Annotated in this window: 212 protein-coding genes, 1 tRNA gene, 2 other RNA genes and 3 pseudogenes (2 of these 218 only partly in view); 137 read left to right on the top strand and 81 right to left on the bottom strand. The window is 63.6% G+C overall.

The annotated features are described in order from the left end of the window. The 6 genes from ACYHH6_RS27475 to ACYHH6_RS27450 all read left to right on the top strand — a co-directional run. Window positions 1-1,119, top strand: partial view of an autotransporter assembly complex protein TamA gene (locus tag ACYHH6_RS27475; RefSeq protein WP_352583781.1) — the 3' portion only. The gene continues 810 nt to the left of window position 1, outside the view; the window shows 1,119 of its 1,929 coding nt (coding positions 811-1,929); the start codon falls outside the window, past its left edge; it ends in the stop codon at window positions 1,117-1,119. Between the two features lie 2 nt (window positions 1,120-1,121). Further along, the gene (locus tag ACYHH6_RS27470) at window positions 1,122-7,169 is read left to right on the top strand and encodes a translocation/assembly module TamB domain-containing protein (RefSeq protein WP_352583783.1); all 6,048 of its coding nucleotides are present in this window, start codon (window positions 1,122-1,124) and stop codon (window positions 7,167-7,169) included. 255 nt (window positions 7,170-7,424) lie between these two features. After that, on the top strand, window positions 7,425-9,077 hold the full coding sequence (locus tag ACYHH6_RS27465; RefSeq protein ID WP_352583785.1) for an ABC transporter substrate-binding protein: 1,653 nt from the start codon (window positions 7,425-7,427) through the stop codon (window positions 9,075-9,077). 227 nt (window positions 9,078-9,304) lie between these two features. After that, entirely contained in the window at window positions 9,305-10,339 is a 1,035-nt protein-coding gene (locus ACYHH6_RS27460; RefSeq protein WP_352583787.1) for an ABC transporter permease, read from the top strand. Window positions 10,340-10,351: 12 nt separating this feature from the next. After that, entirely contained in the window at window positions 10,352-11,509 is a 1,158-nt protein-coding gene (locus ACYHH6_RS27455; RefSeq protein WP_352583789.1) for an ABC transporter permease, read from the top strand. Window positions 11,510-11,554: 45 nt separating this feature from the next. Then, entirely contained in the window at window positions 11,555-13,873 is a 2,319-nt protein-coding gene (locus ACYHH6_RS27450; protein ID WP_192258521.1) for a dipeptide ABC transporter ATP-binding protein, read from the top strand. Window positions 13,874-13,885: 12 nt separating this feature from the next. Here ACYHH6_RS27450 and ACYHH6_RS27445 read toward each other — a convergent pair whose 3' ends face one another. Beyond that, window positions 13,886-14,476, bottom strand: a complete 591-nt coding sequence (locus ACYHH6_RS27445; protein WP_352583791.1) for a transglycosylase SLT domain-containing protein — start codon at window positions 14,474-14,476, stop codon at window positions 13,886-13,888. 217 nt (window positions 14,477-14,693) lie between these two features. On the opposite strand from ACYHH6_RS27445, the gene ACYHH6_RS27440 reads away from it, so the two are divergent. Both ACYHH6_RS27440 and ACYHH6_RS27435 read left to right on the top strand, forming a co-directional pair. Beyond that, the gene (locus tag ACYHH6_RS27440) at window positions 14,694-16,232 is read left to right on the top strand and encodes a trimethylamine methyltransferase family protein (RefSeq protein ID WP_352583793.1); all 1,539 of its coding nucleotides are present in this window, start codon (window positions 14,694-14,696) and stop codon (window positions 16,230-16,232) included. 235 nt (window positions 16,233-16,467) lie between these two features. Further along, window positions 16,468-18,894, top strand: a complete 2,427-nt coding sequence (locus tag ACYHH6_RS27435; RefSeq protein WP_352583795.1) for a GcvT family protein — start codon at window positions 16,468-16,470, stop codon at window positions 18,892-18,894. Between the two features lie 22 nt (window positions 18,895-18,916). Here the strand turns inward: ACYHH6_RS27435 and ACYHH6_RS27430 are convergent, their stop codons facing one another. Further along, window positions 18,917-19,309: a DoxX family protein gene (locus tag ACYHH6_RS27430; protein ID WP_352583797.1), complete on the bottom strand. Its 393-nt coding sequence runs from the start codon at window positions 19,307-19,309 to the stop codon at window positions 18,917-18,919. Between the two features lie 132 nt (window positions 19,310-19,441). Here ACYHH6_RS27430 and ACYHH6_RS27425 point away from each other — a divergent pair, with 132 nt between their 5' ends. Then, complete coding sequence (locus ACYHH6_RS27425; protein WP_352583799.1) at window positions 19,442-19,930, top strand: hypothetical protein; 489 nt, start codon at window positions 19,442-19,444, stop codon at window positions 19,928-19,930. Window positions 19,931-19,994: 64 nt separating this feature from the next. On the opposite strand, the gene ACYHH6_RS27420 is transcribed toward ACYHH6_RS27425, so the two are convergent. Further along, window positions 19,995-20,771, bottom strand: coding sequence for a VOC family protein (locus tag ACYHH6_RS27420; RefSeq protein WP_352583801.1), 777 nt, complete (start codon window positions 20,769-20,771; stop codon window positions 19,995-19,997). A 194-nt stretch (window positions 20,772-20,965) separates the two neighbouring features. On the opposite strand from ACYHH6_RS27420, the gene ACYHH6_RS27415 reads away from it, so the two are divergent. The 7 genes from ACYHH6_RS27415 (at window position 20,966) to ACYHH6_RS27385 (ending at window position 27,212) form a co-directional block, all read left to right on the top strand. After that, entirely contained in the window at window positions 20,966-21,682 is a 717-nt protein-coding gene (locus ACYHH6_RS27415; RefSeq protein WP_352583803.1) for a gamma-glutamylcyclotransferase, read from the top strand. A 129-nt stretch (window positions 21,683-21,811) separates the two neighbouring features. Then, the gene (locus ACYHH6_RS27410; RefSeq protein WP_352583805.1) at window positions 21,812-23,167 is read left to right on the top strand and encodes an NAD(P)-dependent oxidoreductase; all 1,356 of its coding nucleotides are present in this window, start codon (window positions 21,812-21,814) and stop codon (window positions 23,165-23,167) included. Window positions 23,168-23,172: 5 nt separating this feature from the next. After that, window positions 23,173-24,015: a class I SAM-dependent methyltransferase gene (locus ACYHH6_RS27405; protein WP_352583807.1), complete on the top strand. Its 843-nt coding sequence runs from the start codon at window positions 23,173-23,175 to the stop codon at window positions 24,013-24,015. Between the two features lie 12 nt (window positions 24,016-24,027). Further along, the gene (gene preA, locus ACYHH6_RS27400) at window positions 24,028-25,341 is read left to right on the top strand and encodes an NAD-dependent dihydropyrimidine dehydrogenase subunit PreA (protein WP_352583809.1); all 1,314 of its coding nucleotides are present in this window, start codon (window positions 24,028-24,030) and stop codon (window positions 25,339-25,341) included. A gap of 415 nt (window positions 25,342-25,756) precedes the next feature. Then, window positions 25,757-26,275 (top strand): RrF2 family transcriptional regulator, encoded by a 519-nt coding sequence (locus tag ACYHH6_RS27395; RefSeq protein WP_142868274.1) that lies wholly within the window; start codon window positions 25,757-25,759, stop codon window positions 26,273-26,275. Window positions 26,276-26,306: 31 nt separating this feature from the next. Next, window positions 26,307-26,765 carry a carboxymuconolactone decarboxylase family protein gene (locus tag ACYHH6_RS27390; RefSeq protein WP_352583811.1) on the top strand — a complete coding sequence of 153 codons (459 nt, stop codon included), beginning with the start codon at window positions 26,307-26,309 and terminating at the stop codon, window positions 26,763-26,765. A 69-nt stretch (window positions 26,766-26,834) separates the two neighbouring features. Continuing rightward, window positions 26,835-27,212 carry a DoxX family protein gene (locus ACYHH6_RS27385; protein ID WP_352583813.1) on the top strand — a complete coding sequence of 126 codons (378 nt, stop codon included), beginning with the start codon at window positions 26,835-26,837 and terminating at the stop codon, window positions 27,210-27,212. Between the two features lie 2 nt (window positions 27,213-27,214). On the opposite strand, the gene ACYHH6_RS27380 is transcribed toward ACYHH6_RS27385, so the two are convergent. Together ACYHH6_RS27380 and ACYHH6_RS27375 are read right to left on the bottom strand one after the other, a co-directional pair. Next, entirely contained in the window at window positions 27,215-27,937 is a 723-nt protein-coding gene (locus ACYHH6_RS27380; RefSeq protein WP_352583815.1) for an SDR family oxidoreductase, read from the bottom strand. After that, a complete protein-coding gene (locus tag ACYHH6_RS27375; protein ID WP_352583817.1) occupies window positions 27,934-28,773 on the bottom strand; it encodes an SDR family oxidoreductase in 840 nt (279 codons plus the stop codon). Before ACYHH6_RS27375 ends, ACYHH6_RS27380 begins: the two co-directional genes overlap by 4 nt. Before the next feature lie 103 nt (window positions 28,774-28,876). Here ACYHH6_RS27375 and ACYHH6_RS27370 point away from each other — a divergent pair, with 103 nt between their 5' ends. Continuing rightward, window positions 28,877-29,749 carry a helix-turn-helix transcriptional regulator gene (locus tag ACYHH6_RS27370; protein ID WP_352583819.1) on the top strand — a complete coding sequence of 291 codons (873 nt, stop codon included), beginning with the start codon at window positions 28,877-28,879 and terminating at the stop codon, window positions 29,747-29,749. 124 nt (window positions 29,750-29,873) lie between these two features. On the opposite strand, the gene ACYHH6_RS27365 is transcribed toward ACYHH6_RS27370, so the two are convergent. Next, window positions 29,874-30,503, bottom strand: coding sequence for a TetR family transcriptional regulator C-terminal domain-containing protein (locus tag ACYHH6_RS27365; RefSeq protein ID WP_142868293.1), 630 nt, complete (start codon window positions 30,501-30,503; stop codon window positions 29,874-29,876). A 254-nt stretch (window positions 30,504-30,757) separates the two neighbouring features. Between ACYHH6_RS27365 and aptA the strand changes: the two genes are divergently transcribed. The 5 genes from aptA (at window position 30,758) to ACYHH6_RS27340 (ending at window position 35,694) form a co-directional block, all read left to right on the top strand. Then, window positions 30,758-32,086, top strand: a complete 1,329-nt coding sequence (gene aptA / locus ACYHH6_RS27360; RefSeq protein WP_352583821.1) for an omega-aminotransferase AptA — start codon at window positions 30,758-30,760, stop codon at window positions 32,084-32,086. A gap of 69 nt (window positions 32,087-32,155) precedes the next feature. After that, complete coding sequence (locus tag ACYHH6_RS27355; RefSeq protein WP_352583822.1) at window positions 32,156-33,406, top strand: Zn-dependent hydrolase; 1,251 nt, start codon at window positions 32,156-32,158, stop codon at window positions 33,404-33,406. A gap of 62 nt (window positions 33,407-33,468) precedes the next feature. Then, the gene (gene hydA, locus ACYHH6_RS27350; protein WP_192258503.1) at window positions 33,469-34,920 is read left to right on the top strand and encodes a dihydropyrimidinase; all 1,452 of its coding nucleotides are present in this window, start codon (window positions 33,469-33,471) and stop codon (window positions 34,918-34,920) included. Window positions 34,921-34,922: 2 nt separating this feature from the next. Next, window positions 34,923-35,294 carry a hypothetical protein gene (locus ACYHH6_RS27345; RefSeq protein ID WP_352583824.1) on the top strand — a complete coding sequence of 124 codons (372 nt, stop codon included), beginning with the start codon at window positions 34,923-34,925 and terminating at the stop codon, window positions 35,292-35,294. A gap of 16 nt (window positions 35,295-35,310) precedes the next feature. Beyond that, window positions 35,311-35,694 carry a hypothetical protein gene (locus ACYHH6_RS27340; protein WP_352583825.1) on the top strand — a complete coding sequence of 128 codons (384 nt, stop codon included), beginning with the start codon at window positions 35,311-35,313 and terminating at the stop codon, window positions 35,692-35,694. A gap of 17 nt (window positions 35,695-35,711) precedes the next feature. Here ACYHH6_RS27340 and ACYHH6_RS27335 read toward each other — a convergent pair whose 3' ends face one another. Further along, window positions 35,712-36,116, bottom strand: coding sequence for a cupin domain-containing protein (locus ACYHH6_RS27335; protein ID WP_435053224.1), 405 nt, complete (start codon window positions 36,114-36,116; stop codon window positions 35,712-35,714). 116 nt (window positions 36,117-36,232) lie between these two features. Here ACYHH6_RS27335 and ACYHH6_RS27330 point away from each other — a divergent pair, with 116 nt between their 5' ends. From ACYHH6_RS27330 to ACYHH6_RS27315, 4 genes are read left to right on the top strand one after another with little or no spacing between them, the layout of a single operon-like run. Then, window positions 36,233-37,024, top strand: coding sequence for an ABC transporter ATP-binding protein (locus tag ACYHH6_RS27330; RefSeq protein ID WP_352583828.1), 792 nt, complete (start codon window positions 36,233-36,235; stop codon window positions 37,022-37,024). A 13-nt stretch (window positions 37,025-37,037) separates the two neighbouring features. Then, a complete protein-coding gene (locus ACYHH6_RS27325) occupies window positions 37,038-37,916 on the top strand; it encodes an ABC transporter permease (protein ID WP_352583830.1) in 879 nt (292 codons plus the stop codon). Further along, window positions 37,913-39,067, top strand: a complete 1,155-nt coding sequence (locus ACYHH6_RS27320; RefSeq protein ID WP_352583832.1) for an ABC transporter permease — start codon at window positions 37,913-37,915, stop codon at window positions 39,065-39,067. The genes ACYHH6_RS27325 and ACYHH6_RS27320 overlap by 4 nt, the downstream gene beginning before the upstream one ends. Window positions 39,068-39,106: 39 nt before the next feature. Continuing rightward, complete coding sequence (locus ACYHH6_RS27315) at window positions 39,107-40,078, top strand: ABC transporter substrate-binding protein (protein ID WP_192258496.1); 972 nt, start codon at window positions 39,107-39,109, stop codon at window positions 40,076-40,078. 42 nt (window positions 40,079-40,120) lie between these two features. Here ACYHH6_RS27315 and ACYHH6_RS27310 read toward each other — a convergent pair whose 3' ends face one another. Next, the gene (locus tag ACYHH6_RS27310; RefSeq protein ID WP_112560478.1) at window positions 40,121-40,579 is read right to left on the bottom strand and encodes an Lrp/AsnC family transcriptional regulator; all 459 of its coding nucleotides are present in this window, start codon (window positions 40,577-40,579) and stop codon (window positions 40,121-40,123) included. Window positions 40,580-40,701: 122 nt separating this feature from the next. On the opposite strand from ACYHH6_RS27310, the gene ACYHH6_RS27305 reads away from it, so the two are divergent. Continuing rightward, a complete protein-coding gene (locus ACYHH6_RS27305; protein ID WP_352583834.1) occupies window positions 40,702-41,985 on the top strand; it encodes a cystathionine gamma-synthase family protein in 1,284 nt (427 codons plus the stop codon). 143 nt (window positions 41,986-42,128) lie between these two features. Continuing rightward, a complete protein-coding gene (locus tag ACYHH6_RS27300) occupies window positions 42,129-42,572 on the top strand; it encodes a CHRD domain-containing protein (protein ID WP_352583836.1) in 444 nt (147 codons plus the stop codon). Between the two features lie 45 nt (window positions 42,573-42,617). Here ACYHH6_RS27300 and ACYHH6_RS27295 read toward each other — a convergent pair whose 3' ends face one another. The 3 genes from ACYHH6_RS27295 to ACYHH6_RS27285 all read right to left on the bottom strand — a co-directional run bounded on the left by ACYHH6_RS27295 (window position 42,618) and on the right by ACYHH6_RS27285 (window position 46,453). Continuing rightward, complete coding sequence (locus ACYHH6_RS27295) at window positions 42,618-44,267, bottom strand: thiamine pyrophosphate-binding protein (protein WP_352583837.1); 1,650 nt, start codon at window positions 44,265-44,267, stop codon at window positions 42,618-42,620. Then, the gene (locus tag ACYHH6_RS27290) at window positions 44,264-45,439 is read right to left on the bottom strand and encodes a CaiB/BaiF CoA transferase family protein (RefSeq protein WP_352583839.1); all 1,176 of its coding nucleotides are present in this window, start codon (window positions 45,437-45,439) and stop codon (window positions 44,264-44,266) included. The genes ACYHH6_RS27295 and ACYHH6_RS27290 overlap by 4 nt, the downstream gene beginning before the upstream one ends. Window positions 45,440-45,520: 81 nt before the next feature. Further along, window positions 45,521-46,453, bottom strand: coding sequence for an alpha/beta fold hydrolase (locus ACYHH6_RS27285; protein ID WP_352583841.1), 933 nt, complete (start codon window positions 46,451-46,453; stop codon window positions 45,521-45,523). A 170-nt stretch (window positions 46,454-46,623) separates the two neighbouring features. On the opposite strand from ACYHH6_RS27285, the gene ACYHH6_RS27280 reads away from it, so the two are divergent. The 5 genes from ACYHH6_RS27280 to ACYHH6_RS27260 all read left to right on the top strand — a co-directional run bounded on the left by ACYHH6_RS27280 (window position 46,624) and on the right by ACYHH6_RS27260 (window position 51,837). Continuing rightward, a complete protein-coding gene (locus ACYHH6_RS27280) occupies window positions 46,624-47,625 on the top strand; it encodes a ribonuclease T2 family protein (RefSeq protein WP_352583842.1) in 1,002 nt (333 codons plus the stop codon). A 70-nt stretch (window positions 47,626-47,695) separates the two neighbouring features. Next, window positions 47,696-48,019, top strand: coding sequence for a hypothetical protein (locus ACYHH6_RS27275; protein WP_352583844.1), 324 nt, complete (start codon window positions 47,696-47,698; stop codon window positions 48,017-48,019). Between the two features lie 98 nt (window positions 48,020-48,117). Continuing rightward, on the top strand, window positions 48,118-49,767 hold the full coding sequence (ettA, locus tag ACYHH6_RS27270) for an energy-dependent translational throttle protein EttA (protein ID WP_112560345.1): 1,650 nt from the start codon (window positions 48,118-48,120) through the stop codon (window positions 49,765-49,767). Window positions 49,768-49,814: 47 nt separating this feature from the next. Further along, complete coding sequence (gene tam, locus ACYHH6_RS27265; RefSeq protein WP_352583845.1) at window positions 49,815-50,585, top strand: trans-aconitate 2-methyltransferase; 771 nt, start codon at window positions 49,815-49,817, stop codon at window positions 50,583-50,585. A 130-nt stretch (window positions 50,586-50,715) separates the two neighbouring features. Then, complete coding sequence (locus tag ACYHH6_RS27260) at window positions 50,716-51,837, top strand: beta-ketoacyl-ACP synthase III (RefSeq protein ID WP_352583846.1); 1,122 nt, start codon at window positions 50,716-50,718, stop codon at window positions 51,835-51,837. Here ACYHH6_RS27260 and ACYHH6_RS27255 read toward each other — a convergent pair whose 3' ends face one another. The 3 genes from ACYHH6_RS27255 to ACYHH6_RS27245 all read right to left on the bottom strand — a co-directional run bounded on the left by ACYHH6_RS27255 (window position 51,838) and on the right by ACYHH6_RS27245 (window position 53,361). Then, window positions 51,838-52,404 (bottom strand): methyltransferase family protein, encoded by a 567-nt coding sequence (locus tag ACYHH6_RS27255; protein ID WP_352583848.1) that lies wholly within the window; start codon window positions 52,402-52,404, stop codon window positions 51,838-51,840. 109 nt (window positions 52,405-52,513) lie between these two features. Beyond that, complete coding sequence (locus ACYHH6_RS27250; RefSeq protein ID WP_352583850.1) at window positions 52,514-52,906, bottom strand: VOC family protein; 393 nt, start codon at window positions 52,904-52,906, stop codon at window positions 52,514-52,516. Window positions 52,907-52,938: 32 nt separating this feature from the next. Next, entirely contained in the window at window positions 52,939-53,361 is a 423-nt protein-coding gene (locus ACYHH6_RS27245) for a hypothetical protein (protein WP_352583852.1), read from the bottom strand. 112 nt (window positions 53,362-53,473) lie between these two features. Here ACYHH6_RS27245 and ACYHH6_RS27240 point away from each other — a divergent pair, with 112 nt between their 5' ends. Together ACYHH6_RS27240 and ACYHH6_RS27235 are read left to right on the top strand one after the other, a co-directional pair. Continuing rightward, complete coding sequence (locus tag ACYHH6_RS27240) at window positions 53,474-54,145, top strand: TetR/AcrR family transcriptional regulator (RefSeq protein ID WP_352583854.1); 672 nt, start codon at window positions 53,474-53,476, stop codon at window positions 54,143-54,145. Further along, on the top strand, window positions 54,099-54,737 hold the full coding sequence (locus ACYHH6_RS27235; protein ID WP_352583856.1) for an MOSC domain-containing protein: 639 nt from the start codon (window positions 54,099-54,101) through the stop codon (window positions 54,735-54,737). Before ACYHH6_RS27240 ends, ACYHH6_RS27235 begins: the two co-directional genes overlap by 47 nt. 63 nt (window positions 54,738-54,800) lie before the next feature. On the opposite strand, the gene ACYHH6_RS27230 is transcribed toward ACYHH6_RS27235, so the two are convergent. The 4 genes and pseudogenes from ACYHH6_RS27230 to ACYHH6_RS27215 form a co-directional block, all read right to left on the bottom strand. Further along, window positions 54,801-55,643: an SDR family oxidoreductase gene (locus ACYHH6_RS27230; RefSeq protein WP_352583858.1), complete on the bottom strand. Its 843-nt coding sequence runs from the start codon at window positions 55,641-55,643 to the stop codon at window positions 54,801-54,803. Window positions 55,644-55,792: 149 nt separating this feature from the next. Then, a complete protein-coding gene (locus ACYHH6_RS27225) occupies window positions 55,793-56,752 on the bottom strand; it encodes a D-amino acid aminotransferase (protein ID WP_352583859.1) in 960 nt (319 codons plus the stop codon). A 10-nt stretch (window positions 56,753-56,762) separates the two neighbouring features. Next, window positions 56,763-58,143, bottom strand: a pseudogene (locus tag ACYHH6_RS27220) (HAL/PAL/TAL family ammonia-lyase). Continuing rightward, on the bottom strand, window positions 58,121-58,270 hold the full coding sequence (locus ACYHH6_RS27215) for a hypothetical protein (protein WP_488500491.1): 150 nt from the start codon (window positions 58,268-58,270) through the stop codon (window positions 58,121-58,123). Before ACYHH6_RS27215 ends, ACYHH6_RS27220 begins: the two are co-directional and overlap by 23 nt. A gap of 112 nt (window positions 58,271-58,382) precedes the next feature. Between ACYHH6_RS27215 and ACYHH6_RS27210 the strand changes: the two genes are divergently transcribed. Then, entirely contained in the window at window positions 58,383-58,889 is a 507-nt protein-coding gene (locus ACYHH6_RS27210; protein ID WP_352583861.1) for a hypothetical protein, read from the top strand. Between the two features lie 6 nt (window positions 58,890-58,895). Here ACYHH6_RS27210 and ACYHH6_RS27205 read toward each other — a convergent pair whose 3' ends face one another. Then, a complete protein-coding gene (locus tag ACYHH6_RS27205; protein WP_352583863.1) occupies window positions 58,896-59,210 on the bottom strand; it encodes a DUF2293 domain-containing protein in 315 nt (104 codons plus the stop codon). Next, a complete protein-coding gene (gene tsaA, locus ACYHH6_RS27200; RefSeq protein ID WP_352583865.1) occupies window positions 59,207-59,713 on the bottom strand; it encodes a tRNA (N6-threonylcarbamoyladenosine(37)-N6)-methyltransferase TrmO in 507 nt (168 codons plus the stop codon). The genes ACYHH6_RS27205 and tsaA overlap by 4 nt, the downstream gene beginning before the upstream one ends. Window positions 59,714-59,880: 167 nt before the next feature. Here tsaA and ACYHH6_RS27195 point away from each other — a divergent pair, with 167 nt between their 5' ends. Both ACYHH6_RS27195 and metF read left to right on the top strand, forming a co-directional pair. After that, on the top strand, window positions 59,881-60,903 hold the full coding sequence (locus ACYHH6_RS27195) for an ArsR/SmtB family transcription factor (protein WP_352583867.1): 1,023 nt from the start codon (window positions 59,881-59,883) through the stop codon (window positions 60,901-60,903). Further along, window positions 60,903-61,820, top strand: a complete 918-nt coding sequence (gene metF / locus ACYHH6_RS27190; protein WP_192258471.1) for a methylenetetrahydrofolate reductase [NAD(P)H] — start codon at window positions 60,903-60,905, stop codon at window positions 61,818-61,820. The genes ACYHH6_RS27195 and metF overlap by 1 nt, the downstream gene beginning before the upstream one ends. A gap of 405 nt (window positions 61,821-62,225) precedes the next feature. Here the strand turns inward: metF and ACYHH6_RS27185 are convergent, their stop codons facing one another. Continuing rightward, the gene (locus ACYHH6_RS27185) at window positions 62,226-63,143 is read right to left on the bottom strand and encodes a DMT family transporter (protein WP_112560362.1); all 918 of its coding nucleotides are present in this window, start codon (window positions 63,141-63,143) and stop codon (window positions 62,226-62,228) included. Between the two features lie 214 nt (window positions 63,144-63,357). Here ACYHH6_RS27185 and ACYHH6_RS27180 point away from each other — a divergent pair, with 214 nt between their 5' ends. Then, a complete protein-coding gene (locus ACYHH6_RS27180; protein WP_352583869.1) occupies window positions 63,358-64,578 on the top strand; it encodes an alanine racemase in 1,221 nt (406 codons plus the stop codon). On the opposite strand, the gene ACYHH6_RS27175 is transcribed toward ACYHH6_RS27180, so the two are convergent. Continuing rightward, on the bottom strand, window positions 64,575-65,306 hold the full coding sequence (locus ACYHH6_RS27175; RefSeq protein WP_352583870.1) for an SDR family oxidoreductase: 732 nt from the start codon (window positions 65,304-65,306) through the stop codon (window positions 64,575-64,577). The two genes, ACYHH6_RS27180 and ACYHH6_RS27175, sit on opposite strands and share 4 nt — an antisense overlap. Before the next feature lie 120 nt (window positions 65,307-65,426). Between ACYHH6_RS27175 and ACYHH6_RS27170 the strand changes: the two genes are divergently transcribed. After that, entirely contained in the window at window positions 65,427-66,326 is a 900-nt protein-coding gene (locus ACYHH6_RS27170) for a LysR family transcriptional regulator (protein WP_352583871.1), read from the top strand. Window positions 66,327-66,379: 53 nt separating this feature from the next. Here the strand turns inward: ACYHH6_RS27170 and ACYHH6_RS27165 are convergent, their stop codons facing one another. Next, window positions 66,380-67,609, bottom strand: a complete 1,230-nt coding sequence (locus ACYHH6_RS27165) for a lytic murein transglycosylase (RefSeq protein ID WP_488500490.1) — start codon at window positions 67,607-67,609, stop codon at window positions 66,380-66,382. Between the two features lie 92 nt (window positions 67,610-67,701). Further along, window positions 67,702-68,499, bottom strand: coding sequence for a glycoside hydrolase family 25 protein (locus tag ACYHH6_RS27160; RefSeq protein ID WP_352583873.1), 798 nt, complete (start codon window positions 68,497-68,499; stop codon window positions 67,702-67,704). A gap of 238 nt (window positions 68,500-68,737) precedes the next feature. On the opposite strand from ACYHH6_RS27160, the gene ACYHH6_RS27155 reads away from it, so the two are divergent. After that, entirely contained in the window at window positions 68,738-70,117 is a 1,380-nt protein-coding gene (locus tag ACYHH6_RS27155; RefSeq protein WP_352583874.1) for a serine hydrolase domain-containing protein, read from the top strand. 56 nt (window positions 70,118-70,173) lie between these two features. On the opposite strand, the gene ACYHH6_RS27150 is transcribed toward ACYHH6_RS27155, so the two are convergent. From ACYHH6_RS27150 to ACYHH6_RS27140, 3 genes are all read right to left on the bottom strand, one after another. Continuing rightward, complete coding sequence (locus tag ACYHH6_RS27150) at window positions 70,174-70,896, bottom strand: class I SAM-dependent methyltransferase (RefSeq protein WP_352583875.1); 723 nt, start codon at window positions 70,894-70,896, stop codon at window positions 70,174-70,176. Beyond that, window positions 70,893-72,140, bottom strand: a complete 1,248-nt coding sequence (locus ACYHH6_RS27145; RefSeq protein WP_352583877.1) for a BtaA family protein — start codon at window positions 72,138-72,140, stop codon at window positions 70,893-70,895. The genes ACYHH6_RS27150 and ACYHH6_RS27145 overlap by 4 nt, the downstream gene beginning before the upstream one ends. A gap of 99 nt (window positions 72,141-72,239) precedes the next feature. Continuing rightward, complete coding sequence (locus ACYHH6_RS27140; RefSeq protein ID WP_352583879.1) at window positions 72,240-75,992, bottom strand: hydantoinase B/oxoprolinase family protein; 3,753 nt, start codon at window positions 75,990-75,992, stop codon at window positions 72,240-72,242. Between the two features lie 287 nt (window positions 75,993-76,279). On the opposite strand from ACYHH6_RS27140, the gene ACYHH6_RS27135 reads away from it, so the two are divergent. The 7 genes from ACYHH6_RS27135 to ACYHH6_RS27105 all read left to right on the top strand — a co-directional run bounded on the left by ACYHH6_RS27135 (window position 76,280) and on the right by ACYHH6_RS27105 (window position 80,272). Then, complete coding sequence (locus ACYHH6_RS27135) at window positions 76,280-76,483, top strand: hypothetical protein (RefSeq protein WP_181055739.1); 204 nt, start codon at window positions 76,280-76,282, stop codon at window positions 76,481-76,483. Window positions 76,484-76,693: 210 nt separating this feature from the next. Next, window positions 76,694-77,413: a TerB family tellurite resistance protein gene (locus ACYHH6_RS27130; protein ID WP_352583881.1), complete on the top strand. Its 720-nt coding sequence runs from the start codon at window positions 76,694-76,696 to the stop codon at window positions 77,411-77,413. After that, window positions 77,410-78,177 carry an N-acetylmuramoyl-L-alanine amidase gene (locus ACYHH6_RS27125; RefSeq protein WP_352583883.1) on the top strand — a complete coding sequence of 256 codons (768 nt, stop codon included), beginning with the start codon at window positions 77,410-77,412 and terminating at the stop codon, window positions 78,175-78,177. The genes ACYHH6_RS27130 and ACYHH6_RS27125 overlap by 4 nt, the downstream gene beginning before the upstream one ends. Window positions 78,178-78,362: 185 nt before the next feature. Further along, entirely contained in the window at window positions 78,363-79,067 is a 705-nt protein-coding gene (locus tag ACYHH6_RS27120; protein WP_352583884.1) for a lytic transglycosylase domain-containing protein, read from the top strand. A 50-nt stretch (window positions 79,068-79,117) separates the two neighbouring features. Continuing rightward, window positions 79,118-79,515: RNase P RNA component class A (gene rnpB / locus ACYHH6_RS27115), an RNA gene on the top strand. 182 nt (window positions 79,516-79,697) lie between these two features. After that, window positions 79,698-79,973: a type II toxin-antitoxin system ParD family antitoxin gene (locus ACYHH6_RS27110; RefSeq protein ID WP_112560374.1), complete on the top strand. Its 276-nt coding sequence runs from the start codon at window positions 79,698-79,700 to the stop codon at window positions 79,971-79,973. Further along, the gene (locus ACYHH6_RS27105; protein ID WP_352583886.1) at window positions 79,970-80,272 is read left to right on the top strand and encodes a type II toxin-antitoxin system RelE/ParE family toxin; all 303 of its coding nucleotides are present in this window, start codon (window positions 79,970-79,972) and stop codon (window positions 80,270-80,272) included. The genes ACYHH6_RS27110 and ACYHH6_RS27105 overlap by 4 nt, the downstream gene beginning before the upstream one ends. Before the next feature lie 9 nt (window positions 80,273-80,281). Here ACYHH6_RS27105 and ACYHH6_RS27100 read toward each other — a convergent pair whose 3' ends face one another. Together ACYHH6_RS27100 and ACYHH6_RS27095 are read right to left on the bottom strand one after the other, a co-directional pair. Further along, a complete protein-coding gene (locus ACYHH6_RS27100; RefSeq protein ID WP_352583888.1) occupies window positions 80,282-81,397 on the bottom strand; it encodes a cystathionine gamma-lyase in 1,116 nt (371 codons plus the stop codon). 112 nt (window positions 81,398-81,509) lie between these two features. Beyond that, a complete protein-coding gene (locus tag ACYHH6_RS27095) occupies window positions 81,510-81,803 on the bottom strand; it encodes a hypothetical protein (RefSeq protein WP_352583890.1) in 294 nt (97 codons plus the stop codon). Here ACYHH6_RS27095 and mraZ point away from each other — a divergent pair. The 21 genes from mraZ to ACYHH6_RS26990 all read left to right on the top strand — a co-directional run bounded on the left by mraZ (window position 81,802) and on the right by ACYHH6_RS26990 (window position 107,964). Beyond that, window positions 81,802-82,260: a division/cell wall cluster transcriptional repressor MraZ gene (mraZ, locus tag ACYHH6_RS27090; protein WP_352583892.1), complete on the top strand. Its 459-nt coding sequence runs from the start codon at window positions 81,802-81,804 to the stop codon at window positions 82,258-82,260. The two genes, ACYHH6_RS27095 and mraZ, sit on opposite strands and share 2 nt — an antisense overlap. Beyond that, entirely contained in the window at window positions 82,257-83,273 is a 1,017-nt protein-coding gene (rsmH, locus tag ACYHH6_RS27085) for a 16S rRNA (cytosine(1402)-N(4))-methyltransferase RsmH (protein WP_352583893.1), read from the top strand. The genes mraZ and rsmH overlap by 4 nt, the downstream gene beginning before the upstream one ends. 4 nt (window positions 83,274-83,277) lie before the next feature. After that, complete coding sequence (ftsL, locus tag ACYHH6_RS27080) at window positions 83,278-83,670, top strand: cell division protein FtsL (RefSeq protein ID WP_192258451.1); 393 nt, start codon at window positions 83,278-83,280, stop codon at window positions 83,668-83,670. A gap of 14 nt (window positions 83,671-83,684) precedes the next feature. Continuing rightward, window positions 83,685-85,409: a peptidoglycan D,D-transpeptidase FtsI family protein gene (locus ACYHH6_RS27075; protein ID WP_112560379.1), complete on the top strand. Its 1,725-nt coding sequence runs from the start codon at window positions 83,685-83,687 to the stop codon at window positions 85,407-85,409. 54 nt (window positions 85,410-85,463) lie between these two features. Continuing rightward, a complete protein-coding gene (locus ACYHH6_RS27070) occupies window positions 85,464-86,918 on the top strand; it encodes a UDP-N-acetylmuramoyl-L-alanyl-D-glutamate--2,6-diaminopimelate ligase (protein ID WP_352583894.1) in 1,455 nt (484 codons plus the stop codon). Next, entirely contained in the window at window positions 86,915-88,348 is a 1,434-nt protein-coding gene (locus ACYHH6_RS27065) for a UDP-N-acetylmuramoylalanyl-D-glutamyl-2,6-diaminopimelate--D-alanyl-D-alanine ligase (RefSeq protein WP_352583896.1), read from the top strand. Before ACYHH6_RS27070 ends, ACYHH6_RS27065 begins: the two co-directional genes overlap by 4 nt. 18 nt (window positions 88,349-88,366) lie before the next feature. Then, window positions 88,367-89,449: a phospho-N-acetylmuramoyl-pentapeptide-transferase gene (gene mraY / locus ACYHH6_RS27060; protein WP_112560382.1), complete on the top strand. Its 1,083-nt coding sequence runs from the start codon at window positions 88,367-88,369 to the stop codon at window positions 89,447-89,449. An 8-nt stretch (window positions 89,450-89,457) separates the two neighbouring features. Continuing rightward, the gene (gene murD / locus ACYHH6_RS27055) at window positions 89,458-90,858 is read left to right on the top strand and encodes a UDP-N-acetylmuramoyl-L-alanine--D-glutamate ligase (protein WP_352583897.1); all 1,401 of its coding nucleotides are present in this window, start codon (window positions 89,458-89,460) and stop codon (window positions 90,856-90,858) included. Next, window positions 90,858-92,009, top strand: coding sequence for a putative lipid II flippase FtsW (gene ftsW / locus ACYHH6_RS27050; RefSeq protein ID WP_112560384.1), 1,152 nt, complete (start codon window positions 90,858-90,860; stop codon window positions 92,007-92,009). Before murD ends, ftsW begins: the two co-directional genes overlap by 1 nt. A gap of 1 nt (window position 92,010) precedes the next feature. Next, the gene (murG, locus tag ACYHH6_RS27045) at window positions 92,011-93,135 is read left to right on the top strand and encodes an undecaprenyldiphospho-muramoylpentapeptide beta-N-acetylglucosaminyltransferase (RefSeq protein WP_352583900.1); all 1,125 of its coding nucleotides are present in this window, start codon (window positions 92,011-92,013) and stop codon (window positions 93,133-93,135) included. Next, window positions 93,135-94,541, top strand: coding sequence for a UDP-N-acetylmuramate--L-alanine ligase (gene murC, locus ACYHH6_RS27040; protein ID WP_352583902.1), 1,407 nt, complete (start codon window positions 93,135-93,137; stop codon window positions 94,539-94,541). The genes murG and murC overlap by 1 nt, the downstream gene beginning before the upstream one ends. Beyond that, on the top strand, window positions 94,538-95,503 hold the full coding sequence (gene murB / locus ACYHH6_RS27035; RefSeq protein ID WP_352583903.1) for a UDP-N-acetylmuramate dehydrogenase: 966 nt from the start codon (window positions 94,538-94,540) through the stop codon (window positions 95,501-95,503). The genes murC and murB overlap by 4 nt, the downstream gene beginning before the upstream one ends. A gap of 311 nt (window positions 95,504-95,814) precedes the next feature. Continuing rightward, complete coding sequence (locus ACYHH6_RS27030) at window positions 95,815-96,741, top strand: D-alanine--D-alanine ligase (protein ID WP_352583905.1); 927 nt, start codon at window positions 95,815-95,817, stop codon at window positions 96,739-96,741. Beyond that, entirely contained in the window at window positions 96,729-97,670 is a 942-nt protein-coding gene (locus tag ACYHH6_RS27025) for a cell division protein FtsQ/DivIB (RefSeq protein WP_352583906.1), read from the top strand. Before ACYHH6_RS27030 ends, ACYHH6_RS27025 begins: the two co-directional genes overlap by 13 nt. After that, complete coding sequence (gene ftsA, locus ACYHH6_RS27020) at window positions 97,667-98,974, top strand: cell division protein FtsA (RefSeq protein WP_112560390.1); 1,308 nt, start codon at window positions 97,667-97,669, stop codon at window positions 98,972-98,974. The genes ACYHH6_RS27025 and ftsA overlap by 4 nt, the downstream gene beginning before the upstream one ends. A gap of 66 nt (window positions 98,975-99,040) precedes the next feature. Next, window positions 99,041-100,693 (top strand): cell division protein FtsZ, encoded by a 1,653-nt coding sequence (ftsZ, locus tag ACYHH6_RS27015; RefSeq protein ID WP_352583908.1) that lies wholly within the window; start codon window positions 99,041-99,043, stop codon window positions 100,691-100,693. A 275-nt stretch (window positions 100,694-100,968) separates the two neighbouring features. Next, entirely contained in the window at window positions 100,969-101,916 is a 948-nt protein-coding gene (lpxC, locus tag ACYHH6_RS27010) for a UDP-3-O-acyl-N-acetylglucosamine deacetylase (protein WP_352583909.1), read from the top strand. Window positions 101,917-102,179: 263 nt separating this feature from the next. After that, window positions 102,180-103,049 (top strand): outer membrane protein assembly factor BamD, encoded by an 870-nt coding sequence (locus ACYHH6_RS27005; protein WP_352583911.1) that lies wholly within the window; start codon window positions 102,180-102,182, stop codon window positions 103,047-103,049. A gap of 197 nt (window positions 103,050-103,246) precedes the next feature. Continuing rightward, entirely contained in the window at window positions 103,247-104,920 is a 1,674-nt protein-coding gene (gene recN, locus ACYHH6_RS27000) for a DNA repair protein RecN (protein WP_352583913.1), read from the top strand. 147 nt (window positions 104,921-105,067) lie between these two features. Next, window positions 105,068-107,272: an NAD-dependent DNA ligase LigA gene (ligA, locus tag ACYHH6_RS26995; protein ID WP_352583914.1), complete on the top strand. Its 2,205-nt coding sequence runs from the start codon at window positions 105,068-105,070 to the stop codon at window positions 107,270-107,272. Next, window positions 107,245-107,964, top strand: coding sequence for a DUF2461 domain-containing protein (locus ACYHH6_RS26990; RefSeq protein ID WP_435053228.1), 720 nt, complete (start codon window positions 107,245-107,247; stop codon window positions 107,962-107,964). The genes ligA and ACYHH6_RS26990 overlap by 28 nt, the downstream gene beginning before the upstream one ends. 9 nt (window positions 107,965-107,973) lie before the next feature. Here the strand turns inward: ACYHH6_RS26990 and ACYHH6_RS26985 are convergent, their stop codons facing one another. Then, window positions 107,974-108,732: an SDR family NAD(P)-dependent oxidoreductase gene (locus tag ACYHH6_RS26985; protein WP_352583916.1), complete on the bottom strand. Its 759-nt coding sequence runs from the start codon at window positions 108,730-108,732 to the stop codon at window positions 107,974-107,976. 117 nt (window positions 108,733-108,849) lie between these two features. Between ACYHH6_RS26985 and ACYHH6_RS26980 the strand changes: the two genes are divergently transcribed. Both ACYHH6_RS26980 and ACYHH6_RS26975 read left to right on the top strand, forming a co-directional pair. Then, on the top strand, window positions 108,850-109,578 hold the full coding sequence (locus ACYHH6_RS26980; RefSeq protein WP_352583917.1) for an AzlC family ABC transporter permease: 729 nt from the start codon (window positions 108,850-108,852) through the stop codon (window positions 109,576-109,578). Then, complete coding sequence (locus ACYHH6_RS26975; RefSeq protein WP_352583919.1) at window positions 109,575-109,871, top strand: AzlD family protein; 297 nt, start codon at window positions 109,575-109,577, stop codon at window positions 109,869-109,871. The genes ACYHH6_RS26980 and ACYHH6_RS26975 overlap by 4 nt, the downstream gene beginning before the upstream one ends. A 97-nt stretch (window positions 109,872-109,968) precedes the next feature. On the opposite strand, the gene ACYHH6_RS26970 is transcribed toward ACYHH6_RS26975, so the two are convergent. The 3 genes from ACYHH6_RS26970 to ACYHH6_RS26960 all read right to left on the bottom strand — a co-directional run bounded on the left by ACYHH6_RS26970 (window position 109,969) and on the right by ACYHH6_RS26960 (window position 113,365). Next, entirely contained in the window at window positions 109,969-111,813 is a 1,845-nt protein-coding gene (locus tag ACYHH6_RS26970) for an aminopeptidase P family protein (RefSeq protein ID WP_352583921.1), read from the bottom strand. Between the two features lie 95 nt (window positions 111,814-111,908). After that, entirely contained in the window at window positions 111,909-112,781 is an 873-nt protein-coding gene (locus ACYHH6_RS26965) for a 50S ribosomal protein L11 methyltransferase (RefSeq protein ID WP_352583922.1), read from the bottom strand. Next, complete coding sequence (locus ACYHH6_RS26960) at window positions 112,781-113,365, bottom strand: SCO family protein (protein ID WP_352583924.1); 585 nt, start codon at window positions 113,363-113,365, stop codon at window positions 112,781-112,783. Before ACYHH6_RS26960 ends, ACYHH6_RS26965 begins: the two co-directional genes overlap by 1 nt. 213 nt (window positions 113,366-113,578) lie before the next feature. On the opposite strand from ACYHH6_RS26960, the gene ACYHH6_RS26955 reads away from it, so the two are divergent. The 4 genes from ACYHH6_RS26955 (at window position 113,579) to ACYHH6_RS26940 (ending at window position 116,224) form a co-directional block, all read left to right on the top strand. Next, the gene (locus ACYHH6_RS26955; protein ID WP_352583925.1) at window positions 113,579-114,085 is read left to right on the top strand and encodes a cytochrome b; all 507 of its coding nucleotides are present in this window, start codon (window positions 113,579-113,581) and stop codon (window positions 114,083-114,085) included. A gap of 61 nt (window positions 114,086-114,146) precedes the next feature. Then, window positions 114,147-114,650, top strand: a complete 504-nt coding sequence (locus ACYHH6_RS26950) for a CreA family protein (protein WP_352583927.1) — start codon at window positions 114,147-114,149, stop codon at window positions 114,648-114,650. 103 nt (window positions 114,651-114,753) lie between these two features. Next, window positions 114,754-115,395, top strand: coding sequence for a DapH/DapD/GlmU-related protein (locus ACYHH6_RS26945; RefSeq protein ID WP_352583929.1), 642 nt, complete (start codon window positions 114,754-114,756; stop codon window positions 115,393-115,395). 403 nt (window positions 115,396-115,798) lie between these two features. Further along, window positions 115,799-116,224, top strand: coding sequence for a low affinity iron permease family protein (locus tag ACYHH6_RS26940; RefSeq protein ID WP_352583931.1), 426 nt, complete (start codon window positions 115,799-115,801; stop codon window positions 116,222-116,224). Window positions 116,225-116,233: 9 nt separating this feature from the next. Here ACYHH6_RS26940 and ACYHH6_RS26935 read toward each other — a convergent pair whose 3' ends face one another. Then, window positions 116,234-117,100 (bottom strand): SDR family NAD(P)-dependent oxidoreductase, encoded by an 867-nt coding sequence (locus ACYHH6_RS26935; protein ID WP_352583933.1) that lies wholly within the window; start codon window positions 117,098-117,100, stop codon window positions 116,234-116,236. 130 nt (window positions 117,101-117,230) lie between these two features. Between ACYHH6_RS26935 and ACYHH6_RS26930 the strand changes: the two genes are divergently transcribed. Then, window positions 117,231-117,512, top strand: a complete 282-nt coding sequence (locus ACYHH6_RS26930) for a hypothetical protein (RefSeq protein WP_095773965.1) — start codon at window positions 117,231-117,233, stop codon at window positions 117,510-117,512. A gap of 6 nt (window positions 117,513-117,518) precedes the next feature. Here the strand turns inward: ACYHH6_RS26930 and ACYHH6_RS26925 are convergent, their stop codons facing one another. Further along, a complete protein-coding gene (locus tag ACYHH6_RS26925; protein ID WP_352583936.1) occupies window positions 117,519-118,094 on the bottom strand; it encodes a TMEM175 family protein in 576 nt (191 codons plus the stop codon). Window positions 118,095-118,249: 155 nt separating this feature from the next. Between ACYHH6_RS26925 and ACYHH6_RS26920 the strand changes: the two genes are divergently transcribed. Both ACYHH6_RS26920 and ACYHH6_RS26915 read left to right on the top strand, forming a co-directional pair. Further along, window positions 118,250-119,458 carry an MFS transporter gene (locus ACYHH6_RS26920; protein WP_352583937.1) on the top strand — a complete coding sequence of 403 codons (1,209 nt, stop codon included), beginning with the start codon at window positions 118,250-118,252 and terminating at the stop codon, window positions 119,456-119,458. A gap of 271 nt (window positions 119,459-119,729) precedes the next feature. Next, the gene (locus ACYHH6_RS26915) at window positions 119,730-120,524 is read left to right on the top strand and encodes a L,D-transpeptidase (RefSeq protein ID WP_488500489.1); all 795 of its coding nucleotides are present in this window, start codon (window positions 119,730-119,732) and stop codon (window positions 120,522-120,524) included. Between the two features lie 75 nt (window positions 120,525-120,599). Here the strand turns inward: ACYHH6_RS26915 and ACYHH6_RS26910 are convergent, their stop codons facing one another. Beyond that, on the bottom strand, window positions 120,600-122,081 hold the full coding sequence (locus tag ACYHH6_RS26910) for an esterase-like activity of phytase family protein (protein ID WP_352583941.1): 1,482 nt from the start codon (window positions 122,079-122,081) through the stop codon (window positions 120,600-120,602). A 171-nt stretch (window positions 122,082-122,252) separates the two neighbouring features. Between ACYHH6_RS26910 and ACYHH6_RS26905 the strand changes: the two genes are divergently transcribed. Together ACYHH6_RS26905 and ACYHH6_RS26900 are read left to right on the top strand one after the other, a co-directional pair. Next, window positions 122,253-123,008, top strand: coding sequence for a bestrophin-like domain (locus ACYHH6_RS26905; protein ID WP_352583943.1), 756 nt, complete (start codon window positions 122,253-122,255; stop codon window positions 123,006-123,008). A 72-nt stretch (window positions 123,009-123,080) separates the two neighbouring features. Next, window positions 123,081-123,395, top strand: coding sequence for a ferritin family protein (locus ACYHH6_RS26900; RefSeq protein ID WP_192258424.1), 315 nt, complete (start codon window positions 123,081-123,083; stop codon window positions 123,393-123,395). Window positions 123,396-123,423: 28 nt separating this feature from the next. On the opposite strand, the gene ACYHH6_RS26895 is transcribed toward ACYHH6_RS26900, so the two are convergent. Then, on the bottom strand, window positions 123,424-124,449 hold the full coding sequence (locus ACYHH6_RS26895) for a LacI family DNA-binding transcriptional regulator (RefSeq protein ID WP_352583945.1): 1,026 nt from the start codon (window positions 124,447-124,449) through the stop codon (window positions 123,424-123,426). A gap of 195 nt (window positions 124,450-124,644) precedes the next feature. Between ACYHH6_RS26895 and ACYHH6_RS26890 the strand changes: the two genes are divergently transcribed. From ACYHH6_RS26890 to ACYHH6_RS26870, 5 genes are all read left to right on the top strand, one after another. Then, window positions 124,645-125,679, top strand: coding sequence for a Gfo/Idh/MocA family protein (locus tag ACYHH6_RS26890; protein ID WP_352583947.1), 1,035 nt, complete (start codon window positions 124,645-124,647; stop codon window positions 125,677-125,679). Then, window positions 125,676-126,584 carry a sugar phosphate isomerase/epimerase family protein gene (locus ACYHH6_RS26885; RefSeq protein ID WP_352583949.1) on the top strand — a complete coding sequence of 303 codons (909 nt, stop codon included), beginning with the start codon at window positions 125,676-125,678 and terminating at the stop codon, window positions 126,582-126,584. The genes ACYHH6_RS26890 and ACYHH6_RS26885 overlap by 4 nt, the downstream gene beginning before the upstream one ends. 102 nt (window positions 126,585-126,686) lie before the next feature. Continuing rightward, on the top strand, window positions 126,687-127,700 hold the full coding sequence (locus ACYHH6_RS26880; protein WP_142865366.1) for a substrate-binding domain-containing protein: 1,014 nt from the start codon (window positions 126,687-126,689) through the stop codon (window positions 127,698-127,700). Window positions 127,701-127,786: 86 nt separating this feature from the next. Then, complete coding sequence (locus tag ACYHH6_RS26875) at window positions 127,787-128,584, top strand: ATP-binding cassette domain-containing protein (protein ID WP_352583951.1); 798 nt, start codon at window positions 127,787-127,789, stop codon at window positions 128,582-128,584. After that, entirely contained in the window at window positions 128,581-129,621 is a 1,041-nt protein-coding gene (locus ACYHH6_RS26870; RefSeq protein WP_352583953.1) for an ABC transporter permease, read from the top strand. Before ACYHH6_RS26875 ends, ACYHH6_RS26870 begins: the two co-directional genes overlap by 4 nt. 22 nt (window positions 129,622-129,643) lie before the next feature. On the opposite strand, the gene ACYHH6_RS26865 is transcribed toward ACYHH6_RS26870, so the two are convergent. After that, entirely contained in the window at window positions 129,644-132,319 is a 2,676-nt protein-coding gene (locus tag ACYHH6_RS26865) for an ATP-dependent helicase (RefSeq protein WP_352583955.1), read from the bottom strand. 240 nt (window positions 132,320-132,559) lie between these two features. On the opposite strand from ACYHH6_RS26865, the gene ACYHH6_RS26860 reads away from it, so the two are divergent. Together ACYHH6_RS26860 and ACYHH6_RS26855 are read left to right on the top strand one after the other, a co-directional pair. Then, window positions 132,560-132,682, top strand: a complete 123-nt coding sequence (locus tag ACYHH6_RS26860; RefSeq protein WP_352583956.1) for a hypothetical protein — start codon at window positions 132,560-132,562, stop codon at window positions 132,680-132,682. Window positions 132,683-132,835: 153 nt separating this feature from the next. Further along, window positions 132,836-135,148 (top strand): glucose/quinate/shikimate family membrane-bound PQQ-dependent dehydrogenase, encoded by a 2,313-nt coding sequence (locus ACYHH6_RS26855; RefSeq protein ID WP_352583958.1) that lies wholly within the window; start codon window positions 132,836-132,838, stop codon window positions 135,146-135,148. Between the two features lie 284 nt (window positions 135,149-135,432). On the opposite strand, the gene ACYHH6_RS26850 is transcribed toward ACYHH6_RS26855, so the two are convergent. After that, a complete protein-coding gene (locus ACYHH6_RS26850; RefSeq protein WP_352583960.1) occupies window positions 135,433-135,864 on the bottom strand; it encodes a hypothetical protein in 432 nt (143 codons plus the stop codon). A 22-nt stretch (window positions 135,865-135,886) separates the two neighbouring features. Then, a complete protein-coding gene (locus ACYHH6_RS26845; protein WP_162712035.1) occupies window positions 135,887-136,027 on the bottom strand; it encodes a hypothetical protein in 141 nt (46 codons plus the stop codon). Window positions 136,028-136,312: 285 nt separating this feature from the next. Between ACYHH6_RS26845 and ACYHH6_RS26840 the strand changes: the two genes are divergently transcribed. After that, entirely contained in the window at window positions 136,313-137,224 is a 912-nt protein-coding gene (locus ACYHH6_RS26840) for a dienelactone hydrolase family protein (protein WP_352583962.1), read from the top strand. A 47-nt stretch (window positions 137,225-137,271) separates the two neighbouring features. Here ACYHH6_RS26840 and ACYHH6_RS26835 read toward each other — a convergent pair whose 3' ends face one another. Continuing rightward, the gene (locus ACYHH6_RS26835) at window positions 137,272-137,469 is read right to left on the bottom strand and encodes a hypothetical protein (protein WP_056582983.1); all 198 of its coding nucleotides are present in this window, start codon (window positions 137,467-137,469) and stop codon (window positions 137,272-137,274) included. 146 nt (window positions 137,470-137,615) lie between these two features. Further along, a complete protein-coding gene (locus tag ACYHH6_RS26830) occupies window positions 137,616-138,101 on the bottom strand; it encodes a thioesterase family protein (protein ID WP_112560425.1) in 486 nt (161 codons plus the stop codon). Window positions 138,102-138,221: 120 nt separating this feature from the next. Between ACYHH6_RS26830 and ACYHH6_RS26825 the strand changes: the two genes are divergently transcribed. The 3 genes from ACYHH6_RS26825 to ACYHH6_RS26815 all read left to right on the top strand — a co-directional run bounded on the left by ACYHH6_RS26825 (window position 138,222) and on the right by ACYHH6_RS26815 (window position 144,251). Then, window positions 138,222-139,631, top strand: coding sequence for an FAD-binding oxidoreductase (locus ACYHH6_RS26825; protein ID WP_352583965.1), 1,410 nt, complete (start codon window positions 138,222-138,224; stop codon window positions 139,629-139,631). 26 nt (window positions 139,632-139,657) lie between these two features. Further along, window positions 139,658-140,152, top strand: coding sequence for an STM3941 family protein (locus tag ACYHH6_RS26820; RefSeq protein WP_352583967.1), 495 nt, complete (start codon window positions 139,658-139,660; stop codon window positions 140,150-140,152). A 157-nt stretch (window positions 140,153-140,309) separates the two neighbouring features. Next, window positions 140,310-144,251 carry an AsmA family protein gene (locus ACYHH6_RS26815; RefSeq protein ID WP_352583968.1) on the top strand — a complete coding sequence of 1,314 codons (3,942 nt, stop codon included), beginning with the start codon at window positions 140,310-140,312 and terminating at the stop codon, window positions 144,249-144,251. Window positions 144,252-144,257: 6 nt separating this feature from the next. Here the strand turns inward: ACYHH6_RS26815 and ACYHH6_RS26810 are convergent, their stop codons facing one another. The 4 genes from ACYHH6_RS26810 to ACYHH6_RS26795 all read right to left on the bottom strand — a co-directional run bounded on the left by ACYHH6_RS26810 (window position 144,258) and on the right by ACYHH6_RS26795 (window position 146,068). Next, window positions 144,258-144,479, bottom strand: coding sequence for a ribbon-helix-helix domain-containing protein (locus ACYHH6_RS26810; RefSeq protein ID WP_112560429.1), 222 nt, complete (start codon window positions 144,477-144,479; stop codon window positions 144,258-144,260). A 13-nt stretch (window positions 144,480-144,492) separates the two neighbouring features. Beyond that, window positions 144,493-144,687: a DUF4169 family protein gene (locus ACYHH6_RS26805; protein WP_352583970.1), complete on the bottom strand. Its 195-nt coding sequence runs from the start codon at window positions 144,685-144,687 to the stop codon at window positions 144,493-144,495. A gap of 18 nt (window positions 144,688-144,705) precedes the next feature. Further along, entirely contained in the window at window positions 144,706-145,251 is a 546-nt protein-coding gene (locus ACYHH6_RS26800) for an SspB family protein (RefSeq protein ID WP_352583972.1), read from the bottom strand. 133 nt (window positions 145,252-145,384) lie between these two features. After that, the gene (locus ACYHH6_RS26795) at window positions 145,385-146,068 is read right to left on the bottom strand and encodes a TetR/AcrR family transcriptional regulator (RefSeq protein WP_352583974.1); all 684 of its coding nucleotides are present in this window, start codon (window positions 146,066-146,068) and stop codon (window positions 145,385-145,387) included. 187 nt (window positions 146,069-146,255) lie between these two features. On the opposite strand from ACYHH6_RS26795, the gene ACYHH6_RS26790 reads away from it, so the two are divergent. Then, window positions 146,256-147,461 (top strand): multidrug effflux MFS transporter, encoded by a 1,206-nt coding sequence (locus ACYHH6_RS26790; RefSeq protein ID WP_352583975.1) that lies wholly within the window; start codon window positions 146,256-146,258, stop codon window positions 147,459-147,461. Window positions 147,462-147,685: 224 nt separating this feature from the next. On the opposite strand, the gene ssrA is transcribed toward ACYHH6_RS26790, so the two are convergent. After that, window positions 147,686-148,045, bottom strand: a transfer-messenger RNA (tmRNA) gene (gene ssrA, locus ACYHH6_RS26785). A gap of 166 nt (window positions 148,046-148,211) precedes the next feature. Between ssrA and ACYHH6_RS26780 the strand changes: the two genes are divergently transcribed. Together ACYHH6_RS26780 and ACYHH6_RS26775 are read left to right on the top strand one after the other, a co-directional pair. Continuing rightward, window positions 148,212-148,523, top strand: coding sequence for a DUF2853 family protein (locus ACYHH6_RS26780; protein ID WP_352559159.1), 312 nt, complete (start codon window positions 148,212-148,214; stop codon window positions 148,521-148,523). A gap of 338 nt (window positions 148,524-148,861) precedes the next feature. After that, a complete protein-coding gene (locus ACYHH6_RS26775) occupies window positions 148,862-149,656 on the top strand; it encodes a thymidylate synthase (RefSeq protein ID WP_352583977.1) in 795 nt (264 codons plus the stop codon). A gap of 12 nt (window positions 149,657-149,668) precedes the next feature. On the opposite strand, the gene ACYHH6_RS26770 is transcribed toward ACYHH6_RS26775, so the two are convergent. Next, the gene (locus ACYHH6_RS26770; RefSeq protein WP_352584338.1) at window positions 149,669-149,830 is read right to left on the bottom strand and encodes a TOBE domain-containing protein; all 162 of its coding nucleotides are present in this window, start codon (window positions 149,828-149,830) and stop codon (window positions 149,669-149,671) included. Between the two features lie 202 nt (window positions 149,831-150,032). On the opposite strand from ACYHH6_RS26770, the gene modA reads away from it, so the two are divergent. The 4 genes from modA (at window position 150,033) to ACYHH6_RS26750 (ending at window position 153,070) form a co-directional block, all read left to right on the top strand. Further along, window positions 150,033-150,830, top strand: coding sequence for a molybdate ABC transporter substrate-binding protein (gene modA, locus ACYHH6_RS26765; RefSeq protein ID WP_352583979.1), 798 nt, complete (start codon window positions 150,033-150,035; stop codon window positions 150,828-150,830). Between the two features lie 15 nt (window positions 150,831-150,845). Continuing rightward, window positions 150,846-151,550, top strand: a complete 705-nt coding sequence (gene modB / locus ACYHH6_RS26760; protein WP_352583981.1) for a molybdate ABC transporter permease subunit — start codon at window positions 150,846-150,848, stop codon at window positions 151,548-151,550. Next, window positions 151,547-152,659 carry a molybdenum ABC transporter ATP-binding protein gene (gene modC / locus ACYHH6_RS26755; protein ID WP_352583983.1) on the top strand — a complete coding sequence of 371 codons (1,113 nt, stop codon included), beginning with the start codon at window positions 151,547-151,549 and terminating at the stop codon, window positions 152,657-152,659. Before modB ends, modC begins: the two co-directional genes overlap by 4 nt. Before the next feature lie 69 nt (window positions 152,660-152,728). Then, window positions 152,729-153,070 carry a winged helix-turn-helix domain-containing protein gene (locus tag ACYHH6_RS26750; RefSeq protein WP_352583984.1) on the top strand — a complete coding sequence of 114 codons (342 nt, stop codon included), beginning with the start codon at window positions 152,729-152,731 and terminating at the stop codon, window positions 153,068-153,070. Window positions 153,071-153,232: 162 nt separating this feature from the next. Here the strand turns inward: ACYHH6_RS26750 and cobF are convergent, their stop codons facing one another. Then, window positions 153,233-154,003, bottom strand: coding sequence for a precorrin-6A synthase (deacetylating) (gene cobF, locus ACYHH6_RS26745; RefSeq protein ID WP_352583986.1), 771 nt, complete (start codon window positions 154,001-154,003; stop codon window positions 153,233-153,235). Window positions 154,004-154,154: 151 nt separating this feature from the next. Here cobF and ACYHH6_RS26740 point away from each other — a divergent pair, with 151 nt between their 5' ends. From ACYHH6_RS26740 to ACYHH6_RS26710, 7 genes are all read left to right on the top strand, one after another. Beyond that, window positions 154,155-155,174, top strand: coding sequence for a DUF4424 domain-containing protein (locus ACYHH6_RS26740; protein WP_352583988.1), 1,020 nt, complete (start codon window positions 154,155-154,157; stop codon window positions 155,172-155,174). Next, window positions 155,174-155,704, top strand: a complete 531-nt coding sequence (locus ACYHH6_RS26735) for a dihydrofolate reductase (RefSeq protein WP_352583990.1) — start codon at window positions 155,174-155,176, stop codon at window positions 155,702-155,704. The genes ACYHH6_RS26740 and ACYHH6_RS26735 overlap by 1 nt, the downstream gene beginning before the upstream one ends. Further along, a complete protein-coding gene (locus ACYHH6_RS26730) occupies window positions 155,701-156,312 on the top strand; it encodes a dimethylsulfonioproprionate lyase family protein (protein WP_352583992.1) in 612 nt (203 codons plus the stop codon). The genes ACYHH6_RS26735 and ACYHH6_RS26730 overlap by 4 nt, the downstream gene beginning before the upstream one ends. 157 nt (window positions 156,313-156,469) lie before the next feature. Continuing rightward, on the top strand, window positions 156,470-157,588 hold the full coding sequence (gene hflK, locus ACYHH6_RS26725; protein ID WP_352583994.1) for an FtsH protease activity modulator HflK: 1,119 nt from the start codon (window positions 156,470-156,472) through the stop codon (window positions 157,586-157,588). After that, a complete protein-coding gene (gene hflC, locus ACYHH6_RS26720) occupies window positions 157,588-158,532 on the top strand; it encodes a protease modulator HflC (RefSeq protein WP_112560445.1) in 945 nt (314 codons plus the stop codon). Before hflK ends, hflC begins: the two co-directional genes overlap by 1 nt. A gap of 4 nt (window positions 158,533-158,536) precedes the next feature. Next, window positions 158,537-158,722 (top strand): DUF2065 domain-containing protein, encoded by a 186-nt coding sequence (locus tag ACYHH6_RS26715; RefSeq protein ID WP_112560446.1) that lies wholly within the window; start codon window positions 158,537-158,539, stop codon window positions 158,720-158,722. A gap of 143 nt (window positions 158,723-158,865) precedes the next feature. Further along, window positions 158,866-160,383 (top strand): DegQ family serine endoprotease, encoded by a 1,518-nt coding sequence (locus ACYHH6_RS26710; RefSeq protein WP_488500488.1) that lies wholly within the window; start codon window positions 158,866-158,868, stop codon window positions 160,381-160,383. Between the two features lie 46 nt (window positions 160,384-160,429). Here the strand turns inward: ACYHH6_RS26710 and ACYHH6_RS26705 are convergent, their stop codons facing one another. Next, entirely contained in the window at window positions 160,430-161,002 is a 573-nt protein-coding gene (locus tag ACYHH6_RS26705) for a GNAT family N-acetyltransferase (protein ID WP_352583998.1), read from the bottom strand. Further along, window positions 160,999-161,886: a phosphoserine phosphatase SerB gene (gene serB / locus ACYHH6_RS26700; RefSeq protein WP_352583999.1), complete on the bottom strand. Its 888-nt coding sequence runs from the start codon at window positions 161,884-161,886 to the stop codon at window positions 160,999-161,001. The genes ACYHH6_RS26705 and serB overlap by 4 nt, the downstream gene beginning before the upstream one ends. Between serB and miaA the strand changes: the two genes are divergently transcribed. Both miaA and ACYHH6_RS26690 read left to right on the top strand, forming a co-directional pair. Next, window positions 161,876-162,844, top strand: coding sequence for a tRNA (adenosine(37)-N6)-dimethylallyltransferase MiaA (gene miaA / locus ACYHH6_RS26695; RefSeq protein ID WP_352584001.1), 969 nt, complete (start codon window positions 161,876-161,878; stop codon window positions 162,842-162,844). The genes serB and miaA overlap by 11 nt on opposite strands. A gap of 131 nt (window positions 162,845-162,975) precedes the next feature. After that, a complete protein-coding gene (locus ACYHH6_RS26690; protein ID WP_352559184.1) occupies window positions 162,976-163,767 on the top strand; it encodes a GGDEF domain-containing protein in 792 nt (263 codons plus the stop codon). A 217-nt stretch (window positions 163,768-163,984) separates the two neighbouring features. Here the strand turns inward: ACYHH6_RS26690 and ACYHH6_RS26685 are convergent, their stop codons facing one another. Next, window positions 163,985-165,811: an ATP-binding protein gene (locus ACYHH6_RS26685; protein WP_352584003.1), complete on the bottom strand. Its 1,827-nt coding sequence runs from the start codon at window positions 165,809-165,811 to the stop codon at window positions 163,985-163,987. A gap of 152 nt (window positions 165,812-165,963) precedes the next feature. On the opposite strand from ACYHH6_RS26685, the gene ACYHH6_RS26680 reads away from it, so the two are divergent. From ACYHH6_RS26680 to ACYHH6_RS26670, 3 genes are read left to right on the top strand one after another with little or no spacing between them, the layout of a single operon-like run. Then, window positions 165,964-166,530, top strand: a complete 567-nt coding sequence (locus ACYHH6_RS26680) for a helix-turn-helix domain-containing protein (RefSeq protein WP_352584005.1) — start codon at window positions 165,964-165,966, stop codon at window positions 166,528-166,530. A 4-nt stretch (window positions 166,531-166,534) separates the two neighbouring features. Then, window positions 166,535-166,843: a hypothetical protein gene (locus ACYHH6_RS26675; protein WP_352584007.1), complete on the top strand. Its 309-nt coding sequence runs from the start codon at window positions 166,535-166,537 to the stop codon at window positions 166,841-166,843. A 15-nt stretch (window positions 166,844-166,858) separates the two neighbouring features. Next, entirely contained in the window at window positions 166,859-167,386 is a 528-nt protein-coding gene (locus ACYHH6_RS26670; protein ID WP_352584008.1) for a GNAT family N-acetyltransferase, read from the top strand. 10 nt (window positions 167,387-167,396) lie between these two features. Here the strand turns inward: ACYHH6_RS26670 and ACYHH6_RS26665 are convergent, their stop codons facing one another. Further along, on the bottom strand, window positions 167,397-169,199 hold the full coding sequence (locus ACYHH6_RS26665; protein WP_352584010.1) for an NAD(P)-binding domain-containing protein: 1,803 nt from the start codon (window positions 169,197-169,199) through the stop codon (window positions 167,397-167,399). A gap of 179 nt (window positions 169,200-169,378) precedes the next feature. After that, complete coding sequence (locus ACYHH6_RS26660; protein WP_352584011.1) at window positions 169,379-170,269, bottom strand: LysR family transcriptional regulator; 891 nt, start codon at window positions 170,267-170,269, stop codon at window positions 169,379-169,381. A gap of 120 nt (window positions 170,270-170,389) precedes the next feature. Between ACYHH6_RS26660 and tmpA the strand changes: the two genes are divergently transcribed. The 5 genes from tmpA (at window position 170,390) to ilvN (ending at window position 176,754) form a co-directional block, all read left to right on the top strand. Continuing rightward, entirely contained in the window at window positions 170,390-171,541 is a 1,152-nt protein-coding gene (gene tmpA / locus ACYHH6_RS26655; protein WP_352584013.1) for a 2-trimethylaminoethylphosphonate dioxygenase, read from the top strand. Beyond that, window positions 171,538-172,122 (top strand): (R)-1-hydroxy-2-trimethylaminoethylphosphonate oxygenase, encoded by a 585-nt coding sequence (tmpB, locus tag ACYHH6_RS26650; RefSeq protein WP_352584014.1) that lies wholly within the window; start codon window positions 171,538-171,540, stop codon window positions 172,120-172,122. The genes tmpA and tmpB overlap by 4 nt, the downstream gene beginning before the upstream one ends. 727 nt (window positions 172,123-172,849) lie before the next feature. Beyond that, entirely contained in the window at window positions 172,850-174,007 is a 1,158-nt protein-coding gene (locus ACYHH6_RS26645; protein WP_352584016.1) for a PcfJ domain-containing protein, read from the top strand. Between the two features lie 253 nt (window positions 174,008-174,260). Continuing rightward, window positions 174,261-176,042, top strand: a complete 1,782-nt coding sequence (locus tag ACYHH6_RS26640) for an acetolactate synthase 3 large subunit (RefSeq protein ID WP_352584018.1) — start codon at window positions 174,261-174,263, stop codon at window positions 176,040-176,042. A gap of 139 nt (window positions 176,043-176,181) precedes the next feature. Beyond that, on the top strand, window positions 176,182-176,754 hold the full coding sequence (gene ilvN, locus ACYHH6_RS26635) for an acetolactate synthase small subunit (RefSeq protein WP_023668352.1): 573 nt from the start codon (window positions 176,182-176,184) through the stop codon (window positions 176,752-176,754). Window positions 176,755-177,104: 350 nt separating this feature from the next. Here ilvN and ACYHH6_RS26630 read toward each other — a convergent pair whose 3' ends face one another. Then, window positions 177,105-177,491, bottom strand: coding sequence for a metalloregulator ArsR/SmtB family transcription factor (locus ACYHH6_RS26630; protein WP_352584020.1), 387 nt, complete (start codon window positions 177,489-177,491; stop codon window positions 177,105-177,107). A gap of 177 nt (window positions 177,492-177,668) precedes the next feature. Between ACYHH6_RS26630 and ACYHH6_RS26625 the strand changes: the two genes are divergently transcribed. From ACYHH6_RS26625 to ACYHH6_RS26590, 8 genes are all read left to right on the top strand, one after another. Continuing rightward, on the top strand, window positions 177,669-178,625 hold the full coding sequence (locus tag ACYHH6_RS26625; protein WP_352584021.1) for an acyl-CoA desaturase: 957 nt from the start codon (window positions 177,669-177,671) through the stop codon (window positions 178,623-178,625). 131 nt (window positions 178,626-178,756) lie between these two features. Next, on the top strand, window positions 178,757-179,353 hold the full coding sequence (locus ACYHH6_RS26620) for a LysE family translocator (RefSeq protein ID WP_352584023.1): 597 nt from the start codon (window positions 178,757-178,759) through the stop codon (window positions 179,351-179,353). Window positions 179,354-179,602: 249 nt separating this feature from the next. Beyond that, window positions 179,603-180,892: an efflux RND transporter periplasmic adaptor subunit gene (locus ACYHH6_RS26615; RefSeq protein WP_352584025.1), complete on the top strand. Its 1,290-nt coding sequence runs from the start codon at window positions 179,603-179,605 to the stop codon at window positions 180,890-180,892. Next, on the top strand, window positions 180,889-184,053 hold the full coding sequence (locus tag ACYHH6_RS26610) for an efflux RND transporter permease subunit (protein ID WP_352584027.1): 3,165 nt from the start codon (window positions 180,889-180,891) through the stop codon (window positions 184,051-184,053). The genes ACYHH6_RS26615 and ACYHH6_RS26610 overlap by 4 nt, the downstream gene beginning before the upstream one ends. A 64-nt stretch (window positions 184,054-184,117) precedes the next feature. Continuing rightward, on the top strand, window positions 184,118-184,723 hold the full coding sequence (gene nthA / locus ACYHH6_RS26605) for a nitrile hydratase subunit alpha (protein ID WP_352584028.1): 606 nt from the start codon (window positions 184,118-184,120) through the stop codon (window positions 184,721-184,723). Beyond that, the gene (gene nthB, locus ACYHH6_RS26600; protein ID WP_352584029.1) at window positions 184,720-185,379 is read left to right on the top strand and encodes a nitrile hydratase subunit beta; all 660 of its coding nucleotides are present in this window, start codon (window positions 184,720-184,722) and stop codon (window positions 185,377-185,379) included. The genes nthA and nthB overlap by 4 nt, the downstream gene beginning before the upstream one ends. After that, complete coding sequence (locus tag ACYHH6_RS26595) at window positions 185,348-185,716, top strand: nitrile hydratase accessory protein (RefSeq protein WP_435053232.1); 369 nt, start codon at window positions 185,348-185,350, stop codon at window positions 185,714-185,716. The genes nthB and ACYHH6_RS26595 overlap by 32 nt, the downstream gene beginning before the upstream one ends. Before the next feature lie 364 nt (window positions 185,717-186,080). Then, window positions 186,081-187,208, top strand: a complete 1,128-nt coding sequence (locus ACYHH6_RS26590) for an ATP-dependent DNA helicase (protein ID WP_112565033.1) — start codon at window positions 186,081-186,083, stop codon at window positions 187,206-187,208. Between the two features lie 6 nt (window positions 187,209-187,214). On the opposite strand, the gene ACYHH6_RS26585 is transcribed toward ACYHH6_RS26590, so the two are convergent. Beyond that, a complete protein-coding gene (locus tag ACYHH6_RS26585) occupies window positions 187,215-187,634 on the bottom strand; it encodes a SpoIIAA family protein (RefSeq protein ID WP_352584032.1) in 420 nt (139 codons plus the stop codon). Window positions 187,635-187,746: 112 nt separating this feature from the next. Here ACYHH6_RS26585 and ACYHH6_RS26580 point away from each other — a divergent pair, with 112 nt between their 5' ends. After that, window positions 187,747-188,487 (top strand): pyridoxine 5'-phosphate synthase, encoded by a 741-nt coding sequence (locus tag ACYHH6_RS26580; RefSeq protein ID WP_352584033.1) that lies wholly within the window; start codon window positions 187,747-187,749, stop codon window positions 188,485-188,487. Window positions 188,488-188,590: 103 nt separating this feature from the next. Further along, window positions 188,591-190,510 carry a potassium transporter Kup gene (locus ACYHH6_RS26575; RefSeq protein WP_352584035.1) on the top strand — a complete coding sequence of 640 codons (1,920 nt, stop codon included), beginning with the start codon at window positions 188,591-188,593 and terminating at the stop codon, window positions 190,508-190,510. 56 nt (window positions 190,511-190,566) lie between these two features. Here ACYHH6_RS26575 and ACYHH6_RS26570 read toward each other — a convergent pair whose 3' ends face one another. Further along, a complete protein-coding gene (locus ACYHH6_RS26570) occupies window positions 190,567-191,457 on the bottom strand; it encodes an SDR family oxidoreductase (RefSeq protein ID WP_352584036.1) in 891 nt (296 codons plus the stop codon). Window positions 191,458-191,594: 137 nt separating this feature from the next. Between ACYHH6_RS26570 and ACYHH6_RS26565 the strand changes: the two genes are divergently transcribed. After that, a complete protein-coding gene (locus ACYHH6_RS26565) occupies window positions 191,595-192,002 on the top strand; it encodes a winged helix-turn-helix transcriptional regulator (protein ID WP_352584038.1) in 408 nt (135 codons plus the stop codon). A gap of 75 nt (window positions 192,003-192,077) precedes the next feature. Then, window positions 192,078-193,307, top strand: a pseudogene (locus ACYHH6_RS26560) (FAD-dependent oxidoreductase); the annotation flags it as partial. Here ACYHH6_RS26560 and ACYHH6_RS26555 read toward each other — a convergent pair. Continuing rightward, the gene (locus tag ACYHH6_RS26555; protein WP_352584040.1) at window positions 193,261-194,001 is read right to left on the bottom strand and encodes a glutathione S-transferase family protein; all 741 of its coding nucleotides are present in this window, start codon (window positions 193,999-194,001) and stop codon (window positions 193,261-193,263) included. The pseudogene ACYHH6_RS26560 and the gene ACYHH6_RS26555 sit on opposite strands and share 47 nt — an antisense overlap. Before the next feature lies 1 nt (window position 194,002). Next, complete coding sequence (locus tag ACYHH6_RS26550) at window positions 194,003-194,308, bottom strand: Rieske (2Fe-2S) protein (protein ID WP_352584042.1); 306 nt, start codon at window positions 194,306-194,308, stop codon at window positions 194,003-194,005. 96 nt (window positions 194,309-194,404) lie between these two features. Between ACYHH6_RS26550 and ACYHH6_RS26545 the strand changes: the two genes are divergently transcribed. After that, window positions 194,405-194,863, top strand: coding sequence for a MarR family winged helix-turn-helix transcriptional regulator (locus tag ACYHH6_RS26545; RefSeq protein ID WP_352584044.1), 459 nt, complete (start codon window positions 194,405-194,407; stop codon window positions 194,861-194,863). Between the two features lie 46 nt (window positions 194,864-194,909). Here ACYHH6_RS26545 and ACYHH6_RS26540 read toward each other — a convergent pair whose 3' ends face one another. Next, complete coding sequence (locus ACYHH6_RS26540; RefSeq protein WP_352584340.1) at window positions 194,910-195,341, bottom strand: anthrone oxygenase family protein; 432 nt, start codon at window positions 195,339-195,341, stop codon at window positions 194,910-194,912. A 155-nt stretch (window positions 195,342-195,496) separates the two neighbouring features. Here ACYHH6_RS26540 and ACYHH6_RS26535 point away from each other — a divergent pair, with 155 nt between their 5' ends. Continuing rightward, entirely contained in the window at window positions 195,497-196,153 is a 657-nt protein-coding gene (locus ACYHH6_RS26535) for a TetR/AcrR family transcriptional regulator (RefSeq protein WP_352584342.1), read from the top strand. A gap of 19 nt (window positions 196,154-196,172) precedes the next feature. Then, complete coding sequence (gene ilvC / locus ACYHH6_RS26530) at window positions 196,173-197,192, top strand: ketol-acid reductoisomerase (protein WP_013531065.1); 1,020 nt, start codon at window positions 196,173-196,175, stop codon at window positions 197,190-197,192. Between the two features lie 83 nt (window positions 197,193-197,275). Here ilvC and ACYHH6_RS26525 read toward each other — a convergent pair whose 3' ends face one another. Beyond that, the gene (locus tag ACYHH6_RS26525; RefSeq protein ID WP_352584045.1) at window positions 197,276-197,560 is read right to left on the bottom strand and encodes a PilZ domain-containing protein; all 285 of its coding nucleotides are present in this window, start codon (window positions 197,558-197,560) and stop codon (window positions 197,276-197,278) included. 170 nt (window positions 197,561-197,730) lie between these two features. Continuing rightward, complete coding sequence (locus tag ACYHH6_RS26520) at window positions 197,731-198,303, bottom strand: BA14K family protein (RefSeq protein ID WP_352584047.1); 573 nt, start codon at window positions 198,301-198,303, stop codon at window positions 197,731-197,733. A gap of 166 nt (window positions 198,304-198,469) precedes the next feature. Here ACYHH6_RS26520 and ACYHH6_RS26515 point away from each other — a divergent pair, with 166 nt between their 5' ends. Further along, window positions 198,470-199,582 carry an endonuclease/exonuclease/phosphatase family protein gene (locus tag ACYHH6_RS26515; RefSeq protein ID WP_352584049.1) on the top strand — a complete coding sequence of 371 codons (1,113 nt, stop codon included), beginning with the start codon at window positions 198,470-198,472 and terminating at the stop codon, window positions 199,580-199,582. Between the two features lie 14 nt (window positions 199,583-199,596). After that, on the top strand, window positions 199,597-200,322 hold the full coding sequence (locus tag ACYHH6_RS26510; RefSeq protein WP_352559242.1) for an NUDIX hydrolase: 726 nt from the start codon (window positions 199,597-199,599) through the stop codon (window positions 200,320-200,322). 4 nt (window positions 200,323-200,326) lie between these two features. Here the strand turns inward: ACYHH6_RS26510 and ACYHH6_RS26505 are convergent, their stop codons facing one another. Continuing rightward, window positions 200,327-201,430, bottom strand: a complete 1,104-nt coding sequence (locus tag ACYHH6_RS26505; RefSeq protein WP_352584051.1) for a 1-aminocyclopropane-1-carboxylate deaminase — start codon at window positions 201,428-201,430, stop codon at window positions 200,327-200,329. A 148-nt stretch (window positions 201,431-201,578) separates the two neighbouring features. On the opposite strand from ACYHH6_RS26505, the gene ACYHH6_RS26500 reads away from it, so the two are divergent. Next, window positions 201,579-202,055 (top strand): Lrp/AsnC family transcriptional regulator, encoded by a 477-nt coding sequence (locus ACYHH6_RS26500; RefSeq protein ID WP_126088576.1) that lies wholly within the window; start codon window positions 201,579-201,581, stop codon window positions 202,053-202,055. Window positions 202,056-202,074: 19 nt separating this feature from the next. On the opposite strand, the gene ACYHH6_RS26495 is transcribed toward ACYHH6_RS26500, so the two are convergent. The 5 genes from ACYHH6_RS26495 to ACYHH6_RS26475 all read right to left on the bottom strand — a co-directional run bounded on the left by ACYHH6_RS26495 (window position 202,075) and on the right by ACYHH6_RS26475 (window position 206,265). Continuing rightward, a complete protein-coding gene (locus ACYHH6_RS26495) occupies window positions 202,075-202,317 on the bottom strand; it encodes a hypothetical protein (RefSeq protein WP_352584053.1) in 243 nt (80 codons plus the stop codon). A 186-nt stretch (window positions 202,318-202,503) separates the two neighbouring features. After that, window positions 202,504-202,977, bottom strand: a complete 474-nt coding sequence (locus ACYHH6_RS26490) for a hypothetical protein (RefSeq protein WP_352584055.1) — start codon at window positions 202,975-202,977, stop codon at window positions 202,504-202,506. A gap of 72 nt (window positions 202,978-203,049) precedes the next feature. Continuing rightward, a complete protein-coding gene (locus ACYHH6_RS26485; RefSeq protein ID WP_112565069.1) occupies window positions 203,050-204,267 on the bottom strand; it encodes an ABC transporter permease in 1,218 nt (405 codons plus the stop codon). A gap of 2 nt (window positions 204,268-204,269) precedes the next feature. Beyond that, window positions 204,270-204,971 (bottom strand): ABC transporter ATP-binding protein, encoded by a 702-nt coding sequence (locus ACYHH6_RS26480; protein WP_192257979.1) that lies wholly within the window; start codon window positions 204,969-204,971, stop codon window positions 204,270-204,272. A gap of 4 nt (window positions 204,972-204,975) precedes the next feature. Then, on the bottom strand, window positions 204,976-206,265 hold the full coding sequence (locus tag ACYHH6_RS26475) for an efflux RND transporter periplasmic adaptor subunit (RefSeq protein WP_352584057.1): 1,290 nt from the start codon (window positions 206,263-206,265) through the stop codon (window positions 204,976-204,978). A gap of 112 nt (window positions 206,266-206,377) precedes the next feature. Between ACYHH6_RS26475 and ACYHH6_RS26470 the strand changes: the two genes are divergently transcribed. From ACYHH6_RS26470 to ACYHH6_RS26460, 3 genes are all read left to right on the top strand, one after another. Continuing rightward, window positions 206,378-207,286 carry a PhzF family phenazine biosynthesis protein gene (locus ACYHH6_RS26470; RefSeq protein WP_352584059.1) on the top strand — a complete coding sequence of 303 codons (909 nt, stop codon included), beginning with the start codon at window positions 206,378-206,380 and terminating at the stop codon, window positions 207,284-207,286. A 106-nt stretch (window positions 207,287-207,392) separates the two neighbouring features. Beyond that, window positions 207,393-207,468 (top strand) — tRNA-Lys (locus tag ACYHH6_RS26465). Window positions 207,469-207,688: 220 nt separating this feature from the next. Then, window positions 207,689-208,369 (top strand): outer membrane protein, encoded by a 681-nt coding sequence (locus ACYHH6_RS26460; RefSeq protein ID WP_352559253.1) that lies wholly within the window; start codon window positions 207,689-207,691, stop codon window positions 208,367-208,369. A 142-nt stretch (window positions 208,370-208,511) separates the two neighbouring features. On the opposite strand, the gene ACYHH6_RS26455 is transcribed toward ACYHH6_RS26460, so the two are convergent. The 8 genes from ACYHH6_RS26455 to cbiE form a co-directional block, all read right to left on the bottom strand. Continuing rightward, window positions 208,512-208,784: a hypothetical protein gene (locus ACYHH6_RS26455; RefSeq protein WP_352584061.1), complete on the bottom strand. Its 273-nt coding sequence runs from the start codon at window positions 208,782-208,784 to the stop codon at window positions 208,512-208,514. A gap of 244 nt (window positions 208,785-209,028) precedes the next feature. Further along, window positions 209,029-210,039 (bottom strand): nicotinate-nucleotide--dimethylbenzimidazole phosphoribosyltransferase, encoded by a 1,011-nt coding sequence (gene cobT / locus ACYHH6_RS26450; protein WP_352584062.1) that lies wholly within the window; start codon window positions 210,037-210,039, stop codon window positions 209,029-209,031. A 24-nt stretch (window positions 210,040-210,063) separates the two neighbouring features. Continuing rightward, window positions 210,064-210,831: an adenosylcobinamide-GDP ribazoletransferase gene (cobS, locus tag ACYHH6_RS26445; RefSeq protein WP_352584064.1), complete on the bottom strand. Its 768-nt coding sequence runs from the start codon at window positions 210,829-210,831 to the stop codon at window positions 210,064-210,066. Further along, the gene (locus ACYHH6_RS26440) at window positions 210,828-212,141 is read right to left on the bottom strand and encodes a cobyrinic acid a,c-diamide synthase CobB (protein WP_352584066.1); all 1,314 of its coding nucleotides are present in this window, start codon (window positions 212,139-212,141) and stop codon (window positions 210,828-210,830) included. Before ACYHH6_RS26440 ends, cobS begins: the two co-directional genes overlap by 4 nt. Further along, complete coding sequence (gene cobA, locus ACYHH6_RS26435; protein WP_352584068.1) at window positions 212,138-212,950, bottom strand: uroporphyrinogen-III C-methyltransferase; 813 nt, start codon at window positions 212,948-212,950, stop codon at window positions 212,138-212,140. Before cobA ends, ACYHH6_RS26440 begins: the two co-directional genes overlap by 4 nt. Further along, on the bottom strand, window positions 212,947-213,711 hold the full coding sequence (gene cobM / locus ACYHH6_RS26430; RefSeq protein ID WP_352559258.1) for a precorrin-4 C(11)-methyltransferase: 765 nt from the start codon (window positions 213,709-213,711) through the stop codon (window positions 212,947-212,949). The genes cobA and cobM overlap by 4 nt, the downstream gene beginning before the upstream one ends. After that, window positions 213,708-214,208, bottom strand: a complete 501-nt coding sequence (locus ACYHH6_RS26425) for a cobalamin biosynthesis protein (protein WP_488500487.1) — start codon at window positions 214,206-214,208, stop codon at window positions 213,708-213,710. The genes cobM and ACYHH6_RS26425 overlap by 4 nt, the downstream gene beginning before the upstream one ends. Beyond that, a complete protein-coding gene (gene cbiE, locus ACYHH6_RS26420; RefSeq protein ID WP_352584072.1) occupies window positions 214,205-215,440 on the bottom strand; it encodes a precorrin-6y C5,15-methyltransferase (decarboxylating) subunit CbiE in 1,236 nt (411 codons plus the stop codon). The genes ACYHH6_RS26425 and cbiE overlap by 4 nt, the downstream gene beginning before the upstream one ends. Before the next feature lies 1 nt (window position 215,441). Between cbiE and ACYHH6_RS26415 the strand changes: the two genes are divergently transcribed. Then, a complete protein-coding gene (locus ACYHH6_RS26415; protein ID WP_352584074.1) occupies window positions 215,442-216,209 on the top strand; it encodes a cobalt-precorrin-6A reductase in 768 nt (255 codons plus the stop codon). On the opposite strand, the gene ACYHH6_RS26410 is transcribed toward ACYHH6_RS26415, so the two are convergent. The 5 genes and pseudogenes from ACYHH6_RS26410 to ACYHH6_RS26390 form a co-directional block, all read right to left on the bottom strand. Further along, window positions 216,173-216,937: a precorrin-3B C(17)-methyltransferase gene (locus tag ACYHH6_RS26410; protein WP_352584076.1), complete on the bottom strand. Its 765-nt coding sequence runs from the start codon at window positions 216,935-216,937 to the stop codon at window positions 216,173-216,175. The two genes, ACYHH6_RS26415 and ACYHH6_RS26410, sit on opposite strands and share 37 nt — an antisense overlap. After that, window positions 216,934-217,698 (bottom strand): precorrin-2 C(20)-methyltransferase, encoded by a 765-nt coding sequence (locus tag ACYHH6_RS26405; RefSeq protein ID WP_352584078.1) that lies wholly within the window; start codon window positions 217,696-217,698, stop codon window positions 216,934-216,936. Before ACYHH6_RS26405 ends, ACYHH6_RS26410 begins: the two co-directional genes overlap by 4 nt. After that, window positions 217,695-218,327, bottom strand: a complete 633-nt coding sequence (locus ACYHH6_RS26400) for a precorrin-8X methylmutase (RefSeq protein ID WP_352584344.1) — start codon at window positions 218,325-218,327, stop codon at window positions 217,695-217,697. The genes ACYHH6_RS26405 and ACYHH6_RS26400 overlap by 4 nt, the downstream gene beginning before the upstream one ends. A gap of 9 nt (window positions 218,328-218,336) precedes the next feature. Further along, window positions 218,337-219,797, bottom strand: a pseudogene (cobG, locus tag ACYHH6_RS26395) (precorrin-3B synthase); the annotation flags it as partial. Next, on the bottom strand, window positions 219,794-223,169 hold the 3' portion of the coding sequence (locus ACYHH6_RS26390) for a cobaltochelatase subunit CobN (protein ID WP_352584080.1). It continues 347 nt past the right edge of the window; only the last 3,376 of its 3,723 coding nucleotides appear in the window; its start codon lies off the right edge, out of view — the gene reads right to left on this strand; the stop codon is at window positions 219,794-219,796. The pseudogene cobG and the gene ACYHH6_RS26390, both read right to left, overlap by 4 nt.

The following is a 223,169-nucleotide window of genomic DNA, read 5'->3' as shown; positions in this document are numbered from 1 at the left end:
CGGCAATATTCTCCTGACGAGATCGACGATGCCCGCGACAGGCTGCTCGGGCTGGAAGTGTTCAACAGCGTCACGCTGAAGGAAGCAGACCAGCTAGACGCCGACGGCAACATCCCGATCGGCGTCCAAGTCAGTGAGCGCAAGCCGCGCTATTTTGGCGTTGGCGGCACGTTCTCCAACACCGAGGGGCTCGGCCTCGAAGGCTATTGGGGCCATCGCAACCTGTTCGGCCGGGCCGAAAAGCTGCGCATCGACGGCAAGATCAGCGGTATCGGCAGCAATGATCTCAGCGAACTCAATTACAATGCCGGCATCATGTTCGAAAAGCCGGGCGTGATCGGACCGGCTTCAAAATTCATCGCCAGCGTCAAGACCGTGCTCGAACATCCCGACGCCTACGACCATTTCTCGGTCAAGGGCAGCACCGGCCTGTCCTATCAGATCGACAAGAAGCAGACGGTTTCGGCTGAAATCGCGCTCGACTATTCCAGGATCACCGACGCTTTCGGCAAGCACAAATACCTGATCGCCAGCATCCCGCTGCAATATGTCTATGATAACAGGGACAACCGCCTCAACCCGACCAGCGGCTTCAGGGTGCTGGCCTATGCCGAGCCGAGCTACGACATTATGAGCGGCGCCGCCTTCCTCAAGCTGAAGGGCGAGGGGTCGGCCTATCAGTCGCTCGACACGGCTTCGAAGTTCGTGCTTGCCGAACGTGTCGTCCTGGGTTCGATCGTCGGCACCAGCCTCGAACATGTTCCGGCCGACCGGCGCTTCTATTCCGGCGGCGGCGGTTCGGTGCGCGGCTATGCCTATCAGGGCATCGGTCCCAAGGACATCGACAATCAGCCGATCGGCGGGCTTTCCTTCTTCGAGACATCGGTCGAGATGCGCATCGCGCTCACCGACACGATCGGCATCGTGCCCTTCGTCGACGCCGGCACCGTCTCGACCAAATCGACGCCGGACTTTTCCGACATGAAGGTCGGCGCCGGCGTCGGCCTGCGCTACATTACGCCGTTCGGGCCGCTGCGCATCGACGCCGCCCTGCCGCTCAACCGCGACCGTGGCGATCCGCGTTTCGGCATCTATGCCGGCATCGGACAGGCTTTCTGACGATGAAGATTTTGAGACGCATCCTTCGCCTCTTTTTCTACACGCTGCTGATCGTGCTGGCGGCGGCCGTCGGCGCGCTTGTCGTGCTGACCAAGACCGAGCGTGGCCGCGAAAACCTCGCCGGCATCATCTCGAACATTGCTTCATCAGGGGACAGCAAGGTCACCGTCAGCGGCATTGACGGCATCTGGTCGGGCGCGCTGACGGTGGACCACGTCGTGCTGGAAGACCGCGAGGGCGCATGGCTGGTGGCGCGCAAAGTGGCCGTCGACTGGTCGCCGCTGGCGCTGCTGTCGAAGAATTTCAGCGCCGACCGTATCGCTGCCGAGCGCATCGAACTGGCGCGGCTGCCGGTTGCGAGCACGGAGCCTGCCAAGAGCGGGTCGACCGGCCTGCCGGTTTCGCTCGATATCAGAGCGATCGATCTGCCGGAGATCGCGCTTGGCCAGCAACTTGCCGGCAGCGGTATTGCCGAACTCGCGGCCAAGGGATCGGCCAAGGTCGATGCATCGCCACTTGCGGTTGAGACTGTGCTCAATGTCACCCGCCATGACGGTAAGCAGGGCAATGTCGACGCCAACATCCATTTCGCGCCCGCCGACAACAAGCTCGACCTCGATCTCAAGGCATCCGAACCGGCCGGCGGCATCATTGCCAATCTGCTCAAGCTGCCGGGCGCGCCGCCAGTCAACATCGTTGTCTCCGGCACCGGGCCGCTGGCCAACTGGAGCGGCGTCGGCACTTTCATGGTCGACGGCCAGATCGTCACCCAGCTTACTGGCCGTCATCAGCTGACCGACAAGGGCAACCGGATCGAGGCCAAGGGCGACGGTTCGTTCGAAGGGTTTCTGCCGGAACAGTTCAAGTCGCTGTTTGCCGGCAAGACCAGTTTCGACCTCGCCGGCACCGCGACCGCGGCCGGCGGCGTCGACATCGAGCGCGCCACGATCGAGAGCGGCGCTGTCCACGGCACCGCCTCAGGCATGGTCGACCCGAAGGGCGCCAGCGACCTTTCGGTCGAACTCGCTTCCAAGGGCGAGCCTGTCACGGTCAATGTCGGCACCCCGGCGCAACCGATCATGGTGGCCATAAACAATGTCACGGCGCGCGCGTTCGGCGACGGCAAGGCCCCGATGATCGACGCCGGCGCTTCACTCGTCTCGGTGGTGGCGGGCGGCTCTCAGGTGAACAATCTGGATGCGCGGATCCATTCCGACGGCTTCGACATTGAGAACCGCAGCGGCCCGGTCAGCGTGTCGCTGGCGGCAGCCGGCCTGAAGACCGACGTGGCGACGCTGGCGCCGCTGATCACCGGCAAGCTGACGGCCTCTCTGGCCGGCACAATCAGCAAGGATGAAATCTCGCTCGATGAAGGCACGCTGCGCAGCGATGCGCTCAATGCCGGGCTGACGGCCAAGGTGACGCTGGCCGACCTCGCCATGACGCTGAAGATGAATGCCGATGCGGTGTCGACGGCATTGCCGCCGCAGATCAGTTCGCTGCTTGGCGAACGGGTCAAGTTCGCGGCGACCGCCACCCGCGATCCGCAGGGGTCCTTCGCCGCCAATTCGATCGAGCTGACCTCCGGTTCGCTCAGCGCCAGCGGTACCGCCAGCGCGCAAGGCAGCGACATCCAGGCCGACATCAAGGGCAAGCTCGGCGATGTCTCGGTGCTGTCGCCGCTGGTTGGCGTGCCGGTCGCCGGCGGCGTCGATTTCGCGCTGACGGCTAGCGGCGCGCGCAATGCACCGGATTTCAGCGTTTCGGCCGACAGCGCCAGCCTGACGGCGTCGGGCCGGACGGTCAAAGACATCAAGCTGACCGCCTCGGGCAAGGCGGACATCGCAAGCCCGGCGGCGCAAGTCTCCCTGACCGGCTCGGTCGATGAGCAGCCGCTCGCCGTCAAGGCGGCGCTGGTGACCAGCGAAGGCAAGCGCTCCATCAACGGGCTCAGCGTGGCCCTGCGCGACAACAAGGTGTCTGGCGATCTCGCGCTGGACGATCATTTCCTGCCGCTGGGCACGCTGACGATATCCGCTCCCGACATCGCGCCGCTGGCTTCGCTGGCCGGGCAGACGGTGGCCGGCGACATCGGCGGCACCGTCGTTTTCGCCAAGGACGGCGAGGCGCCCACCGTCACCATCAATGCGGCCAGCGTGTCGGTTGCGCGCGGCGATGTGGCGGCCAAGGCGATCACCGTCAGTGCGCTGATTGTCAACTATCTCGACAGCCCGGCGATCTCCGGCACGATCAAGGCCGACAGCGTGACCTCGGGAACGACCGTCGTCAGCGGCATCGGCGTTGACTTGAAGCGCGACGGCGACTGGACCAATTTTACCGGCGGCGCGACCATATCAGGCATCCCGGCGACGGCTGCCGGGCGGGCGAAGATCGCCGGCGGCACGACCAGCGTCGAGATCGCATCCGGCGAAGCGACGGTGCACGGCATCAAGGCGGCGATTACCGAGCCGTCGAGCCTGACGATCGCCGATGGCATCACCAACATTCAAAGGCTGGTGGTCGATCTCGGCGGCGGCTCGGTGACGCTGTCGGGCACGGCAGGCCAGACGCTCGATCTGGCGGCAACTTTCTCCGCCTTGCCGGCAGCCCTCGCCAATGATTTTTCGCCTGGCCTCGACGCCGCGGGCACGCTGGACGGCACGGCGCAAATCACCGGGGCGTCGGCCAATCCGGACATCCGTTTTAATGCAAGGCTGGCTGGTGCCGAGACCAACCAGACCCGCCAGGCCGGGCTCGGGCCGCTCGATCTCGATGCGGCCGGCAGTTATTCCACGGCAGGTGGCGTGGTGTTGGACCAGGCGACGCTGTCAGGCGAAAAAATCTCGGGCAAGGCGGCCGGGACCATCAACCCGAACGGCGCCAGCGATTTTGCGCTCGACCTGACTTCGTCTGGTCCGAGCCTGCCGCTGACGCTCGGCAGCGCGGAAAGCCCGATCAAGCTCGAATTGCAGGCGCTGTCGGTGAAGGCGGCGGGGCAGGCTGCCCAAGCCAAGCTCGACATCTCGGCGGTGTTGCCGTCGGTGGCGACGAATTTCACCAAGGTTGAAGGCATCGTGCTGGCACTGCATTCCGATGCGTTCGATGTAAAAAGCCGAACCGGTCCGATCTCGGGCACGGTGACGGCGGAAAAGATCGGTCTGGACAATCCGACCATCGCACCGCTGATTGCCGGCAAGATCACCGCCAAGGTCGCCGGCAGCCTGGCGGCGGATGCCATCACCATTGACAGCGGTTCGGTGCAGGGCGCAGCGCTGGAAAGCGCCTTCAACGGCCGCGTCTCGCTGGCCGACGGCGCCATCGACCTCAACCTCAAGGCTGACGCCCTGTCTGCGGCATTGCCGGCAGCGGCGCGCGGCGTGCTGGCCGAGCGGACGCAGCTCAGCGCTACACTCAAGCGCGATACGCAAGGCAATGTCAGCGCCAGTCCGGTCAAGCTGGTATCGGGCGCGCTGACCGCTGACGGCCAGGCCAGCCTCGCCGACAACAAGCTCAGCGCCGACATCAAGGGCGCTCTATCAGACATCTCGCTGCTGTCGAAGGATGCCAAGGGCGCGGTTGGCTTTGCGCTCAACGCGCAAGGGCCTGTCATGGCGCCGGACCTGTCGCTGACGGTCAACAGCGACCGGCTGCTGGTTGCGGAACGTGAAATCACCGGGCTGAAGCTGACCGCCACCGGCAAGGCCGATGCCGCCAATCCGGCGGCCAATGTGCAACTGACTGGCAATGTCGCCGGACAGGCGCTGCAAGGCAGCGCGGTGCTGGCGACGGCGGACGGCAAGAGCGCCATCAACGGCCTGCTGTTGTCGCTCGGCAAGAACAGGATTTCCGGCGACCTAGCGCTCGACGAGGCTTTCGTGCCGGTCGGCACCATCGCGCTCGACCTGCCCGACATCGGGCCGCTGGCAGCGCTGGCGCTGGAAAAGGCCGAAGGCGACGTGCGGGGCACCATAGCCTTCACCAAGAGCAACGATGGCCCTAACGTCGCCGTCAAGGCGTCGACGGCGTCGATCACGCGCGGCGACTTGCAAGCAAAGACGGTGTCGATCGATGCGCTGGTCGCCAACTATCTCGCCGCGCCGGTCATCTCAGGCAAAATCCGCGCCGACAGCGTCATCTCCGGCGGCACCGCTATCAGCGGCATCGATGTCGACCTGAAGCGCGACGGCGACTGGACCGGCTTTTCCGGCGGCGCTACCGTCAAGGGTATCCCGGCGAAAGCCGCGGGCCGGGTGAAGGTCGCTGGCGGCATCACAACCATCGAACTCGCTTCGGGGCAAGCCACGGTGCAGGGCATCAAGGCCGCCATCGCGCAGGCCTCGACCGTCAGCATCGCCAATGGCACGACGACATTGGACAGGCTGGTGCTCAATCTCGGCGGCGGTACGGCGACGGTGACGGGCAAGGTCGGGCAGGCGCTGGACATCAATGCCGCGCTGGCCAAGGTGCCGGCATCGCTGGCCAACAGTTTTTCGCCGGGCCTCGATGCCGCCGGGTCGATCTCCGGGACCGTGAAGGTGACGGGCGCGCCGGCCAATCCGGCCGTTGCCTTCGACATCGACGCCGGCGGGGTGCAGACGTCGCAGACCCGCAGTGCCGGCCTTGGCGGCATGAACATCTCTTCGTCGGGAACGTTCGCCGGCAAGAAGCTCACCTTCAACGCCGACATCAGCGACGGCGCCGGGCTTGGCCTCAAGGGTGGCGGCAGCGTCACCACAGCGGGAACGCCGGCGCTGGTGCTCGACTTCAACGGCAAGGTGCCGTTTTCCTTCCTTGCCGCCAAGCTTGCCGCGCAAGGCCTGTCGCTGAGCGGCACGGCCAACGTCAATGTCCAGGTGCGCGGGCCGGCGACGTCGCCCGTAATCGGCGGCACGGTCAGCACGTCCGGCGTCCGCCTGGTCGACGCGCGCTCGGGCCTTGCCGTCAACGACATCGCCGCCGACGTTTCGATCGGCAATGGTGTGGCCCGGATCAATCGCCTGACCGGCACCCTGTCGACGCGCGGCAGCCTGTCGGCCAGCGGCACGGTCGGCATCAATCCGGCGCAAGGTTTTCCGGCCGACCTGTCGATCAAGCTGGTCGACGGCCGCTACACCGACGGGCGGGTGGTGACCGCCAATCTCGGCGGCGACCTCACCATCAAGGGGCCGCTCACCTCGGCGCCGGTGATTTCGGGCACCGTCAACCTCGCCAAGACCGTCATCACCGTTCCGGAGAAACTGCCGGGCTCGCTGACGGCACTCGGTGTCAAGCACAAGAACGCGCCCGCCAGCGTGCGGGCGCAGGACAAGGCCTTGCGCCCGGCCACTGCCAGCGGCGGTGGCGGCAGCGGGCTCGTCCTCGACGTCACCGTCAACGCACCGAACCAGATCTTCATCCAGGGCAGGGGCGTCGACGCCGAGCTCGGCGGTTCGCTGAGGCTGACCGGGCCGGCGGCGTCGCCGCAAGCGGTCGGCACCTTCACTCTGCAGCGCGGGCGGCTGTCGATCCTCGGCAAGCGGCTGACCTTCACCGAAGGCACGGTCGGCTTTTCCGGCTCGCTGGTGCCCTACCTCAATTTGACCGCGACATCGACCACGACCAGCGCCACCGTCACCATCGTGGTGTCGGGCGAGGCGACCAACCCGAAATTCACCTTCTCCTCGGTGCCGGCACTGCCCGAGGATGAGGTGCTGGCGCAATTGATCTTCGGCCGCTCGATGTCGAACCTGTCGCCGCTGCAGATCGCCCAGCTCGCCGAGGCCGCCGGACAACTGGCCGGCGTCGGCGGTTCGACCTCGCTGCTCGAAAATCTGCGCAGTGCAATCGGGGTCGACGATCTGGACGTAACCACCGACGATCAGGGCGGTACCGCGGTGTCGGCGGGCAAATACCTCAACGACCGTACCTATGTGACGATCCAGAAGGGCGACAAGCCCGGATCGGGCAAGGCGACGATCGACCTCAATGTCGGGCGCGGCGTCAAGCTGCGCGGCGAGGCCAACGATGGCGGCGAGGCCAAGGGCGGCATCTTCTACGAGAAGGAATATTGATCCTTCGGCCGGACGTTGGCCCCACCGTTGGCATTGGCGAAGCTCGAGTAACTGTTTCACTTTAATCGACGAAACGAGATTCCTGAGGAATCCGTTGGGCAGTAGCAAATTTGCGCCAAGACTGTCGTTATCACGCGAACCGCTCCCTTATCAAAGTTGCACATTCGCTAACATGTTCCCACTCCATGCCGCTTTGACATCGCGGCCTGGATGCGGAATGTTAAAAGGCGGAAAGCCAACAATGGGAGTTAAGTCATGACAATTTATAAGAGTAATGGCGATCGCGTTCCCGATCACATCCTGGCCATGGCCGAAGAAGCCAAGGCAGGTAGGGTCGATCGCCGCGAGTTCCTCGCTCTGGCCAGCGTCTTCGGCGCGTCCACGGCGATGGCCTATGGCATGCTCGGACTGGTAGACCCGACGCCGGCCAAGGCAGAAGAAGTGCAAGGCAAGAAAGGCGGCATCCTCAAGGTCGCCCAGTGGATCAAGGATCCCAAGGATCCGCGCAAGGCCGACTGGTCGGAAATCGCCAATGCCGAACGCCAGGCGCTCGAGCCGCTGGTTAAGTACACCACCGAATACACGTTCCGCCCCTATCTGCTGGAGAGCTGGGATGTGAACGACGACGCCACCGAATACACGCTGCATGTGCGCAAGGGCGTGACCTGGTCGAATGGCGATGCATTCACCGCCGACGACGTGATCTTCAATCTCAAGCGCTGGGGCGACAAGAAAGCCGAAGGCAACTCCATGCCAGGCCGTCTCGGCTCGCTGGTTAAGGACGACAAGCTGGACGAAAGCGCCGTGACCAAGGTCGACGATATGACCGTCAAGCTGAAGCTTGGCAAAGCCGATATCGCGCTCATCCCGAACCTGTGCGACTATCCGGGCCTCATCGTTCACAAGAGTTTCGACGAGAAGGGCGGCGACTTCAAGGCCTGCCCCATCGGCACCGGTCCGTTCGAACTCGTCTCCTACGATGTCGGCCAGAAGGTGGTCTACAAACGCCGCGAAGACAACAAGTGGTGGGATGGCGAGGTCTTCCTCGACGGCGTCGAGTTAATCGACTACGGCACCGATCCGGCGGCAATGGTAAGCGCCTTCGAAGCTGGAGAAGTGCACACCAACTACGAAACCTCGGCCGACTATGTCTCGATCCTCGACGGCATGGATCTGGTGAAGTCCGAGGTGGTTACCGCGGCGACCATCGTCTGCCGCACCAATGTGACCAACAAACCTTACGAAAACCAGAAGGTACGCCAGGCACTGCAGCTCGGCGTCGACAACGCTGTCGTCCTGCAGCTTGGTTACGGCAATGCCGGCACTGTCGCCGAAAACCACCATGTCTGCGCGATTCATCCGGAGTACTTCGAACTGCCAAAGATCAAGCGGGACCCGGCCAAGGCCAAGGCCCTGATGGCGGAAGCAGGACAGGCCGATTTCGAGCACGAGCTGATCACCGCCGACGAGGACTGGAACAAGAACACGGGCGACGCCATCGCCGCGCAGCTGCGCGACGCCGGCATCAAGGTGAAGCGCACGGTGCTGCCGGGCTCGACCTTCTGGAACGACTGGACCAAGTATCCGCTGTCGATGACCACCTGGAACATGCGGCCGCTCGGTGTCCAGGTGCTAGCGATCGGCTACCGCACCGGCGAGGCCTGGAACGAGACAGCCTGGTCGAATCCCGATTGGGATGCCAAGCTCAACGCCGCGCTTTCGGTCGCCGACGCCGCCAAGCGCAAGGAGATGATGAAAGACATCCAGCAGATCCTGCAGGATTCCGGCATCATCATCCAGCCCTTCTGGCGCAAGCTCTACAGTCACTCGGTCAAGGCGGTGCAGAACTACAAGATGCACCCGACCTACGAGCGCGACTACGGCAAGGTCTGGCTCGAGCAGGCATGATCGGACCGATCGGGGAGGGGGCGGTTCCGCCCCTTCCCCATCACTCCTCGCATGGGTCCAGGACCGGAAGCCAGCGCAGCAGAAAGTTGCGGACTCTTCGGGAAGGATCATGCAATAAAACAGGGTTGATCGCATCCGAGGGCCGGTTTGAGGGCCAACTCTGCCGGTAACGGTAGAGTTGGCATCCAAGCTGGCTCCAACCCCAACCAGACCGGCAGGGGACCGCCATGCTTTCTTTCGTTATCAGGCGCCTGGGCACCATGGCATTGACGATGCTGTGCCTGACCATCATCGTCTTCTTCCTGATCAACCTCGATCCGAATTTGAAGAAGCTGGCGATCAGCCAGACCGAAATGCACACGTCGGCCGAGCAGCTCGAAAGCTGGCTGGCTGAACATGGCTACCGCCAGAATTTCTTCGCGCGCTACGGCCAGTGGCTCGGCGTGATGCCCAAGCAGCCGGTGACCGATCCCGTGACGGGCAAGCCGGCGCAGCGCTTCTCCTTCTGCAACGATCCGCTGGTGCCGACATATTCCGGCGTCCTGCAGGGCGATTTCGGCTGCTCGACCAAGTTCAAGACGGCAGTGGCGTCAAAGCTCTTTCCCGCGCTTAGCGCCACCGGCATCCTGATGCTCTGCGTCCTGCTCGTGATGGTGCCGATCTCGCTGCTGATCGGCATCCTTGCCGGCATGCGCGAAGGGTCGCGGACGGACCGGACGCTGTCCGTCGCCTCGATCGCCTCGACGGCGACGCCCGAATATGTGTCGGGCGTCATCTTCACCGTCATCTTCGCCTCCTGGCTCGGCTGGCTGAACGGTTCGGCCGCGTCGGCCAGCCAAGGCATCACCTTCTACAATTTCACCCTGCCGGTGATGACGCTGGCGATCTACGGCATCGGCTACATCGCCCGCATGACGCGCGCCTCGATGGTCGAGGTGATGACGCAGCAATATATCCGCACCGCCCGCCTCAAAGGCCTCTCCTTCGGCAGCGTCGTCGTCAAGCACGCGCTGCGCAATGCGCTGATCGCGCCCTTCACCGTCATCATGCTGCAATTCCCCTGGCTGCTCACCGGCGTCGTCATCGTCGAGGTGATGTTCCGCTACCAGGGCTTTGGCTACACGCTGGTCGAGGCTGCCGGCAACAACGACATCGACCTTTTGCTCGGCTGCTCGCTGGTCTCGGTGTTCATCGTGCTGATCACGCAGCTTATCTCGGATGTCGGCTACGCGTTCCTCAATCCGCGTATCAGAGTTCAATAGGGGGCCGGGCAGATGCAGGTCGAATATATCGGCGCCTTCAACATCGTGCTTGGCGTGATTGCGCGCTTCTGGCCGGTCTGGCTGGGGCTTGCCCTGGTGATGGGGGCGAGCTTCTCCTACAAGAAAAGGCTCGGCCTGTACGGCCAGCTGTTCGACAGCGGCGTCGGCATTGTCGGCGTCGGCATCTGCCTGTTCTGGCTGTTCACCGCGATCTTCGCGGCGACCGTCGCGCCCTTCGATCCGCTTTCCCAGGTGCCGATCATGAAGGATGCGCTGCCGGGCGGGATCGAGCCGGTATCCAAGCTCATCTACTATTTCGGCGGCGACAAGCTCGCCCGCGATGTCTTCTCGCGCATGGTCTACGGTAGCCAGATCGTGCTGATCATCGCACCGGCGGCGACGGGGTTCGCACTGATGGTCGGCATCACGCTCGGCCTGCCTGCCGGCTATTACGGCGGCAGGATCGACACCGTGCTGTCGTTCCTGGCCAATCTGGTGCTGGCTTTCCCGGTGATCCTGCTGTTCTACCTGCTGGTGACGCCGGGCATCATGGACACGCCCATCCCCTACGCCATGGCCGGGCTGTTCTTCATGTTCCCGATCATCTTCTTTTCCGTGCTGTTCTGGACCCGCTACAAGAACCGCCCGGACCGGCTCTATATATTGCTCGGGCTGACGCTGGTCATCGGCGGCTGGGTCTATGCCGGCCTGGTCTTCGATGCCGATCCGTTCAAGGTCATCCACATCGATCCCAACCAGCTCAACATCTTCGTGGCGGTGGTGTTCGCCTCCAGCCCCGGCGTGTTCCGCATCGTGCGCGGCCTGGTGATGGACATCAAGACGCGCGACTATGTGGCGGCGGCGCAGACGCGCGGTGAATCGCCCTGGTACATCATGCTGTGGGAAATCCTGCCCAATGCGCGCGGACCCCTGATCGTCGATGCCTGCCTGCGCATCGGCTACACCACGATCCTGCTCGGCACGCTGGGGTACTTCGGCCTTGGCCTGGCGCCGGAGAGCCCGGACTGGGGCACTGCGATCAAGGACGCCAGCCGCCTGCTGCGCTCCTTCATCCACCCGGCGTTGCCGCCGACGATCGCGCTGATGTCGTTCGTGCTGGGCTTGAACCTGCTCGCCGACTCGCTGCGCGAACAATCGATGAAAGACTGATCTGCGGGTTCGGCCCGACGCATGAAAACAGGATTGGAGCGACCCATGAATGAGGCAGTTCGAAATCCCGGAGAACCGATCATCGAGATCGAGAATTTGTCGATCTCCTTCTTCACCCGCAAGGGCGAGATCCCTGCCGTCATGGATTTTTCCTGCACGGTGATGCCCGGCGAAGCGATGGGCATCGTCGGCGAATCCGGCTGCGGCAAGTCGACCGTGTCGCTCGGCATCATGCGCGACCTCTCCAACATCGGAAAGATCGTCGGCGGCAAGATCAAGTTCCAGGGCAAGGATATGGGCGAGCTCTCCGACGAGGAGCTGCGCGCCATTCGCGGCAACAAGATCGCCATGATCTACCAGGAGCCGATGGCCAGCCTCAATCCGGCGATGAAGGTCGGCCAGCAATTGATGGAAGTGCCGCTGATCCACGACAAGGTGTCGAAGGAAGAGGCCTACACCCGCGCGCTGGACATGGTGCGGGCGGTGAAGCTGCCCGATCCCGAGCGCATGATGCGCTCCTATCCGCACCAGCTCTCCGGCGGCCAGCAGCAGCGCATCGTCATCGCCATGGCGCTGCTGTCGAAGCCGGCGCTGCTGCTGCTCGACGAGCCGACGACGGCGCTCGATGTGACGGTGGAGGCCGGCATTGTCGACCTGGTCAAGGGACTGGGCGAAAAGTTCGGCACGTCGATGATCTTCGTGTCGCACAATCTCGGCCTGATCCTGGAAACCTGCGACCGCATCACTGTGATGTATTCGGGCGAAGCGGTGGAGACCGGCAAGATCAAGGACGTGTTCGACCGGATGCGTCATCCCTATACGCAAGGGCTGTTCCGCTCGATCCCGCTGCCGGGCGCCGACAAGAATTCGCGGCCGCTGATCTCCATTCCCGGGCAATTGCCGCTGCCGCATGAGCGCCCGAAGGGCTGCAATTTCGGTCCGCGCTGCCACCATTTCGTCGAGGGCGTCTGCAACGCCGCCGAAATCCCTATGATCGAAGTCGCCGGCCATGAAGGGCATTTCTCGCGCTGCGTGCGCTTCAACGAGATCGACTGGGAAGCACTGCCGCCCGGCGCCAAGAAGGTCAACGAGAAGGTCGTGCCCGGTGCCCCGGTGCTCAAGATCGAGGACCTCAGGAAATACTACAAGGTCGGCGGCAGCGAAGTGTTCGGCTCCAGCGAAGGCCGCGTCGTCAAGGCCAATGAGACGATCTCGTTCGTGGCGCGCGAATCCGAGACTGTCGCCATTGTCGGCGAGTCCGGCTGCGGAAAGTCGACGCTGGCCAAGGTGCTGCTCGGCCTGGAGACGGCAAGTTCCGGCACGGTGACGCTCGGCAACAAGGAGATTCAGTCGACCAGCATCGAGAAGCGCAGCGTCGATACGGTGTCGTCGATCCAGATGGTGTTCCAGAACCCGTTCGACACCCTTAATCCCAGCCACTCCGTCGGCTCGCAGATCATCCGCACGCTGGAAAAATTCAATGTCGGCAACAATGTCGCCGAACGGCGCAAGCGCATGCTGGAACTGCTCGACCTGGTGAAACTGCCCCGCGCCTTCGAGACCCGCAAGCCGCGTCAGCTCTCAGGCGGCCAGAAGCAGCGCATCGGCGTGGCGCGCGCCTTTGCCGGCGACGCCAAGGTGGTGGTGGCCGACGAGCCGGTCTCGGCCCTCGACGTCTCGGTGCAGGCGGCGGTGACCGAATTGCTGATGGACATCCAGCGCAAGAACAAGACGACGATGCTGTTCATCAGCCACGATCTGTCCGTCGTGCGCTACATCGCCGACCGCGTGGTCGTCATGTATCTCGGCTATATCGTCGAGCAAGGCACGACCGACCAGATCTTCGCGCCGCCCTACCACCCCTATACCGAGGCGCTGCTGTCGGCGATCCCGATCGCCGATACCAGTGTGGTCAAGAAGCACATCGTGCTGGAAGGCGACATCCCGTCGGCGATGAACCCGCCATCGGGCTGCCCGTTCCAGACGCGCTGCGGCTACAAGAAACTGGTGCCGGACAATCTGTGCGAGACCAAGGTGCCGCCGGTCAAGCATCTCGGCGACGGCCATATGAGCCTCTGCTGGCTGTCGGACGATGTGCTGGCGACGATGGAGCCGGTGATCAAGTTCGACAAGGAGCACGCGGCGCATGAAGGCGTGCCGGAGGATGCGCCCAGTACCGGGCCGGTTTCCACTGGAAAAGCACCTAACCGGCCGCGAGGCAAAACGGGCAGCGCGGAGGCCGACCAGATCGGGGATGCCGTGGAGCAGGGCCAGGCTGGGATGCGAGCCCGTCGCCACAAAGTAGTCGACGAGGCTTCCGAAACCGGTGTTAAAAAGCCGAAAGATACGACAAGGCGGCACTAAACCGGAAAGGTGCTAGTTGCCGCATTGCTGGAGCTGAACGGCATAGTCGCGGGCCATCTTTTCGGTCGCCCGCGCATAGCCCTGTACGCCGGCATCGCCGCGATTGCCGCGGCCATAGGCGGTCCAGCCGAGATAGTACGCGAGATAGAGATTGTAGGTGTCGTTGCGGGCGACGCCGAAGGTGTCGGCGGTTTTGGAATGGTACCAGCCGACGAAATCGACGGCATCGGCGAATTTGGTCCGCCGCGCCCCCCAGCTGCCGGTTTCGCTCTGGTATTGCGACCAGGTGCCGTCGAGCGCCTGCGAGAAACCGGTGGCCGAGGAGACGTGCTTCCACGGAATGAAGCCGAGCAGCTTAGTGCGCGGCGGCCTGGCATTGCTCTTGAAGCCGGACTCCTTGCGCACCGTCGCCATCAGCACGGGGACGGGGATGCTGTATTTCTGCGAAGCGCGTTCGGCCGCCGCCTGCCAGTTGTCGAACCAGCCGTCATTCTGGTCGAAGACGGCACAGACATTGTTGATATGGTTTGGCGGCGTCGCGCAGGCTGACAACGCCAGCAGCACACCAACCGCTACAATTTTACTAAAACTCGACCTACGCATAGGAAGACGAATAGGCCGAAATCATAAAGGGAATCTTGCGGCGTTTCTTAACGGGTTGCCGGCCCGGCTCCGCCGGTGACAGCTGGTATCATTATTCCGACGCTTTACGTCGCTTTTGTTTCCACGATAATTCAAAAATGCCGCCTTGGCTAAAATCACGCCTGCGAAGGGCGGATTTCTGACAGCCGTATCCAGATGCTGGCGTTCTGATGCCGGCATGAATGAACCAAGACGCAAGCGCGGCGCCGAGCGCACCAGCAACAGGGGGCCGTCGGCCATCCCGCAACTGCCGCTCAGGCGGGTGACCAATCCCTATCCGCCGATGGCAATGCTGTCGGCCGACCAGATCGAGGCGATCCATCAGGCCTCGATGCACATTCTGGAAAATTTCGGCATCGAGGTGATGTCTCAGCGGGCGCTGTCGCTGTTCGAGAAGGCGGGCGCCACGGTCGATCATGCGACGGCGAATGTCCGCATCGACAGGGGCCTTGTCGCCGAGGCGCTGAAGACCACGCAATCCAGCTACCGGCTGACGCCGCGCAATCCGGCAAACGCCATTCATCTCGGCGGCAACACGATCAATTTCACCCTCGTCGCCGGACCGCCCAATGTGCACGACATGGAGCGCGGCCGGCGCGCCGGCAATTTGCGCGACTATGCCGATCTCACCCGGCTGGCGCAGCATTTCAACTGTATCCACATGCTCGGCAACCAGGTCTGTGCGCCAGTGGAGCTGCCGGCCAATACCAGGCATATGGACACCTATTTCACCAATCTGACGCTGACCGACAAATCCTTCCATGTCTCGGCGATCGGCCGCGGCCGGGCGCTGGACGGCATCGAGATGATGGCGATTGCGCGCGGGCTGACGCTGGACGAGATGCGCGACGATCCAGGCATCGCCACCATCATCTCGGTCAACTCGCCGCGCCGCTTCGACGAGATGATGGCCGAAGGGCTGATGACCATGGCTGAGTTCGGCCAATCGGTGGCGGTAACGCCGTTCACGCTGATGGGCGCGATGAGCCCGGTGACGCTCGCCGGCGCGCTGGCGCAGCAGAATGCCGAGGCGCTGTTCGGCGTGGTACTGACGCAGCTGGTGCGCCCCGGCGCGCCGGTGATGTACGGCGCCTTCACCTCCAATGTCGACATGAAGTCGGGCGCGCCGGCCTTCGGCACGCCGGAGAACACCAAGGCCAACGTCGCGTCGGGGCAACTGGCGCGGCGCTACCATCTGCCCTACCGCACGACGCCGGGCTCGGCCTCCAACGCCGCCGACGCGCAGGGCGCCTATGAGACGCTAATGGCGCTGTGGGGTGCGGTGCTCGGCCACGGCAACCTCGTCTATCATGCCGCCGGCTGGCAGGAAGGCGGGCTGACGGCATCGTTCGAGAAGCTCATCATCGATGTCGAGATGATCCAGCACATGATGGAGTTTCTGCGGCCGATCGTGGTCGACGAGGCGGAGCTGGCGGTCGAGGCGCTGGGCGCGGTGCCGACCGGCGGCCACTTTTTTGGCGAGCCGCACACGCTGGAACGTTATGCGACGGCGTTCTACCAGCCCATGCTGTCCAACTGGCAGAATTACGAGGCGTGGCAGGAGGCCGGCGGCCTCGACGCGACGGCGCGCGCGACGCGGCTGTGGAAGAAGGCGCTGGAAGACTATGTCGAGCCGACGATGGATCCTGCCGTGCGCGAGGCGCTGGAGGCGTATGTGGCCAGACGCAAGGAAGCGATCGGGTCGGGTGAGCCGTGATAGGGTTGCGCGCGCACATCCCCCTCTGTCCTGCCGGACATCTCCCCCTCAAGGGGGGAGATTGGCTGTCACATCTTCCTTCGCCAATCACCAACGCTGACAAGCGGGCGGCAACGCAGCCGCTGCTGATCTCCCCCCTTGAGGGGGAGATGGCCGGCAGGCCAGAGGGGGGTGCCTGGCGCTGCCTTTCTGATTCACATTATCTCCCCAACTCGCTGATATCAGAGAAAAATCCATGAAATCGCATGCAAAGGTGGTGGTCATTGGCGGTGGTGTCGTCGGATGCTCGGTGCTGTTCCATCTGGCCCGTCATGGCTGGACCGATGTCGTGCTGCTGGAGCGCGACGAGCTGACGTCGGGCTCGACCTGGCATGCGGCCGGCGGCATGCACACCATCAATGGCGATCCCAACGTCGCCAAGCTGCAAAAATACACGATCTCGCTCTACAAGGAGATCGAGGAGCTGTCTGGCCAGGCGACCGGCGTGCACCTGACCGGCGGCGTGCTTCTGGCGGCGACCGAGGCGCGGCTCGACTGGCTGCGCGGCGTCGTCGCCAAGGGGCGCTATCTCGGCATCGACCTTGAAGAAATCTCGGCCAATGAGGCGGCGGAACTGATGCCGCTGCTTGATCCCAAGCAATTTGTTGGCGCCGTCCGCAACAAGGAGGACGGCCATCTCGATCCGTCCGGCGTGACCCACGCCTATGCCAAGGCGGCGCGCAAGCTCGGCGCCGAGGTCGAGCGCTTCACCAAGGTTGAGGACATCGTCCGGCGGCCCGACGGGATGTGGCGGGTCATCACCAACAAGGGCGAGGTGGTGGCCGAGCATGTCGTCAATGCCGGCGGCCTGTGGGCACGCGAGGTCGGCCGCATGGTCGGGCTGGAACTGCCGGTGCTGGCCATGGAGCACATGTACCTGATCACCGAGGACATGCCGGAGGTCGCCGCGTGGAACGCCAAGACCGGAACGGAGATTATCCATGCTGTCGATTTCGACGGCGAGCTTTATCTGCGCCAGGAGCGCGGCGGCATGCTGATGGGTACTTATGAGAAGGCCAACAAAGTGTGGTCCGAGTTCTCCACACCGTGGAACTTCGGTCATGAATTGCTGGAGCCCGACATCGACCGCATCGCGCCGTCACTCGAAGTCGGCTTCCGCCATTTCCCGGCCTTCGAGAGGACCGGCATCAAGCAGATCATCAACGGGCCTTTCACCTTCGCGCCGGACGGCAACCCGTTGGTCGGGCCGGTGCGCGGGCTGCCGGGTTTCTGGGTCGCCTGCGGCGTCATGGCCGGCTTCAGCCAGGGCGGCGGCGTCGGTCTGGCGCTGTCCAACTGGATGATCGAGGGCGATCCCGGCGCCGATATCTGGGCCATGGACGTTGCGCGCTATGGCGACTGGGCAACGATGGCCTACACCAACGCCAAGGTGCGCGAGAATTATTCGCGCCGCTTCTCGATCCGTTTCCCCAATGAGGAACTGCCCGCCGGACGAGGGCTGAAGACCACGCCGATCTACGATTTGTTGTCGGCCAAGGGCGCGCAATGGGGCGTGTCCTATGGGCTGGAGGTGCCGCTCTGGTTTGCGCCCGAGGGCATCAAGGACGAGTTCTCGTGGCGGCGCTCGAGCGATTTCACACATGTCGCAAAGGAGGTCGCCACGGTGCGCGATGGCGTCGGCCTGGCGGAGATTTCGAACTTCGCCAAATACAAGGTGACGGGCGAGGGGGCGGCCGCCTGGCTCGACCGGATTTTTGCCTGCAAGCTGCCCAGACCTGGCCGTATGACGCTGGCGCCGATGCTGAAGGACGACGGCAGACTGATCGGCGATTTTACGCTCGCCAACATCGGCGACGGCGAGTGGTTCATCGCCGGTTCCGGTATCGCCGAGCAATACCATATGCGCTGGTTCGAGGCGCATTTGCCCGGGGATGGTTCGGTGGGCATCGAGGCGCTGGGGCAAAAGATGACCGGCCTCGCAATCGCCGGGCCGAAGGCAAGGGAAGTGCTGGCGAAAGTCAGTCGTGCCGATGTGTCCAATGCGGCGTTTCCATTCATGGCGGTGGCAAAAATGGATATCGGCATGGCGCCGTGCCTGGTCGGCCGTGTCAGCTACACCGGCGATCTCGGCTACGAGATCTGGGTGGCGCCGGAATACCAGCGCGCCGCCTTCCAGGCGCTGATGGCGGCGGGAGAAGAGTTCGACATCGGCCTGTTCGGCTCGCGCGCGCTCAATGCACTGCGGCTGGAAAAGAATTACGGCTCATGGGCGCGTGAGTACCGGCCGATCTATGGGCCGCTGGAGGCCGGGCTCGACCGCTTCGTTGCCTATGGCAAGGAGGCTGATTTCATCGGCAAGGCGGCGGCTCTGGCCGAGCGCAAGCAAGGCGGCAAGCTCAGGCTGCGCACCTTCATTCTCGATGCCGACGACGCCGATGTCATCGGTGACGAGCCGATCTGGTTCGGCGGCGCGGTGCGCGGCTGGGTGACGTCAGGCGGCTATGCGCATCATCCGAAAAAATCCGTCGCCCTCGGCTATGTGCCGAAGGAGATCGCCGACGAGAGCGACGGCTTCGAGATCGAACTTTTGGGCAAGCGTCACGCGGCGCGCATGCAGGCGGCGCCGCTGTTCGATGCCAATTTCGAACGGATGCGGGGATGAGGGCTCACCCCCGCAGGGGACATCAGGCGTTGCGGCGACTGTCGAGCGCGAAAGCGCCGGCGCCTGCAAACACCAGATAGAGGAAGATGAAGCAGAAGGAGATGGCGGCGTCGCCGTTGTTGTTGATCGGGAAGAAGTCGCGCGGGTAGTGCGCCATGAAATAGGCAATGGCCATTTCGCCGGCCAGCAGGAAGGCGACGGGGCGAGTGAGGAGACCGAGCGCCAGCAGGATGCCGCCGGCGAATTCGAGAATGCCTGCCGTCGTCGTCAGCCCATTGAGAGCGTGAGGCTCGGCGCTGACCGGGAAATTGAACAGTTTCTGCGAGCCATGCTCGATGAACTGCAGGGCCGTCATGATGCGCAGGACGCCGAGGGCCTGCGGCTGAAACCTGGCGAGACCGTCAAAAAGCTTCATCTAAAACTCCATTTTGCCAACCCTTCGGCCCGGCCATTAGATGATCACTTTGCGTTGGACCATTCACTTCCCGGCGCTTGCCATCAACAATCGGTGATTGGAAATTGCTTAACCAAATGGGTTCCCCTGGTCATGAAAAAAGTCGTCCTCAGCCTGTTCGCAATCCTTGCAGGCACCAGCTTCGCCATGGCCGCAGACGGCGGCTGTGATGCCTTCAAATGGCCGGTGGCGCGCGAGCAGGCGCTGTTTGCGGCTGCGCCTGCTACGCAGTCCGGCGCTGCCCTCGCGGCTGGCGAGGCCGCGGACCTGGCGCTCGAGCCGGTCGATGCGGTCAGCTATACCGTGCCGCCGGAACGTGCGCCGGCAGCCGGAACGTTTGGCGCGACGGCGAGCGTGACCGTCCTACCGGAAGGCGAGCTCCAGATCAGCCTGTCAGGCGAGGCGTGGATAGATGTGATTCAAGACGGCCATGCCACGAAGTCGGCAGCGTTCAGCGGTGTGAAGACCTGTCCCGGCATTCGCAAGAGCGTGCGCTTCAAGCTGACGCCGGGCGCAGCCACTATCCAGCTCAGTGGCGCCAAGGACGAGAGCATCAAGGTCGCGGTGCTGGCGCCGGAATGATGCGCTTCCTCATCGCACCGGCGTGCGATGAGAGCAGTTTCGTGTTGATGCGCCTCTGGCCGGATCAGCGTCCCGGAGCGATCAGCGCGAAATAGGCGCCCTGCGGGTCGGTGAACTGGGCGATCCATTGGCCGGTCGGCACCGGCATCGGACCCATGACGATTTTGCCGCCATTGTCGGTGACGCGCTTGGCGGCGGCGTCGATGGCATCGACATTGAAGTAGAACAGCCATACCGGCACCGGCAGCTGCTGCGGCTTGTTCATGATGCCGCCGCCGGATTCCGGGCCGGCCCCGAAGGTCTGGTAGATGCCCATCTCGCCAATATCCATACTACCGGCATCGGTCCAGCCGAACTGGCTTGAATAGAAGTCGAAGGCCGCCTCGCGGTCGGCTGCATAGAGCTCGTGCCAGCCGACATGGCCGGGTGTGGCGGCTGGAAGGATAGGCTGGTCGGGTCCATTGGGCTGCAGGAACATGAAGATGGCGCCCTGCGGGTCGGCGACGACGGAAAAGCGGCCGACGCCGGGAATGTCGTCGGGTTCGCGGCGGACAGTTCCGCCGGCGGCCCTCAGCGCCTTGGTCGAGGCATCCGTATCCCTGGTGTGGATATAGCCGAGCCAGGCCGGCTTCATGCCCATCTTGGCGGCGTCCTCGGGCATGGTCATCAGCCCACCGACGCCACGCTCGGCGGAGTTCACCACGATGTAGCGCGGCATGCCGGGCGTCTTGTCGAAGGGCTCGGCCCGCCAGCCGACGACGGTGGTGTAGAACGCTTGCGCCGCATCGAGGTCGGTGGTCATCAGTTCGTACCAGAAGAAGGGCATTGGGGTTTTCGGCATTTCGGTCTCCTCACCTTCATGCATCGATCGTTGTCCGATCCATCAAAGGACGATTTCAGCGGCGCAAATCCGACAGCGCGCATGAGAAAATTCAACGCCTGCGTTGACACATCGTTCCGCATTTCGTCGCGCCCGGCGGCTTGCACGTGCGGCGGTTTTCGACTTTCCTTTAGGGAATGAGGGGTAGTCGTTTCATGCGCCGGATGTCGCTCACGCCTGAGCTTGTGTCACTGTGTCATCGGCAGGAGGTCGATCCCGGCCCCGACGGCAGTTGGACGCAGCTGACCGACGAGGACTTCCGCACGCTTGCCTTACAGCTCTCCGATGAAGCCGATGCGGGGCCGTTATGGGTGTTCGCCTATGGCTCGTTGATCTGGAAGCCGGCTTTCGAATCTGTCGAACGCCAGCGCGCCACCGCGTTCGGCTGGCATCGATCGTTTTGTCTCGACATGGTGCGCTGGCGCGGTACCGCAGCACAACCGGGGCTGATGATGGCGCTCGAACGCGGCGGCCGTTGCGATGGTGTCATCTACCGGCTGCCCGACGGCGACAAGCCACAGCAGATCGAAAGACTTTTGCGGCGCGAGATCGACGACCATGAGAGTGTCAGCTCGGTCCGTTGGGTTCCGGTGCGTACGGCGCAAGGGGTGGTGCGGGCGCTCGGCTTCTGGGTCGGGGTGACGGGCAGAGGCACATCGCTCGGGCAGCCGCTGGACCGGGTGGCGCGGGTGTTGGCGCGGGCTTGCGGCCATGTCGGCTCGGGTGCCGAATATCTCTACAACACCGTCAGCCACCTCGAGGAATTCGGCATCCGCGACCGCAATCTGTGGCGGCTGCAGCAACTGGTCGCCGATGAGATAAGGTCGATCCATGGTGGCGCTCCAGGCTCTAGCTTTTCGTCTGCGCCATAGGGCCATAACATGAGTAAAAAAATCATGTTATTATCGAGGCTTTTCAGTGCCTTGCGCCGAAAATTGACCAATTGATAAAAAAATAAAACGTGCTAGCCTTCCCCAAAACGAAAACATGGGGAACTGACGATGCCAGAAGGCCAGTTCAAGGACGGTATTGCCGGTGGCCGGCTGCCGGCCGACCAGTATGCCGAGAATTTTTCCGACCTGCATCCGCCACTCGATCACCACGAGGCCCTGGTCGAATCCGACCGCTGCTATTTCTGCTACGACGCGCCGTGCATGAATGCATGCCCGACCTCGATCGACATTCCGCTGTTTATCCGCCAGATTTCGACCGGCAATCCGATCGGCTCGGCCAAGACGATCTTCGACCAGAACATTTTGGGCGGCATGTGCGCCCGCGTCTGCCCGACCGAGACGCTGTGCGAAGAGGTCTGCGTGCGCGAGGTGGCGGAAGGCAAGCCGGTGCAGATCGGCCGTTTGCAGCGCTATGCCACCGATGTCGCGATGGCCGAGCACAAGCAGTTTTATCCGCGTGCGGAATCGACCGGCAAGTCGGTTGCCGTGGTCGGCGCCGGGCCTGCGGGTCTTGCCGCCGCGCACAGGCTCGCCCGCCATGGCCATGACGTCACCATTCTGGAAGCCCGCCCCAAGGCCGGCGGCCTCAATGAATATGGCATCGCCGCCTACAAGAGCATCGACAATTTCGCCCAGGCCGAGGTCGACTATGTCACGGGGATCGGCGGCATCGACATCCAGAACGGCAAGGCGCTCGGCCGCGACTACCAGCTGTCGGACCTGATCCGGAATTACGATGCCGTTTTCCTCGGCATGGGGCTTGGCGGCGTCAATGCGCTGCGCGCCGAGGGCGAGGATGCCGACGGCGTCACCAATGCGGTCGAGTTCATCGCCGAACTGCGCCAGGCCAGCGATCTCGCAAGCCTGCCGGTCGGCCGGCGCGTCGTCGTCATCGGCGGCGGCATGACGGCGATCGACGCGGCGGTGCAGTCGAAGCTGCTCGGAGCCGAGGAGGTGACGATCTGCTACCGGCGCGGCCAGGAGCATATGAACGCCTCCGAGTTCGAGCAGGATCTGGCCGCCGCCAACGGCGTCACCATTCGCCACTGGCTGCAGCCGAAGCGGGTAATTGTCGAGAACGGCAAGGTGTCGGGCATCGAACTCGAATACACCGCCATGAACGGCGACAAGCTCGCTGGCACCGGTGAGCGGCTGACGCTCACCGCCGACCAGGTGTTCAAGGCGATCGGCCAGAGCTTTGTGCCGGCGGCACTCAACGGCAGCGGTGCTGCGATCGAACTCGAAGCCGGCCGCATCAAGGTCGATGCGGAAGGCCGCACTTCGCTTGCTAATGTCTGGGCCGGCGGCGACTGTATCTTTGGCGGCGACGACCTGACCGTCTCGGCCGTGGCCCAAGGGCGCGATGCGGCTGAGAGCATCAACAGGAGTCTGACACAGGGATAGAGATCATGGCCTCGGTGGAATCGGGCATCGCCCGTCACTACGACGTATCGGGTCTTGAGCAGCACATCCTTGCCGTGCTCGCCGATACCGGCGTGGACATTGCCCATCTGCGCGCCAGCGATCTCGAAGCGGTCGACGAGTTCCACATTGGCGGCGTCGCCGCCACTAGGGAACTCATCGGTCAGATGGGGTTGAAGCCGGGGGCCAAGCTGCTCGACATTGGTTCCGGCGTGGGTGGCCCAGCCCGCTTTGCCGCCAACAATGTCGGCGCCGATGTCACCGGCATCGATCTGACGCAAAGCAATGTCGATATCGCGACCAGCCTGTCGAAGCGGGTGGGAATGGCCGACAAAGTCCGGTTCGTGCAGGGCAGCGCGCTGGGCATGCCGTTCGGCGACAAAAGCTTTGATACGGCCATGATCCTGCATGTCGGCATGAATCTTCCCGACAAGAAAAAGCTGATGAGCGAGGCGGCGCGCGTGCTCAAGCCGGGCGGCGTCTTTGCCGTCTACGATGTGATGCGGCTCAAGGCAGGTGCGCTGACTTATCCGCTGCCATGGGCATCCGACGAGAGCATGTCCTTCGTCGCCACGCCCGACGACTATCGCTCGGCTGCCGCGGCTGCAGGGTTCTCTGTAACCGCCGAGCGCCCACGCGGCGCCTTCGCCATCGAATTCTTCGCCACGATACGGGCGCGCATGGCTGCGGCGCAGGCGGAAGGCAAAAAACCGCCGCCCGGCGTTAATCTTATCATGGGCGAGAACGCGCGCACCAAGATCGCCAATCTCACCGCCGCGCTTGAAGGCGGCATTCTTGCACCCGTCGAACTGCTCCTTCGTCTCGGTTGAAAGGGACCTGTCATGGCTGACATCCGCAACAATTTCGTCGGCATCAAATCGCCCAATCCGTTCTGGCTGGCTTCGGCGCCGCCGACCGACAAGGCGTATAACGTCATCCGTGCGTTCAAGGCGGGATGGGGCGGCGTGGTCTGGAAGACGCTCGGCGAAGAAGGCCCGCCGGTGGTCAACGTCAACGGCCCGCGCTACGGCGCGATCTGGGGCGCCGACCGCCGCCTGCTCGGCCTCAACAACATCGAGCTGATCACCGACCGCGATCTGCAGGTCAATCTGCGCGAGATCAAGCAGGTCAAGAAGGACTGGCCCGACCGCGCCATCGTCGTCTCGCTGATGGTGCCCTGCGTCGAGGAAAGCTGGAAGGCGATCCTGCCGGTGGTCGAGGAGACCGAAGCCGACGGCATCGAGCTCAATTTCGGTTGCCCGCACGGCATGTCGGAACGCGGCATGGGTGCGGCGGTCGGCCAGGTGCCGGAATATATTGAAATGGTGGTCCGCTGGTGCAAGGCCAACACCCGCATGCCCGTCATCACCAAGCTGACGCCCAACATCACCGATGTGCGCAAGCCCGCGCGCGCCGCACTCTCCGGCGGCACCGACGCGGTGTCGCTGATCAACACCATCAATTCGATCACCGGCGTCAATCTCGATAGTTTCGCGCCAGAGCCGACCATCGACGGCAAGGGCTCGCATGGCGGCTATTGCGGCCCGGCGGTGAAGCCGATCGCCATGAACATGGTCGCCGAGATCGCGCGCGATCCCGAAACCCACGGCCTGCCGATCTCCGGCATTGGCGGCATCACCACCTGGCGCGACGCCGCCGAATTCATGGCGCTCGGCGCTGGCAATGTGCAGGTCTGTACGGCGGCGATGACCTACGGCTTCAAGATCGTGCAGGAAATGATCGCGGGGCTGGAAAACTGGATGGACGAAAAGGGCCATGCCTCGCTCGACGACATTATCGGCCGCGCCACGCCCAACGTCACCGACTGGCAGTATCTCAACCTCAATTATGTCGCCAAGGCACATATCGACCAGGACGCCTGCATCAAATGCGGCCGCTGTCACATCGCCTGCGAGGACACCTCGCACCAGGCGATCACCAACATGGTCGACGGCGTCAGGCACTTCGAGGTGATCGAGGCCGAATGCGTCGGCTGCAATCTGTGCGTCAATGTCTGCCCGGTGGAAAACTGCATCACCATGGAGCCGCTGGCCGCAGGCGTGATGGACCAGCGCACCGGCAAGCCGGTCTCGCCGGTCTACGCCAACTGGACGACGCATCCGAACAACCCGATGGCCAAGGTGGCCGCGGAGTAGGGTTCGCTAGCGATCTAGCTCAATCGCCCTGCGCGTCCGCATCAGGCGACTTTGCATGTGTGCGACGCTTCGATTTCAGAGGTCAGCGCCGCCCCTCATCCGCCCTTCGGGCACCTTCTCCCCGTGAACGGGGAGAAGGCAATTGCACGGCCGCTGTCGCCTTTTCCTGCAACGTCAGTAATTGGCGAAATCATCGATGACGGCATCTTTCGCCCCGTTTACGGGGAGAAATGCCCGGCAGGGCAATGAGGGGCAGCGCCAACTTCGAGTCTATGCGCGGAGAATTCCTTTAGCTCTCCACACCACCGTTGGCACAACGAATAACATCGTCACGAACACGTGAAATTCTCCATTTTCCTATTGCAGATAAAATTTATCCACGATAAAATGTATCCATGAATTTGAGATCATCACTATGAAGCTGGGCGAGGGCGTAGAAGCGGCCATCCATTGCGCAGCAACACTGGCCAGCGTGGAAGGCAACAGCACCATGCCGGGCGCTGCCTTGGCAGAATCCTTCGGCCTGTCGCCGAGCTATCTCTTGAAGCATCTCAACATGCTGACGGCGGAGCGCATCCTGGAATCGGTACCCGGGCCGGCGGGCGGTTACCGGCTGGCGCGGCCGGCCGAGCGCATCACGCTGCTCGATATCGTGCTTGCCATCGAAGGGCGGGAGCCGGCGTTTCGCTGCGGCGAGATCCGCCGCAACGGGCCGGTCAAGCTCGACGCGTCCGCCTATGTAAAACTGTGCGGCATCAACGCCGCGATGCTGAAGGCCGAGCGCGCCTATCGTGCGGCTCTCGCGGAAACCCGGTTGTCCGACATCGTGGCTGACTACCAGGCCGAAGGCGATCCGAGATCGATCGCCGCCAGCTGCGCCTTTGTGGCGCGCCATCAGCGGCCGCAGAAATCCGCTTCGACCAAGCAAGTTTAATCCTCGCCAGAGAGACGTGAAAGGAAAGACGATGAAACAGAGATTGCAATTCTTCGCCAAGGCGCCAGAAATCATGAAGGCGGTGTCGGCGCTCAACAAGGCGGTCGACGAATGCGGGCTGGAAGTGGGCGTGCTGCATTTGATCAAGCTCAGGGCTTCGCAGATCAATGGCTGTTCCTACTGCGTCGAGATGCACAGCCGCGAGGCGCGGCGCGACGGCGAGACCGAGACGCGGCTCTATCTGGTTTCGGCCTGGAAAGAATCGCCGTTGTTTTCCGAGCGGGAACGTGCGGCGCTTGCCTGGACCGAGGCGACGACCCTGATCGCCAGCAATGGCGTGTCGGATGAGCGCTATGCCCGCACGCTCGCGCATTTCTCGGAAGAAGAACTGGTAAAGCTGTCGGTCGCGATCGGCATGATCAACACCTGGAACCGGCTCTGCATCCCGTTCCACGCCATTCACCCGATGCCGGCTGCCAAAGCAGCCTGACCGTCCGGTTTAGCCATGGAGCGCCGTCGAGAGGGCGGCGCTCCAACTGTTTTTAAGGGGAGAGTTTTTGTGCCTGTCGATTTGCCTTTGACCTTGTTGTTTCTCGGCCGCCTGTTGCTCGGCGGCGCCTTCGTCGTCGCCGGCCTGCGCAATGTTCAGAACGAGACCTTCCTGACCGGGCTAATGGCCGCGCGCGGCGTGCCGCAGGCCAAGCTGGCGCTGTGGGCCGGCATCGTCCTGCAGACCATTGCCGGCGCGCTGGTGATGGCAGGTGTGTGGACCGCGATCGCAAGTGCTGTGCTGGTGCTGTTCCTCATCGTCGCCACGCCGATGTTCCACAATTTCTGGGACCATCAGGGCCCGGACCGGGCATCGCGCATCAACGGCTTTGTCGGCAATGTCGCGCTGGCCGGCGGTTTTCTGACGCTGATCGCGCAGTCGCTGTAAGTTTACGCCGCAAAGCGCAAACCACCATCGCAGGTCAGCACCTGACCGGTCATGAAGCCGTTGGACACGAGGAAGGCGATCGCGCCGGCGACATCCTCGGCGTGGCCGATCCTGCCGACAGGGGTCTTTCCGGCATAGTCGGCAAAGACCGCCTGCCGCTGGTCGTCAGGCAAAAAGTCCCACCACGGCGTGTCGATGACACCGGGCGCGACGACGTTCACACGCAGCGGCTTCAACTCGACCGCCAGGATCGGCACCACCGTCAGCAGCATGCCGTTGACGGCGGCGATGCCGGCAACGCCGGGCGCGGTCAGTTGCGCCGACACCGCCGATATGAAGGTGACCGATCCTGATTTGTCGAGCGTCGGCAAAGCCGCCTGCAGGCAAGACAGCTGCGGCCGGACTTTCTCGTTGACGCCACCGGCGACGTCGGCAAGGTCCAGGCTCGCGAACGGGCCAAGCCCCTTGCCGCCACTGGCAGCCAGCACAAGGTGATCGAAAGGTCCGAGGTCGCTAAAGAATTGGCGTACTTCGTCCGGCTTCGAAGCATCGAAGGCAGCTTTTTCGGCGGCGCCGCCGAGGCTCTTCCAGGCGCTGGTGAGTTTTTCCGTATTGCGGCCGGTTATGGTGACCTTCATGCCCGGGCCGAGCAGTTTGCGCGCGGTCGCCAGGCCGATGCCGGACGAGCCGCCGATGATGACTGTGTGTTGGATGTTGCTGGTCATGAATGCTGTTCCTTCGATTTTGCGGAGGCTTGGCCGACGAGGTCGAGGCTTAGAGCTCGCAATTGTTCTCGCGCCTTCGCGTCATAGGCTTGCGCATCGGCGCGCGATTCCTTTTGGCCGTCGAAATAGAGGCCGCTGCGGCCTTCAAGGGCGGGCGATGTCGCGAGGTTGAGGATGGCGTCGGCGCCGGTCTCGACCGAACTCCACGGTGTCACACCGGCCTGGCGCACCATGGTGGTGTTCATGTAGCTCGCCGGATGCAGGGCGTTGACGGTGACGCCGCTACCTTTCAGCTCCTCGGTCAGGTCGATGGTGAACAGGATCTGCGCCAGCTTGCTCTGGCAGTAAGCGCGCACGCCATCATAGGAGCGCGTCAGCATGACATCGCCGAAATCGATCGCTTGCTGGCCGGCCGAGGCGACATTGACGATGCGCGCCGGGGCGCTGGCCTTGAGCAGGGGCAGCAGTTCCGATGTCAGCAGGAAACCGGCGAGATAATTGACTGCAAAGCGCAGTTCGAAGCCATCGGCGCTGAGCTGCCGCTTGGCGCCGGCGGTACCGATGCCGGCATTGTTGATGAGGATGTCGAGCCGGTTGGTTCTCGCAAGCACGCCCTCAGCGAGGCGGCGAACTTCGGCCAGCGAAGCGAGGTCGGCGGCGAGGAACTCGGCCTTGCCGCCGGCGGCTTCGATTTCGGCGACGGCGGCCTTGCCGCGCGCGGCATCGCGGCCATGCACCAGCACGCGGGCGCCGCCGGCGCCAAGCCGTTGCGCGACGACGCGGCCGACGCCGTCGGTCGAGCCGGTGATGAGGATTGTCTTGTCTTTCAGGTCCATTTCGGAGAGCCTCCATATTCGCTCTGGGTGACAAGATGGGGCGATCGGCGCGCCGCAAACAGTTCAAACTTTATCCTGGTATCGATACTGCTATACTGAGCCCATGGATGCTTCCGCACCATCACCCGAAGACAGCCGCCGGCGCGAGCTCGGTGCCTTCCTGCGTTCGCGCCGCGAACGGCTTTCGCCGTCAGCCACCGGCATTGCGGCCGGCGCGAGGCGGCGTACGCCCGGTCTGCGCCGCGAAGAGGTGGCGATGATCGCCGGTGTCGGCACGACCTGGTACACCTGGCTGGAGCAGGGCAGGGACGTGCGGCCTTCCGTCGAGGTGCTGACGGCGCTTTGCGAGGCCTTGCGCCTCGACGCCGCCGAGAAGCGGCATTTGTTCACGCTGGCCGGCCGCCAGCAGCCCGAGCGGCGGCGCATCACCCCGGTCAAGGTCGAAGGTCCACTGCTGCACATGCTGCAGAGCCTGGTCCTGCAGCCGGCCTATATTGTCGGGCCGCGCTGGGATGTGCTGGCCTGGAATGCCGGGGCCGTTGCCATTTTCGGCGACTACGGTCTGTTGGAGGGCGATGCCCGCAACATCCTCCATGGCGTGTTCACCGATCCGCACCGGCGCCACCTGCTGGTCGATTGGGAACAACTGGCGCGCGCCACCCTTGCCGCGTTTCGCGCCGAGAGCGCAAAATACACCGGCGATCCGGACTTCGAGCGGCTGATTGCGCTGATGATGCGCTCCAGCCCGGAATTCCGCGAATGGTGGCCGCAGCGCGATGTGGTGCATCGTCTGTCCGGCAAGAAGTACCTGCGCCACCCGATCGCCGGCGCGATGGCGTTTGAGCATATGAGCCTGTCGATCGACGACGGCTCGGACATGAAGCTGATTGTCTACACGCCACTCGCCGAGCAGAATTCGGTTGTGAAGCTGGAAGAGCTGCTCGAGGCGATTCCGGTGGAGCGCCGTAGCGCGTAGCGTTGGTGGCTGCAGCCTCTCAGCTTCGCCCTAGAATGACGAAATCAATGTGCGCCTCGGCCAATCTCCACCGTCTGCAGCAGCCCCGACGACCGGCAAGTTGGCCCCCAAGCGCGATCTTGCCTCAGCCTTTCGGCTTCAGCCCATCAATGAACAACTGCTCGAGAAATCGCGCCGCATCCTCGAAGCGGCCGTCGCCACCGCGGTCGGCGCCGAGTACGGCGCGGACCTGGACGTCGAAATCGGCGTAGTGCTGCGTCGTCGCCCAGATCGAAAAGATCAGGTGCCAGGGATCGGTACGGGCGATCTTGCCGGCGCGCATCCAGCCCTTGATGACATTGGCCTTCTCGTCGACCAGCGTTTTCAGTTCGCCTTCCAAAAGCGGCATGATGCGCGGCGCGCCCTGCAAAATCTCGTTGGCGAACAGCCGGCTTTCCCTGGGAAAATCGCGCGCCATTTCAAGCTTGCGCCTGATGTAGCTCCGGAGTTCGGTCAGGGGATCGCCGATGTCGTCGAGTTCGCGCAGCGGCGCCAGCCAGGTAGCGAGCAGCCGCTCCATCAGCGTTTCGTGGATGTCTTCCTTGCGGCGGAAATAATAGAGCAGGTTCGGCTTTGACATCCCCGCGGCTTCGGCGATCTGGTCGATGGTCGAGCCGCGAAAGCCATTGGTGGAGAAGACTTCGAGGGCCGCTTCCAGGATCAGTTCGCGCTTTTCCTGCTGGATGCGGGTGCGGCGAGGGGCGGAGCCTTCCATGGCGTCGGTCATACGGCCAAGCCTTGGTCGCGCGGGTCATCTGGACCAATTCTCTGGACCAGTTTTTCCCTGAGCCGTGGAGCGCACTTCGAAGGCCGCATTTCCGCTAGTAATCCCTTGACCGCCGACAGGGCGGTGCTAACGTTTGTCCAATCGGTCAAAATTTGCGTAGCATGAAAACGTCGCAAAGACCAAGTGTTGGAAAGACCAAGCGTTAGCCGCACCGAAACAGGTTACAAGGGGAAGTCTTGGTCATGTCCAACCGGCTGAAAGTCACGCCGAACGATCTCAGCGCATTCTGGATGCCGTTCACGGCAAACCGGCAGTTCAAACAGGCGCCACGCATGTTCGTGTCCGCCAAGGACATGCACTACACCACCAGCGACGGCCGCAAGGTGCTCGACGGCACCGCCGGTCTGTGGTGCGTCAATGCCGGCCATTGCCGGCCGAAGATCACAGAGGCGATTCAGCATCAGGCCGCCGAACTCGACTATGCGCCGGCCTTCCAGATGGGCCACCCCATCGTGTTCGAACTGGCCAACCGCTTGGTCGATCTCGCGCCCAAGGGCATGGATCATGTCTTCTTCACCAATTCCGGTTCGGAATCGGTCGACACGGCGCTGAAGATGGCGATCGCCTATCACCGCGTGAAGGGCGAGGGCGCGCGCACCCGGCTGATCGGCCGCGAGCGCGGCTATCACGGCGTCAACTTCGGCGGCATCTCGGTCGGCGGCATCGTCAGCAACCGCAAGATGTTCGGCACGCTGCTCGGCGGCGTCGACCATATGCCGCATACGCATCTGCCGGAGAAGAACGCCTTCTCCAAGGGCGTGCCGGAATATGGCGCGGAGCTTGCCAACGAGCTGGAGCGCATCGTCACCCTGCATGACGCCTCGACCATCGCCGCCGTCATCGTCGAGCCGGTCGCCGGCTCCACCGGCGTCATCCTGCCGCCGAAGGGCTATTTGCAGAAGCTTCGCGAAATCTGCACCAAGCACGGCATCCTGTTGATCTTCGACGAGGTCATCACCGGTTTCGGCCGCCTCGGCGCACCCTTCGCCGCCGACTATTTCGGCGTCACGCCCGACATCATGACCACCGCCAAGGGCGTTTCCAACGGCGTCATCCCGATGGGGGCGGTGTTCGTGAAGAAGGAAATCCACGACGCCTTCATGACCGGTCCCGAGCACATGATCGAGTTCTTCCACGGCTACACCTATTCGGGCAATCCGATTGCGTGCGCCGCAGCACTCGGCACGCTCGATACCTACAAGGAAGAGGGTCTGCTCACCCGTGGCGAGGAGCTGGCGCCGTACTGGGAAGACGCGCTGCATTCGCTGAAGGGCGAGCCGCATGTCATCGACATCAGGAATATCGGCCTGATCGGCGCGATCGAACTGGCGCCGATTGCCGGCCAGCCGACCAAGCGGGCCTTCTCGGCCTTCGTCAAGGCGTTCGAGCGCGGCGCGCTGATCCGCACCACCGGCGACATCATCGCGCTGTCGCCGCCGCTGATCATCACCAAGGGCCAGATCAACGAATTGATCGACCATGTGCGTGAAGTGCTGCGGGCGATAGACTAATCTATTGAGCCAATCCGGCGGTGGCGGGAACCGCCGCCGGGTTGGTTATATGAAATGAGAGGATTTTGAATGGCCGCCCCAGGCGAGAATCTGCGAATCAATTCAGACCGGTTGTGGGATTCCATCATGGAGATGGCGAAGATTGGCCCCGGCATTGCCGGCGGCAACAATCGCCAGACCGTGACCGACGAGGATGGCGAGGGCCGGCATCTGTTCAAGCGCTGGTGCGAGGCGGCCGGGCTCGAAATGGGCCTCGACGAGATGGGCACCATGTTTGCCCGCCGGGAAGGCGCCGATCCCAGCCTGCCGCCGGTCTATGTCGGCAGCCATCTCGACACGCAGCCGACCGGCGGCAAGTATGACGGCGTGCTTGGCGTGCTCGGCGGGCTGGAGATCATCCGTTCGCTCAACGATCTCGGCATCACCACCAGGCATCCGATCGTCGTCACCAACTGGACCAACGAGGAAGGCTCGCGCTTTGCCCCGGCGATGATGGCGTCTGGCGTGTTCGCCGGCGTGCTGGAGCAGGCGGACGTGTATCAGCACACCGATAAACAGGGAAAAAGATTCGGCGAGGAGCTGGAGCGAATCGGCTGGAAAGGCACGGAGAAGGTCGGCGATCGCAAAATCCACGCCTTCTTCGAATTGCATATCGAGCAGGGGCCGATCCTCGAGGATGAAGGCATCGATATCGGCGTCGTCACCCATGGCCAGGGCCTGAAATGGCTGCAGGTGACGCTGACCGGCAAGGAGGCGCATACCGGTTCGACGCCTATGCCCAAGCGCCGCAATGCCGGGCTCGGCATGGCCCGAGTGATCGAGCTGGTGCACGAGATCGCCATGGACTACCAGCCGGATGCCGTCGGTGCGGTCGGCCACATGGAAGTGTTTCCGAATTCGCGCAACATCATTGCCGGGCGCACCGTCTTCACCATCGACATCCGCTCGCCCGAGAAGGAAGTTCTGGACGCGATGGACGGCCGCATCCGCGAAGGCATCGAAACGATCTGCGAGGCGCTCGACATCCAGTACAAAGTCGAACAGGTCGGCGCGTTCGATCCGGTGACCTTCGACGCCGGCTGCGTCAAGGCGATCCGCGATGCCGCCGATCGCCTCGGCTATACCCACCGCAACATCGTCTCCGGCGCCGGCCACGATGCCTGCTGGATCAACCGCGTTGCGCCGACCGCCATGGTGATGTGTCCCTGCGTTGACGGGTTGTCACACAACGAGGCCGAGGAAATCACCAAGGAATGGGCCGGCGCCGGCGCCGATGTGCTGTTCCACGCGGTGGTGGAGACGGCGGGGATCGTGGCGTGAACTAAAATCTGGGTTCAAACGACGCTCACTAAGAAGCGCGACAAGAACAAGGGAACACGAAAATGACCAAAGTCATCCGAAACGGCACCATCGTCACTGCCGACCGCACCTGGAAGGCCGATGTGCTGATGCAGCACGGCAAGATCGTCGCCATCGGCTCGGACCTGCATGGCGATCATGAGTACGACGCCACCGGCTGCTACGTCATGCCGGGCGGCATCGACCCGCATACCCATCTCGAAATGCCGTTCATGGGCACTTATTCGGCCGATGATTTCGAGTCCGGTACGCGCGCAGCGCTTTCCGGAGGCACGACGATGGTCGTCGATTTCTGCCTGCCGTCGCCGAAGCAGTCGCTGCTCGAAGCCTTGCAGATGTGGGACAACAAGACGTCGAAGGCGTCCTGCGATTATTCCTTCCACATGGCGATCACCTGGTGGGGCAAGCAGGTGTTCGACGAGATGGCGACCGTCGTCGACAAAGGCATCACCTCGTTCAAGCATTTCATGGCCTACAAGGGCGCGTTGATGGTCGACGACGACGAGATGTATGCGTCGTTCCAGCGCTGCGCCGACCTCGGCGCGCTGCCGCTGGTTCATGCCGAGAACGGCGACGTGGTCGCCGCACTATCGCAGAAGCTTCTCGCCGCCGGCAACAACGGCCCGGAGGGGCATGCCTATTCGCGCCCGCCGGAAGTGGAAGGCGAGGCGACCAACCGCGCCATCATGATCGCCGACATGGCCGGCGTGCCGCTCTATGTCGTGCATGTCTCCTGCGAGCAGGCGCATGAGGCCATCCGCCGGGCGCGGCAGAAAGGAATGCGCGTCTTCGGCGAGCCGCTGATCCAGCATCTGACACTCGACGAGAGCGAATATTTCAACAAGGACTGGGACCATGCGGCGCGCCGCGTGATGAGCCCGCCCTTCCGCAACAAATTGCACCAGGATTCGCTGTGGGCCGGCCTGCAGGCCGGTTCGCTGCAAGTGGTGGCGACCGACCATTGCGCCTTCACCACCAAGCAGAAGCGCAACGGCGTCGGCGATTTCACCAAGATCCCGAATGGCACTGGCGGGCTCGAGGATCGCTTGCCGATGCTGTGGACCACAGGCGTCAACACCGGACGGCTGACGATGAACGAGTTCGTCGCAGTAACCTCGACCAACATCGCCAAGATCCTCAACATGTATCCGAAGAAGGGCGCCATCGTCGAAGGGGCGGATGCCGACATCGTCGTGTGGGACCCGAAGCGCAAGAAGAAGATCACCTCGAAAAAGCAGCAATCGGTGATCGACTACAACGTCTTCGAAGGGTTCGAGGTGACCGGCCTGCCGCGCTTCGTCTTCTCGCGCGGTGAACTGTCGATCGAGGAAGCCGAGGTCAAGGCCAAGCCCGGCCATGGCGAGTTCGTCGCCCGCGAGCCGAACGCGGCGGTGAACCGGGCGCTGTCGACCTGGAAGGACATTACCGCGCCACGCAAGGTGGAACGCACCGGCATTCCGGCGACGGGGGTCTGAGGTTGCCGAATTCCGCAGCGTTCATCTCACTGGTCGCGGCGACCGTCATCGCCGGTCCGGCAGAAGCGGCCAGCGTGCTGGTTGGCTCCTGGGGCAACGATGCCGGCTGCGTTGTCGCAAAGGCTGGTTACCAGGACGGCGACGACTATATCGTGCTGACTGCCGAAGGCATCGAGACCTATGGCAGTGGCTGCCGGTTTGCGCAGCAATTGACCTCGGCGCCCGGTTCGCAATCGCTAACTGCGACCTGTTCGGCCGAAGGTGAGGCGGGGACGACGGCTGAAACCGTTGTGGTCACCAACAAAGGCGACGATGGGTTCTTCGTGACCATTCCCGGCCTTGAAGAAATGGGACCGCTGCTACCGTGTTCGTGACGTTGGATTTGGGGGAATGAGTGTGCGTGGTTTTGGTCTCTCTGTGGCGGTGCTTGCCGTTCTGGCTGCCGGTCAGGCTGTCGCGGCCGGCATCGACCTGTCGAAACCCTACGGCGACAAATATGGCTGCATCAACCGCAACGGCCAGGAAGTCGCCGCCGATCAGATGCTGCTCTTGACCGACGAGACATTGGTCACCGCCGCCAGCGCCTGCACCTTCACAGACAAGCAAGCACAGGCCGATGGATCGCTGGTGGTGACGGCAACATGCGAGGCGGAAGGCGAAGAGGGGTCGAAGCCGACCAAGTTCACAATCAAGCGCAGCGCCAAGAACGCCAAGAAACTGACGATCGCCGACGAAGATGGCAACGTCATGGGCGAGGTTGCGCGGTGCAAATGACGGCGATCCCGTCAGCGTCAGGCCACCAGCGCATCCAGTTCCGGCAGCAGGATGACGCTTTCCTGTTCGTTGGGATCGGTGCGGGCGATGACCGCCGACGAGGGGGCGTTGCTGAGATTGGCCGGCAGATGCGGCACACCGGCAGGGATGTAGAAGAGGTCGCCGGCCTTGACGACGATGTGGTTCTCAAGCCGGTCGCCATACCAGGTGTGAACCTCGCCGGAGAGCACGTAGATCGCCGTTTCATGGCTTTCATGCAGGTGCGCCTTGGCGCGGGCGCCGGGCGGCATGGTGAGCACGTGCATGCAGATGCCGGAGGAACCGACCGACTCCGCCGCGATGCCGGCAAAATAGGTCAATCCCTGCTTGCCTTCATAAGTGCTTTCAGGACGGATAAGGTGACAGGTGGGTTTGGGCGACATCGGCAAGGCTCCGGGCGTCGATTGATGGGGATTGGACGAGTGGAAAACAACATCAACGCAAATGCAACGGCATTTCATCCTGCGCGGCAGCGGCTGCGAAAGGCGGCGTGCAGCCAATGACGGGAACCTCGCCAGCCGTCGTTTCGGCAAGCAAACTTGACCTTACCTTTCAGACCAATGACGGTCCGGTACAGGCGCTCTCCAATGTCGACCTCACCATCGGCAAGGGCGAGTTCGTCTCCTTCATCGGCCCATCGGGCTGCGGCAAGACCACCTTGCTGCGCGTCATCGCGGATCTGGAGAAGCCGACCTCGGGGACGATTTCGATCAACGGCATGACGGCCGAACAGGCGCGCGAGAAACGCGCCTATGGCTATGTTTTCCAGGCCGCCGCGCTGTTTCCGTGGCGCACCATCGAGCGCAATGTCGGGCTGCCGCTGGAGATCATGGGCCTGTCAAAGGCAGAACAGAGGGAGCGGATCAACCGCACGCTCGACCTCGTCAACCTCTCAGGTTTCGAGAAGAAATATCCCTGGCAGCTTTCTGGCGGCATGCAGCAGCGCGCCTCGATCGCCCGCGCGCTCGCCTTCGACGCCGACCTGCTTTTGATGGACGAGCCGTTCGGCGCGCTGGACGAGATCGTGCGCGACCATCTCAATAAGCAATTGCTGGAATTGTGGGGACGCACCAACAAGACCATCTGCTTCGTCACCCACTCCATTCCTGAGGCCGTGTATCTTTCGACGCGCATCGTCGTCATGTCGCCACGCCCGGGCCGCGTCACCGATGTCATCGAATCGACGCTGCCCAGAGAGCGGCCGCTCCACATCCGCGAGACGCCGGAATTCCTGGCGATCGCCGCGCGCGTCCGCGATGGTCTGCACGCGGGGCACAGCTATGAAGATTGAGGCGGTGGGCTAGATGGACAGCTTCCGCGACAAGCTCGTTCCGGTGACATCGATCCTCGCTGGCGTGGTCGTGCTCTGGTATGTCTTCGCCGTGATCCTCAACGCGCCGTTCCAGCGTGATCTCGACCGCCGTGCCAATGAAACCCCCGGCACCGTCGAATTCATCGGCAAGACGTTGTCGCAGCCGAAGCCGACACTGCCGGCGCCGCATCAGGTGGCGGTGAATTTCTTCGAGAACACCTTTCTGCGGCCGATCACCTCGACCCGCAGCCTCGTCTACAATGCCTGGGTGACCCTGTCGTCGACGCTGCTCGGCTTTGCCTTCGGCACGGCGCTCGGCATCATCATCGCCGTCGGCATTGTGCATGTGGCAACGCTCGACCGCAGCCTGATGCCGTGGATCATCGCCTCGCAGACCATCCCCATCCTGGCGGTGGCGCCGATGATCATCGTCGTGCTGGCGGCGATTGGCGTGACTGGTCTCATCCCGAAGGCGATGATCTCGACCTATCTGTCGTTCTTCCCGGTGACCGTCGGCATGGTTAAAGGCCTGCGCTCGCCCGAACTCATGCATCTCGACCTGATGCACACCTACAATGCCAGCGCCTCACAGACCTTCTGGAAATTGCGCGTGCCGGCATCGGTGCCGTTCCTGTTCACCTCGATGAAGGTGGCGGTGGCGGCGAGCCTGGTCGGCGCCATTGTCGGCGAACTGCCGACGGGTGCCGTTGCCGGCATCGGCGCGAAACTGCTCGCCGGCGCTTATTACAGCCAGTCGATCGACATCTGGTCAGCGCTGGTCGCAGGCTCGGTGGTGGCGGCACTTCTGGTCATGGTGGTCGGCATAGCCGGGCGCCTCGTCGACCGCGCCATGGGCGGGAGGCCGGCATGAACTGGCTGAAGCCATCCTGGCAAGCGGCGCTGGCCATTCTCCTGTGCCTTGTCGCTCTGGCGCTCGGCGCGATGTCTAAGCCGGAAGCGGCTGCACTTGCAGATCCGGCCGCCAGCTTCGACTATCCCTATTTCGGACTAAAGACCCCGATGATCGGCTTGGCGGTGCTGGCGGGGCTGATCTCGATGCTCAGGATTCCGCCGCTGGCGGAGGCCGTGGTGCTGTTTATCGGCGCCCACCTCGTCGCCTGGATGCTGATCTCCGGCATTACCGGTTTCGAAGGCGCAGCATTGGCGCCGTATTTCCTGCTGCTCGCCGCTGCCTGGCTGCTTGCCTGGCGCTGCGTGGCGGTGCTGTCGGGGCTTCGGCCGATCGAAAAAGGGGTGCGGATGGCGTTGCGCTTGATCATCCCGGCGATCTTCGGCGCCTGGATCCTGATCATCTGGGAAGCGGTGACGCGCGGCGCCGGCATTCCCTTTATCCTTTTGCCGCCGCCGAGCGCTATCGGCGCGCGCATCGCGAGTTCCCTGCCGGTGCTTGGCGCCGACGTGCGGCAGACCATCTTCAAGGCGGTGATCTTCGGTTATGTCGTCGGCAGCAGCGCCGGCTTCCTAGTGGCCATCGCGGCCGACCGCGTGCCGTTCCTGCGCCGTGGCCTGCTGCCGATCGGCAACATGGTCTCGGCGCTGCCGATCATCGGCGTAGCACCGATCATGGTGATGTGGTTCGGCTTCGACTGGCCGTCCAAGGCAGCTGTCGTCATCATCATGACCTTCTTCCCGATGCTGGTGAATACGGTCGCCGGGCTTGCGGCCTCCGGCCATATGGAGCGCGACCTGATGCGGACCTATGCCTCGGGCTACTGGCCGACGCTGTTGAAGCTCCGGCTGCCGGCCGCGGCGCCCTTCATTTTCAACGCGCTGAAGATCAACTCGACGCTGGCGCTGATCGGCGCCATCGTCGCCGAATTCTTCGGCACTCCGGTCGTCGGCATGGGCTTCCGCATCTCGACCGAGGTCGGGCGGATGAACATCGACATGGTCTGGGCCGAAATCGCAGTTGCAGCCCTTGCGGGTTCGGTCTTTTATGGCGTGGTCGCTCTTATCGAGAGAGCCGTCACGTTTTGGCATCCCTCTGTCCGTGGTGGATAGGGCGGTGGGTTTTGGGTGTTAACTTCAGAGGGTAAAAACATGAAAAGACTGATTATTCCGTTGCTGGCCGGCGCGATGTCGCTGGCCGCGTTCCAGGCCATGGCCGCCGACAAGGTGACCTTGCAGTTGAAATGGGTCACGCAGGCCCAGTTCGCCGGCTACTATGTCGCCAAGGCCAAGGGTTTCTATGAGGCCGAAGGTCTCGACGTCGACATCAAGCCGGGCGGTCCCGATATCGCGCCCGAGCAGGTGATCGCCGGCGGCGGCGCCGACGTCATCGTCGACTGGATGGGTGGTGCACTGGCCGCGCGCGAAAAGGGCGTGCCGCTGGTCAACATCGCCCAGCCGTTCAAGAAGGCCGGCATGGAACTGGTCTGCCCGAAGGACGGCCCGATCAAGACCGAAGCCGATTTCAAGGGCCACACGCTGGGCGTCTGGTTCTTCGGCAACGAGTATCCGTTCTACGCCTGGATGAACAAGCTCGGCCTCAAGACCGAAGGCGGCCCGGACGGTGTCACCGTTCTCAAGCAGAGCTTTGACGTGCAGCCGCTGATCCAGAAGCAGGCGGATTGCATCTCGGTCATGACCTATAACGAGTACTGGCAGCTGATCGATGCCGGCTACAAGCCGGAACAGCTGACCGTGTTCAACTACTCGGCGATGGGCAACGACCTGCTCGAAGACGGGCTCTATGCCTCGGAAGACAAGCTCAAGGATCCGGCCTTCGAGGACAAGATGGTGCGTTTCGTGCGCGCCTCGATGAAGGGCTGGAAATATGCCATCGACAACAATGACGAAGCCGCAGGCATCGTCATGGACAATGGCGGCCAGGACGAGAACCACCAGAAGCGGATGATGAGCGAAATCGCCAAGCTGATCGACAATGCCGACGGCAAGCTCGATCCGGCGACCTACGAGCGCACCGCCAAGGCGCTGCTCGACCAGAAGATCATCACCAAGGCGCCGACCGGCGCCTACACCACGGCCATCACCGACAAGGCGATCAAATAAGCCTGTCCGGCATAACTGATCCGTAGAAACGGCGCCTCTGGTTCAGAGGCGCCGTTCCTTTATGGTGTTCATAACAAAGCTGGTCTCGATCGAGGCGACGCATTTCAGCCGCGCGATCTTTTCCTTGATGAAGCGCTCGTACTGGTCGAGGCTGCCGGTCACCACCTTCAGCACATAGTCGCGCGAACCGGTGACGAGGTGGCATTCCAGCACCTCTTCCCAGCCCCGGATCGCCTCCTCGAACATGACGATCTCGTCCTCGTTCTGGCGGCTCAACCTGACGGTGGCGATGGCGACCATGCTCCAGCCGAAGGCTGAGGGATCAACCAGCGTGGTGTAGCCCCTGATGATGCCGGCTTCCTCCAGCCGGCGTACCCGCCGCAGGCAAGGTGACGGCGACAGGCCGATGCGCTCGGCCAGCTCATTGTTGGTGATGCGGGCGTCGGCCTGCAGTTCGCGCAGGATTTTTAGGTCGAAATCATCGGCTATCTTCTGCTGCAATTTTGCTCGCTCCTGGCAGTTTGTTGCGGGGATGCAGGCATGCGGAGCCGAAAATAGCAAGGACTGGTGGATCGGGATCGCATAAATTGCCGCGCGAGACTCCTCCAAATCCAGGAAAAGCCATGACCGCGCCACGCCCGTCGAAAACCCATATCGGCAACCACAAGCTCCATCCGGAGACGCTGATGCTGAGCTACGGCTACGATCCGCAGCTGTCGGAGGGCGCGGTCAAGCCACCGGTGTTTTTGACCTCGACCTTCGTGTTCAAGTCGGCGGAAGAGGGGCGCGACTTCTTCGACTATACCTCCGGCCGCAAGGAACCGCCGAGCGGCACGGCTTCGGGCCTGGTCTATTCGCGCTTCAACCATCCCAACTCAGAGATCGTCGAGGACCGGCTGGCGATCTATGAGGGAACGGATGCCTGCATCCTGTTTTCGTCGGGCATGTCGGCGATAGCGACCACGCTGCTCGCCTATGCCCGCCCGGGCGATGTCATCCTGCATTCGCAACCGCTTTACGGCGGCACCGAGACGCTTTTGACGCGCACGCTGTCCGGCTTCGGCATCGGCGCTGTCGGTTTCGCCGATGGCGTCGACGAGACGGCGGTGCGGGCGGCTGCAGACGCGGCAGTTGCGAAGGGCCGTTTGTCGGTCATCCTGATTGAGACGCCGTCAAATCCGACCAACAGCCTGGTCGACATCGCGCTGACCCGGAAGATCGCCGACGAAATTGGCTCCAAGCAAGGAACAACACCGATCATCGTCTGCGACAACACGCTGCTCGGCCCGGTGTTCCAGCGGCCCATCGAACACGGCGCCGATGTCTCGGTCTATTCACTGACCAAATATGTCGGCGGCCATTCCGACCTGATCGCCGGTGCGGCCATGGGCAGCAGGGCGGTGACCAAGCCGATCAAGGCGCTGCGCGGCGCCATCGGCACGCAGCTCGACCCGCATTCCTGCTGGATGCTCGGCCGCTCGCTGGAGACGCTATCGATACGCATGGAGCGCGCCAATGACAATGCGCGCCTGGTCGCCGAATTCCTGCGCGACCACGCCAAGGTCGAGAAGGTGCATTACCTGCCGTTCCTGGGCGAGGATACGGCTGCCGGCCGCGCCTACAAGGCGCAGTGCAGCGGCGCCGGCTCGACCTTCTCGTTCGATATCAAAGGCGGAGAGAAGGCGGCCTTCGCTCTCCTCAACGGGCTGCAGATCTTCAAGCTGGCGGTGAGCCTCGGTGGCACGGAATCGCTTGCCAGCCACCCGGCGGCGATGACCCATTCCGGCATTCCCTTCGACGTGCGCCAGCGCATCGGCGTGCTGGAGACCACGGTCAGGCTGTCGATCGGTGTCGAGCACCCGGACGATTTGATCGCCGACCTGACGCAGGCGCTGGCGAGCGTCTGATCAGTGCTTTTCGTGGAGATCCGGAAGGGGCGGGCGACCGCCCCCTTCTCTCCGCGATGTCAAATCGCCGTTACCCGGGAAACATCGGCTCTTTAAGCCGTTGTGACGGTGCATCCATTTCGGGTGCTACAACGGAGGTTTCCATGCACGTCCAGTCCCTGGCGCCGATTCTGTCGGCGCTCGCCGTTTCGACGGCTTTCCTGTTCACGTCGCCGGCCATGGCCGAGGTGGTGAAGTACAAGGCGACACTCGACGGCAGCCAGCAGAATCCGGCAGTCACCACTAAGGGCAAAGGCACAGCCACTTTCACATTCGACACTACCAAGAAGAAGCTCAGCTGGAACGTCAAATATTCCGGCCTCAGCGGCCCGGCGACGGCGGCGCACATTCATGGTCCGGCGGCGATGGGTGCGAACGCAGCTCCAGTGATCCCGTTCAAAGGCAAGCTCAAGAGCCCGATCAAGGGTTCGGCGGAACTCACCGATGCGCAGGCCGCCGACCTGGCTGCCGGCAACTATTACGTCAATGTCCACACTGCCGCGAACAAGGATGGCGAGATCCGCGGGCAGATCGAGGCCGTGAAATAACCCAATCAAACCGACAAAAAGGGGGCGGCCGACCGCCCCTTTTCGTCAGGCCTTGTCGCGGATCTGCGTCATCGTCCGGGTCGGCGTGATCGCCTCGGGATCGAGCCTGATTTCGACGATTGCCGGCTTGCCGCTGGCGCGGGCGCGCTCGAAGGCGGGGGCGAAATCGGCTGTCTTCTCGACCGTCTCGCCATGGCCGCCATAGGCGCGGGCAAGAGCTGCAAAGTCCGGGTTCTTCAGGTCGGTGGCGACGACGCGGCCGGGATAGTCGCGCTCCTGATGCATGCGGATGGTGCCGTAAATGCCGTTATTGACGACGATGACGATGATCGGCAGGTCGTATTGCACAGCGGTAGCGAATTCCTGTCCGTTCATCAGGAAGCAGCCGTCACCGGCAAAGGCGATCACGGTGCGGTCTGGATGGAGAGCCTTGGCGGCAACTGCGGCCGGCGTGCCGTAGCCCATCGAGCCGGAGGTGGGAGCGCCCTGCGTGGCGAAGCGGCGGAAGCGGTGGAAGCGATGCACCCAGGTGGCGTAGTTGCCGGCGCCGTTGGTCAGAATGGCGTCGTCGGGCAGTACCTTTTCCAGATAATTCATGATCGGGCCCATCTGGACCGGGCCGGGGCCGCTTTCCGGCGGCATCGACCAGTCGAGATAGGCGGCGTGCAGCTTGGCCGTCTCGTCGGCCCAAGCTGGCGTGCCAGTCGGCTTGCGTTTGGCAAATGCCTCGACGAAGGCCGAGGGCGAGGCATTGATTGGCAGCGTCGGCCGGTAGACGCGGCCGAGCTCGCCGGCATCGGCGTGGACATGGACCAGCGTCTGGTCGGGGTAGGGGCTTTTCAGCAGCGTATAATCGGAGGACGGCATCTCGCCCATGCGGCCGCCGATCAGCAGCACCAGATCGGCCTGCTTGATCGTCGTGGCCAGCTTCGGATTGATGCCAATGCCGACATCGCCGGCATAGTTCGGGTGGAGATGATCGAACAGCATCTGGCGGCGGAAGGAACAGCCGACCGGCAGCGACCAGGCCTCGGCAATGGTGCGCATGCGTGCCACCGCTTCCTCGTTCCAGCGCGTGCCGCCGAGGATGACGAAAGGACGCTTGGCCTTGCCAAGCAGCTTCTCCAGTGCGTCGAGCTCGGCTTCGCCCGGCCGCGTTTCGACCGGCGTGTGCGGCAAGGCCGCGGGCGCCTCGACCAGGCTGGTCAGCATGTCCTCCGGCAGCGAGATGACGACAGGACCGGGGCGGCCTGAGGTTGCCACCGCGAAGGCGCGGGTGACGAATTCCGGGATGCGCGCGGCATCGTCGATCTCGACCACCCATTTGGCGATGTCGCCGAAGAACCTCTTGTAATCAACCTCCTGAAAAGCCTCGCGCTCCTTGGCGTGGCTGGCGACCTGGCCGATGAACAGGATCACGGGGATCGAATCCTGCATGGCGATGTGAATGCCGGCCGAGGCGTTGGTGGCGCCGGGGCCGCGGGTGACGAAGCAGATGCCAGGCTTGCCGGTCAGCCGCCCCTGACAGTCGGCCATCATGGCAGCGCCGCCTTCCTGGCGGCAGACAATGGTGCGGATCGGTGAGTCATGCAACGCGTCGAGCACCGCAAGATAGGATTCGCCCGGCACGCAAAAGATGCGATCGGTGCCGTTGGCCTCGAGTGCGTCGACAATCAATTGTCCGCCGGTCTTCATCGTCCAGATTTCTCCAGTTCGGCAAGGATTTCGTCAGTGTGTTCGCCAAGGCGCGGCGAGGGGCGCTCATAGACCAGCGGCGTGCCGGACATCACCATCGGCGCGCGCACCGAAGGCAGACGGTTGCCATGGCCGTCGTCGAGGTCGAGCCGCATGCCGCGCGCGATGGTCTGCGGATCGGCAAACATCTGGCCGATATTGTTGATCGGGCTCGCTGGCACGCTTGCCGCCTCGAGCTTCGCCAGCAGCGGGTCGCGATCCCAGTCCTTCAGGGTCTCGATCATGTGCTCACGCAATTTCACCCGGTTGGCGACGCGAGCCGGGTTGGTGGCGAAATCGGGATCCGCTGCGAGATGGTCGAGCCCGACGGCGGCGCAGAATTTGCCGAACTGGCCGTCATTGCCGACCGCGAGGATGATGTGGCCATCCCTGACCGGCACAACCTCATAGGGCGCGATGTTCATATGCGCATTGCCCATCTGCACCGGCGATTTGCCGGAGACGAGATAGTTGAGGTTCTGGTTGCCGAGTGCGGAGATCTGGGTGTCGAACAGCGCCATGTCGATGTGCTGGCCCTCGCCGGTCTTTTCGGCATGGCGAAGCGCTGCCTGGATGGCGATCACCGAATAGAGGCCGGTGAAGATATCGGAAATGGCGACGCCGGCCTTCTGCGGCTCGCGCCCGGCCTCGCCGGTGATCGACATCATGCCGGCCATGGCCTGGATGATGAAATCGTAGCCGGCGCGGGGTGCGTAAGGGCCATCCTGGCCGAAGCCGGTGATCGAACAGTAGACGAGGCGGGGATTGATTGCCTTCAGGCTCTCGTAATCCAGCCCGTATTTTTTCAGTCCGCCGAGTTTGAAGTTCTCGATCAGCACATCCGAGGTGGCCACCAGCCGGCGCACTGTCTCGGCGCCTTCGGCCGTCGAGAAATCGACGGCGATGGATCGCTTGCCGCGATTGCAGGAATGGTAGTAGGCGGCCGACAGGTTCTCGCCGTCATGGCTCATGACGAAGGGCGGACCCCATTTGCGGGTGTCGTCGCCGCCATCGGGGCTTTCGACCTTGATGACATCGGCGCCGAGATCGGCCAGCAACTGGCCGGCCCATGGGCCGGCCAGGATGCGGGCGAGTTCGACGACGCGGACGCCTTTCAGTGGAGGTTCAGCCATAAATCACCAGAGCGGGTCGGAACCGCAGCCTCTATCAATCCGGGATGCCGCTGTCACGGGCCTTGCGCTGGGCCAGCGATGTCAGCGTTTCAACACACCATCGGCCCAGGCGGCAAAATCGTCCATGACGATGTCGCGGTTCACTTCGTTCAGGCTTTCGTGGCGGGTGTCGGCGTAAACCTTTGAAAGCAGATTCGAAAAGCCCATCGCGCGCATGCGTTTGGCGAGATGATCGATGGCCTTGCCGTAGTCGGAAGCCGGGTCTTTCTCGCCGCCGACGATGCTGACTGGGAGGTCGCGCCTTATGCCGGCGAACCCTGCGTCCTTGCCGCCATTCTGTGCCATCTGGACGACATCGCGCCACATCGAGATCGAGGCATCCCAGCCGCAGAGCGGATCGGCGACGTACTTGGCCACTTCCGCTTCGTCGCGCGACAGCCAGTCGAACAGCGTCTTCTGGTTGGGCACCGCCTTGCCCCAGGCCTGGAAGGTCAGCCGGGGCAAGATACGCGAGGGGACATCGGAGCCGAGCCTGAAGCGCTCATAGGCCAGGATGGCGAGCGCAAGCTGTCCAAGCAGGCCTTGCGAGAAATTGCCGTTCCAGATCGCGGCGGCGTGAACGCGTGGCGAGTGCGCCAACAGGTAGTTCAATGCCACCGACGCGCCCATCGAATGGCCGAACAGGATGACCGGCACGTCGGGCTGCTCCTTGGCGATCAGATCGTGGACGGCGTCGACATCGGCGACCACCTTGGCGGCGCCGTCGGTGCCGGCAAACCTGCCGAGCGGCGCATCGGGCGCCTTGGTCGCGCCGTGACCGCGGTGGTCGTGGACGTAGACATGAAAGCCGCGCGGCGCGAGGTAATCGGCAAAGCGGGCATAGCGCGCGGCGTGCTCGGCCAGGCCGTGGTTGATCTGGACGACGGCGCGCGGAGTGCCGCTCGCGTGCTTCACATAAAGGTTGAGCGTGGCCCCGGTCGGTGAGGCCAGCGTCGTCTGCATGTCAAATGCCATGTCTCGCTCCCTCCGCGACTGTTGGGCGACGGCGCGACCGACGTCAAGGGGAGGTCGGGAAGCGTCAGCCGCACCTGGTGGAGATTGTTTTTTGCGGCGGACGAAAGAAATCGTAATTCTGACATGTCGTACGTTTCTAGCTTGCGGCATGAAACGCTAGGAGTTCTGGAATGCGGATATCGGCGATATGGGCCGCGGTGTTGGTGGCGCTGGCCAGCGCAGGCATGGCGCGAGCCGACGTCAAGATGAGCGGCTCTTTCGTCGCAGACGCTGCCTGTCCGGCAACGCAGGCGATCAAGAGCGGCAAGAATCCGGGCAATATCTCGACTGCGGCCGGACAGAGCTACGACCTTCTGGCTGGCAACAAGGATGCGCCGACGCATTACCTCATCCGCGTGCCCGGCGCCGATCCGGAACGCCGCTGGGTCAAGATCAGCTGCGGCCATGTTTCCGGTGGTAGCGCGGGGCCGGCCGCGCCGGCCGATCAGGGCAAGCCTGCGGCTTCGGGCAAGCCCGAATATGTCTTTGCGCTGAGCTGGCAGCCGGCCTTTTGCGAAACCAAGTCGAGCAAGCCCGAATGCCAGGCGCAGACGGCGGGCGGTTTCGACGCGTCGCATTTCACGCTGCACGGGCTGTGGCCGCAGCCGAACGGGAATTTTTATTGCCAGGTGGCGGCGAGCGACAAGGCCAATGACAATCCGGCCCACTGGGCCGATCTGCCGCCGGTCGATCTCGATGCCAACACGCGCGCCGAGCTTGACCAGGTGATGCCGGGAACGGCGTCCAAGCTCGAACGGCACGAGTGGATCAAGCATGGCACATGCTACGGCAAGAGCCAGCAGGAGTATTTTGCCGAGGCGTTGAACCTGATGCGGGCGCTGAATGCCTCGCCGGTGCGTGATCTTTTCACCAAGAATGTCGGCAAGCAGCTCACCTCGGACCAGATCCGCAGCGCCTTCGATAGCGCCTTCGGCAATGGGGCCGGCGCGCGGGTGCGCGTCTCCTGCCTGGTCGATCCGTCGAGCGGCAGGCGGCTGATCGGCGAGCTGACGCTCGGCCTGACCGGCCCGATCGGCCCGGACAGTTCGCTGGGCAGTCTGATGCTCGCCTCCGCACCGACGACCAAGGCCGGCTGCCCGAAGGGTTCGGTCGATGCGGCCGGGTTCCAGTAGGATATCCGTCTGTCGCTTGGCAGTGACGCGGTGATATGGTCTGGATGCATTTCATGCGACGGGGGTGGCGATGAGTGGCATGACTTCAGGCGCGCTGGCGCGGCTGGCTTTCTGGGCCCGGGGAATGATCGCAATCCAGGACGCTCGCATGGAATGGCCGGGCTTTTCCTATACCGACGCCGAATGGGCTCGGATGCGTGACCATGACGCTGAAGTAGACCACAGCTTCGGCAAGGAGCAGGAAACTGTTCAGCACTGCCGTCGGTCCGATCTCTCTTTCTCGAAATCGCGGAAAGCCAGCGATCGATCCTGTTTTGACGCTGAAGGGTTAACCGGAGTTCAGCGCGCTCTGCGGCCGGCGGGAAACTTAACGTGCGGTGTACACCTGGCTTGAAATGGCAAAAGCGATTGCCGTTCGGCCCGGCATCGCCTACATAGCGCCCAACCTCCATTCAATCCGACATTTTCGGTCAACTGTCAGGGAAAGCGCGCGTGGCACGCCAGTTCATCTATCACATGGCCGGCCTCAACAAGGCCTATGGCACCAAGAAGGTGCTCGAAAACATTCATCTGTCCTTCTACCCGGACGCCAAGATCGGCATTCTCGGCCCCAACGGCGCCGGCAAGTCGACGATCCTCAAGATCATGGCCGGCATCGACAAGGAGTGGAACGGCGAAGCGTGGCTCGCCGAAGGCGCCACCGTCGGCTACCTGGCGCAGGAGCCGGCGCTCGACCCGAACAAGACGGTGTTCGAGAACATCATGGAAGGCGTCGCAGCCAAGACCGCCATCATCGAACGTTACAACGAACTGATGATGAACTACTCCGACGAGACGGCGGACGAGTCCGCCAAGCTCCAGGACGAGATGGACCGGCTGAACCTGTGGGATCTCGAACAGCAGGTCGAGATGGCGATGGAAGCGCTTGGCTGCCCGCCCAAGGAGGCCGACGTCACCAAGCTTTCGGGTGGCGAGCGCCGCCGCGTCGCGCTCTGCCAACTCCTGCTGCGCCAGCCCGACCTTCTGCTGCTCGACGAACCGACCAACCATCTCGACGCCGAAACCACGGCCTGGCTGGAAAAGCATCTGCGCGCCTATCCGGGCGCGGTGATGATCATCACCCACGATCGCTACTTCCTCGACAATGTCACCGGATGGATCCTCGAGCTCGATCGCGGCCGCGGCATTCCCTATGAGGGCAACTACACCAAATACCTCGAAGCCAAGGCCAAGCGCCTCAAGCAGGAAGGCCGCGAGGACGACGCCCGCCAGCGCGCCATCGGCCGCGAGCGCGAGTGGATCCAGTCGAGCCCCAAGGCTCGCCAGACCAAGTCCAAGGCGCGTATCCAGGCGTTCCAGGACCTGCTGGACGCTGCCGACAAGCGGCGTCCGACAGATACGCAGATCGTCATTCCGCATGGCGAGCGCCTCGGCAATGTGGTGATCGAAGTCGACGGCCTGTCGAAGGGTTTTGGCGACACGCTTTTGATCGAGGGCCTGGAATTCAAGCTGCCGCCGGGCGGCATTGTCGGTGTCATCGGCCCGAACGGCGCCGGCAAGACGACTTTGTTTCGCATGATCACCGGCCAGGAAAAGCCGGACGCCGGCACGGTCCGCGTCGGCGAGACGGTCAAGCTCGGCTATGTCGACCAGAGCCGCGACGCGCTCGATCCGTCAAAGACCGTCTGGGAAGAAATCTCGGGCGGCGCCGAAGTGGTCAAGCTCGGCAAGTTCGAGGCCAACACGCGTGCCTATTGCGCGTCGTTCAACTTCCGTGGCGGCGACCAGCAACAGAAGGTCGGCAACCTGTCCGGCGGCCAACGCAACCGCGTGCACCTGGCAAAAATGCTGAAGACCGGCGGCAATGTGCTGCTGCTCGACGAACCGACCAACGATCTTGACACGGAAACGTTGGCCGCGCTCGAGGACGCGCTGGAAAACTTCGGCGGCTGCGCCGTCATCATCTCGCACGATCGCATGTTCCTCGACCGTCTGGCGACGCACATCCTCGCCTTCGAGGGCGACAGCCATGTCGAATGGTTCGAGGGCAATTTCGAGGACTACGAGCAGGACAAGATCCGCCGGCTCGGGCCCGAAGCCGTCAACCCGCACCGCATGACCTACAAGAGGCTGACGCGGTAAGGGAACAACCGGGGCGGCGAATTCTCAAGACGATATGAGGAGCTCAAATGGCTGATTGGTCCGCCGCCCAATATCTGAAATTCGAGGATGAGCGCACGCGGCCGGCGCGCGATCTTGTCGCGCAAGTGCCGGTCGATTTCCCGCGCCGGGTGGTCGACATTGGCTGCGGGCCGGGCAATTCGACCGAGCTGCTGGTCGAGCGCTGGCCGGATGCGCAGATCAGCGGTTTCGACACCTCTCCTGACATGATCGAAAAGGCGAGGGCGCGCCTGCCCAGCGTCAATTTCGACCTCGCGGACGCCTCGACATGGCAGCCGGCCGAGCCGGTCAACGTCATCTTTGCCAATGCGGTGTTCCAGTGGCTGCCCACCCATCCGGCTGTCTTCCAGCGGCTGATGGGCTTTCTCGCGCCCGGCGGCGCGCTCGCCGTCCAGATGCCCGACAATCTGCTTGAGCCCTCGCATCAGCTGATGCGCGAGACCGCGGCCGAAATGCCGTTCACTGCCAAGATGGCGGGTGCGGCGCGCGGGCCGTTGCCGCCGGTGTCGTTCTACTATGATCTGTTGTCGCCGCTCTCCGACCGGGTGGATATCTGGCATACGGCCTACAATCATCCGCTGGCTGACGCCGAAGCGATCGTCGAATGGGTGAAGTCGACCGGGTTGAAGCCCTTTCTCGATCCGCTGGACGCCGACGAGCGCAAAGTGTTTCTGGAGAGCTACACGGCGAAGATCGCCAAGGCCTACCCGAAGACGGCGAACGGCAAGGTGTTGCTGCGCTTCCCGCGCATCTTCATTGTCGCCAAGCGGGCGGGCTAGCGCTCTGGCGAATGCCGGCCAATGTCCTCGGCTTAAGCCGGCGTAAACCGGCCGGGTGAGAAAACTGTTGCGTCGCGCCTATTCGTCGCCCACATGAGGACGACAACGCCTGCGCATGGACGGATTGGAAATGCATCGCGTCATCATCAGCGGCATCGGCGTTGAAATCCCTGAAGCCAAGATCACCAATGAAGAACTGGTCGCCAGCTTCAATGCCTGGGTCGATACCGAGAATGCGCGCCGCGAGGTCTCCGGCGAGACCCTGCTGCAGAAATCGGACAGCGCCTTCATCGTCCATGCCTCGGGCGTCCAGACCCGCCATGTCATCGAGCGGGAAGGCATTCTCGACCCGACCCGCATGGCGCCGCGCATCCCGGCACGGCCCGACGATGCGCTGTCGCTGCAGGCCGAGTTCGGCGTGGCCGCGGCAAAAAAGGCGCTCGACCATGCCGGCCTGAACCCGTCCGATATCGATCTGGTGATCTGTTCGGCCTCGCACCAGCAGCGGCCCTATCCGGCGATCGCCATCGAAATGCAGGAGGCGCTGGGCACCAAGGGCGCCGGCTTCGACATGGGCCTCGGCTGTTCGTCCGCCGCGGCCGCCTTGCACATCGCGGTCAATCTGGTGCGGACGGGCGCGCACAAACGCGTGCTGGTGGTTACACCGGAGATCATCACCGGCCATCTCAATTTCCGCGACCGGCAGACGCATTTCATCTTCGGCGACGCGTCCGTGGCGATGGTGGTCGAGGGTTTGGCCAAGGGCGAGAAACGGCCGGGACGCTTCGAGGTGCTGGACACACGCACCTGGACGCAGATGTCGAACAACATCCGCACCAATCTGGGCTACCACACCCGCACCGCGCAGGACGATCCCTACATGATCAGCCTCGAGGGCAATCTGATCAAACAGGTCGGCAACAAGGTGTTCAAGGAAGTCACCGTCGCCGGCCACAAATTCATCGTCGAGTTCCTGGCCGAACACGGGCTGACGCCGCAAGCAGTCCGGCGCTTCTGGCTGCACCAGGCCAATGCGCGGATGAATGCCATGATCCTGAAGCTGGCCTTCGGCCACGAGGTCGACCATGACCGCGCGCCGATGGTGCTGGAGCGGCTCGGCAACACCGCCGGCGCCGGCGCCATCATCGCGCTGTCGGAAAACCATGCCGACATGAAGCCCGGTGATTTTGGCGTGCTGTGCGCCTTCGGTGCCGGCTATTCGATCGGTGGCGCGCTGCTCAGGATGCTGTAGTCAGGCCGGCGTGAACGGCACCAGCATCGGCACGCGGCGGGCGTAGTCATCATAGGCGCTGCCCAGTTCGCCGCGCAGAAAACGCTCCTCTAGCCTTGCCTTCATGACGATGCCGATGGTGAGGAAAACCGCACCGGCGATGCCCCAGACCGTGCCTTTGGCCGCCATGGTGGCAAGGATGGCCAGCAGCAGCCCGGTGTAGATCGGGTGGCGGACCAGCCCGTAGGGGCCGGTGTCGACGACACGATGTTCGGCCTTGGCCGTCACCGAGGCCGACCAGAGACGGCCGAGATGCAGCCGCGCCCACCAGGCGAATATCAGGCCAATGGCAATGAGCGCTGCGCAGATCCACGCCTCTGCAAGGGTCGGAAACCAGAACCGCAGCCGCCCGGCATAGCCATGCGCGGGAATGAACAGCAGCACCGCGCCGATCAACCAGAGGGAGCGATAGCGAAACTCCGCCTGGATGCCGGCGCGCTTTTGCGCCGGGTCGGACCAGAAGGCGGCCAGAAACCAGGACACCACCCAGATCAGCCAGAGCGATGCTATTGCCGTACCGGGACGCATGGAAGATCTCCAAGAGACTGTCCTCACCATGAAGCCGGCGCAGCACGGCGGCAATGCGGCGCAATACGCAACCGGTGCTGCTTTCAGGTAAGAAGATCGTGATCCGCGCTCATGGGCCGGAGAACATCCACTGTACGCCAAAGGCATCCACCAGCATGCCGAAGCTGGTTCCCCAAACTTGCCGCGCCAGCGGTACAGTGATCCGTCCGCCCGAGGTCATGCGGTCGAAAAGCTCGGGCATTTTGGCCTGGTCGTCGAACTCCAGCATCAAGGCGGAGCCTTTCATCGGCTCCGCATCGTCATTGTCTGACGCGTGAAACAACACGCCCGGGCCTTCGAACCGGGCATGCAGGATTTTTCCCCGCATTGTTTCGGTTCGCACCGGCATGCCGTTGTCGCCCCAGCGCAGCAGGATGGTTGCCCGGCCGAGGCCGCACGCTTCGTAGAAAGCCAGCGCCGGTTCGCAATTGGTGGTGAAGAACAGCGAAGGGGAGAGGCGCATCGGGTTGTTCCTGCTCGGCGCCGTTTGCCGTATCACTGCGCCGCCGCAGTGGCGGCAGCGATGAGGGCCTCTGCAGTATATTGCCTGTCGCCGATACCCCAGCCGCCGTCGGGCGCGTTGACGATGTTGATCCAAGTGTTTTCGGGCCTGTGACCAGGCACGCAGAGTTCGGCGACAATGCTGGCGGCAGCGGCGATGAAGGCACTGCGGGCTTCGAGCGAGCCGAGGCCGATGTTGGGCAGTTTCAGCTCGACCATGACAACCGGCCGATTGGCGCCGCCGGCATAGATGTGGTGCGGCGGCAGGATGTGAACCGTGCCGCCGACAATCGCGGTGAAGAACGCATTGCCGGTGGCGCCGGAGGCATCGATCAGGGCGGCGCTGAGACGCGGCAGGATCTCGCGCTCTCCGGCCGGGGTCAGTACGCCTTGCGGTGCGGTTACGGTGATGGGCATTTTTCTATCCTCTCCTGGAGATCGCATGGCCTGCAGTTGCTGCTTGCCATGTTTCGTATCGATTGTTACGATACGTGGAGAAGGTGTGTCAACAGGTTTCGTAACGATCGCTATGGATGACTTGGAAAAGCCGCGTGGTGGCCGGCCGCGTGCCTTCGACCCCAACCGGGCACTGGATGCGGCGATGCATCTGTTCTGGGAGCATGGCTACGAGGCGACGTCGCTCACCATGCTGCGCGAGGCGATGGGGCTGACGCCGCCGCAGATCTACAATGCCTTCACCGACAAGGAGACTTTGTTCCGCAAGGCGCTTGAGCGCTACCACCAGACAGAGATCGGCTTTGCGCTGGAGGCGCTGAGCGCACCGGTGTCGACGGGGGAGGCCATCCGGCGGTTGCTGCTCGGGGCAGCGGAGGCCTATTCCAGGCCCGGCAAGCCCGGTGGCTGCCTGTTCGTCAGCGGTGCGCTGGCGACTTCGCCGCAGGCGCAAGCCATTGCCGATGAACTCAAGACAAATCGCAAGGCGAGCGAAGCGGCGATCGCTGGACGGCTGGCGGAGGGCAAGACAAAAGGTGACTTGCCGGAAGGGATTTCCGTTGAGGGCTTCGCCAAATACCTTGCCGGGACCATGAACGGCATGTCGATCCAGGCGCGGGACGGCGCTTCGGTCGAAGAGCTGCGGGCTTTGGCCGAAACCGCTCTTGCGGCCTTGCCGCTCGGGAGGCAAAACCAAGGGCATGATCCAGAGACAGGACACCACGCTGGACCTTTTCCCCGAAGCTGAGAAGCCGGTCGAAATCATCCCGGCCAGGAAGCTGGCCGCCAAGGTGGCGGCACTCTACGTCGCGCCATCAGATCATTTTCAGACGCGCCCGGTGGAAGCATTGCAGCTCGGCTTCGACGGCATATCAGGCGACTTTCATGCCGGCGCCACGCGTCGCTCCGGCGGGCGCGAGCCATGGTATCCACGCGGCACCGAAATGCGCAACGAAAGGCAAATATCGATTGTCGCGGCGGATGAGCTCGCCCTCATCGCTGAACGAATGGGCCTGAAGGAAATCAAGCCGGAATGGATCGGCGCCAATCTGCTGATCGAGGGCGTGCCGCATCTGTCGATGCTGCCCTCAGGCACGCTGCTGTTCTTCAAGAGCGGCGTGACCATCAAGGTCGATGCGCAGAATGGGCCTTGCCGCCTTGCCGGGCGTTCGGTCGCCGAAAATGCTGATATGGCCGATCACGAGACGGGCGCGCTGGCCTTCCCGAAGGCGGCGAAGCGGTTGCGCGGCCTGGTTGCCTGGGTCGAGAAACCGGGCAGCATCACGGTCGGCGAAGAGATCTCGGTGCGCGTGCCGGAGCAGTGGATTTATCGACCGTAGCTCTACGATACGAGAGCCGGCTGCGCCGCCGGGAGACGGCGCAACCGGATTTAACAGAAATGTTCAGGCCGCCTTGCGGTTCTTCTTCGCGCCCTGCGCCTCGATGGAAACGTGGTCCCACTTCTCCCAAAGCGCGATGCGGTTGGCGTATTCCTGTTTGATCATCGGCAGGCCGCCGTCGCCGAAGAACACGCGCAGCGGCGGCTCGGCCGCGTCGACGATTTCGAGCATTGCCGGTCCGGTGGCCTCGGGATCGCCGGCCACGGCGCGGCTGCGACGCTCGGCCATGGCGGCGCGGGCGGGTGCATAAGCCTCGATCGCTTTCGAGGTCTTGGCCGAGGCACCGGACCAGTCGGTCGAGAAGCCGCCCGGCTCGACCAGCGTAACATGGATGCCGAACTCGGCGACTTCCAGGCTGAGCGACTGGCTGAAGGCTTCGAGCGCCCATTTGGAGGCGTGGTAGAGGCCAAGCGAGGCAAAGGCGTTGACGCCGCCAATCGACGAGATCTGGATGATGTGGCCGGAACGCTGCGCCCGCATGATCGGCAGCGCCGCCTGGGTGACCCAGAGCGCGCCGAAGACGTTGGTCTCGATCTGGTCGCGGGCTTCCTGCTCGCTGACTTCCTCGATGGCGCCAAAATGGCCATAGCCGGCATTGTTGATGACGACGTCGAGACGACCGAAGCGCTTGTGTGCCTCGGCAATCGCGGCATCGACGGCCTTCTTGTCGGTGACGTCGAGCTTTATCGCGGCGATGTTGTCGCCATATTTTGTAACCAGATCGGCGAGCGTGCCGGCATCGCGTGCGGTTGCGGCGACACGGTCGCCACGGGCGAGCGCGGCCTCGGCCCAGACGCGGCCAAAACCTTTCGACGATCCGGTGATAAACCAAACCTTTGATGTCATGATGTGGAATCCTTGCCCATCCGGGCGTGATTTCTGGGAAAGCGGAGGCTTCTCCGCTTTCGGGCATATACGGCGCATTCGCCGAGTTTCCAGAGGCGAGGGGGAATCTTTTTGGTCACGACGTCGTGTTGAGCAGGAACGCCGCCCGGTCAGGGATAGCGCACCGGGCTCGACCAGGCCGGGTCGTCATGCTTTTGCCAGTAGAGCGCCATCAGCCGGCTGGTAAACGGCCCGACCTTGCCGTCGGCGATTGGCATGCCGTCGATCATCGTCACCGGCATGATGCCGCCGGCGGTGGAGGTGATGAAGACTTCGTCAGCAGCCTTCAGCGCGGCGACGCTGACATCGACGGCCGTGGCGGCAAGGCCAGCTTCGGCGCAGAGATCGAAGACAGTGCGCCTGGTAATGCCGGGCAGCACGCCAATGGCCGGCGTCGACAGGCTGCCATCCTTGACGCAGAACACGTTGAAGCCGGGGCCTTCGGCGACATTGCCGTTGAAGTCGAGGACCAGCGCCGTCTCGCCGCCACGGTCATAGGCATCGTAGAGGCCGCGCACCAGGTCGAGCCAGTGGTAGTTCTTGATCGCCGGGTCGATCGAGGCCGGCGGAATGCGCACCTTGTCGCTGATGGCGACATGCAGTCCAGGCCGCAACTGCTCGGCATTGGCGACCGAACCGAACGGCACGGCAAATGCCATGAAGCGGTTGATCGCCTGGCGCGGATCGCGGCTGAAGGTCGGCGAAGCGCCGCGCGTGCACAGCATCTCGACATAGGCGGCGCGGTGGCCCGAGAGCGCCACGCAATTGTGCAGGATTTCGCTCACCCCGTCGCGGTCGAACGGGACCGTCATGCGCAGTTTCTGCAAGCTGGCGAAGAAGCGGTCGAGATGCAGGTCGAGGCGGAAGAAGCTGCCGTCCCAGACATGCACCGTGTCGTAGGTGGCGTCGGAATGCAGAAAACCCCAATCCAGCACCGAGATTTTTGCTTGCGACATCGGCAGATATTGGCCGTCGAGGAAGGCGATACCGTCGGGATAGGAATGCGGGTCGATATGGCGGGCTGAAACGGAAGGCAGTCCTTTGGGTTGGGGGTCGGTGATGCTGCTCATCTCGCCTCCATCAGTCCTTCTGTCCAGCGCCGTGGCTGCCGGCGATCATCGCGGCGATGCCAGCGACATCGCTGCCCAGTTCCCGGTCTTCCTCGAGTGGGGCAACCCGCTCGCGCACCGCCTTGTAGGCCTCATCCGCGCCGCGGCCCAGTCCGTCCGTCACGCCGCGGATCTCCACGGCGTAGGCCGAAGCGATCAGCTCCATGGCGATGAGATAGCGCAAGCGGTCGACGATCTGGTTTGTCTTGGCAATCACCGCCGGCGCCATCGAGGATTGATCCTCGATCCAGTCGGACACCGCGATCGGGGTCAGCGAAACCGGGTTGGCCAGGAAGCGGATTTCGGCTTCCATGGCGGCAACGGGTTTTTGCAAAATGGCAAAGCCGATGCGGTTCTGCCCGTGCGGCGCCAGGAAACGCGGCAGTTCCGACACGGTGGGGGACATCAGCTTGATCGTCCGGTTGGCAATGCCTGCCGCCGCATGCGCCAGCGCCTGGCCGAGCCGCTCCCAGGCGAGGCGAAAGCGGTCATGTCGAAATTGCCTTGCGACACGATCCTGTCCTCGCTGGTCAGCACGACCGGATTGTCGCCGGAACTGGCGAGCTCGATTTCGGTGGCCGTGCGGGTCTCGTCGATCGCATGGGTCAGCGCGCCCCAGACCTGCGGCACGCAGCGATAGCTGAGCGGGTCCTGGATGCGCCGGGCAGCACCTTCGGCGAACAGCGCGCTGCCTGCCAAGAGGTCGCGCAGTTGCGCCGCCACCGCCCGCTGGCCAAAGGCTGGCCGTGCGCCATGGCCGCGTCGTCGAGCGCGCCGAGATTGGCGCGGAACGCCTCGAAGTTCAGGGCGACCGCTTTCAGCGACCAGGAAAATGCGCGCTCTATGTCTTCGAGCGCCAGACAGGCTTGTGCGACCGACAGGCTGTTGGCGACGATGATGGCATGGCCATCCTTGGCCCGGATGTCGAGCGGTTTTAGCCCGGCGCGCCTGAGCGCCTCGGCCGCAGGCATGGTCTCACCGCCATAGTTGGCCTCACCCTGCCCAAGCAGGCCCAGCGTCAGATGCGCGAGCGGCGCCAGATCGGCTGCACCCAGCGAGCCGGGCGACGGCACGACGGGGTGCACGCCGGCGTTGAGCGCTGTGGCCAGCCCTTCGAAGACGGCAGGCGAAATACCGGTGCCGCCGGCGGCCATGCCGCCGATCCGCACCGCCATCATGGCGCGCACGGCCTCCTGCGGCAAAGCCGGTCCGAAGCCGACGGAATGGCCCAGCGAAACCCGCCGTTGATAGGCGACCAGATCCGCGTCGCTGAGCGGCGTATCGACGGCGGCACCCAGTGCGGTGGTCAGCCCGTAGACCGGACGATTTTCAGCCGCATGGCGCTCGATCACCGCGGCTTGCGCGGACCAAGGCGTCGACCTCCGGCGAGATTTCGACCGGCGCGTTGCGGCGGGCAATGGCGGCGATGTCGCGCGCGCTCAGCGGTGTGCCGGTCAGCCGGACAGGTGACGATGTCATGCAAGGATTCCCCTCAATTCGGCTTGGACAAAGCCTCGGCCTGTCGATGCATGCTGGCCGCTTCATTAGACTTGCCTTATGCTGCCTGTGGACATCTTGCCGGGAGGGGACCATGGGCAAGCGGCTCGGCGCCATCATTTTTGCGACAGGCATTTTCGCCACAACGGGAAACGCGTCTGCGCAGTGCGCTCGCGAGGGAGAGGAACTGTGCCAGAACGGCCAGACCTATCGCTGCGAGAAGACGGGCAGCGAGTTGACGCCGATCTTCCAGAATGTGCCTTGCGTGGTCAACGCGACGGGGCTCAACGGCATCTGGACCGGCAGCGGCCATCAGAGTCCGGCCGGGGCTGCCGGCGCCGACTGGGCAATCGCCATGACCATTGGCGATGGCGCTGCGTCGATCGATTATCCTTCGCTCGGCTGTGGAGGATCCTTGATCCAGATTTCCCGGGACGAGAGTTCGGCGGAATACCGGGAAAATATCGCCTACGGTCAGGATAAGTGCATCGACGGTGGCGGCATCACCGTCAGGTTTTTCAAGGGAAACCTGTCCTGGACCTGGGTCGGGCAGGCCGACGGCCAGCCTTACAACGCCGTTGCGGTGTTAAGCCGGCAGTAGCCGAGATCATTCCTCTTCGTCGTCGGCATCGAGCAGGCGCGTAGCGCGCCAGCGGGTCAGCACCATGTTGGTCTGCTCGATGACGAAGAACCGCGCCGAGTCGCGATCATAGCCCTCGGCCAGCAGTTTCTCATAGTCGGTGTGGCCGTGCCTGATATGGGCGATCGTCGCCAGCCATACGGCAATGCCCGGCGGCAGCGTCTTCATATGCACCGCACCAGCCTCGGCGCGGATTTTCTCCATGTCGGCATAGGGCGCCAGCGGCAGCAGCGCGGTCAGCGCCTTGGCGATGGCGCGGCGACGGCCGGTGGGCGCGGTCATGTCTCGTCGCGCCCGGCAATGGTTGCCCCGGCAAAGGCATCGGTCGAGGCGAAATAGGGTTTGATGTCGATCACCGGCGTGCCATCGAGCACATCAATGGCGTCGATATCGATGCGGCCTGTATCGATGTCGACGGCGGTCAGCTTGGCTACGTGGAGTCCGATCGGGTTCGGCCGGGCCGGGGAGCGCAACGAGAAAACGCCTTTCGGTTCAGCCGCATGGCGGGGTTTCTGGACAATCAGTCCCCGCGGCGCGTGATGCAGCCAGGACAGGATGATGATGTGGCTGGCTCGCACCAGCGCAAGCAGGCCCTCGCGGTAGGGTGGGGCGATGACAACCGTCGCCGCCTGTCCCGTCTCGCGGGCCGCGCGCATGTTCTTCGGGCAGCTTTCCCGCGATGTCCATGGCGAGGCGATGCGGCCGATGAACACGATGTGGCCATCCGGCGGCATGTCAGCCGGGTCTGACTGCAGGAGCTTTTCGCCGTCGCGCGTCTCGAACATGGCTTTCGCCTCTAGCATAGGTTTCCAGTCGATCGTGACGGAAAAGCGCTTTCAGGCCATTGGGATCACACGTGCGGCATTTTCTTGTCAGGAAGCGACATAGGTCTTGCCATGTCGTCAAAGCTGACATAAACATATGTTTATATCTTTTCAACGAGAATACGCCAATGCATGTCTCGCTCGATACGATGGTGGATACATTGAAGGCGGCGGCCGAATCGAGCCGCCTGCGTATCCTGGCGCTGTTGTCGCGCGGCGACCTCACCGTGTCCGATCTCACCGAGATCCTCAGCCAGTCGCAGCCGCGCGTGTCGCGCCATCTGAAGCTGTTGCTGGAAGCAGGGCTGATCGGCCGTTATCAGGAAGGCTCCTGGGCGTTCTTCCGGCTGTCAGATACCGATTCCGCGCGCGACTTCGTCATGGGTCTGGTATCAGGCATTCGCGGCGCCGACCCGCAGGTCGAGCGCGACCTCGAGCGGCTGGCGTCGGTCAAGCGCAAGCGGCAGGATCGCGCCGCCGAATATTTCTCTGAAAACGCTGCGAGCTGGGACCATATCCGCTCGCTGCATGTGCCGGACCGCGCGGTGGAAGCAGCACTCCTCAAACTGGTCGGCAAGCGGCCGTTCCAGTCGATGCTCGATCTTGGCACCGGCACCGGGCGCCTCCTTGAGATCTTCTCGCCGCTCTACCGGCGTGGCGTCGGCATCGATATGTCGCGCGAGATGCTGACGGTGGCGCGCGCCAATCTCGACAAGGCCGGCATTGCCAATGCGCAGGTCCGCCAGGGCGACATATTTGCGCCGCCGGTCGAGCGCGACGCCTTCGACCTCGTCACCATCCATCAGGTGCTGCACTATCTCGATGACCCCGCCCGCGCCATCCGCGAGGCGGCGAGGCTGCTGCGCCCGGCGGGCCGGCTGGTGATCGTCGACTTCGCGGCGCATGCGCTGGAGTTCCTGCGTGATCAGCATGCGCATGTCAGACTGGGCTTTTCCGATCGGCAGATATCGGAATGGTTTGCCGAGGCTGAACTCGACCTCGAAGATGCCCAGGAGTTCGAGCCGCGCGGCGGCAACGAAGCCAGGCTCACCGTCAAGCTGTGGCTCGGCCGCGACCGCCGCATGCTGATCGCCGAACCTTCCAACGACTCTTTGCCGGCCAAAGCATACCAAATTGGGGAAACCGCCTGATGAACCAGTTCCGCTTTTCCCGCCGTCCCGACATTGGCGACAAGGTCCGCGTCTCCTTCGAGTTCTTTCCGCCGAAGACCGACGAGATGGAGGCGAGGCTCTGGGACACCGTCACCAGACTGGAGCCGCTGAAGCCGAAATTCGTTTCGGTGACCTATGGCGCCGGCGGCTCGACGCGCGAGCGCACGGCCCGCACGGTCAAGCGCATCCTCAACGAGACGACGCTGACGCCGGCGGCGCACATGACCTGCGTCGACGCCGCCCGCCATGAGGTCGACGCCGTGGTTCGCGAATTCGCCGAGATGGGCGTGAAACGCTTCGTCGCCTTGCGCGGCGATCCAGCGGCGGGCGTCGGCACCGCCTACCGGCCGCATCCCGATGGCTATGCCAATGGCGCCGAACTGGTCGGCGCGCTGAAGGGCGCCGGTGATTTCGACATTTCGGTCTCGGCCTATCCGGAAAAGCATCCGGAAAGCCCTGACTTCGCCACCGACTTCGACATGCTGAAGCGCAAGGCCGACAATGGCGCGACCCGGGCGATCACCCAGTTCTTCTTCGACAACGATCTCTACGAGCGTTACGTCGAGAAGGCGCGCCGCGCCGGCATCTACATCCCGATCGTGCCCGGCATCCTGCCGGTGCACAATTTCACCCAGGTCGCCAATTTCTCGGCACGCTGCGGTGCGCTGGTGCCGGCATGGCTGGCCGAGCGCTTCGAGGGGCTGCAAAACGACCCGCAGACGCATGCTTTGGTGGCATCGGCCGTGGCCGCAGAGCAGGTGCTCGACCTTGTCGAGCGCGGCGTCAGCGATTTCCACTTCTACACCATGAACCGGGCCGACCTGGTGTTCGCGATCTGCCACATGATCGGCATCCGCTCGCACGAAACGGAAGTGGCTGGGTCGGCCGCGGCCTGAGTCTCATCGTGATGATCTGAAATGCAAAAGGCCGGGCGAAAAACTCGGCCTTTCGAATTTGTGGGCTATTTGCTGCTATCTTCTTCCGCTCTGGCGGTTACGGAAGAACGCCTATGATAAGGGCGCCAATGAAGGCAAATGCAGCACAGATCATCAATGCGTTGATTGGCCTCGTAAGTCCCATGTCATAGCCTCCTCTATGAAAGAGCTACGGGTGGAGTCTAGGGTCATTTGTGCCACAGGCAAGCGGAAAATATGCTGCAATGCGACGCGATTGTGGGATTTGCGACCTGCCATTTGGTGTTAGGCATTGAAACTCTTCGGCAAATGCCCTCTGGCGGGCTGTGAATAAATTGTGACGGGTCTGTGGCGGAAGCGTGGCATGGCAGCGCTACCATCCCCCTTCTAGCGCCGACCAAACAACCGTCCGTCGATCGTCACCAGGCCGAAGGCAATCAGCGCCATGCCGCAGAACTCAAACAGAGCGAGCCGCTCGCCGAGGAACAGCAGGCCCAGCAGAATGGCGCTGGCCGGGACGATGAGCGTGACCAGCGAAGCGTTGGTGGCGCCGGCAGAGGCGACGAGATTGAAATAGAGGATGTAGGCGAAGGCCGTGGAGAGCAGTGCCAACGCCAACACCGCCGCCCAGACCGGCGGCGAGGCCGAGAACAGGCCGGCCGGGCCGTAGGTGAATAGCACCACCGGGATCATGATGATGGTCGACGCCGTCAATTGTCCGGTGGCGATGACGGGCGAGGGCACGCCCTTGAAGCGGCGGGCGATCATCAGCGCGACAGCGTAGGACAGCGAGGCGCCGATCAGCGCGAACTTCGCCCAGACCGGGCCGCCGAGCCCGGCCAGCAGGCCGGGGCCGATCATGACCGCGGTGCCCGCGATGCCGAGCCCGATGCCGGCAAGCTTGTTCCACGACAGCTTTTCGTCCGATGTCAATGCATTGGCGAGGATCAGCGTCCAGAACGGCGTCGTCGCATTAAGCACCGAGGCGACGCCGGCGCCGAGCGCGGTCTGGCCGGCGAAGATCAGCGAGAACGGCACGACATTGTTGGCGAGCGCCAGCAGGAAAAACAGGCCGGCATGCGGAAAGGCGAGGCGGAAGGACGGGCCGCGAATGGCGAGATAGAGCTGCAGCGCGATGGCCGCGATGGCGACGCGAAACAGCACCAGCACCAGCGGGTGCATCTCGGCAACGGCGATGCGGGCAAAGAAGAATGAACCGCCCCAGATCGCGCCGAGCAGCAGAAGCTGGCCCCAGTCCCTGAGCGTCATCGGTCCGCGCTGCACGGATGTCGTGGCAATTGCCATTTCGAATCGTCCTCCCCAGACGGCGCGAGCGCCAGTCGGTCAGGCAAAAGGCATATCGGGTCCAGCGACAAGGGCCACCCGAAACCTGATCGGATGGCAGACGTACCCATTTGGACCTAACGCCGTAGCATCAGCGCCGCGAGACACAGAATTGTTTTCTTTAGCCGCTAGCTTGGATTAATTGTGCGCAGCCGAGAAGTCAGGGGATTCGTCCATGCAGCGATTCGAGAATGCCCGCGAGGCGGCGCTGGCGCTTCGTCCTGACGACCCGGTCTACTGCTTTCGCCCGCAGGTGCTGAAGGCGGACGCCAAACAATTCATGGGCATGTTTCCCGGCAAGACCGCCTATGCGGTCAAGACCAATGGCGAGCAGATCGTGCTGAAGGCGCTGGTCGAAGCCGGCGTTACTGCCTTCGATGTGGCTTCGCCCGGCGAGTTCGCCGCCGTGCGTGCGGTCTCGCCCGAAGCCGAAATGCTTTACATGCATCCGGTCAAGGCGCAGTCGGACATCAAGTTGGCGCTGGAGAAATACGCCATCCGCGTCATTTCGCTCGACCATGAGGACGAAATCACCAAGCTGACGCGCGTGGTGCGGGCGCTCGACATCGATCCGGGCGCCATCAGCGTGTTCGTGCGCATCCAGACCAAGGGCTCGGCGGCTTACGAACTGTCGAAGAAATTCGGCGCCGGACCGGCCTATGCGGTGGAGCTTGCCGAGCGGCTCAACCGCACCGGCTACAAGGTTGGGCTTTGCTTCCATGTCGGCAGCCAGATCGAGGATCCCGACACCTATGAGCGGGCGCTGGCCTCGGCCGACTGGGTGCGCAACCGGTTGACCTTCGACGTGGCCGGTCTCGACGTCGGTGGCGGTTTTCCCGCCGAATATGGCCATGACCCCAACCGCAAGCAGGTCGAGATGCCGTCGCTCGGCCAGATCATGTCGCGGCTGTCGGGCGACCTCATGGAATATCAGTTCGACCAGGTGCCGCTGGTGGCCGAGCCCGGCCGGGTGATCGTCGCGCGCTGCCTTTCACTGATCGTGCGCGTGCTGCTGCGCAAGGGCAAGCGGCTCTACATCAATGACGGCATCTGGGCGTCGCTGTCGGATTCATGGACCGGCAAGATCACGCTGCCGGCGCGATTCATCCCCGATCCGGCGATCCGCTCGCGCAATGGCGAGGAGAAGAACATCGTACCGTTCAAGGTCTGCGGCGCGACCTGCGATTCCGTCGACATTCTGTCGAGGCCATTCTGGCTGCCGGAAACCGTCGACACCGGCGACTGGATCGAGATCGGCCATATCGGCGCCTACTCGCTGTCGCTGAGAACCCGCTTCAACGGCTTTTATCCCGACACTTTCGTCGAGGTGACGACGCCCTTCGACGAAGGGGACGCACCGCAAGGGTTTGCCAGCCTGGAGACGATGGCGGATTAGGCCACCCCGCCACCGGCCTGGATATTCTCGCCGGTCAGCCAGCGGGCCTCGTCGCTGGCCAGGAAGACCGCGACATCGGCAACGTCGCGCGTGGCGCCAATCCTGCCGAAGGGCGACATGCCGGCGGCCACGGCACGATCGCGTTCGGGAAGCAGGTCCGTGTCGGTGAAGCCCGGCGACAGTGCATTCACGGTGATGCTGCGCGCCCCGAGTTCCCGCGAGAGCACGCGGACGAATTGTTCGACGGCACCCTTGCTGCCGAGATAGAGCGCCGTCTGCGTGAAGAACATCTTGGTGCCGCCAGTGGAGACCGCGATGATCCGGCCGCCGTCGCTCACACGGCGCGCTGCTTCCTGAAGCGTGAAGAACGTGCCCTTGGCATTGGTTCCGAAGACAAGGTCGAAATCGGCTTCACTCACCTCGATGGACGGCTTGATGATGGCGACGCCGACATTGGCAACGACAATATCTATCGCGCCCAATTGGTTCTCGGTCTCGTCGAACAGGCGACGGACATCGGCAAGAACGGAAATGTCGGCCTCAATGGCGATGGCCTTTCCGCCCTTGCTGGCGATAGCGACCACGGCCTCGTCAGCTGCTTTCCGGTTGCTGACATAATTGACGACGACGGCAGCGCCCTTGGCCGCGAGCCCCTCGGCGATGGCTCGCCCGATACCGCGCGAACTGCCGGTGACCAGTGCGGTTTTGCCTTGCAAGGACTGGGACATGATCAATTCCTTCAACCGTTCAGGCCCGCGGTTGGCAGGCCGATGGTCAAGAAATAGGGCAATACAACTGATCAGATAATGGTCTATTGTCTAACTGGCTTGTTAATCCAGGAATACACAATGCGCGGTTCCGAATTCTCCCAGCTCAAGGCATTTGCCGCGATCGTGGAGGAGGGCAGTTTCGTTCGCGCCGCGGCGCGGCTGCGTGTGTCGCCGCCGTCGCTCAGCCAATCGATCCGGCAGTTGGAGGCTCGTATCGGGGTCAGGCTGCTCAACCGCACGACCCGCAGTGTTTCACCGACCGCTGCCGGCGATACGCTGTTTGCCCGGCTGGCCGCTGCATTTGGCGAACTGGACGGTGCTGTTGCCGACGTTCAGGCCGGACGGGATCGGCCGGCGGGATCGCTACGCATCAACGTGTCGCGCGTCGCGGCGATGCGTTTCATCGCGCCTATCCTGGGAGACTTCCAGCGCGCCTATCCCGAAATCGCGCTGACGGTGATCGTCGACGACATGCTGACCGATATTGTCCAGGGCCGGTTCGATGCCGGGATCCGTCTCGGCGAGCGGCTGCACAAGGACATGGTGGCAGTCAAGCTCAGCGAGGATCTGCAAATGGCGGCGGTGGCTGCCCCGGCCTACCTTGAAGGCCGCGCAATTCCCCGTCATCCCCAGGATCTGCACCAGCACCAATGCATCAATTTTCAATGGCCGGGCGGCGGCAACATCTACCGGTGGGAGTTTTCGCGCGGCAAACGGGTTCTTGAAATCGCAGTCCAGGGCAGCCTGACCGTCAACGACACCGGGCTGATGCTGAATGCGGCGCTGGGTGGAGCAGGTGTCGCCTACATGATCGACTATCAGGTCCAGCCGTCGATCGGGGCTGGCAGGCTGGTGAGATTTCTTGAGCCCTGGTCGCCCAGCTTCCCAGGCTTCTTCCTGTATCACCCAAGTTCGAGACACGTCCCGCCGGCTTTGCGAGTATTTATCGATTTCGTTCGGGCAAGGACTAGAGAATAGGGAATACCGCTTGGGGAGGTTCTACTGCCTAGGCCCTGCTGCCACTCAATTCTTCACAACTTCCCCAACAGTTCCGGCGTCGGCCAGCCATCGACCGGCATGCCAAGCCGCATCTGTTCCTTGCGGATGGCTTCGCGAGTGTTGGTGCCCAGAATGCCGTCGACCGTGCCGACGTCATAGCCCCTGGCCTCGAGCTTGGTCTGCAATTCCTTCATCTGGTCGCCATTGAGCCCGGTTTCGGGAGTGCGCGGATCGAACTGCTTTGCCCCTGCCAGCCGTGCCGCGAGGTTGGCGGCAGTTAGCGCGTAGGTGAAGGACTGGTTCCATTCGAGATAGACGTCGAAATTGTCATAGGCGAGGAAGGCCGGGCCCTTGCGGCCCATCGGCAGCGCCAGGCCGGCCTTCAGGCCGTTGTCGATCAGCGGCGTGCCGTCGGGATTGGTAACGCCCCATTGAGCCCATTGTGACAGCGGCAGCTTGTTGGTGCGGCCGGTCTGCTCCCACGGCATGTCCTCGGGCACGCGCACTTCCTCGATCCAGGGCTGGTCGCGTTTCCAGCCGCGCGACAGCACCTTGTTGGCCGTGGTCATGATCACGTCGGGCACGCTGCGCCTGAGGTCGACGATGCCATCGCCGTCGCCGTCGACGCCGCGCGCCAGATAGTCGGAGGGCAGGATCTGCGTCTGGCCAACCTCGCCGGCCCAGGCGCCGGTGACGTCGGCCGGCACGACGCCGCGATCGATCAGCATCAACAGCGGCACCAGCTGCGGCCTAAACAGCTGCGGGCGGCGGCAGTCATGCGACAGCGTCACCAAGGCGCTCAGCGTGTGGAAATCGCCCTGCACGGCGCCAAAATCGGTCTCCAGCCCCCAGAAGGCGGTGATGATCGGCGCCTGGACGCCGAACTGCTGGTCGGCGCGGGCAAAGACGTCGGCGTATTTCTTCAGATTGGCCGCGCCCTGCTTCAGCCGGTAGGCCGAGATCATGCGGTTGGAGAACTGGATGAAGGTCTGGGCGAAGACGCCCTGGGCGCGATCGCGCGCCAGCACCTTGTCGTCGATGGAAGCGGCTTCCAGGGCGTTAAGGCCGACAGCGCCGACACCGGCTGCCTTGGCTTCCGCCGCCACGCCTTGTTTCCAAGCTTCGAAGTCGCCGCCGCATTCCTGCGCTGCCGCCGGCATGGCCGCGGCGCTGAGCAGCAGGGCCGCGAGCAGCCCGGAGCGCAGTCGGTTCTTCGACTGTTTCCGGCCCTGATATCCCTGTGGTTGCAAATCGGTTCGCATGGACCGTCGAAAAGCAGGCGGCAGCGCCGGTGTCAACGGGTGTTCTGCCGCGGCCTGCGGTTTCGGACGGCTTCGCTGCCGTTGCGCCGGTGTCAATGCGTGTTCTGCCGCAGCCACTTTTTCCAGGCGGCTTCGCTGCCGTTGAAAACGTTGATATCGGACTTGCCGGTCATGCCGGGAACGATGCCGGTTCCGGTGTACTGCCAGAAGGTGAAGGGGTGGCTGCCGTATTTCTGGCGGGGATGGCCGGCAACCGAGCGCAGCCAGTAGGGATAGCCGCGGAAAGTCGAAAGGTCGTTGTCGTCGAAGAAGTCGACCGAGGTGTAGATGATCGGCTTTTTGCCATAGTGCCGTTCGACGATTTCAAGAAAGGTGGTCATCTCCGCGCGCACCGTCGCCGAATCCGGACGCAGCCGGCAGGTCGGCGATTTCGGGTTCCATTCCATGTCGAGCACCGGCGGCATGGCCGAGCGGTCGACAGGAACGTTTTCGATGAACCAGCGCGCCTGGGTGGCGGCCGGCGTGCAGAAATAGAAGAAATGGTAGGCCGCGCGCGGAATGCCATTGGCTTTGGTGCGGGCCCAATGCTCGTTGAAATAATCGTCGAAACGATCGCCGCCCTCGGTCGCCTTGATGAAGGCGAAGGAGATGCCGCTGGCCTTGGCTGTCGGCCAGTCGACCGACGTCTGGTACTTGGAGACATCGGTGCCGTGAACGGCGTAATTCCAGGGCGTGCCGCTGTCCCACTCATGCGGCTTGGAGTCTTCGAAGCGCGGTGCGCGCACCGCAACCGTCGGGCTGCTCGAAGGCGACATCGACGGCACGAGATCGCTGGCGGTCGAGCAGGCGGCCAGCAGCGTCAACGTGATGAGGGCCGTGAAACGGCGCATCGCATTTCCCGAGCCGGAATCAGCCGGTCGCTGTTGGGTTTTGTTGTTGCAGGTAGCCCCACCAGACCAGACGATCGCCCCACAGCATCGCCCGATTCTCCAGTGATCGCCGATCATGGTTGATAACAGGTTGACGGCGCTCGACAAGAACACCGATTTTGCGGAACCAATGGCGGCAAATCGATGACATGAATCGAGCCGCAAGCCACCGGGCAGCGGAAAAGCAGGGACTTAAAAGATGCGGGTCGTCGTGAAGATCATCAAATGGCTGCTTGGCCTGGTCGTGCTGGCGGTCGCCGCATTGTTTGCCTGGCTCTACATCGCGCCGCCGGAACTGATCCGCGTCGGTTCGGGCTATTCGGCCAAGATCGTCTGCTCGAATGTTTTTATCGCCGGACGTGACCCCAACGAGGTGCTTGCCGTCGACGTGCGGGCACCTGGCCATCCACTGCTCAGGCTTATGAAAGTGTCGGTCGACAAGAACAGGGGGACCGTCTCGGCCGGGCTGCTTGGCTTCCTCGGCAAGAGCGTTGCCGTCGCGCGCGACGGCTTGGGTTGCGCCTCGGTTCCCGACGGCGATGTCGGCAAGGTACGGCGCACGACAATCCCTGCCGAAGCGTCGGCGACCACCAAGGGCGATCTGTGGCCGGAGGGAGATCGGGTCGATGCCTCGCAGAATCCCGAGATCGGCAAGATCCTCGACGATGCAGGGATGACCGGAACCGGCATGCGGGCGGTGGTGGTGGTGAAGAGCGGCCGCATCGTCGCCGAGCGCTATGGCGACGGGTTTTCGGCGAAGACGCCGCTGCTCGGCTGGTCGATGACCAAGACGGTCAATGCCGCGCTTGTCGGCACGCTGGTCAAGGACGGCAAGATGGCGGTGACCAATCAGGGCCTGTTCGGCCCCTGGAAGGCGGACGGCCGCGCCGCCATCACCCTCGCCGATATGATGGCGATGTCGAGCGGGCTGGAATTCAACGAGGATTATGGTGACGTCGCCGACGTGACTCGCATGCTCTATCTCGAGCCCGACATGGCGGGCTTTGCCGCTGCCAAGCCGCTGACCGGCGAAGTCGGCAAGGTGTTTTCCTATTCGAGCGGCACGGCGGTGATGCTGTCGCGGCTGTGGCAGGACGCGATCGGCGACAAGGCGAAGGCGCTGGCTTGGCCGCGGACAGCGCTGTTCGCGCCGCTTGGCATGCAAAGCGCGGTGCTCGAAACAGACGAAGAGGGCACCTTCGTCGGCTCGTCCTATCTCTACGCCACCGGCCATGACTGGGCGCGCTTCGGCCAGTTCCTGCTGCAAGGCGGGGTGTGGAACGGCAACCAGATCCTGCCGGCCGGTTTCGTCGACTGGATGCGCGAGCCGGCGCCGGCCTCGAAAGTCTATGCCAAGGGGCAGTTGTGGATCGAAGCGCCGGGCGACGAGGAGAATCCTGGCGCCGGCGTTGCCGCCGGCCTGCCCAAGGACACCTACTGGATGGAGGGCCATGACGGCCAGACGGTCGCCATCATCCCTTCAGAGCAATTGGTCGTGGTGCGGCTCGGGCTGACGCCGGCCAAGCTCGGCTACCGGCCGCAGGTGATGCTTGGTGCGCTGGTGAAGGCGCTGCATTAGCTCCCTTTACCTCCCCTTGATGGGGAGGGTCGGCGCGCAGCGCCGGGGTGGGGTGCCTAGCGCTTCACCCTCACCCGCGCCTTCGGCGCGACCTCCCCCATCGAGGGGGAGATGAGGTTGTGCGATGCGATCACCACCAACCAGGCATAGCCGCGATAAAGCGTGCGGAAACGGAAGGTTGCGCCGGTTCGCCGAGATTTCGATTCCAGGACTTCGCGCAGAGATTCACGCGGGGTGACATGGAACTTTTTGAGCCAACCGCGCAACACGGCCCGGAACCAGCGCGGCAGGCCTTCCTGCTGGCCGAAATCGACGACGTGCAGCGAGCCGCCGGGCGCAAGTGCTGCAAGCGCTGCTGAAACCGTCTTTTCCCAGCCAGGGATCATCGACAGCGAATAGGACACGAAGATGCGGTCGAAACGCTCGACGCCGAACAGTGTCTTGGCGTCGAAATCGGTGGCATCGCCGCGCGCCAGCACGACGCGACCGGACAGGCCTTCACGGCCAATGGCCTTGCTGGCCGTCTCCAGCATCTCGGTCGAAATATCGAGGCCGTAGAAACGGGCATCGGGATAGCGGCGGGCGGCAAGCGCAATGTTGCGACCGGTGCCGCAGCCGAGTTCAAGCACTGTGCCGTTCGCCGGCACGTCCAGCCCCGATATCATCTGGTCGCGGCCGAGCAGGTAATATTTGCGGGTCAGGTCGTAGATATGGCGCTGCCAGCGATAGACGCCGTCCATCAACTTGGCATGGTCGGCCGGCAGTTCGCTCGTGCTCATGCCGGGCGCTTCACATAGAGGTGGAAGCCGCCATAGATCGCCGAGCGGTCGCGGGCCGAGTAGTCACGCGAAGCCTCGTCCTCGTAGTTCCACTGGTCGAGCAGCGAAGTCGAGACGCGGCCGGGCAGCAGGCTGGGTTCGGCCGCGGTGCGGAAGATGACGCGGGCGCCGACCGAAGCGGTGCGGGTGATCTCCGACCACAGCGCGTTTAGCTGGTCATCGGTCATCCAGTCCTGCGCGTCCAGCAGGATGAAGCGGTCGACGGTCCCGGCGTCCTTGCCGGCCAGGAATTCGATCAGATTGGCATGGTGGATGCCGACGCGACCGACATTGTTGCGGATCGCCTTGTAGTTGGCCTCTTCGAGATAGGCGGGCAGGGCGGCTTCGCCCGGATTGGGATAGCGGCGGGCAAAGGCCTGCCAGGCGAAATAATTGTTCTTCAACGGAAAATCACAAGCGAGCTTTTCCAGCCGGGCCTTCAGCACGCTGGCCATCGAACCGTCGCCCGAGGTGATGAGCGAATCGTACTGCGCCGGCGGAATGCCGAGACCGAACAGCGAGGCCTTACGCGATGTCGCCCATCGCAACAGCTTCTTGTCGAAGACCGGCGCCAGCTCTTCGTTGAAGAAACGACGCTGGTCGGCAATGCTCTTCGACGCCATGATGCCGGCGGGGTCGACACCGAAGAATTTGGCGGTGCGATGGCCCATGGCGATGAACAGGCCGAGCAGGCCGGTCTGGTAGAAATTGCGGTCGAAGACGGTGATGCGCCGGCGGCCGCGCCAGTTGCGGCGCTCCCAGTAGTGGCGGCTGACCGGATCGAGATGCGGCGCGATGAAACGGTCATAGGCTTCCGAATTGTGGCTGGCGTCGGCGGCGCCGAAGAAGCGGAACAGATCGCCCTGCGAAGGCAGATGGCGCACCGCCTCCAGCTTCATCCGGTTCAAGGCGATGTGGGCGGCGTTGAGATCGACCGCATCGACGCGTTCAGGCGACCGGGTGAGGTAAGCGAGGATATTGCAGCCGCCGGAGGCGATGGTGACGACGCGGTGGCCGTGGCCAAGCTGCATGGCCTCCATGTCGACTTCGGGGTCTTCCCAGATCTGCGGATAGACGAGGCCGGAAAACAGAAGCGCAAACAGCCGCTCGGAAAGGCCGGCCTTCGACAGCGGGCGGTTCTGGTAGACGGCTTTTCCAACTTCCTTGCCACGGCGAAAGACCAGATCTGCCGAAACGTCCGTCATGGCTAATGATTCCCCGTTTGCTTTGGCGCAAGCGGGTAGCGCAGCGTCATGACAGGCCGGTGACAGGCTGTTGACTGGCCGGATATCAGCTCCCGGATATCAGGCTTTGCCAAACCCGCCTGGCGTCGGCGTCGTCAGGATGACGGCGTCACCGGCGTCGAGCACGGTCTGGTCGCAGGCCATCAACGTCTCGACGCTGCCGTCCTCGCGCCGCACCTTGGTCGAGCCGACCTCGCCATCGCCGCCGCCGTCGAGGCCTTGCGGCGGCCGATTGCGGTGCGAGGACAGGATCGCGCATTCCATCTTTTCGAGGAAACGGATCGTCCGCCTGGTGCCGTCGCCGGCATCCCATTTGCCCTTGCCGCCGGATCCCTGGCGGATGTGGAAATCCTCGAGCAGAACGGGAAAGCGCAGTTCCAGCACTTCCGGATCGGTGAGGCGCGAATTGGTCATGTGGGTGTGGACGCCGGAGGTGCCGGCAAAGCCGCGGCCGGAGTTCATCTGCCCGGCCGGCGAACCGGAACAGATCGTCTCGTAATACTGGTACTGCTTGTTGCCGAAGGTCAGGTTGTTCATCGTGCCTTGCGCGTTGGCCATGGCGCCCATGGCGCCGAACAGTGCGTTGGTGACATGCTGCGAGGTTTCGACATTGCCGGCGACCACGGCGGCGGGATAGCTGGGTTTCAGCATGCAGCCGTCGGGGATGATGATGTTGATTGGCCGCAGACACCCGGCATTCATCGGTATCATGTCCTCGACCATGACGCGGAAGGCGTAGAGCACCGCTGCACGGGCGACGGGCTCCGGCGCGTTGAAATTGTTCTTCATCACAGGCGACGTGCCGGTGAAGTCAACGGTCGCCTCGCGCTTTTGCCGGTCGACCGTGATCTTCACCTTGATGACCTGGCCGGTGTCGGTCGGGTATTCATATTCTGATGCGTCGGGCAGCCGCTCCAGCACGCGGCGCACGCTTTCGGCGGCATTGTCCTGGACATGGCCCATATAGGCTTCGACGACATCGAGGCCGAAATGGGCGACCATCTTGCGCAGTTCCGCCACGCCCTTTTCATTGGCTGCGATCTGCGCCTTGAGGTCGGCGATGTTCTGGTGCGGGTTGCGAGCGGGGTAGGGGTGGTCGGTGAGCAGCGTCTGCAGTTCCGCCTCGCGGAATTTTCCGCGATCGACAACACGGAAATTGTCGAACAAAACACCTTCCTCGTCGACGGTAGTGGCGAGCGGCGTCATCGAGCCGGGGGCCGTGCCACCAATGTCGGCATGATGACCGCGTGACGCCGCCCAGAACAGGATTTCTTTCTTCGCATCATCGAACACCGGCGTCACCACGGTGATGTCGGGCAGATGCGTGCCGCCATTGTAGGGGGCATTCAGCGCAAAGACATCGCCGGGATGGATGTCGCCGGAGTTCAGCCGAATGATCGTCTCGACCGACCGGCCCATGGAGCCGAGATGCACTGGCATGTGCGGTGCGTTGGCGACCAGCGCGCCGTGACGGTCGAAGACGGCGCAGGAAAAATCCAGCCTTTCCTTGATGTTGACGGAATAGGCGGTGTTCTGCAGCGTGACGCCCATCTGCTCGGCGATCGACATGAAGAGGTTGTTGAAGACCTCCAGCATCACCGGATCGGCTTGGGTGCCGAGAGCCGCAGCGCGCACTTTCCGTTCCGTGCGGCGAATGACAACGTGATTGAGATTGGTGATTTCGGCCCGCCAGCCCGGCTCGACGACGATGGTCTGGTTCGGCTCGATAATGAGAGCGGGTCCCGCGACCAAATTGGAGGGGCGCAGGTTTTCGCGGCGATGGATGCCGGCCTCATGCCACCGGCCCTCGGTGTACATGCGCCGCGTTCCGAAAGCGCCGGCTTCAACCCGGGCAGGTCCTGCGGGCGCATAGGCTTCGGCCCTGGCCTCTGCGATTTCGCTGCCTTCGACGCCAACCGTCTCGACGATCATCGGCTTGTCGTCATAGACGAAACCAAACTGCGCCTTGTGGGCGATTTCGAAGTCGCGCCTGGCCTGGAAGATCGAGTCCTGCTCGAAATTCACCGGCAGCGTCGTGTCGGTGCCGTCGTAGCGGATGTGCAGAACCGGCTTTGCGGCAACTTTATCCTCGGCGATGCCTTGCGCCGCGAGTTCGGCGATGACGGCCTTTTTCAACGTGGCAATGAGGCTGTCGATCTCTGACCTGGACTCTTCCGCCAGCGGCTTGAGCAGCGCCTGCTGGCGCGACGCGAAGATTGATGACAGGCCGATGCCGTACGCCGACAGCAGGCCGGAGAAGGGGTGGATCAGCACCGCTTCCATGCCGAGCGCGTCGGCAACCAGGCAGGCATGCTGGCCGCCGGCGCCGCCAAAACAGTTCAGCAGGTATTCGGTGACGTCGTAGCCGCGCTGGACGGATATCTTCTTGATGGCGTTGGCCATGTTTTCGACGGCGATGGTGACAAAGCCTTCGGCGACGGCTTCTGGGGTGCGGCCGTCGCCGATTTCGGCGGCGAGTGCGGCGAATTTTTCGCGTACCGCGGTCGCGTCCAGCGGCTGGTCCTGGCCGGGGCCGAAAATTGCGGGGAAGAAATCGGGCTGCAGCTTGCCCAGCATCACATTGGCGTCTGTGACGGCGAGCGGGCCGGCGCGCCGGTAGGCGGCCGGGCCGGGATTGGCGCCGGCGGAATCCGGCCCGGCGCGAAAGCGGCCAGCTTCGTAGTGCAGGATCGAGCCGCCGCCGGCAGCCACGGTATGGATGCGCATCATTGGCGCGCGGATGCGCACGCCGGCGACCTCGGTGTCGAAGGCGCGCTCATACTCGCCGTCATAATGGGCGACGTCGGTCGAGGTGCCGCCCATGTCGAAGCCGATGACTTTCTCGAAGCCGGCGAGCTTCGCCGTTTCGACCATGCCGACGACGCCGCCCGCCGGACCGGACAACAGCGCATCCTTGCCCTGGAACATGTCGGCGGCGGTGAGCCCGCCCGACGACATCATGAACATCAGGCGAGGGCTTTCCCTCCCCCTCGAGGGGAGGGTGGCGGCGGAGCCGCCGGGTGGGGTCGGATCGACTGGGCTCGACGCTCCGGCGGTGCCTTCTGAGAGGACCCCCTCTGGCCGCTTTGCGGCCATCTCCCCCTCAAGGGGAGAGATGACGCCCAGCTCGCCCGCCACCCTTTGCACATACCTCGACAGGATCGGCGAGAGATAGGCATCGACCACGGTGGTGTCGCCGCGACCGACCAGCTTGATCAGCGGCGAGACCTCATGGCTGACCGAAATCTGCGAAAAGCCGATCTTCCGGCAGACTTTCGCCACCGCCTTCTCGTGGTCGGGGTATTTCCAGGCATGCATGAAGACGATCGCCACCGCGTCGATGCCGTCGGCGCGGGCCTTTTCGATCGCGGGACGGCAGGCGGCGATGTCGAGCAGGCGCTCGACATCGCCATTGGCCCGCACGCGTTCGTTGATCTCGATGACACGCTCGTAGAGCTGTTCGGGAAGGATGATCTCCTTGGCGAAGATATCTGGCCGCGCCTGATAGGCGATCTTCAGCGCATCGCGAAAGCCGTTGGTGATCAGCAAGAGCACGCGGTCGCCCTTGCGCTCCAAAAGCGCGTTGGTGGCGACGGTGGTGCCCATCTTGATATCGCCGATCAGGCCGGACGGAATGGCGGCGCCCGATTTCAGACCGAGCAACTCACGGATGCCGGCTATGGCCGCATCAGGGTAGGCTTCGGGATTTTCCGACAGGAGTTTCCTGGGATGCAACCCGCCGTCCGGGTCGCGCCCGATCACGTCGGTGAAAGTGCCGCCGCGGTCGATCCAAAAATCCCATTTCTTGTCCACGCAGAGCTCCGGCATTTCATTTGGTTTCAGACTGTTAGAGCATGATGCCGAAAAGTGTGAAGCGGTTTTCGGACGACATCATGCTCTACTTTTCTGATTTAGAGGCGAATTCAGATTCAGGTCGATTCGACCTGAAATCATCCGCCCCTGGGCGCCATCGCCCGAGCTGCAATCACCGCCTGGGATGTTACATCAGGAAACGCAACGTTACGAAACTCATGGCCGTCTGATGCATTTCCTCTTCGAGCGTTCACAGCAATGTGAGCGTGTAGTGAAGGAGAGATGTTATGAAAAAGCTCATTCTTGCGTCCGTTTCTGCCCTGGCCCTGCTCGGCGTTGCCGCCTGCAGCGACAGCGGTACGGACAACACCACCACCCAGAGCACCAATCCGCCGGCGGCCGAACAGCCGATGCAGCCGGCAAACCCCGATACCCCGAAGCCTGCTGAACCGGCTCCGGCAACGCCTGCTCCTGCCGCCCCCGCGCAGTAGCAGCAGTCTCGGTCACTTTGATGTGACGAGAGAGGAGGCCGGCTTCGCGCCGGCCTTCCTGCGTTTAGGGCCGGGGCCGGCCGTTTGGTGGGCTACGATCGGCTCATTCCTATGATTTGCGATCTGGTGCGTCAGCGTTTGCGTAAATCGATCCACCCTCCGGCGCTGTCTTGGCTTGATAGCGGTGGCCGGCGGCCCTAATAAGCGCTCATGTCGATTTGGGATCGCCTTGGCGAGTTCATCAACCGCGTTTCCTCTTCAGCCAATTCGGGCGTCGCCGAAGTGGTCGAGGCCGTGCGAACTGTTTTTTCCGGCGACCCCGATCTGCGCCGGCGCGTTGCCTTCTCTGTGGCGATGATTGCGCTGTCGGCCAAGATGGCCAAGGCCGACGGTATCGTCACCCAGGACGAGGTGCGGGCCTTCCAGGAAATATTCGAGGTGCCGAGAGAGCAGACCCGCAACGTGGCGCGGCTCTACGATCTGGCTAAGCGCGACGTTGCCGGGTTCGAGACCTATGCCGAGCGCATGGCGCAGATGTGCGGCTCGGGCCATTCGAACTGCGTCATGCTGGAAGACATACTCGACGGCCTGTTCCATATCGCCAAGGCCGATGGGCTGGTGCATGAACGCGAAGGCATTTTCCTTCACCGCATCGCCGAGATTTTCCGCATCGACGAGGTGCACTACGAGGCGATCATGGCCAGGCACGTCAATCTTGGCGCCGGGGACCCCTATGTCGTGCTGGGCATCGAGCGCGGCAAGTCGTTCGAGGAGGTCAGGAAGCGGTATCGCAAGCTGGTCTCCGACAATCATCCGGACCGGCTGATCGCGCGCGGCCTGCCGCAGGAGTTCATCAAGATCGCGACGACCAGGGTCGCGGCGATCAACGCGGCCTATGAAATGATCGAGCGGGGCCTTAGGCACGCATGAGCGGCTTCCTGCCCGACGAGCCAGGCGCCGAGGTCAGGGTATCGCCGAATTTCGGCCCGCGGCGCGAGACGCTCAGACCCGACATGATCGTGCTGCACTATACCGGCATGGCGACGGGTGCTACAGCCGAAGCCTGGCTGTGCGACCCCGCCAGCGAAGTTTCCTCACATTATCTCGTCCACGAGGACGGCCGCATCGTCCAGATGGTGCGCGAGAGCGACCGGGCCTGGCATGCCGGCGCAAGTTCCTGGTTCGGGCGCACCGACATCAACTCCTGCTCGGTCGGCATCGAAATCGTCAATCCCGGCCATACGCTCGGTTATTCGGCCTTCCCGAAGCGGCAGATCGAAGCGGTGATTGGCCTCTGCAAAGGGATAATCGGGCGGTATTCTGTCGCGGCTCAACGCGTGCTCGCCCATTCCGACATCGCGCCGGGGCGCAAGATCGATCCGGGCGAGAAATTCCCCTGGAGGGTGCTGTTTGCGGCGGGGGTCGGCCATTTCGTGCCTGCGGCGCCGATCCGGCGCGGCGCGGTATTGAAAGCTGGCGATACCGGCGCCGAGGTCGAAGCGCTGCAGTCGATGCTGGCGCTCTACGGCTATGGCGTGGAGATATCCGGTGTCTTCGACCGCCAAACCGAAATCGTCGTCGAGGCGTTTCAGCGGCATTTCCGGCCACGCCTGGTGGATGGCGTCGCCGACGGTTCGACGATCCGCACGCTGCAAAGCCTGCTGACTTCCCTTAGGTCAGCTGCGTCTAAATAACCTTTTCCTGATATTCGAGTTACAGCCTGTCACTGAAAGTGAATTGCCTCGCCTTGTTCGACACCAATTCGGCCCTCAAAGGCAGTTCGTGCAAGTTATCGGACCTTCAGCCCCCCGAATGTTCCGATATTGATTAGGCGTTGCTGCGCGAAGATCTTCGCGCGGCCCAGACAGAACAGGACCACATGCAGAAATTGACCGTTGTAACGGCAGCTATTGCTGCCGGCGTGATGACTTTTGCCTTCAGCGCGGCCGATGCCGCACCACTGAGCCAGAGGGCAGACCAGGGCTTCATCGCCACCCCCGCCAAAACCGCCATGACGAAAGCGAGCCCAAAAGCCAAGAGGACAGCCACTGCCAAAGTGCAGAAGGCAGCCGTGGTGAAGGCCAGAAAAGCGACGGCCAAGAGGCATTTGAAGCGCGGCAGGAAGAGCATCGACCTGTCGACGACCGCGTCGATCGGCCCAAGCACCGCTGCGGAATCGACGGCGGCGGCCGCGCTCGGCGGCCAGTATTCGGCGATCATCGCCCGCTACGCGGCGGCCGAAGGCGTGCCGGTATCGCTGGCCAAGGCGGTGATCAAGATCGAGAGCAATTACCGGCCCAACATCGTCGGCAGCGCTGGCGAGATCGGTCTGATGCAGATCAAGCCGGCAACGGCGCGGATGATGGGTTACAGCGGTTCGGCCAAGGGCCTGTTTGATCCCGACACCAACATCAAATACGGCATGAAGTATCTCGCCATGGCGCGCAACCTCGGTGGCGGCACAACCTGCGGCACCATCCTGAAATACAATGCCGGCCATGCCGCGACGCGGATGAACCCGGTGTCGGCCGCCTATTGCGGCAAGGTCAAGGTGCAGATGGCGGCCCTTGGATCTCCCGCATAAGTCTGCTTTTTCATTTGCGTTTTGGAACGTGAACCCCTTTATACGCTCTGCCAGCTGGCCGGGCGGCCGCACCCGCAAAGCCGAAAGGCTGCGGGTGAGGAAAGTCCGGGCTCCATGGAGACACGGTGCCGGTTAATGGCCGGCGGGGGCGACCCCAGGGAAAGTGCCACAGAAAGCAAACCGCCACGATTTATCGGGGTAAGGGTGAAAGGGTGGGGTAAGAGCCCACCGCGCGACTGGCAACAGGAGCGGCACGGTAAACCCCACCGGGAGCAAGACCGAATAGGGACGGTGCGAGGGGAAACCTTCGAGGGCTGTTTCCGGCCCACCGTCCGGGTAGGTTGCGTGAGGCGCATGGCAACATGCGCCCAAGATGAATGGCCGCCACGTTCTCGTTCCGCAAGGGGCGAGGGCCATACAAAACCCGGCTTACAGGCCAGCTGGCAATTCTCCACGATGTCGAAGATCTTTTGAGATCAGCAGGTTGCGCCCTTGGGCGCGCCTTTTGATTCAGGTGCTTCAGCAGTTGAATCAACCGCGCGGGGTGGGCTGAAAGCAATGGACGTTCTTGAAGCTGGTGCGATTAAATCGTACCATGGCCATCGTGGTGGATGGATCAAGGAGCACGTCATGGGTCATGTCGACAAACGCAGCATCACGCTTTCGCCGGAACTGGCGGCGGCGGTCGACGATGTCGTGGCCGCCGGTGAATATGCGTCGGCCAGCGAAGTGATCCGCGACGCGCTCCGGCAATGGAAAGACCGTCGCGACCTGCTCGGCTACACGGTCGAGGAACTGCGCAGGCTGGTGCAGGAGGGGATCGACAGCGGGCCGGGACGGTTTGCGTCGATGGATGAGATCAAGGCCGAAGCACGCAGACGATTGAGAGGCGATGACGCAGCATGAGCTTGCTGCCCATCGTCCGCAATGCGCGCGCAGAAGAGGACCTGATCGCTATCTGGCTGCACGTTGCACCAGACAGCGAGCCTGCGGCCGATCGGCTCCTCGATCGGATTGAGGCACGCCGGCAGCAACTGGCGACGTATCCATACTCCGGCGCACCGCGTGATGATATCGCCCCTGGTATCCGCCATCTGATCGTTAGCGAATATCTCATTCTGTATCGCGTCCGAGAGGACGCAATCGAGATTGTCCGTGTCCTGCACGGCAGGCGCAATGCCGGCGCCGACGACGTCGTCACCTAAGCGGTCGCCTCAAGCGCCGATTTTGTCCAGCGATGCCTCGATCGCCGCCCAAAGCTCCTCCACGGGCTCGCAACCCACCGACAGGCGCACGAAGCCGGGCGGAACCGCGTCGCCGCGCTTGGCACGCCGCTCGGCCGAGGTGTGGACGCCGCCGAAGGATGTCGCCGCCTGCATCAGGGTGCAGTTGTTGATGAAATCCTCGGCCTTGCCCTCTGAGGCGAGTTCGAAGGAGACGAGAAAACCGAAACGTTCCATCTGGGCGCGGGCGAGGTTGTGCGAGGGGTCGCCTTCCAGTCCGGGATAGCGCAGGCCGCTCACGGCACGATGGTTTTTCAGGCGCTTTGCGATCTCCTCCGCCGAAGAACACATGCGGTCGAAGCGCACATCCAGCGTCTCCAGGCCGCGATGCACCAGCCATGCCTCGAACGGTCCGGGAATGCCGCCCGCCATCTCACGCCAGCCGGTGACGGCGGCAATGATCTCCGGATTGCGGCTGGCGACATGGCCGAACAACACGTCGGAATGACCGTTGGCCGCCTTGGTGTCGGCGGCAATGACGACGTCGGCGCCAAGATCGAGCGGACGTTGGCCGAACGGCGTCATCGTCGTGTTGTCGACGACGACCGTTGCCCCCGCGCGGTGGGCAGCCTCGGCGACGGCTGTGATGTCGCAGATGTCCAATCGCGGATTTGACGGGGTCTCCGCATAGACAAGGCGGTAGCCGTCGAAGCCGCCGTCGAGAAAGGTCGATGTCGGTCTGAGATCATAGGTGATGCCGAATGGCTTCAGGAAACGCTCGGCCAGCGCGCGCGTGGCATGATAGCCGTCCGAGGGCAGCAGGACACGGTCGCCCGATTTCAACAGGCCGAAAAACACCGCCGAGATCGCCGCCATTCCCGAGGGGAAGCCGACGCATGGAGCGTCTTCCAGATGCGCCAGCATATGCTCGACCGCATCCCAGGTGGCGTTGCTGTAGCGGCCGTACTGACTGTATCCGGCGCCATCGCCTGGATTATGGAAAATGGCAGCCATGGTCAGCGGCAAAGGGATGGGGTCGCCTTTGGCAAGCCCGTCGCGACGCAGATGGGCAAGGGAGGCCGCGCGTGACCTGGCTGTTTCGGACATGGATTTTCTAACCTTGTTGCTGGGCGGAAAGACGGCTGACGCTATGCGCGGCAGCGGTGCACGGCAAGCCGCTTCCGGTTGGGCCAAGGCCGCTCTAAACGCTTCGTTAGGCTTAATGGAGGATAAAGACGGGAGTGTCGTCAAAGCTGCTCTCACCGGTTGTGGCGCGCGCGTTTGTGAAGCCTGTTCCCGTTGACGCCCATAGTGCCCCATGATATCCCATTTCGATACCAAAGCCTTCGTTCCGCGTCAGGGTAAAGCGTACGCCAATCGGCCAGCCGCGGCGGCTGTGCGTTTGCGGGGTTTTACTGTTGGGACCGAAGCAGTTTTTCGGCAGGGGACGCGCAGCAGCGCGGACGAAAACATGGAGAGGGGTGCGGCGGCGGAAGCGGCTGTAGCGTGTCATGGACCGGTTTCTGTCAAGCGCGGTGAACAGGATCGATGCGAAGGGGCGGGTCTCCGTTCCGGCGCATTTCCGCGCGGTCGTGCAGAAGCGCGGCTATTCGGACCTCTACGCACTGCGTTGCCTGGATGTCGCGGCGATGGATGTCGGCGGGCTCGACCTGCTCGACCGTTACGAGCAGCGCATCGCGCTGGAAGATCCTTTCCTGCAGACGGCGGACGACATGTCGTTCTTCTGCCATGGCGACGGGACGTTCCTGAAGCTCGATCAGGACGGCCGCATCACGATGAGCGATTTCATCCGCGAGCATACGGGCATCTCGAGCGAAGTGGCTTTTGTCGGCCGCGGCAATTTCTTTCAAGTTTGGGAACCCGGGCGGCTTGCCGCCTACGGGGCGCAGGCGCGCGCCCGGCTTTTGCAGCTTCGGCAGGGGACGAAGCCTGGGGAGCGACCGGAATGATGGCGGATCACGGCGATGATATCAGCGCCGTTGGCGGATCGGTCCGTCACATTCCGGTCCTCCTTGCCGAAGTGCTGGAAGCGCTCTCGCCCAAAGCTGGCGATGTGATCGTCGACGGTACCTTCGGCGCTGGCGGCTACACCAAGGCGATCCTGGCGAGCGGCGCCTCGGTGGTGGCGATCGATCGCGATCCGGACGCCATCGCCGCGGGGCGGACCCTGGAACAGCAATCCGGAGGCAGGCTGAGGCTGGTGCAGGCACCGTTCTCGACGCTGGACGAGCAGGTCGAAAGCGCCGACGGCGTTGTGCTCGACATCGGCATTTCCTCCATGCAGGTCGACCAGGCTGAACGCGGCTTTTCGTTCCGCGCCGACGGGCCGCTCGACATGCGCATGGCACAGGCCGGCTTGAGCGCTGCCGATGTCGTTAATTCGTTCAAGACGGGCGATCTTGCCCGCATCTTCGGCTTCCTTGGCGAGGAGCGCAACGCCGGCCGCATCGCCCGCATGATCGAGAGCCGGCGCGAAAAACGCCCGTTCGAGCGCACGCTCGACCTTGCCGACGCCATCGAGACGCATATCGGTCGCGCGCCGAAGGACAAGATCCATCCGGCCACCCGCGTCTTCCAGGCGCTGCGCATTTTCGTCAATGACGAGCTTGGCGAACTGGCCAAAGCCTTGGTGGCGTCAGAGCGCGTGCTGAAGCCCGGCGGGCGGCTTGCCGTGGTGACGTTCCATTCGCTGGAAGACCGCATCGTCAAGCGCTTCATCGCCGACCGCGCCGACGCGGTGACTGGCTCGCGCCATATGCCCGAGGCGCATGCACGCAGCGCCACCTTCCGCAAGGCCGGTGGCGGCGTGACGCCCGGCGACGCTGAAATAGCAGCCAATCCGCGGGCGCGCTCCGCCAGGCTTCGCGCTGCGATCCGCACCGAGGCGCCGGCGCGCGCCGGTGATCTTTCTATTTTCGGCCTTCCAAAGCTTCCCGGCATCCAGGCGCCGCGAGAGAGGTGAACAATTGTTTCGAACCAGCGACATAGTCCTGATCGCCGTCATGGTCTCGGCCGCGGCTCTGACCTACAAGGCCAAGCGCGAGGCCGAGGAACAACTGGCTTCGGTGCAGAAGATCGAGGCGCAGATCCGCTATGAGGAGGACACGATCGACCTGCTCAAGGCCGACTGGAGCCTGCTGACCCAGCCGTCGCGCCTGCAGAAGCTGGCTGAAACCTACAAATCGCAGCTCGCACTCGAGCCGGTCAATGCGCGGCAGATCGTCGGGATCGACGACCTGCCGGCAAAACCGCTCAACATCGAGGACCTGTCGTCGCAGCGGCTCGGCGGCATGGCCGATAATTCCGGCAAAGGACCGGCTGGCAAGGATCCCGTAGTGACCGGAGCCATCGTGCAATGACCGTCGGGTTTCCAATGAGCGTCAAGCTTCCGAAGATCGGTGGGTTGCTGAAACGGCGCGCAAGGACCGGCGAGGACGGCTCGATCGTCGTCGAAGGCGCGCGCAAGGCGACCGGCGGCAAGGCCAAGACCCGCATCATCATGACGATGGCGGTGTTCTTCGGCATCTATTCCACCATCGCCGGACGGCTGGTCTATCTCGGTTTCCAGAACCCCGACATGTCGAACGGGCCGCAGAGCCGGGTGACGGCATCGCGGCCTGACATTGTCGACCGCAACGGCGAGGTGCTGGCGACCGACATCAAGACGGCATCGCTGTTTGCCGAGCCGCGCCGCATCGTCGATGCCGACGAGGCGATCGAAAAGCTGTCGACCATTCTGCCCGATATCGATCCCGAGCAGACCTACCACAAGCTGAAGAGCGGCGCCGGCTTCGTCTGGCTGCAGCGGCAGCTGACGCCCAAGCAGCAAGCCGACATCATGCAGCTTGGTATTCCAGGCATCGGCTTTCGCACCGAAAAGCGCCGCTTCTATCCGGCCGGCGTGACCTCATCCTACATTGTCGGCCTCACCAACATCGACAATCAGGGCATCTCTGGCATGGAGAAATACATCGACGAGCAGGGCTTAAGCGACTTGCAGGCCTCTGGCCTTGCGGTGGCGAAGGACCTGAAGCCGGTGCAGCTTTCGATCGATCTGCGCGTCCAGCATGTGGTGCGCGACGAGATCGCCGCCGGCCTCGAACGCTATCGCGCCATGGGCGCCGGCGCCGTCGTGCTCAACATCAAGACCGGCGAAGTGGTGGCCATGGCCTCGGTGCCGGATTTCGATCCGAACAATCCCTTTAATGCGCAAGACAAGGACCGGCTGAACCGCATGTCCGCCGGCCTCTACGAGATGGGCTCGACCTTCAAGAGCTTTACCTCGGCGATGGCACTCGATTCCGGCAAGGCTAACATGAACAGCCGTTTCGACGCGTCGCATCCGATCCGTGTCGGCCATCAGGCCATCCACGATTTTCATGGCAAGAACCGCGTGCTGTCGCTGCCGGAAGTGTTCCTCTATTCCTCCAACATCGGATCGGCCCGCGAGGCCGAGCTGGTCGGCATCGAGGGGCACCGCGAATTCCTGCATCGCCTCGGCCTTTTGGACAGGATGCAGACCGAACTGCCTGAGGTCGCACGCCCGACCGAGCCCAAGGTCTGGAAACAGGTCAACTCGTTCACCATCGCCTTCGGCCATGGCGTGTCGACGACGCCGCTGCAGGCCGCGGTCGGCTGCGCGGCACTGATGCAGGGCTACCTGATCCAGCCGACATTCCTGGTCCGCAGCCAGCAGGAAGCCATGGCGGTGGCCAAGAGAGTGGTCAGCGAAAAGACGGTGGAGGGCATGCGTTACCTCTACACGCTCAATGCCGAGAAGGGCTCGGCCAGAAACGCCAGGGCCCCTGGCTACCGCGTTGGCGGCAAGACTGGAACGGCCGAGAAGGTCATCAATGGCCGCTACTCGAAGGAACTGAATTTCAACACCTTCGTCGCCGCTTTCCCGATGGACGATCCGCAATATCTGGTGTTTACGATTGCCGACGCTCCGCACCCGGAAAAGCCCGGGATGACCGACGTTGCCGCCAACAATGCGGGGGTTATGGCCGGCAATATCATCCGGCGGGCAGCGGCCATGCTTGGCGTGAAGCCAGATTTCAGCCATGAAAATGGTGCAACGCTGGTTTCCTATCAGTGATTCTTGGGGCGCGCCGGCAACTGCGCGCTATTTTGTTGCGATGAACGGGGTTCGATGTACCTGAAAGATTTAGCCGGTATCCTGCCTGTCGAGGGAACAGCGTCCCGCGATCTGGAGGTAACCGGGATTTCGTCGGATTCCCGCCAGGTCAAACCCGGCGTCGTCTTTTTCGCGCTCGCCGGCAGCAAGGCGGACGGCGCCGCCTATGCTGCCGATGCGGCAAAACGCGGCGCGGCGGCGGTTGTTGTGGGTAAGGCCAGCGCGATTGCCGGCCTGTCGGTTCCGGTGCTGAGCGTCGATGATCCGCGTCTGGCGCTGGCGCTGAGCGCCGCGCGTTTCTTCGGCAAGCAGCCTGAGACCATGGTCGCAGTGACCGGCACCGCGGGCAAGACGTCGGTCGCTGCCTTCACCAGGCAGATCTGGGAGCAGGCCGGCTTGGCCGCCGCTTCAATCGGCACCACCGGCGTGGTGGCGCCGGGCCGCAACGAGTATGGATCGCTGACCACGCCCGATCCAGTGGCTTTGCACCAATTGCTCCAGGAATTGGCGGAGGCCGGCGTCACCCATGCCTCGATGGAGGCCTCCAGCCATGGTCTCGACCAGCGCCGTCTCGATGGCGTCAAGCTCGCCGCTGGTGGTTTCACCAATCTCGGCCGCGACCATATGGACTACCATCCGACGGTCGAGGACTATCACCGCGCAAAATTGCGCCTGTTCGATGCGTTGCTGCCGAAAGGCGCGCCGGCCATCATCTTCGCCGACGATCCGTGGTCTGCGCCGACAGTCAAGGCAGCGCAGACGGCCGGGCTCAAAGTGCTGACGGTCGGCCGCCACGGCGATTTCCTCAAGCTGAAGCGGGTCGAGCACGAGCGCCACCGCCAGCGCGCCGAGGTCGAAGCCGATGGCGTGCTCTACGAGATCGACCTGCCGTTGGCGGGTGATTTCCAGATCACCAACGCCCTGGTTTCGGCCGGTCTGGCGATTTCCACTGGAACACCAGTCGCCAAGGCCTTGATGGCATTGGAGAAACTCCAGGGGGCGCCAGGCCGGCTCGACCTTGTCGGCGCGACCGCCAATGGTGCGCCGGTCTATGTTGATTATGCCCACAAGCCGGACGCACTGGAAAATGTGCTGGCCGCTGTGCGCCCGTTCACCACCGGCCGCGTCATTGTCGTGTTCGGCTGCGGCGGCGACCGCGACCGGGGAAAAAGGCCGATCATGGGCGAGATCGCCACACGGCTTGCCGATATCGTCATCGTCACCGACGACAATCCGCGTTCGGAAGTGCCGGAAACGATCCGCGCCGCGATCCTGGCGGCGGCGCCCGGCGCCATCGAGATCGGCGACCGCCGCAAGGCGATCCACGAAGCGGTCGCCATGCTCAAGGCCGGCGACACGCTGATCGTTGCCGGCAAGGGTCACGAAGAAGGCCAGACCATCGGCGCCGAGACATTTCCTTTCTCAGACCATGAGGAAGTTCGCTCGGCGTTGCGGGAGCGGGCCGCATGAGCGTGCTCTGGACTGCCGATGCGCTGGTTGACGCCATGGGCGGACGGCCGCTCGGGCCAATGCCGGAGGGCATATCGGGGATCTCGATCGACAGCCGCAGCCTGCAGCCGGGCGACGCCTTCTTCGCCATCAAAGGCGAGGCGATGGACGGCCATGATTTCGCGACCGCGGCGATCAAGGCCGGCGCCGGCGTTCTGGTTGTCGCCGAAGGCAAACTGCCATCGCTCGGGCGGCTGACGGCGCCGATGATCGTCGTGCAGGATGTGCTGGCGGCACTCGAAAAACTTGGCGTCGCCGCGCGCGAGCGTTCCAAGGCGAAGATCATCGGGGTGACCGGCTCTGCCGGCAAGACCACCACCAAGGAAGCGCTGCGCCATGTGCTGTCGGCCGTCGGCAAGGTGCATGCCTCGGCGCAATCCTTCAACAATCATTGGGGTGTGCCGCTGACGCTGGCGCGCATGCCGGACGATTGCGACTATGCGGTGTTCGAGATCGGCATGAACCATCCCGGCGAGATCCGGCCGCTGGTCAAGATGGTCCGGCCGCATGTCGCCATCGTCACGCTGATCGCCGCCGCACATCTCGGCTTCTTCAAAAATCTCGACGAGATCGCCAAGGCCAAGGCCGAGATTTTTGAAGGCATCGAGCCCGGCGGTGCTGCCTTGCTCAACCGCGACGATGGGCGCTGGAAGCTGCTCGACAAAATGGCGCGTGCCGCTGGCGTCGAACACGTCTTCGGCTTCGGCGAAAACGCCCGCTCGACCTACAAGCTCACCAAATGCGAGCTGCATGCCGATCATTCCGACATCACCGCCAGGATCGGCGGTCAGGACATCGTCGCCCGCATCGGCGCGCCCGGCCGCCACATGGTGCAGAATGTGCTCGCGGTTCTCGGCGCGGCGCATCTGGTTGAAGCCGACATCGGCAAGGTGGCGGAGGCGCTGGCCGATCTCTCTGCCGAGCGCGGTCGCGGCAAGCGCCACGTGCTGCGCCACCCCAAGGGACCGATCACGCTGATCGATGAAAGCTATAACGCCAATCCGGCGTCGATGGCTGCGGCCATGGCGCTGCTCAACGCGACGCCTGTCACGGGCGAGGGCCGGCGCATCGCCGTGCTCGGCGACATGCTCGAACTCGGCGACCATTCGGCCAAGCTCCATGCCGCCCTGGCCGAATTGATCGTCGGTACCGGCACGAACACGGTCTTTCTCGGCGGTCCGGAAATGCGGGCCCTGGCCGATATCCTGCCCGACGAAATTACCTCGGAATACCGCGCGGGCGCCGAGGAGTTGAAGCCGCTGCTGTTGTCAGGGCTGAAGGCCGGTGACGTCGTGATGATCAAATCGTCAAAAGGCATCGGCTTTTCAAAACTGGTCGAGGCCTTGCTCAGCAAATATCCGGCGGAAGCCGCAGGCACGAAACAAACCTAGTCCGGGGGACGGAATCGCATGTTTACATTGCTCGTCGATTTTGCGGACAAGATCTCGGTCTTCAATGTCTTCCGCTACATAACCTTCCGCACCGGCGGCGCGCTGATCACCTCGGCGCTGATCGTCTTCATCTTCGGGCCGACCATCATCAATTCGCTGAGACTCAGGCAAGGCAAGGGTCAGCCGATCCGCGCCGACGGGCCGCAGACGCATTTCAAGAAAGCCGGCACGCCGACCATGGGCGGGCTGATGATCCTGTGCGGCATCATTGGCTCGTCGCTTCTGTGGGCGAACCTCTCCTCGATCTATGTCTGGGTGGTGCTGCTGGTGACGCTGGGCTTCGGCTCGATCGGCTTTTACGACGACTATCTCAAGGTGACCAAGCAGTCGCATCTCGGCTTTTCCGGCAAGGCACGGCTGGCGCTGGAATTCGTCATCGCCGGCATTGCCGCCTGGGTAATCATGCACAACGGCCAGGCGCCGTTCTCCTCGTCGCTGACTTTCCCCTTTGCCAAGGAATTCATCGTCAATCTTGGCTGGTTCTTCGTGCCGTTCTCCTGCTTCGTCATTGTCGGCGCCGGCAATGCGGTGAATTTGACCGACGGCCTCGACGGGCTGGCGATCGTCCCGATCATGATCGCGGCGGCGTCCTTCGGCGTCATCGCCTACCTCTCCGGCAACGCCGTGTTCGCCGAATATCTGCAGATCCATTTCGTGCCCGGCACCGGCGAGCTGGCCGTCGTGCTCGGCGCCGTCATCGGCGCCGGCCTCGGCTTCCTCTGGTTCAACGCGCCGCCGGCGGCAATCTTCATGGGCGACACCGGTTCGCTGGCCATGGGCGGCCTGATCGGCACGGTTGCGGTCGCCACCAAGCATGAGATCGTGCTGGTCATCGTCGGCGGATTGTTTGTCGTGGAAATCCTGTCGGTCATCATTCAGGTCGGCTACTTCAAGATGACCGGCAAGCGCGTCTTCCTGATGGCGCCGATCCACCATCATTTCGAAAAACTCGGCTGGACCGAAAGCCAGGTGGTGATCCGCTTCTGGATAATCGCCGTCATCCTGGCGCTGGTCGGCCTGTCGACCCTCAAGCTGAGATAGGAGCCCGCTTGATCCCCGCCGCATCCTTCTCGGGCAAACGCGTTTCGCTCTTCGGGCTCGGTGGCTCGGGGACCGCCACGGCGCGCGCGCTGATCGAGGGCGGGGCCGACGTTCTGGGCTGGGACGACAATCCCGACAGCGTCGCCAAGGCCGCCGGCCAGGGCATTGCTACCGCCGATCTGCGCGGCGCCGATTGGGCGAAATTCTCGGCCTTCGTGCTGTCGCCCGGCGTGCCGCTGACCCATCCCAAGCCGCACTGGACGGTGGAACTTGCGCGCGGCGCCGGCGTCGAGGTGATCGGCGACATCGAGTTGTTCTGCCGCGAGCGGATCGCGCGCGCGCCCACAGCACCCTTCATCGCCATCACCGGCACCAACGGCAAGTCGACGACCACGGCGCTGACTGCGCATATCCTGAAATCGGCAGGCCACGACACGCAGATGGGCGGCAATATCGGCCGCGCCGTCATGACGCTCGATCCGCCGCAGGCGGACCGGCACTATGTCGTCGAATGCTCGTCCTACCAGATCGATCTGGCGCCCTCGATCAATCCGACGGCCGGCATCCTGCTCAATCTGACGCCCGATCATCTCGACCGCCATGGCACCATGCAGCACTACGCTTCGATCAAGGAGCGGCTGGTCGCCGGCAGCGAAACCGCCATCGTCGGCGTCGACGATTCCTGGTGCGCGCAGATCGCCGACCGGCTGGAACGGGCGGGCAGGCAGGTTATCCGCATCTCCAAGCGGCTGCCGCTGACCGATGGCTATTTCGCCGACGGCTCCAATCTGATGGAAGCCGTACATGGCCGCTACAGCCGCGTCGCCTTCCTCGAAGGCATCGGTTCGCTGCGCGGCCAGCACAATGCGCAGAATGCGCTTGCCGCGGTGGCCTCGTGTCTCAAGGTCGGCTTAAGCCTCGGCGAGATACAGGCGGGGCTCGAGAGCTTCCCGGGCCTCGCGCATCGCATGGAGCAGGTCGGCCGCAAGGACCATGTGCTGTTCGTCAACGATTCCAAGGCGACCAATGCCGATGCGGCGGCGCCGGCGCTGTCGAGTTTTCCGCGCATCTACTGGATCGCCGGCGGGCTGCCCAAGGAAGGCGGTATCGAGCCGCTGCGCGGGTTCTTCCCGCGTATCGCCAAGGCCTATCTGATCGGCGAGGCGGCGCCTGCCTTTTCGGCGACGCTGGGCGAAGCCGTGCCTTATGAAATCTCGGGCACGCTGGCCGCCGCGGTCGACCATGCCGCGAACGACGCGGCCAAGGATGACAGCGGCGAGGTGGCGGTGTTGCTGTCGCCGGCCTGCGCCAGTTTCGACCAGTTCAAGAATTTCGAAGTTCGCGGCGAAGCCTTCAGGCAAGCTGCGAATGCTATCGAGGGTGTGAAACCCATCGGAGGGGCACGATAATGCAAAGCCGTCTCGACAAAAGCCCGGTTGCAACCTGGTGGTGGACGATCGATCGCTGGTTCCTGGCGGCGTTCCTGTCGCTGATGGGGCTGGGCATCGTGCTCTCCTTCGCGGCTAGCCCGGCGGTGGCCGAACGCATCGGCCTCGACAGTTTCCACTTTGCCACCAGGCAGATCATTTTCACCGTGCCGGCGCTCGGCGTGATGCTGGCGGTCTCATTCCTGGAATCGCGGCAGATTCGGCGCATGGCGTTGGTCATCCTGTGCATTATGCTAGTGCTGATGGTGGCGGTGCTCTACATCGGCGTCGAAGTGAAGGGCGCGCGGCGCTGGGTGTCGTTTGTCGGCATGTCGATCCAGCCGTCGGAATTTTTGAAACCTGCCTTTGTCATCGTCTGCGCGTGGCTGTTCGCCGAACACAAGCGCCAGCCTGACATTCCAGGCAATTTGTTCGCGATGCTGCTTTTGATCCTGGTCATCTCGCTTTTGGTGGCGCAGCCCGATCTTGGCCAGACCATGCTGGTGACCGGCACCTGGGGCGTCATGTTCTTCATGGCCGGCCTGCCATGGCTGTGGATCATCGCGCTTGGCGCCACCGGCGCCAGCGGCCTGTTTGCCGCCTATACCGTGTTCCCGCACGTCGCCGCCCGCATCGACAAGTTCCTGACCGGCGAAGGCGACACGTTCCAGGTCGATATGGGCCGTGAGGCGCTGATCAACGGCCACTGGTTCGGCGTCGGGCCGGGTGAGGGCACGGTCAAGCGCGTCATCCCCGACGCGCATGCCGATTTCGTGTTTTCGGTCGCCGGCGAAGAGTTCGGGCTGATCATGTGCTTCTTCATCATGTCGATCTTCGCCTTCATCGTGCTGCGCGGCCTCAACACGGCACTCAAGGAGCATGACGATTTCACCCGCTATGCCGTCGGCGGCCTTGTCACCGTGTTCGGCCTGCAGTCGGTCATCAACATGTGCGTCAATCTGCAGCTGATGCCGGCCAAGGGCATGACTCTGCCGTTCATCTCCTATGGCGGCTCTTCACAGATCGCCATTGCCATCTCGATGGGCATGGTGCTGGCGCTGACGCGCAAGCGTCCGGAAAAGCGCAAGCAGATGGGCTTTGCCCTGTCGCAGCGCGCCCTGCCGGCGGAGTGATATGGCGCGCGGTGTCATTCTTCTCGCGGCAGGTGGAACCGGTGGACATCTGTTTCCGGCCGAGGCGCTGGCGCATGAGCTGATCGAGCGCGGCTGGAGTGTGCATCTGGCGACCGACGACCGCGCCGAGCGGTTTGCCGGCCATTTCCCGGCCGCCGCCATCCATCCGATCCAGTCGGCGACGATGGGCTCGAAAAATCCTGTCGCCCTGCTTGGGGCGTTCTGGAAGATCTGGCGCGGCGTGCGCCAGGCCTCCGCTGTCATCGGCAGGATCAAACCTGACGCGGTCGTCGGCTTCGGCGGTTATCCGACCCTGCCGCCGCTTTATGCCGCGACACGGCGCAAGGTGCCGACGCTGATCCACGAACAGAATGCGGTGATGGGCCGCGCCAACCGGGCGCTGTCAGGCCGCGTCGACGCGATTGCCGGCGGTTTCCTGCCCGAAGATGAAAGTGCTGCCGGCGCCAAGACGGTCATAACAGGCAATCCGGTCCGGCCGCCGATCCTGGAGGCGGCAAAGACGCCGTACACGACCTCCGCAGGCGAGGAGCCGTTCCGGTTGCTGGTGTTTGGCGGCAGCCAGGGCGCGCAGTTCTTTTCCGATGCCATGCCGGCGGCGGTCGCACTTTTGCCGGATGCGCAACGCAAGCGGCTGGTGATCACCCAGCAGGCCCGCGCCGACGACGTGGCGCGGGTGAAGGCTGGCTATGCGGCCCTTGGCGTCCATGTCGAGGTCTCGCCCTTCTTCACCGATATGGCGCAGCGCATGGCCACCGCGCATCTGGTGATTTCGCGCTCCGGCGCCTCGACGGTCTCGGAAATCGCCGTCATCGGCCGGCCGGCGCTGCTGGTGCCTTATCCCTATGCGCTGGACCACGACCAGGCAGCGAACGCAGCCGCCCTTGCCGCCGCCGGTGGCGGCGAGGTGCATCCGCAATCCTCGCTGTCGCCCGAGCGCATCGCGGCACTCATTGGCGGGCTGATGGACAATCCCGAGCGGCTGGCGGCCATGGCTGCCGGCGCAAAGTCAGCCGGCCGGCCGGACGCGGCACGGTTGCTCGCCGATCTCACAGAGGCTATTGCGTCCAGAAAAACCGTATCGGATTTCAGGAAAGGGACGCATTGATGAAGATGCCGCAGACCATCGGCCTTGTGCATTTCATCGGCATTGGCGGCATCGGCATGAGCGGCATCGCCGAGGTGCTGCACAATCTCGGCTACAAGGTGCAGGGCTCCGACCAGGCCGACAGCGCCAATGTGCAGCGGCTGCGCGACAAGGGCATCGAATGCTTCGTCGGCCACAAGGCCGAGAATATCGGCGCCGCCGAAGTGGTGGTGGTGTCGACCGCGATCAAGAAATCCAATCCGGAGCTGAAAGCAGCGCGCGAGAAGCTTTTGCCGATCGTGCGCCGCGCCGAGATGCTGGCCGAACTGATGCGCTTCCGCCAGGCCGTCGCCATCGGCGGCACGCATGGCAAGACGACGACAACCTCGATGGTGGCGACGCTGCTCGACGCCGGCGGGCTCGACCCGACGGTTATCAATGGCGGCATCATCAATGCCTATGGCACCAATGCCCGTATGGGCGATGGCGAATGGATGGTGGTCGAAGCCGACGAGAGCGACGGCACTTTCCTCAAGCTGCCGGCCGAAATTGCCGTCGTCACCAACATCGATCCCGAGCATCTCGACCACTATGGCAGCTTCGACAAGGTGCGAGAGGCCTTTCGCCAGTTCGTCGAGAACGTGCCATTCTACGGCTTTGGCGTGATGTGCACCGACCACCCGGAGGTGCAGGCGCTGGTTAGCCGCATCGAGGACCGCCGCGTCATCACCTATGGCGAGAACGCGCAGGCCGATGTGCGCTTCACCAACCATCGCATGGCCGGTGCTGCCTCCGAGTTCGACGTGGTGATCCGCGACCGCAAAACCGGCGGCCAGACGACGATATCGGACTTGCGCCTGCCGATGCCCGGCCGCCACAATGTCTCCAATGCGACAGCCGCGATTGCGGTCGCGCATGAGCTCGGCCTTTCGGCAGAGGCGATCAAGAAGGGGCTGTCGTCCTTTGCCGGCGTCAAGCGGCGCTTCACCCACACGGGTTCGTGGAATGGCGTCGAAATCTTCGACGATTATGGTCACCACCCGGTCGAGATCACAGCGGTGCTGAAGGCGGCGCGCAGCGCCACCAAGGGCCGCGTCATCGCCATCGCGCAGCCGCACCGCTTCACCCGCCTGCACGATCTGTTCGACGAATTCTCGGTCTGCTTCAACGATGCCGACACGGTGATGGTGGCCCCGGTCTATGCAGCGGGCGAAGAGCCGATCGACGGCGTGAGTTCGGAGGCGCTGGTGTCGCGCATCCGCTCCGGCGGTCACCGCGATGCGCGATATATCGACAGTGCCGCTGCCATCGCCCCCACCATCCGCGAATTGGCCAAGTCCGGCGACTTCGTTGTCTTCCTCGGCGCCGGTAACATCACCCAATGGGCCTATGCGCTGCCCAGGGAACTTGGCGGTGCGGTCTCATGATGCGCGGCCAGGATCTGATCGACAGACTTGGCGACCGACTTGCCGGCCTGCGTGGTCGCATCACGCCCAATGCCGAGATGGACAAGATCACCTGGTTCCGCGCCGGAGGGCTGGCCGAGGTGCTGTTCCAGCCGGCTGACGAGGAAGATCTTGCCGCCTTCCTGCGCGCCGTGCCGGAGGAGATCCCGCTCACCGTCGTCGGCGTCGGCTCTAACCTCCTGGTGCGCGACGGCGGTATTCCGGGTTTCGTCATCAGGCTTTCGGCCAAGGGTTTTGGCGAAGCCGAGGTCATATCGCCGACCGGCATCAAGGCGGGTGCTGCGACGCCGGACAAACGCGTTGCGGCCGTCGCCTATGAGGCCGGCATTGGCGGCTTTCATTTCTATCACGGCATTCCCGGCGCCATCGGTGGCGCGCTGAGAATGAATGCCGGCGCCAATGGCGTTGAGACACGAGAGCGGGTCGTGGAGGTGCGGGCGCTCGACCGCAAGGGCAATCTGCACACGCTGAGCAATGAAGACATGGGCTATGCCTATCGTCACTCGGCAGCACCTGCCGGGCTGATCTTCACCTCCGTCATTTTCGAAGGCGTGCCGGAAGACAAGGCGGCGATCAAGGCGGCCATGGACGCCGTCCAGACGCATCGCGAGACGGTGCAGCCGATCCGCGAGAAGACCGGCGGCTCGACCTTCAAGAATCCGGAGGGCACCTCGGCCTGGAAGGAGATCGACAAGGCCGGCTGCCGCGGGCTGATGATCGGCGGCGCGCAGATGTCGCCGATGCACTGCAACTTCATGATCAACACCGGAACCGCGACCGGCTACGACCTCGAATATCTCGGCGAGACGGTGCGCGCCCGGGTGCTTGTAAATTCCGGCATAAGGCTGCAGTGGGAAATCAAGCGCCTCGGCAATTTCCGCCCCGGCCACGCCGTTCAGGAATTCCTCGGGCAACTCCTGTAGGCCGTTAGCCCAAGCTGAAGTTCATGTGATGCTTGAACTTCAAACGGTCTGAAACAACAGCGCGACCGTTGCCCGAAAGACTCAACCGCACGCTTTTTGCCGCCGTTTTCGCGGAAAGTGAATCTGTCGGAATCATAAGCACTTGCCAGCGAATCAACTCTCTGATTCTCTGCCCTAAAGCGTTTCCTGATTTGAGTCGTTCGACGCGTCGACCGCGTTTTCCGTCTGGGGGGCAACCTGCCGGGAGACTCGGACTCCATCTGGTCGCTGAATGCGTGGTTGCGGGCCCGCCGTGAGAGGGATGACGGGATATGAAGAACAAGCATGTGGCTGTCCTCCTGGGCGGATTCTCGTCCGAGCGGCCCGTGTCTCTGTCTTCGGGAAAGGCGTGTGCGGATGCGCTTGAGAAAGAAGGCTACCAGGTTACCCGCGTCGACGTTGCGCGCGACGTCGGCGCCGTGCTTGGCGCGCTCAAGCCTGATGTTGTCTTCAACGCGTTGCACGGTCCGTTCGGTGAAGACGGCACCATTCAGGGCATCCTCGAATATCTGGCGATTCCCTACACCCATTCGGGTGTGCTCGCCTCGGCGCTCGCCATGAACAAGGAGCAGGCCAAGAAGGTTGCCAAGGCTGCCGGCATCGCGGTGGCGGAATCGAAGGTTGCCAGCCGCTTCGCCATTCAGAACAAGCACCCGATGAGGCCGCCCTATGTGGTGAAGCCTGTCAATGAAGGCTCGAGCTTCGGCGTTGTCATCGTGCATGAAGGGCAGTCGCATCCGCCGCAGGTCATCGGCTCGTCCGAATGGAAATATGGCGAGACCGTCATGGTCGAGCGCTACATCCATGGCCGCGAGCTGACCTGCGCCGTCATGGGCGATGTGGCGCTCGGCGTCTGCGAGATCATCCCGACAGGCCATTCCTTCTACGACTATGATTCAAAATACGTCGCCGGCGGATCAAAACACGAAATCCCTGCTAAAATTTCACCGAATATTTACCAAAAAATACAGACACTGGCGCTCAAGGCACATCTGGCTATCGGCTGTCGGGGCGTTTCCCGGTCGGACTTCCGCTATGACGATCGTCACTCCGAAAACGGCGAAATTGTCTGGCTCGAGATCAACACTCAGCCTGGCATGACGCCGACGTCTTTGGTGCCTGAAATCGCCGCCCAAGCGGGGCATTCGTTCGGCGATCTGTTGAGTTGGATGGTGGAGGACGCTTCGTGTCTGCGTTGAAATGGGGACAGGACAAGGGCAGGGGCGGCGCCGGGCCGGCGCTGTTCGGCATGCCGTTGTCGTTCGACCATTTCGTACTGCCGCGCGTGCTGCGCCGGCCGGTGCGCGTGCTGGCGCGCCTGGGTGGCGGCGACTTCGTCGCGCCGCGCTTTTCCGCGGCCATCCTGTCCGCTTCGCTCATCGCATCGAGCAGCCTCTATGGCGCCATTCTCGGCGGCCATGCCGATGACATCGTCCAGAGTATCACCGCCCGCACCGGCTTTGCCGTCGACCAGATCAAGGTGGTCGGCAACCGCCAGACCTCGGAGATCGACATACTGGACCGGCTTGAACTCGATGGCTGGACGTCGCTGATCGGCTTCGATGCCGAGGCAGCGCGCGAGCGCATCGATACGCTGCCCTGGGTCGAAGTGGCGGCGGTGCGCAAGGTCTATCCGCATACGCTGGAAGTGCGTGTCGAGGAGCGCGAACCCTTCGCGCTCTGGCAGCAGGGTTCAGAGCTTTCCGTGATCGAGCGCTCCGGCGCCGTGATTGCGCCGTTCTCGGGCGGCAAGCAGGCCTTGCTGCCGCTGATCATCGGCGCCGGCGCGCCGGCCAAGGCGCCCGACTTCCTGGCCAAGATCAAGAAGTATCCAGAGCTCGCGGCGCGGGTCAAAGGCTATATCCGCATCGGCGAGCGGCGCTGGGACCTGAAGCTGGAAAACGGCATCACCGTCAAACTGCCCGAGGATGGCGAGGACCAGGCGGTCGCCGAGCTGGTTCGGATGGATCATGACAACGGTCTTCTGACACGCGATATCGCCGCCATCGACATGCGCATCTCCGATCGCCTGGTCGTGCAGCTGACGCCGGAAGCGGCGACGCAGCGCCAGGCGGCGCTCAACGAAAAACCGCAAAGCCTCAAGCGCAAGTCGGAGACGAAGATATGAGCTGGCTTGGCGGCAACAGCGATGCCTCTTCGCGCCGCTCCGGCACGCTGACCGTGCTGGATGTCGGCTCAAGCAAGGTTTGCTGCGTGGTGGCGAAACTGAAGCCGCGCGAGGACGGCAAGCTGTTGCGCGGCCGCTCGCACCGCATCCAGGTGATAGGCATCGGCCATCAGAAGTCGCAAGGCGTGAAGTCGGGCGTGGTCGTCGATCTCGACCGCGCCGAGCACGCCATTCGCCTGTCCGTCGACGCCGCCGAGCGCATGGCGGGACTGACGGTGGATTCGCTGATCGTCAACATGACGGCCGGCCGGCTGAAGAGCGAAACCTATTCGGCCACCATCAACCTTGGCGGGCATCAGGCCGACGAGGCCGACATCAAGCGCGTACTTGCCGCCGGCGCCAAGCAGGCGCTGAAGGCCGAGCGCGACGTGATCCATTCGCTGCCGGTGGGCTTTTCGCTGGACGCCGAACGCGGCGTGCGCGATCCGCGCGGCATGGTCGGCGACCAGCTCGGCGTCGACATGCATGTGCTGACCGGTGACGCCGCGCCGCTGCGTAATCTGGAGCTCTGCATCAACCGCTCGCATCTGTCGGTCGAGCGCATGGTGGCGACGCCCTATGCTAGCGGACTTGCGGCGCTTGTCGATGACGAGCTCGAAATGGGCGCGGCCTGCATCGACATGGGCGGCGGCACGACGACGATCTCGGTGTTTTCGGAAGGCAAGTTCGTCCATGGCGACGCCATCGCCATCGGCGGCAATCACGTGACGCTGGACATGGCCAAGGGCCTGTCGACGTCGCTCGACGCCGCCGAACGGCTGAAGGTGATGCATGGCTCGGCGCTGCCCGGCAGCGCCGACGACCGCGACCTGGTCTCGATCCAGCCGATCGGCGAGGAAGGCGAGATGCCGCTGCAGATCCCGCGCTCGGTGATGACGCGCATCATCCGCGCCCGCATCGACGAGACGCTGGAGCTTCTGCGCGACCGGCTGAACAAGTCCGGCTACGGCAATGCCGTGGGAAAACGTGTCGTGCTGACCGGCGGCGCCAGTCAGCTGGCCGGCCTGCCGGAAGCGGCGCGCCGGATTCTGGGACGCAATGTGCGCATCGGCCGCCCGCTCGGTGTGGCGGGGCTGCCCGAAGCCGCCAAGGGGCCGGCTTTCTCGACGGCGGTCGGACTGCTGATCTATCCGCAGATGGCGAGTTTCGAGAGCCATCCGGCGAAAGGAATTTCCGGTCTCAGGATGACCGGAACGGGTGGAAAACTGCATCGCATGAGTCAGTGGTTGAGAGACAGTTTCTAATTGACGGGGACAGCCCCATAGGCGGCCGCGGCGGCGAAGCGGCGGGAAAGGCAAAGGACGGAGACAATGACCATCAATCTGCAAAAGCCGGACATCACCGAGCTCAAGCCGCGGATCACCGTGTTCGGTGTCGGCGGCGGTGGCGGCAATGCCGTCAACAACATGATCACCGCAGGCTTGCGCGGCGTCGAGTTCGTCGTGGCCAACACCGACGCGCAGGCGCTGACCATGTCGAAGGCCGAGCGGCTGATCCAGCTCGGCGCGCATGTCACCGAGGGGCTTGGCGCCGGATCGCAGCCGGAAGTCGGCCGTGCGGCGGCTGAGGAATGCATCGATGAGATCATCGATCACCTCTCCAACACCCATATGTGCTTCGTCACCGCCGGCATGGGCGGCGGCACCGGCACGGGTGCCGCCCCAGTCGTTGCCCGCGCGGCGCGCGAAAAGGGCATCCTCACCGTCGGCGTCGTCACCAAGCCGTTCCATTTCGAAGGCCAGCGCCGCATGAAGACGGCGGATATGGGCATCGAGGAACTGCAGAAATGCGTCGACACCCTGATCGTCATTCCCAACCAGAACCTGTTCCGGCTGGCCAATGACAAGACCACCTTCGCCGACGCCTTCGCTATGGCCGACCAGGTGCTCTATTCCGGTGTTGCCTGCATCACCGACCTGATGGTCAAGGAAGGCCTGATCAATCTCGACTTCGCCGACGTCCGTTCGGTGATGCGCGAGATGGGCAAGGCGATGATGGGCACCGGCGAGGCTTCGGGCGAGGGCCGCGCGATGGCCGCTGCCGAGGCAGCGATCGCCAACCCGCTGCTCGACGAGACCTCGATGAGGGGTGCCAAGGGCCTGCTGATCTCGATCACCGGCGGCCGCGACCTGACCCTGTTCGAAGTCGACGAAGCCGCGACCCGCATCCGCGAGGAGGTCGACCAGGACGCCAACATCATCCTGGGCGCCACTTTCGACGAGGAACTGGAAGGCGTCATCCGCGTCTCGGTGGTCGCCACCGGCATCGACAAGTCGGCGGCCGAAATCGCCGCGGTGCCGATCTCGATCCGAGCCGTGCCACCGCAGCAGAAGCCTGTCAGCCGTCCGGCTCCGGCCGCGGAAGGCCGGCCAGCGCCGGTCCAGCAGACCTATGAGCAGCGCGCGGCCGATCCGGTCGCCGAGGCGATCCAGCTTGCCGAAGCCAATGCGGCGGCAATGGCTCGTCCGGCGCCGATGGCCCAGGCGGAAGATTTCCGCCCGCAGAGCAAGATCTTCCAGGCTCCGCCGGCGCAACCGCAGCCTGTCGTGCAGCAGGTGATGCAGCCGGCGCCGCTGAGGGAAATGCCGCAGCCGGTGGCTGCCGCGCCGCAGCGCATGCCGCGGGTGGAGGATTTTCCGCCGGTGGTGAAGGCCGAGGTGGAAGCCAAGGGCAGGCCGACCGACCATGAAAACAGCGGGCCGATGGGGTTGCTCAAGCGGCTGACCAACGGCCTGACGCGCCGCGAGGAAGAACCGGCCCGGCTGCAGCCGGCGCAGCCGCGCGAACCGAAACTGCGCCAGGCAGCGCCCGAAATGCGCCGCCTCGCCAGCCAGGATCCGCAGCTTTACGCGCCGCGCCGCGGCCAGCTCGACGATCAGGGCCGGTTGACGCCGCAGACCAGGTCGGCTCAGGAAGACGACCAGCTGGAGATCCCGGCTTTCCTGCGCCGCCAGGCCAACTGAGGCGTTAACGGTATGTAACACTTGTTAACAGGCAGACGAGAGATCGTTTGCCTGTTAACTCAAAAGATCCTTTGATAACAGAGTGTTACGAAGTGACGCTCATAGCCGGCCGCGGTTACACAGAGTAAGAAACCGTGATTTGGAGTCTCCCTGACGGGCCACTATCTTTGCCGCAGCACTTTCGGTGTGCTGGGATTCGGGGAGTTGGCCCTGCCTGCCGATAATCAAGAGCCGCGCCCTTCGGGGCTTTAAAGCGGACATGGGCGTTATGGGCTATGGGGTTTGTCTTGCAAGACTACCAGACGACACTTCGATCGCGTGCGACGCTAACGGGTACCGGCGTTCACAGCGGCAAACCGGTCACCGTCAATTTCCTTCCCGCGGACGCTGACACGGGCGTCGTCTTCCACCTTTCGACCGGAAGCGAGAGCCGTGAGTTCCGTGCGCTGGTCGCCGAAGTCGGCGCGACCGATCTCTGCACCATGCTTGGCGATCCGGCAGGCGAGCATATCGCCACCGTCGAACATCTGATGGCGACGCTCTTCGGGCTCGGCATCGACAACATCGTCATCGAGATCGACGGCCACGAGGTTCCGATCCTCGACGGCAGCGCGGTGGCGTTCGTTGAAGCCATAGACCAGGCCGGCATCGAGACGCTGGCGATCAAGCGCCGCTACATCAGGGTGGTCAAGCCGGTTCGCATCGAGAACGGCGCGTCCTGGGCTGAATTCAGGCCCTATAGCGGCACGCGCTTCGAGGTTGAGATCGATTTCGAGAGCCCGGCGATCGGCCGTCAGCTGTTCGCCTCCGACATGAATCCCGACGTCTTCCGCCAGGACATTGCGCGTGCCCGCACCTTCGGTTTCATGAAGGATGTCGAGCGGCTGTGGGCGGCAGGCTATGCGCTGGGCTCCTCGCTGGAGAACTCGCTGGTGATCGGCGACGACAACCGGGTGATCAATATGGGTGGCCTGCGCTATCCCAATGAATTCGCTCGCCACAAGACGATGGACGCGATGGGCGATCTGGCGCTGGCCGGTGCCCGTTTCATCGGCTGCTTCCGCTCCTATCGCGGAGGCCACCGGATGAACGCCGCGGCGTTGCGGCGGCTTTTGTCCGACCGTTCAGCCTTCGAGGTCGTCGAGACCACGCGCCGCGAGCGCGGCCGCACCGCCGAGATGAGCGCCGTCACCGGGCCAGTCTTCGCGCCCTGGGTGATCTGATTCTTAACGATTTTCTGGCTTTCTGAGCGTCGGCTGGTGTTGCATGGATGCATCACTGGCCGGTGAAAGCGCATAGCTTTCGGGGCAACGCCAGGCCGCCACAAAAATGTGCGATTGGCTAGACATAGCGTTGCTGGGCAAGGCAGTTATGGTTTATGGCTGCTGCCGTCTGTTAGGTGCATGTCGCTCAAAAGTGGGGATCAGTTTTGAGGGAACGCCATGCGAAAGGCATTGAAATAACGCCGAAAGGGCGCAATCCAATCATGTTCTTCAAGCGAGTTGGTCAATCGAAAGCGCCGTATCGGGCTGTTTTCCTGGCGCTTTCGGTGGTTGTGCCATCGCTGTTCCTCTCGGCCTGCATGTCGTCGGAGAAAGACGTCGATCTGTCGACCTATGTCGACCAGACCGAACCGGCCGACGTCCTTTACAATCAAGGCCTTGCCAATCTCAACGCCGGCCGCCTGGATGAGGCGAGCAAGAAGTTCGACGCCGTCGACCGTCAGCATCCCTATTCCGAATGGGCCCGCAAATCGATGGTGATGGGCGCCTTCGCCGACTACCGCGCCGGCCACTATGACGAGGCGATCGGCTCGGCCAAGCGCTATCTTACGCTCTATCCGTCGACCGACGACGCCGCTTATGCCCAGTATATCATTGGCCTGAGCTACTATCGCCAGATCAAGGACGTCACCCAGGACCAGAAGGAAGCTCGCCAGACCGTGCAGACGATGCAGGATCTGGTGACGCGCTGGCCGACTTCGGAATATGTCGACGACGCCAAGGAAAAGATCCGTTTTGCCAACGACCAGCTCGCCGGCAAGGAGATGCAGATCGGCCGCTACTATCTTGAACGGCGCGAATACATCGCCGCCGTCAAGCGCTTCCGCAATGTGGTCGAGAACTATTCCAACACCCGTCATGTCGAAGAGGCGCTGGCGCGCCTGACAGAGAGCTACTACGCGATGGGCTTGACCTCGGAAGCGCAGACGGCCGCGGCCGTGCTCGGCACCAACTATCCCGACAGCCAGTGGTACAAGGATTCCTACAAGCTCTTGCAGAGCAATGGGCTTGAGCCGCGCGAGAATGCCGGGTCGTGGATATCCAAGGCCGGGAAGCTGATCACCGGCGCCTGACGCCTGAGCATCGACTGAAGCGATCACAGCGCTTTTCGGATTGATCCGACGCTCAAACAAAAAGATAGTGCGGCGCTGCGACTCCACCGGTCGCATGCCGCATTGAGGCGCGTCGCGCGCTTTAAGTCTTTGGTTTTGTGCATGCCGTTGTCCCAAACCGGTCCGCTTGGGGCGACATGCGATAGGTTCGGGTTCTGATGCTTTCCAGACTGTCGATCCGCGATATCGTCCTGATCGAGAAGCTGGATATCGACTTCCAGCCCGGCCTTTCCGTGCTGACCGGTGAAACCGGCGCCGGCAAATCCATCCTGCTCGACGCGCTATCGCTGGCGCTCGGCGCGCGCGGCGACGCCTCGCTGGTGCGCCATGGCGCCGCCCAGGGCCAGGTCATCGCCGTGTTCGACGTGCCGCGCAACCATCCGGTGCGTGCGCTGCTTTCCGAAAACGCCATCGAGGATGACGGCGACATCATCCTGCGCCGGCTGCAGACGGCGGATGGCCGCACCCGCGTCTTCGTCAACGACCAGCCGTCCAGTGTCACCCTGATGCGCGACATCGGCCACGCGCTGGTCGAGATCCACGGCCAACACGACGAGCGGGCCCTGGTCGATCCTGGCGCGCATCGCGAATTGCTGGACAGCTTTGGCGGCCATCTTGGTGCTGCCCGCGCGACAGGCGAGGCGTGGCGCTATTGGCGCGGCTGCGAGCAGGACTTTGCCCGGCATCGTGCCAAGGTCGAGGCTGCGGCGCGCGAGGCCGATTATCTCAGGGCTTCGGTGGCTGAACTGGCCAAGCTCGATCCGCAGCCCGGCGAGGAGACGCAGCTGGCGGAATTGCGCGCCACGATGATGCGGGCGGAAAAGATCGCCTCGGAAATCCATGACGCGCAGGATGTGCTGTCAGGCCCGTCCTCGCCGCTGCCGCAGCTGGCCAGCCTGCTCAGGCGTCTGCAGCGCAAGGCCAGCGAAGCACCTGGCCTGCTTGAGGATGTGGTGAAGTCGCTCGATGAGGCGATGCTGTCGCTGGATGCGGCACAGTCCGGTGTCGAGGCGGCGCTGCGGGCCGCCGAATACGATCCGCAGCGGCTGGAGAAAGCGGAGGAGCGGCTGTTTTCGCTGCGCGCGGCGTCACGCAAGCACAGCGTGGCGGTCGACGATCTGGCGCAACTGCGCGACACGATGTCGGCCGACCTTGCCGATCTCGATGCCGGCGAGGAACGTCTGCATGGGTTGGAGAAACAGGCCGCCGCGGCGCGCGAGGCCTATGACATTTCGGCGGCCCAGCTGTCCTCGCTTCGCCATGCGGCTGCGATCGGCCTGACCAAGGCTGTCATGGCTGAACTGCCGGCGCTGAAGCTCGAGCGGGCCGAGTTCATCGTCGGGCTGACCAGCGATGGCGAAAACCGCATGGAAGAAGGCATCGATCAAGTCGAGTTCTGGGTGCGCACCAATCCCGGCACAAGGCCCGGCCCGATGATGAAGGTTGCCTCCGGCGGCGAGCTGTCGCGCTTCCTTCTGGCGCTCAAGGTGGCGCTGGCCGACCGTGGCTCGGCGCCGACATTGGTCTTCGACGAAATCGACACCGGGGTGGGCGGCGCCGTGGCCGATGCCATCGGCCAAAGACTGGCCAGGCTGTCGACGCGGGTGCAGGTGCTGTCCGTCACCCATGCGCCGCAGGTGGCGGCACGTGCGGCAACGCATTTCCTGATCTCCAAATCCGGCGGCTCCGACAAGGTCGCCACCGGCATCGCCGAGATGGACCGGGCGGCGCGCCAGGAAGAGATCGCGCGCATGCTGGCCGGCGCCACCATTACAGACGAGGCGCGCGCGGCCGCGGAGCGGTTGCTGCGCGAGAACACGGCGGCGGCTTAACAACCGGCAGATACCCGAATTGGCTTTTCCGGAAAGAGTCAGGATATGGCGACATCCTGCTGTTCGGGTTTGATTTTTCCACAGCCTATCTCGCTGACAGCAAATCCTGATTTATAGTGGCCCACCATAATTCGAGGACCGCGCCGCATGTCTGAAAAACCAGTCGAATCGTTGAGTGAAAGCGAAGCCGCGGATGAGCTTGCGCGGCTGGCCGAGGAGATCGCCGGCCACGACCGGCGCTACCATGCCGAGGACGCGCCGACGATCACCGACGCCGAATACGATGCGCTGCGGCGGCGCAACCTTGCTATCGAAGAGCGCTTCCCAGGTCTGGTGCGCGAGGATTCGCCCTCGCTGCGGGTCGGTGCCGCGCCGGCCGAAGGCTTCGCCAAGGTGCGCCATGCGGTGCCGATGCTCAGCCTCGCCAAGGCCTATACCGACGAGGACGTCACCGATTTCATCGAACGTGGCCGCCGCTTCTTCGACCGCGACAAGGATCTCGACATCGCGTTTACGGCCGAGCCGAAGATCGATGGGCTGTCGGCGTCGTTGCGCTATGAACGCGGCATGTTCGTTCAGGGCGCCACGCGCGGCGACGGTGCGGTGGGTGAAGACATCACCGCCAACCTCAGGACCATCGCCGACATCCCAGCCAAGTTGAAGGGATCGGGCTGGCCCGAGACCATCGAAATACGCGGCGAGGTCTATATGACTTACGCCGAATTCGAGGCGCTGAAGGCGCGCTCGGCGGCGGTCGGCGGCCAGGACTATGTCAATCCGCGCAACACGGCTGCCGGATCGCTGCGCCAGAAGGATGCCTCCGTCACCGCCAGTCGCAATCTCAAATTCTTCGCCTATGCCTGGGGCTACACGACGGCAGATCCCGCGCCGACGCAGTACGAATCCGTGCAGAAATTCGCCGAGTGGGGCTTCAAGGTCAGCCCGCTGATGGTGCGGGCGAAGTCGGTCGAAGATCTCATCGCGCAATATCACAAGATCGAGGAACTGCGCTCGTCGCTGGGCTACGACATCGATGGCGTCGTCTACAAGGTCGACCAGCTGGAATTGCAGCGTCGCTGGGGGTTCGTGACCGGCGAGCCGCGCTGGGCAGTTGCGCACAAATTCCCGGCCGAACAGGCGATGACGACGGTGCAGAAGATCGACATCCAGGTCGGCCGCACCGGCACGTTGGCGCCGGTGGCGCGGCTGGCGCCGGTCACGGTCGGCGGCGTGGTGGTCGAAAACGTCACGCTGCACAATGAGGATTACATCAAGGGCTTCGACAGCAACGGCCTGCCGATCCGCGACGGCATCGATGTGCGCATCGGTGACACGGTTGTCATACAACGGGCAGGCGACGTCATTCCGCAGATCGTCAGCGTCGTCATCGACAAGCGGCCGGGCGATGCGGTGCCTTATCAATTCCCGCACACCTGTCCGGTCTGCGGCTCGCCGGCGACGCGCGAGGTCAACGAGAAGACCGGCAAGGAGGATTCGCGCCGGCGCTGCACGGGCGAGCTGATCTGCGCCGCGCAGGCCGTGGAGCGGCTGCGCCATTTCGTGTCGCGCGGCGCGCTCGACATTGAGGGCCTGGGCGCCGAAAACATCGACCTGTTCTTCAATTCGGGACTGGTCAAGACCGCCGCCGATATCTTTACCCTGAGGGATCGGCGGCCGGCTGTCACCAGGGCGCTGGCCGAGCGGCGCGAGGAGCAGGCCAGGCAGCGCGAGGCGGCATCGGGCAAGGCGCGCAAGAATGTGCGCGGTGTCGAGGACCGCAATTATGAAGGCCTCGACAAGCTGTTCGCGGCAATCGATTCGCGCCGCGAGCCGGAGCTTGATCGTTTCATCTTCGCTCTCGGCATTCGCCATATCGGCGAAACGACGGCAGCGGTGCTTGCCAAGACCTTTTCCACCATCGAGGAGCTGATCCGCGTCGGCAAGGAGACGGCAGCGGCGGAAGACCCGCACAGTGTTTTCCCCTCGATCAACGGCATCGGCGACACGGTGATCGATGCGCTGCGCGATTTCTTCGGCAATGAGCGCAATGACGACGTGCTCGACAGACTGCTCGAGCAGGTCAAGCCGAAGCCCTATATCGTCACCGTCTCGGCCGACAGCGAGGTTGCCGGCAAGACCATCGTCTTCACCGGCACGCTGGAAAAGATGACCCGGTCCGAAGCCAAGGCGATGGCCGAACGGCTCGGCGCCAAGGTAGCAGGTTCGGTGTCGGCGAACACCGACCTCCTGGTGGCCGGGCCGGGTGCGGGCTCCAAACTAAAGCTTGCCAGCGAACTCGGCGTCGAAGTCATCGACGAGGACACATGGTTGCAACGGGTCGGCAAGGCATGACCGGCGGCTCGTTCAAAGGATTTGGCCAGAAGGCCATTCCGTTCCTGAAGGCGCTCGACTTCCACCAGAGCCCCGAATGGTTCCAGGAAAACCGGGCGCTTTACGACAGCGAACTGCACGAGCCGTTCTGCGATCTGGTCGAGACGCTGACCGAGCGCTTTGCAGCGGCGGGTCTGGGCTTGCGCGGCGACCGCAAGAAGTCGCTGTTTCGCATCAATCGCGACGTGCGCTTTGCCAAGGACAAACGGCCCTACAACCAGCATCTGTCGGCCATGCTGTCGCCGGACGGCACCAAGATGGAGCAGGGCGTGTTCTTCGTCTATGTCGGGATCGACCGCTGCTTTGCCGACGTTGCCTGGTGGAACCCGGAGCCGCCCCTGCTGCTGGCGATGCGCAAGGCGATTATCGCCCGGCCAGCCGAGTTCCGAAAACTGCTTTCAACGCTGAAGAAAAACGGCTTCGAACTCGAAACCGAGGGTCGGTTGAAGCGCACGCCGCGCGGCTTCGAGCAGGTCAACGAACCCGATCTTGTCGACGCCATCCGCAACCGGCACTTCTATGTTCAGCACATGATCGATCCGGCCGGCATCCACGCGCCAGCGCTGGTCGACGAGCTTGTCGATTTCACCTTGCGCGCCAAGCCGTTGCTCGATTGGGGCAGGGCGATCCAGGGGACTGCGCTACGGAGCTAGCCCGGAGAGTTACATCCGCATCAAGAGGCCGCCGTCGACGGCGAGCTCAATGCCGGTGATGTAGCTTGCTGCGTCGGAAAGCAGGAAGAGCGCGGCATTGGCCATGTCCTGCGGCGTGCCGATGCGGCCGAGCGGGGTGTAGTCGGCAACGGCAGCGCGCTTCTCCTCTGTGTCCCAGCGCGCCTGCAGCGGCGTCAGCGCCATGCCCGGGCAGATCGAATTGGAGCGGATGCCATCGCCCGCCAACTGCATGGCGAGCGACTTCGACAGCGCGCAGACGCCCGCCTTGGAGGCCTGGTAGGCGTCCTGCGGTTTTGGATCGCCGCGATACCACTGGATGGTCGAGAAGTGCACCATGGCGCCGCCGCGCCCACCCGCGCGCATATGCGGAACAACCGCGCGCGCCGTGTGTACGAAGGACTTCAGATTGATGTTGAAGACCTGGTCCCAGACATCGAGATCCATTTCGAGGGCCGACTTGTCGCGGCCGAACCAGAGCACGCCTGCGACATTGGCGAGATAGTCGATGCCGCCGCGCTCACGGCCGGCAGCGCTGATGGTCCGTTCGACGAAGGCGGCGTCGGTAAGGTCGCCCTGGGCGAAGGTGAGCCGGTCGTCATAGGCGGCAAGCGATGCCGGACGCGGCTTGACGTCGATGGCGGTGACCGAAGCGCCAGCATCGAGCAACGCCAGCGTGATCGCCTCGCCCATGCCACCACCGGCGCCGGTGACGACGGCATGCCTGCCGGTGAAATCATAAGCGATCATCTGAACCTCCTTTTTTGCGATCCCTGACATCAGTTTCGCTGATTTGTTGGCTCAAGCGAATTCGTCTGACTTTTCAGCCGCCGGCTCCTACATAGCAGCGCGAGCTGGGAATGTGACATGTCGGCAGAGACCTTAACCGAAAATTCTGTGGCCAATGATTTCTGGGACGGTGTGCGCCTGTCTATGCCAGTGGTGGTCGCCGCGGCGCCGTTTGGGCTGCTGTTCGGCGCCATTGCCGTCGACAATGGCTTTTCCGTTCTCGAAGCTTTTGCGATGAGCGCGCTGATCTTCGGCGGCGCCAGCCAGATGGTCGGCATCGAACTGTTCGGCCAGCATGTCGCGCCATGGCTGATCGTGCTGTCGATCTTCGCGGTGAACTTTCGTCACGTGCTCTATTCCGCCGGCATCGGCCGGCGCATCGCGCATTGGCCGGTGATCCAGCAGGCGTTGGGCTATTTCGTGCTCACCGATCCGCAGTTCGCGGTGGCCGAGCGCAAGGCCGAAGCCGGCGAGACCGTTGGCTTCGCCTGGTATATGGGGCTTGGCCTGCCGGTCTATGTGTTGTGGGTGATCGAAAGCGCGCTGGGCGCAGTGTTCGGCAAGCTGATCCCTGATACACATGCGCTCGGCATCGACTTCCTGCTGCCGATCTATTTCCTTGGCCTGGTCATGGGCTTTCGCAAGCGGCCGCTGTGGCTGCCGGTGGTGATCGCCAGCGCTGCCGCCTCGATCATCGCCTACAAGACGGTCGGTTCGCCCTGGCACGTTTCCATCGGCGCCGTTGCCGGCGTGCTTCTGGCCGTCATCTTGCCGCCCCACCATAGCGGCGTGGAGGCAAAGCGATGAGCACCACCTTCTGGATCATCGTTGCCGGCGCGATCGCCACCTATCTCACGCGTGTCGGCGGCCATCTGGTGATTTCGCGCTTCGACCATATCCATCCGCGCGTCGAGGCGGGTTTGAATGCCGTGCCGGCGGCGGTGCTGACGACGCTGGTGGCGCCGGCGGCCCTTGGCGCCGGGCCGGCGGAATGGGCGGCACTGGTTGTCGCCGCTGTGGTCTCGCTGCGGGGCGGGCTGATGGCCATGTTCTTGGCGGGTGCCGCGGTACTTATTCTTGCACGGCAGTTCGTCGGGTAGGGGATTTACCGGGACGACAGTTCGAGCCGTTGGTGCTGCCCCTCATTGCCCTGCCGGGCATTTCTCCCCGTATAGTGACGGGGAGAAAGACGCACCCTCAAATCTTCGCGTCGTGCGGCAGCGGCGCTGTCGCCTTCTCCAGCCAGGCCAGCGTCTCGCCATCGAGCATCGGGCCGATCTCGGCCAACACCCAGGCATGGTAAGTATCCAGCCAGTGCAGCTCCTCGCGCGTCAACAGGTCGGTGCGTATCAGCCTGACGTCGATCGGCGCCAGCGTCAGCGTCTCGAAACTGTGCATGGCAATGTCGCCGCCTTCGATCTGATCGGCCGGCGTCACCAGGATCAGGTTCTCGATGCGGATGCCGTAGGAGCCTTCCTTGTAGTAGCCGGGCTCGTTGGAGAGCATCATGCCGGCGAGCAGCTTTTCGGTGCCGGTGCGGGCAATGCGCTGCGGCCCTTCATGCACGGCCAGATAGGAGCCGACGCCATGGCCGGTGCCGTGCGCGAAGTCGCAGCCATGCTTCCACAACGCCATGCGCGCCACCGCGTCTATCTCAGAGCCGCGCGTGCCCGCCGGGAAGCGCAGCGTCGAAATGCCGATCATGCCCTTCAGCACCAGCGTGAAGCGCTCGCGCATCTCTTCGGTCGGCTGGCCGATCGGCACGGTGCGGGTGATGTCTGTCGTGCCGTCCTGATACTGGGCGCCGGAATCGAGCAGGAACAGTTCGCCCTTTGCCAGCTTGCGGTTGGTGGCGCGCGACACGCGGTAATGCATGATGGCGCCATTCGGGCCGGCGCCGGAAATGGTGTCGAAAGAGACGTCGCGCAGCGGCATCTGCGTTTCCTCGCCGGTCTGCCGGCGCGTCTCTTCCAGTTTGGTGACGACGGTTATTTCGTCGAGCGAGCCCGGCTTCTGCCGCTCCAGCCAGCACAGGAGTTTCGCCACCGCTGCCCCGTCGCGACGGTGCGCGGCGCGGCTGCCGGCGATCTCGGCCTGGTTCTTGGTGGCACGCGGTATGCGGGCGGGATCGGGCGCGGCAACAAAGGTTCCGCCATTGTCCTCGACCAGCATTCTGAGCTTTTCGGCCGCCAGCACCGGATCGAGCGCGATCCTTGCGCCACCTTTGGCAAGGGCGATGATTGCCGCCTCGAATTCGCCGGGCTCATGCAAGTCGGCAAGCTGGGTGAGATAGGCGGCGACGGTGCGCGAAAACTTGCGCTGGTCCATGAACAGCTGGTGCTTGCCGTCGGCTGCGAGGATCGCGAAACCGAGCGCCAGTGGCGTGTGCGGCACGTCACCGCCGCGTATGTTGAAGGCCCAGGCGATCGAGGAGGGGTCGGTCAGGACGGCGTGCGTGGCGCCGTCCTTGGCGATCGCCGCTGCCAGCCGCACCAGCTTGTCCTTGGCCAGTTCGCCCGCAAAGCCGATCGGGTGGATCTCGACGGGCGCCACTGGTGGTGCCGGCTGATCCTTCCAGATGATATCGATCGGGTTCTTGTCGAGTGGAACCAGCGTGGCGCCGGATTGCTCGGCCGAAACATTCAGCGCCTTGACCTCGTTGATCGTGTGCAGCCAGGGGTCGAAGCCAAGTCGCGCGCCCTTGCCGAGATTGTCCTTGATCCAGGACGCTGGCGGGTTGTCGACGAGGCTCTCGATGGCGAAAATGTCGAGATCGACTTCGTGGCGGACCTGCAGCGTATAGCGGCCGTCGACGAACATGAAGGCGCGGTCGCGCAGCACAAGGGCGACACCGGCCGAACCGCTGAAGCCGGTCAGCCATTTCAGCCGCGCCGAGCGGTCGGCGACATATTCGCCCTGGTGTTCGTCGGCGCGGGGCACGAGGAAACCGTCCAGGCCATTGTCCGCCAGCCATTGCCGCAGCAGCTTCACGCGCGGCTTGCCGACGCTGGGATCGCCAGCGGAGTCAAAGGTCTGGAACATGGCTGGTTTCCTCCTGTACTTGGCGCGACCGTAGCGCATGGCCCGGAAAACCGGAATCGATTTTCGACAATCGCAATAGGCTCGGATTGGTCCAGCTAGTGCTTGAGGTGGATGGTCACCCAGCCTTCGCGATGCAAGGTCCTGACATGGCGGAAATTCTGGCCGACATAGGCCGAGATCACCGCGTTGCACTGGCGATCGAGAATGCCGGACAGCACGATCGAGCCGCCGAGGCTGATGTGCCTGGCCATTTCCGGCGCCAGCCGCATCAGCGGCCGCGCCAAGATGTTGGCGACGATCAAGTCGAAAGGCGCGCGCTTGCCGAAGATCGGGTGGTGGAAGCCGGGCGCCGTCACGGTTTCGACCAGCGCCTTGACGTGGTTGAGGCGGGCATTGGCGGCGGCAACCCTGACAGCGATCGGATCGATGTCGGTGGCCAGCACCGGAATATGCGCCAGCTTGGCAACTGCGATCGCCAGTACCGCGCTGCCGGTGCCGAGGTCGAGGGCATTCCTGGGATGCTCGCGGCGCACGACCCGTTCCAGCATTTCCAGGCAGCCGGCGGTGGTGCCGTGATGGCCGGTGCCGAAGGCAAGGCCGGCCTCGATCTCGATGGCGAGTTCGCCGCTGTGGCGCTTCCTGCGGTCATGCGCGCCATGGACGAAGAAACGCCCGGCGCGCACCGGCTTCAGCCCTTCCAGCGAGCGTGCCACCCAGTCGATATCGGGCAAGACCTCGCGTTCGATCGGCTTCGACAGGGAAAGGCCAGAAAGGATATCTCTCAGCCGTGCCTCGACCCCGTCGACATCGCCGTCGGCATAGAGCGAGACTTCATGGATGTCGCGGCCCTCGTCGACTTCGAGCACGGCGAGCGGCCGGCCTTCATCCTCGAAAGCCATTTCGAGCGCGGCAAAGATGCTGTCGGCCTCGACCTTCCCAGCCGTGAAATGGAGCCTGGTCTGCGTCATCAGCTTTGGGCGCCCGCCGCCAGCCGCTTCAGCTTGGCGATCGCCGTATCGGCGCTTTCGCCGTAAGCGATGGTGCCCGAAAACTCGCCCTTGGCATTCAGCAGCAGCACCGATGCGGTGTGGTCCATCGTGTAGTCGCCGTCGCCGGTATCGACCTTCTTCCAGTAGATGGCGAACGATTTGGCCATCGCATGCACCTTGTCGGGATCGCCCGAAATGCCGACGATGCGGTCGGAAAAATTGCTGACATAGGTGTTCATCACTTGCGGCGTGTCGCGCTCGGGGTCGACGGTCACGAAATAGGCGTTGAGGTTCTTGCCGTCGTCGCCCAGCGTCTTCAGCCAGCCGGCAAGTTCGAACAGCGTGGTCGGACAGACTTCCGGGCAATGGGTGAAGCCGAAGAAGACGACGCTGGGATGGCCTCTGAAGGCAGCTTCGGTGATCGGCGCGCCTTTCTGGTCGACCAGCGTGAACGGGGCGCCGAACGGCTCGCCGCCATAATGGCCCTTGTACCAGTCGAAGGTGAGCCAGCCGATGCCGGCCGCCATCAGAACCAGAATGCCGACCAGGATTGAACGCATCATCGGGAAGTGTCCGTCGTGATTTCTTTTAGGCGCCGGATTGGCGCCTGCGGCGGAAGTCTTAGCCGGTAGCGGCGGTCAAGGCAAAGATGCCGCGTTGCCGCAACCGGCTCTCGATGCTGCTTCGCACGCGGCCGGAGTTACCAAACGGTAATTTGACCGGTGTTGGGCCTCTACCCATCTTGACGGTCTGTTCTCTTGCCGTGGAACCAGCCAATGTCGGATATGTCTGTGGCTTCCTACTCCAAGACCCAGATCTGGCTGCACTGGAGCATTGCGGCCCTGATCCTGATCCAGTTCCTCGCCCATGATGGCATGGAGCATGTGTGGCGTGCCTTTCGCAGGGGGCAGGAGGCGTCGCCCGGTGATGTGCCGCTGGCCTATCTGCATGTCGTGATCGGTCTGGCGGTGCTGGTTCTGGCTGCGTGGCGGCTCTGGCTCAGGGCGACGCGCGGCGTTCCGCCGGTGTCGGGCATGGAACATCCGGTGTTGAAACTGCTCGCCAAGGCGACGCATTTCGTCATCTACGCGCTTATCCTCATCGTGCCGCTCTCGGGCGCCGCCGCATGGTTCCTTGGTATGCCAGGGGCAAGTCTGGTGCATGTGCTGGGCAAGGACATCCTGCTCTATGTGGTGCTCCTGCATACGGCAGGCGCGCTGGTTCAGCATTTCGTCTTCAAGACCGACGTGCTGCGGCGGATGCTGGCATTCCGGCAGGCCTAGCTTGCAAAGCCAGGCAGTTCGCCCCACCTGTGGTCGGCAACCAGAACCTGAGGAGGCTCCCTTGCAAAGACGGATTGGGCGAAAACTGTTCGGCGGCGCATTGGCCGCATGCATCGCCCTTGGCGCCGGTGCTGCCGCGGCCGAGGAGGTCGGCAAGGTCGGCGTCGACTGGCTCGGCAACGACATCATCGTCGAGGCGATCAAGGACCCGAAGGTCGACGGCATCACCTGCCACGTCTCCTATTTCGACCGCGGCGTCATCGACCGGCTGCAGAAGGGCAACTGGTTCGAGGACCCATCGGATTCGTCGATCTCGTGTCGCCAGACCGGGCCGATCACCATCGGCGACATCGACGTGAGCGAAGGCGGCGAAGAGGTGTTCAAGCAAGGCATCAGCCTGATCTGGAAGAAGCAGGTGGTGAACCGCATCTACGACAAGAAAAACCAGACGCTGATTTATCTCTCGCATTCACGCCAGGTGCAGGACGGCTCGGCGAAAATGTCGGTAACCACCGTGCCGCTGTTCGGTCAGAGCGTGGTGTGGACCAACGGCCAGCCGAAATAGGGCGGACTCTGGGCTGTCTGGCCGCGCGACAACTGCTTCCGCTTTGCGGCAGCAATTGCGCGGGACAATTGCTTCCGCAATTGCGCGGAGGTAAATCCGCGCCATGGACCGTACTGAAAACCTTGTCCTCAAAGACCCTGAACCGCGCATTCATCCGACGGCCGAGCTGAAGGCGTGCAAGCTCGGCCGCTATGCCTCGATCGGCGAGCGGGTGGTGCTGCGCGAGGTCAATGTCGGCGATTTCTCCTATTTCGAGCGCCACGCCGAGGCGATCTACACGACGATCGGCAAATTCTGCTCGATCGCCGCCAACAGCCGCATCAACGCGCTGGAGCATCCGATCGAGCGGGTCACGCAGCACAAGCTTAGCTACCGCCCGAACGAGTATTTCCGCTGGCTGGGCGTCGACGCCGCGTTCCGCGAACGGCGGCAGGCCAAGGCCGTCAGCATCGGTAACGATGTCTGGATCGGCCACGGCGCGGTGATCATGCCGGGCATAAGCATCGGCAATGGCGCCATCGTCGGCGCCAATGCTGTGGTGACCAGGGATGTGCCGGCCTATGCGATCGTCGCCGGCGTGCCGGCCAAGCCATTGCGCCGGCGTTTTCCGCCTGAGATCGCGGCGCGGATCGAAAGCCTCGCCTGGTGGGACTGGCCGCCGGAAAAACTGGCGAAAGCGGTTCCCGACATGCAAGCCCTGGCGATCGAGGATTTTCTCGACCGCTGGGAACAGGAGCGCTCCTGAGCGCAGCGGTCGGATTAGCATGCCGCCAGCTCTCGCCGCGCGTGCGCGTCTTTATCGACTGGCTGGTCGAAATCCTCGCACCGAAATTCTGAGACAGCGCGCCTGTTGGGGGAGAGAGCCGCCGGTCTACGGCAACAACCCCTTCCGCTATGCGGGGGTGGCGCAGCGGAAGGGGCTTTGGAGGTAAACCGCTGTGAAGCGGAAGGAACAAGCTCTCCGGCCTGCACAGGGGACTATGGCAAGAAACCCATAAGGTGGCTTTTCCCGGCGCTGCGCTTTTGGCGTGTGTCCAATTGCATCAGCGATATCACCTGTGACAGGGAACCGGGAGCGGCTGCCGGTTGTTTCTTGCTGGAACGATGAATGCGGCTCCCATCGGGTCGAACTCATAAGGGATTTTGAATTGGAAAAGCTGTTCACCAAGATCGCCAACACGGTTGCTCATCTGGCCGGCCTGCCGCTGACCTTTGTCGGCTGCTGCGCGATCGTCATCGTCTGGGCGGTCAGCGGACCGTTCTTCGGCTTCTCCGATACGTGGCAACTGGTCATCAACACTGGAACGACGATCATCACCTTCCTGATGGTGTTCCTGATCCAGAACACCCAGAACCGCGACGGCGCAGCGGTCCAGGCCAAGCTCGACGAATTGATCCGGGTCGGCAAGGGTCACAACCATTTCATCGGCATCGAGCATCTGACCGAAACCGAGGTCGAGGAAATCAGAGACAAATGCGAACGCGCGGCCAAGCGGCATGACCGCGAGATCGCCGAGCTGTCCGCCAAGAAAGCCGTGGCCCAGAAACGCGCTCCGAAAAAACGCGCCGCCTGAATTCGCTGCTCAGCGCTCCATGAAGGCCGCAAAAGCGTCCTTGTGGTCAGGGTGCCAGCGCGAGAGGGCAGGGCGGTTCTCGATGATGTCGCCGATCGCCCAGGCCATGCGTTTTTCGTCCGTCGACCGCTTCACCTCATTGTCGGGGCACAGGATGTAGAAATCGCCACGCGTGAGCGAGGTCAGCATGAAGTCGATCACCTGCTCGCCGGTCCAGGCGCCGGCCGGTTTTTCGGTCGCTCCCTCGGTGATGCCGGTGAAAGTGAAGCCGGGGATGAGAAGATGCGCTGCAACCTTCGCGCCCGGTTCGTTGCGCAGCGCATGCGCAAGGCCTTCGGTGAAGGTCTTCAGCGCCGATTTGGAGACGTTGTAGGCCAGGTTGCCGGGTGGCGTGGTGATGCCTTGCTTGGAGCCGGTGTTGACGATCAGGCCTGGCTTGCCCGACGCCAGCATGGCTGGCGCGAAGGCCTCGACGCCGTGCACGACGCCCCAGAAATTGATGTCGATCAGCCGCTTCCAGGCCTCGCCGTTTTCCCAGGGCTTTCCCGGATTGTTGCCGACGCCGGCATTGTTCATCAGCAGCGATACGGCGCCGAAGGCTGAATGTGTCTTTTTCGCCAGCCGGCCGAGCTCGTCGGCCTTCGAGACGTCGGTGGCGACGGCGAGCACGGCATCCTCGCCGGCGATCGCGGCGACCGCCTGGCGGGCCGCATCGAGGCGCGCACCGCCGATGTCGGCGAGCACAATCTTCATGCCCATCGCCGCAAGCCTCTTGGCTGCGGCAAGGCCGATGCCGCTGGCGCCGCCGGTGATAACGGCGACATTGCCTGGGCTGAGGGAGGGCAGAGCGGACTGGATTTCGGCATCGCTGGTCATGGTCATGTCCTTGTTTGGGGTCGCGCCGAACTTAGCGCGGGAAGCGCTTCGTGCAAGGCTGTCCAGCGTGTTCGGGTTGACCGTACAGGCGCTGGCTGCGCATGGTGCGGCTGAAAAGGGAGACTGCCGATTGACCGACTGGATCGCAATCCTGAAGGAGCAGACCGCTACCGGCGACCAGATGGGCCGCGAGGTGCCGCAGATGCTCGCCAATCCCGATATCAGCGAAGCGCAGGTGAAGACCTTGTTTTCGGCGTTGGAAAAACAGGCCGAGTTCGTCGAGAAATTGCGCATGGCGCTAGAAAAGTTCGGCCATGATTTTTCGATCATCAAGGCGGCCGAGCGGCTGGAGGAGCGCTATGCCGATCTTGCCGCTTCGGTCGCCGAAAAGCTGAAGGCTATGCGCAAGTAGCGCCAGCTACTTTTCGATCACCCTCGAAAACCGGGTATCCGGCACGAACCAGACGGCAGCCACCAGAAAGTAGATCGTGACGCCGATCCACTGGTTGACGAAAGTCAGCAGCACGGCTGTTATGTAAAGCACCACCGAAATCTTGCCCTTGCGGTCACTGCCCAGCGCCTTGGCGAAGGCGGTCTCGTTGCCATGCAGATGGTGCAGCTTGGTCACAAGAATCCTGTAGGCAACCCCACACAGCACGAGGTCGACGCCATAGACGGCGACAGGGACCGGCGCGAAATGATTCTCGCCCATGAAGGCCGTCGTTGCCGGGATCAGAGACAGCCAGAACAGAAGGTTGAGATTTGCCCACAGCACGCGGCCGTCGACGCGCTGCACGGTGTGGAACATGTTGTGAAGATTGTTCCAGTAGATGCCGACATTGATGAACGACAAGACATAGCTGAAGAAGATCGGCCACAGCGGCGCCAGCGCGGAAAGATCCTCGCCATGCGGCACTTTCAGCTCCAGCACCATGATGGTGATGATGATGGCGACGACGCCATCCGTGAATGCCTCGACCCTGCCTTTACCCATGGTTCCTCCCTCTCGTTGGACGGACGTTACGGGAGGATTTCGTGCAAGACCATCCTGACAAGATTGTCAGGAGCGGGTTCGGCAGGCGGAACGGCAATCCTTACATGGACGTTGGGTTTCGATCGGGGCGTTGGGGCAACTGGCCGGAGTTTGCTATGACCAGCTATGCCGAGACGACGACACGCGGCCATGAACGCGGCGGCCGTGCCGCCATGACTGCGGTTGCCGCCATGATCGCGGCGCTGTTCGCCGGCAGCACGGCGCTGACGCCGCTTTACATCATCTACAAGCAGGCTTTCGGTTTCTCGCAGATCACGCTGACGCTGGTCTACGCCGTCTATGTCGTCGGCAATCTCGGCGCATTGCTGATGTTCGGACGCTTGTCCGACGGCATTGGCCGCCGTCCTGCGGCGCTGGCATCGATGGCGGTGGCGGTGGTCAGCGCGCTGGTGTTCCTGCTGGCCGAGAATGTCGCCTGGCTCGATGCGGCCCGCATCCTGAGCGGCCTTGGCATAGGCATCGGCGCGGGAACAGGCACGGCCTGGCTTGCCGAGCTGATCGAAGGCAAAGACAAGTCGCGCGCGGCTGTCATCGCCACCAGCATCAATTTCGTCGGACTTGGCCTTGGCGCGTTGGGCTCGGGACTGCTTGCCGAATACGCGCCGTGGCCGCTGCGGCTGACGTTTGCGGTCTATCTGGCGGTGCTTGTCGTGGCAACGCTCATGATCTGGCGCACGCGTGAAACCGTCTTGCAGCCTGGGCGACTGGCCGATGTTTCGCTGCGGCCACGGCTGTCGGTGCCGGCCGATATCCGCGCCGCCTTTGTGGCGCCGGCGGTGACCGGCTTCGGCGCCATGGCGCTGGTCGGCTTCTATGCAGCGCTGGCGCCGAGCATTCTGGCGCAGCAGCTGCATGTAGCCAACCATGCCGAAGCAGGCGGGCTGTTCTTCGAACTGTCGATCGTGGCCGCAGCCACAATTCTGGCCACGACCAGACTGCCCAGCCGTGCCGGCATGCCGGCGGCGCTGGCACTGATGATCCCCGCAGTGGCGCTGGTCGTCGCGGCTCAGTTCTTTGCCTCGATGTCGCTGATGATTGCCGCCACTGCTCTCTGCGGCGTGGCGGCCGCGCTCGGCTATCGCGGCGGCCTGCAGGTGGTGAACCAGATCGCGCCGGCCGACCGTCGCGCCGAAGTGGTGTCGGCGTTCTTCATCTGCTGCTTCTGCGGCAATGCGCTGCCGGTCATCGGCATCGGCCTGTTGTCGAACTGGAGCAGCCCGACGACGGCAAGCCTGGCCTTTGCCGGCATGATCACTCTCTTCTGCGTAATCGCGTTGGGATTCGGCGCAAAATACGCGCGCTGAGGATCACCAGTTAGGCGTCTCGGGCGCCATGTTGGCGCGGTATGCCGAGGCCGGTGTCGGGCGGCTCGCCGTCGGCCGGACATTTTTTCGTCCATGGGCTGCTCGGCGAAGGTTCATCTCAAAGTCCGCCCGACAATGATTGCCGATTTGACTGGCAAGGTCGATGCGCCATCGGAACATTCCGCCTTGCGCGTCTGAGCCAATCAGGTTCTCAAAGCATCCGGAATGGGCTATGGGTCGTCGCCGCGTGGGGTCGCAAACCGGGGGGATCATGTCCGACAATCCGCTTTTTTCCGAGCGCCTGAACCGGCGCGCGTTTCTTGGGGCATCCGCCTTGGGCGCTGCTTCCGTGGCGCTTTCGGCCTGCACAACCACGGACGTGGCGCCGCCGCCGGTGGAAGCGCCGCCGCCGCCAAGCAATTCGGCTTTCGGCGCTGCCGAAAGCATGTACGCGGCACGCGTCGACGAGGGCTATCAACTGCCGGCGATCCCGATATCCAAGCTCGATCCGAAGTTCGTACGCCAGATCGTGACCGACCCCACCGGCGAAAAACCGGGCACCATCGTCGTCGATACGTCGGAGCATTTCCTCTATCTGGTGCGCGATGGCGGCAAGGCGATCCGTTACGGCGTCAGCCTCGGCAAGGCCGGGTTCGGCTGGACCGGCAGCGCCGTGGTCCAGGCGCGCAAGAAGTGGCCGGTGTGGACGCCGCCGCCGGAAATGATCCAGCGCCGGCCGGAACTGTCGAAATACAAGGACGGCATGCCGCCGGGACCGCAGAGCCCGCTCGGCGCCCGCGCGCTCTATCTGTTCCGTGACGGCAAAGACACGATGTACCGGCTGCACGGCACACCGGAATGGGATTCCATCGGCAAGAATGCGTCGTCGGGCTGCGTGCGTTTCATGAACCAGGACATCATCGACCTCTATAGCCGGGTCAACGGCGTAACCCAGGTCCATGTGCGCGCGAACTTCTCGATCGCCGGGGAGAACTCCGCCGTGTCGAACAGGACCGCCGAGCCGATCGATGCCGGCGTACCGAGGGATGCAGAGATCTTGAAATAGGCGTCAGCGGTATCGCTGATCGCCGCTAAAAAAGCGGACCCGCCCGGCGCGTCCGCTTTTTTCTATTGTATGCGACTACTTCTTGGCGAGGCCCGGAAGCGTGACCTGATAGACCAGGAACATGGTGTCGACATCGGCGCCGTCTTCGGCCTTGTAGGGCGCACCGACCTGGAAACCGTCCTGGGCGAGGAAGTCGTTGTCGTTGCCGACGAAGAGGAAATAGTCGTCGGGCAGCGCCGGATCGAGCACGCTGACCACCGACATCGCTTCCCACTTCTCCGACAGGTTGTTCTTGTCGTTCGGCTTGCCGTCATGCAGGCCGAAGCGGCCGAGTTCCTTGTTGTCGTTGATGTCGATGAATGGTGTCAGCTTGGCCGGCGTGACCGACGGATCGAGCACGCCCTTGGGCGCAACCGGCTTGTCGGCGGCATCGAAGGCGCCGCCGGCAATGTCGGTCGCGGCCGAGACGTCGACGACGAATATCTGGCGCACAAGCGAGGTGTCGCCCTTCACCCCCTGGCCGTTGCCGCTGTCGCGCGCCAGCATCAGGAAGGTCTTGTCGGACAGCGCCACGATCTCGCTCTGCGCGGCGATCTTGGTCTTGCCCTTGTCGTCCTTGAACACCGGCAGCGGAACGACATATTCGTGCGCCAGCTTGAGGTGTGCCGGGTCGGTGGCGTCATAGACCAGCGCGCGAGTGTTCTGGCGCGTCGCACCGGAATCGCCGCCATCCTGGCGCGGCGCCGACTGCAGCACCGCGATCAGCGACTTGCCGTCCGGCGTCAGCGCCATGCCTTCGAGGCCCTGGTTGTTCTGGCGGCCGGTCTCGGGATCCTTCGGATCGGGTTCGGCGGCACCGGGGCCTGGATTGTCGGAGGCGAAGTTCGGCGTGCCCTTGCGCATCGGCACCAGCGCCGCCGGCGGCTGCGTTGCCGAGAGCAGGTGGCCGTCGGCCGAGAAGCGGTAGATGTTGGGGCCGTATTCATCCGAGATGAACATGGTGCCGTCGGGCAGGCGGGCGATCGCCTCATTGTCGAGCGCCAGCTTGCCATTGGCCTCGGGCAGGATCGGCAGGTCGCCGCTCGCCGCGCGCACGCCATTCGACGGATCAAGACCGGTGGCGTCAGCGCCCTTGTCGTCGGTCAGGAGCAGGGAATCGGCAAGCGTCGCCTTGACGCCGGTCTGTTCCTGGCCGGCGGCGGGTGTGGCACCCAGCGGGGTCGGCGTGAGCTCGATAGCGATAGTGTTGAGGCGCGGCCGGTAGTCGGTGGTGCCGACGACATTGTAGCCGCGGTCGGGCAGCAGCCAGAGCGAACCCTTGTAGCCATTGGCGTCATGCGTCCAGCTCGCGGCGTCGATCGACATGCCGGAGCCGGAGCCGAAGGTCTCGCCGAACTTGTCCTTCAGGTCGGCCGGGATGCGGCCGACGCCGACCAGGCCCTTGTTGACAAAGCTGACACCGCCAACGGTGGCGGTGCTGTCGGCAAGGGCAGGGGTCAGGGCGGTAAACAGCGCCAATGCGGCGCCGAGCGACACGGTTCGGTGCGAGATTTTCATGGAGATCCTCTTTGTGACAAGCCTTCAAGCGGCTGAGACTGCAAAGGGCTCCGCGTCGCATCGACGATGTCGCCCCCTCGCAAAGCGGTCTAGGACGCGAACATGATACTTGCGTGACAGAGCATTCTGACAGCCATTGGCATTCGGTGCTTGCCGTGCAGAAATGGCTGCATGCAGGAAACACTCATCGCGGTGGCCGTTTTCCTCTGCCTGACGGCGGCGCCGCTGGCCAGCATGGCCGTCTACGGCAGGTTGCCAGCCCATCACCGTGACGACGACACCAACGCCGTGGTTCGGCTGGCCGCCAACCTGTTCGTCGTCATGACCTCGCTGGTGCTTGGTCTCATGATCAACTCGGCCAAGAACACTTTCGAGTCGATCGACCGCAACGTGCACACATATGCGACCGAGTTGATCCTTCTCGACCGGTCGCTTCGGCAATATGGGCCTGAGACCGCCGAGGTCCGTCAGCCGCTGGTCGCTTATGTGCAAAGACAGACCAACAACTGGACAGAAACCAACGAAACACCCCTCGTCGCCAACCGGCTGTCTGAACGTCTGTTGACGGAGATCAGCACACGATTGACCGCTCTGCAGCCTCCTGACGCAGCGCATGGTTCCCTGCTGGAGGACGCCCGCCAGCATCTACAGAAGGTGATGGAACTGCGCTGGGCTTTGATCGAGCAATCGGAAGGCACCATTCCGCCGCCGTTGATCGCCATGCTCGTTGCCTGGCTGGTGCTGATCTTCGCCAGTTTCGGCTTCAGGGCGCCGAGAAATGCCATCACCATAGAGACGTTCGTGGTCTCGGCGGCGCTGATTGCCGGAGCGCTTTACCTGATCCTCGATATGGATGTGCCGTTCTCCGGCCCGATCCAGATTTCGTCGGCGCCTTTGCAGAGGGCTTTGGTCGAATTGCAGCAGTGAGGCGGAACCCGCGGCGCTCCAACGCATTCCTGGATACGGCTGGATTTGCCGGTCCATTTGAGAGAGGGCGACATGGGTTTCGACCAGTATCACGAGCCGCCGGAAGAACTGACGCAGAAGGTGCGGACCTTTGCCCGCATGATCACTTCGCTGATCGAGGAGGCGGAGGCGATCGGCTGGTACGAACAGCGCATGTCGGTGGAAAAGGATCCGCAGGCCAAGGCGATCATGAAAAACGCGCAAGGCGAAGAGTTCAAGCATTTCGGCATGGATCTCGAATTCCTGCTGCGCCAGAAGAAAGACTGGCGGGCGGAGCTGAAGGAAATCCTGTTCACCACCGGCGACATCGTCAAGGCCGGCGAGAAGGGCGAGAAGAAGGTGGATTGAGGCCGACCGGCCTACATCCCGCGGCGGATCAATCGCTGTCGCGCGCGATCAGCTCCAGCGGCCAGACTTCGCGGATGATGCGTGTGCCTTCGGGGCCGGCGAAGGCGGGGAGCGAGGCCAGCAGTATTTCGGCCAGCCGCCGGCCCATGGGCTCCAGCGACGGACGGAAAGCGGTCAGCGCCGGCGAAAAGTAGCGGCAAAGCGGCGTGTCGACGATGACGATCACCGCTATGTCGTGGCCGGGCCTGATGCCCATCTCGGCCAGTGCCTTGCAGCCGCCGAGCGCCATTGCGTCATTGTTGAAGATGATGGCCGTCGGCCGGTCCTTGGAGAGCATCACGCGCGGCGTCACCTGGTAGCCTCCGGCCTCGTTGATGAAGCCGTCGGCGATCAGGCCGGGGTCGACTTCGATGCCGTGCCGCCTCAGCGCCTTGCAGTAGCCGTCGAGGAACAGGTAGCCGAAGTTGAGATCAAGCGAAGGGCGGATGGCGGCAATGCGGCGGTGGCCGCGCGCGACCAGCCGGTCGACGGCTTCATCACCCGCCCTCTCGAAATCGATATCGAGCGAAGGATAGGTGTCGCCGCCGGATTGACTTCGGCCAAGCGTGGCGAAGGGAAAGCCGGCCTTGCTGAGATAGTCGATCCGATCGTCTTCCCGCCGTGTATTGGCCAACACGACCGCGTCGGCCCGGCGGGTCTCAACCACGCGGCGCAGCCTCTCCTGCTGATATTGGCCGGGCTCACCCATGACGACCATCAGATCCAGGTCGTATTCGGCGAGCCGCGCCTGCAGACCGGTCAGGAACGGGATGAAGAACGGTTCGCCGTATTGCTGGTCGCCGGGATGCGGTTGCAGCATGAAGGCGATCGAATGGGTGGCGCCCTGTCTGAGGCTTCGGCCCGACTGGTTCGGGGAATAGTTCAGCTGCTTGGCGGCGGCGAGCACGCGCTGGCGGGTGTCGGCATTGACGTCGGCGCGGCCGTTCAGCGCCCGCGACACGGTGCCGATCGAAATGTTCAGGTGACGCGCAAGGTCGTGGATGCTGGACGCCAAGGACTTCTCTCCGCCGACCCTTGGCTATCACCGGCTGCCGCTCAGGCCAAGGCTTCGGGATGATTTTTGCAGGCAGCCGATTGACATTCTACGCCATCGGGTGTGTTCTCGTAAACGTTTACGGAAAAACGTTTACGGTGATGCCGTCAATGCCGTGACATTCGGTCTGGAGGGACCGGACGGGAGGAATGCCGGATGATGAACGCCGTCCTCGTCGGCTGCGGTGCGATGAGCAAGGCCTGGCTCGATGCCGCAAGGCAAATCGACGGGCTCGCCATTGTCGGCCTTGTCGATCTCGACGCCGAACGGGCGAAGGCGAGGGCGCGCGAATACGGGCTTGATGGCGCCGTCATCGGCACCAGTCTCGATGCGGTGCTCGACCAAACCAAGCCTGACGCCGTGTTCGATGTCGTGGTTCCCGCCGCCCGCCGCGAGGTCGCCTTTGCCGCCTTTGCCCACAATTGCCATCTGCTGACCGAAAAGCCGCTCGCCGACACGCCGGAGAACGCACGCGCCATCGTCGAGGCGGCGCGCCGGGCCGGGCGCATTCATGCCGTCGTGCAGAACCGGCGATATGTCGCCAATGTCCGGCGCATAAGGCGGTTTCTGGATTCCGGTGCCATCGGCAAGCCGACCAGCATCCATGCCGATTTCTTCATCGCGCCGCATTTCGGCGGCTTTCGCGAGGAGATGGCGCATGTGCTCTTGCTCGACATGGCGATCCATACATTCGACGCCGCCCGCTACATGGTCAGCGGCGATCCCGCCGGCGTCTATTGCCAGGAATGGGAGCCGGCCAATTCCTGGTATCGCCAGGGCTCGTCGGCCAGCGCCGTCTTCGACCTCGGCGGCGGTAAGATCTTTACCTATGCCGGCTCCTGGTGCGCCGACGGTTTCCGCACCAGTTGGGAAGGCAGCTGGCGCATCGTCGCCGAGCGCGGCAGCCTGATCTGGGACGGCAGTGACGCGCTGAAGGCGGAAGTGGTGGTGCCGGGCCGCGACGGGATTATCGACAAAACGCAGGCGATCGAAGTGCCGCCGCTCGATCCGGCCGACCGCGTCGGCGGCCATCTCGGCATCATCAAGGATTTCATCCACGCCATCGAGACCGGCAGCGAGCCGGAAACGCGTGGGAGCGACAACATCAAAAGCCTGGCCATGGTTTTTGGCGCCATCGAGAGCGCCGAGACCGGGCGCCGGGTGGCTATCCCCACACAGGAAACACAATGATGCCAAACCCGCTTCTCGACATCCGGATCGGCACCATGGTGCGGGCCAATCTCGACAACCCGGCGGCCTACATCAAGCAGATCCTGCCGCTCGGTTTCGAGAGCATCCAGCCTTTCTTCTGGCAGACGCTGGGCGGCAAGGATCTGCCGCGGCTCGCCGGCCAAATTCGCGAGGCGATCGGCGATGCCGATGTCAGCGTGTCCTCGCTCGGCATGTTCGGCAATCCGCTGGAGGATGGCGAAGTCGATCGCGGCGTGCTCGCGGCCTGGGAAACCGTGATCGACAATGCGCATCTGTTCGGCACTTCCACGGTCAGCGGCTTCACCGGTCGCCTGCGCGGCAAGAAGCTGACCGACAGCCTGCCGCGCTTCCGCGAGGTCTGGGGGCCGCTGGCAAAACGCGCCGCCGACAAGGGCGTGCGCATCGCGTTCGAGAACTGCGCCATGGATGGCAACTGGGCGGCCGGCGACTGGAACATCGCCCACAATCCGGATGCCTGGGAGCTGATGTTCAACGAAGTGCCCGACGAGAACCTCGGCCTCGAATGGGAGCCCTGCCATCAGCTCGTCTACCTGATCGATCCGATCCCGCAGATCCGCAAATGGGCGCCGCGCATCTTCCATGTCCATGGCAAGGACGCGACGGTGCGCTGGGACGTCATCCGCGAGCACGGCGTGTTCGGCCGGCTGCCCTTCGTGCAGATGCGCACGCCCGGTTTCGGCGACAGCGACTGGACGCGGGTGATCAGCGAATTGCGGCTGGCCGGCTACAAGGGCGCCATCGACATCGAGGGCTGGCACGATCCGGTCTATCGCGGCGATCTCGAGATCACCGGCCAGGTGCGGGCGCTTGAATACCTGAAGCAATGCCGGGGAGGAGCGACCTATCTGCCGAACCCGGCGTGAGGAGCGGCCGGCGGGAGGAGCCGGCCGGAGAAGAGTGTTGAGCACTGCCGTAAGCGAATGTCGAAACCCTCGGCTCACCGAGGACAAAAGGGAGGAACGTGCATGAGCATCGCAATGAGAACGACACTTCTGCGCTCGACCGTCGTGGCCGCCGCCACCGCGCTCTGCGCCGCCATCTCCACTCTGCCGGCGCAGGCGCTTGACGCCCAGTGGTGCAAGGACGTCCACATCCGCTTCTTCGTCGGCGGCGCCGAGGGCGACGCTTTCGGCACCATCGTCTATAATGGCGCCAAGCAGGCGGCGGCCGATCTCGGGCCGAAGGTCGACTACATCTTCTCGCAGTGGGACGTCGAGAAGATGGTGCAGCAATTGCGCGAAGCGGTCGCGGTGAAGCCCAACGGCATCGCCATGATGGGCCATCCCGGCGACGCCGCGATCATGCCGCTGGCCGAGCAGGCGCATAAGGACGGCATCAAGATGATGTACCAGAACGTGCCGGTGCCGAAGGTGGTGGAAGCGTTCGGCGGCGGCTATGTCGGCGCTCAGCAGGAGCAGCAGGGCCGCGCCCTCGGCGCCGAAGCGTTCAAGCTCGGCAAGCTCAAGTCCGGCGACAAGGCGATCATGATCGGCCCGTTCGAAAACGAGGCCCGCGGCGCGCGCGAGCGCGGCACGGTGGCCGCGCTCAAGGAGGCCGGCGTCGAGGTCATCCAGCTGTCGTCGCCGCCGAGCGGCGAATGGGCGTCCGACCCCAATCTGGCGATCCCGGTGATCACGGCAGCGCTCCTCAACAATCCTGACGTCAAGGCGGTCGGCTATCCCGGCGGCCAGATGCTCGGCAATGTCGCCACCTACATGCAGGCGGCAGGCCGCAAGCCCGGCGACATCTTCAATTTCGGTTTCGACACCAGCCCGCAGATCGTCGAGGCGTTCAAGGGCGGCTGGGTGCAGCTGACGGCCGACCAGCAGCCGTTTCTGCAGGGCTACCTGCCGATCCTCAGCCTCTGCCAGCAGGTGGTGCTGGGCCTGGCGCCGATGAATGTCGACACCGGCGCCGGCTTCGTCACGCCGCAGAATTACGAGATTGTCGCCGAGCTCGCCAAGCAGGCGCTGCGCTGACCTCCCAAGCTGCCGGCTGGGCCCAAGCCCGGCCGGCAGGACCGCTGGCGAGAATGCCGGCAAGCGACAATCAAGCGAGGATCGCCATGGCCGAACGCATCATCGAACTGCGCGACATCAGCAAATCCTACGGCCAGGTCTATGCGCTCGGCGGGGTCAACCTCTCGGTCGATCGCGGCGAGGTGGTCGGCCTCATCGGCGACAATGGCGCCGGCAAGTCGACGCTGATCAAGATCCTGTCCGGCGTCGTCAAGCCGACCAGCGGCGAGATCCTGGTGCGTGGCAAGCCGGTGACCGGCTGGAGTGCGGCGCGCTCGCGCGACGCCGGCATCGAGACGGTGTTCCAGGACCGGGCGCTGGCGGTGCAGCAGACCATCGTGCGCAACATCTTCATGGGCCGCGAACTCACGGGCTTCATGGGCTTTCTGAAGGTCAACAAGGAGATCGAGGAGGCGAGCCGGCTGATGCGCGAGATCGGCTTCACCTCAAAGGTGTTCACGCCGCATTCGATCGTCGGCCAGCTGTCGGGCGGCGAACGCCAGGGCGTGGCGATTGCGCGCGCCATCTACAAGCAGGCGGAGCTTATCATCCTCGACGAGCCGACGACGGCGCTGTCGCTGACCGAGACCGCCAAGGTGTTTCATTTCGTGCGTCAGGTGCGGGCAAGCGGCCGTTCGATCCTGTTCATCGGCCACAACATCCACCATGTCTTCGACATTGCCGACCGCTTCGTGGTGTTGGACCGCGGCAAGGTGGCGCTGACCGCCGACCGCACCGAGGTCAACTCGGCTGAGGATCTCATCAATTTCATGGAAGACGTGGCGCACCCCGGCGGATTGGCTGGATTGCACGAGGCCGGCGACGCAGGGAGGGCAGTGCGATGAGCAAGACCATGGAACCCGATCTGCAGAGCCCGCTCGGCGGCGAGGCAGCGCGACCTGAGTGGAAACACCCGTCCGATCACTGGCTGCGCGGCTTCGTCATCGATAATCGCGCCGCTCTCGGCACGCTCGCCGTGTTCATCGTAATGATGGCGGTGTTCCTGGTCGCCAACCCGACGGTGTTCACCACCTGGTATCTCTACAGCTCCGTGCTGACGACGCTGCCGGTCGCGCTGTTCGTGGTGGTGCCGCTGGTCTTCGTCGTCACCTGCGGCGAGATCGACCTGTCGTTTCCGGCCACCATGGGTTTTGCCTCCTGGGTGTTCGCGCTGGTGGTGCAGGCAGGCTACGATCCGTTCCTCAGCATTGCGGCAGCAATCGTCACCGGGACGCTGCTTGGCTTCCTCGTCGGATCGCTCGTAGTCTATGGCGGGCTGTCGTCGCTGATCGCCACGCTCGGCATGAACTTTTTGCTGCGCGGCCTGATCCAGATCATCAACGAGGGCAAGTCGACGGCGCTGACCGGCCTTGCCGACAGCTGGGCCTACAAGATCTTCTCCAGCCAGGTGTGGGGTATCCCGGTGCAGATCTTCTGGGCGCTCGCCTTCGTCGTTTTGTCAGCGATGCTCTACAACCGCCACCGCTTCGGCGCGCAGGTCAGGGTGGTCGGCGACAATCCCGACAGCGCCCAACAGATGGGCATCGACGTCAAATGGGTGCGGGTGAAGGTGTTCGTCTTCGTCGGCATTGGGGCTGCGATCGCCGGCACGTTTTCGGTGATGATCAACTTCACCTGGTGGCCAACGGCGGGCGACGGCTATCTCTTGCCGGTTCTGGCCTCGGTGTTCGTAGGCGGCACGCCGACCTGGGGCGGCATCGGCACGGTTGCCGGTGGAGCCATCGGCGCGGTCACCGTCGCCTTCATCCAGACCGGCGTGGTGGCGGCGGGGCTGAGCGGCTTCTACGTGCAGTTCTTCAACGGGCTGATCATCATCCTGTCGCTGCTGGGGCATAAGTGGAACCAGGCGCGGTACAGGTGAGGGGGGTAGCCGTTAAGGCAGCTCACACCCCGCTAACAAACCCGTCCAGCACGCGTTTCTGGCCGGCCTTGTCGAAGTCGATGGTCAGCTTGTTGCCTTCGATGGCCGAGATGTTGCCGTTGCCGAATTTCTGGTGGAAGACGCGGTCGCCGACGCTGAAGGGCGACGGCGTGTCGGCGACGGATTTGGCGACTAGTTCGCCGTCGATGGTGCGGCCTTTGACCGAGGTGCGGCCGGCGCCATAGCCGGAGTCGGTCTCGCCATAGCCGATGCGCTCGACCTGATGGCCCGAGCGCGAGCCCCAGTTGCGGTCGGTCGCCTCGGTGCGGTTGGCCTGCGCGCGCTGCCAGCCCGGCGTCGCATAGGTGTTGGAGAACGCGCCGGATTTTTCCGCGCCGACATTGTCGAAGCGCGAAGCGCCATAGGGGTTCTGGCGGCCACCGCGTCCTGAAGCAAACGAGCCGCCGCCATAGGAATTGCCGTAGCCGCCATAGGAGTTGCCGCTTTCGGCGACCTCGACATGGGCGTTCGGCAACTCTTCGAGGAAACGCGACGGGATGGTCGACTGCCACAGGCCGTGGATCTGGCGGTTGGAGACGAACCAGATATGCAGGTTCTTCTTGGCCCGGGTCAGGCCGACATAGGCGAGCCGGCGCTCTTCCTCCAGTCCGGAACGGCCGCCTTCGTCCAGCGCGCGCTGATGCGGGAACAGGCCTTCCTCCCAGCCGGGCAGGAAGACGGTCTCGAATTCGAGGCCTTTGGCCGAATGCAGCGTCATGATGCTGACGGCATCGAGCCCGGCGTTCTGCTCGGCATCCATGACCAGCGCCACATGTTCGAGGAAGGAGCGCAGCGACTCGTACTCCTCCATGGAGCGGATCAGCTCCTTCAAATTCTCCAGCCGTCCCGGCGCTTCGACCGAGCGGTCGTTCTTCCACATGTCGGTGTAGCCGCTCTCCTCCAGAATGGTCTCGGCGAGTTCGGTGTGCGGCTTGGTTTCAAGGGCCTTTTGCCAGCGCTCGAAATTGGCCGCGACTTCGCGCAAGGCGGCGCGCGGCTTCGGCTTCAGTTCGTCGCTTTCGGCGAGGTTGCCGGCCGCTTCCAGCATCGGGATGCGCAGTGCACGCGCCGTGTCGTGAATCTGGCGGATGGTGGCTTCGCCGAGGCCACGTTTGGGCACATTGACGATGCGCTCGAAAGCGAGGTCGTCGCCGCCATTGGCGACGACGCGGAAGAAGGCCAGCGCATCGCGAATTTCCATGCGCTCGTAGAAACGCGGGCCGCCGATGACGCGGTAGTTGAGGCCGAGCGTGATGAAGCGGTCTTCGAAGGCGCGCATCTGGAAGGACGCGCGAACCAGGATCGCCATGTCGTTTAGATTGTGCTTGGCGCGCTGGTAGGTCTCGATCGTCTCGCCGACGGCGCGTGCCTCCTCCTCGGAATCCCAGGCGGCGTGGACATGCACCTTCTCGTCGTCCTCGGCGACCTTCTCGGTGAACAATGTCTTGCCGAAGCGACCCTCATTGTGGGCGATGAGGTGCGAGGCGGTGCCGAGAATATGCGCGGTGGAGCGATAGTTGCGCTCCAGCCTGATGATGGTGGCGCCCGGAAAATCCTTGTCGAAGCGCAGGATGTTGTCGACCTCGGCGCCGCGCCAGCCATAGATGGATTGGTCGTCGTCGCCGACGCAGCAGATATTTACGGTGGAGCGCTGGGATCCCTCCCCCTTGAGGGGAGGGTGGCCGGGCGAAGCCCGGTCGGGTGGGGTCCGTGCGGCAGCGCTCGACGCCCTGGTGGTGCCTTCTGCGGCGACCCCCTCCGCCCGCTTCGCGGGCACCTCCCCCTCGAGGGGGGAGGATTGCGGCCGCTGCGCCAGGAGCCGCAGCCACATGTATTGCGCGGTGTTGGTGTCCTGGTACTCGTCGACGAGGATGTATTTGAAGCGCCTGTGGTAGTCCTTGAGCACGTCCGGATTGGCGCGGAAGATGCGGATCGGGTGGCAGAGCAGATCGCCGAAGTCGCAGGCGTTGAGCGTCTGCAGCCGCTCCTGATAGGCCTTGTAGAGCTCGCGGCCCTTGCCGTTGGCGAAGCTGCGGGCATCGCCCTCGGCAATGTCGGCGGGGCCTTGGCCCTTGTTCTTCCAGCCGTCGATCATCTGCGCGAACTGCTTGGCCGGCCAGCGCTTGTCGTCCAGCCCCTCGGCCTGGATCAGCTGCTTGATCAGCCGCACGACGTCATCGGTGTCGAGGATGGTGAAGTCGGATTTGAGCCCCGCGAGCTCGGCGTGGCGGCGCAGCAGCTTCACGCCGATCGAGTGGAAGGTGCCGAGCCACGGCATGCCCTCGACATTGCCTTCACCGATCAGAATGCCGATGCGCTGCTTCATCTCGCGCGCGGCCTTGTTGGTGAAGGTCACCGCCAGGATCTGCGACGGGAAGGCTCTGCCGGTGGCGAGGATGTGGGCGATGCGGGTGGTCAGCACCCGCGTCTTGCCGGTGCCGGCGCCGGCCAGCACCAGGACCGGGCCTTCGGTGGTTTCCACCGCCAGCCGCTGCTCGGGGTTCAACCCTTTCAGGTAGTCAGGCGCGCTGTTTTGGCCGCTGCGGGCCGCCATGGCGCGCGCGGCGATCCCCGACGGGGCCGCGGGCCGCGCATTGGGTTCGTCAAAAAAGGGCATGTCTTCCGAAAAGCCGGACATCGCCCCCGAATGTAGTGATTCGGCGGCGAAAGACCAGAAGTGTCTACGTTTTGTTCTGGTTTGGAAGCCAGATTCTCGATCGTGGTGGGAATATTATCGCCCCAGCGCCCGACAGCCTGTGCAAAACCTTTCGCCCGGCCTACCTGGCTGCTGCCCGCATACGCTCGCCGACCTTGTCGGCGACATAGACGGCATCCCGCGCCGCGCCATGGATCATGGTGGAAGAGGTCGAGTGCTGGAATGAAGGTCGCAGACATAGAGGCCGCCAGGGGCGACCCGATCGCCCAGGTGCCGACCGAGATGGTCGTTGCGCATGCCCAGCGCGCGACCGGTCAAAATCTCTTGGATGTGCTGCACCGCTAAGCCGTCGCGAGAGGCGATAAAAGGGACCGCCGTGTTCTCACCCTATGCTGGCAGGCCAAGCTTGACACACGCGGCCTGCGGGAGAAAGCTGGCGACAGGGCAGGGACGGCTGCCTGAGAGGCGCCGCAAAGCAACAGTCGAAGGAGTATCGTCTTGGCTGTGGTCATCACTTCCCTCATCCTGTTCCTCATCGGCCTGGCACTTGGCGGCGGCGGCGTCCGGCTCGTGATGCTGGGCGGCAGCTGGTATTATGTCATCACCGGGCTCGCCTTCCTGATAACCGCCTGGCTGCTTTTCCGGCGCAAATCGACGGCGCTGTGGCTCTACGCTGCGATCGTGCTCTGCACGCTTGCCTGGGCGGTGTGGGAAATCGGCTTCGATTGGTGGGAACTAGGCCCGCGCGGCGGCGTCATCGTGCTTCTGGCGCTATGGCTGCTGACGCCGTGGGCAAGGCAGGGCCTCACCGGCCCCGACGCGCGTGCGCCGCTCATCCTGGCCGTGCTCGCATCGCTCGCAGTGGCCGGCTATTCGATGACCGCCGATCCCAAGGACATCGCCGGCGAGCTCAGCGCCGACAAGGTGACGCCGACCGCGGATCTCGGCGGCAACGTGCCTCCGGGCGAGTGGCACTTCTACGGCCGCACGCCCTATGGTCAGCGCTATTCGCCGCTCGACCAGATCACGCCGGACAATGTCGCCAAATTGCAGCCGGCCTGGACCTACCAAACCGGTGACGTCAAGGGTCCGGATGACATCGGCGAAACCACCTATCAGGTAACGCCGCTGAAGGTGGGCGACACGCTCTACATCTGCACGCCGCACAATTTCGCCATCGCCATCGATGCTGCGACCGGCAAGGAGAAATGGCGCTTCGACCCCAAGATCAAGCTCGACAAGGACCGCCAGCACCAGACCTGCCGTGGCGTGTCCTACTACGCCGATGCCAAGATCGCCGCAGACCAGCCCTGCGCGACACGCGTCTATCTGCCGACCTCGGACGCGCGGCTGATCGCGCTTGATGCCGCCAATGGCCAGGTCTGCCCGTCCTTTGCCGAAGCCGGCACGCTCAATTTGTTGACCAACATGCCGTACCCGAAGTCGGGCTACTACTATTCGACATCGGCGCCGCTGATATCAGGCGGCAAGATCATCGTCGGCGGCGCGGTCAACGACAATTATTCGACCGAGGAACCGTCCGGCGTCATCCGCGCCTTCGATGTCGACACCGGCGCGCTTGTGTGGAACTGGGATTCCGGTAATCCGAACCAGACGACACCGCTGGCGGCGGGCCAGACCTACACCCACAACTCACCCAACATGTGGTCGACACCGAGCGCCGACGAGAAGCTCGGCCTTCTCTACGTGCCGCTCGGCAACCAGACGCCGGACCAGCTCGGCGCCGGGCGCAGCGCCAATGTCGAGAAGTTCTCCTCCTCGATCACCGCGCTCGATCTTGCCACCGGACAATTGCGCTGGGTGCGGCAGACCGTGCATCACGACCTCTGGGACATGGACGTGCCGGCGCAGCCGACGCTGGTCGACATCACAACGGCTGCCGGCCTGGTGCCGGCGCTGGTCGGGCCGACCAAACAGGGCGACCTCTATGTGCTCGATAGGCGCAGCGGCGAACCGATCATCCCGGTCAAGGAAGTGCCGGCGCCAGGCGGCGCCGTCGAGGGTGATCACACCTCGCCGACGCAGCCGGTTTCGGATCTGTCCTTTAGCCCGAAGCCGCTGACCGGCGCCGACATGTGGGGCATCACCATGTTCGACCAGCTGGCCTGCCGGATCGAATTCCAGGGCCTGCGCTATGAGGGCCGCTATACCCCGCCTTCCGTGCAGGGGTCTCTGATCTATCCCGGCAATTTCGGCACCTTCAATTGGGGCGGCGTCGCCGTCGACCCGGTGCGGCAGGTGATGTTCGGCATGCCGACCTATCTCGCCTTCAAATCGGAGCTCATTCCGCGCGACCAGGTGCCACCGCCGGATGAGGGGCGTGGCAGTGAGCAGGGGCTCAACCGCAACGAGGGCGCGCCCTATGCGGTGGTGATGGGGCCGTTCCTGTCGCCGCTAGGCATTCCCTGCCAGGCGCCGCCATGGGGCTATGTCGCCGGCGCCGATCTCAGAACAGGCAAGATCGCCTACAAGCACCGCAACGGCACCATCTACGACATGACGCCGCTGCCCTTGCCGCTGAAGGTCGGCGTGCCGGGGATTGGCGGGCCGATGATCACCGCCGGAGGCGTCGCCTTCCTGGGTGCGGCGGTCGACGACTATCTGCGCGCCTATGATGTGACATCGGGCAAGCAGCTCTGGCGGGCCCGGCTGCCGGCCGGCGGGCAATCGACGCCGATGACCTACACTGTCGCCGACGGCCGCCAGTTCGTCGTCATCGTCGCCGGCGGCCATGGCTCGGTCGGCACCAAGCCCGGCGATTATGTGATGGCGTATACGCTACCGAAGTAGGGGCTGGGATTCCATCTGTGTGTTCGGCCCGGCCGATCGATAGGAGTTCCGGCAATGCTGGCGCCGCCCCTCATCTGCCTGCCGGCATCTTCTCCCCGTATAGTGACGGGGAGAAGGAGCAGTTTCGGCGCTGGCTCTCTTCCTGCAACGTTGGTGATTGGCGAAATCATCGATGACGGCATCCTTCTCCCCGTCACTATACGGGGAGAAGTGCCCGGCAGGGCGATGAGGGGCAGCTCCAGCCTTGGGCAGCCATGATCGGGACCGCTGGTTGGCGGGCGCTATCAGAGCCCGAGATGGCCCTTCAGGCTCGGCACCGAGTCAAGCACTTCGTTGGTCAGCTGCGGCCCGGCGGCGGCTTCGGCCTGCTGGATCAGCGTGGTGCCGGCCTTCTGGATCTGCGCCATGTCGAGGCCGGAGGCTTTGAGCGCGGCGAGACCGTTGATCAGTGCGCCGGTCTTTTCGCCAAGCACGCCGCCAAGCGCACCTTGCAGCGACGACAGGAAGCCACCACCGCCGGCAGGGGCGGCAGCCATGACGTCGTATTTCTGGGCGAGTGCGTCAGCGCCCGGGATCTTGGTAACGAAGCTGGAAACGGTGGTGCCTTCGGCTTCATGTTCGAGCACCGAGAAGATGGTGCCGACAACCTTTTCGGTGACCGCCTGATCGAGGCCGGCTTTCTGCGAGACGATGGTCACGATGCTGTGGGCGTCCATGGTATTTCCGCTCGGCTGTCAGTTAGCGGGTTTTCGAACGGCGCCGGTCGACCCGGACCTTCACCATCCGCTTGGCAGCTTCCGACGCGGCGGAGCGCAGGGCCAGCAAGGCGGCTGCGGCAACAACGAGCGCGCTTAAAAGGATCGGAGTGGACAAGGTCATGGCGTTGTTCCTTCTCGTCTGGTTGCCGCAACGGGCGAAGCCACAATCAACTTCCCCTGATATTGTGGCGGCACCATCAACATTCTCTGAAATGACCAAAATGTGATGGCCGCGCGGTTGGTGCAGCTGACTTGTGCCAACTGCACGGCCCGACGACGAAAGCGTCACTGATCCGTGACTGGACCGTGCGAGCTTGCACCCTATCTTGACCCGCGAGGTCATCCCGGAGTGACCCGCAAGGTCATCCCGGAGTGACCGTGAGGTCATCCTAGCGAGGAGCACGCCATGACGAAAGCCACCGCCGAAGCCACCAAGCCTGTCATCACGACCCCTGCCATTAGCCAGGCGATGATCGATGCCTATGACGAATACACGCATCTGACGCTAGACCGCCGCCGCTTCATGGAACAGCTGACCAGGCTCGCCGGATCGGGCGCCGCAGCCGCCGCGATCGCACCGCTGCTGGCCGCGAATTCGGCGCAGGCGGCTGTTGTCGCCGACAACGACCCGCGGGTGAAGGCTGAGGATATGATCTATTCCGGCAGCAGCGGCGAGATGAAGGGCTATCTGGTCAAGCCGGCGAGCCTGTCCGGCAAGCTCGGCACCGTCATCGTCATTCATGAAAACCGTGGGCTCAATCCGCACATCAAGGATATCGCGCGGCGCGTGGCGCTGGAAGGCTTTGTGGCGCTGGCGCCGGATTTCCTGTCGCCGCTCGGCGGCACGCCCGCTGACGAAGACAAGGCGCGCGACATGTTCACCAAGCTCGACGCCAAGCAAGTAGCTGCTGACGGTGTGGCGACCATCGCCTATCTCAAGGGCGAGAAGGATGGCAATGGCAAGGTCGGCGCCGTCGGCTTCTGCTGGGGCGGCGGCGCGGTCAACGATTTGGCCGTGAACGCGCCGGATCTCGCGGCCGGCGTCGCCTACTACGGCATGCAACCGAAGGCCGAGGATGCGGGGAAGATCAAGGCGGCGCTGTTGCTGCACTATGCCGGGCTCGACGAGCGCATCGACGCCGGCATCGATGCCTACAAGAAGGCGCTCGACGCCGCGCACGCGGACTGCACAGTCTATATCTATGACGGCGTCAACCATGCCTTCAACAACGACACATCAGCCGCGCGCTACGACAAGAAGGCAGCTGATCTGGCCTGGGGCAGGACGATCGCTTTCCTGAAGGAGAAGCTGGCTTAGTAGACCGGTCAACGCCCGGCGGGGCATGAGGGCAGTGCAGGCCGACGTCAGGCGTGGCCGCGCTTCATGCGCGCCTGCTTCAGGATGGCGCGCCAGCGAATCATGTCGAACGGGATCGGTTCGTTGCTGTTGGCGATGTGGAAGATCTCGTTGTTGACGTTCTTCAACGAGCGCCAGAAATCATAGTCGGTGATACGCGGATCGGCAGCCAGCCTGTCCACCTCGACCTTGATGTCGGTTTTCATGCACGTTCCTCGAACCGCCTGTGCCCCGCCGCCCGCATCGCAACTCGGATCGACCCGTTCTCAAACGGTCCGCTGAGTCGTTCAATGGCTCAAATGGTTTGTTAACGTTAAAAGCTCGGTAAGGTTAACGCGGGCACGGAAGCGCTTCAAGCGGTCTTGCGGCGAATACCGATCGAACGGCCGGCGCGCTCGGGCATCGGCAGCGCCGAATGGGCGGCGCGCATCGCTTCCACCTTGGCCTGCACGTCGGCGGGGAAGGGCGCGACTTTCGGCCCGGACATGTCGACATGCAGCGACAGGGTTTCGGAGGTGGCGGCGAGCCAGCCGTCGACATGGCGGATTTCCTGATAGGCCCTCAGCCGCTTGTCGTCATGGTCGATCAGCTGGAACGAGACGACGACCTTGTGCTCGAGATGCAGCTCCTGGACGTAGCAGACATGCACCTCGGCCGTGTAGATGGTGAGGCGCCGCTCTTTGACATAGTCCAGCCCCATGCCCATTGCCGCAAAGGCTTCATCCGAGCAGCGGTCGAACAGCACGTTGTAGTAGGCCATGTTGAGGTGGCCGTTATAGTCGATCCAGTCCTTCTCGATGTCCATCGGCTTGGAGACGTAGGGGGCAGGGATGGACATTGGAACTTCCTTGTTCTGGTGCTGGACCGGGTTCTGGTGCTGGACAGGCCGCGGTAGGTGAGACTACGCATCCATAATCGCATAACAAGCGTGGACGCTGGTCCATTCGCGGAGGAATTCATGGCTCTGAGCGACCTCAACCCGGTCGAACGCAACGAGGAAGGCATCGCCGCCGTGCTCGGCATCCTCAAGCAGCAGTTCGGCGAGCGCTTCCAGACCGGCGAGGCGATTCGCTCGCAGCACGCGCATACCACTACGTATATTCCGACGCAGGCGCCTGACGGTGTCGCTTTCCCGGAGACGACAGAAGAGGTGCAGGAGATCGTGCGCGCCTGCGCCGCGCACCGCGTTCCTGTCATCGCCTTCGGTGTCGGTTCCTCGCTTGAGGGCCACACCAACGCGCCGGGCGGCGGGATCTCGGTCGACACATCGCGCATGAACCGCATCCTGGCGGTCAACCCTGAGGATCTCGACTGCACGGTCGAGCCCGGCGTGACGCGGGAGGACCTGAACCGTCATCTGCGCGACACCGGGCTGTTCTTTCCGATCGATCCCGGCGCCAATGCGTCGCTCGGTGGCATGGCGGCGACCAGGGCGTCGGGCACCAATGCGGTGCGTTACGGCACGATGCGCGAGAATGTCTTGTCGCTGACAGCCGTGATGGCCGATGGCGAGACGGTGACCACAGGCAAGCGTGCGAAGAAGAGCTCTGCCGGCTACGATCTGACGCGGCTTTTGGTCGGCTCGGAAGGCACGCTCGGCATCATCACGTCGCTGACCTTGAAGCTGCAAGGCATTCCGCAGGCGATCTCCGGCGGCGTCTGTCCGTTTCCAAGTCTGGAGGCGGCCTGCAACGCGGTCATCGCGACCATCCAGATGGGCATTCCGGTGGCGCGCATCGAACTGGTCAATGCGCTGCAGATGCGGGCGATGAAGAACTATTCCAAGCTCGACTATCCCGAGAGCCCGTGCCTGTTCGTCGAATTCCATGGCAGCGATGCCGGTGTTGCCGAGCAGGCCGAAACTTTTGGTGCCATCGCCGAAGACAATGGCGGCGGGCCTTTCCTGTGGACCAGCGTCGCCGAGGAGCGGACGAAATTGTGGAAGGCGAGGCACGACGCCTATTGGGCATCGCTGACGCTGCGGCCCGGCACCAAGGGCCTGTCGACCGATGTCTGCGTGCCGATCTCGCGGCTGGCCGAATGCGTTGCCGAAACCGAGGCCGATATTGCCGAAATGGGCCTGGTGGCGCCGATCGTCGGGCATGCCGGCGACGGCAATTTCCACGTGCTGGTGCTGATGGATGTCAACGACCCCAAGGAGATCGCGCTGGCGGAGAAATTCGTCTCGCGGCTCAACATGCGGGCGATCGCCATGGACGGCACCTGCACCGGCGAACACGGCATCGGCCAGGGCAAGATCGGCTTCCTGCGCCATGAGCTCGGCCATGGCGTCGATATCATGCGTTCGATCAAAAAGGCGCTCGATCCGCAAGACATTATGAACCCCGGCAAGATATTACCTGCATAGCCGAAATATGAGGGGCGAGGGCGGCAATGCGGTACGGAACCAAGACTGTGGAGCCCCTGGTTATAAGGGCATCGCGCGGCAAGACATTGTTGTTGCTGTTGGCCAGCCTCGTCTTTGTCTTTGCCAGTGTCTTCTTGATCCGAGCCTCCGAGTCGGATGAGACAGGTCTTTGGTGGGGCATAGCCTTCTTTCGACTGTGCGCGTTGGTGTTCGCCTGGGCGCTTGTCCGTCCACAGACCCTGATGCTGGACGGAAATGGCTTCGCCGTCGGTGGCGGTTTTGTTCGATCGCCACATCACATTCCATGGAAGGACGTCCAAGGCTTCTACGTCTACAGCTTGCCCAGAGGCGGCAAGATGATTGGTTACAATTTCGAGCCGGGCGCCAGAAAAGACTCCGCTCTCCGTAGCGTCGCTAGAAGTCTTGGGGCCGAAGCCGCGTTGCCCAAGGGCTGGCCATTTTCGCCCGAGGAGATGGCCGTGCTGCTGAACGAATATCGCCGAAGGGCCATGACGCGGTAGTCTTTGGCGCATAGGCTGGTACCCAGTTACAGGCACCCGAAAATCTCCGCTCTTCCAGATACATCGGAGATCAAGCAACTCCGCATGAATTGCCTCTTTATCGACACGCTGATGCGGGTAGAGTGCGGCTGACTTTCAATCAACCCGTTCGGAGCTGATGCTCGCACGCCTGTTCGTGATCTTCGGTGGCTTGTTTGTGCTGGTGCTGCTTGCGGCGCTGGTGGTGCCGTATTTTATCGACTGGACCGGCTACCGCGCCGAGTTCGAGCGCGAGGCGAGCGCCATTCTCGGCCGCAAGGTGACGGTGCAGGGCGACGCCACGGCGCGGCTGTTGCCGTTCCCCTCGGTGACCTTCTCCAACGTCACCGTCGCTGGCGGCCCCGGCGGCCAGCCGGCAATGACCGTCGAGACTTTTTCGATGGATGCGGACCTGGCGCCGTTTCTGCGCGGCGAGGTGCTGATCTTCGACATGCGGCTGGTGCACCCCAAGGCGACGATCGACATTGCCGATGACGGCACGGTCGACTGGGCGATGCGGCCGTCCTCGCCTTTCGACGTCAACCAGATCTCGATCGAGAAGCTGACGGTGACGGAGGGCGAGATTGCGCTGCGTCACGCCGCCGGCGGGCGTAGCCATCTGATTTCTCAGATCAATTCGACTATCTCTGCCAAGTCGCTGGCAGGGCCGTGGCGCATGGACGGGACGTTGCGGCTCGACGGCCTGCGCTCGACGGTCGTCGCTTCGACGGGGAAGGCCGAGGGCAATGGCCAGATGCGGCTGAGGCTCAAGGTTGATCCGGATGCCTATCCGCTGGTCGTCGAAACCGACGGCAATGCCGGCATCGTCAACGGGGCCGCCGTCTACTCCGGCCAGTTCAAGATTTCCGGTAACGACAAGAATTCAGCTGCGCTGCGCGGCACCGATGGCGAGAGCGTCAAGGTCAGCGCCGGCAAGCCCGATCCGGGGTTTCGGCTGAACGGCAAGTTCTCGCTCGATCACCAGAAGCTCGGCGTCGACGAATTCCGTTTCGAGACCGGGCCGCTCGACAATCCCTACACCGCCGACGGCAAGGCTTCGGTCGATCTCGGCCTCAAGCCGAGCTTCGCCATCGAGGCCAATGGCGCGCAGGTGCAACTGGATGAGGCGGTGGGCGCTGAAAAGGGCGCCGGCTTGACACTGGACCAGCGCATTGCCGGGATCGAGCGGGCGCTGCTCGATCTGCCGAAGCCGACCATACCCGGCACCGTCGAGGTCAAGCTGCCTGCGGTGGTGGCGGGCGACACCACGGTGCGCGACGTGCATCTCTCGGCCGAGCCGGTCGAGGGTGGCTGGTCGGTGAAGTCGATGGCTGCGACCTTGCCCGGGCGCACCACGCTGGAAGCCAGCGGCATGCTTAGCGTGCAAGACCATTTCGGCTTCACCGGTTCCATGCTGCTGGCGGTGGCGCAGCCTTCCGGCTTTGCCGCCTGGCTGTCGAAGGATGTCGACGAGGCGATCCGCCGCCTGCCTGCCGCCGGCTTCAAGGCCAAGGTCGATCTGTCGGAGAGGCGCCAGGCGTTCAGCGATCTCGAACTGATCCTCGGCAAGGCAAAGTTTTCCGGCCGCATCGATTCCAGCCAGCCCGACGACGCCAAGCCGTCGGTGCTGATGCGGCTCACGGGCGGCGAACTCGATGTCGACGGGCTGACGGCGTTTGCCTCGATCTTCGTCAGCGACAAGGGCGCCAACCGCTTTTCCGACCGCGACCTCGATTTCCAGATCAAGGCTGGGCCGGTCAGCGCCGGCGGGCTGACCGCCGACACGGTCGATACCGCGCTCAGGCTGCGCGATGGGCTGCTCGAAATCGACCGGCTGTCGATTGGCGGCCTGGCCGGCGCGTCGATCAGCGCCACCGGCCGGATCAAGGATTTCCCGGCGAGCCCTACCGGCAAGCTCGACGCCTCGGTGGTCGCCGTCGATCTAAAGCCGCTGATCGACATCGCTGCGCAACACTACCCCGACAATGATGTGCTGAAGGGACTGGCAAGCCGCACTTCTGCCTATCCCGAGCTGTTCCAGGACGCGCGAGTCGATCTGGTGGCAAGTGCCGCCGACAATGGCGACGGCACGACAGGGCTGGCGGTGAGCGGGCAAGGCAAGGCCGGCGGTTCGGCCTTCTCGGCGTCGCTGTCGGGCAAGGGTGCTGTCGGCCGGCTGCTCGACGCGCCGGTGACGCTGACCTTCAATGCCAAAAACCCAGACGCCACCGCGCTGCTGGCGCTCTACGGAATGCCGGCGCTGCCGCTCGGTATGCTCGGCCAGGCAAGTACCGACATTTCGGCGAAAGGCACGCTTGGCGGCGGCCTGGCGACGAGCTTCAACCTCGCCGCCGATGATTTCAAGGCGACGTTCGACGGCACCGTCGCCGAAAGCCCGCAAGGCGCCACCGTCAAGGGCAAGATCGGCCTCGATGCCTCCGATATCGAGCCCTGGCTTATGACCACCGGCGTCGGCCTGCCGGGCATGGGCACCGGCACATCGACCTCGCTCAGCGCGGATGCCGATTTCGGCAGTGGCCTTCTGGTGTTGAGCAGCCTCAGCGGGTCCATCAACGAAGCGGCGGTGTCCGGTGACATCAATCTCGACGTGAAGCAGGGACTGCCGCACCTTGCCGGTGCGCTGGCGCTCGACGAACTCGACCTCGACCCGATGGCGGTGGCGCTGTTCGGCGACCAATCTTTCATCGCCAGCAACGGCAACTGGCCGACGGCGCCGTTCAGCCAGAAGTCCAGCCTGCCGTTCACCGCCGACCTGGATTTAACGACAGCCACGCTTGCCGCCGGGCCGCTGGCCACGGCCTATGACGCATCGCTGTCGCTAAAACTCGACCAGGAAGGCATCCGCGTTTCGGACCTGAAGGCAAAGCTGCTCGGCGGCGCACTCACCGGTCTGTTCGAATTGAAGAACACCGACGGCAACGGGCTGTTCTCCAGTCAGATGAGGCTTGCCGGCGCTGATCTCACGACTGTGCTGCCCAATGCTGGCCTGAGCGGCAGTGGCGATTTCTCGACTGGCCTGTCGACCAGCGGTAAATCGGTCGACGCGATGATTGCCGCACTCTCCGGCTCCGGCACGGCGGCGCTGAGAGGCCTGACCATTGCCGGCGTCAATCCCGACGCCTTCGGCGCCTTGATCGCCAAGGCCGATACGATCGGGCGCGACATCGATGTGGCCAAGACCGCGGGCTTTGCGCCTGACATTGCGGGCGACGGCAATTTTGCCGCCGGTGATACCGACATCGCCTTTACGGTTGCCGGCGGTACGCTCAGGGCGCCGCCGGTCAAGCTGGAAAATGCTGGCGCGGCGTTGTCCGCCGACATCACGGCGGACCTGAACACCAGTACCGTCGCCGCCAAGGGTACGATCACCTACAAGCCTGGCGACGAGGCGCTGGTCGGGTCGGATCCCTCGGTCAATTTCAGCGTCGACGGGCCGTTCGGCGCGATGAAGAAGCTGTTCGACAGCGAGCCGCTGGCGCAGTTTTTGACGCAGCGCGCGCTGGAAAAAGAGCAGCAGCGGGTCGAGGCGATGCAGGCTGCACTGCTCGAGAAGCAGCGGCTGCGGCGCGAAGTGCGCTATTACGCTGCGCTACAGACCGAACGTGACAACGCGGCTGAAGAGTTGCGCAAGCAGGAAGAAGCGGCCCGGCTGAAAGCCGAGGCCGACGCCAGGGCGAAAGCTGAAGCCGACGCAAAGGCACAGGCCGAAGCGGAGGCGAAGGCCCAGGCGGATGCGGAAGCAAAGGCCGAAGCCGATGCGAAAGCGCAGGCGGAAGCCGACGCCAAGGCCAAGGCAGACGCCGAAGCGAAGGTGCAGGCCGAGCAGCAGGCAGCCGAAGACGCCGCCAAGGCCGAAGCCGAACGGAAGAAGGCTGAGCAAGCAATGCGGATTGCTTCGCAGGAAAAAGCCAGGCTGGAGGCCGAACGCAAGGCTCAGGAGCAGGCGCCGAAGGTCGACCGCTCACTGCCCGGCGTCAATGAAGGTACGGCCCCGGCGCCGCCGAAGCCCAAGACAAATCCATTCTCGGTCGACAATCTGCTGAAGTCGCTGGGTAACTAGCCCAGTTCAGCGCATCCCGCGCTTCGCCCAGTCCAGCACATGTAGCCTGAGCGCCGAGGACAAATTGGCGTCTCGCGGCCTTGTCTCGTCGATTTCGGCGACAAGCGCGGCGAGCGTCAGTTTGCGTGCCGCAGCTATGGCGACGAGGTCGTCGTAGAACGGTTTTTCCAGGGAATAGCTGGTGCGGTGGCCGCGGATCGTCACCGAGCGTTTTTCGACGGGGCTCACCGCGGGTTGCCCATCAATCGCCCTGGTCTTCCGGGCGTTCGCGGCGATGGCCGGCGACGAACTTCTCGGCCTTATCTGATGTCAGCCGGTCGCGGGTTTTTTCGGCTTTGGAACGGCCGTGCAGAGCGCGGCTCTCGCCGGCGAGCTTTTCTTTTTCGGCGCGCGCCTTCTGCTTGCGGACCTGGCGAAGATTGACGATTTCGCCCATGTCGCGCTGTCCGCGCTGCTATTTCTTGCGGAAGGCGTCGAGCGACACGACGTCGGCGCCCTTGCCGGCGGCGGCGTCAGCCACGGCGGGCTTTTTCTCGGCTTCGGCCGCGGTGGCCTTCTTCTCGGCCTTCGGCTTTTTCTCGGTGACGATGGCCAAGGGCTCGGGAGCCGGCTGTGCCGGCGCTTCGTCTTCCGAGGGAATGTCGGTCTTGACGTCGAATTCGAGTTCGAAATTGACCGACGGATCGTAGAAGCCGCGCACGGCCGAGAACGGGATTTCGAGTTTCTCCGGAACGTCGGAGAAGGACAGGCCGACCTCGAAGCCGGTGTCGGTCACCTTGAGGTCCCAATACTGGAACTGGATGACGATGGTCATCTGTTCGGGATAGCGCTCGCGCAGCCTGGACGACACGCGCACGCCCGGCGCGCCGGTCAAAAAAGTGATGAAGAAATGATGATTGCCGGGAAGGCCGGTGCGCGCGACTTCGGCCAGCACCTTGCGCATGACTCCGCGCAACGCCTCCTGGGCCAGAATGTCGTAGCGGATGTGGTCGTCGGCCATGTGCTGGTCGGGTTCCGTTGAATCGTCCGCATAGCTGTAATCAAGCTTGAGGGCGGCGTAAACCGCATATAGATCGCTGATGCGCCTAAGCGAGGCCCGTCACGGACGATTTGATCGCCGACTTTAGATTCGTTCAGGCGCTGGCCAACTGCTTTTCCACCGCCGCTGCGGATCTGCGCTTGCCAAAGGCGCGCAGGAAGGTGCGCACGCCGTGGTTGGCGGATTGCAGCACTTCATCTTCCGACGGCATGCCGCCGAGCATGAAGGTGGTCTGCAGTTCGGCGTTGGCCAGCGCCAGGAACTGGCGCGCGGCGACGTCGGGGTCGTCGACCGCGAGGTGGCCGGCATGGGCGAGGCGGGCGAAACGGGCGGCAAGTGCGGGCCAGGTCCGCCCCGGACCCTGGTCGCGCCATTCGGCGAATAGCTCGGGATAGCGCTCGCCTTCGGTCTGGATCAGCTTGCGCAGGAAGCGTCCGTCGCGATTGCAGATGCAATTCTGGTTCATGCGCACGGCAAAGCCGATCAAATCGACTTCGAGATCCCTGGGCTGGTCGGGGAAGCTGGCGAAGGTGGCGAAGATGCCGGCATTGCAGCGCTCGGTCAGGTCGCGCACCACGGCCATGAAAAGCTTTTCCTTGTCGCGGTGGTGATTGTAGATGGTCTGGCGCGAGACGCCGGCCTCCGCCGCGATCAGGTCGATATTGGCGCCGGCAAAGCCTTCGCGGCAAAACACCGAGGCCGCCGCATCGATGATCGACATACGCTTGGCCTCGTGGCCGCGTGGCGGGAAAATGTCAGGAGAAACAGCAGGCTTCATAAAAATATATATAGAGGTGATTGACGAATTAGACAAGACTGTCTAAATTTGTGGACATAAGAAAACGGAAATTTACTCCAAGGGGACGAATGAATTCGCCCCGGGATGTCGGATTTCCACGGGATGGAACGTCCTGGGGTTAGACGTCGCTTGCCGGCGGCAACCAGATTCGAAAGAAGCCTTTATCATGAGTCCCAAATTCCTCCGCATCGCGGTCGTGCTCGGCTTGTTGTCCGCCATCGGCCCTTTCGCCATCGACATGTATCTGCCGGCGCTGCCTTCGATCGGCCAGGATCTGCATGCCGGCACCGCCGCCGTGCAGATGAGCCTGCTGATTTTCTTCCTGTCGATGGGCTTCGGCCAGATCGTCGTCGGGCCGATCTCCGACATGGTTGGCCGCAAGCTGCCGCTCTATGGCGGCTTGGCGCTGTTCATGGTCGGCGGCATCGGTTCGGCAATGGCGCCGACCATCGAATGGCTGATCGCCTTTCGCTTCCTGCAAGGCCTCGGCGCCAGCGCCGGCATGGCGGTGCCGCGCGCCATCGTGCGCGACCTGCACACCGGCACTGAAGCTGCCAAGCTGATGTCGCTGTTGATGCTGGTGTTTTCGGTGTCACCGATCCTGGCGCCGCTGACCGGCAGCCAGATCATCGAGAATTTCGGCTGGCGCGCCGTGTTCTGGACGGTGACGGGCGCGGCCCTGCTGGCGACCATTCTTTTGGCGACCTCGCTCAAGGAGACGCGGCCGGCGGAAGAACGCGTCGGTTCCTCCTTTGGCACCGCACTTGCCGGCTATCGTTTCCTGATGGGTGACCGCAATTTCCTCGGCCTGGTGGCGATCGCCGGCTTCGGCATTGCCAGCTTCTTCGTTTACCTCTCGAGCTCGTCCTTCATCCTGATCGACCATTACGGGCTGTCGCCTTCGGTCTACAGCGTGTTCTTCTCGATCAATGCGGTGGCTTTCATCGGTATGTCGCAGCTGACCGGGATGCTGTCGGAACGGTTTGGGCTGAAGCGCGTCGTCTGGGTTGCGGTGACCGGTTACGCCACGACCATGGTGGTGTTGTTCGCTGTCATGGCGACCGGCGTTGACCGGCTCGATGTGATGGCGGCGCTGCTGTTCGTCGGCTACGGCTTCCTCGGCCTCGTCATCCCGACCACGTCGGTGCTGGCCATGGAAGAGCATGGCGAGATCGCCGGCACGGCCTCGGCGCTGATGGGCACGCTGCACTTTGCCATCGGCGCGCTGGCAATGGGTGTCGCCGGCATCTTCTTCGACGGCACGCCGCTGCCGATGGTGGCCGGCATTACGCTGTGCGCCGTGATCTCCTTCACGCTGGCCAAGCTGACGCTAGGCCGCACGCGCGAAGCGGCGGAAGCACCGGCCGAGTAAGCAAACGACACTCAATGAAAAGGCCGGATCAGCCCGGCCTTTTTCATGTCTGGGATAATCCGGCCTCAGTCAGCGCGAACTCGAGTCGTGTTTCGACCGGCGCCCGCGGCAGCCGGCGACCACAGCAGGTCGAGCAACTCATATCCCAATTCGTCGTAGACGCCGACCAGCGAATGGTAGGTACGTTAGGCGGCTGCGCTTGGGCGCATGTCTAGGGAGGGAGAAGTGGAGGTTTCTGTTGCCAGGTACCTCCGAACCCCGCCTAGAAGTGCGAACCTCTAGGGCTTGATTTGAAGCGTTCGCACTGCATTAAGCAGCGAGACGAGCTTCCGCATAGTTGTCGTTGGCAACTATAAGTTTAGCCCGATGACGGTGGTACAATGCCGGGCAAAAGTACGATCTTTACACCTTCGTCGATCCTATTTCGCCCCCAGCAAAAACCGCGTCGTCGTCAAAGCGGCTTTTGGTGGAGGCGCCGGGTACCGCCCCCGGGTCCGAACGGCTTATTTCATCGCCCATTTATCGCCATAGTCGGTCAAGCCGACAAAACGAATATAGGGGGTCATCGCACGAAATGAAAGGCCGCAATCGCGCTTCTTGCCAGAGCCAAACTGTGACGCCGAGGGTTGACTTGGACACGGTCTCAACCGAAGCTTTGCGCCGGTGAGGAGTATCGACCTAGCGCACAGGTTGCGTAGCGCGCCACAGCCCTCATCGAACGGATCCGTGGCGCCGACGAGGGGAAGTCTGATGGCCGACTATCTTGCGGATGTGAAGAAATACGACGCCGGCGCCAGCGCCGATGCGGTCGAAAAGATCGTCAAGCATCTGGGCATTGCGCTCAGGAACCGCGATTCCTCGCTGGTGTCCTGCACCGACCCCAAGGAACTCGAGCGCGTGAAGACCAATTGGGTCGCCAAGAAGCTCGGCGTCGCCGACGGCGCCAAGGCGGATGCATCCATCGAAAAGACCTGCAAGGCGATGGCTGCCGACAACACCAAGAGCCGCGTGACCTTTTACTATCTCGTTGCCAAGGATCTGGGCAAGCTGGGATCTTTGTAGAGATTATCTCTGACAGGCAGAGGGCGTTTGATTTGCTCCTCACTGGACGTCAGCGCCGCCCCTCATTGCCCTGCCGGGCATTCCTCCCCGTATAGTGACGGGGAGAAAGGGCTGACCGCAGCCTCGGCACCCTTTTTGCAACGTTGGAAATTGGCGAAATCATCAATGAGAGCGCCCCTCTCCCCGTCACTATACGGGGAGAGGATGCCGGCAGGCAGGTGAGGGGCAGCGCCAACCCTTGAAAGAGTGATGGGGGAAGCCGCGTCTGGTGCCTTTTGATGTGTTCGGCGGCCCGCCAGTCGGCTACTATCACGAAACCCCGAATCGAGGCAAAGCCGATGCGCCAGTATCTAGACCTTTTGCAGCATGTGCTGGACAATGGCGCCGATCGCGGCGACCGCACCGGCACCGGCACGCGTGGGGTGTTCGGCTACCAGATGCGCTTCGATCTCTCGCGCGGCTTTCCCGTCACCACGACCAAGAAGCTGCATCTGAAGTCGATCATCCATGAACTCCTGTGGTTCCTGGCCGGCGACACCAACATAAAATACCTTAACGACCATGGCGTTTCGATCTGGGACGAGTGGGCCGACGAGAATGGTGATCTCGGCCCGGTCTATGGCAAGCAATGGCGCTCCTGGCCGGATGGCCATGGCGGATCGATCGACCAGATTGCCAATCTTCTCAAGGAGATACGCAAGAATCCGATTTCGCGCCGGCTGATCGTTTCGGCGTGGAACCCGGCCGAGGTCGAGGCCATGGCGTTGCCGCCCTGCCACTGCCTGTTCCAATTCTACGTCTCGGAGGGCAAGCTGTCCTGCCAGCTCTACCAGCGCTCGGCCGACATCTTCCTCGGCGTGCCCTTCAACATTGCCTCCTATGCGCTGCTGACCCTGATGGTGGCGCAGGTCACCGGGCTGAAGCCTGGTGATTTCGTCCACACGCTGGGCGACGCGCATCTCTATTCCAACCATTTCGAGCAGGCGCGCGAGCAGTTGCGGCGTACGCCCAAGGCGCTGCCGACGCTGTGGATCAACCCTGACGTGAAGGACCTGTTTGCCTTCCGCTCCGAGGATTTCCGGCTGGAGAACTATTTTGCTGACGCCACGATCAAGGCGCCGATCGCGGTCTGATCCGCCGTTCCTTCAGTCGATACCGACCATGACATCCGATGCCTTGATCACGGCATAGGCCTGCTTGCCTTTTTCGAGCTTGAGATCGGCGACGGCCTCGTTGGTGATCGAAGCGGTGACGACCGAGCCGCCGACGTCGATGCGGACATGCGAGGTGGTGGCGCCCTTGACGATCTCGGTGACCGTTCACTTGAGGATGTTGCGTGCGCTGATTTTCATGGGCTTCCTTTGCAAAGGTCTGTTCCCGTCAAAACCAGAACAATCGATGCCGAACAGACGCTTTCGACGGCTGGCGGCCTTCCCTTGTTATATTCATCCGGATATATCGATCGGCAGGCGCCGAGCCGGACGGATTTCAACCCTAGGGAGAGTTTTCATGTCGAGGCACAAAGGTTTTGGATTGAGAGCGATCGCGGTCGGCGGCTTTGCCGCGGCGCTTATGGCCGCGATACCGGCCGCGCATGCGGAGGACAAGGTGATCGTGTTTGCCGCGGCCAGCCTCAAGGACGGGCTCGATGCGGTGAACAAGGTCTGCGAAGCCGATGTCGGCGAGGCCGCGACTATCTCCTACGCCGCAAGCTCGGCACTGGCCAAGCAGATCGAGGGCGGCGCTCCGGCCGACGTCTTCATCTCGGCCGATCTCGACTGGATGAAATATCTCTCCGACAAGAAACTGACCAAGCCGGACACCGAGGTGAAGCTGCTCGGCAACCAGATCGTGCTGGTCGCGCCGAAGGATTCGAAGGTCGAGACCAAGATCGAGAAAGGTTTTGATCTCGCCAAGCTGGTTGGCGACGGCAAGCTCGCCATGGGCGACTTCAAGGCGGTGCCGGCCGGCAAATACGGCAAGGCGGCACTTGAATCGCTCGGCGTCTGGTCGTCGGTCGAAGGCAAGGTGGCGCAGGCCGAGAATGTGCGCGCCGCATTGAAGCTGGTTTCGATGGGTGAAGCACCGCTCGGCATCGTCTATGCGACCGATGCGCATGCCGACAAGGGCGTCAAGGTGGTCGGCACCTTCCCGGAGGATTCGCATCCGCCGATCATCTATCCGGTTGCCCAGATCGCTGATTCAAAGGACAAGGATACGCCGGCCTTCCTGAAGTGCCTGCAGTCCGCCAAGGCGGCCGAGCTGTTTAGGGATCAAGGTTTCACCGTGCTCACGCCGAGCAATTAAGGTAGCGCCTGACGCATGAACTGGCTGCTGGACCTCACTCCCGACGAATGGAATGCGGTCCGGCTGTCGATCAAGGTGGCGACGGTGGCGATGCTGTTCAGCCTGCCACCGGGCATCGCGATTGCGCTCTTGCTTGCCCGCGGAAAATTCTGGGGCAAGACGCTGCTCAACGGCGTGGTGCATCTGCCGCTGATCCTGCCGCCAGTGGTGACCGGCTATCTCTTGCTGCTCACCTTCGGTCGTCGCGGGCCGGCCGGTGCGTTCCTGGCCGAGCATTTCGGCATCGTCTTCTCGTTTCGCTGGACAGGCGCTGCCTTGGCCTGCGGCATCATGGGCTTCCCCCTGATGGTGCGGGCGATCCGGCTGTCGATCGAGGCCGTCGACCGCAAGATGGAAGCCGCCGCAGGCACGCTCGGCGCGAATCCGCTATTTGTTTTCGCCACGATCACGCTGCCGCTGACCCTGCCCGGGCTGATCGCCGGCTCGATCCTGTCCTTCGCCAAGGCGATGGGCGAGTTCGGCGCCACCATCACCTTCGTCTCCAACATTCCCAACGAGACGCAGACGCTGCCTTCGGCGATCTACACTTTTACGCAAGTGCCGGGCGGCGATGACGGGGCGCTGCGGCTGACGCTAATCTCCATCGTCATTTCGATGGCGGCCCTGGTCGCCTCGGAAGTGCTGGCGCGGCGCGTTGGCCGGCGGATGGACATCGAATGAGCGTCGTTGTCGACATCAGCCATCGTCTCGGTGAGTTCGCCATCGACGCGCGCTTCGAAAGTGCCGGGCGGCTGACGGCGCTGTTCGGGCCCTCAGGCTCCGGCAAGACGACGTTGATCAACATGATCGCCGGCCTGATCCGACCCGACAAGGGACGCATCGCGGTCGACGGTCGTGTGCTGGTCGACACCAGCGCCGGCATTTTCGTGCCGAAGCACAAGCGCCGCATCGGCATGGTGTTCCAGGATGCGCGGCTGTTCCCGCATATGAGCGTGGCCGGCAATCTGCGCTATGGGCGCTGGTTCACGCCGCCGCCGGAACGCTATGCTGAGATGGACGCTGTCGTCGAACTGCTCGGCATCGGTCCACTGCTCGACCGGCGGCCGGCAAAACTGTCGGGCGGCGAGAAGCAGCGGGTAGCGATCGGCCGGGCGCTGCTGGCCAGCCCGAAGCTGCTGTTGATGGACGAGCCGCTGGCCTCGCTCGACGATGCGCGCAAGGCTGAAATCCTGCCCTATATCGAGCGGCTGCGCGACGAGACCAAGCTGCCGATCGTCTATGTCAGCCACTCCGTCGCCGAGGTGGCGCGGCTGGCGAGCGACGTGGTGGTGATGGCGCAAGGCAAGGTCGCTGCCTCAGGCCCGACCGGCGCGATCATGCAACGGCTCGATTTGTTGCCGGCGGAAGAGCGCGGCGAGGGCGGCGCGGTGCTGGACACCAAAGTGCTGCGCCACGACGAGGCGTTCGGCATGAGCGTGCTCGGTTCGGCGGCGGGCGAAATCCGGGTGCCGCGGCTGGCTATATCGGTCGGTGCGCCGGTGCGCATTCGCATCCGCGCCCGCGACGTGATGGTCGCCACAGAACAGCCGACGGGCCTCAGCGCGCTCAACATCCTGCCGGGCATCATAGTCGCGGTAAGTCCAGGTGAGGGGCCAACGGTCGAGGTCGGCATCGACTGCAACGGCGCAACCGTGCTTGCCCGCATCACCGAGCAGTCGCGACACGCGCTGAGGCTCCAGTTGGGGAGCAAGGTGTTCGCGGTGGTCAAGACGGTGAGCTTCGACAGAGCCAATACCGGCGCCGGGCTGCCGGCTGAAGCGGATGGCTGATAGCCGCTATATCGTTTTGGAATAGCGCTATGGATCGAGAGAGGCTAATGTGACCGTGGAGGACACGACATGCCGTCGCTGAGCTTGCGGATAAATCTCGATCCGGACGGGCGCATCGGTCCGGGCAAGATCGAGCTTTTGGAGCAGATCGCCACCTTCGGCTCGATCTCGGCCGCGGCGCGCGGCATGGAGATGTCCTACAAGCACGCCTGGGATCTGGTCGAGGACATGAACCGCGTGTTCGGCAAGCCGCTGGTCGCAGCGCAGACCGGCGGCCGCAGGGGCGGCGGCGCGCAGCTGACCTCGGTCGGCCTGGCGGTGGTCAGCCGATTCCGTGCCATCGAACGGGCGGCGGCCGCGGCAGCGGCCACGCACATGGAGGCGTTGCAGGCGGAGATTGATGCTGGATAGGGCAGTAGGGCAGTAGGGCAGTAGGGCAGTAGGGCAGTAGGGCAGTAGGGCAGTAGGGCAGTAGGGCAGTAGGGCAGTAGGGCAGTAGGGCAGTAGGGCAGTAGGGCAGTAGGGCAGTAGGGCAGTAGGGCAGTAGGGCAGTAGGGCAGTAGGGCAGTAGGCTTAATCGTCTTCTCCTGCCTTGCGCAGCAGATAGGTGTCCATGATCCAGCCCTTCTTCCGACGGGCTTGTTCACGGATTTTCTCAATCTCCTCGCCGACATCACCTAGGCGGCCGGAGAGAGTGATTTCGTCGGGTGTGCCGAGATAGGCGCCCCAATGGATGATCAGATCCTTGTCGGCCAGCGTGTTGAAAGCGCATTTACCGTCGAGCATGACCACCGCGCTGCCGGCATTTTGCGGCATGCCTTGCTCGGTCAGGCGGCGGCCGGTGGTGATCAGCACGGGGTCGCCGATACGGTTCAGCGCCATTTTGTGGCTGGCGGCGAGCGCCTGGACGGCAGTGATGCCGGGAATGACCTCCAACTCGAACCCGACATTGCCTCTGAGCCGCACCCGCTCGAGGATACGCAGCGCGCTGTCGTAGAGAGAAGGGTCGCCCCAGATCAGGAAAGCGCCGCAGCCGTTCTCGGCAAGCTCGTCGCGGATCAGGCCTTCGTAGATTTCGGCAATTGCCTCGTGCCAGTCGTCGACGGTCGAGCGGTAGGACGGCGCCGGCTCGGCGCGCACCGGCACGTCGAATTCGACGCGGCGTGATTTCGGGTTTTTGACGAAACGGTCGCAGATATGCCGGCGCAGTTCGGCAAGATCGTTCTTTTTCGCGCCCTTGTCGGGAATAAACAGGACGTCCGCCCGGTTCAGGCCATCAATCGCCTGCACGGTCATATGATCGGGATTGCCGGCGCCGATGCCGATGACGAGAAGCTTGCGCATGACGCGAACTCCTGCCCGATCGAAACCTGTTAGTCCAGACCGCCGATTGGCGTGTCCAGACACTGTGACGTCCTGCTGGGAGACGGAAGGGCTTTGAAACGCCACATTGAAACCGCTAGGGTCGCGGCGCATTCTCGCCGAGGGGGCTTTCATGCTGCGCTATGTTCTTACCACCATGCTGGCGCTTTCAGCCGCGCCTGCACTGGCCAATGATTCGACCGCCGAACTCGGCACCGGTGGCCTGATCCTGTCACGCAGCGATGCGGTGGCGATGCAAAGCGAGGATCTCACCATCTCGCCGGAAAAGGTGACGGTCGACTATGTTTTCCACAACAACACCGACAAGGATGTAAATGCCATCGTCGCCTTCCCGTTGCCCGACATCGAAGGCGATCCAGAGGAAATGCCGGCCATCCCGGAAAACCAGAGCGACAATTTCCTCGGCTTCGAGGTGACGATCGATGGCGAGCCGGTAAAGCCGCAGCTCGAGCAGAAAGTGTTCGCTGTCGGCATCGATATCGGCGCCGATCTGAAGGCGCAGAACGTGCCGTTCAATCCATTCGGCGATGCGGCCAAGGCGACCCTGGCGAAGCTGCCGAAAGCGGTCGCCGAGGATTGGGAGAACCGCGGCATCATCATCGAGGACACGGGCAGCGACGGTACCGAGGCGAACAAGGTCTATACACCGTGGTGGCAGTTGCGCTCGACCTATTGGTGGCGCTCGACATTTCCGGCCAACAAGGATGTCCTTGTCTCGCACCGCTACAAGCCCAGCGTCGGCGGGACGTCATCGGTCAGCTTCTTCTATGACGGCCAGTTCCAGGGCAGCCAGTATGCTGCCTACAAGACTCGCTACTGCATGGACAACAATTTCGACAATGCGGTGCGCAAGGCGGCCAAGGACGATCCGGACGGTTATCCCAAATACTATGAGAAACGCATCGCCTATATCCTGACCACCGGTGGAAACTGGGCGAACGGCAGCATCGGCAAGTTCAAGTTGACCGTCGACAAGGGCAATCCGAAAGCGCTGATTTCGTTCTGCGGCGACAATGTAAAAAAGGTCGGGCCGACGACCTTCGAGATGACGGCGAAGGATTTCTATCCCGAGCGCGATATCGATATATTGCTTTTGGAGCCGTCGGATGACGGCGCCGGGGAAGCCAACTGATGGACGTCGCGATCTATGTCGCCATCGCCGAGAACGGCGTCATCGGGCGTGACGGCGGCCTGCCGTGGCGGCTGTCCACCGATCTCAAGCGGTTCAAGGCCGACACTATGGGCAAGCCCGTCATCATGGGCCGCAAGACCTATGAGGGCATCGGCCGGCCGCTGCCGGGCAGATTGAACATCGTGGTGACCCGCGACAAGGCCTGGCGCGCCGAGGGCGTTGAAACAGCAAATTCGCTGGAAGCCGCAATCCAGCTGGCCACGGTGCGTGGGCGTTGCATGAGCGGCGTCGACGAAATCTGTGTCATCGGCGGCGGCGAGATCTATGCGCAGGCGCTGCCGCTTGCCGACCGCCTGCATGTCACCCATGTGCTGGCCAAGGTCGACGGCGATGCGCATTTCCCTGACATCGATCCGGGCAGCTGGCAAATTGTGCGTTCGGAGGATTTTCCGGCCGGCGAAAAGGACAGCCACGCGACGCGCTACACGGTTTACGAGCGCAGCCGACCAATGACCCAGGTGTCCTCATGACGGATAACAAGCATCAGCCGCTCGGTGCCTTCATGGATTTACTGAGCGCGGAGATACGCTCGCGTATGGGAAATGAACCTGCGCGTGAAGCTGCGCACCAGCGGATCTTCGGCAACACCGCGCTTGAGGCGCCGCGGGCAAGCGGTGAGCGACCCCAGCGCCAGCCGGCTTGTCGCCACCTTCCGGCATGCTTTGCCGAGCTTGAAACGATCGGCGGCAATCTCGGCAAGCTCGCCGCCGCGCTGCGCGAGATCGAGCCGCATCTCAGCTGGAACAATCAAAGCGAGCGTCGCAAGTCGGCGGTGCTGGCCGAGAATTACGCCGATTCCTTCATTGTCGGCCCGGGCGGTTTCGTCCCGAGCGGTCAAATCGAGATCGGACTGTCGGTCATGGCGCCGCACACGACATATCCAGATCATCGGCATCCGCCGGAAGAGCTTTACCTGGTCCTGTCGCAGGGTGAGTGGCGGCAGCATGCCGAGGCGTGGCATGAACCCGGGGTCGGCGGGGTCGTCTACAATCCACCTGACATCGTTCATGCCATGCGCGCGGATGCCAAGCCGCTTTTTGCCATTTGGTGCCTGCCCCTCGACAATACGCCGCATTGATAGAGCAACTTATTGGAATTTGCTGCTTGCAGCGGCCCAAATCGGACGGTGCAGTGTCGGATCGCGTTGAAAGCGCATCGCGGCGTCCCTATAGAAGAACAACTGGATTTTGCGCCGCAAGGCCGGCGCTGAGGGAATTCCAAGCGAAAGGACATTCATGCCCTGGAACGACAAGAGCGGTGGCGGCGGCGGCCCATGGGGCGGCGGCGGCAACAATCAGGGACCCTGGGGGCAGGGACCAAAGGGGCCTGGCGGCCCGCAAGGGTCACCTCCCGATCTCGAGGACATCATCCGCCGTGGCCAGGACCGGCTGCGGCGCGCGCTGCCCGGTGGCGGCGGCGCCAGCCCGGCCGTCTTTGCGCTGATCGCAGCGGCACTGGTCGTGCTGTGGGCGTTCAAGGCGGTCTATACCGTGCAGCCGGACGAGGTTGCGGTCGAACTGCGCTTCGGCAAGCCGAAGCCGGAGCTGTCGCAGCCGGGTCTGCATTTCCATTGGTGGCCCGTTGAAACCGTCGAGACGGCCAACATCGCCGAGCAACTCGTCGATATCGGCGGCGGCGGCGCGACGAGCGGCAACACTTCCGGGCTGATGCTGACCGGCGACCAGAATATCGTTAACGTCCAATTCTCGGTGGCCTACCAGGTCTCCGATCCAAGGGCCTATCTGTTCGACGTCTCCGATCCCGAAGGCATGCTGCAGCAGGTCGCTGAAAGCGCCATGCGTGAAGCAGTCGGCCGGCGACCCGCCCAGGACATTTTCCGCGACGATCGCCAGGGCATCGCCGCATCGGTGCGCGAAATCATCCAGACGACGCTGGACGGCTACAAGGCCGGCCTGAACGTCAACGCGGTTTCGATCGAGGACGCGGCGCCGCCGCGTGAAGTGGCGGACGCGTTCGACGAAGTGCAGCGCGCCGAACAGGACGAGGACAAGTTCGTCGAGCAAGCCAACCAGTATTCCAACCAGAAGCTCGGCCAGGCGCGCGGCGAGGCGGCACAGGTCCGTGAAGACGCGGCGGCCTACAAGAACCGTGTCGTGCAGGAGGCCGAAGGCGAGGCGCAGCGCTTCATCTCGGTCTATGACGAATATGCCAAGGCCCCCGATGTGACGCGCAAGCGCCTTTATCTGGAAACGATGGAGAAGGTCCTGAAAGACTCCAACAAGGTCATCGTCGAACAGGGCAATGGGCAAGGGGTCGTCCCCTATTTGCCGCTGCCGGCGCTGCAGCCGAAGGCGCCGGCGCCCCTTGGCGCCACGACCGGAGGAACCCAGTGATGGCCAATCGTCTTCCCATCCTCGCCGTCATCGCGGCCGTGCTTCTGTTCCTGATCTACTCCTCGGTCTTCGTGGTCAACGCGCGCCAGCAGGCGCTCGTGCTGCGGTTCGGCGAAATCGTCGATGTCAAGAATGAGCCCGGCATCTATTTCAAGGCGCCTTTCGCCTTCTTCGATGCCGACAGCGTGCAATTGATCGAAAACAGGGTGCTGCGCTTCGATCTCGACAACATCCGCGTCCAGGTTTCGGGCGGCAAGTTCTACGAGGTCGATGCTTTCATCGCTTACCGCATCTCGGATCCGCGCGTGTTCCGCTCCGCCGTGTCCGGTCAGATCACACTGGCCGAAGCCCGACTGAGGACGCGTCTCGACGCAGCGTTGCGCCGTGTCTACGGTCTGCGCGACTTCGAAGCGGCGCTCTCGGAAGAGCGGGCCGTGATGATGCGCGAAGTGCGCGATCAGCTTCGGCCGGACGCGACGTCGCTCGGCCTGCAGATCGAGGATGTGCGCATCCGCCGGACCGACCTGACGGCTGAGGTTTCGCAGCAGACTTTCGACCGCATGAAGGCCGAACGTCTGGCCGAGGCCGAACGGCTGAGAGCGCGCGGCAAAGAGGCCGCGCAGCGCATCACCGCACGCGCCGACCGCGAGGTGGTGGAAATCGTCGCCGAAGCGCGCAAGGAATCGGAAATCCTGCGCGGTGAGGGCGAGGCCCAGCGCAGCGCGACTTTCGCCGATGCCTACAAACGCGATCCGGCCTTCTTCGACTTCTACCGGTCGATGAATGCCTACGGCACGGCGCTGGACAACTCCGGGACGACGATGGTGCTGTCGCCGAACTCGGAGTTCTTCCGCTTCTTCCGCAATCCGGATGGCACGGACGCGAAGCCTGCGGCCCCGGCGGCACCTGCCGCGCCGGCAGCGCAACCTGCACCCGCCCAGTAGGGCGGTGCAGGATTTTCTTGCGGCCATAGGCCTGGTCCTCGTCGTCGAGGGCCTGGTCTATGGCGGTTTCCCCGGCCTTGCCAAACGCCTTGCCGGCGAAGTGCTGTCGATGCCTGAAAATGCGCTCCGCATCGTCGGGCTGGCGGCCATCGCCATCGGCGTCGGCATTGTCTGGCTGGTGCGTGGCTGAGGATCGCTGATATCAGGTGTAACGGAGGATTTATCCTCCCGATGTGGTCATAGCCGCAGATGTGCCGTATTTCTTGCCAACATGACGCGACGCGGCGTTTTGCCGAAGCGCTTTTTCTTTTCAGCAATTCCGGGAGGCTCTCGATGACATCCAACACCCTTCTGCGCGCCGCGCGGCGGACGTTCATCGCAGGTGCTGCGGCACTTATGGTCGGCGCGCTTGCCGTTCCGGCTTTCGTGACGCCGACGGTGGCCGCGAACGGACCGGCTTCGGTCGCCGATCTCGCCGAAGGCCTGCTCGGCGCGGTGGTCAACATCTCGACCTCGCAGACCGTGAAGGGCACGGAAGGTCCGGGCGCGGTGCCGATGCCGCAACTGCCGGAGGGCTCGCCGTTCCAGGATTTCTTCGACGATTTCTTCAAGAACCGTGGCGGCGACAAGGATGGCGGCTCGCAAAAGGTGCAGTCGCTGGGCTCCGGCTTCGTCGTCGATGCCGAGCAGGGCATTGTCGTGACCAATAATCACGTGATTGCCGATGCCGACGACATCGAGGTGAATTTCTCCGACGGCGTGACGCTGAAGGCGACGCTGGTCGGCACCGACACCAAGACCGACGTCGCGGTGCTCAAGGTCGACCCGAAGGGCCACAAGCTGACGGCGGTGAAGTTCGGCGATTCCAACAAGATGCGCGTCGGCGACTGGGTGATGGCGATCGGCAATCCGTTCGGCCTCGGCGGCACGGTGACGGTCGGCATCGTCTCGGCCCGCAACCGCGACATCAATTCCGGCCCCTATGACGACTTCATCCAGACCGACGCCGCCATCAACCGCGGCAATTCCGGTGGACCGTTGTTCAACAGCGTGGGTGAAGTCATCGGCATCAATACCGCGATCATCTCGCCGTCGGGCGGTTCGATCGGCATCGGCTTCTCCATCCCCTCGCAGATCGCCTCGGGCGTCGTCGACCAGTTGCGCCAGTTCGGCGAAACCCGCCGCGGCTGGCTCGGCGTGCGCATCCAGCCGGTGACCGACGACATCGCCGAAAGCCTCGGCATGGCGACCGCCAAGGGCGCGCTGGTTGCCGGCGTCATCAAGGGCGGACCGGTCGACAACGGAACAATTCTCGCCGGCGACGTCATCATCAAGTTCGACGGCAAGGACATTCATGAAATGCGCGACCTGCCGCGCGTCGTGGCGGAAAGCCCGGTCGGCAAGGCGGTCGACGTGATCATCGTGCGCAAGGGCGTCGAGCAGACGGTGAAGGTGACGCTCGGCCGGCTCGAGGACGGCGAGAAGCTCGCCAGCGGCGAAGACGGCACGACCGACGAGGACAAGGGCGGCGACAAGGCGCCGGCGGTGTCGACGGCTTCGGTGCTCGGCATGACCGTCGGCGAACTCAATGACGAGACGCGGACCAAGTTCGGCATCGCGGCCGATGTGTCGGGAGTCGTCATCACCGACGTTACCAAGGACTCGGCTGCGGCCGAGCGCGGTATCCAGGCCGGCGAGGTGATCACCGAGATCGCCCAGGAATTGGTCGCGACCCCGAAGGACGTCATGGACCGGATCGGCGCGCTGAAGGAACAGGGGCGCAAGAATGCGCTCTTGATGCTGGCGTCCAAGACCGGCGAGTTGCGGTTTGTCACGATCCGGATGGATTGAGTCCGGTCAGGCCTGCAACGATCTGATTTCGAAATGAAAAGGGCGGCTAGCGAGCCGCCCTTTTTCGTGCCTGCCAGTCCTTGCGCGATAGGGCGTAGAGGACATGCCGCTTGAGATGCGGGTGGCTGTCAGGGATGGACGGGTGGTCGAAATCGCGAGCCGGGTCAGGGCTCATGCCAAGACGCTCCATGACGGCCGTCGAGCGGCGGTTGGCCGCGACGGCGAAGGAGACGATTTCGTCGCGGTCAAGCGTTTCGAAGCCAAAGGCGAGCCATGCTTCGGAGGCCTCGGTGACATAGCCCTTGCCCCAGAATTCCGGCGCCAGCCGCCAGCCGATCTCGATCGTATCGGAAGGCATGGACGGCACGTGATCGGTCTCCAAGAGGCCGACAAAGCCAATGCATTCGCCCGTCGCGGCAATCTCGGCGGCGGCAAAACCAAAGCCGTCCTCGGCGATCCAACCCCGAAATTCGTCCATCTTGGCATCCGTCTCGACACGGTCGCGGCGGAACGGAAAGAATTCCATCACCCGCTCGTCCGAATTGATGCGGTGGAAGAGTTCGCGGTCGCGTTCTTCCCAGTTGCGCAGGATCAGGCGTTCGGTGCGCATCGGTTTCATACGACGAATTCCTCCTGCCGGTAGCCCTGCACATAAAGCAGCGCGGTGAGATCGCCATGGTCGATGCGGACTTTGGCTTCGGCGGCGACGGTGGGTTTGGCGTGGAGCGCAACACCGGTGCCGGCAAGCCGGATCATGTCGAGATCGTTGGCGCCGTCGCCGACGGCAATGGCGTCGGCCGGCGTCAGGCCCAGGCGAGCCGAAATCTCGTTCAGCGCATCGGCCTTGGCGGCGCGGCCGAGGATCGGCTCGGCGACCAGGCCGGCAAAGCGCCCGTTTTCCTCGATCAGGCGGTTGGCGCGGTTTTCCTGGAAGCCGAGCATGTCCGCGATGCGGCTGGTGAACACGTCGAAGCCACCGGAGACGAGTGCCGTCCAGGCGCCATTGGCCCGCATCGTCTGCACCAGAGCGCGACCGCCCGACGCCAGCGTCAGGCGGTTGGCGATGATGCGGTCGACAACGGCGGTATCGAGGCCTTTCAGCAGCGCCACGCGTTCCCGTAAGGCGGGCTCGAAGGCGATCTCGCCATTCATCGAGCGCGCCGTGATGGCGGCAACGCGATCTTTGACGCCGATCTCGTCGGCCAGTTCGTCGATGCATTCCTGGTCGATCATGGTCGAATCCATGTCGGCGAGCAGTATTGTCTTGCGGCGCGTGTCGGCCTTCTGGACGATCACGTCGACAGGCTCGGAGGCAAGCGCAGCGCGCAAGGCGGCAATCGTCTCAGTGGTTTCAGCCCCTTCGGCCAACACCAGATCGCACGCAACGCCTTCACCCAGCCAGCGAACAGCGCTTGCGCCGACCGAGCGTGAGGCCATATTCGCAAGCGAGGCCGACACGGTGCGGCGGACGGGGTGGGATACAAGCGTGGCGATGAGCGGCATCGAAAATTCCAGCGGGCAGGCGGGCGAGGGCCGCGTGAAGAACGCGATCCTGATAGCCGGGCCGACCGCGAGCGGCAAGTCGGCACTGGCGCTCGATCTCGCCGAGCGCAAGGACGGTGTCATCGTCAACACCGATTCCATGCAGGGCTATTCGGTGCTCGATGTGCTGACGGCGCGGCCGAACGCGGCCGAACTTGGCCGCGCGCCGCACTTTCTCTACGGCCACGTGCATCCCTCCACCGCCTATTCCACCGGTGCCTGGCTGCGCGACGTGATGAAGCTGATCGATGACGGTACGCTTGCCCGGCGGCCCGATGGCCCTCCCTTTGAGCGACCGGTGATTTTCGTCGGCGGCACCGGGCTTTATTTTCGCGCCCTTGCCGAGGGCATTTCGGAAATGCCGGACATTCCGCAGCAGGTGCGCGACCGCTGGCGCTACGAGTTGAAGGAGCAAGGCGCGGCCAAGCTGCATCGCCTCCTGATGCACGAGGATTCGGCGGTTGCTATGCAGCTGAAGCCGACCGACGGCCAGCGCATCGTGCGGGCGCTGGAGGTGCTTGACGCCTCCGGCCGCTCCATTCTCGAATGGCAAGCGGCGCGTGGCCGGCCGCTGATCGACCGCGACAGCGCGCGTTTCTTCGTCATCGAACCGGACCGCGCGGCCCTTGTCGAGCGGATTGAGAGCCGGTTCGACCGTATGCTCGATCTTGGCGCTCTCGATGAAGTCAAACGCCTTGTGGCGCTTGGCCTCGATCCTGATTTGCCGGCGATGAAGGCAATCGGCGTTCGCGAACTCTCGGCCGCGATGGCTGATAACATCAGCTTCCCTGAGGCCATCGAGCGCTGCAAGGCCGCGACGCGGCAATATGCCAAGAGGCAAACGACGTGGTTTCGCCATCAGCTGGGGCCGGAATGGCTAAGATTGCAGCCTGGTGACGACCTGCAAACCGCGATTTGATTCTCCTGCTGCTAATACAATTAAAGAAACAGGATCCGGAATGAATATTCCCGTTCCGGTTGTCTGGGTTAACTGTCCGTAAGGCGCCGTCATGCCATAAATCAGGCAGGTACTTTTCCAACGGGGAGCAGATGCGTTTCCACAAGGCGGAATCCGCATTTTTCGTCTTTATTTTCGTGATCCTCGCCGCAGGCCTGGTGACACTTCATGCCTATGGCCTTTTGCAGGGCATCGCCGCCGACATGGATACGGCTTCCCGCATCGAGAGGATCGTCTACCTCAACAGGCTGCTGTTCATCACCGGGGTGCTCCTGGCGACGGCGCTATTCTTCGGTGTGTTCTTCATCTACCCGCTAATCCGCAGACAGGCGACGGAAGAGGGCAAGCTGCGGGCGATGACGGTGTCGCTCAGCGCCCGTTCGGAAACGTTGCAGCATGCGGCGCTGACCGATGGTCTCACCGGCATGCAGAACCGGCGCTATTTCGACGATGCGCTGAAGGAATATCTCGAAGAATTCCGCCGCATCGAAAAGCCCGTCGGGCTGATGATCCTCGACCTCGACCATTTCAAGCAGGTCAACGACACACATGGCCACGATGTCGGCGACGAGGTGCTGAGGGCAGTCGCCAATTGCCTCAAAGGTATGACTCGCTATCACGACGTGGTGGCGCGGCTCGGCGGCGAGGAGTTCGCCGTGGTCACGCCCAACATGGATGCGGAGTTGTTGGCGAAATTCGCCGAACGCATCCGCAAGGCAGTTGCCAATATGTCGGTGCTGTCGGGCAATGTCCGCCTCAAGATCACCACCAGCGTCGGACTTGCGGTCTGGGACCGCAAGGAAACGGCCGAGGAATTTTACCGCCGCGCCGACCGCCAGCTCTATGAGGCGAAGAGGCAGGGCCGCAACCGCGTCTGCGCCTAAAATCCCGGCATTAAATTCGTGAGGCTGGCCGCCTGCTGCTGCCCTCTGCGCATCCGGTGCTCACGGACTTAATGTCCGCTCCGCTCCGGTTCTCGAAGACAGCACCATTCGACTCAGCCTGACGAATTTTCTGACGGAATTTACCCAAGCGGGCCAACGAAGCCGGGCCTTGGACGCCGACGCGGCTTTGTTCGGCAAAAGGACGTTACGCTGAAGCTCAATCGTTCTGCGGGCGTATGCCGAAGGTGGCGGGCTTCAGGCCGTAGCGCATGTCGAAATCGTCGTCTGGCTGGACGCGCGGCGCTGGCGGCTTGCGGTAATCTGGATCGCCGGCCTGGCGGCCGGTATCCACGACCTCGGCGAAGGCCATCTGCTGCTGAGGCTTCGGCACGTTGCGCAGCCGCTCGACGATCGCGGCGAGATCGACATCGCCGTCGACATCCGACTCCAGATCGTCGCGCTTGGCTGTGCCGGGGATTAGCTCCTGCGCGAGCTTTTCGAATTTCAGCCGCATGGTCGTCGCTACGCCTTCACCGAAGGCGATGGCTTCGCGCTGACCCATGGAAGACAGGAAGGCCAGCGTCGAGGCGGAGGAATCGGCGATCGCCGAGCGGATGATTGCCTGGTCCTGCTCGTTGGCCAGGCGCATGGCAAAGAAGGTCGAGCATTGCGACAGGATGGTCGGATCAAGTTCGCCCGGACGCTGGGTGACGACGCCGAGATAGCAGCCATATTTGCGGCCTTCCTTGGCGATGCGCGACAACGCATGCCTTGTCGGCGCGAAGCCGAGCCGCGGATCGGCCGGCATGTAGCGATGCGCTTCCTCGCACAGCAGCAAAAGTTTCAGCCGGCCTTCGCTCCACAGAGCGAGGTCGAAGGCGAGGCGCGCCAGCACGGAGCAGACGGAATTGACCACTTCGGACGGCATGCCGGCCATCTCGAAGCAGGTCACCGGGCGGCCATGATGCGGCACCCGGAAAATGTTGCCGATCGTCTCGTGGATCGTATCCTCGATCAGCCGCGAATTGAACATGAAGCGATAGCGCGGGTCGGATGCCGCCGACTCGATGCGCGTCTTCAGCGATTTCAGCGTCGGGCGGTCGTTCTTGCTTTCCAGGAGGCCCATGCGCTCGTCGATCTGCTTGATGAGATCGACCATGCGGTAGGGCACTGGCGTGTCGGCGGTCAGCGCATCGCTGCCGCGCCGCACATAGGAGCCGGAATTCGGGTTGCGGTAGAGATTCTTGGCGGCGGGGATCAGGTCACGCAGCACATCGACCTCTTCCGGCACGACCTCTCGGCCGCGAAACAGCACCTCGGCGAATTCCTCCAGCCTGAACATCCAGAACGGCAAATCGAGCGTCTTGGAGTCCACCTTGACGCAGAATTCCGGTAGCGACGCGGCGAATTCATTGTGAGGATCGAGGATGAGGATGCGCAAATCGGGCCGGGCGGCGATCGACTTGCGCAAGAGCAGCGAGACCGCCGTGGATTTGCCGACGCCTGTCGTGCCGACAATGGCGAAGTGGCGCGCCAGCGTGTCGTCGATGGCAATGTTGGCGTCGATCGCCTCGTCCTGCGACAGCGTGCCGATGGTGATCGAATGACGCCCGGCGAGGTCATAGACCGCCTGCAGGTCGCGGCTGCGGATGCGGTGGGCGATGGCGCCGATATGGGGATAGGTGGTGATGCCTCGGTCGAAAATCGGACGGTCGCCGGGCTCGGCGCCGTCGCGCACCTCGCCGATCAACTCGACGTTCACCTCGATCGGGTTCTGCCCCTCATTGCTCCAGGCGCGATCCGACTTGCCGATCTCATAGACCAGGCCAACCGTGCGCGATGTCCCGAGGTTGATGGAGATCATCTTGCCGACCGTCCACAGGCCGGTGACCGCCCCTTCGATGTCGTCGGCGTAGGCGCTGATCGTGGCGCGGGCGCCGTCGCACTGCACGACATTGCCCAGAATGCGCTTGTCGTTCTGCTCGGCGCGGCGGCGCTCCTGCGAGGTCGGTTCGCCGACGGAGGCTTCGCGCTCGACAAACATACGGTCCGATCCCCATTTCCCTGGAGCGTTGACCCTAGACAAATGGGGTTAAGGTGGCGTGATGCGGGATGGTGTAGCAGGCGTTAACCCGTTAGCGAAAATTCAACCGACCGGCCTCTTTCCCAATGCTGAAATTTCGATATATTGGACTAATGACTGATATAGCGAACGATATATCCGCCACGATCGGCAAAAGAATCCACGCCGAAAGAACCGCGCGCAACTGGTCGCTGGCGGAGCTGGCGGACCGCTCCGGCGTCTCCAAAGCCATGCTCAGCACCATCGAACGGGGCATGACCAGCCCGACCGCGGCGCTCTTGGTGCGCATCGCCGCCGCCTTCGGCATGACGCTGTCGACGCTGATTGCGCGCGCCGAGCAGCAAGGCGGCGGCCTGCTGCGCGAAAGCGAGCAGCCGGTGTGGCGAGATCCCGGCACCGGTTACGTCCGGCGGCATCTGTCGCCGGTCTCAGATATGCCGCTCGAACTGATCCGGGTGCAATTGCCGGCGGGCGCCAAGGTAAGCTTCCCGGCAGCGTCCTATGCCTTCATCAAGCAGCAGATGTGGCTGATCTCCGGACGTCTCGAATTCACCGAGGGCGATGTCGTGCACAGTCTCGAGCCCGGCGACTGCCTGGCGCTCGGCGCACCGTCAGACTGCACGTTCCACGCCCTCGGGCCGCAGCCCGCCGACTATCTGGTCGCGCTGGTCAGGGGCTGAGGTCGTGGCAAGACGTCCCAAGCGCTCCGATAATGGCGGACCGCCGCTCGACGACTACAAAGGCCCGCCATGGGGCAAGGGCGATCCATACATCTTCCTCGCCTGGAAGGCAGCGCACGCCAAGGCGTGGAAGGCGCCGAGCCGTGACGTCATGCTGATGCGCATGGAAAAGGCCGAACGGCTCGGCCTGACCTACGAGGAATACACGCTCGAAATCCTCGAACGCGGGCTGCACCTGCAGCCGAAAGATGCCGATCGCATCACCGCGATCAAGGCAGGACGAAAACGGCGCCGCGTCGTGCGTCTGGATTAGCAAGGGACATCACGCATGAGTTCCATCGAAATCAAGGTCCTGACCCGTGACGCTGCAACGCTAGCCGCGCTGGTCGACACGCTGATCGAGACGGTCGCGGCCGGCGGCTCGGTCAGCTTCATGCATCCCTTGTCCCGGCAGGCGGCGGAAGGCTTCTGGGACCAGTCGCTGACGGCTGCAGAGAGAGGTGAAAGGGTGGTGCTGGGCGCCTGGGACGGCGATGCTCTCGTCGGCACCGTGACCTTGCTGCTCGATTTCCCTGACAACCAGCCGCACCGCGCCGAGATCGCCAAATTGATGACCCGGCTCGCACATCGCGGCAAGGGCATAGCGAGCCGGCTGATGCGCGCCGCGGAAACCCTCGCCGCCGAGAAAGGCCGCACGCTGCTGGTGCTGGACACCGCGACGGAAGAGGGCGCTTCGGGCCTCTACGAAAAACTCGGCTTCACGCTCACCGGCGAAATACCGGACTTTGCCCTGAAGCCGCATGGTGGCCTGACCGGCACGCTCATCTACTGGAAGCGCATCGGCCAGTCTCGGTAACTATCCTTCGCTAACCCTTGTGATGAACCTGCTGCAGCGCATAGACCGGCGTCGCGATGCCTTCCATCCGTGCCTTGAGCTGCAGCGACAGGAACTGCGAATAGTGGCGCGACTGATGCAGGTTGCCGCCATGGAACCACAGCGCCTCCTGCTGCGTCGGCTTCCACATGTTGCGCAGCTCGCCTTCCCAGGGCCCGGGATCCTTGGTGGTGTTGGAGCCAAGGCCCCAGCATTTGCCGACCTTGTCTGCGACCTCCCGTGAGATCAAATCGGCCGCCCAGCCATTCATCGAGCCGTAGCCGGTGGCGTAGACAATGAGATCGGCCGGCAGTTCGGATCCGTCGCTGAGCAGCACCGAGTGCGCCTTGACCTCCTTTACCTCGACGCCGCTCTTCAGCTTGATCGAGCCGTCGATGATCAGGTCGGAGGCGCCGACATCGATGTAGTAGCCGGAGCCGCGCCTCAGATACTTCATGAACAGGCCGGAGCCGTCGTCGCCCCAGTCGAGCATGAAGCCGGCCTTCTCCAGGCCCTTGTAGAAGCTGGCGTCGCGCTTCTTCATCTCCGCATAGGCCGGGATCTGGAATTCGTGCAGGATCTTGTAGGGCAGGGAGGCGAAGACAAGGTCGGCCTTGGCGGTGGTCATGCCGCTCTCGACCGCCTTTTCCGAATAGAGCGAGCCCAGCCCGATCTCCATCAGCGTGTCCGACTTGACGATATGCGTGGTCGAGCGCTGCACCATGGTGACGTCGGCGCCGGCCTCCCAAAGGGCGGCCGCAATGTCGTGGGCTGAATTGTTGGAACCAATGATAACAGCCTTCTTGCCGACATAGGCGTCGGGGCCGGGATGCTTCGAGGAGTGATGCTGGTCGCCCTTGAAGCTTTCCATGCCCTTGAAGTTCGGCATGTTGGCCTTGCCGGACTGGCCCGTGGCCAGCACCAGCTGCTTCGGCTTCAGCGTGATGTCCTTGCCGTCGCGGCGCACGACAACCGTCCATTCTTTTTTCTTGTCGTCGTAGACAGCGCTCTTGGCCTCGCTCGAGGACCAGTAATTCAGCTCCATCACCTTGGCGTACATTTCCAGCCAGTCGCCGATCTTGTCCTTGGGCGCGAAGACCGGCCAGTTCCTGGGAAAATCGATATAGGGCAGATGGTCGTACCAAACGGGGTCGTGCAGGCAGAGCGACTTGTAGCGCCTGCGCCAGCTGTCGCCGGCGCGCTCGTTCTTCTCGACGATGATGGTCGGCACGCCGAGTTGCCGCAGACGCGCGCCGAGCGCGATGCCGCCCTGGCCGCCGCCGATGATCAGCGTGTAGGGCTGCGTCTTGAAGCCGAGTTCGGCGGCTTCCTTCTCGCGCTCCTCCTTCCACGTCGGCCGGTTCTTGCCATGGCCGTGCTTGGCGCCGAGCGGGCGGTCGAAGCCGGCCGGTTCCTCATGGCCCTTGAGCTCGACCATTGTGGTGAGCAGCGTCCAGATCTTGCCGTCCTTCAGCCTGATATGACCGAAGCCGCGCGCCACCGCTGTCTCGAAGCTGATCCAGCCGTCCAGCACGCCGTCGCTTTCGCTCGCGTCCTCGCCCTTGGCGATCGCCCAGTTCGACGGTTTGGTCTTCGCCAACTGGCTGACCAGCATGTCGCGCACCTGATCGCGGCCCTCCATCGTCTTGATGTTCCAGGTGAAGGTGACGAGATCGCGCCAGTAACAATCCTCCTGAAAGCAGGCGACGGCCTTGTCGATATCGCCGGCGCTGAGTGCCGCGCCGAAGGTATCGAGCAGGTCTGAGAGCTTCTTATTGGGGGCCCTGTCGAGCATTGAATTTCCTCCGCGATTTTTCCTGGCCGCCTGTAGCGAGCGGAACCCTGCCGAAGCTTGACGTCCGGCTTCGCGCAGTATCGCGGCAAATCATGCGCCGCGTCACGTCGTCCAATAGTTTGACGTGTATTCAGAGACTTATCGGGAAATCGCCGTGCGGACCGCGCCCGGCTCAAATGCTACGGGCGCTCAGCCATGTGCTGGCCGAAGACGGTTGCGAACCAGTGACGGACATCGTCCTCGGCGCGGCTGAGATGGGCGCCGGAAGGGGCGGTCAGATAGTGGCCGGCGCCGCCCGACAGGGCGAAATCGGACAGTGCGACGAGCGATCCGTCACGCAGCGCCGCATCGGCCAGCGGGCGTGAGCCGAGCACCATGCCGGCGCCATGCTTTGCCGCCTCGAGCGCGGCGACGAAACTGTCGAATTTGTGCGCCGGCGCGATGGTGGGCTTCATGCGTGCGGCGGCGAACCATTCGCCCCACATTTCGCGCGCGCCGACGACCGTGAGTTTCGGCAATTGCGTCCAGTCCGGCATTTTGGCGAGGTGCGGCGCCGCCATCGGCGTCAATGTTTCCCGGGTGAGCCGATCGGCCTGGCGTCCGGCAAAGGAGCCGGTGCCGAAACGGATGTCGAGCATGCCGGAGCGCTCGCCATAGTCGGTCGGGGTGTGGATGGTCTCGATCTGCAGTTGGACGAAGGGCAGGTCGCTCGCCATTTGCGCCAACTTCGGCGCGATCATCAGCACGGCAAAGGAGATCGGCGAGCGTATCGTCACGCTCTGGATCGTTCTCGCTTCGAACAGCTCGCGCGTGCTGTTGGCAATCACCGCGAAGGCCGATTGCAGATGCGGCAGGTAGGCGGCGCCCTCGGGCGTCAATTCCACACCGCGCGCCAGGCGGATGAACAGGGGATGCTTGAGCCGCCCTTCGAGCAAGCGGATGTGCTGGCTGACGGCCGCCTGGGTCAATCCGAGTTCGGCCGCGGCGGCGGTGAAATTCGACAGCCGCGCGGCGGCCTCGAAACTGCGCAGCCAATCGAGTGGCGGCAAGGGCAGGGTTGATTGAGGCATAAGTTGTTTATGACCTTTGCCCGCAAAATGATAATTTGAATTATGCCTGCTGCGCCTTCACCATGCAATCGGAAGCCCTGCGGACCTCGCTGCGGGGCACAGCGGACAGGAACGGATTTCATGCTCACCTACGCGCTGATCGGCGACGAAGGCAAAACTATAGACCTTGGCTGGAAGGATGGGACGCGCACCCGCTTTCACGCCATGTGGCTGCGCGACAATGCGCTGGACGACAAGACGCGCAGCGCCGGCAACGGCCAGCGGCTGATCACCATTCTCGACATTCCGGCGCAAACGCGGATCGGCACTGCGGCGATCAAGGGCGATGCGCTCGAAATCAGCTTCGTGCCCGAGCAGAAAACCGTCAGCTTTCCAGCCGCGTGGCTGAGTGCCAATGCCTATGATCGCGATGCCGCCCGCGAGCCCGGCTGGACCGGCGAGGCCACCGTGCGATGGACCAAGGCCTCGATGCAGAACTCGTTGCCGCGCGCGGGCTACGTCGCTGCCAGCCGTGACCGCGCGGTGCTCAGGCAATGGCTGTCGGCGGTGAAGACCTATGGCTTCGCGGTGATGGACGATCTGCCGGCCGAATCCGGGGCACTGTGCAAAGTCTCCGATCTGTTCGGCTATATCAGGGAAACCAATTACGGCCGCTGGTTCGAAGTCCGCGCCGAGGTCAATCCGACCAATCTGGCCTACACCAATCTCGGCCTGCAGGCGCACACCGACAATCCCTATCGCGATCCGGTGCCGACGCTGCAAATCCTGTCCTGCATCGAAAATACGGTTGAAGGCGGTGAATCCAGCGTGGTCGACGGTTTTGCCGTCGCGGCCGCGCTGCAGGCCGAGAACCCCGAAGGTTTTCGTCTGTTGAGTTCATATCCGGCACGCTTCGAATATGCCGGCTCGTCGGGCGTGCGATTGCAGGCCAAGCGGCCGATGATCGAGCTCGGGCCGGATGGCGAACTCATTGCCATCCGCTTCAACAACCGCTCGCTGGCGCCCACCGTCGATGTTCCCTTCGCCGACATGGACGCCTACTACGCCGCCTATCGCCGGTTCGCCGAACTGATCGAGGATCCGTCCTTCGAAGTGACCTTCAAGCTCGAGGCGGGGCAGGCCTTCATCGTCGACAACACCCGCGTCATGCATGCCCGCAAGGCGTTCTCCGGGACCGGCAAGCGCTGGCTGCAGGGCTGCTACGCCGACAAGGACGGCCTGTTGTCGACGCTGGCGGCAATCGAACACGGCTTCAAGGAGGCCGCGGAATGAGCGGCCAGGATCTGAACGCGGACAACATCGTCGAATTCATCGCCGACATTTTTGAGCGCCGGGGTGCGGAATCCTATCTCGGCGAGCCCGTCACCATGTCGGAGCACATGTTGCAGGGCGCCTGGTTTGCCGAAAAGGACGGCGCGCCGGATGTGCTGGTGGCGGCAGCGCTGCTGCATGACATCGGCCACTATACCAGCGAGTTCGGCACCTATTCGCCCGACGATGTCGAGGACAAGCACCATGATGAAGCCGGCGGCGAGGTGCTGGCGCCGTTCTTTCCGCCTGTCATCGTCGAATGCGTCCGGCTGCATGTCGCCGCCAAGCGCTATCTCTGCGCCACCGACCCGACCTATTTCGGCAGACTGTCGCAGGCCTCGGTCCATACGCTGTCGCTGCAGGGCGGGCCGATGAGGCCTGAGGAGGTCGCCGAGTTCCGCAAGAATCCGTTTCACGAGGAAGCGGTGCGAGTCCGCATCTGGGACGAGGCCGGCAAGGTGGCCAACATGAAGACGCGGACGTTTCGCGACTACGTTCCGCTGCTGCAGCGGGTCGTCCGCGACTTCGCCAATCGCACCTGACCAGCGGGCCGGGAGGACAGCCATGTGTTTCTGCTTCGACGGCGAAAGTGCGTTGGCCTACCGGCCTAAAGCCTATGAGCGACGGCCTGCCGCGACTGCCTCATCGCGGGTTGGTATCAGCGGCGAGTCTGCCAGTCTTGCCGTTGCCGACTGGCCCTGACTCCCCCGACGTGGCGCCCGTTCACCGTCTTGCCGTTGTACCCGTTCCGATGTATTAGCCGCGCCCAACCAGCGGCACCCTTTTCATCGTGCCGCCCCCTGTACCAACCCGCTTTTGAAGGAGGCGACGATGAGATCACGTTCACGCATTTGCGCCTCCGCTGGCGGCAGGCAGGTTGAGCCCCTTTTCGGCTTATCCATTTCCTGACGATCTGAGAGCCGTGCCGCGAGGTGCGGCAGCGGTTACCGGCCGAAGGCGCTCCACATCGACATGCATCAAATGCCCGACCGTAGTCGTGGCAAAACGGTTGGAGCTGGCAGCTTTCGCCGATGATGACGGCTGCCCAAAACCTCGAGATGCATCTTTACAACAGCCTCCTAGGCCATTGTAAACATTAAAAGAATGGCTCTTGCGTCGAGAACCCCGTAGGCGTAGTGACGCCGCCCATTCGTAACCCGTTATCCCCAAGAGGAGACCTGTCCATGTCACGGCAGTCCAGATCGACACATTCCGTGCCGGCGCTGGAATTGCGCGCGGCTGACAGGGTTCCAATCGGGAAGAACGGCCATGGCCAGGTCCATGATACAGCTCAGGCAGGATGCCGAGCGCCAACGTATTGAAGCATATCAGGCATCGCTGCAGCGGGTCTCCGCCGCGCCGCGTCCCGCTCCGGATTTCGAGCGGGCGATCGAGGAAGCACACCGCGGCTTCGGCATGGCGGTCCGCGATGGCAAGTTGTGGCGTCCGAAGCTGAAGACGCGCGACCCTGCGCGTCTGCGGCTGGCCGCGGCGCGTCATCTCTACGCGATCTACCCTGTTCCTGCCGCGCTCGAAGCCATCTGGCTCGACAGTTCGGGGCTCGATGCCAACGAGATCAAGCTGCGCAAGGCCTGGTACATCGCGGCTGCGGGTGGCAACTCGCTCTACAAGGCGGGCGCCAGTGCGTGGCTGTCGCGCAAGGAGGTGCATTGCTTCCTGAACGTGTCCGGCGAGTTCGGCTTCGAGGAGGCGTTCTGGTTCGCGATCGTGCGGTCCTACACTGGCGATATCGGGCTGGCGGCACGGCTTGCGCGCACCAAGATCGCGCGCACGCCGCGCAGCGATCTCGCCTTCTGGCGCGAGGTGGCGCGCTTCTTCTGCGAGCATCCGGCGTCGAGGGAGGAGATCGACGATCTCTGCGATTTCCTCGGCGCCAGGCACCGGCGTGACCGAGCTTATAGCCTGAAAGGCCGTACGCTTGGCTCCTTGCGCCGGCAGATGGTGGACTGGCACCGCGACCTGGCCGCGATCGAGCGCATCGAGGCGATGCGCCGGCGGGCAGAAGCTCGGGCCAGGCCGGCTGCCGGCGCACCGGCGCAGACCAACGCCTGGTCCGGCTCGCGCTTGGAGGACTGGGAGTGGCGCCCCCAACCCAAGGAGGCGAAAGCGTACGGCGAGTGGTTCTCCATCCGCCAGCTGAAGACGGCCGAGGATCTCGTTGCCGAGAGCCGGGCTATGCATCACTGCGTCTCGATGTATGCCGCCAAATGCATTGCCGGCTACGCCTCGATCTGGACGCTGCGGCGCAAGGCACTGGGCAAGACCGATCGGCTGCTGACGATCGAGCTCGACCAGCAGCATCGCGCGGTGCAGGTGCGCGGTTTCGGCAATCGTCTGGCAACGCCGGAAGAGCGCAGGATCCTCGAGCGCTGGGCCAAGGCGAAGGCTGTGACGCTTGGCGCCTGATAAAAAGTGAATCCGCGCGGCCCAAAAGGCCGCGCGGATTGCCGTTGACATCCGCGCAAAACCAATTCTATTGTCCGCCACGATGAAGAAGGCACTCATTCTCGTAGGAAAGCGCGTGGGCAAGGCGGTGTAACCGCCGGGCGAAAACCTCCCATGCGCAACACACAGGCTCCCTCGGGGGCCTTTTTTATTGCCCGAAACACGACTAAACGACCAGCAATCGCCCAATGGCGGACAGTACGGGACAGGACCGATGAGCAACGGACAGAGTGAGCGGCGTGAAATGACTGGCGCCGAAATGGTGGTGCAGGCGCTGAAGGACAATGGCGTCAAGCATGTCTTCGGTTATCCCGGCGGCGCGGTGCTTCCGATCTATGACGAAATCTTCCAGCAGGACGAGGTCGAGCACATTCTGGTCCGCCACGAGCAGGGCGCCGGTCATGCCGCTGAAGGCTATGCGCGCTCGACCGGCAAGGCCGGTGTGCTCTTGGTGACGTCGGGGCCGGGCGCCACCAATGCGGTGACGCCGCTGCAGGACGCGCTGATGGATTCGATCCCGCTGGTCTGCCTGACTGGACAGGTGCCGACCTCGCTGATCGGCTCGGATGCGTTCCAGGAGTGCGATACGGTCGGCATCACGCGGCCCTGCACCAAGCACAACTGGCTGGTGAAGGATGTCAACCAACTCGCCGCCACCATCCACGAGGCTTTTCATGTCGCCACGACCGGCCGTCCCGGTCCCGTGGTGGTCGACATTCCGAAGGACGTGCAGTTCGCCAAAGGCATCTATGTGCCGCCGCAGACGGCGCCGCGCACCAGCTACCAGCCGAAGGTCCAGGGCGATCTCGACAAGGTCAAGGCCGCGGTCGAGCTGATGGCGAGCGCCAAGAAGCCGATCATCTATTCGGGCGGTGGCGTCATCAATTCCGGCCCGGAAGCCAGCCACCTGCTGCGCGAACTGGTCGATCTCACCGGTTTCCCCATCACCTCGACGCTGATGGGGCTCGGCGCCTATCCGGCATCGGGCAAGAACTGGATGGGCATGCTCGGCATGCACGGCACCTATGAAGCCAACATGGCGATGCACGATTGCGACGTCATGATCTGCATCGGCGCGCGCTTCGACGACCGTATCACCGGACGGCTGACCGCGTTCTCGCCGAACTCGAAGAAGATCCACATCGACATCGATCCGTCGTCGATCAACAAGAACGTCCACACCGACGTGCCGATCATCGGTGATGTCGGCCGCGTGCTGGAAGACATGGTGCGGCTGTGGCGGGCAAGCGCCAAGGCCGACAAGAAGGCGCTCTATCCCTGGTGGGAGCAGATCGCCAAATGGCGCGCGCGCGATTCACTCGCCTTCAAGATGAACCACGACGTCATCATGCCGCAGTATGCCATCCAGCGGCTCTACGCGCTGACCAAGGACATGGACACCTACATCACCACCGAGGTCGGCCAGCACCAGATGTGGGCGGCGCAGCACTATCATTTCGAGAAGCCGAACCGCTGGATGACATCCGGTGGCCTTGGCACGATGGGCTATGGCCTGCCGGCAGCACTGGGCGTGCAGATCGCGCATCCCGATGCACTGGTCATCGACATTGCCGGCGACGCCTCGGTGCAGATGACGATGCAGGAGATGAGTGCTGCGGTGCAGCACAATGCGCCGATCAAGATCTTCATCCTCAACAACCAGTATATGGGCATGGTGCGGCAGTGGCAGCAGTTGCTGCACGGCAACCGTCTGTCGCATTCCTACACCGAGGCGATGCCCGACTTCGTCAAGCTGGCCGAGGCCTATGGCGGTCACGGCATTCGCTGCGAGAAGCCGGACGAACTCGACGATGCGATCAAGGAAATGATCGCGGTCAAGAAGCCGGTGCTGTTCGACTGCCGCGTGGCGAACCTCGCCAACTGCTTCCCGATGATCCCGTCGGGCAAGGCGCATAATGAAATGCTGCTGCCGGACGAGGCGACCGACGAAGCGGTGGCCAACGCCATCGACGCCAAGGGCAGGGAACTGGTCTAGGGCATGATGCCGAAAAGTGTGAAGCGGTTTTCGGGCGACATCATGCCCCATCGATAACACAAGCCGAGGCAGGGCTTGTCGAAAGAAGCCGTGCGCAAACAGAGAATTAGCTCAAAAGTCTGAAATCGAGATTCACGTCATGAACGCACAGCTTCAACCGACCGGCTCCGCCTATTTCATCGCCAAGGAAACCGAGAAGCCGGAGAACCATACGCTCTCCGTGCTGGTCGACAACGAGCCGGGTGTACTTGCCCGGGTCATCGGCCTGTTTTCCGGCCGCGGCTACAACATCGAGAGCCTGACAGTCTCCGAGACCGAACACGAAAAGCATCTGTCGCGCATCACCATCGTGACGCGCGGCACGCCGCATGTGCTGGAGCAGATCAAGCATCAGCTCGAGCGCATCGTGCCGGTGCACCGCGTCGTCGATCTCACCGTGCGCTCGCACGAGTTCGGCCAGGAGCGGCCGCTGGAGCGGGAACTTGCGCTGGTCAAGGTCGCCGGCACCGGCGAGGCCCGTGTCGAGGCGCTGCGTCTCGCGGATGCCTTCCGCGCTTCGGTCATCGACGCCAACACCGAGCACTTCATCTTCGAAATCACCGGCAAGGGCTCCAAGCTCGACCAGTTCATCGCCATCATGAAACCGCTCGGCCTGGTCGAAATCTGCCGCACCGGCGTGGCGGCAATGAACCGCGGCCCGCAAGGCATGTAGGCATTCATGCCACGTTAAAGTTCTGCATTCACGGTCGAGCGAGGCGATCCGAAAAGCGAACTGAGACTTGGTGGCGCATGACCCCGCGAAAAGAATTGGTCGTACATGTGATGATGTACGTTCTGATCGCATTCTCGATTTGGGTGCTTGCCCATGCCTGGGTGACGATGACGGTCCCAGCCTTACGAGGCAATGAATGGGTTGCCTATGCGGATAATCCAACCAGATTCTGGGACGTGATCTTCTTCCACGCCGGGTCCATTGTCATCTTCAGTTGGCTTCTTTGGGCACTGAAATATCGCCGGCGGAACTGATCTGCCGAAGGCTTCCTGCCAGGTGCAATCGGGATATCAGTCGCCGGATTTTCTCGACTTGGTTTCAACCTTGCCGCTTGCCAGTTCCTTGCTCTCCCGTTTGATCGGGCGCGAGACCGGGCACACGTCCTGGACGAAGCCGTTCAGCGTGTTGACCAGATTGTTCTGGACCAGCGAGTAGTGGATGAACTGTCCGTGGCGCTCCTTGGCGATGAGGCCTGCCGTCTCCAGAATGCTCAGATGCTGCGAGATCGACGGCTTCGACATGTCGAAGCGCGCTGCGATCTCGCCAGCGGTCAGCGACGAGTGCGCGAGATAGGCGAGGATCTTGCGCCGGGGCTGCGACGACAGCGCCTCGAACACGCGCTGTATGGCGCTGCTGCCGGCGGCTGTTTCCGCATCGGATATGTTGTCTTCGATCACTTCCGCCTCGTAAGTCGCGAAGGCGTATGCCTTCGGTCTGCATTTCCCTGGCATTTAGACTATTGCCTAAATACCTAATCCTAGATAGTAGATAATTAGCTTACTGCCTAAATAAGCGCCGGCGCGGCGAAAGGCAAGGCTCTGGTTCGGAAATGTTTCCTGAGAGGAGGGGTACCGATGAAGACCATATCCACAGGCAGAATGATCTCGCAGCCCTTGAGCGACGCCGAGGACGGCGAGGTCGTCTGGATGCCGGCCAAGTCGATCTGGGTCGGTGCGATGACGCTGATCGCCCTGGTGTTCGGACCGCTGACCTTCAGCTGGAGCGCTTTGGCCCTGTTCGTAGCGACAACGGCGGTGACGATCTGCGCGGGACATTCGGTCGGCATGCACCGGCTGCTCATCCATCGCTCGTTCAAGGTGCATATCTTCATCGAACATGCGCTGGTCTATCTCGGCACGCTGGTCGGCATGGCCGGTCCGTTCGGCATGATCTATGCGCATGACATCAGAGACTGGGCGCAGCGCCAGACGGCGTGCCACGATCTGCACGCGCACCGCCGGCCGTTCTTCACCGACGCTTTCTGGCAGATGCATTGCGCGGTCGCGTTGCGCAATCCGCCCGACTTCGTCATCGAGCCGTCGATCCGCAACGATCGCTTCTACAAATTCGTCGAACGCACCTGGATGTTGCAGCAACTGCCTTGGGCGATCCTTTTCTTTCTGCTCGGCGATTGGAGCTGGGTGGTCTGGGGCATTGCAGTGCGCATCTCGGTCTCGCTCACCGGGCACTGGCTGGTCGGGCATTTCGCGCATCGCAGCGGGCAGCAAGGCTGGCGCGTCGATGGCGTCGCGGTGCAAGGCTACAATCTGCCGCGTTTCGGCCTGGTGACCTTCGGCGAAAGCTTTCACGGTAACCATCACGCGTTCCCCGAATCCGCCAGGCTCGGCCTTGAGCGCGGGCAGATCGATCTCGGCTGGGCTTTTATTTGCATTCTCGCCGCGCTGGGTCTCGCGCACGGCGTAAAACTTCCGGAGAACACGCCGAAGCGCAAAGGCCTGCGGCGCGTCGCCGGCCGCAGCGAGAGGGCGACTGCTTCCCATGTGTTGTCGGCACGGCCCCACGGCAGGTAGGGTGCGCCGGCCGTAGCTGGGCTGGCGACACGACCAGACGGATCACGGCCGGACGCATTGGACCAATCGAATGAAGTTGCGTCCGACGCCCGGTCGATTTAAGTCAGCATTCCTGACCTTTATGAGCCGTCATGTCCCTCGACGCCTTCCTTGCCCTTTTGGTCTACGCCTTCGTGACCTCGATCACGCCGGGGCCGAACAACCTCATGCTGCTGGCGTCGGGCGTCAATTTCGGCATCGTCCGGACAATCCCGCATATGCTGGGCATCAGCATCGGCTTTTGCGTGCTGTTGCTGGCCGTCGGTTTCGGCCTCGGCGCGGTGCTGACGGCGTTTCCGGCGCTGCACACGGCACTCAAGATCGCCGGCGCCGCCTATCTTCTCTACCTCGCCTGGAAGATCGCCATGTCGCGCTCCCTCAGCGCCAAGGGCGAGGTGGAGGCCAAGCCGATGCGCCTTATCGATGCCGCCGCCTTCCAGTGGGTCAATCCCAAGGCCTGGGTGATGGCGATCACGGCCATGGCCGTCTACACCAACGCCGACCATCCATTCCTGTCGGTGGTGTTGATCGCTTTTGCCTTCTCGCTGGTCAATTTGCCGAGCGTGTCGATCTGGGCGGGTTTCGGCACCGCGCTACGCGGCTTCCTGTCCGATCCGGTGCGGCTGAAGTGGTTCAACATCGCCATGGGCGTGCTGCTCGCAGCGACCCTTTGGCCGATGCTGAAATAGGATGTGCTTGATGTTCAGGTAAGGCTCGCCGGACCTGAATCTCAACCACATCCTGGCTGGCTTTCCGACTCCTGAGCCGGCTGCCCATTCATTGTGCAGTGCACATTAAATCTTCGTAATGCCGCGTTTTGGCCCTTTTCCGACAAAGGCGTGTCCTATCTATTTCCGCAAAATCGCGGCAAGGCGCCGTGATTTGCGGTAGAATGAGACCACCGGGTTCGGCGTGTCGGATCATAGGGCTTGTAGTCGATGCGCGGGAAAGTCGTTCTGGCGGTGGTAGTGGCGGCGGCCAGTGTCGCAGCGGCGTGGGTCTATTTTTCGCCAGCGGCGATGAGCAGTCTGCAGCAGATGCTGCCGGGCGCTAAGCAGACAGACGCGGCGGACAAGCCGGCTGCATCAGACAAGACTTCGGCTGACAAGGCTGCGGGCAAATCCGGTGCCGGCGCCGCCCGTTCGGCCTCGATCGTTTCGGCCACCGCGACAACGGCCGATTTCCCGATCCGCCGCTACGCCATCGGCTTCGTATCCTCGCCGGCCGTGGTCAACATCAATGCGCGCGTGTCGAGCCAGATCGTGTCGATCGACGTCAAGGACGGGCAGATGGTGAAGACCGGCGATCTGCTGTTCTGGCTCGACGACCGGTCGCTGAAGGCGCAACTGGCCAAGGACCAGGCGATGCTGGTCAAGGACCAGGCGATGCTGGTCAGCGCTCAGGCCGATCTGCAGCGCGCCAAGGATCTCGTCGCCAAGCAGGCCGGCACGCAGCAGACCTACGATCAGGCGCTGGCCGCTCAAAAGGCGGCGGCCGCAACCATCGACGCCGACAAGGCGACGATCGATGCCGATACCGTCCAGCTGAGCTACGCAACGATCACGGCGCCGATCTCGGGCCGGCTGGGCGCCGTCAATGTCTCGGTCGGCGACCTTGTCACCGTCAGCAACGGCAACAGCACCACGGCGACGCCGCTGGTGACTGTCACCCAGATGGATCCGCTGCAGGTCAACTTCAACCTGCCGGAAAGCAATCTGGCGCTGCTGCACAAGGCGCTGGCCAACCCGCAGCAGGGCGCGGTCACGCTGACCAAGGACGGCGACCCGACGCCGATCGGCAAGGGCACGCTCGACTTCGTCGATTCCAGCGTCGACACCGCTTCCGGAACCATTGCAACGCGGGCAAGCATACCCAATGCCGATCTGTCGCTATGGCCCGGACAGTATGTGAATGTCGTCCTTGACGCCGGCATCATGCCGCAGATGACCTCGGTTCCGACGGTCGCGGTCCAGCCCAGCCAGAAGGGCCCCTTCGTCTATGTGGTCAAGCCGGACAACACGGTCGAGATGCGGCCGGTGCAAGTGGCGCTGACCGAAGGCGAAAACAGCGCCATCAGCGAGGGCGTCAAGTCGGGCGAGAAGGTGGTCGTCGAGGGCCAGACCAGGCTGAAGGACGGCGCCGCCGTGCATGAGGGCAAGGCGGCTGGCGGGGATCAGGCCGCGCCAAAGGTCGCGCAAGCCGACAAGGCGGGCGGGACACAGCCATGATTTCCGAATTCTGCATACGCAGGCCTGTCGCCACGCTGCTGATGTCGTTCGCCCTCGTGCTGGGCGGGCTGTTTGCCTACAAGTTCCTGCCGGTGGCGGCGCTGCCCAGCGCTGAATTTCCGGTCGTCAACGTCTCGGCCTCCCTGCCCGGCGCATCGCCCGAAACCATGGCGACCTCGGTGGCGACGCCGCTGATCAAGCAGTTCGCGACCATCGCCGGCATCGATTCGATCTCGACCACCAACGCGCTCGGCCAGACCTCGATCGCCATCCAGTTCGTGCTCAACAGGGATATCGATGCCGCCGCAGCCGACGTGCAGGCGGCGATCGCGCGCACGCAGAAATCGCTGCCGCCGGAAATGACCTCGCCGCCCAGCTATCGCAAGGTCAATCCGGCCGACGCGCCGATCCTGTTGATGTCGCTGGTCAGCGATACGGTTCCGTTGACCGATCTCGATGCTTTCGCCGAAAACGTCATCTCGCCGTCGCTGTCGACCATCGATGGCGTCGCGCAGGTTTCGATCTACGGCCAGCAGAAATACGCGGTGCGCATCCAGATCGATCCGACGGCGCTTGCAGCGCGCGGCATCTCGATCGACCAGCTGCAGACGGCGATCGCCTCGGCCAACAGCAACACGCCGCTCGGCGTTCTGCAGAACGACAAGCAGCAGCTGACCATCACCGCCAACACGCAGCTCACCAACGCGGCCGGATTCTCCAATCTCATCATCGCCACCAAGGATGGCCACCCGGTGCGGCTGGGTGAAGTGACCCGCGTCGTCGATTCGGTGCAAACCACGACGACGGCGAGCTGGTATGACGGCACCCGCGCGATCATCATGGCCGTGCAGCGCCAGCCCGACGCCAACACGGTCGATGTCGTCGACAAGGTCAAGGCGATGCTGCCGTCCTTCAGGGATCAGATGCCGGCCGCCGCCGACATCAAGCTGCTCAACGACCGTTCGACCTCGATCCGCCAGGCCGTCGACGACGTGCAGTTCACGCTGCTGTTGACCATCGCTTTGGTGGTGATGGTGATCTTCGTCTTCCTGCGCCGGGTGACGGCAACAATCATTCCGGCCGTGGCGGTGCCGATCTCGCTGATTGCCACGCTGGGCGCCATGTTCCTGTTCGGCTTTTCCATCGACAACATTTCGCTGATGGGCCTGACGCTTGCCGTCGGCCTTGTCGTCGACGACGCCATCGTCATGCTGGAAAACATTTTTCGACACATGGAGGAGGATGGGCTGTCGGCCTTCGACGCATCGCTGAAAGGCGCGCGCGAAATCGGCTTCACCATCATCTCGATCTCGATCTCGCTGGTGGCGGTGTTCATCCCGGTGCTTTTGATGGGTGGCGTCATCGGCCGCATCTTCAACGAATTCGCCGTGGTGGTGACGGTTGCCATCCTGGCGTCGATGTTCGTGTCGCTGACGCTGACGCCGATGCTGTGCTCGCGGCTCTTGTCGGTGACGAAGGCCGATCGCGACAAGCATGCGCCCGGCCACAAGCAGGACTTCGTCACGCGCGGCTATGACCAGCTTCTAACCTTCTGCCTGCGTCACACTTTCCTGGTGTTCCTCGTCTTCATCGGAACCGCGGCAGGCTCGGTGTGGCTGATCGAGGTGTCGCCGAAGGGCTTCTTCCCGCAGGAGGATATCGGCCAGATCTCGGTGACGACGATCGCGCGCCAGGACATCTCGTTCGACGCCATGTCGAAGCTGCAGGGGCAGGTGGCCAGTGTCTTTTCGCATTCGCCCTATGTCGATCATGTGGCGTGGTCGGCGGGGAGCGGCAGCAATGCGCTCAACCAGGGGCAGCTTTTCGTCCAGCTCAAGGGCAAGGACCAGCGTCCCGATATCGAGAAGGTACTTGCAGATCTAAGGCGGCAACTGGCCGGCGTGGCGGGTATCGAAACCTACATGCAGCCGGTGCAGAACCTGCGGCTTGGTTCGCGCTCGTCAGCCAGCGCCTACCAGCTGGTCGTGCAAGGCCTGGATACCGGCCAGACCGACATCTGGGCGCAGAAGCTGAATGACGCGATGGCGGCCGACCATGCGAATTTCACCGACGTCACCAGCGACTTGCAGAACAATGCTCTGCAGGCATCGCTGGTGGTCGACCGCGACAAGGCCGCCCAGCTCGGCATCGACACCGACACGCTGCGCTCCGCCCTCTATGGCGGATTCGGCACCGACCAGGTTTCGACAATCTTCGGTTCGGCCGACAGCTATGAAGTCATCACCGAGCTCGACCCCAACATCGAATGGTCGCCGGAGCGCATGCTCGCCATCCAGATGCGGACGGCGAGCGGCAGCCTGGTGCCGCTCGGCGCCTTTGCCCGCGTCGACCGCACGGCCGGTGCCCTGACGGTCAACCAGCTCGGCCAGCTTCCGGCGGTGACCATCTCCTACAATCTGCCGCAAGGCGTGGCGCTCGGCGACAGCACGGCCCGCATCGACGCGCTGAAGGAGAAAATCGGCATGCCAAAGGCGATCTCGACCAGCTTCGCCGGCACCGCCAAGACCTTCCAGGATTCGCTTGCCAATCAGGGCCTGCTGATCGGCGGCGCCATCCTGACCATCTATATCGTGCTCGGCATCCTCTATGAGAGCTTCATCCATCCGCTGACCATCTTGACCGGCCTGCCTTCGGCGGTGCTCGGCGCAGTGGTGGCGCTGCGCTTTGCCGGCATGGACCTGTCGGTCATCGCGGTGATCGGCATCCTGATGCTGATCGGCATCGTCAAGAAGAACGGCATCATGATGGTCGACGTCGCGCTGGAATTGCGACGAGACGGCATGTCGGCCAAGGAGTCCATACACAAGGCCTGCCTGATGCGGTTCAGACCGATCATGATGACGACGCTGGCGGCGCTGATGGGCACGTTCCCGATCGCGCTCGGCACCGGCGCCAGTGCGGAACTGCGCCAGCCGCTCGGCGTCGCCGTTGTCGGCGGTCTGCTCGCTTCGCAGGCGCTGACGTTGTTCGTCACGCCGGTGATCTACGTCTATTTCGAGAATTTCTCCGGCTGGCTGATGAGGTTCTTCTCCTCGAAAAAGAGCCGGCCGGCGCTGCATGCTGTCGAGAGCGGCGAGCAGGGCTCGCTGTTCGGCCCCGAGGACCGGCTTGTCGAACCGCAAAAGGCCGCCGCCGAATAGGCAGCGGCCCGTGGCCCAAGCTGTCGTGCTTGCCGAGTCGTTCCGGCAATCCTAATCTGCGGTCATGTCCCATGATCACGACCACGACAACGAGCTCGACCCATTTGCGGCGCGGGTGCGCGCGCTGGAAACCATCCTCACTGAAAAAGGCCTGATCGATCCGGCGGCGATCGATGTCATCGTCGACACCTATGAGACCAAGATCGGGCCGCGTAATGGCGCCAGGGTCGTCGCAAAAGCCTGGAACGATCCGGCCTATGCCGACTGGCTGAAGCGCGATGCGACGGAGGCGATCGCCTCGCTGAGTTACACCGGCCGGCAGGGCGAACACATGCAGGCGGTGTTCAACACGGAGGAGACGCATAACCTCGTCGTCTGCACGCTGTGCTCCTGCTATCCGTGGTCGGTGCTTGGCCTGCCGCCGGTCTGGTACAAGGCGCCGCCCTATCGCTCGCGGGCGGTGATCGATCCGCGCGGCGTGCTGGAGGAATTCGGCCTGACCTTGCCGGCGGAGAAAAAGATCCGCGTCTGGGATTCGACCGCCGAGCTGCGCTATCTCGTGGTGCCGATGCGGCCTGAAAACACCGAGGGCTGGAACGAGGAACAGCTAGCCGAACTGGTCAGCCGCGATGCGATGATCGGCACAGCGCTGGCGAAGGAGCCGGCATGAACGGGCCGCAGGATCTCGGCGGGCAGATGGGCTTCGGGCCGGTCGCGCCCGAGAAAGGTGAGCCTTATTTCCATGCCGCATGGGAAAGGCGTGCGCTTGGCGTGACGCTGACGGCCGGCGCCATGGGCGCCTGGAACATCGACGAGAGCCGGCACGCCAGGGAATCGTTGCATCCGGCGGTCTACTATTCATCGAGCTACTACCAGATCTGGATCAAGGCGTTGGAGGTGCTGTTGAAGCGCCACGGCTTTGTCAGTGAGCGCGATCTGGCCGAGGGCCGGGCTGTCGATCCGGCAGCAACGCCCAAAAGGGTACTGAAGGCAGAAAACGTCCCGGCTGTGCTGGCCAAGGGCGGACCTTGCGACCGGCCGGTTGCGACACCGGCGCGGTTCAAGGCAGGGCAGGCCGTGCGGACGAAGAATTTCAATCCCACCGGCCATACGCGCCTGCCGCGCTATGCGCGCGACAAGCAGGGCGTGATCGAGGCTGTGCGCGACGGTTTTGTCTTCCCCGACAGCAACGCGCTTGGCAAGGGCGAAAACCCGCAATGGGTCTATACCGTCGTCTTTGATGGCCCTGAAATTTGGGGCGAGGGCGCCGACCCGTCGCTCACCGTCTCGATCGATGCCTGGGAGAGCTATCTTGAGCCGGCATGACGGTGCGTTGCCTAGAGGTTTCGACGAGCCGGTGTTTGCGGAACCGTGGGAGGCCGAAGCCTTCGCCATGACAGTGGCGCTGCATGACAAAGGCCTGTTTTCGTGGAGCGAATGGGCGGACGCCTTGTCCGCTGAGATAAAGAAGCCGGGCGCGGCGAGCGACGGCCACGATTACTACGAGCATTGGCTGGCAGCACTGGAAAAGCTGCTTGCGGCCAAGGGCGTCGCGGGAAAAAGCGATGTCGACACACTCGCCGCCGCCTGGGAGCGCGCCGCGCACGCCACACCGCACGGCAAGCCGATCCTGTTGGAAGATGACCCGGGGCAAGTCGGTTAGGCTCGTCTTTCGACAAGGGATGAAGTCTTTGCGGCGTTTGCGCTGCCCCTCACCTGCCTGCCGGCATCCTCTCCCCGTGTAGTGACGGGGAGAGGGGGGCTGTCATCGCCGGTTTCGCTAATCTCCGGCATCTCATGATGGCGCCGAGGCTGCGGCCAGCCTTTTTCTCCCCGTCACTATACGGGGAGAAATGCCCGGCAGGGCAATGAGGGGCGGCGCTGACGGTATGTCCTTATGTGAGGCGACTACCCGGCTCCTCTATGTTTGTTCCCTTTACGTTCCGGTTCAAGCCTGATAGCTTGCGTCCGAAGGCATTGATGGTGACGGCCTTGTCTTTCCCTTGCGAATCCGGTCTCTCCAGCTGATGGAATTCTCTCCCCAACAGGATGAGGCGTTGAAGGCGGTGGCGCGCTGGCTCAAGGAGGGCCGGCCGCAGATCTTTCGGCTGTTCGGCTATGCCGGCACCGGCAAGACGACGCTGGCGCGGTATTTTGCCGAGCATGTCGACGGGCAGGTGCAGTTCGCCGCCTTCACCGGCAAGGCGGCGCAGGTGCTGCGCTCCAAAGGGGCGGTCAATGCCCGCACCATCCATTCGCTGATCTACAGGCCGAAGGGCGAGGAATCGGTTGCCGACGAGGTGACCGGCAAGACGTCGATGTCGCCGACCTTCTCGCTTAACCGGCAAAGCCCGATTTCGCGCGCGAAGCTGGTCGTCATCGACGAATGCTCGATGGTCGACGAGCAGCTCGGCCGCGATCTGCTCAGTTTCGGCACGCCGATCCTGGTGCTTGGCGATCCGGCGCAGCTGCCGCCGATTTCGGGTGGCGGCTTCTTCACCGAACACGAGCCCGATGTGCTGCTCACCGAAATCCACCGCCAGGCGCGCGACAATCCGATCATCCAGCTGGCGCTCGACGTGCGCGAGGGCCGCGAATTCATGCGCGGCGACTACGGGACCGCGCAGGTTATCGGCAAGGAGGACGTCACCCAGGAGCTGGTGCTGAAGGCGGACCAGGTGCTGGTCGGCACCAACCGCACGCGCCGCCGCTACAATCAGCGCCTGCGCGAACTGAAGGGGTTTAATGCCGATTATCCGCAGGCCGGCGACAAGCTGGTCTGCCTGCGCAACGACCCGGCCAAGGGCCTGCTCAACGGTTCGCTGTGGAAGGTGATGACCTCGTCGCGCGAGACGGTGAAACCCGGCATCAACCTGCTGGTCTCGCCGGAAGAGGACGATCCCGACCGCGGCGTCGCCAAGATCAAGCTGCTGAAGTCGGCGTTCGAGGATCCGGACGCCGATATCCCCTGGCAGCAGAAGAAGCGCTTTGACGATTTCGACTATGGCTACGCGCTGACCGTGCACAAGGCGCAGGGTTCGCAGTGGAACGATGTCGTGCTGTTCGACGAGAGCTGGGCGTTCAAGGAAACCCGCCAGCGCTGGCTTTATACGGCCATCACACGAGCGGCAGAGCGGCTGACCATCGTTAGATAGCTGGCGTCAGGTAGCAGCTGGCGTAGCAGGGCTGAGTGGCGTCGCGCCCAGCCATTGCCAGGCGTCCGCTTCATCCTCGACCTTGAAATGCCTGAACTCGATGGGAGATGCAGCGGGGAGGAAGCTCTGCGCATCCGCTATCCAGTTCGGCTCGCCGATCGTCGCGCAGCGGGCGACATGCTCCAGGGCGTGCACCGTGCCCTGTTTCAGCGTCTCGTCGGCGACATCCGCCCAGTCGACGCCCTCGTGATCGACCAGCCGCATCAACACGTCGATTCGCGGGTGAAGCGCGTAAGCGGCCTCCAGCAATCCAAAAAGATTTTCACCGTCTGCCGCCGAGATATGGCCGACAACGTCGATGGCGAAAAGATCCTCACGGTCGGTTTCGATACGGCGGATCGCCGGCACGGATTGGAGAAAATTCATTGGCTGGGCCTCCCTCTGCGAGCAGATGTCATGACTGGAACACCCGAAACCCCCTGTCTGTTCCCGTCAAAGGCAGTATAGATGCGCTGCATAAACAGCCGGACCTCACGCCATGCCCGCAAAACTTTCCGTCAATCTCAACGCCATCGCCATGCTGCGCAACCGCCGCGACCTGCCATGGCCGAGCGTCACCGGGCTCGGCCGTCTGGCCCTTGCCGCCGGCGCGCATGGGCTGACGGTGCATCCGCGGCCGGACGAGCGCCACACCAGGCATTCCGACCTGCCGGAGATCCGCGCGCTGATCGACGACGAGTTTCCCAAGGCGGAATTCAACATTGAAGGTTATCCGACCGAAGATTTCCTGGCGCTTGTGGAAAAGCACCAGCCGGAACAGGTGACGCTGGTGCCCGACGATCCGGCGCAGGCGACCTCCGACCATGGCTGGAACTTTGCTGCCGAGGCCGCGTTCCTCAATCCGATCGTCAAGCGCCTGAAAAAGGGGGGCTTTCGCGTGTCACTGTTTTCCGATCCGGACCCCAACGGCGTCGCCGCGGCCCGCGATACCGGCGCGGACCGGATCGAGCTCTATACCGGGCCCTACGGCAGCTACCATTCCGATTCCGCCAAGGCGCAGAAGGAACTGGAAAGATTGGGAAAAACCGCTGACGCGGCACTCGCAGCGGGGCTTCAGGTCAATGCCGGGCACGATCTGGTGGTGAACAACCTGCCGGCGTTGGCAAGGCGAATCCCGGCATTAGCCGAAGTGTCGATAGGGCATGGGTTGACAGCCGATGCGTTGGAGTATGGCATGGCCGGCACGGTGGGGCGGTTTCTGAAGGCTTGCGGGTGGTAGAGGGAAACCCCCTGGCGTTACGGCATGGCAGCCATTACCTCAGGGCACTTGATATTGCATCGCAGCAAGCGTAGAGCACCGCGCGCTTATCGGAGTGTCGTCCATGGCCCTTACCAATACTGGTAGTGAGGCAGAACCCGTCGAACAATCGAGCCATCCCGAAATCGAACAGCATAGCACCAAGGTGCTGATGCTTGGCGCGCTCGGCGTGGTCTATGGCGACATCGGCACCAGCCCGATCTACGCGTTCCGCGAAGCGCTTGTGGCGTCGTCCGGCGGCGAAGTCGCGGACCGCGGCGATATTCTGGGTGTGCTGTCGCTGATCATCTGGTCGCTGACGATCATCGTCACCATCAAATACATCATGTTCGTGCTCAGGGCCGACAACCGCGGCGAGGGCGGCGTGCTGTCACTGATGGCGCTGGCGCGGGGCAGTTTCCCGGCGCGTTCGGCGATTATCCTCGGTGTGGGCATCGTCGGCGCCTCGCTGTTCTTCGGCGACGCCGTCATCACGCCGGCGATTTCGGTGCTGTCGGCGGTCGAAGGCATGAATGTCGTCACCCCGGCCTTCCAGCCCTATGTCGTGCCGCTGACGCTGGTCATCCTGGCGATCCTGTTTTCGGTGCAGCGTTTCGGTACCGGCGGCGTGGCGCTGATCTTCGGCCCGATTACCGCGGTCTGGTTCCTGGCCATCGGCCTTTCCGGCCTGAATCACATCATCGCCGATCCGGAAATCCTGTGGGCGGTCAGCCCGCACTACATCGTCGCCTTCCTGATCAATTCGCCCGACGTCGCCTTCGTCACCATCGGCGCCATCTTCCTCGCCGTCACCGGCGCCGAGGCGCTTTACGCAGATCTTGGCCATTTCGGCCGCAAGCCCATCGTGCTGGCGTGGCTGGCGGTGGTGTTTCCCTGCCTGCTGCTCAACTATGCCGGGCAGGGCGCTTTCGTGCTGGCCAAGAACGGCGTGGTCGGCCACCCGTTCTTCGAGATGAACGAAGGTTGGACGCTGATCCCGATGGTGGTATTGGCAACCGCCGCGACGGTGATTGCCAGCCAGGCGGTCATCTCCGGCGCCTTCTCGCTGACCCGGCAGGCTGTGCAGCTCAACATGCTGCCGCGCCTCGAAATCCTGCATACGTCGGAACGGCAGTCCGGCCAGATCTACATGCCGCGCGTCAATTTGTTGCTGGCGCTGGTGGTGATGCTCTTGGTTGTCGGCTTCGGCGAATCGAGCAAGCTGGCCTCCGCCTACGGCATCTCGGTCACCGGCAACATGCTGGTGACGACGGTGCTGCTCTTCGTCGTCATGACGCGCATCTGGAAATGGCGCCTGTGGGTGGCGGTGGCGATGACGGCGGTGTTCGCGTTCATCGACATCGGCTTCTTTGCCTCCAACATCGTCAAAGTGTTCGAAGGTGGTTGGGCGTCGCTGGCGGTGGCTTTCGCCATCATCATGGCGATGTGGACCTGGGTGCGCGGCAGCCGCTACTTGTTCGACAAAACCCGCCGCAACGAAATTCCGCTCGATTTCCTCGCCGGCAATCTGCTGAAGAAGAAGCCGCAGCTGGTGTCCGGCACCGCGGTCTTCCTGACCAGCGATCCGCAAAGCGCGCCGACCGCGCTGATGCACAGCCTGAAGCACTACAAGGTGCTGCACGAGCAGAACGTCATCCTCTCGGTGGTGACGGCGCCGCAGCCGCTGGTGCCCGACAGCGAGCGCGTCAAGATGGAGGCGGTCAACGATCTGTTCATGCGGGTGACGCTGACCTTCGGCTATATGGAGCAGCCCAACATTCCGCGCGCGCTGGCGATCTGCCGAAAGCAGGGCTGGAAGTTCGATATCATGACGACGTCGTTCTTCCTGTCGCGGCGCTCGCTCAAGGCATCGCCCAATTCCGGCATGCCGGTGTGGCAGGACAAGCTGTTCATCGGGCTGGCCCGCACGGCGGCCGACGCGACGGAGTATTTCCAGATCCCCACGGGGCGCGTGGTCGAGATCGGCACGCAGGTGGCGATCTGACAGAAAAGGCCGTGCCCGAAGGTACGGCCTTTGACGCTTCGCGCTACGGCGTAATTCTAGCCAGCCAGTGCGGCCTTGTTCGTCTCCAGAAACTGCTTCAGCGGCACTGGCTGGCGGCCGGAGAGTTTTTCGACAGCGTCGGTCACCATGGCGAGGTCGCCGACGCGCGCGGCGGCATCGAACGATACCAGGACCTTGGCCAGGGATTCGGGCAGGCCGGCCGACTTCATGCCTTCGGTCAGGGCCTCGTCGGAGAGCTGGATGACCTGGATCGGCTTGGCTGTGACTTCGGTGACGAACGCCGCGACCTCTGCGGCAGTGTATGCCTTGGGACCTGTCAGCGTGTAGGTCGTGCTTTCGCCTGTGTCCGAGGCAAGTCCGGCAGCGATCGCGGCCGCGTAATCGTCACGCGTGCCATAGGAAATGGCGCCATCGCCGGCGGATGTGTACCACTGGCCCGAGGCCAGGATCTGCGGCAACGCCATGAACAGGTTCTCGTCGTACCAGCCGTTGCGGAAGATGGTGTAGGGGATGCCGCTCGCCTTGATGGCCTGTTCGGTGTCGTAGTGGTCGGGCGCGAAGACCACCGGCGAGCCCGGTTCCGGGTTGGGCATCGAGGTGTAGAGCAGGTGGCCGACGCCTGCCTGCTTGGCTGCGGTGACGGCCGCCAGCTGCTGCTCGCGCCGCTTTCCCCGCACTTCGACCTGGTCGGTCGAGATGATGAGCGCCCGGTCGGCTCCCGCAAAAGCCTTGGCAAGCGAAGCCTGATCGTCGAAATCGGCCGCCCGGACGGTGACGCCGCGCGCCGCAAGGTCGGCGAGGTTGGCGGGCGTGCGGGTGGTGGCGATGATACGGTTTGCGGGAACGTTTGCTGCGTCCAGCAGATGACGGATGACGCTGCGGCCAAGTTGGCCGGACGCGCCGGTAACGAGAAGGGTTTTGGGCATGGGAGATCCTGATCTTAGCGCCGGAATGGCGGGTGCCTTTAGTGGTCTCAAAAAGAGACCAGCACTAAAATAGGAATTGACCCAATGCCGTAAAGAAGGCAGTTTTCCGGGAGGTAGGCACAGGCAGGGAACCAGCGATGGACGGCAAGATCGTCAATCTGAAATCGAAGATCGAGATCTACAGGGCCATGACGGGCGGCGCCAATTTCGGCGATTGCCCGGTTCGTGACGTCATCAAGGGCATCAACGGCAAATGGAGCCCATTGCTGGCGATGGCGCTGGCGGAGAAGCCTTATCGCTTCGGTGAACTGCGGCGGCTCGTTCCTGATATCTCGCAGCGCATGCTGACCCAGACGCTGCTCGAGCTGCAGCGCGACGGCTATGTGCATCGCGAAGTGTTCCCGACCAAGCCGCCGAGCGTCGAATACAGCCTGACCGATCTCGGACGCTCGATGTTCGGCGCCATGCATCAATTGATCCTGTGGGCCGAACTCAACCACGATGCGGTGCGCGACGCGCGGGCTGCGTTCGACGCCGGTGGTTGATTTTTTGGCGCATGCAGCAATGGCTTGATTTGGCAGGGTCGCTGAAGGATTGTCCGGCCATTGGTTGGGCGGGCAATGGAAAAATCTCTCGACATCGCGATTGCCGGCGCCGGCCCGGCAGGGCTGGCCACAGCGCTCTATCTCAAGCACGCCGGGCATAACGTCACCATCTTCGAACGTTTCGAGGAGCCGAAGCCGGTCGGCTCCGGCCTGATCCTGCAACCGACAGGCTTGAGCGTGCTCGCCGATCTCGGCCTGCTCGACGACATCTTGGCGCTGGGCAGCCGCATCGAGCGCCTGCATGGCGCGGATGCCTCGACCGGCCGCACCGTGCTCGCCGTCCGCTACGATGCGCAGCCCGGCGGTCGCTTCGGGCTGGCGGTGCACCGGGCGGCGCTGTTCAACGTGTTGTTCCACGCCGCGCAGCGCCAGGGCATCGCCATCGAAACCGGCGTCGAGATCGAGACGCTGGTGGTCGGCGAGCGGGCGCACCTGGTCTTCGATAAGGGCCGAAGGGGAGGGCCGTTCGACCTCGTCGTCGACGCCAGCGGCTCGCGCTCGAAACTGCGCCAGAGCCTCAACGATCCGGCCGAGCCCCGGCCGCTTGCCTATGGCGCGTTCTGGGCATCGCTCGGCTGGCGCGAAGGGTTCGATGAAAATGCGCTGCTGCAGCGCTACGACAAGGCGAGCGTGATGATCGGCGTGCTGCCGATCGGCAGGCCGCAGCCGGGTGCCGAAAAAATGGCGGCGTTCTTCTGGAGCCTGAAGCCGGCGGATGTCGAACAGGTCCGGGCCGCGGGCCTCGATGCCTGGAAGGCGAGGCTGATCTCGCTATGGCCGGCGTGCGAAGCGTTCACCAGCCAGATCGACAGGTTCGACCAGCTGTCGCTGGCCCGCTACGGCCATCACACGATGAGGCTGCCGGCGGGACGGCGTCTGGCAGTGATCGGCGACGCCGCGCATTCGACCAGCCCGCAGCTCGGGCAAGGCGCGAACATGGCACTGCTCGATGCGGCAGCACTCAGCCATGCCTTGGCACAAGCGGACAGTGTGGAGGCAGCGCTGGAGACCTATGCCAAGGCGCGGCGATGGCATGTCCGGATCTTCCAGTTGCTGTCGCTGGCGCTGACGCCGTTCTACCAGTCGGACGGCACCATGCTGCCCTTCTTCCGCGACAGGCTGGTGGCGACCATCGCAAAAATCCCGCCAGTGCCAGGCCTGCTTGCCTCGATGGTGGCGGGCACGGTGATCGATCCGTTCAGGCGGATCGGGCTAAAGGAGGCGCACTGGCGAGATCATCCGGCTGGATCAGGGTCGAGAGAAACGAATTTCTCGCCCGCAGGAATTGACGCAGGCGTTGCGGATAGTCCGGCGCCACCGCGCCCTTGACCGAGGCGCGTTCGCTCAATGCCTTGCGCCAGGACTGAACCAGCGGCTTGCCGTCCAGCATGCCGAAACCGCCGATCCGGTCGAAGGCGTCAAAATAGCGGAAGACCGGGCCATAGACGGCATCGACGAGGCTAAAGCGCTCGCCGTTGAACCACGGTCCGGCCTGGTCGGCCAATTCGTTCTCCAGACGATCGAACATCGCCGACAACGCGCTGGACTCGGCCAGGAAGGCTGCCTCTGTCGACGCCGAGTAGAAGCGGCCGATGGCGTTCAGCGTCGCCGAACCGAACTCGATCCAGGCACGGTGCCGGGCGCGGGCGTAAGCGTCGGCCGGGTGGAGGGGATTGCCTTGCGTCTCCTCCAGGAATTCGAGGATGACGGCGGATTCGAAGATCACCGTTTCCTTGCCATTTGCCCGCACGATGAGCAGCGGCACCTTGCCCAAAGGCGAGATCGCCTTGAACCAGTCCGGCTTGTCGGCGAGGTCGATGGTGACGCGCTCGAACGGCACGCGCTTCTCGGTCAGCGAAATCGCGGCGCGCTGGACATAGGGGCACAGATGATGGCTGACCAGAATGAGCTTGCCAGTCATTTCATTCTTCTCGGGCATGTCACTCTCCCCAGACATAGTTCAACGCGCCGTCCTCGACGCGCGTCGACAGGAACATCAGGCGGGATGCTTTTGGCGCCGGGCCTTCGAGCCGGTCGCCTGATGCCATGTCGAAGGCGGCGCCGTGCCATTGGCAGACGAGTCTGCCGTCCTTGCAGTCGAGCGGTCCGCCGAAATGCAGACAGACATTGGCGGCGGCGCGGATGCGGTCACCGCTGCGCCAGACATGGACCTCGCGGCCGAAGAACGGTGCAATCAGGCTGCCCGTCTGCGGGACGTCGGCGACTTTGCAGATTTCGTGTCTCATGGATTTTTCCCGGATTGATGCAATTGCATTAATATAGATGCAGATGCATTAATCGTCAATCTTGATGCAACTGCATCTATCGCCTAGGATGCGGGCATGACCGAGAAAGCCATGCCTTCGCCGGAAGCCATCAAGGCCTGGGCGCGCCTGATGCGCGTTTCGCGCCAGCTCATCGAACGGGCCGAAGAGGCTTTGAAGGACAGTGGCTTGCCGCCACTCGACTGGTACGACGTGCTGCATGAGCTTGCCGAGGCGGGCGAGGGCGGGCTGCGGCCGTTCCAACTGACCGAGCGCACCCTGTTTGCGCAATACAACATCTCGCGGCTGCTGGCCCGGCTCGAAGCCGACGGGCTGGTCGAGAAGCTGAAGGTCGCCGATGACGGCCGCGGTCAGACCATCCGCATCACTGCCAAAGGACGCGAGACGCGGCGGCGGATGTGGGCCGTCTACGGCCGCTCGATCGCGGAACTGGTCGGCGCCAAACTCTCCGCGGAGGAGCTAAGCACGCTGTCGGCATTGCTTGGCCGTCTGCGCCAGCCGCCGGCTACGGACTGAGGCGATCGCGCTGCGGGCCTGACGCTGACGCTATATTCGGCCGATGTCAGGCCAGATGGCTGCCCCAGAGAAAGGCCAGTGTCGCCAGCACGCCCAGTCCGGCGCGCACCAGGTGCAGAGTGCCCCATTTGACGATCAGGGGCCTGGCTTGCGGATTGTCGGCGCTCGCGTCCATCGCCTCCAGCAGCTTGTTGGTCGGCAACATCACCATCAGCGTCCACGGCCAGGGCAGGATGATCAGAATTGCGCGGAGCAGAAAGGCGAGGCCACCGGTCTGCCACCATGCGATCAGGCCAAGGACGCAGGCAACAATGGCAATCGAGGCCTGCATGGCCGCGCCGCGCCTGTAAGAAGGCTGCCATTCCTTGAGCAACGCCTTGTCATCAAGGCCAAGCCGCGCCGGCTGCTCTGCGACGCTGACATAGATGGCGGCGCCGGAGAACACGGCGGCTACCGTCAAGGCGAGCAATCCGACCAGCATCTTCTTCCCCCAGCAAACGGTCCAGCGGCGAACCGTTGAGACAGAAATAGGGCTTGCAAGGCTGAGTGCAATACGGCATAGAGCAGCGAACCGTAACGTACGGTACGGCTTGCTGCAATTGTCGGCTTGCCTGCCGCCGAGGAACGACCGTGTTGCAGGCAAGCGCCGACATCGACACCAGCGCGACGCTGACGGAGCGGCAGAAGGCCGTTCTGGACGCGGCCTTGCGCCTGCTGGTCGAGGAGGGCGACAATCTGACGATGACCGCAGTTGCGCGCCGCGCCAGCTGCTCCAAGGAAACGCTCTACAAATGGTTCGGCGGCCGCGACGGGCTGCTGACGGCGACGGTGCAGTGGCAGGCCTCGAAGGTGCGTGTGGTGCCGGTCGACGGCGAGAGGCTCGATCTTGCCTCGCTGACGGCAAGCCTTGAAGGCTTTGCCGCGGACTGGCTGAAGGTGATTTCGAGCGACACGTCGATTGCCTTGAACCGTGTGGCGGTCGGCCATGCCGGGTCCGGCAAGGACGATCTCGGCGCCATCGTGCTTGAGAATGGCCGCTTTGCGCTGGCCAGGCGGCTGAAGCCGGTGCTGCTTGCCGGCAAGCAGGCCGGGCTGCTCGATTTTACGGATGCCGAAACGGCATTCCGCAGCTTTTTCGGGCTGGTCGCCCGCGATGTGCAGATCCGCCTCCTGCTCGGCGACCGGCTGGAATTGACTGAAGCGGCGATCGGCGGCGATGCCGTCCGGGCAACGCAACAGTTTCTCGCTCTTTTCGGAGCAAAAACCGGCCGTAGGGCCACTGATCTATAAAACGGGAAGGAAGACCAAAATGCGTGTCTATTACGATCGCGACGCCGATCTCAACCTGATCAAGGGCAAGAAAGTCGCCATCATCGGCTATGGCAGCCAGGGCCGGGCGCATGCGCTCAACCTCAAGGATTCCGGCGCCAAGGAGATCGCCATCGGCCTCAAGGCCGGCTCGGCGACCGCCAAGAAGGTCGAGGCCGACGGGCTCAAGGTGATGAGCGTGGCGGATGCCGCCAAATGGGCCGATCTGATGATGATGGCGACGCCCGACGAATTGCAGGCCGACATCTACAAGAACGAGATCGCGCCGAACATCCGCGATGGTGCGGCGATCGCCTTCGCGCACGGCCTCAACGTGCATTTCGGCCTGATCGAGCCCAAGTCGACCGTCGACGTCGTCATGATCGCGCCGAAGGGCCCCGGCCACACGGTGCGCGGCGAATACCAGAAGGGCGGCGGCGTGCCGTGCCTGGTCGCCGTCAACCAGGACGCGTCGGGCAATGCGCTCGATCTCGCTCTGTCATACGCCTGCGGCGTCGGCGGCGGCCGCTCGGGCATCATCGAGACCAATTTCCGCGAGGAATGCGAGACCGACCTGTTCGGCGAGCAGGTGGTTCTGTGCGGCGGCCTGGTCGAACTGATCCGCGCCGGTTTCGAAACGCTGGTGGAAGCCGGTTATGCGCCGGAAATGGCCTATTTCGAGTGTCTGCACGAGGTCAAGCTGATCGTCGACCTGATCTATGAAGGCGGCATCGCCAACATGAACTACTCGATCTCGAACACCGCCGAATGGGGTGAATATGTCTCGGGCCCGCGCATCATCACCGCCGAGACCAAGGCCGAGATGAAGCGCGTGCTGAAGGACATCCAGACCGGCAAGTTCACCTCGGAGTGGATGCAGGAATACCGCGCCGGCATGTCGCGCTTCAAGGGCATCCGCCGCAACAATGACAGCCACCAGATCGAGGAAGTCGGCGCCAAGCTGCGCGCCATGATGCCGTGGATCTCGAAAAACAAGCTGGTCGACAAGGCGAAGAACTAATCCGCAATTTTAGGATTGCGACGAAGCCGGCGGAGCAATCCGCTGGCTTTTTTCATGCTGGCTTCGGCAAGCTGGTACAGAGCTCAGCCGTAGTGCCAGTGCGGCTTCGGCTCGGTGCCGGTGAACTCGACGCCGATGCGGTCGTCGCGGCGCCAGCGCACGACGGCCTTGTAGCCGATGCCGTCGATCGGCACATAGAGCAGGAATTCGTCCGGCACGCGCGCGTCGATCGGCACTTTCAGTTCGGCGCCGCCGGGATGCATGTTGCGCACCGTGCACTTTACCTCGGAATTGGTGAGGCCGAGCAGGATCGTCGCGCCTTTCAGCACGCGCTGCCGGTGTTTGTTTCTCAGTTCGTTGTCGGCCATGACGGCTTGTCCTTCGCGACCGGATTGGGCGCGATCGTCAGATGGGGGGCACGGTATCATGGATAGACCGAGCCGATAAACAGGTGGTTAGCGGCAAGACATCCAGCGCTCCCCCCAGAACGAAAACGGCGCCGCGATGGGCGGCGCCGTCATGCATTGTCGCTTATAGTTCAGCTATAGGGCGACCAGCATTGCTGGCGTGGGCCGTTGTAGGGCTGGAACGTGTTATCCCAGGCCCGGTAAGACCGGTAGCGGTCGTAGCACCACTGGACATGGGCGCTGGAAAGACGCTGCGTGCGATAGTAGCGGCGGGGCGCCGGCTGCACGTAGTAGCCGTTGTTATAATAGCCGTTGTTGTAGATGCTGCCGAGGCCGAGACCTAGACCGAGGCCGAGAACTGCGGCAGCGCCGGTATCGAAATCGCGGCTGTGACGGTGGCGATGATGACGCCAGCGCCAGTTGTCGTCGCCATTCCAGTTGTCGTTGTTCCAGTTTCCGCCATTCCAGTTGCGGGAAAAGCGACGGCCGTCGTGGCGACGCCACTGCCAATCGTTGAAGGAGCGGCGGTCATTGCCGCCCGCCCAGTCGTCGCGAACCGGCGTGATCGTCGGGGCTGTGGCGCTTGACGGAATTGAGAGGTTTGGCTGCAGGATCGGGCCGGCGGCGGACGGCGCCGTAACACCCGAGAGGAGACCGAGCGCTATCAGCCCGGATTTGACCGTGGAAGAAAAGAGCGAGTTCATTGCACTCTCCAAGAGATACAGGCGCCACGCCCGGAAGACCCCAGGAAGTGGCCTATTGATGGACCTTTGCATCTGAACGGAGGATGAACGGAAAGGTTCCCTCAACCTCGCCGAGCAAGGGCCGGCCTCTTGTTTTCGGGGCTGCTTGCGGGCAAAGGTCAGGGCCATGTCGCTGCGCCTCGCCACCTTCAATGTCGAAAACCTGATGAACAGGTTCGATTTCTCCGGCTACCGCAATCAGCTCAACGAAGACCGTACGCTGGCGCTTTTCGACATCCAAAGCGAGGCCGAATACAAGATGCTGGAGCAGGCGCGTGCGATTGCGCAGTCCGACGACACGCGCCAGCTGACGGCGCTGGCCATCGCTGCCACGCGCGCGGACATCATCTGCATGCAGGAGGTCGACAATATCGAGGCGCTGAAGGCCTTCGAATACGGCTATCTCTTCAAGATGGTGGGTGAGGGCTACCGGCAGAAATACACCACCGCCGGCAATGATTCGCGCGGCATCGACGTTGCCGTGATGATGCGCAACGAGACCGCGCAGGGACAGCCGATCGAATTCGTGCGCATGACCAGCCATGCCTATGCCACCTTCGAGCAGTTCGGCCTGTTCACGCCGGAACTGGCCGACCTCGGGCATCAGGCCAATGAGCGCATCTTCCGGCGCGATTGCCTGGAGGTCGACGTCAAGGTCGGCGGCGTGCCGTTGACGCTCTATCTCGTGCATTTCAAATCGATGGGCTCGCCACGCAACGGGCTCGACGGGCGCGAAGCGACGATGCCGCTGCGCGTCGCCGAGGCGCAGGCAGTGCGCCGCATCATCGAGGAGCGCTTCAGCAAGGACCATGCAGCTGACAAGCGCTGGGCGATCTGCGGCGACATGAACGACTACCGGCAGCGGGTGAAGATCGAGGGCGACGCCTTCGATGGCTACCGCTTCCAGGTGATAGACGAGAGCCAGTCCTGCCTCAATGTGCTGACCGCCGGCGGCTTTTGCGAGAATGTCGTCGAGCGCCGTCCGGAGATGGACCGCTGGAGTTTCTACCACACGCGCGGGCCGCAGGAGCGGCATCTGTGCCAGCTCGACTACATCCTGTTGTCGAAAGGGCTGGCGGCGAAGAATGCGACGGCCGTTCCCGACATCATCCGCAACGGCCAGCCCTGGCGCACCATATTTCCGGCCGGCCAGGCGGTGGAGCGTTTTCCGCGCGCCGGCTGGGACCGGCCGAAGGCCTCGGACCATTGTCCGGTGGCGATCACTTTGGATATGGCCTGAGTGGGAGCCTGAGCGTGAGTTTCGACCTGCCGCGCAATGTTATCCTGCCGGTCGATGAGATCGACGTTCGGCTCGACCCCGGCCAGCATCCGTTCGAGCGCGACAACGCGCAGGCCATCACTGAGAACTGGCGGCTTGAGACCGAAGCCAAACCCGCGCTGTTCGACGGCACCGTGGTTCTTTTGTCAGCGCTCGCCTGGCGCGACAACCGTCTCGCCGGGCGCTGCCACGCGGTGAAGTACTCGACCTTCATGCTGTGGCGAAAGAACCGGCAAGGGACCGGCGCCGAGCACGCCTATGGCCATGCCATGCTGGTTGCCGGCGACAATGCGCTGGTGGCGATCCGCATGGGCTCGCACACGGTCATGGCCGGTCGCGTCTATTTCGCCGCCGGCTCGTTCGAGCCGATCGATTTTCGCGACGGCCGCGTCGATGTCGATTTCAACATGATCCGCGAGGTGCGCGAGGAAACCGGGCTTGACCTCACGGGCGCCGCGCGCGGCAGGCGCTACCACGCGCTGTCGACTTCGACCGGCACGGTTCTCTTCCGCCGCTACCACGTCGAGGAGCCGGCGGATGAGATTGCGCGGCGCATCAGCGCCTTCGTCGCCACCGAGGCCGAGCCGGAGATTGAGGGACCGGTGATCATCCGCCATGCCGCCGACCTGCCGGAGGGACTGGCGCCGCATATGAAGCCGCTGGTCGAGTGGCATTTTGCCCGCAGCGGCGAGGACCCCTGAGCTGTCAGGGAAAGAGCGGCGGCAGCGTCTCCGGCGCAGTGACTTCCCGAGGTTCGAAACTCGCTGCCTTCAGCGGCCGGGTCGGGGCGCCGTCGTCCTTGTAGTAATAGCTGTAACCGTTGATCGCCGGCGCGCCGCCGAGATGCGCGTAGAGAATTTTTGACCCCTCGGGAAAGAAGCCTTTGCGGGTCAGATCGATCAGGCCCTGCATCGACTTTCCCTCATAGACCGGATCGGTGATCATCGCCTCGGTGCGGGCCGCCAGCCGGATCGCGTCGTTGGTCTCATCGGAGGGAACACCGTAGGCCGGATAGGCATAGTCGGGGTTGATGATGATTTCGTCGTCGCGGACCGTGCGGCCGAGCCCGACGAGGGCAGCGGTGTCATCGACGATGCGGCGGACCTGCGCGCGGGTCTGGTCGAGCGTTCCGGAGGCGTCGATGCCGATCACCCGGTCGGCGCGACCTTGCGCGGCGAAACCGACGATCATGCCGGCCTGCGTCGACCCGGTCACCACGCACACGATGATGTAGTCGAAGGTGACGCCGAGCTCGGCCTCCTGGCGCGCCACCTCCTCGGCGAAGCCGACATAGCCGAGCCCGCCGAATTTGTGCACCGAGGCGCCGGCCGGAATCGGATAGGGCTTGCCGCCGGCGTCCTTCACCGACTGGATGGCGTCCTCCCAGCTCTTGCGGATGCCGATGTCGAAACCGTCATCGACAAGCCGGCTGTCGGCGCCCATCAGTCGCGTCAGCAGAATGTTGCCGACCCGGTCGTAGACGGCGTCATAGTGCGGCACCCATTTTTCCTGGATCACCACGCACTTCATGCCGATCTTGGCGGCCGTCGCGGCGACCATGCGGGTATGGTTCGACTGGACGCCGCCGATCGATACCAGCGTGTCGGCGCCCGAGGCTATGGCATCCGGAACGATGTATTCGAGCTTGCGCAATTTGTTGCCGCCCATGGCGAGCCCGGAATTGCAATCGTCGCGCTTGGCGTAGACCTGTACTTTCCCGCCCAGCGCCGCGCTCAGCCGCGGCAGATGCTCGATCGGCGTCGCGCCGAAGGTTAGGGGATAGCGTTCGAATTTTGCCAGAAGTGACACCGATTAGTCTCCGCCATAGTCGTTTTTCAATAGACAGAGGATAAACGAACAGGGGCGAAATGTGCTCTCGAAGGCTTTCCAAGATTTTTCCACTTCCATAAGAAAATACGCTAAGATTGGTTCTAATCGTCCATTTAGTTCCGAAGATATGGAAGAATCTTCCGACCCAACCTTCGACCGCATTGACATCAAGATCCTGCGGGCCCTTCAGTCCGAGGGACGGCTGACCAATGCGGAACTGGCGGCGCGCGTGAATGTCAGCGCCGCCACATGCCATAGGCGCACGCAACGCCTGTTCGAAGAGGGATACATCACCGGGGTCAGGGCGGAGATCGCGCCCGCCGCCGTAGCGCTTGGCGCACTGGTGATGGTTGGCGTCGTGCTCGACCGTTCGACACCGGAAAGCTTCGCCGCCTTCGAGGAGGCCGTGCTCAAGCTCAAGGAGGTGCTCGATTGCAATCTCGTGGCGGGCGACTTCGACTATCTGTTGAAGATAAGAGTTCGTGACATGGCGGATTTCAACAAGCTGCATGGGCAGAAACTGATCGCGCTGCCGGGCGTTCGGCAAACCCGGACCTTCTTCGTCATGAAGGAGGTCAAGGAGAACGCGAGACTGCCATTCTGACAGGTCTCAAAGCGCAAAGTCAGCGTGGCGTCTTTTGCTGCGCCGCCTTGCGGTCGCTGCGGGCTGCGGCGACAAACAGGATGAAGCCGAGACCCAGCAACCCGCCCATCGCGGTCCCCATAGTCTGGCCGACTACGGCCTGAAAATCGGCTGTGACGCGATCAGGATTGGCCATGCCATAGCGGGCGAGATACCACCAGATGCCGGCAAGGGCGCCTTCGATGATCACCATCGCCAGGATCAGCCGTGCTTTCTTGCTCATTGCCACTCCTCGACCTGAGATGCTTTGCACCCAGTTACCCACAGCGCTGACTACGTCCGACCGCGCGTCCGATTCCGACTAAGCCATTACTTCTTAGAACACAATCTAGCCGTGTGTGGCGCTACCGAGCTGTATCTCCTCACTTTCGACAATTAGGCCTCTGCCGCCCGATGTATCGGCCCCTTGTCAGGGGCAGAGTAGCTTAACCGGCGCCCCATCCTTCAAGAGATAGGCTTCCCTGCACTGCCTACCATCTACCTGTACTTCGCACGACCCCACGTCAAACGCGTGAAAGAACTCTGCAAACGAGGTATGGCCATCATCGTTCCAATCCATATCATGCCACGAAAATCCCTTCCCGAATGTCTGATCGGCCACGATGGCCACAGGAATTGCAGCAGTGATAGCGAGAATGAGGATTCCACGTTTTTGCAGAGCCTTCCCCCTTACTGGTATGGAGCCAACGGTGCACTTGGAACCCACCAAGGCGCTTTTGTCGGCTGGATTGGCAGGATAGTACTTGTAGTTATTGCCATTCGCTAATCCGTCAAAGACCAGGTTGTCTCTGATTTGTGACGGTGTTGGCGTGAAGGCCCGAAGATCGCCGGCCAGGTTCTCGATGGCGAACGGCTTGCCCTCCAGATAGATGTAGTTCCTCATAAGCACGCCGAGGGGGGTGTATTCGGCGAGCAGCAGGCCATCCTGCAAGCACCCAAGTTGTGGATAGCAAATTTACTCGTGCCGCAGCGCGTCGATCGGGTCGAGCCTGGCGCCGCGCAGCGCGGGGAAGAAGCCGAACACCATGCCGATCAGCGCCGAAAAGCCGACGGCGAGCAGGATGACCGCCGGGCTCGGCGCAAACGGTATGGTCAGCGCCGCCGATGCGAGGCCGGCCAACGCCAGGCCGATCAGGATGCCAATGATGCCGCCGAGCAACGACAGCACCGTCGCCTCGACCAGGAACTGGATGAGGATATGTTTTTCATGCGCGCCGATGGCGAGCCGGATGCCGATCTCGCGCGTGCGTTCGGTGACCGAGACCAGCATGATGTTCATGATGCCGATGCCGCCGACAAGCAGGCTGACGCCGGCCACGGCGCCGAGCATGCCGGTCATGGTGGTGGTGGCGCTGGCCATGGCATCGGCGATCTGGGTCATGTCGCGGATCGAGAAGTCGTCTTCGCGGTCGGGCGTGATGCGGCGGGTATCGCGCAAAATGTCCTCGACGCGCGGCTGCAGTTCTGTGGTCGGCGTGCGGTCGTCGGCGGCGACATAAATGTTGTCGATGTCGCGGTTGCCGGCGATTCGGCGCTGGTAGGCGGCAAGCGGCATCAAGACGACATTGTCCTGGTCCTGGCCGAAGCCTGTGTAGCCCTTAGGTTCAAGCAGGCCGATGATCTTGCACGAGGTGCGGTTGACGCGGATGATCTCGCCTTCAGGCTCGCCGGCGCCGAAGAATTGCTGGCGCACGGTCTCGCCGATCAGGCAGACGCCGGTGCCCGAGCGTGTTTCGGAATCGCTGAACGGCCGGCCTGAAACCAACTTCCAGTCGCGGGCGTCGAGATAGGCGCTGTCGGTGCCGGTGACGCCCGAGGTCAGGCTCTCGGTGCCGAAGATGACGCGCACCTGCTTTTGTGAGGCCGGCGAAATGGCGCGTGCCCCGGTCAGATGCGCGACGAGGGCGGCAACATCCTTGTCGGCCAGCGGCCGCATCGCCTGGTCGAGCCCTCCCGGTCCGCCAGTGCCTGCAGGGCGGCCAGAGCGGACGACGAGCAGGTTCGAGCCGAGCTTGGCAATGTCGGACTTGACCTTGGCCGTGGTGCCGGAGCCGATGGTCAGCATGGCGATGACGGCGGCAACGCCGATGACAATGCCGAGCAGCGTCAGGAACGAGCGCAGCACATTGCGGCGGATGGAGCGCAGCGACAGGCGGACGGTTTCCCAGATCATGGTTAGGCCACTTCCAGTTTCGAGGAATCGGAAGCGACGTGGCCATCGAGGAAGCGGATGGTGCGCTCGGCATATTCGGCGACGTCGGCCTCGTGGGTGACCATGGCGATGGTCAGGCCAAGCTCGCGGTTCAGCCGCGTCAACAGCTCCATGATCTCGTGCGTGCGGGCGGTGTCGAGATTGCCGGTCGGCTCGTCGGCGACGAGCAGCGTCGGCGTTGTGACGATGGCGCGCGCGATCGCCACACGCTGCTGCTGGCCGCCGGAGAGCTCGGCTGGCGTATGGTGCTCGCGCCCGACAAGCCCGACCTCGGCCAGCGCCTGCATGGCAAGCTCGCGGCGCTCGCGGGCCGGCGCGCCGCGATAGATCAGCGGCAGCTCTACATTTTCCGCCGCCGTGGTGCGCGGCAACAGATTGTAGCCCTGGAAGACGAAGCCGATGTAGAGATTGCGCAGCAAAGCGCGGCGGTTGCGATCGAGCCGGCCAGCATCGATGCCCATGAAGGAGTAGGTGCCGGCGGTCGGCGTGTCGAGGCAGCCGATAATGTTCATCGCCGTCGACTTGCCCGAACCCGACGGACCCATGATGGCGACGAATTCGCCGCGCTTGATAGTGAGGTCGACGCCGGCCAGCGCATGCACCTTGGCTTCGCCCTGGCCATAGCTTTTCCAGACCGTATCGAACCCGATGAGGGCCGCGGCCACGGCATCAGCTCCGCAGCTGCGAGGCGGTGATCACCTGAGCGCCTTCGTCGAGGCCGGAGGTGATCTCGGTCAGTTCACCGTCGGTGGAGCCGATCTTGACGTTGACAGGACGCGGCCGGCCGTTCTCCAGCACATAGAGTGTGCGTGAGCCGTCGGTGGGTGCGGCCACCTGCTGGCGGCGATTGCCGCCGGGACGGCCCATGCGGCCGGTGAACAGGTCGCTCAGGCTCCAGGAGCGGACGGCTTGCTGCGCCGGGCGGTAGCGGAAGGCGGTGGACGGCACGGTGAGCACGCCCTTGGCCTGTTTGGTGACGACCGAAACGGTGGCGGTCATGCCGGGCCGCAGCAGCAGCTCGTCGTTGTTGACCTCGAGCCGCGCATTGTAGGTGACGACACCGTCGGTGGTGACCGAGGCGTAGGAGATGTCGCGGATTTCGGCATCGAACGGCCGCTCCGGGAAGGCGTCGACTGTGAAGCGCGCATGCTGGCCGGGCCTGACCGCGCCGATATCGGCCTCGTCGACTGCCGCCACCAGCTCCATGTTGCGCAAATCGGCGGCGATGATGAACAGGACCGGCGCCTGCAGCGAGGAGGCGACCGTCTGGCCTGGGTCGACCGAGCGCGTCAGCACGATGCCGTCGATCGGGGCGTAAATCGTGCTCTTGGCAAGGTCGGTCTGCTGCGCCTTGAGGTCGGCCTGGGCGATGGCGAGATTGGCCTCGGCACTGTCGAGCGCCGCCTTGGAGCGGTCGCGCGTGGCGGTTGCGGCCTCAAGCGACTGATCGGTCGCCATGCCGCGCTTGGTCAGTTCGGCGGCGCGCACCAGCGCCTTCTCGTTCTCGGCCAGCGTGACCGTGGCGTCCTCGACATTGGCGGCGGCAGCCTTGGCCGAAGCCTCGGCGCGTTCGATCTGGACCTCGAGTTTCACCGTGTCGAGCGTCGCCAGCACGTCGCCCTTCTTGACCTGCTGGTTCTCCTCGGCCGAGACGGAGCGTATGATGCCGGACAGCTCGCTTGAAATGTCGACCTGGGTGAGGGGCTGCAGCGTGCCGGTTGCCGACACTGCGACGGTGAGATCGGCAATCGTGGCCGGCGTGGTGGTGTAGTCGATCTTGGCGGGAGAGCCGGCATACCATTGGTAGCCGGCGAGACCACCGGCAATGGCGATCAGCGCCAGCAGCGCGTAAAGCCAGCCGCGGCGGCGCTTCTTGCGCACACCGTTGCGGTCAAGTCCGAGCGCCGCCTCGATGGCGGAATCCGATTCCGTCTTTGGCAGATTGACAAGCTGGTCCACGCCGGACCCCTATGAAGCGTAATGTCCCTATAGGTGCACAGATCAGGCTTACTGGTTCGAATATCAAATTAAATTTCGGCCATGTTCGGATTGAGGCGGAAGGTTTTCCAAGATGCAGACGCGCAATTACTTGCTTTACGATGTGTTTACGACCGAACGGCTGGCCGGCAATCCGCTGGCTGTCGTGTTGGACAGCAAGGGGCTGGATACGGCAGCCATGCAGGCCATTGCGCGCGAGTTCAACCTGTCCGAATCGGTGTTTGTGCTGTCGCCGGACAATCCAAAACATCGCAACCGCATCCGCATTTTCACGCCCGACTATGAAATGCCGTTTGCCGGCCACCCGACTGTTGGCGCGGCGATAGCGCTGGCCGAACTGGCAGGCGAGGGCGACGCCGGCATCTTCGTGCTGGAGGAGAATATCGGCCCGGTGCGCTGCGCCGTCAGCCGGCACGATGGCGCCACCTTTGCCGAGTTCGATCTGGCGAAGCTGCCGGAACCGTTGAAGCTCGAAGCGGACCCGCAGGCGATTGGTGCGGCCCTTGGCCTGGCGCCGCATGAGATCGGCTTCGAGAATCACCTGGTGTCGTTCTGGTCCGCCGGCGTGCCTTACGTCACGATCCCGGTCGCCAATCTGGAGGCGGCAGCCCGCATCAAGCTCGACAACCAGGCTTGGTCGGAACTGGCGCCGCGCAAGAGCGAATGGGCTTTCGCCAGTCCGTACGTCTATTGCCGCCAGACGGTAAACCATGACAGCGCCTTCCACGTCCGCATGATCGTGCCGGGCACTCCATCATACGAGGATCCGGCGACCGGGTCGGCCGCAGCTGCCTTTGCCGGCGCCATCATGCATTTCGACGCCCCCACCGACGGCATTTCGCAGCTGTGGATCGAGCAGGGGCTGGAGATGGGCCGACCGTCGCGCATCCGTCTCGAACTCACTGTCGAAGGCGGAAAACTGGCCTCCGCCCGCATCGGCGGCCATGCGGTGAAGGTGGCGGAAGGCAGACTGTTCGTCTGACCGCCTGCGGCAGTTCAGCTATTTGTCGGGAAATGATTCCGGCAGGGCTGGACAGGACCGGTATCGGCGGCTATATGCCCGCCGACGCCGGTTTTACCGGTCGAGTGGGTGCGTAGCTCAGTTGGTAGAGCAGCTGACTCTTAATCAGCGGGTCCACAGTTCAATCCTGTGCGCACCCACCAAATTTTTCGAAAAGTTGGTGGAAGACCTTGGAATGCGGGACGCGTTGACGCGCCTCGACATGCCTCAATCATGGGGCAGGTTTGCCTTGAACTTGACCTTCATAGCGATCTGGCCGCTGATCAAACAAATCTCAATTGTGGCAGAAACGTTACATCGCTTTCCATGGGATCAGATACAAACGAGTCATCGTTTTTCGCTTCTCACCCTGAGGAATGCACGATGCGCGCACTCAAGTTTGCCCTTCTTGCTTCGTTGGCGATTGCCACCCCCGCATTGGCGGCGGACCTTTCCCCGCTGCCGACCGAGCCTGCGGCTTATACCTGGACCGGTCTCTATGTGGGTGCAGAGGCCGGGTACGCTTGGGGAAATTCAACTTACGACGGAGCCGGGTCTCCGGCCGGCCCCCCCTTCATCAGCACCTCCCTCGATCCCAAAGGCGGCTTTGGTGGTGCATATGTTGGCTATAACTACCAATTCAATGGCAACTATGTCGTCGGCGTTGAAGCGGATGCCAATTTCGCCGACGTAAAGGGTGACAATACGTTTGCTGTTTTTCCCGGTGTGGTCGCAAGCGGTGATTTAGAATGGTTCGGGTCGGCGCGTCTGCGCGCGGGCTACGCATTCGATCGTTTCCTGCCATTTGTAACTGGCGGTGTTGCTATCGGTCGTTACTCCGGCACAGAGAATGGGACACTCGAGAACAGCGAGACCATGGTTGGCTGGACGGCAGGCGCGGGACTTGAATATGCCGTGACCGACAATTTGATTGCGCGCGTCGAATACCGCTATGCCGACTATGGCCGCAAATCGCAGTCGCCGCTGTTCAACTTCCCGACAGAACAAGTCAGGCTTGATCTGACCACCAACGATGTTCGCGTTGGACTTAGCTACAAGTTCTGATTTCGAACTGCACCAGACCCTCCAATTAGACTTTAAAGGCTCGGCGGCCGGTAAGCCGGTGCGCTATTTGGCCCGGAAGGCAAGCTTACGAAGGAGGGAAGGCCGCGCTGGATAAAGAAAGGCCCGGAAGCCGAAGCCGCCATCAATTAAAGCCAGTTTGAAACCACGGACTGGTGTCATACCCTAAGCGCGGATTATAATGATCCAAGAAGTTTGCGGCCGAATTTGACGGCCGCGCAACCACGGTGCCTGTCGATTTGCAATCCGGTTTCGCGGTCGGCTTGCTGCCAGCCTTCTTATGAGCTGTAGAACACGAGGTTGTGGCCTGAGCGGTGGCCACCTTTTTCTTCTCTTTCGCAACAGCTGCTCCGGTGGCGGCCAATACTATTGCTACGCCAAAGACAACGAGTTTCATTGAAACGCCCTCACCCTGCACAATCGTAATGATTGCGCCTAGTCAACGTTACGTCAATCACATTTTGTCGGCAACGACGGCGAATAGTGCCAGTAAAAAGAGCCCGTCACAGAAGCAGCGGGGCAATGTTCCCAAGGTCGGGAATCTTTCAGCGGCCGTGCCGTTCGAGCCACCAGTGCGAGCGACCGGCCCGACGATTGTCAGTGAAGGTTCGGGCCGGCGCGCTCCCCTCAAATCGCCCTAGCTACTTCTCAGATACACCGGCCTCAGCAAAGCTAGCCATCCTCACATGACATTCCAGCGCCGAGCGCACGATGTTGACGGCGAGGCAGGCGCCGGAGCCTTCGCCGAGCCGCATGCCGAGGTCGAGCAGCGGCGGCAGGCCGAGCGCTTCGAGCAGGCGGCGGTGACCGGATTCGGCCGAGACATGGGCGGCGATGGTGTGGGCGAGGCCGCTTGGGTGCAGCCGCGCCAAAGGTGCCGCTGCGGCCGTGCAGACGAAGCCGTCGAGCAGCACCGGGACGTTGTTGCGGCGCGCGGAAAGCGTGGCGCCGAAGATGGCGGCAAGTTCGCGGCCGCCAAGGGCGGCGGCGATCTTCAGCGGATCGGACAGCGCGTCGGCATGGCGCTTGAGGCCGGCTTCGATGGCCGTGACCTTACGTTTTAGCCCGGCATCGTCGACGCCGGTGCCGCGCCCGGTCCATTTTTCCGCTCCGCCGCCGAACAGGCCGGCCGAGATCGCGGCCGCCGGCGTGGTGTTGCCGATGCCCATCTCGCCGAAGCAGACGAGGTCGAGGTCTTTCGTCACCGCGTCATGACCGGCGGAGACGGCGGCAAGAAACGCCTTTTCGTCCATTGCCGGCACTGCAGTGAAGTCGCCGGTCGGGTGGTCGAGATCAAGCGGGATAACGTCGAGTTCGGCGCCGGCGATGCGGGCAAGCTGGTTGATGGCGGCACCGCCGCCGGCGAAATTCGCCACCATCTGCACGGTCACTTCCGAGGGGAAGGCCGACACGCCCTGGGCGGTCACACCGTGATTGCCGGCGAAGACGAAAACCTTCACACGGTCGAGCTTCGGCATGTCGCGGCCCTGCCAACGCGCCAGCCAGGCGGCGATGGTCTCCAGCCGGCCAAGGCTGCCTTGCGGCTTGGTCAGCGTGTCCTGGCGGCGGGCAACGGCATTGGCCGCGGTGTCGCTGCCGATCGGCAGGTCGAGGCAAGCGGCGCGCAGTTCATCAAGCGATTTGAAGGGCATGGGGACAGGATCTCCGGGAGTGATTCAGGTGAGGGAAACGGAAGCGACGAGCAGGACAGTGATCTCGGCCAGTTGCTGCAGGGCGCCGATCGTGTCGCCGGTCTGTCCGCCGATCTGGTTGAGGCAGAGCGCGCGCAAGGCGCTGAACACGAGCGCCAGCAGGATCAGCGCGGCAAACGCACCTTCCAGCCCCAGCGCCAGCAGTGCTGCGGTGCCAAGCACTGCGCCGAGAACAGCGGTTTGCGCCGACACGGTGCCAGCGCCTGCGGACAGGCCGTCGCTGCGCGCGGGCGGCGCCAGATGCATGAAGGCGCCGAGCAGGCCGCGCGAAGCGGCATGGGCGGCGATCAGGGCGAAGAGAACGCTTGTCGGATTGGCGAGTTGTGACAGCGCGCTCCAGCGGATGAGCAGCGACAGGCCAAGCGCCGAAGCGCCATAGGCGCCGATTCGGCTGTCACGCATGATCTCCAGTTTTTTGTCGCGCGTCTTGCCGCCGCCAAAGCCGTCGGCGACATCCGACAGCCCGTCCTCATGCAGGCAGCCGCTGGCGAGCAGCGTTGCGGCAAGGACAAGGGCGGCCGCCGGACCGGCGGCCAGGCCGAGTTTTATCCCAATGGCGTAGACGACGGCGCCAACCACTGCCACGGCGAGGCCGGCGACAGGTGCAGCCCAGATCGCATCGGCAAGGCTGCGTTCGCGAAAGTCGAAGACCGGCAGCGGCAGGCGGGTGAAGAAGACGAGGCTAAGCGCGATGTCGTCAAGCGCCTGCCGGGGCGAGGGAACGAGGGTCATGCACCCCTCGCAATGGCATGGAAGAAGGTGCCGCTGACATGGCCGCGCCGGTAGCCGGAGGCGCCGAGCGGATTGCCCTGGCCGTCGGCGAGGTCGGCCAGCGGCTCGTCATTGCCGGTCGCAATCATCTGCGCGTAGTGGAATTCGTGGCCGCGGATCAGCGCACCTTGCGCCCCCAGCGGACAGGCGGCGCGCAGCCGCGCCTCGCGGTAGCCCAGGTTCATCTTGCGCCTGGCGAAGGTGGTTGAATGGCCGAGCAGGCCGAGCATGGCGTGTGTCTCGCCGGTCGCATCCTCCAGTGCTTCGCCCAGCACCATGAAGCCGCCGCACTCGCCATGGATGGGCTTTGTCTCGGCGAAACGCGCCATGCCCGCGCGGAAATTCATTGCCGCCGCAAGATGGCCGGCGTGAAGCTCGGGATAGCCGCCGGGCAGCCAGCAGACATCGCAATCCGCAGCCGGCGCTTCGTCGGCGAGCGGCGAGAACGGCACGATCTCCGCGCCGGCCTTGCGCCAATAGGCCGCGACATGCGGATAGAGGAAGGTGAAGGCTGCGTCTTCCGCCAGCGCGATGCGCTGGCCGGGCGGCGGCAAGGCACTTTCGAAACTGCCCGGCGCCGGCGAAAAGGGTGCTGCCAACGCCATGATGGCGTCGAGGTCGAGGGATTTCTCGACCATATCTGCCAAGCGGTCGAGATGCGCCATCAGGTCGGCATATTCGCCGGCCTGGACGAGGCCGAGATGGCGCTCCGGCAGATTGAGCGAGGGATCGCGCAAGATGCTGCCGACGACCGGCAGGCCGAGCGCTTCGATAGCCTCGCTGCACAGCTTGCGGTGGCGCTCGCTGCCGAGACGGTTGAGCACGACGCCGGCCATGCGCACGTCTGGGTCATAGGTGGCAAAGCCCTTGGCGACGGCGGCCGCCGTGGTCGATTGGCCGGAGACATCGAGCACCAAAAGCACCGGCAGGTGATAGAGCCGCGCCAGATCGGCGGCCGAGCCGGTGCGACCTTGCCCGGCGGGGATGCCGTCGAACAGGCCCATGGCGCTTTCGAGGAAGATGAAATCGGCATCCTCGGTGGCGTTGCCGGCCAGTGCATTGAGCAGGTCGGGCGACATCGCCCAGCTGTCCAGATTGACGCCGGACAGACCGGTAGCGGCGGTGTGGAAGCCGGGATCGATATAGTCGGGGCCGGATTTGGCGCCGCGCACTTTCAGACCGCGCCGGGCGAGCGCGCGCAAAATGCCGATGGTGACGCTGGTCTTGCCGGAGCCGGAGCGCGGCGCGCCGATGATGATGGCGCGGGTCATGCGTCGCCTGCCAGTGCCGCGCGCATGGCGACAATGCCGCCGACGACAATCAATGCCGGTGAGGCGAGCCCGGCCGCTGCCGCGGCCTCGGCGATGGTGGCGAGCGTGGCAACGACGGTGCGCTCCTGCGGCGTCGTCGCCGAAACGATGACCGCCGCCGGCGTCGATGGCGCCAGCCCGCCTTCGAGCAGGGACGCGGCGATGATGGGCAGATTGGCCATGCCCATATAGATGACCACCGGCTGGCCGGTGCGGGCGATCGCTGCCCAGTCGAGATCGTCATCGGTGCCGGCGGCGTGGCCGGTTGCCAGGATCACCGCCTTGTTGATGCCGCGCATGGTGGCCGGGATGCAGGTTGCGGCCAGCGCGCTCAGGCCCGATGTCAGGCCGGGCAGGACGCGAAACGGGATATCTTCCCGCGCCAGCGCCAGTGCCTCTTCGCCGCCGCGGCCGAAAATATAGGGATCGCCACCTTTCAGCCTGACCACGCGGCGGCCGTCGCGCGCCAGTCGCACCAGCAGAGCGGTGATGTCGTCCTGCTTCATCGACGGCTTGCCGCCGCGTTTTCCCGCAAAGAACAGCTCGGCTTTGTCCGCGACGGCGACAACATCGGGGGAGACCAGCGCGTCGTAGACCAGCGCATCGGCATCGGCCAAAGCCGCCAGCACTTCCAGCGTCAGGCAGCCTGGATCGCCAGGACCGGCGCCGGCCAGCCAGACATGGCCGGGCTCAAGCGCACGCGGCTTGAAGTTGAGCCGCGACAGCGCCTTTTCGAGCGTGGTGTTTTCGCTTTTGGTCTTGCCGCTCACAGTCCATCCCGTCCGCGAAAACGCCGCTGGTAATGGGCGTCGTACAATGAACTCTCGCCAAACCCTTCCGCCGCCAGCGAAGAGCCGACGAAGATGATCGCCGTGCGCTCCATCGGATCGGCGGCGAGCAGCGCCTCGATCGTCGCCAGCGTGCCGGTCAGCACGCGCTCGTCCGGCCACGAGGCGCGAAAGACGATCGCCACCGGGCAATCGCCGCCATAGTGCGGCGTCAATTCGGCGACGACGCGGTCGATGGCGTGGATGGCGAGATGAATGGCCAGCGTAGCGCCGGTGCGGCCGAAGCCGGCCAGCGTTTCGCCAGGCGGCATTTTCGAGGCACGGCCGGAGACTCGGGTCAGCACCAGGCTTTGCGCCACTTCGGGAATGGTCAGTTCGCGACGAAGGGCTGCGGCAGCGGCGGCGAAGGAAGGGACGCCCGGCGTCAGCGTGTAAGGGATGCCATGCTTTTCCAGCCGGCGGATCTGCTCGGCCACCGCGCTCCACACCGAGAGATCGCCGGAATGCAGGCGGGCGACGTCATGGCCTGCCTGGTGGGCAGCCACATACTCAGCCTCGATCTCGTCGAGCGACATCGGTGCCGTGTCGATCAGTTTCGTCCCCGGCGCGCAGTGCTGCAGCAATTCGGGCGCCACGATCGAGCCGGCATGCAGGCAGACCGGGCAGCTTGCCAGCAGCTTCGCGCCCCGCAGTGTGATGAGGTCGGCGGCGCCCGGACCGGCGCCGATGAAATGCACGGTCATGGCGCGTCTCCGCTGATGGCGATGGCGCAGGTGACCGGGCCGAGCACCGTGCGGGGCCCGAGCAGCTTTGCACCGGTGCCGGCGACGGCAAGGGCGGAGGCTTCGGAGACGGATGGCGTGCCGGTGAGTTCTTGCGAAAGGTTGCGCGAGGCGGCCCCCTCATCCGGCCCTTCGGGCCACCTTCTCCCCGCTGGGGAGAAGAGGCTGGCGTCGACGCCGGTAATCTCCTCTCCCCCCGGGGAGAGGTCAGCCGAGCGAAGCGGAGGCTGGGTGAGGGGGAGCGACGGTTCGGTGCCCGCAACATCCACTACTATCACTGGGAGGTTGAGCTCACGACCTGCAGCGAAAATGGCCTCTTCGTTGCGCTTGAATTCGGTCGTCGCCAGGGCGGACAGCGCCGTCATCGCCAGCCCATGCGCTTCGAGGGCAGTTTCGATCGCCGCCAGCACGTCTTCGACGCTCACACCTTTTCGGCTGCCGATACCCGCGACCATCATGGTTTCACCCAGCTCCATTGGGTGACCGGCATGGCCGGCCGCCAGGCCTGCATCGAGCCAACAGGGGAAGCGCGGGAGATGGCGATGCGGGTGAGGTCGCCGCCGCGCTTGGTATGCTGGGCGAGGAGCAGAGTTTCCATCTCCAGAGTGACAGCATTTGCGACCAGACGACCGCCGGAACGCAGCGCCTTGATGGCTGCGTTCAAAACACCTGAAACACTGCCGCCGCCACCGATGAAGATCGCGTCCGGCGTGGCCAGCCCGGCCAGCGCCTTGGGTGCTTTGCCTTCGACCACGACAAGGCCGGGAACGCCGCAATGCGCGGCGTTGCGGGTGGTGCGGGCGGCGCGCTCGCTGTTGGCCTCGATGGCGATGGCGCGCATCGAGGGGTGAGCGAGCATCCATTCGATGCCGATGGAGCCGGAACCGGCACCGATATCCCACAGCAATTCGCCACGCCTTGGCGCCAGCGCCGCAAGCGTGATGGCGCGGATATCGTGCTTGGTGATCTGGCCGTCATGCTCGAACAGATGGTCGGCGCGGCCAATGGTTAGCGGCAGGATGCGGGCTTCCGGTGTCGATTCAAGTTCGAGCGCCAGCACGTTGAGCGGATTGATATCGCCAAGATCGAAAGCGTCGGCTCGAGCGGAACGCTGCTTCTCGTTCGGTCCGCCCAGCGCTTCCAGGACCGTCAGCCGCGAAGCGCCGAAATCGAGCTCTGTGAGCAGGCGCGCGATTGCCGCCGGTGCATCGGCGTCAGATGTCAGCGCCAGGATGCGCGCATTCGGCTGCAGCAACGGCCGGATCAGGTCGAGCGGCCTCCCATGCAGCGACACCATCTCGATGTCCTGTAGCGCCCAGCCAAGCCTCGCGGCGGCCAGCGAAATGGCCGAGGGTGCAGGGATGACATGCATCTCCTGTGGCTCGACCTTGCGGGCAAGAGTGGCGCCGACACCATGGAAGAACGGGTCGCCGGAGGCGAGCACGCAGACGCGCCGGCCGGCCAGCGCCAGCACATCGGCCATGCCGGCATCGAAGGGGACCGGCCACGGGCGTTGCTTGCCCTTGGCAAGCGAAGTCACCAGCGCCAGATGCCGCTTGCCGCCGAAGACGATTTCCGCTTCGGCGATCAGCCGCTTGGCCTCGTCGCCGAGACCCGCTAAACCGTCCTCGCCGATGCCGATCACCGTCAGCCATTTCGGTCTGGCGCCGCGCTTACCTTCAGCAGGCATGATGACCCACCGCGTTCTGATCCTCGGCGGCACCAACGAAGCCCGGCAACTGGCGGGAAAGCTGGCCCCGCGCGCCGATCTGTCCGTCACCCTGTCGCTCGCCGGCCGCACCGAAAGCCCGGTCGCGCAAGGTGTGCCGGTGCGCAGCGGCGGATTTGGCGGCGCTGATGGGCTGGCCACCTATCTCAGGGAGGCGCGCATCGATCTGCTGATCGACGCCACGCATCCCTACGCGGCGCGAATCTCCGCCAATGCGGCGCAAGCCGCGCGCCTTACCGGCGTGCCGATCCTGGCACTGCGCCGTCCCGGCTGGGAGCCTGTCGAAGGCGACCGCTGGACGCTGGTGGATACGGTGGGCGATGCCGTGCATGCGCTTGGAGAGGCGCCGCGCCGCGTCTTTCTGGCGCTCGGCCGGCAGGAGGTCGCGGCCTTCGAGGCCGCGCCGCAGCACCATTATCTCATCCGCAGCGTCGATCCGGTCGAGCCGAAACTGGCGGTGCCGGATGCGACTTACCTGCTGGCGCGTGGGCCATTCCGCGAGGCGGATGAACGCGCGCTGCTCGAAAGCAAGCGCATCGATGTCGTCGTGTCCAAGAACAGCGGCGGCGAGGCGACCTACGGCAAGATCGCGGCGGCGCGGGCGCTCGGCATCGAGGTGGTCATGGTGCGCAGGCCCGCCCTGCCGGACGTGCCCTCCGCCAAAACCACCGATGAGCTTGCCGCGCTGGTCGATCATTTGCTCGACCCTGTCGCGGAGCGCGGCGTATAGACCAGCGCCGGCTTGTCGCCGCGCTTGATGATCCTTGTTTCCGGCGAGCCGATGATGATGCAAGTCGCCATGTCGGCCTTTTCGGCGTCGACATCGGCCAGCAGAAACACATCGATGCGCTCGTCCGGGCGGCCGGCGGCGCGGCCGAAGATCACCGGCGTGGTGCCGGGCAGGATGGCGGTCAGGCATTCGAAGGCGCGGCCGAGCTGCCACGGGCGCGCCTTGCTGATCGGGTTGTAGAGCGCGATGACGAAGCCGGCGCCGGCCGCCGCCAAAAGACGCAGTTCGATCAGATCCCACGGCTTCAGATTGTCGGACAGCGAGATGGCGCAGAAATCATGACCGAGCGGCGCGCCGATGCGGGCCGCTACCGCCAGCATGGCGGTGACGCCAGGCACGACGGCGACATCGACCGCGTGCCATTCGGCCGGGCCGGCCTCGATCGCCTCGCAGACGGCCGCCGCCATGGCAAACACGCCAGGATCGCCGCCGGAGACGACAGCGACATCATGGCCCTCGGCAGCCTTCACCAGCGCGTCCTTGGAGCGGGCGAGTTCCTCGCGATTGTCGGAGGCGACGCGGGTCTGGTCAGGGCGCAAGTCGAGCCGGTCGAGGTAAGGCTTGTAGCCATAGAAGAATTTTGCTTCCGCCACGGCGCGGCTGGCTTCCGGCGTGACCTGATCGGCATTGCCAGGTCCGAGGCCAATAACGGTGAGACGGCCGCTCATGGCTTGGCTCCCATTCCCATAGCACCAGGCCGGCCGGACCAGCCGGCGACCAGCACGATGGCGAAGTAGGGTGCCTTGTCGTCCGGCTTGTCGGCGAGCCGCATCGAGACGCTGCCGGCCATGGTGCCGCGCTCGACATAGACAGCGCGGGTCAATTTGCCTGTCGCCTCCAGCGCCCGCCTGATCTTGGGCAGATTGCGGCCGACCTTCATGATCACGGCGGCGTCGGTGTCGGCCAGCCGGCGAGTGAGTTCGAACTCGCTCATCGTTCCGGGCAAAACCGTCAGCACATCGTCGCCCTGGACGATCGGCACACCGGTCTGCGACCAGCATCCGGACATGGCGGTAACGCCGGGGATGACTTCGGTCGGGAAGCGATGGGCGAGGCGCACATGCAGATGCATGTAGGAGCCGTAGAACAGCGGATCACCTTCCGACAGCACCGCCACCATCCGGCCGGCCTCGAGGTGTTCGGCTACCTTTTCGGCCGACTGCTCGTAGAAATCGGTGATCTGCGAGCGGTAGTCGTCGTCGTCCTTGTCGATTTCGGTGGTGACGGGGTAGAGCAGCGGCAGTTCGAGCATGTCCGGGCGGAAGCGCGCCTCGACGATGGCGCGGGCATTGCTGTTGTTGCCGCGCTTGGCGAAATAGGCGACGATATCGGCTTCGGCCAGGACGCGCGCGGCTTTCAGCGTCAGCAGTTCGGGGTCGCCGGGACCGGTGCCGATGCCGACAAGGCGGCCTTTGGGAAGCGCGTTCACAGGCCGGGCCTCGCCAGCGAATTGAGGGCGGCAGCGGTCATCGCGCTGCCGCCGAGACGGCCGCGCACGATGGCGTAGGGCACGCCATAAGAATTCTCGGCCAATGCATCCTTGGATTCGGCCGCGCCGACAAAGCCGACCGGCATGCCGATGATGGCCGCCGGCTTCGGCGCGCCGTCGCGCAGTTTTTCCAGGAGATAGAACAGCGCCGTCGGCGCGTTGCCGATGGCCACAACCGAACCGGCCATGCGTTCGCCCCACAGGTCGATCGCGGCGGCCGAGCGGGTGTTGCCGATGTCTTTGGCAATGTCGTGCGTGCGCGGGTCGCGCAGCGTGCAGATCACCTCGTTGCCGGCGGGCAGCCGGGCGCGGGTGACGCCATGCGAGACCATTTCAGCATCGCAGAAGATCGGCGCGCCGGCCGCCAAGGCGGCACGGGCGGCCACGACGAAGTCAGGTGAGAAAACAAAATGACTTGATGCTTCGACCTGGCCGCAGGCATGGATCATGCGGATGGCGACATCGGCCTCGGCTTCGGAAAAGCGCGACAGATCGGCCTCGGCGCGGATGATGGCGAAGGAGCGCTCGTAGATCGCGTTGCCGTCATGGATGTAGTCGTAGGCGGCCATGCTCATTTCCTGTCGGTAGGTTTCGGCGATTGCCGCCGGCCCGAGCCTTGTCAGACAAGCGGCGGCGGTTTCGCCCTGAAATCGTGCGCTGCGGATCGCTGCTGCGACGTGACTGATGCCGCGCGCGGCGTCATAGCCCGGCCTGTAGCCCGCAGGAAGGGCCTTTGCCGTCGCGTTCACGACAAGTCCGGCTCCGTTTTCGCCGCCGACCACTGTTAGCGCCGCCGGGCCGGGGTGTGCGCAGCCCTTGGCACAACCGGAAATGTGCAGGGTGAAGTCGAAGATATCGGCGTTTTCGGCGGCAATGATTTCGGCGATGTCGCGCGTGGCGATCTGGCCGGAGGCGCAGGCAGGGGTGCCGGGGCAGGCGGCAATGCGGGTGCGGGGGTCGGCGGCGGAGGTGACGAAACTGAGGGTGGTGGCGGTGGCCTGGAGGAGGGCGTTGGCGGTTGGTGGTTGGCCGAGGAAGAGGAGAGCGCGGCCGGGGGCGAGGCGGATTTCGGTGGCGCCGAGGGTGAGGGCGCTTTGGGTGAGGGCGATGAGTTTGTCTGCCGGCATGCTGCCGTAGGGCAGGGCGATGCCGAGGGCGTGGTCGGTGCTCAAGTCAAAGAGGCCAATCGGTGGGCAAGAGCGCTCTACGGCGCCCCCCTCTGTCCTGCCGGACATCTCCCCCACTTGGGGGGAGATTAGGCTGTCGCGGCCGTTTTCCCCATCCTTCAACGTCGAGAGTGAAGAGCCGCCAGCGAAGCTGCTGATCTCCCCCCTGGTGGGGGAGATGTCCGGCAGGACAGAGGGGGGCGCGACGGAGTGCCAAGCTGCGAGAGATATCAATTGCCTCTCCGACAAATCCCTCGCATGCGCCCCGCGGCCTTTTTCCGCGACCATCCTGAGCGCAGCCACCGCGATATCCCTCGCGGCATCAGCGTCGGCCGTCGCGACCGGCTTCGCGTTTCGACCGTCGCCGCCAACCGACACAGCCCACACGACGCCATCGCCGGCCAGAACCGCCTTCAGCCTGACATCGGCCGTCACCGCATCCATCGTCAGTTGCCCGCCACCATCGACAACCACCGAAACCTTCGGCCCAAGCCGTGGCGTCAGCCCGGCATCCTCAACCGCCATCCTGATCCGCTCAGCCAGCGCCCGTGGATCGGTAACCTCCTGTGGATCGATGCCCGCCAGCGGCCCGGTCTCGACCGGCACGCCGATGCGCACCGCAATGCCCAGCGCGTCCACCTCCGCCGCCAGCAGGGCTGCGCTTTCCGCCGTCAGCCCGCGGATCTGCAGGCTGCCGCGCGCCGTCACCTCCATGATGCCGTTGCCGTGCCGCAGGGCGGATTCGCAGAGTCCGATCAACAGCTTCGGCGACAAACCTCTGGCAACCGGATTGAGCCTGACCAGCAGGCCGTCGCCGGTCTGCATCGGCGCCGACAAAGCCGGACAGGCGCCGCGCCTTGAAAAGGCGTTCATGCCGCGACCCCGAGCGCTTCGGCCTCGGCGATCAGCGCGGCAAGATCGTCGTCGACGGAATTGCGCAAGGGATGCCAGAGGCCACGTCTGCGCGCCGACAGGAAGCGTTCGGCGATCACTTTGGCGGCAGCGGGGTTTTCGCGCAGGATGAAGGCGCGCACGTCGGGATCGCCGACATAAGCGTCATGCACGGCCTCGATCAGCGCGCCCGAAATGGCGTGCGTGGTTTCGGCGAAGCCGATGAGGCGGTCGACCGTCTCGGCGAATTCGGAAGCGCCGCGCGGGCCGTGGCGCATCTGGCCCGATATAAACCGCGCGTTGACCGCGCGCGCCCGCACCACGCGCGATACGGCTTCGCTCACCGAACGCGGTTTAGGTTTCTGCGGATCCGTCGTGTCGAGCACGATCACGTCGGCATTCCTGCCAAGCGCCGCAAGCGCGGCCGAAAAGCCGCCGATGAAGGCGACGTCAGCCGAACCTTCGAGGATATCGCGGCCAGGGTCGTCGCCGGTATGGACGAGAAGATCGGCCTCGGCGATGCGGGTCTCGAACGCGCCGGGCGAGGCGGTGCCTTCGCCCCCGGCGCCGCCATAGGCATGCGATGTGGCATCGAGATAGGCGCGGCCGATTTCTTCGCGCGCACCCCAGTCACCGCTCGACAACAGGTCCTCGACGCCGGCGCCGTAGGTGCCGGGCGAAGTGCCGAAGATGCGCGGGCTGATCTTGCCATCGGCGCGGGTTCTGGCGGCGAGCGGATTTTCCGAATCGTCCTCGTCGCGCGCGGCAACGGCGTTGGCGGCAGCGTCGATCAGCGCGATCTGGGTCGGGAACATGTCGCGGAACAGGCCTGATATGCGCCAGGTGACATCGACGCGCGGGCGGCCGAGCGTGGCCGGAGGCAACACCTCGATGCCGGTGATGCGGCCTGTTGCAGAATCCCATTGCGGACGACAGCCCATCAGCGCCAGCCCTTGCGCTATTTCCTCGCCGCCGGTGCGCAGCGACGCCGAGCCCCAGAGATCGATGACCAGCGAGCGCGGCCAGTCGCCATGCGATTGCATGTAGCCGCGCACCACTTCTTCCGCTGCTGCTCGGCCCAGATCATAGGCGGTCGGCGTCGGCATGGTGCGCGGGTCCGAGGTGAACAGGTTGCGGCCAGTGGGCAGCACATCGGAGCGGCCACGCGCCGGCGCGCCGGCCGGGCCGGCCTTGATGTGGCGGCCATCCAGCGCGGCAAGCAGTGCCGACTTCTCGGCAGCAACGCTTTGCAGGCGCATGGCATCTGGTTCGTCGTCGGGTGCTCGGCCGTAGATGTGCAGGCCGTCCTTGATGGCGAAATCCTTGAGGTCGCAAAGCCAGGCATCGATACGGCGCAGCGCTTCATCGGGCGCGTCGGTTTTGGCGACGCCGGCTTCGGAGGCAAGGCCGGTCTTTCGCGCGGTGTCGACGATCAGTTTTGCGAGGCGGTCGCGGCGGCGGCGGTCGAGGCCGTCGGCCTGCGCATATTCATCGACCAGCCGCTCGAGTCTGTGCTGTTCCTCGTCCAGTCCCGCGCCGGCCAGCGGCGGCGGCAAATGGCCAAGGGTGACGGCAGCGATGCGCCGCTTGGCTTGTGCGGCCTCACCGGGGTTGGAGACGATGAAGGGATAGATGACGGGCAGCGGGCCGGTGACGATCTCGGGAAAGCAGGCTTGCGACAGCGCAACGGTTTTGCCCGGCAGCCATTCCAGTGTGCCGTGAGCGCCGACATGGATGAGGGCGTGGACGTTCAATGATTTACGCAGCCACAGGCCGAAGGCGAGCAGCGCGTGGCGCGGCGGGAGTGTCGGGTCGTGGTAATCGGCGCGGCGGTCGGCCGAGCGGCCACGGTCGGGGGCCAGCGCGACTGTGATGTTGCCGAAGGTGGCGGCGCGGAAGGGGAAGTGCGGCGAGGTCGGCGCTTGAACACCCCCCTCTGTCCTGCCGGACATCTCCCCCTCAAGGGGGGAGATTATTCCTTCGCCTCGGCCTTCGCTAATCACCGGCGCTGCAGGAATGGCGTCGTCGGAGGAACCGCTAATCTCCCCCCTTGAGGGGGAGATGTCCGGCAGGACAGAGGGGGGTGCCTCGCGCGAATTTATGTCTTCTGCTTTCCCCCAAGCGGCCTCCACAGTGGCAATTGCCGCTGTGGGTAACTCCACCGAAAGATCGAGATACTCCCCCAACCCCAACCCATCATCACTCCGCTCCAACGCATCCAGCAACGCGCGCGACGATTGCGGAATCCCTTCAACCGCATAGCCCTGCTCCTTCAGGTCATGCAGCATGGCCAGCACGCTCGACGGCACATCCAGGCCCACGGCATAGCCGGTGCGGCCGGGGGCGCTTGGATAGTCCGGGATCAGCATGGCGAACTTGCGCTCCGCCCGAGGCGTCTGCTGCAGCTTGATAAAGGCCGCTACCCTATCCGCCACCTGCGCCACGCGATCCGGTTCCGGCCGGTTGGCGAAGGCGCGGTGGCCGAGTGCGGGGTCGGTCTCGCTTTCGCCCTTGAAGGAAATCGCGCCGGCAAGGATGCGGCCGTCGAGTTCGGGCAGCACGACATGTATGGCAAGGTCGGCGGGCGCCAGACCGCGCTGGTTCTTGTCCCAGACGTCGCGGCGAGTGGTGGCAACGATGACCTGGAAGACGGGCACGCCGGCGCGGTCGAACAGGGTTTCCACGCCGGGCTCGGCACCGGAAGCGAAGGCGGTGGCTGTGATGATGGCGGCGGGTTTGAGCGAGGCCAGCGCGGTTTCGACGAAGGCGAGGGAGGTGGCGTCTTTCAGGCTGGAGACGAAGATCGGGACCGGGGTGATGCCGCGCTGGCGGAGTGCATCAAAAAGCGCGTCGATCGGCGCGACATCGGCAGCCAGCAGCATCGAACGGTAGAAGAGGATGGGGATGATGGGTGTGGGGGGATTGTCGGCGTCGCGTTCCCGCCCACCCCCCTCCGTCCTGCCGGACATCTCCCCCGCAAGGGGGGAGATTGTGCTCTCATGGATGTTTTCGCTAATCGCAGACCGTGCAGAGATATCCAAAGGAGCAGGAGGGGAGCCGGCATTTGCGACGGCTGATCTCCCCCCTTGCGGGGGAGATGTCCGGTAGGACAGAGGGGGGTGTGAAGGAACGCCAACGTCGACAACTCCACGCCCCGGCTCATAAAACCCGGCTTTCGGCACCGCGACCGGCTCGGCCGCCGCCACATCCGACCCGGCCAACCCCGCCAGCCGCTGCATCAGCGCGCTCATATTCTCCGGGCCGCCCTCGCGGAAATAACCAAGCAATGCGTCCAGTTCCTCACGCGGCAGCGTCGAGGCTTCGATCAGCCTGAGATCCTCGTCGTGGCCTTCG

The organism is Mesorhizobium sp. P171375 (assembly GCF_057786075.1).
Note: the sequence above shows the minus strand (reverse complement) of the source record. Positions and strands in the feature narration are given on the sequence as shown.

Excerpts from the sequence above, each read along its gene's own strand:
- ACYHH6_RS27470 (WP_352583783.1), top strand. The coding sequence starts at position 1,122 with ATGAAGATTTTGAGACGCATCCTTCGCCTCTTTTTCTACACGCTGCTG.
- ACYHH6_RS27465 (WP_352583785.1), top strand. The coding sequence starts at position 7,425 with ATGACAATTTATAAGAGTAATGGCGATCGCGTTCCCGATCACATCCTG.
- ACYHH6_RS27460 (WP_352583787.1), top strand. The coding sequence starts at position 9,305 with ATGCTTTCTTTCGTTATCAGGCGCCTGGGCACCATGGCATTGACGATG.
- ACYHH6_RS27455 (WP_352583789.1), top strand. The coding sequence starts at position 10,352 with ATGCAGGTCGAATATATCGGCGCCTTCAACATCGTGCTTGGCGTGATT.
- ACYHH6_RS27450 (WP_192258521.1), top strand. The coding sequence starts at position 11,555 with ATGAATGAGGCAGTTCGAAATCCCGGAGAACCGATCATCGAGATCGAG.
- ACYHH6_RS27445 (WP_352583791.1), bottom strand. The coding sequence starts at position 14,476 with ATGCGTAGGTCGAGTTTTAGTAAAATTGTAGCGGTTGGTGTGCTGCTG.
- ACYHH6_RS27440 (WP_352583793.1), top strand. The coding sequence starts at position 14,694 with ATGAATGAACCAAGACGCAAGCGCGGCGCCGAGCGCACCAGCAACAGG.
- ACYHH6_RS27435 (WP_352583795.1), top strand. The coding sequence starts at position 16,468 with ATGAAATCGCATGCAAAGGTGGTGGTCATTGGCGGTGGTGTCGTCGGA.
- ACYHH6_RS27430 (WP_352583797.1), bottom strand. The coding sequence starts at position 19,309 with ATGAAGCTTTTTGACGGTCTCGCCAGGTTTCAGCCGCAGGCCCTCGGC.
- ACYHH6_RS27425 (WP_352583799.1), top strand. The coding sequence starts at position 19,442 with ATGAAAAAAGTCGTCCTCAGCCTGTTCGCAATCCTTGCAGGCACCAGC.
- ACYHH6_RS27420 (WP_352583801.1), bottom strand. The coding sequence starts at position 20,771 with ATGCCGAAAACCCCAATGCCCTTCTTCTGGTACGAACTGATGACCACC.
- ACYHH6_RS27415 (WP_352583803.1), top strand. The coding sequence starts at position 20,966 with ATGCGCCGGATGTCGCTCACGCCTGAGCTTGTGTCACTGTGTCATCGG.
- ACYHH6_RS27410 (WP_352583805.1), top strand. The coding sequence starts at position 21,812 with ATGCCAGAAGGCCAGTTCAAGGACGGTATTGCCGGTGGCCGGCTGCCG.
- ACYHH6_RS27405 (WP_352583807.1), top strand. The coding sequence starts at position 23,173 with ATGGCCTCGGTGGAATCGGGCATCGCCCGTCACTACGACGTATCGGGT.
- preA (WP_352583809.1), top strand. The coding sequence starts at position 24,028 with ATGGCTGACATCCGCAACAATTTCGTCGGCATCAAATCGCCCAATCCG.
- ACYHH6_RS27395 (WP_142868274.1), top strand. The coding sequence starts at position 25,757 with ATGAAGCTGGGCGAGGGCGTAGAAGCGGCCATCCATTGCGCAGCAACA.
- ACYHH6_RS27390 (WP_352583811.1), top strand. The coding sequence starts at position 26,307 with ATGAAACAGAGATTGCAATTCTTCGCCAAGGCGCCAGAAATCATGAAG.
- ACYHH6_RS27380 (WP_352583815.1), bottom strand. The coding sequence starts at position 27,937 with ATGACCAGCAACATCCAACACACAGTCATCATCGGCGGCTCGTCCGGC.
- ACYHH6_RS27375 (WP_352583817.1), bottom strand. The coding sequence starts at position 28,773 with ATGGACCTGAAAGACAAGACAATCCTCATCACCGGCTCGACCGACGGC.
- ACYHH6_RS27370 (WP_352583819.1), top strand. The coding sequence starts at position 28,877 with ATGGATGCTTCCGCACCATCACCCGAAGACAGCCGCCGGCGCGAGCTC.
- ACYHH6_RS27365 (WP_142868293.1), bottom strand. The coding sequence starts at position 30,503 with ATGGAAGGCTCCGCCCCTCGCCGCACCCGCATCCAGCAGGAAAAGCGC.
- aptA (WP_352583821.1), top strand. The coding sequence starts at position 30,758 with ATGTCCAACCGGCTGAAAGTCACGCCGAACGATCTCAGCGCATTCTGG.
- ACYHH6_RS27355 (WP_352583822.1), top strand. The coding sequence starts at position 32,156 with ATGGCCGCCCCAGGCGAGAATCTGCGAATCAATTCAGACCGGTTGTGG.
- hydA (WP_192258503.1), top strand. The coding sequence starts at position 33,469 with ATGACCAAAGTCATCCGAAACGGCACCATCGTCACTGCCGACCGCACC.
- ACYHH6_RS27340 (WP_352583825.1), top strand. The coding sequence starts at position 35,311 with ATGAGTGTGCGTGGTTTTGGTCTCTCTGTGGCGGTGCTTGCCGTTCTG.
- ACYHH6_RS27335 (WP_435053224.1), bottom strand. The coding sequence starts at position 36,116 with ATGTCGCCCAAACCCACCTGTCACCTTATCCGTCCTGAAAGCACTTAT.
- ACYHH6_RS27330 (WP_352583828.1), top strand. The coding sequence starts at position 36,233 with ATGACGGGAACCTCGCCAGCCGTCGTTTCGGCAAGCAAACTTGACCTT.
- ACYHH6_RS27325 (WP_352583830.1), top strand. The coding sequence starts at position 37,038 with ATGGACAGCTTCCGCGACAAGCTCGTTCCGGTGACATCGATCCTCGCT.
- ACYHH6_RS27320 (WP_352583832.1), top strand. The coding sequence starts at position 37,913 with ATGAACTGGCTGAAGCCATCCTGGCAAGCGGCGCTGGCCATTCTCCTG.
- ACYHH6_RS27315 (WP_192258496.1), top strand. The coding sequence starts at position 39,107 with ATGAAAAGACTGATTATTCCGTTGCTGGCCGGCGCGATGTCGCTGGCC.
- ACYHH6_RS27305 (WP_352583834.1), top strand. The coding sequence starts at position 40,702 with ATGACCGCGCCACGCCCGTCGAAAACCCATATCGGCAACCACAAGCTC.
- ACYHH6_RS27300 (WP_352583836.1), top strand. The coding sequence starts at position 42,129 with ATGCACGTCCAGTCCCTGGCGCCGATTCTGTCGGCGCTCGCCGTTTCG.
- ACYHH6_RS27295 (WP_352583837.1), bottom strand. The coding sequence starts at position 44,267 with ATGAAGACCGGCGGACAATTGATTGTCGACGCACTCGAGGCCAACGGC.
- ACYHH6_RS27290 (WP_352583839.1), bottom strand. The coding sequence starts at position 45,439 with ATGGCTGAACCTCCACTGAAAGGCGTCCGCGTCGTCGAACTCGCCCGC.
- ACYHH6_RS27285 (WP_352583841.1), bottom strand. The coding sequence starts at position 46,453 with ATGGCATTTGACATGCAGACGACGCTGGCCTCACCGACCGGGGCCACG.
- ACYHH6_RS27280 (WP_352583842.1), top strand. The coding sequence starts at position 46,624 with ATGCGGATATCGGCGATATGGGCCGCGGTGTTGGTGGCGCTGGCCAGC.
- ACYHH6_RS27275 (WP_352583844.1), top strand. The coding sequence starts at position 47,696 with ATGAGTGGCATGACTTCAGGCGCGCTGGCGCGGCTGGCTTTCTGGGCC.
- tam (WP_352583845.1), top strand. The coding sequence starts at position 49,815 with ATGGCTGATTGGTCCGCCGCCCAATATCTGAAATTCGAGGATGAGCGC.
- ACYHH6_RS27260 (WP_352583846.1), top strand. The coding sequence starts at position 50,716 with ATGCATCGCGTCATCATCAGCGGCATCGGCGTTGAAATCCCTGAAGCC.
- ACYHH6_RS27255 (WP_352583848.1), bottom strand. The coding sequence starts at position 52,404 with ATGCGTCCCGGTACGGCAATAGCATCGCTCTGGCTGATCTGGGTGGTG.
- ACYHH6_RS27250 (WP_352583850.1), bottom strand. The coding sequence starts at position 52,906 with ATGCGCCTCTCCCCTTCGCTGTTCTTCACCACCAATTGCGAACCGGCG.
- ACYHH6_RS27245 (WP_352583852.1), bottom strand. The coding sequence starts at position 53,361 with ATGCCCATCACCGTAACCGCACCGCAAGGCGTACTGACCCCGGCCGGA.
- ACYHH6_RS27240 (WP_352583854.1), top strand. The coding sequence starts at position 53,474 with ATGGATGACTTGGAAAAGCCGCGTGGTGGCCGGCCGCGTGCCTTCGAC.
- ACYHH6_RS27235 (WP_352583856.1), top strand. The coding sequence starts at position 54,099 with ATGATCCAGAGACAGGACACCACGCTGGACCTTTTCCCCGAAGCTGAG.
- ACYHH6_RS27230 (WP_352583858.1), bottom strand. The coding sequence starts at position 55,643 with ATGACATCAAAGGTTTGGTTTATCACCGGATCGTCGAAAGGTTTTGGC.
- ACYHH6_RS27225 (WP_352583859.1), bottom strand. The coding sequence starts at position 56,752 with ATGAGCAGCATCACCGACCCCCAACCCAAAGGACTGCCTTCCGTTTCA.
- ACYHH6_RS27215 (WP_488500491.1), bottom strand. The coding sequence starts at position 58,270 with ATGACATCGTCACCTGTCCGGCTGACCGGCACACCGCTGAGCGCGCGC.
- ACYHH6_RS27210 (WP_352583861.1), top strand. The coding sequence starts at position 58,383 with ATGGGCAAGCGGCTCGGCGCCATCATTTTTGCGACAGGCATTTTCGCC.
- ACYHH6_RS27205 (WP_352583863.1), bottom strand. The coding sequence starts at position 59,210 with ATGACCGCGCCCACCGGCCGTCGCCGCGCCATCGCCAAGGCGCTGACC.
- tsaA (WP_352583865.1), bottom strand. The coding sequence starts at position 59,713 with ATGTTCGAGACGCGCGACGGCGAAAAGCTCCTGCAGTCAGACCCGGCT.
- ACYHH6_RS27195 (WP_352583867.1), top strand. The coding sequence starts at position 59,881 with ATGCATGTCTCGCTCGATACGATGGTGGATACATTGAAGGCGGCGGCC.
- metF (WP_192258471.1), top strand. The coding sequence starts at position 60,903 with ATGAACCAGTTCCGCTTTTCCCGCCGTCCCGACATTGGCGACAAGGTC.
- ACYHH6_RS27185 (WP_112560362.1), bottom strand. The coding sequence starts at position 63,143 with ATGGCAATTGCCACGACATCCGTGCAGCGCGGACCGATGACGCTCAGG.
- ACYHH6_RS27180 (WP_352583869.1), top strand. The coding sequence starts at position 63,358 with ATGCAGCGATTCGAGAATGCCCGCGAGGCGGCGCTGGCGCTTCGTCCT.
- ACYHH6_RS27175 (WP_352583870.1), bottom strand. The coding sequence starts at position 65,306 with ATGTCCCAGTCCTTGCAAGGCAAAACCGCACTGGTCACCGGCAGTTCG.
- ACYHH6_RS27170 (WP_352583871.1), top strand. The coding sequence starts at position 65,427 with ATGCGCGGTTCCGAATTCTCCCAGCTCAAGGCATTTGCCGCGATCGTG.
- ACYHH6_RS27165 (WP_488500490.1), bottom strand. The coding sequence starts at position 67,609 with ATGCGAACCGATTTGCAACCACAGGGATATCAGGGCCGGAAACAGTCG.
- ACYHH6_RS27160 (WP_352583873.1), bottom strand. The coding sequence starts at position 68,499 with ATGCGCCGTTTCACGGCCCTCATCACGTTGACGCTGCTGGCCGCCTGC.
- ACYHH6_RS27155 (WP_352583874.1), top strand. The coding sequence starts at position 68,738 with ATGCGGGTCGTCGTGAAGATCATCAAATGGCTGCTTGGCCTGGTCGTG.
- ACYHH6_RS27150 (WP_352583875.1), bottom strand. The coding sequence starts at position 70,896 with ATGAGCACGAGCGAACTGCCGGCCGACCATGCCAAGTTGATGGACGGC.
- ACYHH6_RS27145 (WP_352583877.1), bottom strand. The coding sequence starts at position 72,140 with ATGACGGACGTTTCGGCAGATCTGGTCTTTCGCCGTGGCAAGGAAGTT.
- ACYHH6_RS27135 (WP_181055739.1), top strand. The coding sequence starts at position 76,280 with ATGAAAAAGCTCATTCTTGCGTCCGTTTCTGCCCTGGCCCTGCTCGGC.
- ACYHH6_RS27130 (WP_352583881.1), top strand. The coding sequence starts at position 76,694 with ATGTCGATTTGGGATCGCCTTGGCGAGTTCATCAACCGCGTTTCCTCT.
- ACYHH6_RS27125 (WP_352583883.1), top strand. The coding sequence starts at position 77,410 with ATGAGCGGCTTCCTGCCCGACGAGCCAGGCGCCGAGGTCAGGGTATCG.
- ACYHH6_RS27120 (WP_352583884.1), top strand. The coding sequence starts at position 78,363 with ATGCAGAAATTGACCGTTGTAACGGCAGCTATTGCTGCCGGCGTGATG.
- ACYHH6_RS27110 (WP_112560374.1), top strand. The coding sequence starts at position 79,698 with ATGGGTCATGTCGACAAACGCAGCATCACGCTTTCGCCGGAACTGGCG.
- ACYHH6_RS27105 (WP_352583886.1), top strand. The coding sequence starts at position 79,970 with ATGAGCTTGCTGCCCATCGTCCGCAATGCGCGCGCAGAAGAGGACCTG.
- ACYHH6_RS27100 (WP_352583888.1), bottom strand. The coding sequence starts at position 81,397 with ATGTCCGAAACAGCCAGGTCACGCGCGGCCTCCCTTGCCCATCTGCGT.
- mraZ (WP_352583892.1), top strand. The coding sequence starts at position 81,802 with ATGGACCGGTTTCTGTCAAGCGCGGTGAACAGGATCGATGCGAAGGGG.
- ACYHH6_RS27095 (WP_352583890.1), bottom strand. The coding sequence starts at position 81,803 with ATGACACGCTACAGCCGCTTCCGCCGCCGCACCCCTCTCCATGTTTTC.
- rsmH (WP_352583893.1), top strand. The coding sequence starts at position 82,257 with ATGATGGCGGATCACGGCGATGATATCAGCGCCGTTGGCGGATCGGTC.
- ACYHH6_RS27075 (WP_112560379.1), top strand. The coding sequence starts at position 83,685 with ATGAGCGTCAAGCTTCCGAAGATCGGTGGGTTGCTGAAACGGCGCGCA.
- ACYHH6_RS27070 (WP_352583894.1), top strand. The coding sequence starts at position 85,464 with ATGTACCTGAAAGATTTAGCCGGTATCCTGCCTGTCGAGGGAACAGCG.
- ACYHH6_RS27065 (WP_352583896.1), top strand. The coding sequence starts at position 86,915 with ATGAGCGTGCTCTGGACTGCCGATGCGCTGGTTGACGCCATGGGCGGA.
- mraY (WP_112560382.1), top strand. The coding sequence starts at position 88,367 with ATGTTTACATTGCTCGTCGATTTTGCGGACAAGATCTCGGTCTTCAAT.
- ftsW (WP_112560384.1), top strand. The coding sequence starts at position 90,858 with ATGCAAAGCCGTCTCGACAAAAGCCCGGTTGCAACCTGGTGGTGGACG.
- murG (WP_352583900.1), top strand. The coding sequence starts at position 92,011 with ATGGCGCGCGGTGTCATTCTTCTCGCGGCAGGTGGAACCGGTGGACAT.
- murC (WP_352583902.1), top strand. The coding sequence starts at position 93,135 with ATGAAGATGCCGCAGACCATCGGCCTTGTGCATTTCATCGGCATTGGC.
- murB (WP_352583903.1), top strand. The coding sequence starts at position 94,538 with ATGATGCGCGGCCAGGATCTGATCGACAGACTTGGCGACCGACTTGCC.
- ACYHH6_RS27030 (WP_352583905.1), top strand. The coding sequence starts at position 95,815 with ATGAAGAACAAGCATGTGGCTGTCCTCCTGGGCGGATTCTCGTCCGAG.
- ftsA (WP_112560390.1), top strand. The coding sequence starts at position 97,667 with ATGAGCTGGCTTGGCGGCAACAGCGATGCCTCTTCGCGCCGCTCCGGC.
- ftsZ (WP_352583908.1), top strand. The coding sequence starts at position 99,041 with ATGACCATCAATCTGCAAAAGCCGGACATCACCGAGCTCAAGCCGCGG.
- lpxC (WP_352583909.1), top strand. The coding sequence starts at position 100,969 with ATGGGGTTTGTCTTGCAAGACTACCAGACGACACTTCGATCGCGTGCG.
- ACYHH6_RS27005 (WP_352583911.1), top strand. The coding sequence starts at position 102,180 with ATGTTCTTCAAGCGAGTTGGTCAATCGAAAGCGCCGTATCGGGCTGTT.
- recN (WP_352583913.1), top strand. The coding sequence starts at position 103,247 with ATGCTTTCCAGACTGTCGATCCGCGATATCGTCCTGATCGAGAAGCTG.
- ligA (WP_352583914.1), top strand. The coding sequence starts at position 105,068 with ATGTCTGAAAAACCAGTCGAATCGTTGAGTGAAAGCGAAGCCGCGGAT.
- ACYHH6_RS26990 (WP_435053228.1), top strand. The coding sequence starts at position 107,245 with ATGGTTGCAACGGGTCGGCAAGGCATGACCGGCGGCTCGTTCAAAGGA.
- ACYHH6_RS26985 (WP_352583916.1), bottom strand. The coding sequence starts at position 108,732 with ATGATCGCTTATGATTTCACCGGCAGGCATGCCGTCGTCACCGGCGCC.
- ACYHH6_RS26980 (WP_352583917.1), top strand. The coding sequence starts at position 108,850 with ATGTCGGCAGAGACCTTAACCGAAAATTCTGTGGCCAATGATTTCTGG.
- ACYHH6_RS26975 (WP_352583919.1), top strand. The coding sequence starts at position 109,575 with ATGAGCACCACCTTCTGGATCATCGTTGCCGGCGCGATCGCCACCTAT.
- ACYHH6_RS26970 (WP_352583921.1), bottom strand. The coding sequence starts at position 111,813 with ATGTTCCAGACCTTTGACTCCGCTGGCGATCCCAGCGTCGGCAAGCCG.
- ACYHH6_RS26965 (WP_352583922.1), bottom strand. The coding sequence starts at position 112,781 with ATGACGCAGACCAGGCTCCATTTCACGGCTGGGAAGGTCGAGGCCGAC.
- ACYHH6_RS26960 (WP_352583924.1), bottom strand. The coding sequence starts at position 113,365 with ATGATGCGTTCAATCCTGGTCGGCATTCTGGTTCTGATGGCGGCCGGC.
- ACYHH6_RS26955 (WP_352583925.1), top strand. The coding sequence starts at position 113,579 with ATGTCGGATATGTCTGTGGCTTCCTACTCCAAGACCCAGATCTGGCTG.
- ACYHH6_RS26945 (WP_352583929.1), top strand. The coding sequence starts at position 114,754 with ATGGACCGTACTGAAAACCTTGTCCTCAAAGACCCTGAACCGCGCATT.
- ACYHH6_RS26935 (WP_352583933.1), bottom strand. The coding sequence starts at position 117,100 with ATGACCAGCGATGCCGAAATCCAGTCCGCTCTGCCCTCCCTCAGCCCA.
- ACYHH6_RS26925 (WP_352583936.1), bottom strand. The coding sequence starts at position 118,094 with ATGGGTAAAGGCAGGGTCGAGGCATTCACGGATGGCGTCGTCGCCATC.
- ACYHH6_RS26920 (WP_352583937.1), top strand. The coding sequence starts at position 118,250 with ATGACCAGCTATGCCGAGACGACGACACGCGGCCATGAACGCGGCGGC.
- ACYHH6_RS26915 (WP_488500489.1), top strand. The coding sequence starts at position 119,730 with ATGTCCGACAATCCGCTTTTTTCCGAGCGCCTGAACCGGCGCGCGTTT.
- ACYHH6_RS26910 (WP_352583941.1), bottom strand. The coding sequence starts at position 122,081 with ATGAAAATCTCGCACCGAACCGTGTCGCTCGGCGCCGCATTGGCGCTG.
- ACYHH6_RS26905 (WP_352583943.1), top strand. The coding sequence starts at position 122,253 with ATGCAGGAAACACTCATCGCGGTGGCCGTTTTCCTCTGCCTGACGGCG.
- ACYHH6_RS26900 (WP_192258424.1), top strand. The coding sequence starts at position 123,081 with ATGGGTTTCGACCAGTATCACGAGCCGCCGGAAGAACTGACGCAGAAG.
- ACYHH6_RS26890 (WP_352583947.1), top strand. The coding sequence starts at position 124,645 with ATGATGAACGCCGTCCTCGTCGGCTGCGGTGCGATGAGCAAGGCCTGG.
- ACYHH6_RS26885 (WP_352583949.1), top strand. The coding sequence starts at position 125,676 with ATGATGCCAAACCCGCTTCTCGACATCCGGATCGGCACCATGGTGCGG.
- ACYHH6_RS26880 (WP_142865366.1), top strand. The coding sequence starts at position 126,687 with ATGAGCATCGCAATGAGAACGACACTTCTGCGCTCGACCGTCGTGGCC.
- ACYHH6_RS26875 (WP_352583951.1), top strand. The coding sequence starts at position 127,787 with ATGGCCGAACGCATCATCGAACTGCGCGACATCAGCAAATCCTACGGC.
- ACYHH6_RS26870 (WP_352583953.1), top strand. The coding sequence starts at position 128,581 with ATGAGCAAGACCATGGAACCCGATCTGCAGAGCCCGCTCGGCGGCGAG.
- ACYHH6_RS26865 (WP_352583955.1), bottom strand. The coding sequence starts at position 132,319 with ATGTCCGGCTTTTCGGAAGACATGCCCTTTTTTGACGAACCCAATGCG.
- ACYHH6_RS26860 (WP_352583956.1), top strand. The coding sequence starts at position 132,560 with ATGAAGGTCGCAGACATAGAGGCCGCCAGGGGCGACCCGATCGCCCAG.
- ACYHH6_RS26850 (WP_352583960.1), bottom strand. The coding sequence starts at position 135,864 with ATGGACGCCCACAGCATCGTGACCATCGTCTCGCAGAAAGCCGGCCTC.
- ACYHH6_RS26845 (WP_162712035.1), bottom strand. The coding sequence starts at position 136,027 with ATGACCTTGTCCACTCCGATCCTTTTAAGCGCGCTCGTTGTTGCCGCA.
- ACYHH6_RS26840 (WP_352583962.1), top strand. The coding sequence starts at position 136,313 with ATGACGAAAGCCACCGCCGAAGCCACCAAGCCTGTCATCACGACCCCT.
- ACYHH6_RS26835 (WP_056582983.1), bottom strand. The coding sequence starts at position 137,469 with ATGAAAACCGACATCAAGGTCGAGGTGGACAGGCTGGCTGCCGATCCG.
- ACYHH6_RS26830 (WP_112560425.1), bottom strand. The coding sequence starts at position 138,101 with ATGTCCATCCCTGCCCCCTACGTCTCCAAGCCGATGGACATCGAGAAG.
- ACYHH6_RS26825 (WP_352583965.1), top strand. The coding sequence starts at position 138,222 with ATGGCTCTGAGCGACCTCAACCCGGTCGAACGCAACGAGGAAGGCATC.
- ACYHH6_RS26820 (WP_352583967.1), top strand. The coding sequence starts at position 139,658 with ATGCGGTACGGAACCAAGACTGTGGAGCCCCTGGTTATAAGGGCATCG.
- ACYHH6_RS26815 (WP_352583968.1), top strand. The coding sequence starts at position 140,310 with ATGCTCGCACGCCTGTTCGTGATCTTCGGTGGCTTGTTTGTGCTGGTG.
- ACYHH6_RS26805 (WP_352583970.1), bottom strand. The coding sequence starts at position 144,687 with ATGGGCGAAATCGTCAATCTTCGCCAGGTCCGCAAGCAGAAGGCGCGC.
- ACYHH6_RS26800 (WP_352583972.1), bottom strand. The coding sequence starts at position 145,251 with ATGGCCGACGACCACATCCGCTACGACATTCTGGCCCAGGAGGCGTTG.
- ACYHH6_RS26795 (WP_352583974.1), bottom strand. The coding sequence starts at position 146,068 with ATGAAGCCTGCTGTTTCTCCTGACATTTTCCCGCCACGCGGCCACGAG.
- ACYHH6_RS26790 (WP_352583975.1), top strand. The coding sequence starts at position 146,256 with ATGAGTCCCAAATTCCTCCGCATCGCGGTCGTGCTCGGCTTGTTGTCC.
- ACYHH6_RS26780 (WP_352559159.1), top strand. The coding sequence starts at position 148,212 with ATGGCCGACTATCTTGCGGATGTGAAGAAATACGACGCCGGCGCCAGC.
- ACYHH6_RS26775 (WP_352583977.1), top strand. The coding sequence starts at position 148,862 with ATGCGCCAGTATCTAGACCTTTTGCAGCATGTGCTGGACAATGGCGCC.
- modA (WP_352583979.1), top strand. The coding sequence starts at position 150,033 with ATGTCGAGGCACAAAGGTTTTGGATTGAGAGCGATCGCGGTCGGCGGC.
- modB (WP_352583981.1), top strand. The coding sequence starts at position 150,846 with ATGAACTGGCTGCTGGACCTCACTCCCGACGAATGGAATGCGGTCCGG.
- modC (WP_352583983.1), top strand. The coding sequence starts at position 151,547 with ATGAGCGTCGTTGTCGACATCAGCCATCGTCTCGGTGAGTTCGCCATC.
- ACYHH6_RS26750 (WP_352583984.1), top strand. The coding sequence starts at position 152,729 with ATGCCGTCGCTGAGCTTGCGGATAAATCTCGATCCGGACGGGCGCATC.
- cobF (WP_352583986.1), bottom strand. The coding sequence starts at position 154,003 with ATGCGCAAGCTTCTCGTCATCGGCATCGGCGCCGGCAATCCCGATCAT.
- ACYHH6_RS26740 (WP_352583988.1), top strand. The coding sequence starts at position 154,155 with ATGCTGCGCTATGTTCTTACCACCATGCTGGCGCTTTCAGCCGCGCCT.
- ACYHH6_RS26735 (WP_352583990.1), top strand. The coding sequence starts at position 155,174 with ATGGACGTCGCGATCTATGTCGCCATCGCCGAGAACGGCGTCATCGGG.
- ACYHH6_RS26730 (WP_352583992.1), top strand. The coding sequence starts at position 155,701 with ATGACGGATAACAAGCATCAGCCGCTCGGTGCCTTCATGGATTTACTG.
- hflK (WP_352583994.1), top strand. The coding sequence starts at position 156,470 with ATGCCCTGGAACGACAAGAGCGGTGGCGGCGGCGGCCCATGGGGCGGC.
- hflC (WP_112560445.1), top strand. The coding sequence starts at position 157,588 with ATGGCCAATCGTCTTCCCATCCTCGCCGTCATCGCGGCCGTGCTTCTG.
- ACYHH6_RS26710 (WP_488500488.1), top strand. The coding sequence starts at position 158,866 with ATGACATCCAACACCCTTCTGCGCGCCGCGCGGCGGACGTTCATCGCA.
- ACYHH6_RS26705 (WP_352583998.1), bottom strand. The coding sequence starts at position 161,002 with ATGAAACCGATGCGCACCGAACGCCTGATCCTGCGCAACTGGGAAGAA.
- miaA (WP_352584001.1), top strand. The coding sequence starts at position 161,876 with ATGAGCGGCATCGAAAATTCCAGCGGGCAGGCGGGCGAGGGCCGCGTG.
- serB (WP_352583999.1), bottom strand. The coding sequence starts at position 161,886 with ATGCCGCTCATCGCCACGCTTGTATCCCACCCCGTCCGCCGCACCGTG.
- ACYHH6_RS26690 (WP_352559184.1), top strand. The coding sequence starts at position 162,976 with ATGCGTTTCCACAAGGCGGAATCCGCATTTTTCGTCTTTATTTTCGTG.
- ACYHH6_RS26685 (WP_352584003.1), bottom strand. The coding sequence starts at position 165,811 with ATGTTTGTCGAGCGCGAAGCCTCCGTCGGCGAACCGACCTCGCAGGAG.
- ACYHH6_RS26680 (WP_352584005.1), top strand. The coding sequence starts at position 165,964 with ATGACTGATATAGCGAACGATATATCCGCCACGATCGGCAAAAGAATC.
- ACYHH6_RS26670 (WP_352584008.1), top strand. The coding sequence starts at position 166,859 with ATGAGTTCCATCGAAATCAAGGTCCTGACCCGTGACGCTGCAACGCTA.
- ACYHH6_RS26665 (WP_352584010.1), bottom strand. The coding sequence starts at position 169,199 with ATGCTCGACAGGGCCCCCAATAAGAAGCTCTCAGACCTGCTCGATACC.
- ACYHH6_RS26660 (WP_352584011.1), bottom strand. The coding sequence starts at position 170,269 with ATGCCTCAATCAACCCTGCCCTTGCCGCCACTCGATTGGCTGCGCAGT.
- tmpA (WP_352584013.1), top strand. The coding sequence starts at position 170,390 with ATGCTCACCTACGCGCTGATCGGCGACGAAGGCAAAACTATAGACCTT.
- tmpB (WP_352584014.1), top strand. The coding sequence starts at position 171,538 with ATGAGCGGCCAGGATCTGAACGCGGACAACATCGTCGAATTCATCGCC.
- ACYHH6_RS26645 (WP_352584016.1), top strand. The coding sequence starts at position 172,850 with ATGGCCAGGTCCATGATACAGCTCAGGCAGGATGCCGAGCGCCAACGT.
- ACYHH6_RS26640 (WP_352584018.1), top strand. The coding sequence starts at position 174,261 with ATGAGCAACGGACAGAGTGAGCGGCGTGAAATGACTGGCGCCGAAATG.
- ilvN (WP_023668352.1), top strand. The coding sequence starts at position 176,182 with ATGAACGCACAGCTTCAACCGACCGGCTCCGCCTATTTCATCGCCAAG.
- ACYHH6_RS26625 (WP_352584021.1), top strand. The coding sequence starts at position 177,669 with ATGAAGACCATATCCACAGGCAGAATGATCTCGCAGCCCTTGAGCGAC.
- ACYHH6_RS26620 (WP_352584023.1), top strand. The coding sequence starts at position 178,757 with ATGTCCCTCGACGCCTTCCTTGCCCTTTTGGTCTACGCCTTCGTGACC.
- ACYHH6_RS26615 (WP_352584025.1), top strand. The coding sequence starts at position 179,603 with ATGCGCGGGAAAGTCGTTCTGGCGGTGGTAGTGGCGGCGGCCAGTGTC.
- ACYHH6_RS26610 (WP_352584027.1), top strand. The coding sequence starts at position 180,889 with ATGATTTCCGAATTCTGCATACGCAGGCCTGTCGCCACGCTGCTGATG.
- nthA (WP_352584028.1), top strand. The coding sequence starts at position 184,118 with ATGTCCCATGATCACGACCACGACAACGAGCTCGACCCATTTGCGGCG.
- nthB (WP_352584029.1), top strand. The coding sequence starts at position 184,720 with ATGAACGGGCCGCAGGATCTCGGCGGGCAGATGGGCTTCGGGCCGGTC.
- ACYHH6_RS26595 (WP_435053232.1), top strand. The coding sequence starts at position 185,348 with ATGCCTGGGAGAGCTATCTTGAGCCGGCATGACGGTGCGTTGCCTAGA.
- ACYHH6_RS26590 (WP_112565033.1), top strand. The coding sequence starts at position 186,081 with ATGGAATTCTCTCCCCAACAGGATGAGGCGTTGAAGGCGGTGGCGCGC.
- ACYHH6_RS26585 (WP_352584032.1), bottom strand. The coding sequence starts at position 187,634 with ATGAATTTTCTCCAATCCGTGCCGGCGATCCGCCGTATCGAAACCGAC.
- ACYHH6_RS26580 (WP_352584033.1), top strand. The coding sequence starts at position 187,747 with ATGCCCGCAAAACTTTCCGTCAATCTCAACGCCATCGCCATGCTGCGC.
- ACYHH6_RS26575 (WP_352584035.1), top strand. The coding sequence starts at position 188,591 with ATGGCCCTTACCAATACTGGTAGTGAGGCAGAACCCGTCGAACAATCG.
- ACYHH6_RS26570 (WP_352584036.1), bottom strand. The coding sequence starts at position 191,457 with ATGCCCAAAACCCTTCTCGTTACCGGCGCGTCCGGCCAACTTGGCCGC.
- ACYHH6_RS26565 (WP_352584038.1), top strand. The coding sequence starts at position 191,595 with ATGGACGGCAAGATCGTCAATCTGAAATCGAAGATCGAGATCTACAGG.
- ACYHH6_RS26555 (WP_352584040.1), bottom strand. The coding sequence starts at position 194,001 with ATGCCCGAGAAGAATGAAATGACTGGCAAGCTCATTCTGGTCAGCCAT.
- ACYHH6_RS26550 (WP_352584042.1), bottom strand. The coding sequence starts at position 194,308 with ATGAGACACGAAATCTGCAAAGTCGCCGACGTCCCGCAGACGGGCAGC.
- ACYHH6_RS26545 (WP_352584044.1), top strand. The coding sequence starts at position 194,405 with ATGACCGAGAAAGCCATGCCTTCGCCGGAAGCCATCAAGGCCTGGGCG.
- ilvC (WP_013531065.1), top strand. The coding sequence starts at position 196,173 with ATGCGTGTCTATTACGATCGCGACGCCGATCTCAACCTGATCAAGGGC.
- ACYHH6_RS26525 (WP_352584045.1), bottom strand. The coding sequence starts at position 197,560 with ATGGCCGACAACGAACTGAGAAACAAACACCGGCAGCGCGTGCTGAAA.
- ACYHH6_RS26520 (WP_352584047.1), bottom strand. The coding sequence starts at position 198,303 with ATGAACTCGCTCTTTTCTTCCACGGTCAAATCCGGGCTGATAGCGCTC.
- ACYHH6_RS26515 (WP_352584049.1), top strand. The coding sequence starts at position 198,470 with ATGTCGCTGCGCCTCGCCACCTTCAATGTCGAAAACCTGATGAACAGG.
- ACYHH6_RS26500 (WP_126088576.1), top strand. The coding sequence starts at position 201,579 with ATGGAAGAATCTTCCGACCCAACCTTCGACCGCATTGACATCAAGATC.
- ACYHH6_RS26495 (WP_352584053.1), bottom strand. The coding sequence starts at position 202,317 with ATGAGCAAGAAAGCACGGCTGATCCTGGCGATGGTGATCATCGAAGGC.
- ACYHH6_RS26490 (WP_352584055.1), bottom strand. The coding sequence starts at position 202,977 with ATGAGGAACTACATCTATCTGGAGGGCAAGCCGTTCGCCATCGAGAAC.
- ACYHH6_RS26485 (WP_112565069.1), bottom strand. The coding sequence starts at position 204,267 with ATGATCTGGGAAACCGTCCGCCTGTCGCTGCGCTCCATCCGCCGCAAT.
- ACYHH6_RS26470 (WP_352584059.1), top strand. The coding sequence starts at position 206,378 with ATGCAGACGCGCAATTACTTGCTTTACGATGTGTTTACGACCGAACGG.
- ACYHH6_RS26460 (WP_352559253.1), top strand. The coding sequence starts at position 207,689 with ATGCGCGCACTCAAGTTTGCCCTTCTTGCTTCGTTGGCGATTGCCACC.
- ACYHH6_RS26455 (WP_352584061.1), bottom strand. The coding sequence starts at position 208,784 with ATGAAACTCGTTGTCTTTGGCGTAGCAATAGTATTGGCCGCCACCGGA.
- cobT (WP_352584062.1), bottom strand. The coding sequence starts at position 210,039 with ATGCCCTTCAAATCGCTTGATGAACTGCGCGCCGCTTGCCTCGACCTG.
- cobS (WP_352584064.1), bottom strand. The coding sequence starts at position 210,831 with ATGACCCTCGTTCCCTCGCCCCGGCAGGCGCTTGACGACATCGCGCTT.
- ACYHH6_RS26440 (WP_352584066.1), bottom strand. The coding sequence starts at position 212,141 with ATGACCCGCGCCATCATCATCGGCGCGCCGCGCTCCGGCTCCGGCAAG.
- cobM (WP_352559258.1), bottom strand. The coding sequence starts at position 213,711 with ATGACCGTGCATTTCATCGGCGCCGGTCCGGGCGCCGCCGACCTCATC.
- ACYHH6_RS26425 (WP_488500487.1), bottom strand. The coding sequence starts at position 214,208 with ATGATGGTCGCGGGTATCGGCAGCCGAAAAGGTGTGAGCGTCGAAGAC.
- cbiE (WP_352584072.1), bottom strand. The coding sequence starts at position 215,440 with ATGCCTGCTGAAGGTAAGCGCGGCGCCAGACCGAAATGGCTGACGGTG.
- ACYHH6_RS26415 (WP_352584074.1), top strand. The coding sequence starts at position 215,442 with ATGACCCACCGCGTTCTGATCCTCGGCGGCACCAACGAAGCCCGGCAA.
- ACYHH6_RS26410 (WP_352584076.1), bottom strand. The coding sequence starts at position 216,937 with ATGAGCGGCCGTCTCACCGTTATTGGCCTCGGACCTGGCAATGCCGAT.
- ACYHH6_RS26400 (WP_352584344.1), bottom strand. The coding sequence starts at position 218,327 with ATGGCCGCCTACGACTACATCCATGACGGCAACGCGATCTACGAGCGC.